Annotated in this window: 214 protein-coding genes, 1 tRNA gene and 9 pseudogenes (2 of these 224 running past the window's edge); 84 read left to right on the forward strand and 140 right to left on the reverse strand. The window is 75.7% G+C overall.

What is annotated here, in order from left to right; genetic code table 11:
• From serB to F1641_RS22215, 4 genes and pseudogenes are all read left to right on the forward strand, one after another.
• A protein-coding gene (gene serB, locus F1641_RS17940) for a phosphoserine phosphatase SerB (protein ID WP_194907814.1) crosses the window boundary here: on the forward strand, positions 1-1395 show its 3' portion. It extends 468 nt beyond the left edge of the window; only the last 1395 of its 1863 coding nucleotides appear in the window; its start codon lies off the left edge, out of view; the stop codon is at positions 1393-1395.
• Entirely contained in the window at positions 1392-1997 is a 606-nt protein-coding gene (locus F1641_RS17945) for a sulfite oxidase-like oxidoreductase (protein WP_194907816.1), read from the forward strand. Before serB ends, F1641_RS17945 begins: the two co-directional genes overlap by 4 nt.
• Positions 1990-2820: an FAD-binding oxidoreductase gene (locus F1641_RS17950; protein WP_206691445.1), complete on the forward strand. Its 831-nt coding sequence runs from the start codon at positions 1990-1992 to the stop codon at positions 2818-2820. Before F1641_RS17945 ends, F1641_RS17950 begins: the two co-directional genes overlap by 8 nt.
• 229 nt (positions 2821-3049) lie before the next feature.
• A pseudogene (locus tag F1641_RS22215) lies at positions 3050-4024 on the forward strand (MFS transporter); the annotation flags it as partial.
• Positions 4025-4167: 143 nt separating this feature from the next.
• Here F1641_RS22215 and F1641_RS22220 read toward each other — a convergent pair.
• From F1641_RS22220 to F1641_RS17975, 5 genes are all read right to left on the reverse strand, one after another.
• On the reverse strand, positions 4168-6078 hold the full coding sequence (locus tag F1641_RS22220) for an ABC transporter permease subunit (RefSeq protein WP_194907818.1): 1911 nt from the start codon (positions 6076-6078) through the stop codon (positions 4168-4170).
• Positions 6075-7616, reverse strand: coding sequence for an ABC transporter substrate-binding protein (locus F1641_RS17960; RefSeq protein ID WP_375541511.1), 1542 nt, complete (start codon positions 7614-7616; stop codon positions 6075-6077). The genes F1641_RS22220 and F1641_RS17960 overlap by 4 nt, the downstream gene beginning before the upstream one ends.
• Positions 7617-7738: 122 nt before the next feature.
• Positions 7739-8587, reverse strand: coding sequence for an ABC transporter ATP-binding protein (locus F1641_RS17965; protein ID WP_194907820.1), 849 nt, complete (start codon positions 8585-8587; stop codon positions 7739-7741).
• Positions 8584-9402, reverse strand: coding sequence for an ATP-binding cassette domain-containing protein (locus F1641_RS17970; protein ID WP_194907821.1), 819 nt, complete (start codon positions 9400-9402; stop codon positions 8584-8586). The genes F1641_RS17965 and F1641_RS17970 overlap by 4 nt, the downstream gene beginning before the upstream one ends.
• Before the next feature lie 122 nt (positions 9403-9524).
• Positions 9525-10244 (reverse strand): hypothetical protein, encoded by a 720-nt coding sequence (locus F1641_RS17975; protein ID WP_194907823.1) that lies wholly within the window; start codon positions 10242-10244, stop codon positions 9525-9527.
• A gap of 183 nt (positions 10245-10427) precedes the next feature.
• Here F1641_RS17975 and F1641_RS17980 point away from each other — a divergent pair, with 183 nt between their 5' ends.
• Positions 10428-11519 (forward strand): glutathione S-transferase family protein, encoded by a 1092-nt coding sequence (locus F1641_RS17980; protein ID WP_194907825.1) that lies wholly within the window; start codon positions 10428-10430, stop codon positions 11517-11519.
• Between the two features lie 6 nt (positions 11520-11525).
• Entirely contained in the window at positions 11526-11927 is a 402-nt protein-coding gene (locus tag F1641_RS17985; RefSeq protein ID WP_194907827.1) for an ATP-binding protein, read from the forward strand.
• 16 nt (positions 11928-11943) lie between these two features.
• Here the strand turns inward: F1641_RS17985 and F1641_RS17990 are convergent, their stop codons facing one another.
• Genes F1641_RS17990 through fabG form a run of 3 tightly spaced genes read right to left on the reverse strand, consistent with a single transcriptional unit; the run spans position 11944 to position 13989 of the window.
• On the reverse strand, positions 11944-12474 hold the full coding sequence (locus tag F1641_RS17990) for a histidine phosphatase family protein (protein ID WP_194907829.1): 531 nt from the start codon (positions 12472-12474) through the stop codon (positions 11944-11946).
• Between the two features lie 4 nt (positions 12475-12478).
• On the reverse strand, positions 12479-13270 hold the full coding sequence (gene fabI, locus F1641_RS17995) for an enoyl-ACP reductase FabI (protein WP_194907831.1): 792 nt from the start codon (positions 13268-13270) through the stop codon (positions 12479-12481).
• Positions 13270-13989: a 3-oxoacyl-ACP reductase FabG gene (gene fabG, locus F1641_RS18000; RefSeq protein ID WP_194907832.1), complete on the reverse strand. Its 720-nt coding sequence runs from the start codon at positions 13987-13989 to the stop codon at positions 13270-13272. The genes fabI and fabG overlap by 1 nt, the downstream gene beginning before the upstream one ends.
• Before the next feature lie 275 nt (positions 13990-14264).
• Here fabG and F1641_RS18005 point away from each other — a divergent pair, with 275 nt between their 5' ends.
• From F1641_RS18005 to F1641_RS18015, 3 genes are all read left to right on the forward strand, one after another.
• The gene (locus tag F1641_RS18005; protein WP_194907833.1) at positions 14265-14759 is read left to right on the forward strand and encodes a DUF3099 domain-containing protein; all 495 of its coding nucleotides are present in this window, start codon (positions 14265-14267) and stop codon (positions 14757-14759) included.
• A gap of 85 nt (positions 14760-14844) precedes the next feature.
• Positions 14845-15090: a hypothetical protein gene (locus F1641_RS18010; protein ID WP_194907834.1), complete on the forward strand. Its 246-nt coding sequence runs from the start codon at positions 14845-14847 to the stop codon at positions 15088-15090.
• A gap of 78 nt (positions 15091-15168) precedes the next feature.
• Positions 15169-16089 carry an SURF1 family protein gene (locus F1641_RS18015; RefSeq protein ID WP_194907835.1) on the forward strand — a complete coding sequence of 307 codons (921 nt, stop codon included), beginning with the start codon at positions 15169-15171 and terminating at the stop codon, positions 16087-16089.
• Here the strand turns inward: F1641_RS18015 and F1641_RS18020 are convergent.
• The 3 genes from F1641_RS18020 to abc-f form a co-directional block, all read right to left on the reverse strand.
• On the reverse strand, positions 16086-17981 hold the full coding sequence (locus tag F1641_RS18020; RefSeq protein WP_194908171.1) for an ABC transporter ATP-binding protein: 1896 nt from the start codon (positions 17979-17981) through the stop codon (positions 16086-16088). The genes F1641_RS18015 and F1641_RS18020 overlap by 4 nt on opposite strands.
• A gap of 191 nt (positions 17982-18172) precedes the next feature.
• On the reverse strand, positions 18173-18397 hold the full coding sequence (locus F1641_RS18025) for a helix-turn-helix domain-containing protein (RefSeq protein WP_194907836.1): 225 nt from the start codon (positions 18395-18397) through the stop codon (positions 18173-18175).
• 186 nt (positions 18398-18583) lie between these two features.
• Positions 18584-20182, reverse strand: coding sequence for a ribosomal protection-like ABC-F family protein (gene abc-f / locus F1641_RS18030; protein ID WP_194907837.1), 1599 nt, complete (start codon positions 20180-20182; stop codon positions 18584-18586).
• 45 nt (positions 20183-20227) lie between these two features.
• Between abc-f and F1641_RS18035 the strand changes: the two genes are divergently transcribed.
• Entirely contained in the window at positions 20228-20845 is a 618-nt protein-coding gene (locus F1641_RS18035) for a biotin transporter BioY (RefSeq protein WP_206691448.1), read from the forward strand.
• Between the two features lie 94 nt (positions 20846-20939).
• On the opposite strand, the gene F1641_RS18040 is transcribed toward F1641_RS18035, so the two are convergent.
• From F1641_RS18040 to F1641_RS23530, 7 genes are read right to left on the reverse strand one after another with little or no spacing between them, the layout of a single operon-like run.
• Complete coding sequence (locus F1641_RS18040) at positions 20940-21305, reverse strand: hypothetical protein (RefSeq protein ID WP_194907838.1); 366 nt, start codon at positions 21303-21305, stop codon at positions 20940-20942.
• A gap of 19 nt (positions 21306-21324) precedes the next feature.
• On the reverse strand, positions 21325-22176 hold the full coding sequence (locus tag F1641_RS18045; protein WP_194907840.1) for a hypothetical protein: 852 nt from the start codon (positions 22174-22176) through the stop codon (positions 21325-21327).
• Positions 22176-22916 (reverse strand): SDR family oxidoreductase, encoded by a 741-nt coding sequence (locus F1641_RS18050; protein WP_194907843.1) that lies wholly within the window; start codon positions 22914-22916, stop codon positions 22176-22178. The genes F1641_RS18045 and F1641_RS18050 overlap by 1 nt, the downstream gene beginning before the upstream one ends.
• A complete protein-coding gene (locus F1641_RS18055) occupies positions 22913-23671 on the reverse strand; it encodes an SDR family NAD(P)-dependent oxidoreductase (RefSeq protein ID WP_194907846.1) in 759 nt (252 codons plus the stop codon). Before F1641_RS18055 ends, F1641_RS18050 begins: the two co-directional genes overlap by 4 nt.
• Positions 23671-25089 (reverse strand): MFS transporter, encoded by a 1419-nt coding sequence (locus tag F1641_RS18060; protein WP_194907847.1) that lies wholly within the window; start codon positions 25087-25089, stop codon positions 23671-23673. Before F1641_RS18060 ends, F1641_RS18055 begins: the two co-directional genes overlap by 1 nt.
• Before the next feature lie 45 nt (positions 25090-25134).
• A complete protein-coding gene (locus tag F1641_RS18065) occupies positions 25135-26034 on the reverse strand; it encodes a polysaccharide deacetylase (RefSeq protein ID WP_194907848.1) in 900 nt (299 codons plus the stop codon).
• A gap of 60 nt (positions 26035-26094) precedes the next feature.
• The gene (locus F1641_RS23530; RefSeq protein WP_194907849.1) at positions 26095-27108 is read right to left on the reverse strand and encodes an asparaginase; all 1014 of its coding nucleotides are present in this window, start codon (positions 27106-27108) and stop codon (positions 26095-26097) included.
• 232 nt (positions 27109-27340) lie between these two features.
• On the opposite strand from F1641_RS23530, the gene F1641_RS18075 reads away from it, so the two are divergent.
• On the forward strand, positions 27341-28390 hold the full coding sequence (locus tag F1641_RS18075; protein ID WP_194907850.1) for a LacI family DNA-binding transcriptional regulator: 1050 nt from the start codon (positions 27341-27343) through the stop codon (positions 28388-28390).
• Positions 28391-28406: 16 nt separating this feature from the next.
• Here the strand turns inward: F1641_RS18075 and F1641_RS18080 are convergent, their stop codons facing one another.
• From F1641_RS18080 to F1641_RS18110, 7 genes are all read right to left on the reverse strand, one after another.
• Positions 28407-29060: an acVLRF1 family peptidyl-tRNA hydrolase gene (locus F1641_RS18080; RefSeq protein ID WP_206691449.1), complete on the reverse strand. Its 654-nt coding sequence runs from the start codon at positions 29058-29060 to the stop codon at positions 28407-28409.
• Positions 29061-29159: 99 nt separating this feature from the next.
• Entirely contained in the window at positions 29160-29474 is a 315-nt protein-coding gene (locus tag F1641_RS18085) for a metal-sulfur cluster assembly factor (RefSeq protein WP_194907852.1), read from the reverse strand.
• Positions 29474-30244: a Fe-S cluster assembly ATPase SufC gene (gene sufC, locus F1641_RS18090; protein WP_194907853.1), complete on the reverse strand. Its 771-nt coding sequence runs from the start codon at positions 30242-30244 to the stop codon at positions 29474-29476. Before sufC ends, F1641_RS18085 begins: the two co-directional genes overlap by 1 nt.
• Before the next feature lie 57 nt (positions 30245-30301).
• Entirely contained in the window at positions 30302-30655 is a 354-nt protein-coding gene (locus F1641_RS18095; RefSeq protein WP_194907854.1) for a non-heme iron oxygenase ferredoxin subunit, read from the reverse strand.
• Between the two features lie 19 nt (positions 30656-30674).
• The gene (gene sufD, locus F1641_RS18100) at positions 30675-32111 is read right to left on the reverse strand and encodes a Fe-S cluster assembly protein SufD (protein ID WP_194907855.1); all 1437 of its coding nucleotides are present in this window, start codon (positions 32109-32111) and stop codon (positions 30675-30677) included.
• 2 nt (positions 32112-32113) lie between these two features.
• Positions 32114-33568 carry a Fe-S cluster assembly protein SufB gene (gene sufB, locus F1641_RS18105; RefSeq protein ID WP_194907856.1) on the reverse strand — a complete coding sequence of 485 codons (1455 nt, stop codon included), beginning with the start codon at positions 33566-33568 and terminating at the stop codon, positions 32114-32116.
• 4 nt (positions 33569-33572) lie between these two features.
• Positions 33573-34403, reverse strand: coding sequence for a metalloregulator ArsR/SmtB family transcription factor (locus F1641_RS18110; protein WP_219729609.1), 831 nt, complete (start codon positions 34401-34403; stop codon positions 33573-33575).
• A 136-nt stretch (positions 34404-34539) separates the two neighbouring features.
• On the opposite strand from F1641_RS18110, the gene F1641_RS18115 reads away from it, so the two are divergent.
• The 3 genes from F1641_RS18115 to F1641_RS18125 all read left to right on the forward strand — a co-directional run bounded on the left by F1641_RS18115 (position 34540) and on the right by F1641_RS18125 (position 37430).
• A complete protein-coding gene (locus tag F1641_RS18115) occupies positions 34540-35547 on the forward strand; it encodes an ABC transporter ATP-binding protein (protein WP_194907857.1) in 1008 nt (335 codons plus the stop codon).
• Positions 35544-36350: an ABC transporter permease gene (locus tag F1641_RS18120; protein WP_194907858.1), complete on the forward strand. Its 807-nt coding sequence runs from the start codon at positions 35544-35546 to the stop codon at positions 36348-36350. The genes F1641_RS18115 and F1641_RS18120 overlap by 4 nt, the downstream gene beginning before the upstream one ends.
• Before the next feature lie 75 nt (positions 36351-36425).
• On the forward strand, positions 36426-37430 hold the full coding sequence (locus tag F1641_RS18125) for a heme A synthase (RefSeq protein WP_206691451.1): 1005 nt from the start codon (positions 36426-36428) through the stop codon (positions 37428-37430).
• Between the two features lie 565 nt (positions 37431-37995).
• Here the strand turns inward: F1641_RS18125 and F1641_RS18130 are convergent.
• Positions 37996-38937, reverse strand: a complete 942-nt coding sequence (locus F1641_RS18130; protein WP_194907860.1) for a heme o synthase — start codon at positions 38935-38937, stop codon at positions 37996-37998.
• A gap of 282 nt (positions 38938-39219) precedes the next feature.
• Between F1641_RS18130 and tkt the strand changes: the two genes are divergently transcribed.
• The 6 genes from tkt (at position 39220) to pgi (ending at position 48001) form a co-directional block, all read left to right on the forward strand.
• Positions 39220-41409, forward strand: coding sequence for a transketolase (tkt, locus tag F1641_RS18135; RefSeq protein WP_194907861.1), 2190 nt, complete (start codon positions 39220-39222; stop codon positions 41407-41409).
• A 118-nt stretch (positions 41410-41527) separates the two neighbouring features.
• Positions 41528-42697, forward strand: a complete 1170-nt coding sequence (gene tal, locus F1641_RS18140; protein WP_194907863.1) for a transaldolase — start codon at positions 41528-41530, stop codon at positions 42695-42697.
• A 55-nt stretch (positions 42698-42752) separates the two neighbouring features.
• Positions 42753-44306, forward strand: coding sequence for a glucose-6-phosphate dehydrogenase (zwf, locus tag F1641_RS18145; RefSeq protein ID WP_194907865.1), 1554 nt, complete (start codon positions 42753-42755; stop codon positions 44304-44306).
• 10 nt (positions 44307-44316) lie between these two features.
• On the forward strand, positions 44317-45420 hold the full coding sequence (locus F1641_RS18150; protein ID WP_194907867.1) for a glucose-6-phosphate dehydrogenase assembly protein OpcA: 1104 nt from the start codon (positions 44317-44319) through the stop codon (positions 45418-45420).
• A complete protein-coding gene (pgl, locus tag F1641_RS18155) occupies positions 45417-46193 on the forward strand; it encodes a 6-phosphogluconolactonase (RefSeq protein WP_194907869.1) in 777 nt (258 codons plus the stop codon). The genes F1641_RS18150 and pgl overlap by 4 nt, the downstream gene beginning before the upstream one ends.
• Positions 46194-46315: 122 nt before the next feature.
• Positions 46316-48001 (forward strand): glucose-6-phosphate isomerase, encoded by a 1686-nt coding sequence (pgi, locus tag F1641_RS18160; protein ID WP_194907871.1) that lies wholly within the window; start codon positions 46316-46318, stop codon positions 47999-48001.
• Between the two features lie 72 nt (positions 48002-48073).
• Here the strand turns inward: pgi and F1641_RS18165 are convergent, their stop codons facing one another.
• The 11 genes and pseudogenes from F1641_RS18165 to F1641_RS24060 all read right to left on the reverse strand — a co-directional run.
• Entirely contained in the window at positions 48074-48421 is a 348-nt protein-coding gene (locus F1641_RS18165) for an RNA polymerase-binding protein RbpA (RefSeq protein WP_194907873.1), read from the reverse strand.
• A gap of 27 nt (positions 48422-48448) precedes the next feature.
• The gene (secG, locus tag F1641_RS18170; RefSeq protein ID WP_194907875.1) at positions 48449-48703 is read right to left on the reverse strand and encodes a preprotein translocase subunit SecG; all 255 of its coding nucleotides are present in this window, start codon (positions 48701-48703) and stop codon (positions 48449-48451) included.
• A 42-nt stretch (positions 48704-48745) separates the two neighbouring features.
• Positions 48746-49537, reverse strand: coding sequence for a triose-phosphate isomerase (gene tpiA / locus F1641_RS18175; RefSeq protein ID WP_194907877.1), 792 nt, complete (start codon positions 49535-49537; stop codon positions 48746-48748).
• 118 nt (positions 49538-49655) lie between these two features.
• Entirely contained in the window at positions 49656-50882 is a 1227-nt protein-coding gene (locus F1641_RS18180; protein ID WP_194907879.1) for a phosphoglycerate kinase, read from the reverse strand.
• Between the two features lie 7 nt (positions 50883-50889).
• Positions 50890-51885, reverse strand: coding sequence for a type I glyceraldehyde-3-phosphate dehydrogenase (gap, locus tag F1641_RS18185; RefSeq protein ID WP_194907881.1), 996 nt, complete (start codon positions 51883-51885; stop codon positions 50890-50892).
• A 72-nt stretch (positions 51886-51957) separates the two neighbouring features.
• Positions 51958-52938: a DNA-binding protein WhiA gene (whiA, locus tag F1641_RS18190; protein WP_194907883.1), complete on the reverse strand. Its 981-nt coding sequence runs from the start codon at positions 52936-52938 to the stop codon at positions 51958-51960.
• Positions 52939-53027: 89 nt separating this feature from the next.
• Entirely contained in the window at positions 53028-54131 is a 1104-nt protein-coding gene (yvcK, locus tag F1641_RS18195) for a uridine diphosphate-N-acetylglucosamine-binding protein YvcK (protein ID WP_194907885.1), read from the reverse strand.
• Positions 54132-54138: 7 nt separating this feature from the next.
• Positions 54139-55110: an RNase adapter RapZ gene (rapZ, locus tag F1641_RS18200; RefSeq protein WP_194907887.1), complete on the reverse strand. Its 972-nt coding sequence runs from the start codon at positions 55108-55110 to the stop codon at positions 54139-54141.
• 19 nt (positions 55111-55129) lie between these two features.
• The gene (gene uvrC / locus F1641_RS18205) at positions 55130-57112 is read right to left on the reverse strand and encodes an excinuclease ABC subunit UvrC (protein ID WP_194907889.1); all 1983 of its coding nucleotides are present in this window, start codon (positions 57110-57112) and stop codon (positions 55130-55132) included.
• A gap of 55 nt (positions 57113-57167) precedes the next feature.
• Positions 57168-59912 (reverse strand): glucosidase, encoded by a 2745-nt coding sequence (locus F1641_RS23535; RefSeq protein ID WP_194907891.1) that lies wholly within the window; start codon positions 59910-59912, stop codon positions 57168-57170.
• 232 nt (positions 59913-60144) lie between these two features.
• Positions 60145-60324 (reverse strand): annotated as a pseudogene (locus F1641_RS24060) (Rieske 2Fe-2S domain-containing protein); the annotation flags it as partial.
• On the opposite strand from F1641_RS24060, the gene F1641_RS22240 reads away from it, so the two are divergent.
• Positions 60245-60616, forward strand: coding sequence for a hypothetical protein (locus F1641_RS22240; RefSeq protein WP_255515051.1), 372 nt, complete (start codon positions 60245-60247; stop codon positions 60614-60616). The pseudogene F1641_RS24060 and the gene F1641_RS22240 sit on opposite strands and share 80 nt — an antisense overlap.
• Positions 60617-60626: 10 nt before the next feature.
• Here the strand turns inward: F1641_RS22240 and uvrA are convergent, their stop codons facing one another.
• From uvrA to F1641_RS23540, 3 genes are all read right to left on the reverse strand, one after another.
• The gene (gene uvrA, locus F1641_RS18220; RefSeq protein WP_309225702.1) at positions 60627-63572 is read right to left on the reverse strand and encodes an excinuclease ABC subunit UvrA; all 2946 of its coding nucleotides are present in this window, start codon (positions 63570-63572) and stop codon (positions 60627-60629) included.
• Between the two features lie 79 nt (positions 63573-63651).
• Positions 63652-65199: a glucose-6-phosphate dehydrogenase gene (locus tag F1641_RS18225; protein WP_206691452.1), complete on the reverse strand. Its 1548-nt coding sequence runs from the start codon at positions 65197-65199 to the stop codon at positions 63652-63654.
• A gap of 51 nt (positions 65200-65250) precedes the next feature.
• Entirely contained in the window at positions 65251-65418 is a 168-nt protein-coding gene (locus F1641_RS23540; protein WP_219729610.1) for a hypothetical protein, read from the reverse strand.
• A 12-nt stretch (positions 65419-65430) separates the two neighbouring features.
• Between F1641_RS23540 and F1641_RS18230 the strand changes: the two genes are divergently transcribed.
• Both F1641_RS18230 and F1641_RS18235 read left to right on the forward strand, forming a co-directional pair.
• The gene (locus F1641_RS18230; protein WP_309225704.1) at positions 65431-67254 is read left to right on the forward strand and encodes a glycoside hydrolase family 15 protein; all 1824 of its coding nucleotides are present in this window, start codon (positions 65431-65433) and stop codon (positions 67252-67254) included.
• Positions 67254-67883, forward strand: a complete 630-nt coding sequence (locus F1641_RS18235) for an MBL fold metallo-hydrolase (protein WP_194907894.1) — start codon at positions 67254-67256, stop codon at positions 67881-67883. The genes F1641_RS18230 and F1641_RS18235 overlap by 1 nt, the downstream gene beginning before the upstream one ends.
• Before the next feature lie 73 nt (positions 67884-67956).
• On the opposite strand, the gene F1641_RS18240 is transcribed toward F1641_RS18235, so the two are convergent.
• The 5 genes from F1641_RS18240 to rpsA form a co-directional block, all read right to left on the reverse strand.
• Positions 67957-68958, reverse strand: coding sequence for a TerC family protein (locus F1641_RS18240; RefSeq protein ID WP_194907895.1), 1002 nt, complete (start codon positions 68956-68958; stop codon positions 67957-67959).
• 2 nt (positions 68959-68960) lie between these two features.
• Positions 68961-70088 carry a TerC family protein gene (locus F1641_RS18245; RefSeq protein WP_194907896.1) on the reverse strand — a complete coding sequence of 376 codons (1128 nt, stop codon included), beginning with the start codon at positions 70086-70088 and terminating at the stop codon, positions 68961-68963.
• A gap of 235 nt (positions 70089-70323) precedes the next feature.
• Positions 70324-72435: an excinuclease ABC subunit UvrB gene (uvrB, locus tag F1641_RS18250; protein ID WP_194907897.1), complete on the reverse strand. Its 2112-nt coding sequence runs from the start codon at positions 72433-72435 to the stop codon at positions 70324-70326.
• Positions 72436-72503: 68 nt separating this feature from the next.
• Complete coding sequence (gene coaE, locus F1641_RS18255; RefSeq protein WP_194907898.1) at positions 72504-73682, reverse strand: dephospho-CoA kinase; 1179 nt, start codon at positions 73680-73682, stop codon at positions 72504-72506.
• An 89-nt stretch (positions 73683-73771) separates the two neighbouring features.
• Positions 73772-75277, reverse strand: a complete 1506-nt coding sequence (gene rpsA / locus F1641_RS18260) for a 30S ribosomal protein S1 (RefSeq protein ID WP_194907899.1) — start codon at positions 75275-75277, stop codon at positions 73772-73774.
• Between the two features lie 119 nt (positions 75278-75396).
• Between rpsA and F1641_RS18265 the strand changes: the two genes are divergently transcribed.
• Complete coding sequence (locus F1641_RS18265; protein ID WP_194907900.1) at positions 75397-76215, forward strand: class I SAM-dependent methyltransferase; 819 nt, start codon at positions 75397-75399, stop codon at positions 76213-76215.
• Positions 76216-76288: 73 nt separating this feature from the next.
• On the opposite strand, the gene polA is transcribed toward F1641_RS18265, so the two are convergent.
• A complete protein-coding gene (gene polA / locus F1641_RS18270; RefSeq protein ID WP_194907901.1) occupies positions 76289-79117 on the reverse strand; it encodes a DNA polymerase I in 2829 nt (942 codons plus the stop codon).
• Between the two features lie 73 nt (positions 79118-79190).
• On the opposite strand from polA, the gene F1641_RS18275 reads away from it, so the two are divergent.
• Positions 79191-79544, forward strand: a complete 354-nt coding sequence (locus tag F1641_RS18275) for a hotdog fold thioesterase (RefSeq protein WP_194908185.1) — start codon at positions 79191-79193, stop codon at positions 79542-79544.
• Here the strand turns inward: F1641_RS18275 and F1641_RS18280 are convergent.
• Entirely contained in the window at positions 79510-80172 is a 663-nt protein-coding gene (locus tag F1641_RS18280) for a GNAT family N-acetyltransferase (RefSeq protein WP_194907902.1), read from the reverse strand. The genes F1641_RS18275 and F1641_RS18280 overlap by 35 nt on opposite strands.
• A 266-nt stretch (positions 80173-80438) precedes the next feature.
• On the opposite strand from F1641_RS18280, the gene F1641_RS18285 reads away from it, so the two are divergent.
• The 4 genes from F1641_RS18285 to F1641_RS18300 are packed head-to-tail and all read left to right on the forward strand — an operon-like array spanning position 80439 to position 84542.
• Complete coding sequence (locus F1641_RS18285) at positions 80439-81785, forward strand: branched-chain amino acid ABC transporter permease (RefSeq protein WP_206691453.1); 1347 nt, start codon at positions 80439-80441, stop codon at positions 81783-81785.
• A 9-nt stretch (positions 81786-81794) separates the two neighbouring features.
• On the forward strand, positions 81795-82784 hold the full coding sequence (locus F1641_RS18290; RefSeq protein ID WP_194907904.1) for a branched-chain amino acid ABC transporter permease: 990 nt from the start codon (positions 81795-81797) through the stop codon (positions 82782-82784).
• Positions 82774-83769, forward strand: coding sequence for an ABC transporter ATP-binding protein (locus tag F1641_RS18295; RefSeq protein ID WP_194907906.1), 996 nt, complete (start codon positions 82774-82776; stop codon positions 83767-83769). The genes F1641_RS18290 and F1641_RS18295 overlap by 11 nt, the downstream gene beginning before the upstream one ends.
• The gene (locus tag F1641_RS18300) at positions 83766-84542 is read left to right on the forward strand and encodes an ABC transporter ATP-binding protein (RefSeq protein ID WP_194907908.1); all 777 of its coding nucleotides are present in this window, start codon (positions 83766-83768) and stop codon (positions 84540-84542) included. The genes F1641_RS18295 and F1641_RS18300 overlap by 4 nt, the downstream gene beginning before the upstream one ends.
• A 192-nt stretch (positions 84543-84734) precedes the next feature.
• Here the strand turns inward: F1641_RS18300 and F1641_RS18305 are convergent, their stop codons facing one another.
• Positions 84735-86042: an ABC transporter substrate-binding protein gene (locus tag F1641_RS18305; RefSeq protein WP_194907909.1), complete on the reverse strand. Its 1308-nt coding sequence runs from the start codon at positions 86040-86042 to the stop codon at positions 84735-84737.
• A gap of 173 nt (positions 86043-86215) precedes the next feature.
• Entirely contained in the window at positions 86216-86827 is a 612-nt protein-coding gene (locus F1641_RS18310) for an ANTAR domain-containing response regulator (RefSeq protein WP_194907911.1), read from the reverse strand.
• 57 nt (positions 86828-86884) lie between these two features.
• Here F1641_RS18310 and F1641_RS18315 point away from each other — a divergent pair.
• From F1641_RS18315 to F1641_RS22245, 3 genes and pseudogenes are all read left to right on the forward strand, one after another.
• Positions 86885-86967 (forward strand) — tRNA-Leu (locus F1641_RS18315).
• A pseudogene (locus F1641_RS24065) lies at positions 86922-87104 on the forward strand (hypothetical protein); the annotation flags it as partial. The gene F1641_RS18315 and the pseudogene F1641_RS24065, both read left to right, overlap by 46 nt.
• A 23-nt stretch (positions 87105-87127) precedes the next feature.
• Positions 87128-87787 carry a hypothetical protein gene (locus F1641_RS22245; protein ID WP_255515053.1) on the forward strand — a complete coding sequence of 220 codons (660 nt, stop codon included), beginning with the start codon at positions 87128-87130 and terminating at the stop codon, positions 87785-87787.
• Between the two features lie 70 nt (positions 87788-87857).
• Here the strand turns inward: F1641_RS22245 and pyk are convergent, their stop codons facing one another.
• The 7 genes from pyk to trpC form a co-directional block, all read right to left on the reverse strand.
• Positions 87858-89279: a pyruvate kinase gene (gene pyk, locus F1641_RS18325; RefSeq protein ID WP_194907913.1), complete on the reverse strand. Its 1422-nt coding sequence runs from the start codon at positions 89277-89279 to the stop codon at positions 87858-87860.
• A 117-nt stretch (positions 89280-89396) separates the two neighbouring features.
• Positions 89397-90878, reverse strand: a complete 1482-nt coding sequence (locus tag F1641_RS18330; RefSeq protein WP_194907915.1) for a glutamate synthase subunit beta — start codon at positions 90876-90878, stop codon at positions 89397-89399.
• Positions 90871-95505 (reverse strand): glutamate synthase large subunit, encoded by a 4635-nt coding sequence (gltB, locus tag F1641_RS18335; protein ID WP_194907917.1) that lies wholly within the window; start codon positions 95503-95505, stop codon positions 90871-90873. Before gltB ends, F1641_RS18330 begins: the two co-directional genes overlap by 8 nt.
• Before the next feature lie 200 nt (positions 95506-95705).
• Positions 95706-96671, reverse strand: coding sequence for a prolipoprotein diacylglyceryl transferase (gene lgt / locus F1641_RS18340; RefSeq protein WP_194907919.1), 966 nt, complete (start codon positions 96669-96671; stop codon positions 95706-95708).
• Positions 96668-97504, reverse strand: a complete 837-nt coding sequence (trpA, locus tag F1641_RS18345; RefSeq protein ID WP_309225706.1) for a tryptophan synthase subunit alpha — start codon at positions 97502-97504, stop codon at positions 96668-96670. The genes lgt and trpA overlap by 4 nt, the downstream gene beginning before the upstream one ends.
• Entirely contained in the window at positions 97501-98784 is a 1284-nt protein-coding gene (gene trpB / locus F1641_RS18350; protein ID WP_194907921.1) for a tryptophan synthase subunit beta, read from the reverse strand. The genes trpA and trpB overlap by 4 nt, the downstream gene beginning before the upstream one ends.
• Positions 98781-99617 (reverse strand): indole-3-glycerol phosphate synthase TrpC, encoded by an 837-nt coding sequence (gene trpC, locus F1641_RS18355; RefSeq protein ID WP_194907922.1) that lies wholly within the window; start codon positions 99615-99617, stop codon positions 98781-98783. The genes trpB and trpC overlap by 4 nt, the downstream gene beginning before the upstream one ends.
• Positions 99618-99755: 138 nt before the next feature.
• Between trpC and F1641_RS18360 the strand changes: the two genes are divergently transcribed.
• Positions 99756-100349: a DUF4190 domain-containing protein gene (locus tag F1641_RS18360; RefSeq protein ID WP_194907923.1), complete on the forward strand. Its 594-nt coding sequence runs from the start codon at positions 99756-99758 to the stop codon at positions 100347-100349.
• 78 nt (positions 100350-100427) lie between these two features.
• Here the strand turns inward: F1641_RS18360 and F1641_RS18365 are convergent, their stop codons facing one another.
• From F1641_RS18365 to F1641_RS18385, 5 genes are read right to left on the reverse strand one after another with little or no spacing between them, the layout of a single operon-like run.
• Positions 100428-100718 carry an HGxxPAAW family protein gene (locus F1641_RS18365; RefSeq protein WP_194907924.1) on the reverse strand — a complete coding sequence of 97 codons (291 nt, stop codon included), beginning with the start codon at positions 100716-100718 and terminating at the stop codon, positions 100428-100430.
• Positions 100719-100776: 58 nt separating this feature from the next.
• On the reverse strand, positions 100777-101442 hold the full coding sequence (locus F1641_RS18370; RefSeq protein WP_194907925.1) for a Trp biosynthesis-associated membrane protein: 666 nt from the start codon (positions 101440-101442) through the stop codon (positions 100777-100779).
• A gap of 56 nt (positions 101443-101498) precedes the next feature.
• Positions 101499-103070 (reverse strand): anthranilate synthase component I, encoded by a 1572-nt coding sequence (locus F1641_RS18375; protein ID WP_194907926.1) that lies wholly within the window; start codon positions 103068-103070, stop codon positions 101499-101501.
• Positions 103067-103471, reverse strand: coding sequence for a phosphoribosyl-AMP cyclohydrolase (gene hisI / locus F1641_RS18380; RefSeq protein WP_194907927.1), 405 nt, complete (start codon positions 103469-103471; stop codon positions 103067-103069). The genes F1641_RS18375 and hisI overlap by 4 nt, the downstream gene beginning before the upstream one ends.
• 55 nt (positions 103472-103526) lie before the next feature.
• The gene (locus tag F1641_RS18385; protein ID WP_194907928.1) at positions 103527-104033 is read right to left on the reverse strand and encodes a hypothetical protein; all 507 of its coding nucleotides are present in this window, start codon (positions 104031-104033) and stop codon (positions 103527-103529) included.
• A gap of 119 nt (positions 104034-104152) precedes the next feature.
• Between F1641_RS18385 and F1641_RS18390 the strand changes: the two genes are divergently transcribed.
• The 8 genes from F1641_RS18390 (at position 104153) to F1641_RS18425 (ending at position 112382) form a co-directional block, all read left to right on the forward strand.
• Positions 104153-104602, forward strand: a complete 450-nt coding sequence (locus F1641_RS18390) for an NUDIX hydrolase (protein ID WP_194907929.1) — start codon at positions 104153-104155, stop codon at positions 104600-104602.
• Positions 104574-104978 (forward strand): putative quinol monooxygenase, encoded by a 405-nt coding sequence (locus F1641_RS18395; protein ID WP_255515054.1) that lies wholly within the window; start codon positions 104574-104576, stop codon positions 104976-104978. The genes F1641_RS18390 and F1641_RS18395 overlap by 29 nt, the downstream gene beginning before the upstream one ends.
• A gap of 310 nt (positions 104979-105288) precedes the next feature.
• Complete coding sequence (locus tag F1641_RS18400; RefSeq protein ID WP_194907930.1) at positions 105289-106047, forward strand: NUDIX domain-containing protein; 759 nt, start codon at positions 105289-105291, stop codon at positions 106045-106047.
• A 63-nt stretch (positions 106048-106110) separates the two neighbouring features.
• A complete protein-coding gene (gene nadA / locus F1641_RS18405) occupies positions 106111-107457 on the forward strand; it encodes a quinolinate synthase NadA (RefSeq protein ID WP_194907932.1) in 1347 nt (448 codons plus the stop codon).
• Positions 107454-109139: an L-aspartate oxidase gene (locus F1641_RS18410; RefSeq protein WP_194907933.1), complete on the forward strand. Its 1686-nt coding sequence runs from the start codon at positions 107454-107456 to the stop codon at positions 109137-109139. The genes nadA and F1641_RS18410 overlap by 4 nt, the downstream gene beginning before the upstream one ends.
• Entirely contained in the window at positions 109136-110083 is a 948-nt protein-coding gene (gene nadC, locus F1641_RS18415) for a carboxylating nicotinate-nucleotide diphosphorylase (RefSeq protein ID WP_194907934.1), read from the forward strand. Before F1641_RS18410 ends, nadC begins: the two co-directional genes overlap by 4 nt.
• A gap of 13 nt (positions 110084-110096) precedes the next feature.
• On the forward strand, positions 110097-111323 hold the full coding sequence (locus tag F1641_RS18420; protein WP_194907935.1) for an aminotransferase class V-fold PLP-dependent enzyme: 1227 nt from the start codon (positions 110097-110099) through the stop codon (positions 111321-111323).
• A gap of 48 nt (positions 111324-111371) precedes the next feature.
• Entirely contained in the window at positions 111372-112382 is a 1011-nt protein-coding gene (locus F1641_RS18425) for an aldo/keto reductase family protein (protein WP_194907936.1), read from the forward strand.
• 410 nt (positions 112383-112792) lie between these two features.
• Here F1641_RS18425 and F1641_RS18430 read toward each other — a convergent pair.
• Together F1641_RS18430 and F1641_RS18435 are read right to left on the reverse strand one after the other, a co-directional pair.
• Positions 112793-114587, reverse strand: a pseudogene (locus F1641_RS18430) (ABC transporter ATP-binding protein).
• Positions 114584-116491, reverse strand: a complete 1908-nt coding sequence (locus tag F1641_RS18435) for an ABC transporter ATP-binding protein (RefSeq protein WP_309225707.1) — start codon at positions 116489-116491, stop codon at positions 114584-114586. Before F1641_RS18435 ends, F1641_RS18430 begins: the two are co-directional and overlap by 4 nt.
• Positions 116492-116671: 180 nt before the next feature.
• Between F1641_RS18435 and F1641_RS18440 the strand changes: the two genes are divergently transcribed.
• Positions 116672-117334, forward strand: coding sequence for a TIGR03085 family metal-binding protein (locus F1641_RS18440; protein WP_194907937.1), 663 nt, complete (start codon positions 116672-116674; stop codon positions 117332-117334).
• Between the two features lie 4 nt (positions 117335-117338).
• On the opposite strand, the pseudogene hisF reads toward F1641_RS18440, so the two are convergent.
• A pseudogene (hisF, locus tag F1641_RS24070) lies at positions 117339-118150 on the reverse strand (imidazole glycerol phosphate synthase subunit HisF).
• A 317-nt stretch (positions 118151-118467) separates the two neighbouring features.
• Between hisF and F1641_RS18450 the strand changes: the two are divergent.
• From F1641_RS18450 to F1641_RS18460, 3 genes are all read left to right on the forward strand, one after another.
• The gene (locus tag F1641_RS18450; protein ID WP_194907938.1) at positions 118468-118851 is read left to right on the forward strand and encodes a hypothetical protein; all 384 of its coding nucleotides are present in this window, start codon (positions 118468-118470) and stop codon (positions 118849-118851) included.
• A gap of 41 nt (positions 118852-118892) precedes the next feature.
• Positions 118893-119972 (forward strand): aromatic acid exporter family protein, encoded by a 1080-nt coding sequence (locus F1641_RS18455; RefSeq protein WP_194907940.1) that lies wholly within the window; start codon positions 118893-118895, stop codon positions 119970-119972.
• A gap of 131 nt (positions 119973-120103) precedes the next feature.
• Positions 120104-121288 carry a Fic family protein gene (locus F1641_RS18460; protein WP_206691458.1) on the forward strand — a complete coding sequence of 395 codons (1185 nt, stop codon included), beginning with the start codon at positions 120104-120106 and terminating at the stop codon, positions 121286-121288.
• Positions 121289-121300: 12 nt separating this feature from the next.
• On the opposite strand, the gene F1641_RS18465 is transcribed toward F1641_RS18460, so the two are convergent.
• Both F1641_RS18465 and F1641_RS18470 read right to left on the reverse strand, forming a co-directional pair.
• Positions 121301-122398, reverse strand: a complete 1098-nt coding sequence (locus tag F1641_RS18465; protein ID WP_194907942.1) for a hypothetical protein — start codon at positions 122396-122398, stop codon at positions 121301-121303.
• A gap of 232 nt (positions 122399-122630) precedes the next feature.
• Entirely contained in the window at positions 122631-124148 is a 1518-nt protein-coding gene (locus F1641_RS18470) for a mechanosensitive ion channel family protein (RefSeq protein WP_206691459.1), read from the reverse strand.
• Positions 124149-124237: 89 nt separating this feature from the next.
• Between F1641_RS18470 and F1641_RS18475 the strand changes: the two genes are divergently transcribed.
• On the forward strand, positions 124238-125083 hold the full coding sequence (locus tag F1641_RS18475; RefSeq protein ID WP_194907943.1) for a triacylglycerol lipase: 846 nt from the start codon (positions 124238-124240) through the stop codon (positions 125081-125083).
• An 84-nt stretch (positions 125084-125167) separates the two neighbouring features.
• Here the strand turns inward: F1641_RS18475 and F1641_RS18480 are convergent, their stop codons facing one another.
• From F1641_RS18480 to F1641_RS18580, 21 genes and pseudogenes are all read right to left on the reverse strand, one after another.
• The gene (locus F1641_RS18480; RefSeq protein ID WP_194908196.1) at positions 125168-125989 is read right to left on the reverse strand and encodes an ABC transporter permease; all 822 of its coding nucleotides are present in this window, start codon (positions 125987-125989) and stop codon (positions 125168-125170) included.
• 11 nt (positions 125990-126000) lie between these two features.
• Positions 126001-126930, reverse strand: a complete 930-nt coding sequence (locus F1641_RS18485) for an ABC transporter ATP-binding protein (RefSeq protein WP_194907944.1) — start codon at positions 126928-126930, stop codon at positions 126001-126003.
• A 31-nt stretch (positions 126931-126961) separates the two neighbouring features.
• A complete protein-coding gene (locus F1641_RS18490) occupies positions 126962-128152 on the reverse strand; it encodes a hypothetical protein (protein WP_194907945.1) in 1191 nt (396 codons plus the stop codon).
• A gap of 60 nt (positions 128153-128212) precedes the next feature.
• Positions 128213-128644 carry a PH domain-containing protein gene (locus tag F1641_RS23550; RefSeq protein WP_194907946.1) on the reverse strand — a complete coding sequence of 144 codons (432 nt, stop codon included), beginning with the start codon at positions 128642-128644 and terminating at the stop codon, positions 128213-128215.
• Between the two features lie 7 nt (positions 128645-128651).
• Positions 128652-129539 (reverse strand): ATP phosphoribosyltransferase, encoded by an 888-nt coding sequence (gene hisG, locus F1641_RS18500; protein ID WP_194907947.1) that lies wholly within the window; start codon positions 129537-129539, stop codon positions 128652-128654.
• Positions 129540-129550: 11 nt separating this feature from the next.
• On the reverse strand, positions 129551-129814 hold the full coding sequence (locus F1641_RS18505; protein WP_194907948.1) for a phosphoribosyl-ATP diphosphatase: 264 nt from the start codon (positions 129812-129814) through the stop codon (positions 129551-129553).
• An 82-nt stretch (positions 129815-129896) separates the two neighbouring features.
• Positions 129897-130337: a DUF350 domain-containing protein gene (locus F1641_RS18510; RefSeq protein ID WP_255515120.1), complete on the reverse strand. Its 441-nt coding sequence runs from the start codon at positions 130335-130337 to the stop codon at positions 129897-129899.
• 36 nt (positions 130338-130373) lie between these two features.
• The gene (locus tag F1641_RS18515) at positions 130374-131543 is read right to left on the reverse strand and encodes a glutathionylspermidine synthase family protein (protein WP_206691462.1); all 1170 of its coding nucleotides are present in this window, start codon (positions 131541-131543) and stop codon (positions 130374-130376) included.
• A gap of 46 nt (positions 131544-131589) precedes the next feature.
• Positions 131590-132105 carry a hypothetical protein gene (locus F1641_RS18520; protein ID WP_194907951.1) on the reverse strand — a complete coding sequence of 172 codons (516 nt, stop codon included), beginning with the start codon at positions 132103-132105 and terminating at the stop codon, positions 131590-131592.
• A 54-nt stretch (positions 132106-132159) separates the two neighbouring features.
• A pseudogene (locus F1641_RS23555) lies at positions 132160-133729 on the reverse strand (flotillin family protein).
• A 58-nt stretch (positions 133730-133787) separates the two neighbouring features.
• Positions 133788-134441, reverse strand: coding sequence for a ribulose-phosphate 3-epimerase (gene rpe / locus F1641_RS18530; RefSeq protein ID WP_194907953.1), 654 nt, complete (start codon positions 134439-134441; stop codon positions 133788-133790).
• 9 nt (positions 134442-134450) lie between these two features.
• Entirely contained in the window at positions 134451-136562 is a 2112-nt protein-coding gene (locus F1641_RS18535) for a bifunctional diguanylate cyclase/phosphodiesterase (RefSeq protein ID WP_194907955.1), read from the reverse strand.
• A 191-nt stretch (positions 136563-136753) separates the two neighbouring features.
• Positions 136754-138316 carry a transcription antitermination factor NusB gene (locus F1641_RS18540; protein ID WP_194907957.1) on the reverse strand — a complete coding sequence of 521 codons (1563 nt, stop codon included), beginning with the start codon at positions 138314-138316 and terminating at the stop codon, positions 136754-136756.
• A complete protein-coding gene (fmt, locus tag F1641_RS18545) occupies positions 138313-139287 on the reverse strand; it encodes a methionyl-tRNA formyltransferase (RefSeq protein WP_194907959.1) in 975 nt (324 codons plus the stop codon). The genes F1641_RS18540 and fmt overlap by 4 nt, the downstream gene beginning before the upstream one ends.
• Positions 139288-139291: 4 nt before the next feature.
• Positions 139292-141499, reverse strand: coding sequence for a hypothetical protein (locus tag F1641_RS18550; protein WP_194907961.1), 2208 nt, complete (start codon positions 141497-141499; stop codon positions 139292-139294).
• A 44-nt stretch (positions 141500-141543) separates the two neighbouring features.
• On the reverse strand, positions 141544-142062 hold the full coding sequence (locus tag F1641_RS18555) for a hypothetical protein (RefSeq protein ID WP_194907963.1): 519 nt from the start codon (positions 142060-142062) through the stop codon (positions 141544-141546).
• Positions 141978-145079, reverse strand: coding sequence for a hypothetical protein (locus tag F1641_RS18560; RefSeq protein ID WP_194907965.1), 3102 nt, complete (start codon positions 145077-145079; stop codon positions 141978-141980). The genes F1641_RS18555 and F1641_RS18560 overlap by 85 nt, the downstream gene beginning before the upstream one ends.
• Positions 145072-145776 carry an ABC transporter ATP-binding protein gene (locus F1641_RS18565; RefSeq protein ID WP_206691465.1) on the reverse strand — a complete coding sequence of 235 codons (705 nt, stop codon included), beginning with the start codon at positions 145774-145776 and terminating at the stop codon, positions 145072-145074. Before F1641_RS18565 ends, F1641_RS18560 begins: the two co-directional genes overlap by 8 nt.
• Positions 145773-146648 (reverse strand): ABC transporter ATP-binding protein, encoded by an 876-nt coding sequence (locus tag F1641_RS18570; RefSeq protein WP_194907967.1) that lies wholly within the window; start codon positions 146646-146648, stop codon positions 145773-145775. The genes F1641_RS18565 and F1641_RS18570 overlap by 4 nt, the downstream gene beginning before the upstream one ends.
• A 101-nt stretch (positions 146649-146749) precedes the next feature.
• Complete coding sequence (locus F1641_RS18575; RefSeq protein WP_194907969.1) at positions 146750-147499, reverse strand: hypothetical protein; 750 nt, start codon at positions 147497-147499, stop codon at positions 146750-146752.
• Positions 147500-147783: 284 nt separating this feature from the next.
• Entirely contained in the window at positions 147784-149994 is a 2211-nt protein-coding gene (locus F1641_RS18580) for a primosomal protein N' (protein ID WP_206691466.1), read from the reverse strand.
• Positions 149995-150140: 146 nt separating this feature from the next.
• Here F1641_RS18580 and F1641_RS18585 point away from each other — a divergent pair, with 146 nt between their 5' ends.
• Positions 150141-150584 (forward strand): ATP-binding protein, encoded by a 444-nt coding sequence (locus F1641_RS18585; RefSeq protein WP_194907971.1) that lies wholly within the window; start codon positions 150141-150143, stop codon positions 150582-150584.
• Between the two features lie 67 nt (positions 150585-150651).
• Here F1641_RS18585 and F1641_RS18590 read toward each other — a convergent pair whose 3' ends face one another.
• The 3 genes from F1641_RS18590 to F1641_RS18600 all read right to left on the reverse strand — a co-directional run bounded on the left by F1641_RS18590 (position 150652) and on the right by F1641_RS18600 (position 154332).
• Positions 150652-152247: a methyl-accepting chemotaxis protein gene (locus F1641_RS18590; RefSeq protein ID WP_255515125.1), complete on the reverse strand. Its 1596-nt coding sequence runs from the start codon at positions 152245-152247 to the stop codon at positions 150652-150654.
• Between the two features lie 346 nt (positions 152248-152593).
• Positions 152594-153277 carry an aminoglycoside 6-adenylyltransferase gene (locus F1641_RS18595; protein ID WP_194907975.1) on the reverse strand — a complete coding sequence of 228 codons (684 nt, stop codon included), beginning with the start codon at positions 153275-153277 and terminating at the stop codon, positions 152594-152596.
• On the reverse strand, positions 153274-154332 hold the full coding sequence (locus F1641_RS18600) for an aminoglycoside phosphotransferase (RefSeq protein WP_309225709.1): 1059 nt from the start codon (positions 154330-154332) through the stop codon (positions 153274-153276). The genes F1641_RS18595 and F1641_RS18600 overlap by 4 nt, the downstream gene beginning before the upstream one ends.
• 19 nt (positions 154333-154351) lie before the next feature.
• Between F1641_RS18600 and F1641_RS18605 the strand changes: the two genes are divergently transcribed.
• On the forward strand, positions 154352-154780 hold the full coding sequence (locus tag F1641_RS18605; protein WP_194907979.1) for a hypothetical protein: 429 nt from the start codon (positions 154352-154354) through the stop codon (positions 154778-154780).
• A 35-nt stretch (positions 154781-154815) separates the two neighbouring features.
• Here the strand turns inward: F1641_RS18605 and F1641_RS23560 are convergent, their stop codons facing one another.
• The 3 genes from F1641_RS23560 to F1641_RS18620 form a co-directional block, all read right to left on the reverse strand.
• Positions 154816-155946, reverse strand: coding sequence for a DUF2199 domain-containing protein (locus tag F1641_RS23560; protein ID WP_194907980.1), 1131 nt, complete (start codon positions 155944-155946; stop codon positions 154816-154818).
• Between the two features lie 64 nt (positions 155947-156010).
• Positions 156011-156523 carry a DinB family protein gene (locus F1641_RS18615; RefSeq protein WP_206691467.1) on the reverse strand — a complete coding sequence of 171 codons (513 nt, stop codon included), beginning with the start codon at positions 156521-156523 and terminating at the stop codon, positions 156011-156013.
• A gap of 107 nt (positions 156524-156630) precedes the next feature.
• Positions 156631-157302: an MOSC domain-containing protein gene (locus tag F1641_RS18620; protein WP_309225710.1), complete on the reverse strand. Its 672-nt coding sequence runs from the start codon at positions 157300-157302 to the stop codon at positions 156631-156633.
• Between the two features lie 64 nt (positions 157303-157366).
• Here F1641_RS18620 and F1641_RS18625 point away from each other — a divergent pair, with 64 nt between their 5' ends.
• The gene (locus tag F1641_RS18625; protein ID WP_194907983.1) at positions 157367-158074 is read left to right on the forward strand and encodes a hypothetical protein; all 708 of its coding nucleotides are present in this window, start codon (positions 157367-157369) and stop codon (positions 158072-158074) included.
• Positions 158075-158145: 71 nt separating this feature from the next.
• On the opposite strand, the gene F1641_RS18630 is transcribed toward F1641_RS18625, so the two are convergent.
• Together F1641_RS18630 and F1641_RS18635 are read right to left on the reverse strand one after the other, a co-directional pair.
• On the reverse strand, positions 158146-158799 hold the full coding sequence (locus tag F1641_RS18630) for a hypothetical protein (protein ID WP_194907984.1): 654 nt from the start codon (positions 158797-158799) through the stop codon (positions 158146-158148).
• Between the two features lie 298 nt (positions 158800-159097).
• On the reverse strand, positions 159098-159694 hold the full coding sequence (locus F1641_RS18635) for a TetR/AcrR family transcriptional regulator (protein WP_206691468.1): 597 nt from the start codon (positions 159692-159694) through the stop codon (positions 159098-159100).
• 117 nt (positions 159695-159811) lie between these two features.
• Here F1641_RS18635 and F1641_RS18640 point away from each other — a divergent pair, with 117 nt between their 5' ends.
• The 4 genes from F1641_RS18640 (at position 159812) to F1641_RS18655 (ending at position 164805) form a co-directional block, all read left to right on the forward strand.
• Positions 159812-161278: an MFS transporter gene (locus F1641_RS18640; protein WP_194907986.1), complete on the forward strand. Its 1467-nt coding sequence runs from the start codon at positions 159812-159814 to the stop codon at positions 161276-161278.
• Between the two features lie 81 nt (positions 161279-161359).
• A complete protein-coding gene (locus F1641_RS18645) occupies positions 161360-161773 on the forward strand; it encodes a hypothetical protein (RefSeq protein ID WP_194907987.1) in 414 nt (137 codons plus the stop codon).
• A 98-nt stretch (positions 161774-161871) separates the two neighbouring features.
• On the forward strand, positions 161872-162276 hold the full coding sequence (locus tag F1641_RS18650) for an STAS domain-containing protein (protein WP_194907988.1): 405 nt from the start codon (positions 161872-161874) through the stop codon (positions 162274-162276).
• Between the two features lie 132 nt (positions 162277-162408).
• Complete coding sequence (locus F1641_RS18655; protein ID WP_194907990.1) at positions 162409-164805, forward strand: SpoIIE family protein phosphatase; 2397 nt, start codon at positions 162409-162411, stop codon at positions 164803-164805.
• Between the two features lie 28 nt (positions 164806-164833).
• On the opposite strand, the gene F1641_RS18660 is transcribed toward F1641_RS18655, so the two are convergent.
• Positions 164834-165910, reverse strand: coding sequence for an SDR family oxidoreductase (locus tag F1641_RS18660; RefSeq protein WP_375541512.1), 1077 nt, complete (start codon positions 165908-165910; stop codon positions 164834-164836).
• 262 nt (positions 165911-166172) lie between these two features.
• On the opposite strand from F1641_RS18660, the gene F1641_RS18665 reads away from it, so the two are divergent.
• Together F1641_RS18665 and F1641_RS18670 are read left to right on the forward strand one after the other, a co-directional pair.
• On the forward strand, positions 166173-166475 hold the full coding sequence (locus tag F1641_RS18665; RefSeq protein ID WP_206691469.1) for a hypothetical protein: 303 nt from the start codon (positions 166173-166175) through the stop codon (positions 166473-166475).
• A 41-nt stretch (positions 166476-166516) separates the two neighbouring features.
• Positions 166517-168199 carry a sodium:solute symporter family protein gene (locus F1641_RS18670; RefSeq protein ID WP_375541513.1) on the forward strand — a complete coding sequence of 561 codons (1683 nt, stop codon included), beginning with the start codon at positions 166517-166519 and terminating at the stop codon, positions 168197-168199.
• Here F1641_RS18670 and F1641_RS18675 read toward each other — a convergent pair.
• Positions 168192-170432, reverse strand: coding sequence for an MMPL family transporter (locus tag F1641_RS18675; protein ID WP_194907992.1), 2241 nt, complete (start codon positions 170430-170432; stop codon positions 168192-168194). The two genes, F1641_RS18670 and F1641_RS18675, sit on opposite strands and share 8 nt — an antisense overlap.
• Before the next feature lie 79 nt (positions 170433-170511).
• Between F1641_RS18675 and F1641_RS18680 the strand changes: the two genes are divergently transcribed.
• On the forward strand, positions 170512-171108 hold the full coding sequence (locus F1641_RS18680; RefSeq protein WP_194907993.1) for a TetR/AcrR family transcriptional regulator: 597 nt from the start codon (positions 170512-170514) through the stop codon (positions 171106-171108).
• An 11-nt stretch (positions 171109-171119) separates the two neighbouring features.
• Positions 171120-172049 (forward strand): phosphotransferase enzyme family protein, encoded by a 930-nt coding sequence (locus tag F1641_RS18685; protein ID WP_194907994.1) that lies wholly within the window; start codon positions 171120-171122, stop codon positions 172047-172049.
• Between the two features lie 242 nt (positions 172050-172291).
• Here the strand turns inward: F1641_RS18685 and F1641_RS18690 are convergent, their stop codons facing one another.
• The 4 genes from F1641_RS18690 to F1641_RS18705 form a co-directional block, all read right to left on the reverse strand.
• Positions 172292-173062, reverse strand: coding sequence for a class I SAM-dependent methyltransferase (locus tag F1641_RS18690; protein WP_194907995.1), 771 nt, complete (start codon positions 173060-173062; stop codon positions 172292-172294).
• A 169-nt stretch (positions 173063-173231) separates the two neighbouring features.
• Positions 173232-173795, reverse strand: coding sequence for an AAA family ATPase (locus F1641_RS18695; protein ID WP_194907996.1), 564 nt, complete (start codon positions 173793-173795; stop codon positions 173232-173234).
• A gap of 95 nt (positions 173796-173890) precedes the next feature.
• Positions 173891-174673, reverse strand: a complete 783-nt coding sequence (locus F1641_RS18700) for a hypothetical protein (protein WP_194907997.1) — start codon at positions 174671-174673, stop codon at positions 173891-173893.
• A 73-nt stretch (positions 174674-174746) separates the two neighbouring features.
• Positions 174747-175268 (reverse strand): hypothetical protein, encoded by a 522-nt coding sequence (locus F1641_RS18705; protein WP_194907998.1) that lies wholly within the window; start codon positions 175266-175268, stop codon positions 174747-174749.
• A 128-nt stretch (positions 175269-175396) separates the two neighbouring features.
• Here F1641_RS18705 and F1641_RS18710 point away from each other — a divergent pair, with 128 nt between their 5' ends.
• The 4 genes from F1641_RS18710 (at position 175397) to F1641_RS18725 (ending at position 179184) form a co-directional block, all read left to right on the forward strand.
• Positions 175397-176338: an esterase family protein gene (locus F1641_RS18710; protein ID WP_194908000.1), complete on the forward strand. Its 942-nt coding sequence runs from the start codon at positions 175397-175399 to the stop codon at positions 176336-176338.
• 86 nt (positions 176339-176424) lie between these two features.
• Positions 176425-177015: a GNAT family N-acetyltransferase gene (locus F1641_RS18715; protein WP_206691470.1), complete on the forward strand. Its 591-nt coding sequence runs from the start codon at positions 176425-176427 to the stop codon at positions 177013-177015.
• Positions 177016-177139: 124 nt separating this feature from the next.
• Complete coding sequence (locus tag F1641_RS18720) at positions 177140-177688, forward strand: RNA polymerase sigma factor (RefSeq protein WP_206691471.1); 549 nt, start codon at positions 177140-177142, stop codon at positions 177686-177688.
• Complete coding sequence (locus tag F1641_RS18725) at positions 177685-179184, forward strand: hypothetical protein (protein WP_194908002.1); 1500 nt, start codon at positions 177685-177687, stop codon at positions 179182-179184. The genes F1641_RS18720 and F1641_RS18725 overlap by 4 nt, the downstream gene beginning before the upstream one ends.
• Positions 179185-179299: 115 nt before the next feature.
• Here F1641_RS18725 and F1641_RS18730 read toward each other — a convergent pair whose 3' ends face one another.
• Positions 179300-179713, reverse strand: coding sequence for a GNAT family N-acetyltransferase (locus F1641_RS18730; RefSeq protein ID WP_194908003.1), 414 nt, complete (start codon positions 179711-179713; stop codon positions 179300-179302).
• A gap of 46 nt (positions 179714-179759) precedes the next feature.
• A complete protein-coding gene (locus F1641_RS18735) occupies positions 179760-180428 on the reverse strand; it encodes a hypothetical protein (RefSeq protein WP_194908004.1) in 669 nt (222 codons plus the stop codon).
• Positions 180429-180549: 121 nt separating this feature from the next.
• Here F1641_RS18735 and F1641_RS18740 point away from each other — a divergent pair, with 121 nt between their 5' ends.
• Entirely contained in the window at positions 180550-181746 is a 1197-nt protein-coding gene (locus tag F1641_RS18740) for a PD40 domain-containing protein (protein ID WP_194908005.1), read from the forward strand.
• 25 nt (positions 181747-181771) lie between these two features.
• Here the strand turns inward: F1641_RS18740 and glsA are convergent.
• The 3 genes and pseudogenes from glsA to F1641_RS18755 form a co-directional block, all read right to left on the reverse strand.
• Positions 181772-182703, reverse strand: a pseudogene (gene glsA / locus F1641_RS22280) (glutaminase A).
• A 52-nt stretch (positions 182704-182755) separates the two neighbouring features.
• Complete coding sequence (locus F1641_RS18750) at positions 182756-183208, reverse strand: nuclear transport factor 2 family protein (RefSeq protein WP_194908006.1); 453 nt, start codon at positions 183206-183208, stop codon at positions 182756-182758.
• A 57-nt stretch (positions 183209-183265) separates the two neighbouring features.
• Positions 183266-183541, reverse strand: a complete 276-nt coding sequence (locus F1641_RS18755; RefSeq protein WP_194908007.1) for a hypothetical protein — start codon at positions 183539-183541, stop codon at positions 183266-183268.
• Between the two features lie 92 nt (positions 183542-183633).
• Here F1641_RS18755 and F1641_RS18760 point away from each other — a divergent pair, with 92 nt between their 5' ends.
• From F1641_RS18760 to F1641_RS18775, 4 genes are all read left to right on the forward strand, one after another.
• Complete coding sequence (locus F1641_RS18760) at positions 183634-184197, forward strand: TetR/AcrR family transcriptional regulator (protein ID WP_206691473.1); 564 nt, start codon at positions 183634-183636, stop codon at positions 184195-184197.
• Between the two features lie 249 nt (positions 184198-184446).
• Entirely contained in the window at positions 184447-185001 is a 555-nt protein-coding gene (locus F1641_RS22285) for a Fic family protein (protein WP_255515138.1), read from the forward strand.
• A gap of 24 nt (positions 185002-185025) precedes the next feature.
• Complete coding sequence (locus tag F1641_RS18770) at positions 185026-185493, forward strand: hypothetical protein (protein WP_194908010.1); 468 nt, start codon at positions 185026-185028, stop codon at positions 185491-185493.
• A gap of 89 nt (positions 185494-185582) precedes the next feature.
• Positions 185583-185987 carry a RidA family protein gene (locus F1641_RS18775; RefSeq protein WP_194908210.1) on the forward strand — a complete coding sequence of 135 codons (405 nt, stop codon included), beginning with the start codon at positions 185583-185585 and terminating at the stop codon, positions 185985-185987.
• Between the two features lie 102 nt (positions 185988-186089).
• On the opposite strand, the gene F1641_RS18780 is transcribed toward F1641_RS18775, so the two are convergent.
• From F1641_RS18780 to F1641_RS18795, 4 genes are all read right to left on the reverse strand, one after another.
• Positions 186090-186854: a hypothetical protein gene (locus tag F1641_RS18780; RefSeq protein ID WP_206691475.1), complete on the reverse strand. Its 765-nt coding sequence runs from the start codon at positions 186852-186854 to the stop codon at positions 186090-186092.
• Positions 186851-187807: an ABC transporter ATP-binding protein gene (locus F1641_RS18785; RefSeq protein WP_194908012.1), complete on the reverse strand. Its 957-nt coding sequence runs from the start codon at positions 187805-187807 to the stop codon at positions 186851-186853. The genes F1641_RS18780 and F1641_RS18785 overlap by 4 nt, the downstream gene beginning before the upstream one ends.
• Entirely contained in the window at positions 187804-188172 is a 369-nt protein-coding gene (locus F1641_RS18790) for a GntR family transcriptional regulator (RefSeq protein WP_194908013.1), read from the reverse strand. The genes F1641_RS18785 and F1641_RS18790 overlap by 4 nt, the downstream gene beginning before the upstream one ends.
• 105 nt (positions 188173-188277) lie before the next feature.
• Complete coding sequence (locus F1641_RS18795) at positions 188278-189351, reverse strand: permease (protein WP_194908014.1); 1074 nt, start codon at positions 189349-189351, stop codon at positions 188278-188280.
• Between the two features lie 465 nt (positions 189352-189816).
• On the opposite strand from F1641_RS18795, the gene F1641_RS18800 reads away from it, so the two are divergent.
• Together F1641_RS18800 and F1641_RS18805 are read left to right on the forward strand one after the other, a co-directional pair.
• The gene (locus tag F1641_RS18800; RefSeq protein ID WP_194908214.1) at positions 189817-190404 is read left to right on the forward strand and encodes a DUF1990 domain-containing protein; all 588 of its coding nucleotides are present in this window, start codon (positions 189817-189819) and stop codon (positions 190402-190404) included.
• Entirely contained in the window at positions 190401-190706 is a 306-nt protein-coding gene (locus F1641_RS18805; protein WP_194908015.1) for a putative quinol monooxygenase, read from the forward strand. Before F1641_RS18800 ends, F1641_RS18805 begins: the two co-directional genes overlap by 4 nt.
• A 19-nt stretch (positions 190707-190725) precedes the next feature.
• Here F1641_RS18805 and F1641_RS18810 read toward each other — a convergent pair whose 3' ends face one another.
• Positions 190726-191043, reverse strand: coding sequence for a PH domain-containing protein (locus tag F1641_RS18810; RefSeq protein WP_194908016.1), 318 nt, complete (start codon positions 191041-191043; stop codon positions 190726-190728).
• 311 nt (positions 191044-191354) lie between these two features.
• On the opposite strand from F1641_RS18810, the gene F1641_RS18815 reads away from it, so the two are divergent.
• The 7 genes from F1641_RS18815 to F1641_RS18845 all read left to right on the forward strand — a co-directional run bounded on the left by F1641_RS18815 (position 191355) and on the right by F1641_RS18845 (position 196268).
• A complete protein-coding gene (locus F1641_RS18815) occupies positions 191355-192896 on the forward strand; it encodes a DUF952 domain-containing protein (RefSeq protein ID WP_194908017.1) in 1542 nt (513 codons plus the stop codon).
• A gap of 68 nt (positions 192897-192964) precedes the next feature.
• Positions 192965-193315: a hypothetical protein gene (locus tag F1641_RS18820; RefSeq protein ID WP_194908018.1), complete on the forward strand. Its 351-nt coding sequence runs from the start codon at positions 192965-192967 to the stop codon at positions 193313-193315.
• Positions 193315-193545 (forward strand): hypothetical protein, encoded by a 231-nt coding sequence (locus tag F1641_RS18825; protein WP_194908019.1) that lies wholly within the window; start codon positions 193315-193317, stop codon positions 193543-193545. The genes F1641_RS18820 and F1641_RS18825 overlap by 1 nt, the downstream gene beginning before the upstream one ends.
• Positions 193535-194758 carry an Ig-like domain-containing protein gene (locus tag F1641_RS18830; RefSeq protein WP_194908021.1) on the forward strand — a complete coding sequence of 408 codons (1224 nt, stop codon included), beginning with the start codon at positions 193535-193537 and terminating at the stop codon, positions 194756-194758. The genes F1641_RS18825 and F1641_RS18830 overlap by 11 nt, the downstream gene beginning before the upstream one ends.
• Before the next feature lie 40 nt (positions 194759-194798).
• A complete protein-coding gene (locus tag F1641_RS18835) occupies positions 194799-195482 on the forward strand; it encodes an IMP cyclohydrolase (protein WP_194908024.1) in 684 nt (227 codons plus the stop codon).
• Positions 195483-195747: 265 nt separating this feature from the next.
• Positions 195748-196050, forward strand: a complete 303-nt coding sequence (locus F1641_RS18840; RefSeq protein ID WP_194908025.1) for a hypothetical protein — start codon at positions 195748-195750, stop codon at positions 196048-196050.
• Entirely contained in the window at positions 196047-196268 is a 222-nt protein-coding gene (locus F1641_RS18845) for a hypothetical protein (RefSeq protein ID WP_194908027.1), read from the forward strand. The genes F1641_RS18840 and F1641_RS18845 overlap by 4 nt, the downstream gene beginning before the upstream one ends.
• A gap of 16 nt (positions 196269-196284) precedes the next feature.
• Here F1641_RS18845 and F1641_RS18850 read toward each other — a convergent pair whose 3' ends face one another.
• Both F1641_RS18850 and F1641_RS18855 read right to left on the reverse strand, forming a co-directional pair.
• Complete coding sequence (locus F1641_RS18850; RefSeq protein WP_194908028.1) at positions 196285-196911, reverse strand: dihydrofolate reductase family protein; 627 nt, start codon at positions 196909-196911, stop codon at positions 196285-196287.
• Positions 196912-197118: 207 nt separating this feature from the next.
• The gene (locus F1641_RS18855; RefSeq protein WP_194908030.1) at positions 197119-197820 is read right to left on the reverse strand and encodes an HAD family hydrolase; all 702 of its coding nucleotides are present in this window, start codon (positions 197818-197820) and stop codon (positions 197119-197121) included.
• A gap of 81 nt (positions 197821-197901) precedes the next feature.
• Here F1641_RS18855 and F1641_RS23565 point away from each other — a divergent pair, with 81 nt between their 5' ends.
• The 4 genes from F1641_RS23565 to arr are packed head-to-tail and all read left to right on the forward strand — an operon-like array spanning position 197902 to position 200875.
• The gene (locus F1641_RS23565) at positions 197902-199206 is read left to right on the forward strand and encodes an MFS transporter (RefSeq protein WP_194908031.1); all 1305 of its coding nucleotides are present in this window, start codon (positions 197902-197904) and stop codon (positions 199204-199206) included.
• A 14-nt stretch (positions 199207-199220) separates the two neighbouring features.
• Complete coding sequence (locus F1641_RS18865) at positions 199221-199406, forward strand: hypothetical protein (RefSeq protein ID WP_194908033.1); 186 nt, start codon at positions 199221-199223, stop codon at positions 199404-199406.
• Positions 199407-199459: 53 nt separating this feature from the next.
• Entirely contained in the window at positions 199460-200437 is a 978-nt protein-coding gene (locus tag F1641_RS18870; protein ID WP_194908036.1) for a D-2-hydroxyacid dehydrogenase family protein, read from the forward strand.
• Positions 200438-200446: 9 nt separating this feature from the next.
• On the forward strand, positions 200447-200875 hold the full coding sequence (gene arr / locus F1641_RS18875) for an NAD(+)--rifampin ADP-ribosyltransferase (RefSeq protein WP_194908038.1): 429 nt from the start codon (positions 200447-200449) through the stop codon (positions 200873-200875).
• Between the two features lie 146 nt (positions 200876-201021).
• On the opposite strand, the gene F1641_RS18880 is transcribed toward arr, so the two are convergent.
• Entirely contained in the window at positions 201022-201873 is an 852-nt protein-coding gene (locus tag F1641_RS18880) for an EAL domain-containing protein (protein ID WP_194908040.1), read from the reverse strand.
• Positions 201874-201988: 115 nt separating this feature from the next.
• On the opposite strand from F1641_RS18880, the gene F1641_RS18885 reads away from it, so the two are divergent.
• Positions 201989-202267: a hypothetical protein gene (locus F1641_RS18885; protein WP_194908042.1), complete on the forward strand. Its 279-nt coding sequence runs from the start codon at positions 201989-201991 to the stop codon at positions 202265-202267.
• A 466-nt stretch (positions 202268-202733) separates the two neighbouring features.
• Entirely contained in the window at positions 202734-203171 is a 438-nt protein-coding gene (locus tag F1641_RS18890) for a hypothetical protein (protein WP_194908043.1), read from the forward strand.
• A 44-nt stretch (positions 203172-203215) separates the two neighbouring features.
• On the opposite strand, the gene F1641_RS18895 is transcribed toward F1641_RS18890, so the two are convergent.
• Together F1641_RS18895 and F1641_RS18900 are read right to left on the reverse strand one after the other, a co-directional pair.
• Positions 203216-203596 (reverse strand): hypothetical protein, encoded by a 381-nt coding sequence (locus F1641_RS18895; protein ID WP_194908044.1) that lies wholly within the window; start codon positions 203594-203596, stop codon positions 203216-203218.
• A 7-nt stretch (positions 203597-203603) separates the two neighbouring features.
• The gene (locus tag F1641_RS18900) at positions 203604-204887 is read right to left on the reverse strand and encodes an MFS transporter (protein ID WP_219729613.1); all 1284 of its coding nucleotides are present in this window, start codon (positions 204885-204887) and stop codon (positions 203604-203606) included.
• Between the two features lie 64 nt (positions 204888-204951).
• Here F1641_RS18900 and F1641_RS23570 point away from each other — a divergent pair, with 64 nt between their 5' ends.
• Together F1641_RS23570 and F1641_RS18910 are read left to right on the forward strand one after the other, a co-directional pair.
• Positions 204952-205578, forward strand: coding sequence for a GntR family transcriptional regulator (locus F1641_RS23570; protein ID WP_206691477.1), 627 nt, complete (start codon positions 204952-204954; stop codon positions 205576-205578).
• Positions 205575-206198 (forward strand): bifunctional 2-polyprenyl-6-hydroxyphenol methylase/3-demethylubiquinol 3-O-methyltransferase UbiG, encoded by a 624-nt coding sequence (locus F1641_RS18910; protein ID WP_219729614.1) that lies wholly within the window; start codon positions 205575-205577, stop codon positions 206196-206198. The genes F1641_RS23570 and F1641_RS18910 overlap by 4 nt, the downstream gene beginning before the upstream one ends.
• A gap of 258 nt (positions 206199-206456) precedes the next feature.
• Here the strand turns inward: F1641_RS18910 and metK are convergent.
• From metK to pyrR, 14 genes and pseudogenes are all read right to left on the reverse strand, one after another.
• A pseudogene (metK, locus tag F1641_RS24075) lies at positions 206457-207663 on the reverse strand (methionine adenosyltransferase).
• Positions 207663-208955, reverse strand: a pseudogene (gene coaBC / locus F1641_RS18920) (bifunctional phosphopantothenoylcysteine decarboxylase/phosphopantothenate--cysteine ligase CoaBC). Before coaBC ends, metK begins: the two co-directional pseudogenes overlap by 1 nt.
• A 20-nt stretch (positions 208956-208975) precedes the next feature.
• Positions 208976-209317: a DNA-directed RNA polymerase subunit omega gene (gene rpoZ, locus F1641_RS18925; RefSeq protein ID WP_375541509.1), complete on the reverse strand. Its 342-nt coding sequence runs from the start codon at positions 209315-209317 to the stop codon at positions 208976-208978.
• Between the two features lie 40 nt (positions 209318-209357).
• Positions 209358-209978: a guanylate kinase gene (gene gmk, locus F1641_RS18930; protein ID WP_194908222.1), complete on the reverse strand. Its 621-nt coding sequence runs from the start codon at positions 209976-209978 to the stop codon at positions 209358-209360.
• A gap of 5 nt (positions 209979-209983) precedes the next feature.
• The gene (gene mihF / locus F1641_RS18935) at positions 209984-210298 is read right to left on the reverse strand and encodes an integration host factor, actinobacterial type (RefSeq protein ID WP_194908047.1); all 315 of its coding nucleotides are present in this window, start codon (positions 210296-210298) and stop codon (positions 209984-209986) included.
• 86 nt (positions 210299-210384) lie between these two features.
• Positions 210385-211227 carry an orotidine-5'-phosphate decarboxylase gene (pyrF, locus tag F1641_RS18940; protein WP_375541514.1) on the reverse strand — a complete coding sequence of 281 codons (843 nt, stop codon included), beginning with the start codon at positions 211225-211227 and terminating at the stop codon, positions 210385-210387.
• A 125-nt stretch (positions 211228-211352) separates the two neighbouring features.
• Positions 211353-212351, reverse strand: coding sequence for a dihydroorotate dehydrogenase (locus F1641_RS18945; RefSeq protein WP_206691478.1), 999 nt, complete (start codon positions 212349-212351; stop codon positions 211353-211355).
• Between the two features lie 2 nt (positions 212352-212353).
• Positions 212354-213319 carry a dihydroorotate dehydrogenase electron transfer subunit gene (locus F1641_RS18950; protein ID WP_194908051.1) on the reverse strand — a complete coding sequence of 322 codons (966 nt, stop codon included), beginning with the start codon at positions 213317-213319 and terminating at the stop codon, positions 212354-212356.
• A complete protein-coding gene (gene carB, locus F1641_RS18955; protein ID WP_194908060.1) occupies positions 213319-216699 on the reverse strand; it encodes a carbamoyl-phosphate synthase large subunit in 3381 nt (1126 codons plus the stop codon). The genes F1641_RS18950 and carB overlap by 1 nt, the downstream gene beginning before the upstream one ends.
• A complete protein-coding gene (gene carA / locus F1641_RS18960; RefSeq protein ID WP_194908062.1) occupies positions 216699-217964 on the reverse strand; it encodes a glutamine-hydrolyzing carbamoyl-phosphate synthase small subunit in 1266 nt (421 codons plus the stop codon). Before carA ends, carB begins: the two co-directional genes overlap by 1 nt.
• Complete coding sequence (locus F1641_RS18965) at positions 217961-218542, reverse strand: hypothetical protein (RefSeq protein WP_194908064.1); 582 nt, start codon at positions 218540-218542, stop codon at positions 217961-217963. The genes carA and F1641_RS18965 overlap by 4 nt, the downstream gene beginning before the upstream one ends.
• A complete protein-coding gene (locus tag F1641_RS18970; protein ID WP_194908066.1) occupies positions 218530-219864 on the reverse strand; it encodes a dihydroorotase in 1335 nt (444 codons plus the stop codon). Before F1641_RS18970 ends, F1641_RS18965 begins: the two co-directional genes overlap by 13 nt.
• Complete coding sequence (locus F1641_RS18975) at positions 219864-220844, reverse strand: aspartate carbamoyltransferase catalytic subunit (RefSeq protein ID WP_194908068.1); 981 nt, start codon at positions 220842-220844, stop codon at positions 219864-219866. Before F1641_RS18975 ends, F1641_RS18970 begins: the two co-directional genes overlap by 1 nt.
• Positions 220841-221476, reverse strand: a complete 636-nt coding sequence (gene pyrR, locus F1641_RS18980; RefSeq protein WP_194908070.1) for a bifunctional pyr operon transcriptional regulator/uracil phosphoribosyltransferase PyrR — start codon at positions 221474-221476, stop codon at positions 220841-220843. Before pyrR ends, F1641_RS18975 begins: the two co-directional genes overlap by 4 nt.
• 280 nt (positions 221477-221756) lie before the next feature.
• On the opposite strand from pyrR, the gene F1641_RS18985 reads away from it, so the two are divergent.
• On the forward strand, positions 221757-222263 hold the full coding sequence (locus F1641_RS18985; RefSeq protein ID WP_194908072.1) for a transcriptional regulator: 507 nt from the start codon (positions 221757-221759) through the stop codon (positions 222261-222263).
• A 111-nt stretch (positions 222264-222374) separates the two neighbouring features.
• Here F1641_RS18985 and nusB read toward each other — a convergent pair whose 3' ends face one another.
• The 10 genes from nusB to F1641_RS19035 form a co-directional block, all read right to left on the reverse strand.
• The gene (gene nusB, locus F1641_RS18990) at positions 222375-222788 is read right to left on the reverse strand and encodes a transcription antitermination factor NusB (RefSeq protein WP_194908074.1); all 414 of its coding nucleotides are present in this window, start codon (positions 222786-222788) and stop codon (positions 222375-222377) included.
• Complete coding sequence (efp, locus tag F1641_RS18995; RefSeq protein ID WP_194908076.1) at positions 222788-223348, reverse strand: elongation factor P; 561 nt, start codon at positions 223346-223348, stop codon at positions 222788-222790. The genes nusB and efp overlap by 1 nt, the downstream gene beginning before the upstream one ends.
• Positions 223349-223450: 102 nt before the next feature.
• Complete coding sequence (gene aroB, locus F1641_RS19000; protein WP_309225717.1) at positions 223451-224605, reverse strand: 3-dehydroquinate synthase; 1155 nt, start codon at positions 224603-224605, stop codon at positions 223451-223453.
• 82 nt (positions 224606-224687) lie between these two features.
• Entirely contained in the window at positions 224688-225206 is a 519-nt protein-coding gene (locus tag F1641_RS19005; RefSeq protein WP_219729616.1) for a shikimate kinase, read from the reverse strand.
• A 2-nt stretch (positions 225207-225208) separates the two neighbouring features.
• Positions 225209-226444 carry a chorismate synthase gene (aroC, locus tag F1641_RS19010; RefSeq protein ID WP_194908078.1) on the reverse strand — a complete coding sequence of 412 codons (1236 nt, stop codon included), beginning with the start codon at positions 226442-226444 and terminating at the stop codon, positions 225209-225211.
• A gap of 94 nt (positions 226445-226538) precedes the next feature.
• Complete coding sequence (locus F1641_RS19015; RefSeq protein ID WP_194908080.1) at positions 226539-227630, reverse strand: hypothetical protein; 1092 nt, start codon at positions 227628-227630, stop codon at positions 226539-226541.
• A 23-nt stretch (positions 227631-227653) separates the two neighbouring features.
• Complete coding sequence (gene pilO / locus F1641_RS19020; protein ID WP_194908082.1) at positions 227654-228589, reverse strand: type 4a pilus biogenesis protein PilO; 936 nt, start codon at positions 228587-228589, stop codon at positions 227654-227656.
• 1 nt (position 228590) lies between these two features.
• Positions 228591-229313 (reverse strand): PilN domain-containing protein, encoded by a 723-nt coding sequence (locus tag F1641_RS19025; protein ID WP_194908084.1) that lies wholly within the window; start codon positions 229311-229313, stop codon positions 228591-228593.
• Positions 229310-230341 (reverse strand): type IV pilus assembly protein PilM, encoded by a 1032-nt coding sequence (pilM, locus tag F1641_RS19030; protein ID WP_194908086.1) that lies wholly within the window; start codon positions 230339-230341, stop codon positions 229310-229312. The genes F1641_RS19025 and pilM overlap by 4 nt, the downstream gene beginning before the upstream one ends.
• A gap of 113 nt (positions 230342-230454) precedes the next feature.
• A protein-coding gene (locus tag F1641_RS19035) for a prepilin peptidase (protein WP_206691479.1) crosses the window boundary here: on the reverse strand, positions 230455-230686 show its 3' portion. Its footprint extends 191 nt past the window's final position; only the last 232 of its 423 coding nucleotides appear in the window; the start codon falls outside the window, past its right edge; it ends in the stop codon at positions 230455-230457.

Raw genomic sequence — 230686 nt, forward strand, 5'->3', positions numbered from 1 at the left:
GCCGAGCCCGCCGTGCTGCGGCGCGACCTGGCCGCGGTGGCCGCCGCCACCGGCGTCGACGTCGCCGTCTCACCCGCCGGGCTGGTGCGCCACGGGCGCCGGCTGGTGGTGCTCGATGTCGACTCGACCCTCATCCAGGACGAGGTCATCGAGCTCATCGCGGCCCACGCCGGTCCGGAGGCGCAGCGCCGCGTGGCCGAGGTGACCGAGCGGGCGATGCGCGGCGAGCTCGACTTCGCGGAGTCCCTCCACGAGCGGGTCGCGGCCCTGGCGGGGCTCGACGAGCGGGTCCTCGCCGACGTCCGCGCCTCCGTGCGCCTCACCCCCGGCGCCGAGGTGCTCGCCACCGTGCTGCAGCGCCTCGGGTTCGTGATGGCGCTGGTCTCCGGCGGCTTCGCCGAGGTGGTGGAGCCGCTGGCCGCGAGCCTGGGCATCGCCAGGGTGCGGGCCAACCGCCTGGAGGTGGTCGACGGGCGCCTGACCGGCCGGGTGAGCGGTCCCGTCGTCGACAGGGCCGCCAAGGCCGCGGCGCTGCGGGAGTTCGCCGCCGCCGAGGACCTGCCGCTGGAGCGCACGGTGGCCGTGGGCGACGGCGCGAACGACCTCGACATGATCGCCGCCGCCGGGCTGGGCGTGGCGTTCAACGCCAAGCCGCTGGTCCGCGAGCAGGCCGACACCTCCCTGACCACGCCGTACCTCGACAACGTGCTGCACCTGCTGGGCATCAGCCGCGAGGAGGCCGACGAGGTCCGCCGGCCCGCCGCCGCGGTGGCTTCCGAGGGCGCGCAGGACGACGGCGCTGCCGCCGCCGTGGTGCTGCGCCCCCTGGCCCGGGAGGACCTGCCGCTGCTGGGCCGCTGGCTCGACGAGCCGCGCGTGGCCCGCTGGTGGCCCGACGCGCACACCCCCGCCGACCTGGAGGCCGACTACGGGCCCAGCATCGACGGGACCGACCCGACCGTCCTGCAGCTGGCGCTGACGGCGGCCGGGCGGCCGTTCGGCTTCGTGCAGAGCTACCGGTACGACGACGAGCCCGAGAGCCGCGCGGCGCTCGCCGCCCTGGTCGACGTGCCCTCCGGCGCGCTGGGCCTGGACTACCTCATCGGCGAGCCCGACCTGCAGGGCCGGGGTCTGGGCGCGGCCCTCGTGGCGGCGTGCGCCGCGCACGCCCTCGCGGCGAACCGCGGGGCGGGCGAGGTGCTGGTCTCGGTGGCGCTCGGCAACCGGGCGTCGTGGCGGGCCCTGGAGAAGGCCGGCTTCACCCGCGCCGCGCAGGGCGAGATGACCCCGGACAACCCCCTCGACCCGCGCGACCACGTGGTCTACCGGCTGCCCCGTGCTGACGCGCGCCCCGACGCGCCCTCCGGTCGCGCCCCTGGTGGGATGTCCCGGTGAGCGTGGTCAGCGAGGGCTTCTCCGGCAGGCGCGGGCGCGACCCGCGGCTGCCCCCGGGCCAGTACGACGTCGGCGGCTCGTTCCCGGTGCTCACCGCCGAGGCGACGCCGAACGTGACGCAGGAGACCTGGACCTTCCGGGTCGACGGCGAGGTCGAGACCCCGACGACGTGGGACTGGGCCGGCGTGCACGCCCTCCCGGGCTCGGCGTACGAGGGCGACATCCACTGCGTCACCACCTGGAGCAAGCTCGGCACCAGCTTCTCGGGGGTCTCCCTCGACGTGCTGCTCGAGCAGGTGGGGGTGCGCCCGAGCGCCACGCACGTCCTGGCGTGGGCGAGCAGCGGCTACACCACCAACCTCCCCCTCGCCGACGTGACGGGCGGGAGGGCGTGGCTGGTGTGGGAGCACGAGGGCCGGCCGCTGAGCGCCGAGCACGGCGGCCCGGTGCGCATGCTCGTGCCGCACCTGTACTTCTGGAAGTCGACCAAGTGGGTCGCGGGCCTGCGCCTGCTCGACCACGACGAGCCCGGGTTCTGGGAGCGCAACGGCTACCACGAGCGCGGCGAGCCCTGGGCGGAGCAGAGGTACGCCGGTGACTGACAGCGCTGATGGCACCGGCCTGCCGGCGCTCCCCGTCCTCGACTCCCCGCGCCGGCGCGTCCCGCCGACGGGCGCCAAGCGCTCGTGGCAGACCGGGACCGTGCTGGAGGTGCGGCGCGAGACCCCGCACGCCGCCACCTACCGCGTGCAGCTGGAGCAGTGGCAGCCGCACCTGCCCGGACAGAACTACCTGGTCCGGCTGACCGCGCCCGACGGGTACCGCGCGCAGCGCTCCTACAGCGCCGCGAGCCCCCCGGAGGACGCGGGCGTCGTCGAGCTCACGGTCGACCGGCTGCCCGACGGCGAGGTCTCCGGCTACCTGCACGACCACGTCCGCCCCGGCAGCCCGCTGGAGGTCCGCGGCCCGTTCGGGGGCTGGTTCGTGTGGCGCGGTGACCGCCCGGCCCTGCTGGTGGGTGGCGGCTCCGGCGTCGTCCCGCTCGCCTGCGTGCTGCGCTCCCGCGCCGCGCGCCTCGCCACCGGCGCGACCCCCGCGCCGGTGCACCTGGTGGCCGCGGCCCGCACGCGGGCCGAGCTGCTGTACGCCGACGAGCTGACCGGTCCCTTCGCCGAGGACACCACCGTCGTCCTGTCGCGGGAGGACGACGCCGGGCCCGGTCGCCCCGGGAGGCCCGCGGGCCGCCTGCGCGCCGAGGACCTGCTCCCCCACGCGGAGCGCCTGGGTGCGCTGACCACCGGTGACGACGGGGCCGACGTGTTCCTGTGCGGCTCGACCCCGTTCACGACGGCGGCCGAGCGGCTGCTGCGGGAGCTCGGGGTCCCGGCCGACGCGATCCGCGTGGAGCGCTTCGGCCCCTCCTGACGGACCTCGCTCCCCCTCTGACTCGCAGCCGAGCGCCTCGTTGCGGTTCCGCACCCCCTGCGAATCGCAACCGAGCGCCTCGTTGCGGTTCCGGCAGCACCAGGAATCGCAACCAGGCGCTCGGCTGCGATCCCGGGGGCACCAGGAATCGCAACCAGGCGCTCGGCTGCGGTCCACGAGGCGCGTCCGCGCGAGGTGGGTCACCGGACGACACCACCCGTAGGTGAGAATGGTTGTCGTGTCGAGCCTGCGCCTGCTGCGCCGCGCCAGCCCCCTGGTGCGGCTGCTGGTGCTCAGCCAGCTCGCCTTCAACACCGGGTTCTACCTCGTGCTGCCGTTCCTGGCGGTGCACCTGGCCAGCGACCTCGCCCTCGCCGCGGGCACCGTCGCGCTGGTCCTGGGGCTGCGCACCGCCAGCCAGCAGGGGCTCTTCGTGGTCGGCGGGGTGCTGGCCGACAGGTTCGGCCCCCGCCCCCTCGTCCTCACCGGCTGCGCGGTGCGGGTCGTCGGGTTCGTCGTCCTCGGCACCTCCTCCTCGGCGGGCGGCGTCATCACCGGCGCCCTGCTCACCGGGGTGGCCGCGGCGCTGTTCTCCCCAGCCGTCGAGTCGGAGCTGGCCCGCGCCGCCGGCGCCCCGGGCGCGGGGCTGGCCCGCCGGGAGGCGTTCGGGCTGTTCTCCGTCGCCGGCCAGGTGGGGGCCCTCGGCGGTCCGGTGCTCGGATCGGTGCTCCTGCTCGTCGGGTTCCGCACCACGTGCCTCGTGGCGGCCGGGGTCTTCGTGGTCGTGCTCGCGGCGCACTGGCGCCTCCTGCCGCGCCGCGCGGGGAGCGACAGCGCCAGCCCCAGCGACGCCACCAGCGCGACCAGCGCCACCAGCGCCACCGGGACCCAGCGCGCCCACCTGCTCTCCGGCGCGCTGGGGGCTCTGCGCGAGCCGGTGTTCCTCGCCGTCGCGCTGGCCCAGGCCGGGTACCTGGCGGTCTACAACCAGCTGTACCTGGCGCTGCCGCTCGAGCTGGACCGCGCGGGGGTCTCGCGCGAGGTCGCCGACGTCGCCGTCGGGGTCCTCTTCGCCCTCGCCGCCGCCCTGGTGGTGGTGGGCCAGATGCCCGCGCTGCGGTGGACCGGGCGCCGGTGGTCAGCACCGACCACCCTGCTCGCGGGGCACGGGCTGCTGGCCGCGGCGGTGCTCGCCGGGGCGCTGTCGCGTCAGGTCGGCGGAGCGGTGCCCGCGCTGGCGGGCTCCGCCGTGCTGGTGGTCCTGGTGGCCGCGGGGCAGATGCTCCTCGTGCCCGTCGGACGCGACGTCGTCGCAGCGCTCTCGCCGGCGTCCGACCTGGGCGCCCGCTACGGCCTGGTCTCGACCTGCGGCGGCGCCGCGGTGCTGCTCAGCAGCTGGCTGGTCGGCTCCGTCGTCGACGTCGCCGCCCCCGACGGGCCGGCCAGGGCGCTGCCGTGGCTGGTGCTGGCGCTGGTGCCCGCCGCCAGCGCGCTGCTGCTCGTGGCGGTGCGCCGCCACCTCGTCACCCCGCCCAGCGACGACAGCGTCACCGCGAGCACCGACAGCGCGACCAGCGAGGCGGCCGGTGCGAGGACGGCCCAGGGAGCCCTCTCCACGTAGGGCATCCCCTCGGCGAGCACGAGCCCCCAGTCGGGGGCGGGCGGCTGCGGGCCGAGGCCCAGGAAGCCCAGCGAGGCCAGCGCCAGGGCGGTGCCCGGCAGGCGCAGCGCGGCGTGGCGCAGCACCGGGGGCAGGACGTCGGGCAGCACGTGCACGAGCAGCAGGCGGGCGCGCCCGACGCCCAGCAGCGGCAGCACCCGGACGTGCGGCTGCGCCCGGGCCTCGGTGACCAGGGCCGCGGTGTGCGCGGCCAGCGGCGCCCAGGAGACCACCAGGACGGCGATCGCCGCGCTCCCGACCGGCTGCGACGTCGGCCCCAGGGCCGCGGCCGTCACCAGACCCGCCAGCACCGGCGGCGCGGCGTTGGTGACCTCCACCGGGCCGGTGGACAGCCGCGGGAGCAGCCCGGCGGCGATGCCGATGACGGCCGCCAGCACGCAGACGAGCACCGCGGTGCCGACGGTGCTGGCGGCGCCGTGCCCGACGCGGGCCAGCAGGTCGCGCCCGGAGGCGTCGGCGCCCAGCGGCAGCGCGAGGCTCGGCGCCTGGAGGCGGGAGTGCTCGGGGGTGTACGGGTCGCGCAGCAGGCCCGCGAGGGTGGTGCCCGCCAGGAGGACGACGCACACGAGGGGCGCCGCGCGCGCACCCCACCCGCGGGCGCCCTCGGGCTCGGCCACGGACAGCCCGGCGGTGCGCAGCGCGCGGCCCAGCACCGCGCGCCGCAGGAGCGAGGCGCCCGCGCCGCAGACGACGCCGACGAGGAGCAGCGCGAGCACGCAGCCCTGGAGCACGGGGGCGTCCTGCGCACCGGCGGCACCCAGGGAGGTGCGGCCGATCCCGGGGATGGCGAAGACCCGCTCGACGGCCACCGCACCCCCGGCCAGGCCCACGAGCACCATGCCGACCTGCGGGGCGACGCCGGGAACGGCGCGCAGCAGCAGCCCGCCCACCAGGCGGGCCCGGGTGGTGCCGGCGGCCGCCCACGTCGCGGCCCACGGCTCGGCCGCCGCGGAGCTGACCGCGTCGGAGAGGAGCCGGCCGAGCAGGCCCCCGGCGGGCAGGCCGAGCGCGAGCGCCGGGAGCACCGCGTGCTGCGGCCCCTCCCAGCCGTACGGCGGGAGCCAGCGCAGGTGCACGGCCAGCACCACGAGCAGCGCCGTCGCCAGGAGGAACTCCGGCAGGGAGGTCAGCAGCGCTGCGACGGCACCTCCGCTGCGGGCGGAGGAGCCGCGCACGGCCGCGCGCAGCGCGGGGAGCACCACGAGCGCCGCGACCACCGCGGCCACCGCGAGCGCGAACCCCACGAGCGTCAGCGACACCGCGAGACCGGCCAGCACGTCGGGGAGCACCGGGCGCCCGCTGACCCACGAGTCGCCGAGGTCGCCGCGGAGCACGCCGGAGGCCCAGCGCACCAGCTGGCCCCCGGCGGTGGGTGCCAGGTCGAGGTCCTCGCGCACGGACGCCAGGGCCTCGGGGGTGGCCACCTGCTCCTCGGAGCGGGCGCGCAGCACGCTGAGCGCGGGGTCGCGCCCCGACAGCCACGGGAGGGCGCCGACGACGGCGAGCGCCGCCGCCAGCGCCCCCAGGCGCGAGGCGCCGACCAGCGACCCCGACGCCACCCCGCTCGGCGTCCTCACGACGAGGCTGCCCCGACGGTCGTGCTGGTGGTGACGAGCGCGCGCTCGCGCGGGTCGCGGGCGGCGTCCACCACGTCGGCCTGCTCGCCCTGGAGCACGCGCTCGTGGAGCATGGGCACCGCGGCGTCGGCCTCCAGGACCAGCCTCTCCGCCTCCAGCACGGCCGCGCGACGGTCGTCACCCGCCGGGGTCGCGGAGGCCTTCGCGATGGCGGCGTCGACGGCCGGGTCGCAGAACTGCGAGATGTTGAACGAGCCGTCGCAGCTGAAGTCGCTGGCCAGGTAGGCCACCGGGTCGCCGGAGTCGAGCACCGTGGCGCGCGACAGGACGAACGCGTCGAACCTCCCGGCGAGGGCGTCCGCCTCGATCTGGGCGTACTCGCGCACGTCCTGCCGCACGGTGAAGCCGGCGGCCTCGAGCTGGGCCTGCAGCTGCACGGCCACCTCGGGGAGCTCGGCGCGGTCGGTGAACGTGCCGATCGTGATCGTCTTGCCGTCCGCCGCACCGGCCGGCGCAGCGGTCTGGGTGCGCTGCGGGCGGTCCGCGGTCCACGGCAGCGCCGGGCCCAGCAGGCCCTGCGCCACGTCGGCGCGGCCCTCGTACACGGTGTCGACGACCTGCTGGGCGTCGATCGCCTCGCGCGCCGCGGCCCGCACGGCCGGGTCGGCGAAGGCGCCGCTGGAGGTGTTCAGGTACAGGGTGTTGGTGCGCGGCATCTTGACCTCGTGCAGCAGCGCCGGGTCGAGCAGCGACGCCTGGCCCGCGGGCACGGCCTCGACGACGTCGGCGGTGTCGGTGCGCATCGCGGCGGCGCGCGCGGTGCCGTCGGGCACGAAGGTGGCGTCGATCCCGGCGGCCGCAGCCCTCTCGCCCCAGTAGCCGTCGAACCGGTCGAGGCTGGCGCTGGAGGTGCCGTTGACGGCGGTCAGCACGAACGGCCCGGTGGCGTGGCGGACCGGGTCCACGACAGTGGTCCCGGAGCCGTCGGTGGAGTAGGCGGCGGGCGACATGATCGCCAGCTGCGGGCTGGAGAGGCGCTGGGGCAGCAGCGGGTCGGCAGCGGTGGTCCGCACGAGCACGGCCTCGTCCGGGGCCGAGGGGTCGACCTCGGCGGTCAGGCCCACGCCGTCGAGGATGCGCGGCGGGGGTGACGCCGCGGCGGCAGCCCCCAGCGACCCGACGACGGCGGCCGGCGTGAGGGCCTGCCCGTCGTGGAACTGCACGCCCTGGCGGACGACGAAGCGCCAGGTGGTGTCGTCGACCTGCGACCACCCGGTGGCGAGCAGCGGCTGCGCGTCGCCGTTCTCGTCGAGCACCACCAGGGGCTCGATGTTCGACCAGCGCCCCATCTTGAACGCGTCGTCGGTGATCGTGGAGAAGCCCGAGCGCGGGGGCTGCAGGTGGGCGACGCGGATGCGGGCGTCGCTGGTGGCGGCGCCGGTGCCGGTGGACCCGGCGGCGTCGTCGGTGCCGCCGGTCGAGCCGGAGAAGCAGCCGGTGAGGAGCAGCAGGCCGGCGGCGGGCACGGCCAGCCTCAGCGCGAGGCGGCGCGAGGCGCGCGACCGGTTCCGGGCGGGGGCCGGGGCGGGGGCAGGCGGCAGGGCAGGGGTGGGCACGGGTCCTCCGAGGTGCGGGTGGTGCTGGCTGGTGGGTGCTGGGCTCAGGCGGGCAGCGGCAGGCCGCCGGTGGGCGCGAGCGGCAGGCGGGGCAGGGCGTCGACGAGCTCGGCGACGGCCTCGTGGCGGGGGTCGGTGAGCACGTCGTGGGTGGGGCGGTCCTCCACGAGGCGTCCGTCGTGCAGGACGGCCGTGCGGTCGCAGAGCGCGGCGACGGCGGCGAGGTCGTGGCTGACCACCACCAGCGCCGTGGTGCGCCGGACGCGGCTGAGCGCGTCGAGCACCTGCGCGCGCAGCGGGGCGTCGAGACCGCTCACGGGCTCGTCGGCCAGCACGAGCGCGGGGCGGGGCGCCAGCGCGCGGGCGATGGCGACCCGCTGGGCCTGCCCGCCGGAGAGCTGCCGCGGCCGGTGGCCGTGCAGCGCGGCGTCGACGCCGACGGACTCGAGGCACTCCGCGGCGCGCTCGCGCGCCTCGGCGCTCCCCGCGCGGTGCAGCCCGAGGCGCACCAGCGGCTGCTCCACGGCCTGCAGCGCGCTGAGCCGGGGGTCGAGGCTGGCGGCGCTGTCCTGTGGCACGTGCTGGACGGCGCGGCGGTACCAGCGCAGGGCCCCGGTGCGCCACCGGGGCTCGACGCGCCGCAGGGCGCCGCCGTCTTCGCCGCGGGCGCTGACCGCGCCGGCGTCGGGTGCCTCCAGGGCCAGCAGCACCCGCAGCAGGGTCGACTTGCCCGCCCCCGAGCGCCCGAGGAGGGCGACCGACTCGCCCCCGCGCACGTCGAGGTCGACGCCGTCGAGCACCGTCCGGGTGCCCGCGGGGGTGCTGTAGCGGCGCACCAGCCCCCGGGCGCTCAGCAGGGCGCGGTCCGGCGCAGGGGTCGTCGGCGCCGTCACCGCGACGCTCCGGCGAGGGGGCGCGACGGCAGCGCGGCCTCGGCGCGGCGGGCCGCGGCCACGAGCGCGCGCCCGGCGGTGCTGGTGGCCGCCGCGAGCAGGTCGGAGGCCCGCGCGGTCTCGGCGACCCGCCCGGCCTCGACGACCACCACGCGCTCGCACAGCTGCGCGGCGACGGCGAGGTCGTGGGTGATGAAGAGCAGGGCGGGCTGGCCCGGGCCGCCCGTGCGCTCGCGCAGCAGCTCGACCACGCGGGTCTGGGTGACGACGTCGAGGGCCGTGGTGGGCTCGTCGGCCACGAGGAGGGGTCCGGGGCGGGCCAGGGCGACCGCGAGGCAGACGCGCTGGCGCTGCCCGCCGGACAGCTCGGCCGGGCGGGCGGACGCGGCCGCGCGGGGGTCGGGCAGCCCGACCGCGGCGAGCAGCTCCAGCGCCTCGGCCCGCGCCGCGCGCCGGCCCCTGCCGAGCGCCTGCAGCGGGGCGGCGACCTGGGCGCCGACGGCGACGAGGGGGTGCAGGGCGCGCGCGGGGTCCTGCCCGACGGCGCTCGGCCGGCTCGCGCCCTCCCGCCGCTGGGGCGGGACGCCGAGCACCTCCAGGCCGCTGACGCGCACCGAGCCGGCGGCGCGGACGCCGCGCGGGAGGCGGCCCAGCACCGCCGCCGCGGTGAGGGACTTGCCCGAGCCCGACGCCCCGACGACCGCCGTCCGGGCACCGGGCGCGCCGCCGGCGGGGACCTGGAGGTCGATGCCGTGGAGGAGGCGGCGCCCGCCCGCCGCGTCGGCGGTCAGTCCGCTGATGGTGAGCGCCTCCACGCGCAAACCATAACTGTTCTCATCCGCAGGTCGACGGCGGGGTGATCACCCGCCGGCCCCCGGTCGTCCACGGGGCCGCCAGCGGGCGGTCGGACGGCGGTCAGGCGGCGGTCGGGCGGCGGTCAGCGGGCCGCGGTCATCCCCACGACGTCGTCCCAGCGCGCACCGCCGACGGCGCCCTCCGAGGACGGCGCCTCCGCGTGGGCCCGCGCGACCGAGACCAGCTCGGCGAGCAGCGCGTGCAGGCGCTCGTCGGCGTCCGGCACCACGGCCGCGGCGATGCCGGTGGCGGCCAGGTGCAGCAGCCGTGGGGCCGCCTCGCGCTCGAAGGTCCGGCGCCTGACGACGCCGTCGGGCACGAGGTCGCGGGCGAAGCCCTCGGCCCAGCGCCTCGCCCCGGGCGCCGGCGCGAGGGCGGCGCAGGTCGCCTCCTCCAGGCGGGCGGGGTCGCGACCGTCGAGGGCGGCGAGCACCCGGTCGCAGGTCAGGACGCCGGCGGCGAGCACGTGCTGGCGCTCCAGCGCGACCACCGGCAGGGCGTGCTGGGCCGCCGCTCGCACCAGCCGGGGCCCCAGGTGCGGGTCGGAGCTGGTCAGGCCGACCACGGACGGCACCAGCAGCGCCAGCCGCGACCGGGCGGTGTCGGAGGTGGCGTCGTTGACGGCCCGGGCCGCCGACGCCAGGAGCGGGTGGGTGCAGGCGGGGTGGTCGCTCCACCGCTCCCCCGCCAGGTAGGAGGCCATCTCCATGAAGCACGCCCCGCGGCGCGGGCTGCGGTGCCTGCCCGCCGAGAGCACCGGGAGCAGGCCGGGCGCACCCGACGACGTCGACACCTCGACCACGAGCCACCTCCGGCTGGGACCTGCGCGGACCGGTGCGGCCATCGTGCACCCGCCGGAGCGAGCAGCACCACCCCCCGAGCGCCGCGGCGGCGGCTGGTGGCCTCCGGGGACCGCCTCCCCTCCTGGCCCAGCGGGGTGCGGCCCTCGGAGGCGGGAGCGGACGGCCCCGCCTACTGTCACCCCGTGAGCGACGCGACCGACCGCGACCAGGGCGCCGAGCGCCCCGAGCACGGGACCCCCGGGGTCTACTCCAAGCCCGGTCAGGAGTTCACGCGCGACACCCGGTACATCACCGACCGCGTCGTCGCCGACCCCAGCGGTACCGGGCCCTCGGACGACGGCGTCCAGCTGTGGCCGGTCGAGGCGGGCCGCTACCGCCTCGTCGCCGCGCGCGCCTGCCCGTGGGCCAACCGGGCGATCATCGTCCGGCGCCTGCTCGGCCTGGAGGGCGCCATCTCGATGGGCCTGTGCGGCCCCACCCACGACGAGCGCAGCTGGACCTTCGACCTCGACGAGGGGGGCCGCGACCCGGTGCTCGGGTACGAGCGCCTCCAGGAGGCCTACTTCGCCCGCTTCCCCGACTACCCCCGCGGCATCACGGTGCCCGCGCTGGTCGACGTGCCCACCCGCGCCGTCGTCACCAACGACTTCGCGCAGATGACCCTCGACCTGTCGACCGAGTGGACCGCCCACCACCGCGAGGGCGCGCCCGACCTCTACCCCGAGCACCTGCGCGACGAGATGGAACCCGTCATGCGCCTCGTCTACACCGAGGTCAACAACGGCGTGTACCGCGCGGGCTTCGCCGGGTCGCAGGAGTCCTACGACGCCGCCTACGACCGGCTCTTCACGGCCCTCGACACCCTCGAGGAGCGCCTCACGGCGCAGCGCTACCTCGTCGGCGACACCATCACCGAGGCCGACGTGCGCCTCTTCACCACGCTGGCCCGCTTCGACGCGGTCTACCACGGCCACTTCAAGTGCAACCGCAACAAGCTGTCCGAGATGCCGGCGCTGTGGGCCTACGCGCGCGACCTGTTCACCACGCCCGGGTTCGGCGACACGACGGACTTCGCGCAGATCAAGGCGCACTACTACCGGGTGCACACCGACATCAACCCCTCGGGCGTCGTCCCGAAGGGCCCCGACCTGGCGGGGTGGCTGGAGCCGCACCACCGCGAGCAGCTGGGCGGCCGCCCGTTCGGCGACGGCACCGCGCCGCCGCCCCCGCCCGCCGACGAGCGGGTGCCCGCAGGGGCCACCCCGCTGGGCTAGCCCGCCGTGGGACGGACCCGGCAGACCCGGGTGCTGCCCTCCGAGCCCGCCTCCGCCCGCGTCGGCCGCACGGTGACCGCGGCGCTGCTGGCCTCGGTGGGGGCGCCCGGCTCCCTCCTCGACGCCGCGGTGCTGGTGACCTCGGAGCTCGTGACCAACGCCGTGCGCCACGCCGGCGGCGGCGAGGTGGTGCTCCTCGTCGAGGCCGACGCGCGGTCGGTGTCGGTCGGCGTCCGCGACGACGCGCGGCGCCACCCCGAGCTGGTGGCGGCGTACGAGGGCGGCGGCCGGGGGATGCTGGTGGTCAGCGCCCTCGCGGAGCGCTGGCACGTCGAGGACGTGCCCGGCGGCAAGGTCGTCTGGGCGCACCTGCGCTCGGTCGAGGCCCCGCCCGCCTCGTCGGCCTGACGGGCGCGGGGCACCGTCAGGGGTGGTGGTGGGCCACCAGCCGCGCCGACCCCAGCTCCAGGCCGCTCCAGGACCCGTCGAGCTCGAGCACCACGGCGTCGCCGGTGCTGACGCCTGCGCGCACCCGGGCGAGCAGCGCGCCGTCGGACCCGGCACCGGCCAGCGCGTCGGCCGCGCCGGAGACGACGGGCTCGTGGCCGACGAGCAGCAGCGAGACCACCTCGTCGGGGGTCCCGGCGACCAGGTGCACGAGCTCCTCCGCGGAGGTGTCGTAGAGGGCCGGCTCCTCCCGCACGGTGCCGGGGTGCAGCGCCGGCGCCATCGCCGCCCAGGTCTGCGCGGTGCGCAGCGCCGAGGAGACCAGCACCAGGTCGGAGGCGCCCAGGCCGCGCTCGACCAGCCAGGCGGCCGTCGAGGCGGACTGGGCGGCTCCACGGGGGGCGAGGGCGCGGCCGTGGTCGGTGCCGTCGGTCGAGCCGACCTCGGCCTCGCCGTGGCGGACCAGGACGAGGGTCCTGGCCGCCGATCCCGGCTGCGCGCCCGTCACGGCGTCAGGCGCCGACGGCGTGGACCCCGCCGTCGACGTGCACGATCTCGCCGGTGGTCTTGGGGAACCAGTCGGACAGGAGCGCGACGACGGCCTGGGCCGGCGGCACCGGGTCCTTGACGTCCCACGCGAGGGGGGCGCGCTCGGACCAGACGCTCTCGAACGCCTCGAAGCCGGGGATGGCCTTCGCGGCGGTGGTGCGGACGGGACCGGCGGCCACGAGGTTGCAGCGCACGCCGTCCTTGCCGAGCTCGCGGGCCAGGTAGCGGCTGACGGACTCGAACGCGGCCTTGGCCACGCCCATCCACCCGTAGACGGGCCAGGCGAGGGAGGCGTCGAAGGTCAGGCCGACCACGCCGGCGCCCGGCGCCAGCAGCGGCCGGGCGGCCACGACGAGCGACTGGAGGCTGTAGGCCGAGACCTGCATCGCGGTGGCGACGTCGTTCCACTCGGCGGAGAGGAAGCCGTCACCCATGACCGACTGCGGCGCGAAGCCGATGGAGTGGACGACGCCGTCGAGCTGGGCGCCCTCGCCGAGGTGCTCGGTGATGCGGCCGGCGAGGGCGGCGAGGTCGTCGGCGCTGGAGACGTCGAGCTGGACGACGGGCGCGGGCTGCGGGAGGCGGCGCGCGATGACCTCGGTGATGCGCATCTGGCGCCCGAAGCTCGACAGCACCACGGTGGCGCCCTGCTCCTGCGCGAGGCGCGCGACGTGGAACGCCATGGAGGTGTCGGTGAGCACCCCCGTGACGAGCAGCTTCTTGCCCTCGAGGAGCCCAGTCCCCTGCACAGCCATCAGTGACCCATCCCCAATCCTCCGTCGACGGGGACGACCGCCCCGCTGATGTACCCGGCGGCGTCGGAGGCCAGGAAGACCACCGCGCTCGCCACCTCCTCGGCGGCGCCGAAGCGGCTCGCCGGGATCGCGTCCTGGTAGGCCTTCTGCTGGGCCTCCGGCAGCGCGTCCGTCATCGCCGTGCTGATGTAGCCCGGCGCGACGACGTTCGTGGTGATGCCCCGGCCGCCCAGCTCGCGCGTCAGCGCGCGGGCCAGGCCCACGAGGGCGGCCTTGCTGGCGGCGTAGCTGGCCTGCCCGGGCGAGCCGTACAGGCCCACCACGCTGCCGATGAGGACGATGCGTCCGCGCTTCAGGCGGACCATGCCCTTGGCCGCGCGGCGCGCGCACCGGTGCGCGCCCCCGAGGTTGGTGTCGAGCACGGTGGCGAAGTCGTCGTCGGTGGCGCGCATGAGGAGGGCGTCGCGGGTGACCCCGGCGTTCGCCACGAGCACCTCGACGGGCCCGTGCAGCTCCTCGGCGCGGCTGAACGCGGCGTCGACGGACGTGGTGTCGGTCACATCGGCGCGGACGGCGACGGCCCCCTCGGGGACGTCCTCCGGGCGCCCGGTGCGGTACGTGCCCACCACCCTGTCGCCCGCGGCGACGAAGGCCTCGGCGATGGCCCGCCCGATCCCCCGGTCGGCACCCGTCACCAGCACGCTGCGGCCCTCCGGCACGCCCCACCTCCTGCTCAGCGCGGGTGCGGCCGCTCCGGACGGCCGTCCGGAGGGGCACCCCGTCGGCCCGAACGCTACCGGCTGCGCCCGCTCGGCCCGGCCCCGCCGTCTCCCGGCGGGGCCTCGAGGGGCCCGCGACCGGCCCGCGAGCCCGCTCCGACCGGGCAGCGCGAGGGCGCTCCGCGTGGTCAGGGGCGTGATCAGGAGGCGCCCGCGGCCCGGTGGGCTGGCTGCACGCAGGGGCTGCCCGCGGCGAGCGGACGTACGGTGGACACGTGGTAGACGCACACCCGCAGCACCACCGCCGCAGGCCGGCGGCGGACACCCCCTCCATCACCACGGCGACGCGCTCCCACCAGCAGGACATCGACTCCCGCATGGCGAAGTACGCGCTCGCCATGGGCATCCGCACGGTCTGCTTCATCCTCATCTTCGTGCTGCCGTGGCCGTGGAAGTGGGTCGCCGCCGCGGGCGCGATCCTCCTGCCGTACGTGGCGGTGCTCATCGCGAACGCCGGGCGGGAGCGCCTGCCGGTGGCGTGGGGCGCCCGGCGCGAGGGCGGCGAGGTCCCCTCGCCCCACCGCGAGGCCCCCGAGGCGCCCCCGGTGCAGCTGGGCGGCGTCGAGGTGGTGCAGGGCGAGGCCGTCGAGACCCCGTCCGAGCGGGAGCCCGCGCCCCGGCCCCACGGCGGCAGGGCAGGCGCCGAGGCGCAGGGCGACGCCCCGGACGGGTCTGGGGCCGGGGCCCACCGGGTCGACCGGGCCTCCTGAGGCCGGTCACCTCCCGGACACCTGCCAGCAACCCGGACGCCCCGCGGGGTTCCTCCCGGGGGCCCCGGGGTGCGACCATGGCGGCATGGCCTTCGAGCTGCACGAGCCCGCTCCCGACCTGGTGTGCAGCGCTCGGGGGTGCCGCAGCGGGGCTGCTCACGCCCTGCGCTGGAACAACCCCCGCCTCCACACCCCGGAGCGCCGCAAGACGTGGCTGGCGTGCGACGAGCACCGCGAGCACCTGTCGGCGCACCTGCAGGTGCGCGGCTTCCTGCGCGAGGTGGAGGCCGTCGAGGCCGCGCCCCTCGCCGCCTCCCAGCGCACCGCCTGACCCGGGGGCCACCGGCCGGCCCGCTGACCAGCGGGGCACCCGGCAACAGGCCCCCTCCGGGCGACGTACCGTGGTCGGGTGCACCGGCTGCTGCTCGAGCGGCGGTGGCTGAGGGCGGTCGCCCTCGCCGCCCTGTTCACGGCAGCCTGCCTGCTGCTCGCCCACTGGCAGTGGGACCGCCGCACCGCGCGCGTCGCGGAGATCGCCCTCGTGCAGGCCAACTACCGCGCGACGCCGGTACCGCTCGACGCGGTCCTGCCCCCCGGAACGACCGACCTGCCCGTCGGCCGCACCTGGACGCCCGTCACCGCCACGGGCACGTACCTCCCCGGGGCGAGCCTGGTGGTGCGCCACCGGGCCCACGAGACCGACGGCTACGGCTTCGAGGTGCTCGTCCCCCTCCTGCTCACCGACGGCCGCGTGCTCGTCGTCGACCGCGGGTGGGTGCCCGCCGACGTCGCCGCCTCCCGCGACGCCCCCGCCGCGCTCCCCGCGCCCCCCTCGGGGACGACCACCGTCGTCGTCAGGGTGCGCCCGGGCGAGCCGGTCGACGGGCGCCAGGCGCCCCCGGGGCAGGTGCAGGCCATCGACCTGGGCGGCACCGTCGCCGCCGGCGTGGCCGCCTCCGGGCCGCAGGGGGCCGCCGCGGCCCCCGCGATCATCACCGGGGCCTACGGCGAGCTGGTCAGCGAGACGCCGCCGCCCGCGGAGCAGCCGCCGCTGCCCGCGGTCTCCCCCAGCCTCGACGAGGGCCCCCACCTGGGCTACACGGTGCAGTGGCTGCTGTTCGCCGTCGGCGCCTGGGTCTTCCTCGTGGTCCACCTGCGCCGGGCCGCCTACGAGACCGACGTCGCCGCGGGCCGCCGGGAGCGCCGCGCGGAGGTCGTCACCTACGACCCCGACCGGGTCCCGTCCGACGAGGAGGTCGAGGACGCCCAGGTGGAGGCGATGATCGCCGCCGCGCGCGACGCCTCCCAGCGGCAGGTCCGGGGCCGCTAGGCGGCGGGGGCGTCACCGGCGTCGCCGGTGCCTCCGGCGAACTGCGTGCGGTGCAGGGCCGCGTAGAGCCCGCCCCGGGCCAGCAGCTCGGCGTGCCGCCCGCGCTCCACCACGCGGCCGCCGTCGACCACGCAGATGAGGTCGGCCGAGCGCACCGTCGAGAGCCGGTGGGCGATGACGATGCTCGTGCGGCCGACCAGCGCGGCGTCCAGGGCCTCCTGCACGGCGCGCTCGGACTCGCTGTCCAGGTGGGCGGTGGCCTCGTCCAGGACCACGACGCTCGGGGCGCGAAGGAGCAGCCGCGCCAGGGCCACCCGCTGCTTCTCCCCGCCGGACAGGCGGTGCCCGCGGTCGCCCACGACCGTGTCGAGGCCCTGCGGGAGCGCGCGGACCACCCGGTCGGCCCGCGCGGCCGCGAGCGCGGCCCACAGGTCGTCCTCGGTGGCGCCGGGGCGGGCGTACAGGAGGTTCTCCCGGACGCTGTCGTGGAAGAGGTGCGCGTCCTGGCTGACCACCCCGACGCGGCGGCGCAGCTCGTCCTGGGTGACGTCGCGCACGTCGACGCCGCCGACGCGCACCGCCCCGCCGCCGGGGTCGACGTCGTGGAGGCGGGCGACCAGCGACGCGATGGTGGTCTTGCCGGCGCCGCTGGGGCCGACGAGCGCCACCACCTGCCCCGCTCCCGCGCGCAGGGACACCCCGTGGAGCACGGGGCCCTCGTCCAGCTCCGGGTGCTGCTCCGGGACCGGCCCCGGTGCGCCGGCTGCGGCGCCGCCCTCCAGGGAGGCCAGCGAGCCGGCCGAGCCGTAGGTGAAGACGACGCCGTCGAGCTCGACGTCCAGCGGGCCGTCCGGGAGCGGGCGGGGGTGCTCGGGGTCGCGCACCGCGGGCTCGAGGTCGAGGACCTCGAAGACGCGCTCGAAGGACACCAGGGCGGTCATGACGTCGACCTGCACGTTGGACAGGCCCGTGATGGGCCCGTAGAGGCGGCCCAGGAGCGCGGCGAGGGCCACGAGGGAGCCGGTGGTGACGGCCCCGCTGATGGCCAGCCAGCCGCCGACGCCGTAGACCATGGCGGTGGCCAGCGCCGCGAGCGCGGTGAGGCCGGCGAAGAAGACCCGGCTCGAGAGGGCGGTCTGGACGCCGATGTCGCGGACGGCCCCGGCGCGGGTGCGGAACTGCTCGGCCTCGGTGCCGGCGTCGCCGTAGGTCTTCACCAGCAGCGCGCCCGAGACGCCGAAGCGCTCGGTCATCCGGTCGCCGAGGTCGGCGTTGCGCTGCATCGCCTGGCGGCGCAGCCCCGCGAGCCGGCGCCCGACGCGCCGTGCGGGCAGCAGGAACAGCGGGGCCACCAGCAGGGCCAGGAGGGTGATCTGCCAGCTGAGCACGAGCATCGCCGCGACCACGGCCAGGAACGTCACCGCGTTGGACAGGATCCCGGCGGCGGTGGAGGTGAACGCCTGCTGGGCGCCGACGACGTCGCTGTTGAGCCGCGACACCAGCGCGCCGGTCTGGCTGCGGGTGAAGAAGCCGATCGACTGCCGCTGGACGTGCTCGAAGACGGTGCTGCGCAGCTGGTAGATGAGGCCCTCGCCGATGCGCGCCGAGAGCCACCGCTGCACCAGCGACAGCACGGCCTCCGCGAGCGCGACCGCGGCCACGCACAGCGCCAGGACCACGACGACGGACCGGTCGCCGGTGCGGACGCCGTCGTCGATGAGGTGCCGCAGCAGCAGCGGGGGCACGGCGACCAGCGCGCCGTCGAGGACCACCAGGGCCACGAAGACCGACAGGGGTCTGCGGTGGGGCCGGGCGAGGGCGGCGACCCTGCGCAGGGTCCCGGGGGCGAGGCGGTGCTCCAGGACCTTCCCGTCGCGGCTGAAGGACCGCATGGCGGACCAGCCGCTCGTGCTGCTCACCGGGTGCTCACGCGCTGCTCGGGAGGCTCGTGGTGGTGCTGGTGGTGGGACTCGTGGTGGTGCTCGCGTCCTGTGGTGGCTGCCGGCGCCGTCGTCGGTGCCGGTGGTCCCGTGAGCGGGTCGCCTCGCTGTTTGAGCGAACCGCCCCGGGCTGTGCGGACGGCTCAGCCGGCCTTGCGCGCTCCCCGCGTCGCACCACCGCGGCTGCGGAGCGAGACGTCGCTCTCGCTGAGGATACGGTGCACGAACCCGTAGGACCGCCCCGTCTCCGCAGCGAGGGCCCGGATGCTGGCCCCCGAGGCGTACTTCGCCTTCAGGTCGTCGGCCAGCGTGGTGCGCTCGCCGCCGGTGATGCGGGCGCCCTTCTTGATGATCGGACTGTCACTCATCGGTGTTGCCTCCTGCGTCGTCCTCGACCAGTCCCCTGCTGGCCGCGCCCGTGATCCCGGCAGATGACTGCACCGAGAACCGGAACGACCATGGTGGGGCCTCCCCTGTCGGCGTGCCGCAGCGGGGTCCCCCTGGAAGATCTTGCGCCCTCCCGGGCCGGTTCGCTATGGGAACGATCGAGGAGGTCAGGCGAGGGAGACGAGCTCGGCGTACTCCGGGCTCCAGAGGTCCTCCTGGCCGTCGGGCAGGAGGACGACGCGCTCGGGCTCGAGGGCGTGCACGGCGCCCTCGTCGTGGGTGACGAGCACCACGGCGCCCTCGTAGCGGCGCAGCGCGTCGAGGACCTCCTCCCGGCTGGCCGGGTCGAGGTTGTTCGTGGGCTCGTCGAGCAGGAGGACGTTCGCGGCGCTGACCACCAGCATCGCGAGCGCCAGGCGCGTCTTCTCGCCGCCGGAGAGCACGCCCGCGGGCTTGTGGACGTCGTCGCCGACGAAGAGGAAGGAGCCCAGCACGCTGCGCACGCCGGTGTCGTCGAGGTCGGGCGAGGCCGAGCGCATGTTCTCGAGCACCGACCGGTCGACGTCGATCGTCTCGTGCTCCTGGGCGTAGTAGCCCAGCCGGAGGCCGTGCCCGGGGACGACGGCGCCCGTGTCGGGGGTCTCCACCCCGCCCAGGAGGCGCAGCAGGGTGGTCTTGCCGGCGCCGTTCAGGCCCAGCACCACGACCTTGCTGCCCTTGTCGATGGCGAGGTCGACGCCGGTGAAGATCTCCAGCGACCCGTAGGACTTGCTGAGGTGCTCGGCGCTCAGCGGGGTGCGCCCGCAGGCGGCCGGGGAGGGGAAGCGCAGCTTGGCCACCCGGTCGGACTGGCGCACGTCCTCCAGGCCCGCCACGAGCTTCTCGGCGCGCTTGGCCATGTTCTGCGCCGCCACGGCCTTGGTGGCCTTGGCGCGCATCTTGTCGGCCTGCGCCATCAGGGTGCCGGCCTTCTTCTCGGCGTTGGCGCGCTCGCGCTTGCGGCGCTCCTCGTCGATGCGGCGCTGGTCGAGGTAGAGCTTCCAGCCGACGTTGTAGAGGTCGAGCTGGGAGCGGTTGGCGTCGAGGTGGAACACCTTGGTGCAGACCGCCTCCAGCAGGCCGACGTCGTGGCTGATGACCACCAGGCCGCCGGAGTACGTCTTCAGGTGGTCGCGCAGCCAGACGATCGAGTCGGCGTCGAGGTGGTTGGTGGGCTCGTCGAGGAGCAGCACCTCGGCGTCGGAGAACAGGATGCGCGCCAGCTCGACGCGGCGGCGCTGGCCGCCCGACAGCGTGCCCAGCGGCTGCGACAGCACCCGCTCGGGCAGGCTGAGGTTGGCGGCGATGCGGTGCGCCTCGGACTCCGCGCCGTAGCCGCCGGCCGCGGTGAAGCGCGCCTCGAGCTTGGCGTAGCGGTCCATCGCGCGCTGGCGCAGGACGGGGTCGTCGCCGGCCATCTCGGCCTCGGCGGTGCGCATCTTGGTGACGACGGCGTCGAGGCCGCGCGCGCTGAGCACCCGCGCGATCGCGGACTGCTCCAGGTCGCCGGTGCGCGGGTCCTGCGGGAGGTAGCCCACCGGGCCGTCGGAGGTCACCGAGCCGCCCGCCGGCTGGGTCTCGCCGGACAGGACGCGGGTCAGGGTGGTCTTGCCGGCGCCGTTGCGGCCCACCAGGCCCACCCGGTCGCCGCGACCGACGCGGAAGGTGGCCCCGGAGACCAGGAGGCGGGCGCCCGCGCGGAGCTCTACGTCAGTCGCTGTGATCATGTCCTCCCCATTCTAGGCGCCGCAGAGCTGTGCCAGGGTGTGCCCGTGGCCATCACCGCTCCCGTGCCGAGCCGCCTCCCGCGGCGCGCCGTCCTCGCAGACCTCGTCCCCGCCGTCGGCGCGTCCACGCGCGTGCGCGACGCCCTGCTGGTGGTGGGCGGTGCGCTCTTCACCGCGCTGCTCGCCCAGGTGGTCGTGCACCTGGGCTTCACGCCGGTGCCGGTCACGGGGCTGACCCTGGCGCTCGTGCTGGTCGCGGCCTCGCTGGGCCCGGTCCGCGCGCTCAGCTCCCTCGGCCTGTACGCCGTGCTCGGCGCCGTCGGCCTGCCCTTCTACGCCGACGCGTCCGGTGGCCTGCACGTCGTCCTGGGCGCGACGGGCGGCTACATCGTCGGCTGCATCCCCGCCGCGTTCCTCATCGGCCTGGCCGCCCGCCACGGCGCTGACCGCCACTGGTGGCGCGCGGTCCCGCTCTTCGTCGCGGGCCAGCTCGTCGTCTTCGCCGTCGGCGTGCCGTGGCTCGCCCTGACGACCGGCATGACCGCGTCGCAGGCGGTCGCCGCCGGCTTCACGCCGTTCCTGCTCGGCGGCCTGGTCAAGGCCGTCATCGCCGGGGTCGCGCTCCCGGGCGCCTGGCAGCTGAGCACCCGCCTGCGGGGGTGAGCCCGCTGGCTCGCCCGACCCGCTGACCCGCCTCGTCACGAGGGCCCCTCCACCGCGCGGTGGAGGGGCCCTCGTGCGTCGCGGACCGGCGGGCTCAGGAGCTGGGGGTCTGGCCCGCCTGGGCGCACGCGGCCTGCAGCTGGGCCACCTGGCCCTCGTCGGGCCCGCCGTCGCCCAGCAGCTCGTCGGCCTGGGAGACGACGTCGCCCTCGACGCCGGCCGCCTCGGCGGCGCGCACCGCGGCGCGCAGCTGCGTCAGGTCGGACTCGCTGAGCTGGCCGTCCTCGACGTACCCGCAGACCTGCTGCAGGGCCGCGCCGCGGGCGGCCCCGACGGCTGCCGAGCTGGCGCCCTCCCCCGCTGCGGAGGCGACGTCGCCCACCGCGGAGCAGCCGGTCAGCGCCAGGGCGACCCCGGCGCCCGCCACGAGGGTCATCACGCTGCGTCGTGTGCTGATCACCGCTCCAGGGTGCCAGAGGTCACGGCAGCGGGCGCAGCGCCACGGCTCCCCGGTCCAGCAGGTCGACGACGACGCGGTCGCCGTCCACGACGAGCCGCGTCCTGCGGCCGGCGGTCCCACCGGCCGCCAGCGCGGCCGCTCCCCAGCAGGCCGCGGCGGCGGGGTGGGCACCGGAGCTGCGGAGCACGGCCCCGGCGGCCCCGCGGCCGGTGGGGGCCGCGCCGTCCAGCAGCGCGAGCGCGCCAGCGCCGTCGAGCGGGTCGAGGTCGTCGGCCCAGGGGTGCCCCGCCCGGCCGCGGGAGACCACCGCGAGCACGGTGCTGCGCTGCACGGGGCCGGGAGCGGCGAGCGCCGCCAGCGCGCCGGAGGCCGCAGCGTCGGAGGAGCAGCGCACGAGCACCCGCGCCCCCGCCTCCGCGGCGTCGACCGCGTCCACGACGGCTGCGGGGTCGTCATCGTCGGCCGCCTCGACCACCGCGTCGGCCCAGGACCCCTCCGGGGCCCGGGGCTCGCCGACGAGCACCGCGACCCTCCGGCCCGGTGCACCGGCTCCGCCCGCGAGCTCCGAGGGACCACCGGCTGCGGCCCGGGCGCCGGTGAGCTGGTCGAGACCGGGCACCCCCGCCTCGGCCGCGCGGCCCGCGAGCGCGGGGACGGCGGCCCACAGGGCGGTGAGGGTGGCGGCGACGGTGGTCGCTCCCGTCGGGGAGGAGACCAGCCACCCGCTGGGGCTCGCGGCGACCCGGGTCGGCTCGCCGAGGGCGCGGCAGAGCGCGGTCGCGGTGACCGCGGCGACCGCCCGGGCCGCGGGCCCGGCGACGGCGGCGGACGCCCAGTCGCGGCCCCCTCCGCCGCCGCAGCCCCCGCACATCAGGGCATCACGTCGCCGGAGTTGGGACCGAGCACCTGCCCGACGTAGAGGTTGCCGCCGGGGTCGCTGGCCAGCAGCACGGCCGTGGGGGCCACCTCCGCCGGCACCCCGAAGCGGCCCAGCGGCAGCTCGGCGCGCTTGGCCGCCTTCCACTCCTCGCTGATCCCGGCGACCATCGGCGTCTCGACGGGCCCGGGGGCGATGGCGTTGACCAGCACCCCCGCGGGGGCGACCTCCCGGGCGAGCGCCTTGGTCATGCCGATGACGCCGGCCTTGGCGGCGCTGTAGTGCGCCAGGCCCACCCCGCCCTTGAGGCCCAGCTGGGAGGCGATGCTGATGATCCGGCCGCTGCCCGCGGCGAGCATGGAGGGCAGCACCGCGCGGCAGGCGAGGAAGACGCCGGTGAGGTCGACGTCGAGCGTGCGCTGCCACTGGGCCAGCGGCATCTGCGCCAGCGGGCCCTCGTCGAGCACGCCGGCGCTGTTGACCAGGACGTCGACCCTGCCGTGCCGGTCCAGCACGTGCTGGACCGCGGCGGTGACCGAGGCCTCGTCGGTGACGTCGACGCGCACCGAGCTGGCCGCACCGGCCGCGGCGGCGGCGCGCTCGAGGCGGTCGCCGTCGCGGTCGGCCGCCACGACGACGGCTCCCTCGGCGGTGTACGCGGCCGCGACGGCCTGGCCGATGCCGCTGGCCGCCCCCACCACGAGCGCGACGCGCCCCTCGAGCGCGCCGGTCACGCCGGCATCCTGACGGTGAGCCCGCCGTCGACCACCAGCTCCTGGCCGGTGACGTAGGCGGCGTCGGGGCCGGTGAGGAAGCGGATGACCGTCGCGACCTCCTCGGGGCGGCCCACCCGGCCCCAGGGGATGCCGGCGCCGGCGGCGCGCAGCCCCTCGGGGCCGAGGGAGTTGACGGGGTCGGAGGACTGCGGGGTCTCGATGAGCCCCGGGACCACCGTGTTGACGCGGATGCCGCGGGGTGCGAGCTCGACCGCCAGGCTGCGGCACAGCCCGATGACGCCGGCCTTCGCGGCGGCGTAGTGGGCGTGGTCGCCCCACCCGTAGACGCCCCCGGCGATCGAGGAGACCGCGACCATCGCGCCGCCGTCGTCCATCCGGGCCGCGGCGGAGCGGAGCACGCGCAGCACCCCGGTGAGGTCGACCGAGAGCATGTCGTCCCAGGCCCCGTCGGTCAGCTCCGCCAGGGGCGCCCTGCGGAGCACCCCCGCCGCGGCGACGGCGACGTCGAGCCGGCCCCACTCGTCGAGGGCCCGCTGGGCGAGGGCGTCGACCTGCGCCGGGTCGCGCACGTCGACCTCGGCCACGACGCACTCGCCGCCGGCGGCGCGCACCAGCGCCGCCGTGTGCTCGGGGTCGTGCGGGTCGCCGGGGTAGCTCCCCGCGACGACCCGCACGCCCTGCTCGGCGTAGGCGACCGCCAGCGCGCGGCCGATGCCGCTCGCCGCGCCCGAGATGACGGCCACCCGCGCCATCAGTGCGACGCCACCGCGGGGGCGCCGGCCGGGACCAGCTCGGGGTCGACCTGCTCGAGCACGGCGACCGGGCGGCAGCCGAGCATCGCGACCGCCGACAGGAGGATGCCGCCGGCGCCGACCCACAGCGCCGCGGACGACCAGGAGGTGCCCGCCGCGAGCAGCGCCGTCACCGTGATGCCGGCGACGATGGCGCCGGGCTGGCTCATGGCGCCCAGGAACGTGGCGCCGGTGGCGCGGCAGTCGACGTCGTAGGCCTCGCCCATGAGGAACAGCAGCGCGGCGTACGGGCCCACCAGGAAGAACATGCCGACCGAGTACAGGACCACGGTCATCACCGGGCCGGTGGTGAGGCTGAGCATCAGCGTGAAGGCGGCGGCGGAGACGAACCAGCCGACGACGATGACGCCACGGCGCCCGAAGCGGTCACCGGCCCAGCCGTGGAAGAGGTAGCCGCAGAAGGCGACGATGTTGATGACGATGAACATCCCGAGGGCCGAGGCGAAGTCCACGCCCTTGGCCTCGACCAGGACGCTGGTGCCCAGGACGCTGAAGACCTGGATGCCGAACCAGTTGAAGATCCAGGCGAGGGACAGCGCGACGGTGTTGCGGCGCGCGGCGGGGGCGAAGATCTGGCGCAGCGGCGCCTTGGGCTCGGCCTCGAGGTGGTACTCGGCGGCCAGGACGCGCGCCTCGTCGGTGCGGCCCTCCTTGACGAGGGTGCGGAGCCGGGAGGCGATCTGGAACTGCGGCGTCTCCTTGAGGGTGCGGCGCAGCAGCAGGATGACGATCGCGGGGAACGTGGCCAGCAGGAAGCACCCGCGCCAGCCGACGACGGGCAGGAGCGCGGCGGCGAAGGCCGCGGCGAGCAGGGTGCCCAGAGGCCAGCCGCCCTGGACGATCGAGTAGACGAAGCCGCGCCGCTTCTTGATGACGGCGTCCTCCGAGACCGCGTAGATCTCGTTCAGGTAGGTGGTGTTGACCGACTGCTCGGCCAGGCCCAGGCCGCCGAGGGAGCGGACGGCCACCAGGTACGCGGGGTTGCAGGTCAGCGCGGTCAGGCCCGAGGCGAGGGCGGTGCCGGCGACCGTGACGAGCATGCCGCGGCGGCGGCCGAGGCGGTCGACCAGCGGGCCGACGCCGAGGACCACGAACGCGGTGCCGATGGAGATGAGGGTGGCGACGCCGGTGGCGGTCGCGGCGGACCAGGTGAAGTCGGCCTGCAGCGCCGGGAGCAGGGTGCCGAACAGGATGAAGTCGTACACGGCGAAGACCCACGCCATCAGGGCGAACAGGGTGCCCTTGCGGGTCTCGCGGACGGAGACCAGGTGGCGGCGCCAGGGGTTGGCGCCGGCCGGGCTGCTGGGCTGGCTGGAGGGCTGGCTGCTGGGCGGGGCGGCGGACTCGGACGTGCTCATGGGGAGGTCCTCTCGGGCGTGCGGGAGCGGCGGGGCGAGCAGGGGTCAGGCGCGGCGGGGGTTGCGGGCGATGAAGTCGTCGGCGATCTCGTCGAAGGTCACCCAGCGGGTGCCCTCGTGGCTGTTGATGTGCGCGATGAGGCGCTCGAGCATCAGCAGCACCTGCGGGCGCCCCGAGACGTCGGGGTGGATCGTCAGGGTGAAGACCGCGGGCGCGTCGTCGTCGCCGTCACCGGTCTCGCGGTAGACCCAGTCGAACTGGTCGCGCCACATCTCCTCGAGGTGGCGGGGGTTGACGAAGCCGTGGCTGTTCGGGCTCGTCTTGATGAACATCATCGGAGGCAGGTCGTCGAGGTACCAGTTCGCGGGGATCTCGACCAGGTCGGTCTCCTCGCCCCGCTCGAGCGGCCTCATCCAGCTGCTCGCGGGCTGGGAGTAGTCGATCGGCGTCCAGGAGTCGCCGACGCGCACGTAGTAGCACTCGAAGTCGCGGTGCATGAGGGAGTGGTCGTACTTGATGCCGCGCTCGAGCAGCAGCTCGTTGCTGACGCGGGAGAACTCCCACCAGGGCGCGACGTAGCCGGTGGGACGGCGGCCGGTGACCTCGGTGACGAGGTCGATGCAGCGGTCGAGGACCTCGGTCTCCTGCTCGCGGCTCATCGCGATCGGGTTCTCGTGCGAGTACCCGTGGATGCCGATCTCGTGGCCGGCCGCGGCGACGGCCGCGGTCTGCTCGGGGAAGGTCTCGATGGAGTGGCCCGGGATGAACCACGACGTCCTCATGTCGTGGCGGCGGAACAGCTCGAGCAGGCGGGGCACGCCGACCTCGCCGGCGAACATGCCGCGCGAGATGTCGTCGGGCGAGTCCTGCCCGCCGTACGAGCCGAGCCAGCCGGCGACGGCGTCGACGTCGACGCCGAAGGCGCAGAGGATCTCCTTGGGCACAGCACTACCTCCTGGGTGGGTGGGGCTTGACGGTGTTGACGGTGTTGACGGTCTGGGTGGTCAGTCGGTGAGGGCGGCGTGCGGCACCACGGCCACCGCGCGCTCGGCGAAGGCCGCGGGCAGGTCCGCGCGGTCGGTGCCGGCGGCGAGCAGCGCGAGCAGCAGCACGCGGGCCTGCCCGGGGCGGAGCAGCCCCGAGGGGACGGCGCCCGCGGCGACCAGGTCGGCGCCGCCACCGCCGCCGTAGATCGCGGCCACGGGGCCCGCGGGGACGCGGGTCGACAGCACGACCGGCACGCCGGAGGCCACCAGGGCCGTGACCGCCCCGAGCATCGCGGGGGGTGCGTTGCCGGCGCCCAGGCCCTGCAGCACGATCCCGTCGGCCCCGGCCGCGGCGAAGGCGCGCAGCGCGGTGTCGTCGGCCCCGGGGTAGGTGGCGACGACGTCGACCCGCACCCGGCCGAGGTCCATGGCGTCGAGGTCGAGGGCCGGGGGGCGCTGGGACGCCGCCGCGAGGTGCACGCCGTCGGGACCGACGCGGCCGACCAGGCCGCCGGAGGGGGCGCCGAAGGCCTGGGTCGCCAGGGTGTCGACCTTCTGGACCCCGCGGGCGGCGAAGACCGAGCCGTCGAAGCAGACCAGGACGCCCGCGCCGCGGGCCTGCGGGGAGGTCGCCACCAGCAGGGCGTCGCGCAGGTTGGCGGGCCCGTCGGTGCGGGGGTCGTCGGCGGGGCGCTGCGCTCCGGTGAGGACGACGGGCCGGGGGTCGTCGTGGACGAGGTCGAGCAGGAGGGCGGTCTCCTCGGTGGTGTCCGTGCCGTGGGTGAGGACGACGCCGTCGACGTCCTCGTCGGCGAGCGCGGCGCGGACGGCGCGGGCGATCTCGCCCAGCTGGGCGGGGCGCAGGGCGAAGCCGTTCCACAGGCCGGCGTCGAGGACCTCGACGGTGACGCCCTCGGGGACGTCGACGCGCGCGACCAGGTCGGCCCCCGACAGGCCGGCCCGGTGGCCGCCCTCCGGGGTCCTCAGGCTGGCGATCGTGCCACCGGTGGTGACGACGACGGCTCGACGCACGGGTCCTCCTCGAACAGCGTGGGAGCGCGCGGGTGGGGGTCGACGTCGACTCCGCCCAATCGTTTGGGCGGCGTGCCCAAACGATTGCGCTGCGGTTGAGGAGTAGAGAACTGGGTCGCGGTCGACGCGTCAAGGCCCTGGGCGCGAGTCGCGGCGGCGCGGCGCGATCTTTAACAGGGACGTCACACGCGGCGCCCGCGGATCACCTGCCCGCAACACGTACCGTGGCGGCGTGGACGGCCCGGCAGACGACCCCGACCCCACGCCCCGCCGCGGCCCGGTCACGCTGCGGACCATCGCCGAGCTCGCCGGCGTCCACGTCACCACCGTCTCCCGGGTGCTCGCGCCGCCGGCCCAGGCGGTGCGCACGTCCTCTCCCGAGACCGCGCAGCGCATCCGCGAGATCGCCGCCGAGCTCGGCTACCGGCCCGACCCCCACGGGCGCGCCCTGCGCACCAACCGCAGCCACCTCGTGGGGGTCCTCGTGCCCCGCCTGGCCGACCTCGTGCTCGCCACCATCTACGAGGGCGTCGAGGACGCCGCGGGCCGCGCCGGGTACTCGACCTTCGTCACCAACAGCCAGGACGACGTGGCCCGCCGCGCCGACCGGACCGACATGCTGCTCGCCCGCCGGGTCGACGGGATCCTCCTCGGGGACGCGCCTGTCGACGGGTCCTCGCTGGGCCTGCTGGTGGAGCGGGGCGTCCCGTACGCCCTCGTCAGCCGCCGCGCGCCCGGCCACCCCTCGGTGACCTGCGACGACCTCGCCGGGGGCCGCCTGGCGGCGGAGCACCTGCTCGCCCTCGGGCACCGCGACGTGGCGGTCGTCGCGGGCGAGCCGTACACGAGCACCGGCCTGGACCGCACCGGCGGCTTCCTCGCCGCCTTCGCCGAGGCCGGGCACCCCGTGCCCGACCACCGGGTCCGCCGGTCGGGCTTCGACGTGCGCGGTGGCCGCGAGGCCGCGGAGGCGCTCCTGGCCACCGGCCCGCTGCCGACGGCGGTCTTCGCCGTCAACGACTTCGCCGCCATCGGCGTCATGGGCGCCGTCCGCGACCGGGGGCTGACCCCCGGCCGCGAGGTGTCCGTCGTCGGCTTCAACGACGTGCCCCTCGCCGCGGAGCTGCCCGTGGGGCTCACCACCGTGCGCTCCCCCATGCACGAGATGGGCCGTCGGGGGTTCGCGCTGCTGCTCGCCCGGATCGAGGGCCGCACCTGGGGCTCGGAGCTCCTCGACCCCGAGCTCGTCGCCCGCGCCTCGACGGGTCCCGCACCGCGCTGAGGCCCGCGCGCGCTGGTCAGCCGGGGGTCCCCACCCGGACCCGCACCGAGCGGGCGCGCGCGGCGACGTCGTCGAGCACCCGGCGGCGAGGGTCGGCGACGTCGAGCAGCGGGCCCTGCGGCAGGGCGGCCACGGCTGCGCGCAGCTCGGTGGGCAGCGCCGAGAGGACGTCGGCCACGAGCTGGCGGTCGCCGCCGGGGACGACGACGTCGGGCGCCCGCCCCGGCGAGAGGACGCGGGTGAGCCCGTCGGCCGCGGCACCGACGAGCCCCTCGGCCTGGTTGGCGCGGCGGCGGGCGTAGCGCTGCTGGCTCCAGCCGCCGGCGGCGGTCCGCGACTGCACGTAGCGGGTGCCGCCCAGCCCGTCGAGCACCTCGCCGGCGCGGGCGAGGCCCACGGCCCAGCCGCCGCGGCGGACGAGCACCAGCAGCGCCGTCCGAGGCCGGGCCGCGTGCTCCGCCAGCGCGGCGACGGGACCGCCGGCGTCGGCTCCCCCGGGCAGCACGAGGGGAGGCCACGGGACCTCGAGGTCGGCCACCTCGCCGTCGTCGCCCGCGAGCAGCAGCCGGTCGGGCGCCGCGCTGACGACGACCGGGCCGTGCGAGGACGTGAAGCGCTCCACCCAGCCGGTGAGCCGCTCCGGCGCCACCTCGACGAGGCGGCTGCTCACCCCACCGCCCCGAGCGGCGTGGCTCCGGACGTGCAGGACCCCGCCGAAGGGCCCCGGAGGGCCCCACCGACGGGGTCCTGCACGTCGGCCGTCACCGGCTCAGACGTTGAAGCCGAGGGCTCGCAGCTGGTCGCGGCCGTCAGCGGTGATCTTCTGCATGTCCCACGGCGGCATCCACACCCAGTTGATGCGGTGGTCGTCGACGACGCCGGTCAGCACGTCGGCGACCTGCGCCTCGATCTCCTCGGTGAGCGGGCACGCCGCCGAGGTGAGGGTCATGTCGATGACCGCGGTGCGCGGCTCCTCGACCGTGAGGCCGTAGATGAGGCCCAGGTCGACGACGTTGATGCCGAGCTCGGGGTCGACGACGTCCTTGAGGGCCTCCTCGACGTCCTCGCGGGTGACGTCGGACATCAGGCGCTCACGACGCCGGACCCGAGGAAGCGGTCGTAGCCGTTCTCCTCGAGGTCGTCGGCGAGCTCGGAGCCGCCCTCCTCCGCGACGCGCCCGGCCACGAAGACGTGGACGAAGTCGGGCTTCACGTAGCGCAGGATGCGCGTGTAGTGCGTGATCAGCAGCAGGCCGGTCTCGCCGGTGGCGCCGACGCGGTTCACGCCCTCGGACACGACGCGCAGCGCGTCGACGTCCAGGCCGGAGTCGGTCTCGTCGAGGACGGCGATCTTCGGCTTCAGGAGCTCCATCTGCAGGATCTCGTGGCGCTTCTTCTCACCGCCGGAGAAGCCCTCGTTGACGTTGCGCTCGGCGAAGGCCGGGTCCATGCGCAGCTGGTCCATGGCCGTGCGCACGTCCTTGGTCCAGTGGCGCAGCGAGGGGGCCTCGCCCGAGACGGCGGTCTTGGCGGTGCGCAGGAAGTTCGACACCGTGACGCCCGGCACCTCGACGGGGTACTGCATCGCGAGGAAGAGGCCGGCGCGGGCGCGCTCGTCGACGCTCATCGCGAGGACGTCCTCGCCGTCGAGGGTGACGGAGCCGCCGGTGACCTCGTAGCGGGGGTGGCCGGCGATGGAGTACGCCAGCGTCGACTTGCCGGACCCGTTGGGGCCCATGATCGCGTGGGTCTCGCCGGCGCGGACGGTCAGGTCGACGCCGCGCAGGATCTGCTTGTCACCGGCGTCGGGGGTCTTGACGCTGACGTGCAGGTCGCGGATCTCCAGGGTGGCCATGCTGGGGTGTTCTCCTCGGTCGAGGGTGCTTCAGGACTGTGGTGTCAGAGCTGACGGTCAGGACTCGGCGCGGGCGCCGACGTCCGTGGTGGCGTCGACGAGGACGTCGTCGCCGTCGAGGGTGAGGGCGTACACGGGCACGGGGTGCACCGCGGGCAGGGCGCTCGGCCGGCCGGTGCGCAGGTCGAAGGCCGACCCGTGCAGCCAGCACTCGATCATGCAGCCCTCGACGTCGCCCTCGGACAGGGAGACCGCCTGGTGGCTGCAGGTGTCGGAGATGGCGTGGAGCCCGCCGTCCTCGTCGCGGACGACGGCCACGGGCACCAGCTCACCGCGGGGCCCCGGAGCCTCGACGCGCAGGGCGCCGGACTCCGGGACGTCCGCGGCGGAGCACACCCGCACCGCGCTCATCGCCGACCCGCCGCTCGGGTCACGCGCGAGCGCCGAGGAGCTCCGCCTCGACGCCGTCGGCCACCGCCGGGACGTCGGCGCTCGAGGCCGCGCCCTGCGGACCGGCCTCGGCGGCGAGCTCGAGCTCGGCGTCGATGGCGGCCATCAGCTGGTCGGAGACCGAGGCCACGCCGATCTGCTGGATGACGTCGGCGAAGAACGCGCGGACCACCATGCGGCGGGCCTGGTCCTCGGGGATGCCGCGGCTCTGCAGGTAGAAGAGCTGCTCGTCGTCGAAGCGGCCGGTGGCGCTGGCGTGGCCGGCGCCGACGATCTCGCCGGTCTCGATCTCGAGGTTCGGCACCGAGTCGGCGCGGGCGCCGTCGGTGAGCACGAGGTTGCGGTTCAGCTCGTAGGTGTCGGTGCCCAGCGCGCTCGCGCGGATGAGCACGTCGCCGACCCAGACGGCGCGAGCCGTCTCGCCCTGCAGCGCGCCCTTGTAGACCACGTTGGAGCGGCAGTTGGCCGCCTCGTGGTCGACGAAGGAGCGGTGCTCCAGGTGCTGGCCGGCGTCGGAGAAGTACACGCCGAGCAGGGTCGCGTCGCCGCCGGGGCCGGCGTAGCGGACCGTCGAGCCGACGCGCACGAGCGCGCCGCCGAGGGTCACCACGACGTGCTTGACGGTGGCGTCGCGACCGACCTGCAGGTCGTGCTGGGCCAGGTGGACGGCGTCGTCGTCCCACTGGTGGACGCTGACGACGACGAGCTGCGCGCCCTCGGCCGCCACGACCTCGACGCCGCTGGCGACCAGGCCGCCGCCGGAGTGGTCCAGGACCACCGTGGAGCGGCTGTACGGGCCAGCATGCACGACGAGGTGCCCGGCCGCGCGCTCGGAGCCGGCCGGGGCGGAGACGCGCACCAGCACCGGCTCGACCAGCTCGGCCTCCGCCTCCACGGCGACGACGTCGACGGCGCCCGCGGCGGTCGCGTCGCCCCAGGCGACGGCGGCCGCGCGGTCACCGGGCACGAAGCCCCTGCCGGCTCCGTCGGCCGAGCGGCGGTGCGCCACGCCGTCGGTGGAGCTGACCTCCACCTGCAGGCCCGTGGCCGAGCCCGCGGGCTCGAACAGGGCCCGGGCGCGGTCGAGCGGGGTGAAGCGCCACTCCTCCTCGCGCCCGGTGGGCACGGGGAAGTCCGCGGCGTCGAACGACGTCCGGCGCTCGGCGCGGTTGGTCGCGGGGACCCCCGCGCCGTGGCTGTGCGCGTTCAGGCCGTGCTGGGCGGGCGCCGTCGCGACCGCGTCGCCCCCGTCGGGGACGGCGGTGTCGGCGACCTCGGTGCTCAGCGCCGCCGGGGCGCCGCCCGGCAGGTCGAGCGCGAGGTCCTCACGACCGGCGTCGAGGTCGTCGAGGCCGAGGGCCTCGTCGGTCGCGAGGCCCGCCGGGGTGCTGGTGGTGCTGTTGGACGTGTCAGCCATGCTCAGCCGACCGCTCCTTCCATCTGCAGCTCGATGAGCCGGTTGAGCTCGAGGGCGTACTCCATCGGCAGCTCCCGCGCGATCGGCTCGATGAAGCCGCGCACGATCATCGCCATCGCCTCGTCCTCGGCCATGCCGCGGCTCATGAGGTAGAAGAGCTGGTCCTCGGAGACCTTCGAGACGGTCGCCTCGTGCCCCATCGACACGTCGTCCTCGCGGACGTCGACGTAGGGGTAGGTGTCGGAGCGGCTGATCGAGTCGACCAGCAGCGCGTCGCAGCGCACCGTCGAGGCCGAGCCCCCGGCGCCCTCGAGCACCTGGACCAGCCCGCGGTACGACGAGCGGCCGCCGCCGCGCGCCACCGACTTGGAGATGATCGAGCTGGAGGTGTTGGGCGCGGCGTGCACCATCTTGGCGCCGGCGTCCTGGTGCTGGCCCTCGCCCGCGAAGGCGATCGACAGCGTCTCGCCCTTGGCGTGCTCGCCCATGAGGAAGATCGCCGGGTACTTCATCGTCACCTTGGAACCGATGTTGCCGTCGATCCACTCCATGGTGGCGCCCTCGGCGGCGGTGGCCCGCTTGGTGACGAGGTTGTAGACGTTGTTCGACCAGTTCTGGATGGTCGTGTAGCGGACGCGGGCGCCCTTCTTCACGACGATCTCGACGACCGCGGAGTGCAGCGAGTCGGACTTGTAGATCGGCGCCGTGCAGCCCTCGACGTAGTGCACGTAGGAGCCCTCGTCGGCGATGATCAGCGTCCGCTCGAACTGGCCCATGTTCTCGGTGTTGATCCGGAAGTAGGCCTGCAGCGGGATCTCGACGTGCACGCCCGGCGGCACGTAGATGAAGGAGCCGCCCGACCACACGGCGGTGTTCAGGGCGGCGAACTTGTTGTCGCCCGGGGGGATCACGGAGCCGAAGTACTCCTGGAACAGCTCCGGGTGCTCGCGCATGCCGGAGTCGGTGTCCAGGAAGATGACGCCCTGGCGCTCGAGCTCCTCGTTGATCTGGTGGTAGACCACCTCGGACTCGTACTGCGCGGCGACGCCGGCGACCAGGCGCTGCTTCTCCGCCTCGGGGATGCCGAGCCGGTCGTACGTGCTCTTGATGTCGGCGGGCAGGTCGTCCCAGCTGGTCGCCTGCTTCTCCGTCGACTTCACGAAGTACTTGATGTTCTCGAAGTCGATCTCCGAGAGGTCGCTGCCCCAGTCGGGCATCGGCTTGCGGCCGAACATCTTCAGGGCCTTCAGGCGCGTGCGGAGCATCCACTCCGGCTCGTCCTTCCGGGCCGAGATGTCGCGGACGACGTCCTCGGACAGGCCGCGGCGCGCGGTCTCGCCCGCGGCGTCGGGGTCGGCCCAGCCGTACTGGTAGGTGCCGAGACCGGCGAGCTCGGGGTTGCGGGCCTCGATGTCGTTGAGCTGCGAGGTGCTCTCTGCGCTGGTGTCCGTGCTCATGAGGTCATGCGCTCCGTCCCTGGGTGGTGGGTGCGGTCCGGGTGGTCTGGTGGGCGGTGCTGCTCGGCTGGCTGGTCTGCGTGCTGGTCTGCTCGTCGGGGCGTGCGGTGGTCACGTGCGTCGTGCAGGCGTGGTGCCCGGCGGCGAGCGTCGCCAGGCGCCTGACCGGCACCCCCAGCAGCCGCGAGAACGCGGCCGTCTCGGCCTCGCACAGCTCCGGGTACCGCGCGGCCACCGACTGCACGGGGCAGTGGCCCTGGCACAGCTGCACCCCCGGCTGGTGGGTGTGGCGCGCACCGACCACGGCGGCCCGGGCAGCGTATCCGTCGCCCGTCAGCCCCTGCGCGAGCGCTCCGGCCCGCGCTGCGGGCGCGGTGCCGGCGGCCTCCACCTGCTCGCGGTGGCGGGCCTCGAGCTCGTCGGCGCGGGCCTGCGCGAAGCGCTCCAGCGCCCCGCGCCCCAGCTCGCGCTCGAGGGCGGCCAGGGCCGCGGCGGCGAGGTCGTCGTAGGCGCCGGGCTCCGCGGCGTGGGCGGCCTCGGTGGCCACCCAGCCGCGGGCCGGGCGACCCGGGCCGCGGCTGCCCGCGGCCAGGGGGGCCTGGCGCACGAGCCCGTCGGCGGCCAGCGCGTCGAGGTGGCGGCGGACGGCGGCGGGCGTGATGCCCAGCTCCGCCGACAGCTGAGCGGCCGTCACGGGACCGCGGGTCAGCACGGTGCGCGAGACGCGCTCCCGGGTGCCGCGGGACGCGAGCGCGGCAGCGCCCTCGACGGGGCCCTCGGAGGGGCTGCCCGCCGGGCGCCTCCCGGGGCTCTCGTCGCTGACCACGCTTTGCACAACACCATGGTGCCCTAATCCACTCCCCGGTGGTCGCCCCGCTGGTCGGGCCGCCGTCCGGGGGCCGTCCCGGGTAGCGGTCCGGCGGCCGCGCCGCCCGGCGGGGCGGCGCGGCGGGGAACCTAGACTCCAGCCCGTGAGGACCGCCCGCGGTGACGCCGCCGCAGCGCTGGTGGTGCGCGGCCTCGTCAAGGACTACGGCCGGCGGCGCGCGCTCGACGGGCTCGACCTCGAGGCGGCCCGCGGCGCCGTGACCGCCGTCCTCGGGCCCAACGGCGCCGGCAAGACCACCCTCGTGGAGTGCTGCACCGGCCTGCGGCGCCCCGACGGCGGGCAGCTGGAGGTCCTCGGCCTCGACCCGGCGCGCCACGGGCGCGAGCTCGCCACCCGCACCGGCGTCCTGCTGCAGGACGGCGGCCTCCCCAACGGCGCCCCCGCGATGGCCGTGCTCCGCCTCGTGGCGGCCCAGCACAGCGACCCGATGGACGTCGGAGCGCTGGCGGGCCTCCTCGGCGTCGACGCCTTCGCCCGCACCCCGGTGCGCCGCCTGTCCGGCGGCCAGCGCCAGCGCCTCGCCCTGGCCTGCGCCGTCGTCGGGCGCCCCGAGCTCGCCTTCCTCGACGAGCCGAGCACCGGCCTGGACCCGCACGGCCGCGCCGCCGTCTGGGACCTGCTCGAGCGCCTGCGCGCGGCAGGGGCCTCCGTCCTCCTCACCACCCACTCCATGGCCGAGGTGGAGCGCCTGGCCGACGCGGTCGTCGTCGTCCGCGACGGGCGCACCGTCGCCACGGGCACCGTGGCCGAGCTCACGTCCTCCGGCCCCGAGGTGGCGCGCTTCGGGGCCACCGCCGGCCTGCCGCTGGCGGCGCTGCGCACCGCGCTGCCCACCACGGTCTCCGCCGCCGAGGCCGCCCCGGGGCGCTACGAGGTCACGGCGCTGGAGCCGGGCGCCGTCGACCCGCAGGTCGTGGCCACCGTGGCCTCCTGGTGCGCCTCGCACGGCGTGCTGCCGGAGGGCCTCTCGGTGGGGCGTCGCTCCCTGGAGGAGGTCGTGCTGGAGCTCACGGGCGGTCCCTCGACGTGGGACGGTGCGCCGGAGGGCCGCGACCCCGCGGGGGCGGCGCGGGCGGGGGCCTCCCGGTGAGCGCCGACCTGCAGCTCTCCCCCGGCGGCGGGGCCGCCCCGGCCACCCGGCGGGTGCTCGCCCAGGCCCGGTTCGAGGTGTCGGTGCTGCTGCGCAACGGCGAGCAGCTGCTCGTCAGCCTGGTGCTGCCCGCCCTGGCGCTGCTGGCGCTGGCGCGCACCCCGCTCGGCGGCCTCGTGGCCCCCGCCTCCGCGGCCGGCGGGCGCCTGGCCGAGCTCCCCCTCATCGACGTCGTCACCCCCGGCGTGCTCGGCCTCGCGGTGCTCTCCACCGCCTTCACCGGCCAGGCCATCGGGCTGGGCTTCGACCGGCGCTACGGGGTCCTGCGCCTGATGGCCACCACGCCCCTGGGGCGCTCCGGGCTCCTGGCCGGCAAGCTGCTGGCCGTCCTCGTGGTCGAGGTGCTGCAGGTCGTGGTGCTGGGCGGTCTCGCGCTGGCGCTGGGCTGGTCGCCGCTGGCGGCCGGGCCCGCGGCGCTGCCGCTGCTCGGCCTGGCGCTGCTGCTCGGCACGGCGGCCTTCGCGGCGCTCGCCCTGCTGCTCGCCGGCACCCTGCGGGCCGAGGCGGTGCTCGCCGTCGCCAACCTGGCCTGGGTGCTGCTCGCCGGGGCGGGCCTGCTCGTGCCCCGCGAGGTGACCGGGGCCCTGGCCCCCCTGGTGGCGGTGCTGCCGTCGGCGGCCCTGGGAGACGCCGTGCGGGCCGCCGCGCTCGACGGCTCCCTCGCCGTCGTGCCCTGCCTGGTGCTGCTGGCCTGGGCCGCCGGCGCGACGGCCCTCGTGGTGCGCACCTTCCGCTGGTCCTGACGCGCCCCTGAGCCGCTGGTCACACCCGCCGCGGCGCGGACCCGGGCTGTCAGGACGGGCGCCTACCCTTCTCGCGTGACGAGCACCGCCCCCCGACCCTCCGGCGCGCGCACCGCGGAGCCGTCGGCGGCCTCCAGCGGCACCGCCGGCAGCGGGCTCCGCGCCCGCCTGCTGGAGGGCGCCCGCCAGGGGCGCTGGCTGCGCCCGGTGCTGGTCGCGAACCTGGTGGCCCAGGTGGTCATCGTCATCACCGGCGGCGTCGTCCGGCTGACGGGCTCCGGCCTCGGCTGCCCCGACTGGCCCACCTGCGCGGCGGGCTCCATCGCCCCGGTGGTGCACCAGGCGGAGGGCTTCCACAAGTACATCGAGTTCGGCAACCGGCTCCTGACCGGTCCCGTGGGGATCCTCGCCGTCGCGGCCCTCGTCGCGGTGCTGCTGCTCCGCCCCGCCCGGCCGCGGCTGCGGCTCGTCGCGGCGCTGCCGCTGGTCGGTGTGCTGGCGCAGGCGGTCATCGGCGGCATCACGGTCCACACCGACCTCTCGCCCATCACCGTCTCCACGCACTTCCTGGTCTCGATGGGCCTCATCGCGGTCTCCACCCTGCTGCTGCTCCGCGCCGGCGAGGGCGACGGCGCCCCCCGGCCGGTCGTGCCCACCGCGGTGCGGACCCTGGCCGTGGCGCTGTCGGTGACCACGGCCGCGGTGCTGGTGGTCGGCACGGTCGTCACCGGCTCCGGCCCGCACTCCGGCGACGTCGACCAGCCCGCCCGCTACGGCTTCGACCCGCGCACGGTGAGCTGGCTCCACGCCGACCTCGTGCTGCTGCTCGTGGGGCTGCTCATCGGCCTCCTGGTGGCGCTGCACATCGCGCCGTCCACCCCCACGGCCCGCCGCCGCGGCTGGTGGGTGCTGGGCGTCGTGCTGGTCCAGGGGCTCATCGGCTACGTCCAGTACGCGACCGACCTGCCGGTCCTCCTGGTGGCGCTGCACATGCTGGGCGCCTGCCTGCTCGTGGTGGCGGTCACCGCCCTGTGGGTCTCCCTGCGCGAGCGCACCGACGAGCTCGTCTCCGCCGCCTGACGCGCCTGCTCGGCTCGGTCCTTCGCCGCCGGGCACCATCGCGCCCACCCCGGCCTCACCGGCCTCACCGTCCGGACGGCGCTGCGGGCCCACAGGCGCACACCTCGGACGCCGACTGACCGCGGTCAGCACCACCCGTGACCGCGGTCACCTGGCGACCCGGGCTCCAGGGACATCAGCACGCCACCTGACCGCGGTCAGCACCACCGGTGACCGCGGTCACCTGGCGACCCGGGCTCCAGGGACATCAGCACGCCACCTGACCGCGGTCAGCACCACCGGTGACCGCGGTCACCTGGCGACCCAGACCCCAGGGGCAACGACACCCCACCTGACCGCGGTCAGCACCACACGTGACCGCGCTCACCTGGCGACCCAGACCCCAGGGCAAACGACACCCCACCTGACCGCGGTCAGCACCACACGTGACCGCGCTCACCTGGCGACCCAGACCCCAGGGCAAACGACACGCCACCTGACCGCGGTCAGCGGGGGCAGGCGGCCCAGGTGCTGGACGGCCGCCGGGGCCCCGAGCCGGCGGCCCGGAGCTGCGGAGCAGCCGGAGTCAGAAGACGGGCGGGAGGTGCAGGACGGCGTCGAGCGCGATCGCGAGGAACAGCAGCGTCAAGTAGCTGATCGAGGTGTGGAAGAGGCGCATCGCCCCCACCTGGTCGGCCGTCTCGACGCGCTTGGCGCGGCGCAGCAGGCCGTGCGACTCCACCAGGAACCAGCCGCCGAGCACGACGGCGGCGGCCGCGTACACCCAGCCGGTCGGGGCGACGGGGACGAGGACGAGCGACGCGGCGACCATGGCCCACGCGTACGCCACGACCTGGCGGCCCACCACCAGCGGCGAGGCCACGACGGGGAGCATGGGGACGCCGACCTCGGCGTAGTCGGCGCGGTACTTGATGGACAGCGGCCAGTAGTGCGGCGGCGTCCAGAGGAAGATGATCGCGAACAGCACCCACGGGGCCCAGCTCAGCGAGTCGGTCACGGCGGACCAGCCGATGAGCACCGGCATGCAGCCGGCGGCCCCGCCCCAGACGATGTTCTGGCTGGTGCGGCGCTTGAGGCCCATCGTGTAGACGACCACGTAGAACGCGATCGCCGCCGCGGCGAGCACCGCCGACAGCGGGTTCACCACCAGGCCGAGCCAGACCACGGAGGCGGCGCCCAGCGCGAGGCCGAAGACGAGGGCCTCGCGGGGCGTGACGACGCCGGTGACCAGCGGCCGCTTGCCCGTGCGGTGCATCCGCATGTCGATGTCGCGGTCGAGGTAGCAGTTGAGGGCGTTGGCGCTGCCCGCGGCGAGGGAGCCGCCCACGAGCGTGGCCCCCAGGAGCCACAGCGGCGGCAGGCCGCGCTGGGCCAGCATCATCGTGGGCACCGTGGTCATGAGCAGCAGCTCGATGATGCGCGGCTTGGTCAGCCCGACGAAGCCGGCCAGCCGCTGGCGCGTGGTCCAGCGGGTGCGGCCGACTCGGGCGTCCTCGACGGCGGTCACGGGCGGTCGCGGTCCTCGCTGGAGCAGGGGCCCGTCGTGCGCGTCGCGCACGGCCCGGGCACGGTCGCTGTCACTCTACGGCCCCCGCACGGGCTACCGGTGGCACCGGCGCAGTGCCGAGCGGGGTCGCCGTGAGTAGGCTCACAGCCAGTGGGCCGGAGCGCTCCCCCGGAGCGCCGCCCGCCCCCGCTCGTGCCAGACCCTGCACCACCACCTGACACGCCGACTCACAGGCCCGCGAAGCGCCTCCCACCGCGCCTCGCGGAGGGAAGGACCCACGCAGTGACCGTCACGCAGAACAGCACCCAGGCAACCGGCACCCCCGCGCTGGAGTGGGACGACGTCGACGCGCGCGCCGTCGACACCGTCCGCGCCCTCGCCGCCGACGCCGTCCAGAAGGTCGGCAACGGCCACCCCGGCACCGCCATCTCCCTGGCGCCGCTGGCCTACGTGCTCTACCAGAAGCTCCTGCAGCACGACCCGGCCGACACCACCTGGGACGGCCGCGACCGCTTCGTGCTGTCCGCCGGCCACTCGGCGCTGACGCAGTACATCCAGCTGTACCTGGGCGGCTTCGGCCTGGAGCTGGACGACCTCAAGGCGCTGCGCACCTGGGGCTCCAAGACCCCGGGCCACCCCGAGTACAAGCACACCAAGGGCGTCGAGGTCACCACCGGCCCCCTGGGCCAGGGCGTCGCCAACGCCGTGGGCATGGCCATGGCCGCCCGCCGCGAGCGGGGCCTGCTCGACCCGGACGCCGCCCCCGGCGAGTCGGTCTTCGACCACCAGGTCGTCGCGATCGCCTCCGACGGCGACCTGCAGGAGGGCGTCTCGGGCGAGGCCTCCTCCCTGGCGGGCACCCAGGAGCTCGGCAACCTCACGGTCATCTACGACGCCAACTCGATCTCCATCGAGGACGTCACCGACGTCGCCTTCACCGAGGACGTCGCCGCGCGCTACGAGGCGTACGGCTGGCACGTCCAGACCGTGGACTGGACCCGCGGGGGTGACCACACCGACGGCGAGGGCTACCACGAGGACGTCCAGGCGCTGTGGGCCGCGCTCCAGGCCGCGAAGGCGGAGACCACCCGCCCGAGCTTCATCCGGCTGCGCACGATCATCGCCTGGCCGGTGCCGAAGCTGCAGAACACCGGCAAGTCCCACGGCTCCGCGCTGGGCGAGGAGGCCATCAAGGGCCTCAAGGCCGCCACCGGGCTCGACCCGGAGAAGACCTTCGCCGTCGACGACGAGGTGCTCGAGCGCACCCGCGGCCTGGCCGCGCGCGCCGCCGAGGCCCGCAAGGACTGGGACGCGCGGTTCGCCGCGTGGCAGGAGGCCAACCCCGAGCGCGCCGCGCTCCTGGCCCGCCTGAAGACCCGCACCCTGCCCGAGGGCTGGACGGGCTCGCTGAAGTCCTTCCCCGCCGGCAAGGCCGTCTCCACCCGCAAGGCCTCAGGCGAGGTCCTGACCGGCCTGGCCGGGGTGCTGCCCGAGCTGTGGGGCGGCTCGGCCGACCTCGCGGAGTCGAACAACACCACGATGGAGGGCGAGCCCTCCTTCCTGCCGCCCTCGCGCCAGACCCGCTCCTGGTCCGGCGGCCCCTACGGGCGCACGCTGCACTTCGGCATCCGCGAGCACGCTATGGGCGCGGCGATCAACGGCATCGTGCTGCACGGCGGCACCCGTGCCTACGGCGGCACGTTCCTGCAGTTCAGCGACTACATGCGCGCCTCGGTGCGCCTGGCGGCGCTGATGGAGATCCCCTCGATCTTCGTGTGGACGCACGACTCGGTCGGCCTGGGCGAGGACGGCCCGACCCACCAGCCGGTCGAGCACATCGCCGCGCTGCGCCTCATCCCGGGCCTGGCCGTGGTCCGCCCGGCCGACGCCAACGAGACCGCCTACGCCTGGCGCGGTGCGCTGGAGCACACCGAGAGCCCGACGGGCCTGGTGCTGTCGCGCCAGAACCTGCCGGTCTACGACCGCGAGGCCTTCGGCAGCGCGGAGGGCACCCTCAAGGGCGGCTACGTGCTGGTGGACGCCGAGGGCGACCTCCAGGTCGTCCTCGTGGCGACCGGCTCCGAGGTCGAGGTCGCCGTGGCGGCCCGCGAGCAGCTGCAGGCCGCCGGCATCGGCACCCGCGTGGTGTCCATGCCGTGCCGCGAGTGGTTCGCCGAGCAGGACGACGCCTACCGCGCCTCCGTGCTGCCGCCGTCGGTGAAGGCGCGCGTCTCGGTCGAGGCCGGTGTGGCCGCCGGGTGGCGCGACATCGTCGGCGACGCCGGGCGCACCGTGTCCCTGGAGCACTTCGGCGCCTCGGCCGACGGCGCCCGCCTGATGCAGGAGTTCGGCTTCACCGCCGAGAACGTCGTCGCCAAGGCCCACGAGTCGCTCGAGGCCGCGGCCGGTGGCGACAGCCCCGGCTCCGTCGCCGGCTCCTCGTCGCCCACGGGCGGCACCGGCGACCGCTGACCCACCGGGCCCCCGGACCGCCACCGCGGTCCGGGGGCCCGCCTGCTCCACCCCGCGGACACCCGCGACAGCCAGCACCACCCCCGCGACATCCCGGTTCTGACCCCTGGAGGACCCCGTGACGACGCAGAGCACCAACCCCGAGCCCCAGACCAACCAGCCCCTCGCCGAGCTCTCGCGCGCCGGCGTCGCCGTGTGGCTCGACGACCTCTCCCGCGAGCTCGTCCAGTCCGGCTCCCTCGCCGGCCTCGTGCGCGACCGCAGCGTCGTCGGCGTCACCAGCAACCCGACGATCTTCGCCTCGGCCCTGTCCAAGGGCGACCGGTACTCCGACCAGGTCGCCGCCCTGGCCGCCGACGGCGCCGACGTCGACAGGACCGTCTTCGAGGTCACCACCCAGGACGTGCGCGAGGCCTGCGACGTGCTGCGCCCGGTCTACGACGACACCCGCGGCCAGGACGGCCGCGTCTCCCTCGAGGTCGACCCGCGCCTGGCCCGCGACACCGCGAAGACGGAGGCCTCCGCCCGCCAGCTGTGGGCGGCCGTCGACCGCCCCAACCTGCTCATCAAGATCCCGGCCACGGTCGAGGGCCTTCCCGCGATCAGCACCGCGATCTCCGAGGGCATCAGCGTCAACGTGACCCTGATCTTCAGCCTCGACCGGTACCGCGCGGTGATGAACGCCTTCCTCACCGGCCTGGAGCAGGCCCGCGAGAAGGGCCTGGACCTGTCCGGCATCCACTCCGTGGCCAGCTTCTTCGTCTCGCGCGTGGACACCAACGTCAACGCCAAGCTCGACGCCCTCGACGGCGCGGACGCGGACGAGGTGGCTGGGCTGCGCTCCAAGGCGGGCCTGGCCAACGCGCGCCTGGCGTTCCAGGCCTACGAGGAGGTCTTCTCCTCCCCGCGCTGGAAGGTGCTGGCCGAGGCCGGCGCCAACGCCCAGCGCCCGCTGTGGGCCTCCACCGGCGTCAAGGACAAGGACCTGCCCGACACGCTCTACGTGGCCGGGCTCGTCACCGACGGCACCGTCAACACGATGCCGGGCGCGACGCTGGAGGCCTTCGCCGACCACGGCGAGGTCACCGGCGACACCGTCCGGGGCACCTACGAGGAGTCCTCGGAGCTGTTCGACCACCTGGAGCGCCTCGGCGTCTCCTACGAGCAGGTCGTGGAGGAGCTGGAGGCCGAGGGCCTGCAGAAGTTCGACGCCTCCTGGGCCGAGCTGGGCCAGACCGTGCAGGGCGAGCTCGACCGCGCCTCGTCCGGCGCCCGCTCCGACGCGTGACGGCTCTCCCGCTGCTCGCCGCGGCTCACCGGACGGCCGCTCCGGTGGTGCGCTGATGTCCCTGCTCCGCCCCGGGCAGGACCCGGGGGTCGCGCAGAACCCGCTGCGCGACCCCCGGGACAAGCGGCTGTCCCGGATCGCCGGCCCCTGCGGCATGGTGATGTTCGGCGTCACGGGCGACCTGGCGCGCAAGAAGCTGATGCCCGCCATCTACGACCTCGCCAACCGCGGCCTCCTGCCGCCGGGGTTCTCCCTGGTGGGCTTCGCGCGGCGCGACTGGGCGGAGCAGGACTTCGGGCGGATCGTCTACGACTCCGTCCGCGAGCACTCGCGCACGCCGTTCCGCGAGGAGGTGTGGGCCAACCTCGCCGAGGGCTTCCGGTTCGTGCCCGGCGAGTTCGGCGACGCCGCGGCCTTCGAGCAGCTGGCCGAGGTCGTGCGCGACCTCGACGCCGAGCGCGGCACGGGGGGCAACCACGCCTTCTACCTGTCGATCCCCCCGGGGGCCTTCCCGCAGGTGACCCAGCAGCTGGCCGCCTCCGGCCTCACCGACCCCGTCGAGGGGTCGTGGCGCCGCGTCGTCATCGAGAAGCCCTTCGGGCGCGACCTGGCGACGGCGCGCGAGCTGAACGCCGTGGTCGGCAGCGTCTTCCCCCAGGACTCGGTGTTCCGCATCGACCACTACCTGGGCAAGGAGACGGTGCAGAACCTGCTGGCGCTGCGCTTCGCCAACCAGATGTTCGAGCCGCTGTGGAACTCCAACCACGTCGACCACGTGCAGATCACCATGGCCGAGGACATCGGCATCGGCGGCCGCGCGGGGTACTACGACGGCATCGGGGCCGCGCGCGACGTCATCCAGAACCACCTGCTCCAGCTGCTGGCGCTCACGGCGATGGAGGAGCCCGTCTCCTTCGACGCCCGCGACCTGCGCGCCGAGAAGGAGAAGGTGCTGTCCGCGGTGCGCCTGCCCGCCGACCTGGACGCCCACACCGCCCGCGGCCAGTACGCGCCCGGGTGGCAGGGCAGCGAGCCCGTGAAGGGGTACCTGGAGGAGGACGGCATCTCGCCGGACTCGACCACCGAGACCTACGCCGCCGTGACCCTCGAGGTCGACACGCGCCGCTGGGCCGGGGTGCCGTTCTACCTGCGCGCCGGCAAGCGCCTGGGCCGCCGCGTGACCGAGATCGCCGTGGTGTTCAAGAAGGCGCCGCACCTGCCCTTCGAGTCCACCGCCACCGAGGAGCTCGGGCAGAACGCCCTGGTGGTGCGCGTGCAGCCCGACGAGGGCGTGACTCTGCGCTTCGGCTCCAAGGTGCCGGGGACCCAGATGGAGGTCCGCGACGTCACGATGGACTTCGGCTACGGGCACTCCTTCACCGAGTCCTCCCCCGAGGCCTACGAGCGGCTCATCCTCGACGTGCTCCTCGGGGACCCGCCGCTTTTCCCGCGGCACGAGGAGGTCGAGCTCAGCTGGCGCATCCTCGACCCCGTGATCGCCCACTGGGCCGAGCAGGGCCAGCCGCCGCCGTACCCGTCGGGCTCGTGGGGCCCGGAGGCGGCGACGGAGATGCTCGCCCGCACCGGACGCACCTGGAGACGGCCATGAGGACCGCGCTGTGATCGTCGACATGCCCCGCACGTCGACGGCCGCCATCGCCAAGAAGCTCGTCGACCTGCGCGACTCCGGCGGTGCGGTGGCCCTCGGCAGGGTGCTGACCCTGGTCGTCCCCACCGACGACGAGCACGCCGAGCTCGCCATCGAGGCGGCCAACGACGCGAGCCGCGAGCACCCCTGCCGCATCGTGGTGCTCGCCAACGCCGACGAGCGCGGCACCTCGCGCCTCGACGGCCAGATCCGGGTCGGCGGCGACGCCGGCGCCAGCGAGGTCATCGTGCTGCGCAGCTACGGGCCCCTGACGGCCCACGGCGCCGCCATGGTGATCCCGCTGCTGCTGCCTGACGCCCCCGTGGTGGCGTGGTGGCCCGGTGAGGCCCCCGAGGACCCCGCCAGCGACCCCATCGGGGCCATGGCGCAGCGCCGCATCACCGACGCCGCGGCCTGCGGCGACCCGGTGGACGTGCTGCACCGCCTCGCCCGCCACCACGTGCCGGGCGACACCGACTTCGCCTGGTCGCGCCTGACGCTGTGGCGCGGCTACCTGGCGGCGGCGCTCGACACCCACGGCGACGGCGGGGCCCCTGCCGCGCCGGTGACCTCCGCCGTCGTGACCGGCGCCAGCGACAGCCCCAGCACCGAGCTGCTGGCGGCCTGGCTGGCCGGTGCGCTCGGCTGCCCCGTCACCCGCGTCGGAGGTCCCGCGGGCGGTGGCATCGTGGGGGTGCGCCTGGAGCGGGAGGACGGCGCCGTCGAGCTCGTCCGCCCCGACGGTCGGGTGGCGACGCTCTCGCAGCCGGGGCAGCCCGACCGCCGCCTCGCGCTGCCGCGGCGCTCCGACCGAGACTGCCTGGCCGAGGAGCTGCGCCGCCTCGACCCGGACGACGTCTACGGCGAGGTGCTCACCGAGGGCCTCGCCGCGCTGGACGCCGAGACCGACAGGATCACGCTGGCCCAGGCCCGGGTCTCCGGGCAGGTCGGCGACCTCGCCGAGCAGCAGCGCCACGGGGCGCGGCTCGACGCCGAGGCCTCCGCCGGCGCCGCGCGCATCGCGGCCACCGAGCCGCCCGACGAGAAGCCGACCACGGGAGAGGACGCGTCATGAGCCCCAGCGCCGCAGCAGAGGTGGTCGTCCACCCCGACGCCGACAGCCTGGCGGCGGCCGTCGCCGCCCGGCTGCTCGTGCGCCTCGTGGACGCGCAGGTGGCCCGCGGCCGCGCGAGCGCCGTCCTCACCGGCGGCACCGTCGGCACGCAGGTGCTGCGGGAGGTCGCCGCCTCCCCCGCGGCCCGGGCCGTCGACTGGACCCGGGTGTCGCTGTGGTGGGGCGACGAGCGCTTCGTGCCCGCCGACGACCCCGACCGCAACGCGGGACAGGCGAAGGAGGCCGTGCTCGACGCGCTGGCCGCCCTCGGCATGCCGGCCTCGGGTGTGCACGCCATGCCCGCCAGCGACGGGGCCGACGGCGACGACCCCGACGCCGCCGCGCGGCGCTACGCGGCGGAGCTCGCCGAGGCGGCGCGCGAGGAGGGGGTCACCGGTCCCCTGCCGGTCTTCGACGTGCTCATGCTCGGCGCGGGTCCCGACGGGCACGTGGCGAGCCTCTTCCCCGGCCACCCGTCCCTCGAGGCCGGGGACGTCGACGGGGTCGAGGTCATCCCCGTGCGCGACGCCCCGAAGCCCCCGCCGACCCGGCTGTCGCTGACGCTGCCGGCCATCACCTCCGCCGAGGAGGTCTGGCTGGTCGTCGCCGGCGAGGAGAAGGCCCCGGCCGTGGCCGAGGCGCTCGCCGGCCCGGGCCGCCTGCCCGCGAGCCGCGCCCACGGCGCGTCGCGGACCCTCTGGCTCGTCGACCGAGCGGCCGCGAGCCGGCTGTGACGCCGGGCCGGCGGCGCGCCGGCGGCAGGCTGCCGGTGGCCCGGTGGTGGGCTGCCGGCTGCCCGGTGGTGGGCCTGGAGCCTGGGTGCGACGGCGGCCCCCGTCTGCCCTAGCGTCTCCTCGTGAGCACCCCTCCCGTGGACCCGACCACCACGTCCGCCTGGGCCGACCTCCGGGCCCACCGCGCCGAGCAGGTCCCCGACCTGCGGCAGTGGTTCGCCGACGACCCCGACCGCGCCCGCCGCCTGACCGTCGACGTCGCGGACCTGCACGTGGACCTGTCGAAGAACCTCGTGACGGACGCCACGCTGTCGGCGCTGGTCGAGCTGGCCGAGCAGGTCCACCTGCCGGAGCGGCTGCAGGCGATGTTCGCCGGCGAGCACATCAACGTCACCGAGGACCGCGCCGTCCTGCACACGGCGCTGCGCCGCCCGGCGGGTGCGCAGCCGCCGCTGGTGGTCGACGGCCAGGACGTCGACGCCGACGTCCAGGCCGTGCTCGCGAAGGTGTCCGCCTTCGCCGACGACGTGCGCTCGGGCGCCTGGACGGGCGTCACGGGCGAGCGCATCCGCACCGTCGTCAACATCGGCATCGGCGGCTCCGACCTCGGGCCCGTGATGGCCTACGAGGCGCTGAAGGCCTACAAGCACCCCGACCTCGAGGTGCGGTTCATCTCCAACATCGACCCGACCGACCTGGCGGAGACCGTCGCCGGCCTCGACGCCGCCTCGACGCTGTTCATCGTCGCCTCCAAGACCTTCGGGACGCTGGAGACGCTCACCAACGCGCGCCTCGCCCGGGCCTGGCTGTGGGAGCAGCTGGCGGCCGCCGGCGCCCTCGAGGACGACGACGACGCCCGCCGCGCCGCCGTCGCGAAGCACTTCGTGGCCGTGTCCACCGCCCTCGACAAGGTCGCCGACTTCGGGATCGACCCCGACAACGCGTTCGGCTTCTGGGACTGGGTCGGCGGCCGCTACTCCGTGGACTCCGCGATCGGCACGTCCCTGGCGGTGGCGATCGGCCCCGAGGCGTTCCGCGACTTCCTCGCCGGCTTCCACGCCGTCGATGAGCACGTGCGCACGGAGCCCCTCGCGACGAACGTGCCGGTGCTCCTCGGCCTGCTCAACGTCTGGTACGTCAACTTCCTCGACGCCCACACCCACGCGGTGCTGCCGTACAGCCAGTACCTGCACCGCTTCCCGGCGTACCTGCAGCAGCTGACCATGGAGTCGAACGGCAAGTCGGTGCGCTGGGACGGCTCACCGGTGACCACCGCCACCGGCGAGGTGTTCTGGGGCGAGCCGGGCACCAACGGCCAGCACGCCTTCTACCAGCTGATCCACCAGGGGACGCGCGTCATCCCCGCCGACTTCATCGCGTTCGCGGACCCGGAGCACCCGCTCCAGGACGGCGACGCCGACGTCCACGCCCTCTTCATGGCCAACTTCTTCGCCCAGACCAAGGCCCTGGCCTTCGGCAAGACCGCGGAGGAGGTCCGCGCCGAGGGCACCGCCGAGGACGTGGTGCCGGCCCGGGTGTTCAGCGGCAACCGCCCGACGACGTCGATCATGGCGCCGGCGCTGACCCCGTCGGTGCTCGGGCAGCTCATCGCGCTGTACGAGCACACCACCTTCGTCGAGGGCACCGTCTGGGGCATCGACAGCTTCGACCAGTGGGGGGTCGAGCTGGGCAAGAAGCTGGCCCAGGAGATCGCCCCCGCGCTCACCGGCGACTCGTCGGCGCTGGAGGCCCAGGACCCCTCCACGCGGGCGCTCATCGAGCACTACCTGGCGCAGCGCACGGCGTAGGCGCCGGGTCCGTCTGACCCGCACGAGAAGACCCCCGGGACGGTCACCGTCCCGGGGGTCTTCTCGTGCGGGTCAGACGCCGCGCTTGGCGCGGTGCTTCGCGAGGGCCGCCTCGAGGATGGCCTCGCCGTCGCTGGGGCTGCGACGCTCCTTCACGTAGGCGAGGTGCGTCTTGTACGGCTCGGTCTTGGGCGCCTGCGGCGGGTTCGCCTGGTCCTGACCGGCGGGGAGGCCGCAGCGCGGGCAGTCCCACGTCTCCGGCACCTCCGAGGCGGGGTCGAAGGCGAAGCTGGGCTGCGTCTCGTGCTTGTTGGCGCACCAGTAGGAGACGCGGCGCCGCGGGGCGGTGTCACCGCGCTCCGCCTCGCCCATGGGCCCGGCGCCGACGCGGCTGCCCCGGATGGCGTTGCCACCTGCCACAGGAGGGTCCTCTCTTCTCGGGACGGCTCAGGAGCCGCTGGGGTCGAAGCGCTCGACGAGGCCGAGGGCCACCACCACGGCGGCCCACAGCACGGCGTTGGCCACCGTGATGCGGTTCAGGTTCCGCTCGGCGACACCCGAGCTGCCGACGCTCGCCGACATCCCGCCGCCGAACATGTCGGACAGACCGCCGCCCTTGCCCTTGTGCAGGAGGATCAGCAGCGTCAGGAAGAGGCTCGTCAGCGCCAGGAGCACCTGGAGCATGATGCGCAGCGCGGTCACAGCCGACCAGGGTACGGGAGCCGGGAGCCGTTCAGGACCACGTCACGCGGACGGCGTGCTGGCGCCGCCGGTGACGATGCCGGCGAACTCGCCCGCGTCGAGGCTCGCGCCGCCCACGAGGGCGCCGTCGACGTCCGCGCCGGCCATGATCGCCGCGACGTTCGCGGACTTGACCGAGCCGCCGTAGAGCACGCGGACGGCGTCGGCCACCTCGGCGCCGTGCTGCTCGGCCAGGCGGACGCGCAGCGCGCCGCAGACCTCCTGCGCGTCCTCGGGGGTGGCGACCTTGCCGGTGCCGATGGCCCAGACGGGCTCGTAGGCCACGACGACCTTGGGCAGGTCCTCGGCGGAGATGCCGGCGAGGGAGCCGTCGAGCTGGGAGACGCAGTCCGCGACGTGCTCGCCGGCCTCGCGGACGTCCAGCTGCTCGCCGAGGCAGACGATCGGGGTCATGCCGTGCTCGAGGACCTTGGCGGCCTTGGCGGCGACCAGCGCGTCGTCCTCGCCGTGGAACTGGCGGCGCTCGCTGTGGCCGACGACGACGTACTGCACGCCGAGGCGGGCGAGCATGCTGGCGGCGACCTCACCGGTGCGCGCGCCGGGCTCGTGGGCGGAGACGTCCTGGGCGCCCAGGCCGAGCTCGAGCTTGTCGCCCTCGATGAGGGTCTGCACCGAGCGGAGGTCGGTGAACGGGGGGATGACGACGGCCTCGGCGGTGGCGCTGTCGTGCTTGGCGTCGCGGAGGGTCCACGCGAGGCGCTGCACGAGGGCGGTGGCCTGCACGTGGTCGACGTTCATCTTCCAGTTGCCGGCCATGAGCGGGGTGCGGGCCACGGGGGTCCTCCTGAGGTGGGGTCTGCGTCGGGTCGTGCGTCGGGTGGTGCGCGCCGAGCTCCCCGGCCGCGGGTGCGGCCGGGGAGCTCGAGCGCGGGTGGTGCGGGGCGTGCTGGTGTCAGGCGAGGACGGAGAGCCCCGGGAGGGTCTTGCCCTCGAGGTACTCCAGGCTCGCGCCGCCACCGGTGGAGATGTGGCCGAAGTCGCTGTCGGCGAAGCCGAGCGAGCGCACCGCGGCGGCGGAGTCGCCACCACCGACCACGGTGAGGCCGCCGGCGCGGGTGACCTCGGCCAGGGCCTTCGCGAGCGCGCGGGTGCCCTCCGCGTACGGGGCCATCTCGAACGCGCCCATCGGGCCGTTCCAGAACACCGTGCGGGTGTCGGCGAGCTTCTCCGCGAAGAGCTCCGCGCTCTCCGGGCCGATGTCGAGGCCCATGCGGTCGGCCGGGATGGCGTCGGCCGCGACGACCTCGTGCTCGGCGTCGGCGGAGAACGCCGTCGCCGCGACGACGTCGACCGGGAGGACGACCTCCACGCCGCGCTCGGCGGCGGTGGCGAGGTAGCCCTTGACGGTCTCGACCTGGTCGGCCTCGAGCAGGCTCTTGCCGACCTCGTGGCCCTGGGCAGCGAGGAAGGTGAAGACCATGCCGCCGCCGACGAGGAGCCGGTCGGCGGTGCCGAGGAGGTTCTCGATGACGGCGAGCTTGTCGGAGACCTTGGCCCCGCCCAGCACCACGGCGTAGGGCCGGGCCGGGTCGGTGGTCAGGCGCTGCAGCACGGAGGTCTCGGCCTCGACAAGGCCGCCGCCGGCGTGCGGCAGCAGCTGGGCGACGTCGTAGACGCTCGCCTGCTTGCGGTGCACCACGCCGAAGCCGTCGGAGACGAACAGGCCCCGCTCGGGGCCCCCGACCAGCGCCGCGAGCTCGCGGGCGAAGGCGGCGCGCTCGGCGTCGTCCTTGCTCGTCTCGCCGGCGTTGAAGCGGAGGTTCTCGACGACGAGGAGCTCGCCGTCGCCCAGCGCGTCAGCGGCCTCCTGCGCGGAGCCGCCCACGGTGGTGTCCGCCGAGCGGACGGTGGTGGAGGGAAGGAGCTCGCGCACCCGCTCCACCACGGGGGCCAGGGAGTACTTCGCCTCCGGGGCGCCCTTGGGGCGCCCCAGGTGCGCCACGACGACGACGCGGGCGCCGGCGTCGAGGAGGCGCTGCCAGGTGGGCAGGGAGGCCCGGACGCGGCCGTCGTCGGTGATCTGGCCGTCGCTGAGCGGGACGTTCAGGTCCGAGCGCACGAGCACCCGGCGGCCGCGCAGGTCACCCTGCGCGGCCACCAGGGCGTCGATCGTCTGCAAGGGAGTCTCAGGCCCCGACGAGCTTGACGAGGTCGACGAGGCGGTTGGAGTAGCCCCACTCGTTGTCGTACCAGCCGACGACCTTGACCTGGTCGCCGATGACCTTCGTGAGGCCCGAGTCGAAGATGCACGACGACGGGTCGGTCACGATGTCGGAGGACACGATCGGGTCGGTCGTGTACTTGAGGTAGCCCTTCATGGGGCCCTCGGCGGCGGCCTTCACGATCGCGTTGACCTCGTCGACCGTGGTCTCGCGGCCGACGGTGACGGTGAGGTCGGTGGCCGAGCCCGTGGGGACCGGGACGCGCAGGGCGTAGCCGTCGAGCTTGCCCTTGAGCTGCGGGAGCACCAGGCCGATCGCCTTCGCCGCACCCGTGGAGGTGGGGACGATGTTGATGGCGGCGGCGCGGGCGCGGCGCAGGTCGGAGTGCGGGCCGTCCTGCAGGTTCTGGTCCTGCGTGTAGGCGTGCACCGTGGTCATGAGGCCGCGGACGATGCCGAACTCGTCGTCGAGGGCCTTGGCCATCGGGGCGAGGCAGTTCGTGGTGCAGGACGCGTTCGAGATGATGTTGTGCGCGGCGGCGTCGTAGTCGCCGTCGTTCACGCCCATCACGATCGTGATGTCCTCGTTCTTCGCCGGGGCGGAGATGATGACCTTCTTGGCGCCGCCGTCGATGTGCGCCTTGGCGCGGGTGGCGTCGGTGAAGATGCCGGTCGACTCGACGACGACGTCAGCGCCCAGGTCGCCCCAGGGGAGGTCGGCCGGGTTGCGCTCGGCCAGGGCCTTGAAGCTCTTGCCGCCCACGGAGATCTCGTCGCCGCTGGTGGTGACGCCCTCGAGGCGGCCCAGGACGGAGTCGTACGCGAGCAGGTGCGCCAGCGTCGCGTTGTCGGTGAGGTCGTTGACGCCGACGATCTCGACGTCAGCGCCGGACGCCTGCACGGCGCGGAAGAAGTTGCGGCCGATGCGGCCGAAGCCGTTGATGCCCACGCGGATGGTCACGAAGCGCCTCCTGTCAGCGGCGCAGCGCGCCGCGGGGTGCCTGCTGGGGGGTCGCCAGAACCCTAGAGCACGTCAGGCGTCGAGCATGTCCGGGGTGAGGTTGGCCTCGGTGCCCGGGACGCCCAGCTCCTGGGCGCGGCGGTCGGCCATGGCGAGCAGCCGCCGGATGCGGCCGGCCACGGCGTCCTTGCTCATCGGCGGGTCGGCCAGGGCGCCGAGCTCCTCCAGGGAGGCCTGCTTGTGCGCGAGGCGCAGGGCCCCGGCGACCCGCAGGTGCTCGGGCATCTCCTCGCCGAGGATCTCCATGGCGCGCTCCACGCGGGAGCCGGCGGCCACGGCCGCCCGGGCCGAGCGGCGCAGGTTGGCGTCGTCGAAGTTGGCCAGGCGGTTGGCCGTGGCGCGCACCTCGCGGCGCATCCGGCGCTCCTCCCAGACCAGCTTGGCGCCGTGGGCGCCGAGGCGGGTGAGCAGGTCGCCGATGGCCTCGCCGTCGCGGATGACCACCCGGTCGGTGCCGCGCACGTCGCGGGCCTTGGCCTGCAGGTCGAGGCGGCGGGCGGCGCCCACGAGCGCCAGCGCCGCCTCCGGGCCGGGACACGTGATCTCCAGGGCCGAGGAGCGGCCGGGCTCCGTCAGGGACCCGTGGGCCAGGAACGCCCCGCGCCAGGCGGCCTCGGCGTCGCACGCGGCGCCCGCCACCACCTGGGGCGGCAGTCCCCGGACGGGGCGCCCGCGCTGGTCGAGCAGGCCCGTCTGGTGGGCCAGCGACTCGGCGTTGTGCACGACGCGGACGACGTAGCGCGAGCCCCTGCGGAGCCCCCCACCTGCGACGACGAGCACCTCGCTGGCCGCGCGGTAGACGTCGCCGAGGTCGCGGCGCAGGCGCCGGGCGGCCGCGCCGGTGTCGAGCTCGGCCTCCACGACGACGCGTCCGCCGATGATGTGCAGACCGCCCGAGAAGCGCAGCAGCGCGGACACCTCCGCCTTGCGGCAGCAGGACCGCTGGACCGGGAGACGGCTGAGCTCGTCCTTCACCTGCGCGGTCAGTGCCATGCCGCCATCGTGCCACCGCGACACGCCCGGGGGGACGACTCGCCGAATTCCACCGGTGTGACTATGCCGGGGTGACTAGCCCGGCGGGCTCAGCCGACGTCGCCCCAGGCCCCCTCCAGGACGTCGCGCAGCGCGGCGGCCAGGCGCAGCGGGTCGTGCTCGGCGGACCGCGTCGAGGCGGGCGCACCGCTGGCAGCGGCTCCCTGCCCGCGGCTGCCCGAGCGCACGCGGCCGCGGCGGCGCACCTGCCGCAGCACCAGCTGGGCCCCGGCCCCGGCGGCCGCGTCGGCGAGCTCGTCGACGTCCTCGACCGCGCTGGGGTCGGCGAGGACGACGTCGAGGCGCAGCCCCCTGGCGTGCGCGGTGAGGGCCCTGACGTGGTCGGCCTGGCCCATGCCCCGGGTCTCGCCCTTCTCCTCGCTCACGAGGTTCAGGACCAGGCACCGCTGCGCGGGGGTCTCGCGCAGGGCCGCGGCCAGCTCCGGGACCAGCAGGTGCGGCATCACGCTGGTGAACCACGACCCCGGGCCGAGCACCACCCAGTCGGCCGAGCGCACGGCCTCCACCACCTCGGGCCGGGCGGGCGGGTCGGGGGGCAGCAGGCGCACCCCCTCCACGCGCCCGGTGGTGGTGGCGACCGCTGCCTGCCCGCGGACCACCTCCGCGCGCTCGGGGGCGCCGGCGGTGGCGGGCGTGCGCACGTCGGCCTCGATCTCCAGCGGCACCGACGACATCGGCAGCACCCGGCCGCGGGCTCCCAGCAGGCGCCCCACGAGGTCGAGGCCCTCGACGCTGTCGCCGAGCTGCTGCCACAGCGCGGCGATGAGCAGGTTGCCCACGGCGTGGCCGGCCAGGGGGCCGTCGCTGGTGAAGCGGTGCTGCAGCACGTCGCGCCAGGTGCGGCCCCACTCGGTGTCGTCGCACAGGGCCGCGAGCGCCATGCGCAGGTCGCCGGGGGGCATGACGCCGAGCTCGGCGCGGAGCCGTCCGCTGGAGCCGCCGTCGTCGGCGACCGTCACGACGGCGGTGATGCGCTCGGACAGGTGGCGCAGGGCCTGGAGCGAGGCGGCCAGGCCGTGCCCGCCGCCGCAGGCGACGACGGCGGGCCCGCTGCGGCCGCCGCCGCCCGCGAGGCCGCCCGAGCCGCCGAGGCCGCCCGAGCCGCCGGGGCCGCGCGGGCCGGAGGGGGTCACCGGCTGCTCACTCGCGGCCGAGGTCGCGGTGGGTGACCCGCAGCACGGGAGCCCCCTCCCCGCCGCCGAGGCGCGCCAGGCGCTCGGCGAGGGCGAGGGTCATCGCCACCGACCGGTGCTTGCCGCCGGTGCAGCCGATGGCGACCGTGGCGTAGCGGCGGTGCTCGCGCTGGTAGCCGGCGATCACCGGCTGCAGGGCGGCGGCGTACCGGTCGAGGAACTCCTCCGCGCCGTCCTGCCCGAGCACGTAGTCGCTGACGGGAGCGTCGCGGCCGGTCAGGGGCCGCAGCTCCGGCACCCAGTGGGGGTTGGGGAGGAAGCGCACGTCGACGACGTGGTCGGCGTCGGTGGGCAGGCCGTACTTGAAGCCGAACGACAGCAGGGTCAGGCGCAGCCGGGTGACCTCGTCCTCGCCGAAGGCGCGGGTCACCTCGGCGGCGAGCTGGTGCACGTTGAGGTCCGAGGTGTCGATGACGACGTCGGCGGAGGCGCGCAGGTCGCGCAGCAGCTCGCGCTCGGCCTCGATGCCGTCGAGGATGCGGCCCTCCTCCTGCAGTGGGTGCGGGCGCCGCACGGACTCGAAGCGGCGGACCAGCACCGCGTCGCTCGCCTCCAGGAAGACGGTGCTGCGGCGCACCCGCACCTCGGCCAGGGCGGCGGCGAGGTCGGTGGAGAACCCGCGGCCGCGCACGTCGAGGACGACGGCCACCTTGGGCACCGCACCGCCGGCCTGGGCCGCGAGCTGGGCCAGGGGCGTCAGCATCTGCGGGGGGAGGTTGTCGACGACGTACCAGCCCAGGTCCTCCAGGACGTGGGCGACCGTCGACCGGCCGGCGCCCGAGAGCCCGGTGATGACGAGCAGCTCGGTGCTCTGCGGCGCCGCCCCGCCGGTGCCGGCGGCGGCGTCGGCGCCCACCTCCCCCGGGTGGTCGCCGAGGCGGTCGTCGGGCTCGTGGATGGCGTCGTCCGGCGCGCTCACGGCGCCATCCTGGCAGCCATCAGTCGACCAGCTCGCCGGTGGCGGTGTCGACGGCCGGCTCGGGCGCGTCGCCCGCGAGCGCCCCGACGACGGCGGCGGCCGTGGCGGGCCCGAACCCGGGCACGGCGGCGACCTCCTCGGCGGTGGCCGCGCGCAGCGCCTTGAGGGTCCCGAACCGCGCCATGAGCGCCTGCTTGCGGGCGGGCCCGAGCCCGGGGACGCCGTCGAGGGCGCTGGTGGTCATCGTCCTGCTGCGCTTGGAGCGGTGGTGGGTGATGGCGAAGCGGTGGGCCTCGTCGCGCAGGCGCTGGAGCAGGTAGAGCCCCTCGCTGGAGCGGGGCAGGACGACGGGGTGGTCCTCCCCCGGCAGCCAGACCTCCTCCAGGCGCTTGGCCAGGCCGCACAGGGCGACGTCGGTGACCCCGACCCGGGCGAGGGCCGCGGCGGCGGCCTCGACCTGGGGCTGGCCGCCGTCGACGACGACGAGGTTGGGGGCGTAGGCGAACCGGCGGGCGCGGCCGGTCTCGGGGTCGATGCCGGGCCGGACCCCGGGGCCGACCTCCCCGGAGCCCGTGAGCTCGTCGGCGGCGGCGAGCTGGGCGTCGACGTGGCGGCGGAAGCGGCGGGTCAGCACCTCGTCCATCGAGGCCAGGTCGTCGGTGCGCCCGTCGGGGCCGTCACCGCGGACGTTGAACTTCCGGTACTCGCCCTTGCGGGGCAGGCCGTCCTCGAAGACGACCATCGAGGCGACGACCTCGGACCCCTGCAGGTGGGACACGTCGTAGCACTCGATGCGCAGGGGCGCGTCGTCGAGGCCGAGGGCCTCCTGCAGCTCCTGCAGGGCGAGGGAGCGGGAGGTGAGGTCGCCGCCGCGGCGGGTCTTGTGCAGGGCCAGGGCGCCGGTGGCGTTGCGCTCGACCGTCTCCATGAGCGCGCGCTTGTCGCCGCGCTGCGGCACCCGGACGTCGACGCGCGAGCCGCGCAGCCCCGACAGCCAGGCGGTGGTCTGCTCGACGTCGGTGGGCTCGACGGGCACGAGGACCTCGCGCGGCACGGCGTCCGCGGACTCCCCGCCGTAGACCTGCTGCAGCAGGTGCTGCACGAGGTCTGCGGCGGAGACGTCCTCGACCTTCTCCACCACCCAGCCGCGCTGGCCGCGGATGCGCCCGCCGCGGACGTGGAAGACCTGCACGGCCGCCTCGAGCTCGTCGTCGGCGAGGGCGAAGACGTCGGCGTCGGTGGCGTCGGGGAGCACCACGGCGCTCTTCTCCAGCGCCTTGCGCAGGGCGCCGGCGTCGTCCCGGAGCCGCGCGGCCCTCTCGAAGTCCATCTCGGCGGCGGCCTCGCGCATCTGCGCCTCGACGCGCCTGACGTGCCGCGAGGTGTCTCCGCCCATGAAGTCGGCGAACTCCTGGGCGAGGGCGCGGTGGTCCTCCGGGGAGATCTTGCCGACGCAGGGCGCGGAGCACTTGTCGATGTACCCGAGCAGGCACGGGCGGCCCACCTGGCCGGCGCGCTTGAAGACGCCGGTGGAGCAGGTGCGGACGGGGAAGACGCGCAGCAGCAGGTCGACGGTCTCGCGGATGGCCCAGGCGTGCGTGTAGGGGCCGAAGTAGCGGGTGCCCTTGCGCTTGGCCCCGCGCAGCACCTGGACGCGGGGGAACTCCTCGCCCATCGTCACCGCGAGGTAGGGGTAGGACTTGTCGTCGCGGTACTTGACGTTGAAGCGCGGGTCGAACTCCTTGATCCAGGAGTACTCCAGCTGGAGGGCCTCGACCTCGGTGCCGACGACGGTCCACTCCACCGAGGCCGCCGTCGTCACCATCTGCTGGGTCCGCGGGTGCAGCGCGTGCAGCGGCTGGAAGTAGTTGGCCAGCCGCTGGCGCAGGCTCTTGGCCTTGCCGACGTAGACGACGCGGCCCTGGGGGTCGCGGAAGCGGTAGACGCCCGGGGAGTCGGGCACCTCCCCCGGCTTGGGGCGGTACGAGGCCGGGTTCGTCACCCGACCAGCGTAAGGAACGCCCCCGACAGCAGGGCCGGGGGCGCTGACGGAGCGGTCAGCCCATCCGGCGGGGGTCGGCGGGCAGGCGCGGGTTGAGCAGGTGAGCCACCAGCGCCGTCCACCCGGTCTGGTGGGTGGCGCCGAGGCCCTCGCCGGTGTCGCCGTCGAAGAACTCGCTGAACGTGACCTGCTCGCTCCACAGCGGGTCGTCGGTGGACTCGACCCGCTCGCCGTCGGTGGGGCGCCGGGTGGCCGGCTGACCCTCGCCGCGCGGCACCGGGCGGAACAGGGCCGTCAGCCCGCCGTCGACGAGGTCGGCGGCCTGGTCGAGGGTGACCACGTTGCCGGAGCCGGTGGGCACCTCGATGGTGAAGCTGTCGCCGTAGTGGCGGCCCATCGTGCGGAGCTTGTCGGCCAGCAGCACGTTCACGGGGAACCAGATCGGCCCGCGCCAGTTGGAGTTGCCGCCGAACAGGCCGGTGCGGCTCTCCCCCGGCTCGTACTCCAGCGACACGTCGCGCCCGCCGACGTTGGCGTACACCTGGCCGGTGGAGCGCGACAGCGAGCGGATGCCGTAAGGGCTCCAGAACTCCTCGGTGTCGAACATCCGCTCCAGGATCCGCCGCAGGCGCTCCGGGCCCACCAGCGACAGCAGCATCCGGCGGCCCTCCGGGCCCGAGCGCGAGCGCAGCGGGCGCACCACCTCGGGGCGCCGGCGCTGCAGCCAGCGCAGGCGCGCGGTGACGTCGGGGCACTCGGTGGTGATCCAGCCCGGGACCTCGGTGGCCCCCAGGATCGGCAGCAGGCCGACCATCGAGCGCACGCGCATCGGCTCGGCGCGCCCGTCCGGGGAGACCAGGACGTCGTAGAAGAAGCCGTCCTCCTCGTCCCACAGCGACCCGCCGGTGGTGCCGAAGCTGTTCATCGCCTGCGCGATGGACAGGAAGTGCTCTAGGAACTTGGTGGCGGTGTCGTCCCAGGCCTGGTCGTGGCGCGACAGCTCCAGGGCGATCTTGAACATCTGCTGGCAGTAGAACGCCATCCAGCTGGTGGCGTCGGACTGCTCCAGGCGGTACCCCGGGGGCAGCGGCGCCGACCTGTCGAACAGGGCGATGTTGTCCATCCCGAGGAAGCCGCCCTCGAACAGGTTCGAGCCGGAGGCGTCCTTGCGGTTCACCCACCACGAGAAGTTCAGCAGCAGCTTGGTGAAGACGCGGATGAGGAAGTCGCGGTCGCGGTAGCCGTCGATCCGGTACACGTGCCAGGCGGCCCAGGCGTGCACGGGCGGGTTGACGTCGCCGAACTCCCACTCGTAGGCCGGGAGCTGGCCGTTGGGGTGCATCGCCCACTCCCGGCACATCAGGACGAGCTGCTCCTTGGCGAACCCCGGGTCGACGTGCGCCAGCGGGATCGTGTGGAACGCGGTGTCCCACGCCGCGAACCAGGGGTACTCCCACTCGTCGGGCATGGAGATGACGTCGGCCAGGGCCACGTGCCGCCAGGTGGTGTTGCGGCGGCCCGCGTCCTCCCGCTGCTGCGGGGAGGGGGCGACAGGGTCGCCGTCGAGCCACTGGGCGACGTCGAAGCGGTACAGCTGCTTGGTCCACAGCAGCCCGGCGTAGGCGCGGCGGGCGACGTGGCGGTCCTCGGCGGGCAGCGAGGGGTCGATGACGGTGGCGTAGAACTCGTCGGCCTCGGCGCGGCGCGCCTCGACGACGTCGTCGAAGCCGGGGCCGAAGGTCGCCGAGGTCGGGTCGGACGGCGCCAGGCGCAGCCGCACGGTCTTGGTCTCCCCGGGGGCGACGGAGTCCCACGAGTACCAGAAGGCGGCCTTCGTGCCGGTGTCGCCGGGGTTCACGCCCGTGGCGTCCCCCCGGACGACCGCGCGGTCGATCCCGTCCTTGGGGTGCTTGGGCGAGGTGCCGCGCTGGTCGCCGAAGAGGAGCGCCGCGTTGGTCTCGTTGTCGCAGAAGAGCACCTGCGGCGAGCCCTCGGCCGCGAGCACGTAGCGGCCCAGGTAGCCGTGCTCGGCCTCCACGGCCTCCAGGCCCGAGACGGTCAGGGTGGGCGCGAGCAGCTGCGTCAGCGCCCCGCGGCGCAGGTCGCGTCCCCACGACCAGGTGTTGCGGAACCACAGCTGCGGCAGCAGGTGCAGCGGCGCGGCCTCGGGGCCGTGGTTGGTGGCGGTGATGACCACGCAGACGTCGTCGGGGGCGGCCTTGGCGTAGGTCACCTGCACGTCGAAGAAGCGGTTCTCGTCGAGGACGCCGGTGTCCGCGAGCTCGAACTCGCGCTCGTCGCGGCTGCGGGCCGCGTTCTCGGAGCGCAGCCGCTCGTAGGGGAACTCCGCCTGCGGGTAGCGGTAGAGCCACTGCGCCCAGGAGTGCGTGGGGGTGCCGTCGACGGCCCACCAGTGCTCCTTGGCGTCCTCGCCGTGGTTGCCCTCCTCGTTGGTGAGGCCGAACAGCCGCTCCTTGAGGATCGGGTCCTTCCCGTTCCACAGGGCCACGGCGAGGTTGAGGAAGCCGTAGCGGTCGCAGAACCCGCCGAGGCCGTCCTCGCCCCAGCGGTAGGCCCGCGAGCGCGCGTGGTCGAACGGGAAGGAGCGCCACGCGTCGCCGTCGCCGGAGTAGTCCTCGCGGACCGTGCCCCACTGGCGGCCGGCGAGGTAGGGCCCCCACAGGCGCCACGGGCCCTCGGAGCCGGTGCAGGCCTCGAGGCGCGCGTGCTCCGCGGTCTGCGGAGCGGTGGGGGTGTTCTCGGCGGGCGCGGCGGGACCGCTGGTCGGAGCGTCGGGCACGGCAGAACCCTGCCACCTGGGGGCCGCCCGTGGTCCGAGGGGGGCTCCTGTCGAGCGCGATCCACCCGACCACCCACCCGCCCGCCCGGCCGGGAGGCGGCCGGGCGGGTCGGAGGGGTTCGAGCGGGTCAGCTGATGACGAGCTGGTCGCCCTCGGGGTCACGGTCAGGGCCGGCAGGCCCGAGGTGGCCGGGCCCTGGAGCACGGCGCCGCCGTCGCCGGCGTCGAAGACGCTGCCGTGCAGGGGGCAGCGGACCTCGGTGCCGGACTCGGCCTGGACGATGCCGCCCGCGTGCGGGCACACCGCGGAGTACGCGACGTAGGTGCCGGCGGTGGGCTGGGCGAGGACGACCTCCTCGCCGCCGACCTCGACGACGACGGCCTGGCCCTCGGGGACCTCGGAGGCCGCCACGCTGCCGCCCGAGCCCGAACCGCCCGCGGCGGAGGACTCCGAGCCGCCTGCGGACGCGGAGCCGCCGGTGCCCGCCGAGCCGTCCGAGCCGCCGGTGCCCGTGGTGGCCTGCTCGCCGGTGCCGCCGCAGGCGGCGAGCAGCCCCGCGGAGCCCAGGACGGCACCTCCTGCGCCGGCGCGCCGCAGCAGGGAGCGGCGGGAGCACGCCAGCGGCGCCCCGCTCACCGTCTGCACCGCAGCAGCGGCGTGGGCCTCGTCGAGGGACGGGGTCTGGGTGGGGGCGGCGGCCTGAGCGTCGGTCGTCATGGGGTGAGGCTAGGTGTTGCGGCTCCGCGCTTCCTGAGATCGACCTCCGAGCCGCTGACCGCAGCGGCGGAGGCCGCAGCGAGCACCGGGCCGAGGAACCGGCCGGTGTGGCTGCCGGTCCTCTCGTGGGTGGCGGCGACCTGCTCCGGCGTCCCCTGCGCGATCAGCTTGCCGCCGCCTGAGCCGCCCTCCGGACCCATGTCGAGCACCCAGTCGGCGCTCTTGATGACGTCGAGGTTGTGCTCGATGACGAGCACGGTGTTGCCCTTGTCGGCCAGGCCCTGGAGCACCTCGAGCAGCTTGCGCACGTCCTCGAAGTGCAGGCCGGTGGTCGGCTCGTCGAGGACGTACACGGTGCGCCCGGTGGAGCGGCGCTGGAGCTCGCTGGCCAGCTTCACGCGCTGCGCCTCGCCGCCCGACAGCGTCGGGGCGGGCTGCCCGAGCCGCACGTACCCCAGGCCCACGTCGGTGAGCGTCTTGAGGTAGCGGGAGATGCGCGGCACGGCCGCGAAGAACTCCGACGCCTCCTCGATGGGCATGTCGAGCACGTCGGCCACGGTCTTGCCCTTGAAGTGGACCTCGAGGGTCTCCCGGTTGTAGCGAGCGCCGTGGCAGACCTCGCAGGGCACGTACACGTCGGGCAGGAAGTTCATCTCGATCTTGATGGTGCCGTCGCCGCTGCAGTGCTCGCAGCGGCCGCCCTTGACGTTGAACGAGAAGCGCCCGGCCAGGTAGCCGCGGACCTTCGCCTCGGTGGTCTCGGCGAACAGGGAGCGGACCACGTCCCACACGCCGGTGTAGGTGGCGGGGTTGGAGCGCGGGGTGCGGCCGATCGGGCTCTGGTCGACGTGGACGACCTTGTCGAGCTGGTCGACGCCCTCCACGCGGGTGTGGCGGCCCGGCACCTGGCGGGCGCCGTTCAGCTTGTTGGCGAGGACCTTGTAGAGGATGTCGTTGACCAGGCTCGACTTGCCCGAGCCGGAGACCCCCGTCACCGCGGTGACCACGCCGAGGGGCAGCTCGACGTCGACGCCGCGCAGGTTGTTCTCGCGCGCCCCCACGACCTTGACCACGCGGCCCTTGTCGACGGGGCGGCGGGTGGCCGGCACCGGCACCCGCCGGCGCCCGGAGAGGTAGTCGCCGGTGATCGAGCCGGTGTTGGCGAGCAGCTCGGCGACGGGGCCGGAGTGGACCACCTGGCCGCCGTGCTCGCCCGCGCCCGGGCCGACGTCGACGACCCAGTCGGCCACGTGGATGGTGTCCTCGTCGTGCTCGACGACGATGAGGGTGTTGCCCAGGTCGCGCAGGCGGGTCAGCGTCTCGATGAGGCGGTGGTTGTCGCGCTGGTGCAGGCCGATGCTGGGCTCGTCCAGCACGTAGAGCACGCCCACCAGGCCGGAGCCGATCTGCGTGGCCAGGCGGATGCGCTGGGCCTCCCCGCCGGAGAGGGTGCCCGAGGCGCGGTCGAGGGAGAGGTACGTCAGGCCGACGTCGACCAGGAACTGCACGCGGGCGAGCACCTCGCGCAGGACGGCCGCGGCGATCTGCGCCTCGCGGGTGCTCAGCTCCAGGGTGTCGAGCCAGGCGCGCAGCTCGGCCACGGGCAGGGCGCAGGCCTGGGCGATGGACTTGCCGCCGACCGTGACGGCGAGGACCTCGGGGCGCAGGCGCGCTCCCCCGCAGACCGGGCAGGGCACCTCGCGCATGTAGCCCTCCATGCGCTCGCGCGAGGAGTCGGACTCGGTCTCGGAGTGCCGGCGCTGGATGAAGGGGATGACGCCCTCGAAGCCGCTGGTGTACGACCGCTCGCGGCCCCACCGGTTCTTGTAGGTGACGTGCACCTCGTAGCCCTCGCCCTTGAGCAGGGCGGCCGTGGCGCGCTCGGGCAGGGCCCGCCACGGGGTGTCGAGCGAGAAGCCGAGCTGCTTGGCCAGACCGCCCATGAGGCGCTGGTGGTACTCGCTGGTGCCCTGGCCGGTCCAGGGGGCGATCGCGCCGTCGGCGAGGGTCGTGTCGGGGTCGGGGACGACGAGCTCGGGGTCGACCTCGAGCCGGGTGCCGATGCCGGAGCACTCGGGGCAGGCGCCGTAGGGCGCGTTGAAGGAGAAGGTGCGGGGCTCGACCTCCTCCAGCGCCAGGGGGTGGTCGTTCGGGCAGGCGAGCTTCTCGGAGAAGCGCATGACCTTCGGGCCGTCACCCGAGCTCTCCTGGCCCTCGCGCTCGACGAGCTCGACCAGGAGCACGCCGTCGGCGAGCCCGAGGGCGGTCTCGACGGAGTCGGTGAGGCGGCGCATCACGCCCTCGCGCATCACCAGGCGGTCGACGACGACCTCGATGGTGTGCTTCTTGCGCTTGTCGAGGGTGGGCCGGCTCGCGGCGTCGCTCAGCTGGAGGGTCTCGCCGTCGACCCGCACGCGGGCGTAGCCCTTGGACTGGAGCTCGTTGAAGAGGTCGAGGAACTCGCCCTTGCGGCCGCGCACCACGGGCGCCAGCACCTGGAACCGGGTGGTCTCGGGGAGCTCCAGCAGCTTGTCGACGATCTGCTGCGGCGTCTGGCGCGCCACCGGCTCGTGGCAGGTGGGGCAGTGGGCGCGGCCCGCGCGGGCCCACAGGAGGCGCAGGTAGTCGTAGATCTCGGTGATCGTGCCGACCGTCGAGCGGGGGTTGCGGGAGGTCGACTTCTGGTCGATCGAGACCGCCGGGGACAGGCCCTCGATGAAGTCGACGTCGGGCTTGTCCATCTGCCCGAGGAACTGGCGGGCGTAGGCCGACAGCGACTCCACGTAGCGGCGCTGGCCCTCGGCGAAGATCGTGTCGAACGCGAGGCTCGACTTGCCGGAGCCGCTCAGCCCCGTGAAGACGATCATCTTGTCGCGCGGGAGGTCCAGCGAGACGTCCTTGAGGTTGTGCTCGCGAGCACCCTGAACGACCAGTCGATCCACGGTCGTCAACTCTAGGTCGACCCACCGACAGCCCGCCCGTCCGGACGGGCGGGCCGCCGGGCGGGCCGTCGGGGCGGCCTCAGAAGGAGGGGAAGGCGTCCGTCGGCTCCGGGCCGTCGCTGCCCGCGGGGTAGGTCTCCAGCGGCACCTCGTCGGCCTCCCAGGCGGCGATCACCGGCGCGAGGATGCGCCAGCAGTCCTCGGCGGTGTCGCCGCGCACCGAGAGCAGCGGGTCGCCGTCGAGCACCCCGGCGAGGACCTCGCCGTAGGCCGGGAGCTGGGAGTCGCCCAGCGTGGCCGAGAGGGTGGCCGGCTCCAGGTCGAACGGGTCTCCCTCGGCGTTGACCGTCAGGTCGAGGTTGACGGTTCCCGGCTTGAAGGTCAGCCTCAGCCGGGTCGGCCGGGCCTGGCCGTGCAGGCCCGCCATCAGGTGCGGGACCGGCTTGAAGGTGATGACCGCCTCCTTGCGCGCCTTCCCGAGGCCCTTGCCGGAGCGCAGCCGGAACGGGACGCCGGCCCAGCGCCAGGTGTCGACGGTCAGCACGACCTCGGCCAGCGTCTCGGTCTGGCGCGAGGGGTCGACGCCGTCCTCGGCGGTGTAGTCGGGCAGGTCCCGGTCGCCCATCCGGCCCGCGGTGTAGACGGCGCGGCGGCTGGCCTCCTGCGGGGTGCCCATGAGCCGCGTGGCGCGCAGCAGCTGGGCCTTGCGGTCGCGGAACTCGCGCTCGTCGAGGGCCGTCGGCGCGTCCATCGCCAGCACCGCGAGCACCTGCAGCAGGTGGCTCTGGATCATGTCCTTGAGCGCGCCGGCCTTGTCGTAGTAGCGCGCCCGGCCCTCGAGGGCGAGGTCCTCGTCGTAGACGACGTCGACGCGCTCGACGTGGCTGGCGTTCCAGGTCGGCTCGAAGAGGCGGTTGGCGAAGCGCACGCCCAGGACGTTGAGCACCGTCGACGTGCCCAGGAAGTGGTCGACGCGGTGCACGTGCTCCTCCGGCACGAGCTTGGCGACGACCTCGTTGAGCTCGTGCGCCGAGGCCTCGTCGGAGCCGAAGGGCTTCTCCATCACCAGGCGGGTGCTCTCGGGCAGGTCCTTGCCCACGAGGTTCTCGCAGGCCGTCGCCGTGATGGCCGGCGGCAGCGCGAAGTAGACGGCCACGGGCGCCCGGCAGGAGTGGAGCAGCTCGTTCAGGGCGTCGGGGTCGGTGACGTCGACCTGCTGGTACCGGCTCGCGTCGCGCACCGCGGTCACCGCCTCCCAGCCCGCGCCGTCGCCGTCGCCGTGCTCCTGCGCGCCGGCGAAGGCCCGGGTGACCACGCCGCGCCAGTGCTCGTCGTCCCAGTCCTCCGAGCCCGCGCCCACCAGCTGCAGCGAGGCGCCGTGGCCGTGGCCGTCGCCCTCGTTCCGCTCGGAGACGAGCAGCCGCGCGAGCCCCGGCAGGAGGAGCCGGGAGGCCAGGTCGCCGCTGGCGCCCAGGACGAGCAGCGTCGCCACCGGGTCTCCGCCGGAGTGCCCGCGCTCCCCCGCGGCGCCGTGCGCGCCACCGCTCTCGGTGCCGCCGGTCGCGCTGCTGTCGTGCGCATCGGGGGTCTTCTCGTGCTGGTCCGCCTGCTGCGAGCGCTCGTCCACGGCCCCACCCTGCCGAAGATCGCGGGGCGGTGCACGATGACGCCCGTGACCTCACCCGCCACTGACGAGCAGCAGGACCAGCAGCAGGACCAGCACGTCGAGCCGCAGCACGACGAGCAGCACGAGCAGCACGAGCAGCACGAGCAGCACGAGCAGCACGAGCAGCACGAGCAGCACGAGCAGCACATCGAGGACTACGCGCTGGTGGGCGACTGCCACACCGCGGCCCTGGTGAGCCGTCGCGGGTCCGTCGCGTGGATGTGCCTGCCCCGCTTCGACTCCCCCGCGGCCTTCGCCTCGCTGCTCGGCACCCCCGAGCACGGCCACTGGACGATCGCCCCGGCGGAGGACGGCCCGGCCGTGGTGTCGGTGGAGCGCACCTACGAGGGCGACTCCTTCCTGCTGCGGACCCGGTGGACGCTGGCCGACGGCGGCGTCGTCGACGTCGTCGACTGCATGCCCGTGGGCGACCGCCGCGCCGACCTGGTGCGCCGCGTGACCGGCGTCGAGGGGCGCGTCGAGCTGCGCCAGGAGCTGGTGATCCGGTTCGGGTACGGCGCGGTGGTGCCGTGGGTGCGCCGCGTCGGCGGCAAGGGCGAGCTCGCGAAGGGGCTCCTGGCGAGCGCCGGCCCCGACGCGGTGCTGCTGCGCACCACCGGCAAGCTGCCCAAGGCCCGCGGCCGCACGCACGTCGGCAAGATCAAGGTCGCTGCCGGCGAGGTGGTCGACACCGTGCTGACCTGGTACCCCTCCCACCGCGAGCCCCCGGCGGCGATGGAGGTCGGCGACCGGCTGGAGAGCACCCGGCGGTGGTGGCAGGAGTGGGCCGACCGCGGCGACGGCCCCGCGGCGAAGGGCACGTACGGCGCCGCGGTGACGCGCTCGCTGCTGGTGCTGCGAGCCCTGACGCACGAGGACACCGGCGGGATCGTGGCGGCGGCGACGACGTCGCTGCCCGAGATGCCGGGCGGCACGCGCAACTGGGACTACCGCTTCTGCTGGCTGCGCGACGCCGCCCTGACCCTCGAGGCCCTGATCGAGCACGGGTACACCGAGGAGGCCCGCGAGTGGCGGGGGTGGCTGCTGCGCGCGATCGCCGGCGACCCCGAGGACCTGCAGATCATGTACGGCGTCGACGGCGCGCGGGACCTGCCCGAGCGCGAGCTCGACCACCTGCCCGGCTTCGGCGGCGCCCGGCCGGTGCGGATCGGCAACGGCGCCGTCGACCAGTACCAGGCCGACGTGCTCGGCGAGGTCATGGTCGCCCTCGACGCCGCACGCCGCGCGGGCCTGTCGGAGGACGAGTTCTCCTGGCCGATGCAGCGGGCGCTGCTCGACTTCGTGGTCGCGCACTCCTCGCGCAAGGACAGCGGCATCTGGGAGATGCGCGGCCCGGAGCAGTACTACGTGCACTCGCGCGTGATGGTGTGGGCCGCCCTCGACCGCGGCGTGCGGGCGGTGCGCGAGCGGGGGCTCGACGGCCCCGCGGACCGGTGGGCAGCCCTGCGCGACCAGGTGCGCGCCGAGGTGATGGAGCACGGCGTCGACCACGGCACCGCCGACCGGCCGGGACGGGGCTGCTTCGTGCAGCACTACGGCACCACCGAGGTCGACGCCAGCCTCCTGCAGCTGCCGCAGGTGGGGTTCGTGGAGCCGGACCACCCCGCGATGGCCGCCACGGTCGCCGCCGTCGAGTCCGACCTGGTGCCCGACGGGCTGGTCATCCGCTACCGCACCGAGGCCTCCTCCGACGGCCTCCCGCCGGGCGAGCACCCCTTCCTGGCCTGCTCGTTCTGGCTCGTCGAGCAGTACGCCCGGAGCGGGCGCGCCCAGGACGGCCACGACCTGATGCGGCGCCTGGTGGGCCTCAGCAACGACGTCGGGCTCCTCTCCGAGGAGTACGACGTGCACGAGGGGCACCAGCTGGGCAACACTCCGCAGGCGCTGTCGCACCTGGCGCTGGTGCGGGCCGCCGACGCCCTCGCCGCGGCGGACCGGCGCTCCGGCGGCCACGAGCGAGCAGACCACCACGACGCCGAGGAGCTGGAGCGCTGATGCTGGACCTCAGGACCCTCTCGGTGGGGCCGGTCGACAACCGGTCCTACCTGCTGAGCGATGCCCGAGGAGGAGGGAGCGGCAGCTGGCTGCTCGTCGACGCCGCGAACGACGCCGACCGCCTGCTGGCCCTGCTCGACGAGGCGGTCCCCGCCGCTGCCCGCGGCCCGGGGACCATCGTCACCACGCACCGCCACGACGACCACGTGCAGGCGCTGGAGGCCGTGGCCGACGCGACGGCGGCCACCACCGCCGCCGGGGAGGACGACGCCGACGCCCTCCCCCGCGTGCCCGACGTGCGCCTGGGGCACGGCGCCGTGCTCGTGGTGGGCGACCACGAGCTGCAGGTCATCGCGCTGCGGGGGCACACCCCCGGCTCGGTGGCGCTGCTGGCGCCGGCGGGCGCGGTCGACGGGGTCCCCCACCTGTTCACGGGCGACTCCCTCTTCCCCGGGGGGCCCGGGAAGACGTGGTCGCCGGAGGACTTCACGTCGCTCGTGGACGACCTGGAGGCCCGGGTCTTCGCCGTGCTGGGTGACGACGTGGTCGTGCACCCCGGCCACGGGGACACCACGACGCTCGGCGCGGAGCGGCCCCGCCTGCAGGAGTACCGCGACCGCGGCTGGTGACGACACCGGCCGAGCACGTAGCCAGGGGCCCCGCCGCGGTGCGGCGGGGCCCCTGGCGTGCGAGCTCCGGGCGTCAGTGCGAGGGGGACTCGCCCCGGCGCTCCAGCTGCCGGCTGCGCAGCAGGCTCGCCACCGTGGTGATGGCCAGCGTGGTGAGGATGAAGACCAGTGAGGCCCACGTCGGGACCTCGGGGGCCCAGGAGAAGCCCTCGCCGCCGTTGAGGAACGGCAGCTCGTTGGTGTGCAGGGCCTCGAGCACCAGCTTGACACCGATGCCGCCGAGCACGACCGCCAGACCGATCGACAGGTACACCAGCCGGTCGAGCAGGCCGCCCAGCAGGAAGTACAGCTGCCGGAGCCCCATGAGCGCGAAGATGTTGGCCGTGTAGACCAGGAACGGGTCCTGGGTGAGGCCGAAGATCGCCGGGATCGAGTCGAGCGCGAACAGCAGGTCCGTGCTGCCGATGGCCAGGAACACGATGATCATCGGGGTGAACAGCTTCTTGCCGTCGACCGTGGTGCGGAGCTTGCCGCCGTCGTAGTGCTCGCTGAGCGGCAGCACCTTCCGCAGGCGGCGGATGAGGGCGTTGTCCTCGTAGTCCTCGTCGTCGTTCCTGTCGAGCACCAGCTTCACGGCGGTGTAGATGAGGAAGGCGCCGAAGAGGTAGAAGACCCAGCTGAACTGCTCGATCACCGCGGCACCGAGCAGGATGAAGATCCCGCGCAGCACCAGGGCGATGAGGATGCCGACCATCAGGACGAGCTGCTGCTCCTTCGCGGGGACCGCGAAGCGCGTCATGATGATCACGAAGACGAAGAGGTTGTCGACCGAGAGCGAGTACTCGGTGATCCATCCCGCGAAGAACTCCCCCGACTGCTGGGCCCCGCCCCCGGGGATCACCAGCATGACGATCCCGAACACGATCGCCAGCGCCACGTAGAAGGCCACCCACAGGGCGCTCTCCTTGGTGGAGGGGACGTGGGGCCGCCGGCCGACGATGAGCAGGTCGGCCAGCAGCAGCCCCACGAGCACCGCGAGGCTGCCGACCTCGAACCAGGTCGGCAGCTCCTGCACGGTCAGCCGTCCTTGCGGGTGTCGCGGGTCGCGCCGGTGCTGGACGCGGTGGTGGCCTGCGCGGCGCGGCCGGAGACGGGCACGTCGGCGTCACGGGGCTCGGTGCCGCCACCGGGGCCGCTGCCCGAGCCGACGTCACCGCGGCCGCCGCCCTGCTCGGCGTCCTTCTTCGACTTGCGCAGGCTGAGCACGGTGGTGAGCAGCAGCGCCACGACGATGAAGCCGAGGGAGACGGGCATGGGGATCTCCGGGATGACGGTGATGTGCTCGCCGCCGTTCAGCCAGGACAGCTCGTTCTCGTGCATGGCGTGGATGATCAGCTTCGCGCCGATGAAGGCGAGGATGGCCGCCAGGCCGTAGTGCAGGTACACGAGGCGGTCGAGCAGGCCGTCGATGAGGAAGTACAGCTGGCGCAGGCCGAGCAGCGAGAAGGCGTTGGCCGCGAAGACCAGGTACGTCTCCTGCGTCAGGCCGAAGATCGCCGGGATCGAGTCGACGGCGAAGATCAGGTCGGCGGTGCCGATGGCGATGATGACGACCAGCATCGGCGTGACGAAGCGCTTGCCGTCGATCTTCGTCGTGAACTTGTCGCCGTGGTAGTCGTCGGTGGTGGGGAGGATCCGCTTGCACAGGCGCAGGACGGCGTTCTCCTTGAACTCCTCCTCGCCGTGGTCGTTCTGGGCCTTGACCTGGGCGATCGCCGTGTAGATGAGGATCGCGCCGAAGATCCAGAAGATCCAGGAGAAGTTCTGGATGGCCGCCGCGCCGATGGCGATGAAGATGCCGCGCAGCACGATCGCGATCGCGATGCCGATGAGCAGCACCTTCTGCTGGTACTCCCGCGGCACGCCGAAGCTCGAGAGGATCAGCACGAACACGAAGAGGTTGTCGACGCTGAGCGCCTTCTCCGTGATGTACCCGGCGAAGTACTCCCCGCCGTAGGTCGGGCCGGCGAAGACCAGCACCAGCACCCCGAAGAGGATGGCGATGCCGACGTAGACCGCGGACCAGATCGCGGCCTCGCGGATCGACGGGGCGTGCGGCGTGCGCACGTGGCCGACGAAGTCGTAGACGATCATGCCCACGATGCCGACGAGGGTGATTCCCCACACCCAGAGAGGGACGTCCACGGATACCTCCGGAGTTCACGGCTGACGCGACTGACCGGAGGTCTCTCCCGCCCGGCACCGGGTCGCGGTGCGGACCGTCGGCCCGGGCCCACTCCCTCGGGGGTGGAACCGTGATGACGAGCCGACGCGCAGGGATACTCCCCTCACGTTCTCTTGACCTTAACGTGAACATCCACACGAGGCACGCCGTCGACGCGCCGCCGGCCCGCAGCGACCGCCGCGGGCCGGGACGGGCTCAGGCCGACGTCGCGCGCTCCATGCCCCGCAGCTCCTTCTTGAGGTCGCTGATCTCGTCGCGCAGACGGCCCGCCAGCTCGAACTGGAGCTCCGCGGCGGCGGCGTGCATCTGGTCGGACAGCTGCTGGATGAGCTCGGACAGCTCGGCCCCGGCCATCCCCGCCGTGCTCGCCGCGGCGGCAGCCCCTCCGCGGCCGCGGGCGCCGCCGGGGACGGGGGCCTTGCCCCGCGACTGCTGGCGGCCGGACCCGCCGAGCAGGTCGGCGGTGTCGGCGTCCTCCCGGGCGATGAGGTCGGTGATGTCGGCGATCTTCTTGCGCAGCGGCTGGGGGTCGACCCCGCGCTCGACGTTGTAGGCGATCTGCCGCTCGCGGCGGCGGTTGGTCTCGTCGATCGCCTGCTGCATCGAGGGGGTGACCCGGTCGGCGTACATGTGCACCTGGCCGGAGACGTTGCGGGCGGCGCGGCCGATGGTCTGGATCAGCGAGCGGGCCGAGCGGAGGAAGCCCTCCTTGTCGGCGTCGAGGATGCTCACCAGGCTCACCTCGGGCAGGTCGAGGCCCTCGCGCAGCAGGTTGATGCCGACCAGGACGTCGTAGTCGCCCTGGCGCAGCTCGCGCAGCAGCTCCACGCGGCGGAGGGTGTCGACCTCGGAGTGCAGGTAGCGCACCCGCACGCCCTGGTCGAGCAGGTAGTCGGTGAGGTCCTCGGCCATCTTCTTGGTGAGCGTGGTGACCAGCACGCGCTCGTCCCGCTCGGCCCGCTCGCGGATCTGGCCGAGCAGGTCGTCGATCTGCCCCTTGGTGGGCCGCAGCACGACCTGCGGGTCGATGAGGCCCGTGGGGCGGATGACCTGCTCGACGAACTCGCCCTTGACGCGCGACATCTCGTAGTCACCCGGGGTGGCCGACAGGTACACCGTCTGCCCGATGCGCTCGAGGAACTCCTCCCACGTCAGCGGGCGGTTGTCCATGGCGCTCGGGAGGCGGAAGCCGTGGTCGACGAGGGTGCGCTTGCGGCTCATGTCGCCCTCGTACATCGCCCCGACCTGGGGGACGGTGACGTGCGACTCGTCGATGACGAGGAGGAAGTCCTCGGGGAAGTAGTCGAGGAGGGTGTGCGGCGCGGTGCCGGGGGCGCGCCCGTCGATGTGGCGCGAGTAGTTCTCGATGCCGGCGCAGGTGCCGACCTGGCGCATCATCTCGATGTCGTAGGTGGTCCTCATGCGCAGGCGCTGGGCCTCGAGCAGCTTGCCCTGCGACTCCATCTCGGCCAGGCGGGCCTCGAGCTCGCGCTCGATGGTGGTGATGGCGCGCTCCATGCGCTCCGGGCCGGCGACGTAGTGCGTGGCGGGGAACAGGTGCATGGTCGTCTCGTCGCGCAGCACCTCGCCCGTCAGCGGGTGCAGCAGGTACAGCTTCTCGATCTCGTCACCGAACATCTCGATGCGGATCGCGTGCTCCTCGTACACCGGGATGATCTCGATGGTGTCGCCCCGCACCCGGAAGGTGCCGCGGGTGAAGGCGAGGTCGTTGCGGGTGTACTGCATGGTGACGAACTGCCGGAGCAGGTCGTCACGCTCGACGGTGTCGCCGACGGTCAGCGTGACCATCCTGTCGACGTACTCCTGCGGCGTGCCCAGGCCGTAGATGCAGGAGACCGACGCCACCACGACGACGTCGCGGCGGGTCAGCAGCGAGTTGGTGGCGGAGTGCCGCAGCCGCTCGACCTCCTCGTTGATGGAGGAGTCCTTCTCGATGTAGGTGTCGGACTGAGGGACGTACGCCTCGGGCTGGTAGTAGTCGTAGTACGAGACGAAGTACTCGACGGCGTTGTTGGGCAGCAGCTCGCGGAACTCGTTGGCGAGCTGCGCCGCGAGGGTCTTGTTCGGCGCGAGCACCAGGGTGGGGCGCTGCAGCTGCTCGATGGTCCACGCCGTGGTGGCGGACTTGCCGGTGCCGGTGGCGCCCAGCAGCACGACGTCCTTCTGGCCGTCCCGGATGCGCCGGGAGATGTCGGCGATGGCGGTGGGCTGGTCTCCCGCCGGGGAGAACTCGGACTCGACGGTGAAGGGCGCGACGCGACGCTGGAGATCGGTGACCGGGCGCATGGTGACAGTCTGAACGCCGGGTCCGACATCCGCTGTTCCCGGCGATCTCCCGGCGACCCCCCGGGGGGTCACGACGAGCGGGCCAGCACCTCCGCGATGAACTCCGTCTTGCCCGCCGCGTAGTCGTCGACCGTGCGGTGCTTGGCCGCCAGCCCCCGCTTGAGCAGTGCGTACGCCTCCCGGGCGTGGGGGTCGGCCACCAGCGCGTCGCGGAACGCGGGCACCTCGCGGGCCTCCGGGTTGGCCGCGTCCCGCACGTGGCAGTCCACGAGCCGCCCCGGGTCGGCGTTCGCCGCGAACCCCTTGGGCACCCGCCGGTACGCCTCACCCCCCTGGCCGCGCCGGGACGTCGGCTCGTCCCACCACTCCCCCGGCTCGGCCACCAGGCCCGCCGCCCGCAGGTCGGCGGCCACGGCCAGCGCGGTGGGCAGGTCGGCGCAGACGACCTGCAGGTCGATGCAGTCCTTCGCGAGCAGGCCCGGCACCGCCGTCGAGCCGGTGTGCTGGACGTCGAGGGCGCGCTCCCCCGCCGCCCGGCGCACCCGGGCCGCCAGGCGCTCACCCGCGGCGGCCCACCCCGGGTCCGGCGGCACGAGCACGGGGTGCTCCGGGCGCGGTGCGCGGCGCCCCTCGCGCAGGTTCCACTCGTACGGCACCAGCCGGTCGCGCCACAGGGAGCCCAGGGCCTCGGCCAGCGCCTCCGGGCTGCCCCCGCCGTCCAGGAGCACGTCCGCCGCGGCGCGGCGCGCGTCGTCGTCGGCCTGCGCGGCGATCCGGGCTCGCGCGTCGTCCTCGGCCATCCCCCGCCCCTCCACGAGGCGCCGGAGCCGGACCTCCTCGTCGGCCATGACGGCCAGCACCAGGTGGTAGCGGTCGCCGCGCCGCAGCTCCACCAGCAGCGGGATGTCGTGGACGACGACGGCGGCGGGGTCAGCCTCGACCGCAGCGGCCACGAGCGCCTCGGTGCGCTCCAGCACCAGCGGGTGCGTGATCGCCTCCAGCGCCAGCCGACGCGCGGGGTCGCCGAAGACCACGCGCCCGAGCGCGGGGCGGTCCAGCGACCCGTCGGGAGCCAGCACCGCGTCACCGAACTCGCGGGCGACAGCGGCCAGCCCCGGCGTCCCGGGGGCCACCACCTCGCGGGCGATCGCGTCGGCGTCGACCACGACGGCACCCAGCTCGCGCAGCGCCCTCGCCGCCGTGCTCTTGCCCGCCCCGACACCACCGGTCAGCCCCACCCACAGCACCGCCCGACCCTACGGCCCGGACCCGCCGCAGACGCAGGACGGCCCCGCACCCCCCGGGAGGGGTGCGGGGCCGTCGAGGTGGGGCTGGGTCAGCCGCCGGTCAGCTTCTCGCGCAGAGCCGCGAGAGCCTCGTCGGAGGCCAGGGTGCCCTCGCCGGCGCCGCCGCCCGAGCTGCTGCTCGCGCGGTTGCTGCTGCCGGACTCCACCGGGGCGGAGCTGGAGTACGAGGTCGCGGTGGACTCGCCGGACTCCACGGCCTCCGCGTCGCGCACGCGCGCCTCGGAGACCTGCTTGCGGTGGGCCTCCCAGCGGGCGTGGGCCTCGGCGTACTGCCGCTCCCACTCCTCGCGCTGCGCCTCGAAGCCCTCGAGCCAGTCGTTGGTCTCGGGGTCGAAGCCCTCGGGGTACTTGTAGTTGCCGGCCTCGTCGTACTCCGCGGCCATGCCGTACAGCGACGGGTCGAAGTCGTCCGACTCGGTGTCGACGCCCTGGTTCGCCTGCTTTAGCGACAGGGAGATGCGGCGGCGCTCCAGGTCGATGTCGATGACCTTGACGAAGATGTCGTCACCGACGTTGACGACCTGCTCCGGCAGCTCCACGTGGCGCTCGGCCAGCTCGGAGATGTGGACCAGGCCCTCGATGCCCTCCTCGACGCGCACGAACGCACCGAACGGGACGAGCTTGGTGACCTTGCCCGGCACGACCTGGCCGATCGCGTGGGTCCGGGCGAACTGCTGCCACGGGTCCTCCTGCGTCGCCTTCAGCGACAGGGAGACGCGCTCGCGGTCCATGTCGACGTCGAGGACCTCGACCTTGACCTCCTGGCCGACCTCGACGACCTCGGAGGGGTGGTCGATGTGCTTCCAGGACAGCTCGGAGACGTGGACGAGGCCGTCCACGCCGCCCAGGTCGACGAAGGCGCCGAAGTTGACGATCGACGACACGACACCCGGACGCACCTGGCCGCGCTGCAGCGTCTGCAGGAAGTTCTGGCGCACCGCGGACTGCGTCTCCTCGAGCCAGGCGCGGCGCGAGAGGACGACGTTGTTGCGGTTCTTGTCGAGCTCGATGATCTTCGCCTCGAGCTGCTGGCCCACGTAGGGGGCCAGGTCGCGCACGCGGCGCATCTCGACGAGGGAGGCGGGCAGGAAGCCGCGCAGGCCGATGTCGAGGATGAGGCCGCCCTTGACGACCTCGATGACGGTGCCGGTGACGACGCCGTCCTCCTCCTTCAGCTGCTCGATCGTGCCCCAGGCGCGCTCGTACTGAGCCCGCTTCTTGGACAGGATGAGGCGGCCTTCCTTGTCCTCCTTCTGGAGGACCAGGGCCTCGACCTCGTCACCGACGCCGACGACCTCGCTGGGGTCGACGTCGTGCTTGATGGAGAGCTCGCGCGAGGGGATGACGCCCTCGGTCTTGTAGCCGATGTCGAGGAGGACCTCGTCGCGGTCGACCTTGACGATGGTGCCGGAGACGATGTCCCCGTCGTTGAAGTACTTGATCGTCGCGTCGATCGCGGCGAGCAGCTCTTCGGCAGAGCCGATGTCGTTGATGGCGACCTGGGGAGCGCTCGACGACGGGAGGGTGGCGGTCATGAAGGGATGGGCTCCGATGCGGACAGGGAATGAGTGGTGGACAGGATGAGCGGGAGCACCGCTGGCCTCCGAGCTGGTGCCGGAGGCACTGGCGCACCCAACTGTCAAGAGTACCTCGGATGAGCGGCGAGCTCTCCAGCGCGGGGTACGGACCCGCGGGCGCGGGCGAGAGCGTGCGCGCCAGCCGCAGCCACTGGGACGGCGCCTCGGCCACCTACCTCGAGGACCACGGCCGAACCCTCGGCACCGACGTGCTCGTGTGGGGGCCCGAGGGCCTGACCGAGGACGACGCCCGGCTGCTCGGCGACCCCGCGGCGCTGGCGGGCGCGGTCGTGGTGGAGGTCGGGTGCGGCGCCGGCCAGGGAGCGCGCTGGGCCACCGCCCGGGGCGCTCGCGCCGTGGGCGTGGACCTGTCGGCGGGGATGCTCGCCCGCAGCCGCGCGCTGGACGCCACCTCCGGGGTGCCCACCCCCGTGCTGCAGGCCGACGCCGGCGCCCTGCCGCTGGCCGACGGCTGCGCCCAGGTGGCCTTCTCCGCCTACGGGGCGCTCCCGTTCACCGCGGACGCCGCCGGGGTCATGGCCGAGGTGCACCGCGTGCTCGCCCCCGGGGGCCGGTGGACCTTCTCGGTCAGCCACCCGGTGCGGTGGGCCTTCCCCGACGACCCCGGCCAGCGCGGCCTGGTGGCCGACAGGTCGTACTTCGACAGGGCTCCCTACGTCGAGCGCGACGACGCCGGCCACCTGCTCTACGCCGAGCACCACCGGACCGCGGGCGACTGGGTGCGGCTGCTGCGCGGAGCCGGCTTCGCCCTGCTCGACCTGGTCGAGCCCGAGTGGACCCGCGACGACCAGCCCACCTGGGGCGGGTGGAGCGCCCTGCGCGGACGCCTGCTGCCGGGGACGGCGGTGTTCGTCTGCGAGCGCGTCAGCGGGTGACGGACCCGGCCGGCGCCGTCAGCGGCGGCGCCGGCCCGGGCGGTCCGAGTCCCGGGACCGCCCGGTCAGCGGGTCAGTGGCCCGCCTCGTGCCAGGAGGCGCCCTGGCCCACCGAGACCTCCAGCGCCACCGACAGCTGCGTGCGCTCCTGGACGACGGGACCCATCTGCTCGCGCAGCAGCGCCTCCACCGTGTCGCGCTCGCCCGCGACGACGTCGACGACGAGCTCGTCGTGGACCTGCAGCAGCAGCCGTGAGCGCAGCCCCTGCTCGCGCAGGGCCCGCTCGACCCCGAGCATCGCGAGCTTGATGACGTCGGCCGCGGAGCCCTGGATGGGGGCGTTGAGCGCCATGCGCTCGGCGATCTCGCGGCGCTGGCGGTTGTCGCTGGTGAGGTCGGGCAGGTAGCGGCGCCGGCCGAGCACCGTCTCGGTGAAGCCCGTGGCGCGCGCCTCCTCGACCACGCCGCGCAGGTAGTCGCGGACGCCGCCGAACCTGGCGAAGTAGTCGTCCATGAGGCCGCGCGCCTCGTCGACGGGCACGGTGAGCTGGCGCGAGAGGCCGAACGCCGACAGGCCGTAGGCCAGGCCGTACGACATGGCCTTGATCTTGGCGCGCATCTCGCTGGTGACGTCGGCGGGCTCGACGCCGAAGACGCGGGCCCCGACGAAGCGGTGCAGGTCCTCCCCGGAGCGGAAGGCCTCGATGAGGCCCTCGTCGCCGGACAGGTGGGCCATGATCCGCATCTCGATCTGGCTGTAGTCGGCGGTGAGCAGCAGCTCGGCGTCGCGGCCCACCACGAACGCCTCGCGGATGCGGCGCCCCTCGGCGGTGCGGATCGGGATGTTCTGCAGGTTCGGGTCGGTGGAGCTCAGGCGCCCCGTGGCCGCGATGGTCTGCTGGAAGGTGGTGTGGATGCGCCCGTCGTCGGCGACCGACTTGAGCAGGCCCTCGACGGTCTGCCGCAGGCGGGAGGCGTCGCGGTGGCGCAGCAGGTGGTCGAGGAAGGGGTGGGGCTGGCGGACGTTGAGGTCGGCCAGGGCCTCGGCGTCGGTGGTGTAGCCGGTCTTGGTGCGCTTCGTCTTCGGCATGCCGAGCTGCTCGAAGAGCACCACCTGCAGCTGCTTGGGCGAGCCCAGGTTGATCTTCTGCCCGCCGATCGCGGCGTACGCCTCCTCCGCGGCGTCGGCGACGACGGCCGCGAACTCGCCCTCGAGGCGCTCCAGGGCCTGGACGTCGACGGCGACGCCGTCGGACTCCATCTGCGCCAGGAGCGGTACCAGCGGCAGCTCGAGGTCGCGCAGGAGCTCCTCGCCGCCGCGCTGGGCCACCTGCTCGGCGAGCACGCCGGACAGCTCCAGGACGGCGGCGGCGCGCACGCACGCCAGCTCGCCCTCGTCGGGCTGGTCGGCCGCGGCGGCGTCGCCGTCGTCGAAGGAGAGATCGAGCTCGCCCTGCTCCTCGGCGGCCGCGGGGGGCGCGTCGGCGCGGAGCTCGCGCTGGAGGAACCTGACGGCCAGGTCGGCGAGGTCGTAGCTGCGCTGGTCGGGCTGGCACAGGTAGGCGGCGAGCGCGGTGTCGGCGGCCAGGCCCCGCAGCGGCAGGCCGCGGGCCTCGAGGCCGTGGAGGGCGGTCTTGGCGTCGTGCAGGACCTTGGGCGCCGCCGGGTCGGCGAGCCACGCCGCCAGCGCGGTCTCGGCGCCGGGCTCGACCTCGCGCAGGTCGACCCAGGCGGCCGCGCCGTCGGCCGAGGCCAGGGCCACGCCCCAGGCGTCGCCGCTGCCGGCGCTCCAGCGCGCCAGCACGCTCACGCCGGTGGGGGTGCCCGCGGGGGCGTGCTCGGCGAGCCACGCCGCGAGCGCGTCACCGGTGGGCCGCTCGGCGGCGACCGCGAAGCCGCCCTGGGACGCCTCGGCCGCGGGGTCGGGGGTGGCGAGGGTGGCGAAGAGCCGCTCGCGCAGCACCCGGAACTCCAAGCCGTCGAAGATGCGGTGCACCTCCTCGCGGTCCCAGGCGCGGACGGCGAGGTCGTCGACGACGACGGGCAGCTCCAGGTCGCGCACCGGGGCGTTGAGGCGCTTGTTGCGCAGCACCTGGTCGAGGTGGTCGCGCAGCGACTGCCCGGCCTTGCCCGTCAGCGCGCCGACGCCGGCGACCAGGCCCTCGAGGTCTCCGTGGGCGGTGAGCCACTTGGCGGCCGTCTTGGGGCCGACGCCGGGGACGCCGGGCAGGTTGTCGCTGGTCTCCCCCACCAGGGCGGCGAGGTCGCCGTAGCGCTCGGGCCGCACCCCGTACTTCTCCTCGACGGCGTCGGGGGTCATCCGCGCCAGGTCGGAGACGCCCTTGCGGGGGTAGAGCACGGTGGTGCCCTCGTCGACCAGCTGGAAGGCGTCGCGGTCACCGGTGACCACGAGCACCTCCAGGCCCTGGGCCCGGGCGGAGCCGGTGAGGGTGGCGATGACGTCGTCGGCCTCGTAGCCCTCCTTGGTCACCACCGTGACGCGCAGCGCCGCGAGGACCTCCTTGACGAGGTCGACCTGGCCCACGAACTCCGACGGGGTGCTGGCGCGCCCCGCCTTGTACTCGGGGTACTCGGCGGTGCGGAAGGTCTGCTTGGAGACGTCGAAGGCCACCGCGAGGTGGGTGGGCGACTCGTCGCGCAGGAGGTTGATGAGCATCGAGGTGAAGCCGTAGACCGCGTTGGTGGTCTGCCCGGTGCTGGTGGAGAAGTTCTCGGCCGGGAGCGCGAAGAACGCCCGGTAGGCCAGGGAGTGGCCGTCGACCAGGAGCAGGCGCGGACGGGCCCCGTCGAGGACCTCGGCGGCGCCCGCGGCGGCGTCGGTGGGGCTGGCCTTCGTGCTGGTCGGGCTCACGTCTGCCAGCCTAGGCGGGGTGGACGACATCGCGGTCGGGGCGGGCGCCCCGGACCACTCGGACGACCCCGTGCTGCGCACCGCCGGCACCCTCATCGAGCGCATGGGCATCGAGCTCGACCTGAGCGACCCCGCGCGGCCGGTCGGCACGATGCCGGTGGCGGGCAACACCCAGCCCTACGGGCTGCTGCACGGCGGCGCGTCGGTGGTGCTCGCGGAGACCCTCGGGTCGGTCGCCGCGGCGCTCGCCGCGGGGCCGGGCCGCGTGGCCGTCGGCGTCGACATCAACGCCACCCACCACCGGGCCGTGCGCGGGGGCGCGGTGACCGGCCGCACCGAGCCGCTGCACGTGGGCCGCACCACCGCCAGCTACGAGGTGGTCATCACCGACGAGACCGGGCGCCGCGTCTGCACGTCGCGCATCACGTGCCAGCTGCGGGACGCACCGCCCCGCTGAGGTCCGCACCGGGCGGTGCGGGAGCGGGGCGCTCGCGCTGGCGGCGCCGGAGCGCGACCACCTGGTCGAGGGCGGCGCGACGGCGCCCCCGCGACCCGGCGGCGGTGGCAGCGGTGGCGGCGAGCCGGGCGCGCAGCACCGCGAGGGGGGCGGCGCGGACGACGACGGGCCGGCCGAACCCGAGCCGGGCGAGGAAGCGCTGCGCCTCGCGGTGGCCCGGGTCTCCCGCGGCGCTCACCTCGTCGACGCCGGCGGCCTCGGCCACGGCGGCCACGGCCCCCAGCAGCGCGTGGCCCACGCCCTGGCGCCGCCAGGCGGGAGCCACCCAGAGCTGGTCGACGTGCAGGACCGGCGCGGGGACGGGCACGACGACCTCGGCGCGGCGCACCACGGCGACGCCCACGGCCTCCTCGCCGCCCTCGCGCGGCACCACGGCCACGTGCACCTCGACGTGGGGGTGGTCGACCAGGGCCTCGAGGCGGAGCCGCGCCGACGCGTCGCGGGCGGTGCGCTGCGCGGGCACGTCGGCGCGCGCGGGCGCCGCGACGGCCGTGTCGCGCACCAGCGCCTCCAGCAGGTGGAGGTCGCCCGCGCCCGCACGACGCACCTCGACCGAACCCCTCGCCACCACGCCTCCCGTGCACCGACCCCGTCGTCCAGCGGCAGAGTAGACCCGCCCCCTGCGAGCGCCCCGAGTGGATCTCCCCACCCCCACCTGCGGGTTCGGCCTCCGCCGCTCCCCGGGTCACGGTCGGGTCACGACTCGCGCCGATCCCCGCCCAGCCACCCCCGGAGCGACCCGCAGGCGGCTCCCACGCGGTTATGCTCCGGCGCCCGGTAGAGGGACTGCGCCCTCCCGCGCGTCCCCTGCAGAAACACCCTGGAGGTCCTCCCGTGCGGAGAGCAGCGACGGCGCTGGTGGCGCTGGTGCTGGCCGTCATGGCGGTGGTGGTCGGCGCGAGCGCCGCGACCGCCGCCACCGAGACGCCCACACCGGCAGCTGCCGGTCAGACGACCGAGACGACGGCGGCCTCCGGCTCCGAGAGCGGTGGTCTCGCGATCACCGCCCGGGTCCGCACCGCCGACGGCGGCGACGTCGAGGGGGCGAGCATCTCCGTCACGCAGGACGGCGCGCAGGTCGCCACCGGCACCACCGACGCGCAGGGCAGCGCCTCGCTCCCCGTCCCCGCCCCCGGCGCGTACGACGTCGAGCTCGACGTCGACTCGCTGCCGGAGTCGGCGCAGGGCCTGGAGCCGCGCTCCCCCACGATCTCGACCACCGTCGAGGAGGGCCGCGACCGCACCGTCGCCTTCCGGCTCTCCGAGGAGGGCGGCGGCTCCAGCGCCGGCGCGGGCGCCGGCGACCAGGTGCTGCAGCGCATCGCGACCGGCCTGCGCTTCGGCCTGGTCATCGCCCTGGGGGCGATCGGCCTCTCGCTGATCTTCGGCACCACCGGCCTGACCAACTTCGCGCACTCCGAGCTCATCACCCTCGGTGCGCTGACGACCTACTTCTACACGGTCATCGCCGGGCTCCCGTTCCTGCTCGCCGCCGCCGCGGGCCTGGTCACGTGCGGGGTCTTCGGCTACCTCAACGACCGCGTGCTCTGGCAGCCGCTGCGCCGCCGCGGCACCGGGCTGATCGCCATGATGATCGTGTCGATCGGCCTGTCGCTCTTCCTGCGCTACCTGTACCTCTACGTCTTCGACGGCGGCGTCCGCACCTTCCCGGGCTACGCCGGGCAGGGCGGCGTCCAGGTCCTCCCGGGCGTGCTGCTGCGCCCCCTCGACCTGTGGACGATGGGCCTGTCCGTCGTCGTGCTGGTGGTCGTGGCGCTCGCGCTGGTCAAGACCCGCCTGGGCAAGGCCACCCGCGCCGTCGCCGACAACCCCGCGCTGGCGTCGGCCTCCGGCATCGACGTCGACAGGGTCATCCGCACCGTCTGGGTGGTGGGCTCCGCGCTCGCCGGCCTCTCCGGCGTCGTCCTCGGCCTCCAGCAGGGCATCAGCTTCCAGATGGGCTTCCAGATCCTGCTGCTCGTCTTCGCGGCCGTCACCCTGGGCGGCCTCGGCACCGCCTTCGGCGCCGTCGTGGGCTCGCTCATCGTCGGGCTCTTCGTCGAGCTGTCGACGCTGCTCATCCCCAGCGAGCTCCAGAACCTCGGGGCGCTGGTCATCCTGATCCTCATCCTGCTCGTGCGGCCCCAGGGCATCCTCGGCCGCGCCCAGCGGATCGGCTGAGAGGCCCCCGTGGACATCTCGATCCTCAACAACGCCCTCGCCGCGGCGATCGGCCTCGACACCGTCATCTACGCCCTCGCCGCGCTGGGGCTGAACATCCAGTTCGGCTACGCCGGGCTGCTCAACTTCGGCCAGGCCGCCTTCGTGGCCATCGGCTCCTACGGCATCGCGACGATCGTCTCGATCGCGGGTCTGCCCTTCGTCGTGGGCATCCTCGTGGGGCTCGCCGGGTCGGTGGTCTTCGCGCTGCTGCTGGGCATCCCCACCCTGAGGCTGCGGGCCGACTACCTCGCCATCGCGACCATCGCGGCCTCCGAGGTGGTGCGCCTGCTGGCGCGCTCGAACAGCCTGGGCGCCTACACCGGCGGGTCCAACGGCCTCTCGGGCTTCGCCGAGGGCTTCTACGACCTCAACCCGTTCCCGCAGGGCACCTACGGCTTCGGCCCGTTCGCGGCCAACGAGCGCAACACCTGGATCCTGCTCGTCGGCTGGCTCCTCGTGGCGCTCGTGGCCCTGGCCACCTGGGCGATCATGCGCAGCCCCTGGGGCCGCGTGCTCAAGGGCATCCGCGAGGACGAGGACGCCGTCCGCGCCCTCGGCAAGAACGTCTACGCCTACAAGATGCAGGCGCTGGTGCTCGGTGGCCTCGTCGGCACCCTCGGCGGGTTCGTCTTCTCCCTGGGCCGCGCCGCGGTGCAGCCCGACAACTACGCCACGGCGTTCACCTTCTTCACCTACACGGTGCTGCTGCTCGGCGGCGCGGCCCGCGTGCTCGGCCCGGTGGTCGGCGCCGCCATCTTCTGGGTGGTCCTGTCGCTCACCGACGGCGTGCTGCGCGGTGCCATCCAGGAGGGCTGGATCCCCGCGGCGCTCATGTCGAGCTCGCAGGTCGGCCAGGTCCGCTTCATGCTGGTCGGGCTCGCGCTCATGCTCTTGATGATCTACAGGCCGCAAGGCATCTTCGGCGACCGGAGGGAGCTGGCTCTCGATGGCCGGTGACACGCACGCCCCTGCTGCGGCAGGAGCGACCCAGCAGACGGGTCAGCAGGGCACCCGAAAGGAGGCCGCGACCCGCGCGCTGGCCGACGTCCCCCGCGTCCCGGGGGCCAAGAAGCCCGACCCGGTGCTCGTCGCCGACGGCGTGGTCCGCCGCTTCGGCGGCCTGACCGCCGTCTCGGTCGACCACGTCGAGATCCAGCGAGGTGCCATCACGGCCCTCATCGGACCCAACGGCGCGGGCAAGACGACGTTCTTCAACCTGCTGACGGGCTTCGACAGGCCCGACGAGGGGAAGTGGTCCTTCGACGGCACCGACCTCGCCCGCGTCCCCGCCCACAAGGTGGCCCGGCGCGGCATGGTCCGCACGTTCCAGCTCACCAAGGCGCTCTCGCGCCTGACCGTGCTGCAGAACATGCTGCTGGGCGCCTCGGGCCAGAAGGGCGAGAGCCTGCTGCGCGCCGCGTTCGCCGGCATCTGGCGCAGCCAGGAGAAGGCCAACACCGAGCGCGCCATGGAGCTGCTCGGCCGCTTCAAGCTCGACAAGAAGGCCGACGACTTCGCCGGCAGCCTCTCCGGCGGCCAGCGCAAGCTCCTCGAGATGGCCCGGGCGCTCATGAGCGACCCGCAGGTGGTCATGCTCGACGAGCCGATGGCCGGCGTGAACCCCGCGCTGACCCAGTCGCTGCTCGGCCACGTCAAGGACCTGCGCGAGCAGGGCATGACCGTGCTGTTCGTGGAGCACGACATGGACATGGTCCGCGACATCTCCGACTGGGTCGTCGTCATGGCCCAGGGGAAGGTCGTGGCCGAGGGCCCACCCGACTCGGTCATGGCCGACCCGGCCGTCATCGAGGCCTACCTCGGCGGGCACCACGACGTCTCCCTGGCCGACGAGGCCGCGGCGGCGGAGCTGGAGAAGGAGATCGAGGCCGAGGTCGAGGCGGAGATCGCTCAGGACGACGCGAAGGACGGGCACGCTCGATGAGCGCTGGGAGCACCACCATCCAGGACCGCTCCGCCCACGTCAGCGCGGCCGACGGCGCGGTGCTGCGGGCCGACGAGCTGGTCGCCGGGTACTTCCCCGGCGTCAACATCCTCAACGGGACCGACCTCTACTGCCACGAGGGCGAGCTGGTCGGCATCATCGGCCCCAACGGCGCCGGCAAGTCGACCTTCCTCAAGGCGCTGTTCGGCCTGGTGAAGATCCGCTCCGGGAGCATCACGCTCAAGGGCGAGGAGATCACCGGCCTGCGCGCCGACAAGCTCGTCCGCCAGGGCGTGGGCTTCGTGCCGCAGAACAACAACGTGTTCCCCTCGCTCAGCATCGAGGAGAACCTGCAGATGGGCTGCTACCAGGACCCCAAGCGGTTCAAGGAGCGCTTCGACGTCGTCACCGACCTGTTCCCCTCCCTCGGCACCCGCCGCGCCCAGCGCGCCGGGTCGCTGTCCGGTGGTGAGCGCCAGATGGTGGCGATGGGCCGCGCCCTGATGATGGACCCGTCCGTGCTGCTGCTCGACGAGCCGTCGGCGGGCCTGTCCCCCGCCATGCAGGACGAGGTCTTCCTGCGCACCCGCCAGATCAACAAGACCGGGACCTCCGTGGTGATGGTCGAGCAGAACGCCGCGCGCTGCCTGCAGATCTGCGACCGCGCGTACGTGCTCGACCAGGGCCGCAACGCCTACACGGGCACCGGCAAGGACCTGGCGACCGACCCCAAGGTGGTCGAGCTCTACCTGGGCACCCTCGCCAAGAACTGACGCGCTCCACGACGCCGAGAGGGCGCCACCCCGGTCGGGGTGGCGCCCTCTCGGCGTCGTGGGCCCAGCGGCGCAGGGCGGCGCTGCGCGGCTGCGGCTGCGGCTGCGGCTGCGCCGGAACAGCAGAGGGCCCCGCCCCCGGAGACCGGGAGCGGGGCCCTCGCGCCAGCGGCGCTCAGCTCAGGACGAGCCTCAGATGGAGCCGGTGACGTAGTCGATGTTCGTGTAGGTGTTGTCGTCGCCGTACTCGTAGATGCCGATCGTGGCCTGGGTCTCGTCGCCCTGGGCGTTGAACTCGATCGGGCCGGAGTAGCCGTCGTAGTCGATGTCGGTGCCGGCGTTCAGCAGGTCCAGGCACTCCTTGTAGGCGGTGCACTTGGTGCCGCCCTCGGAGACGGACTGCATCATCGAGGCGATGCCGGTGCCGCTGTCGTTCTTGGCGGCCTGGGCGGCCAGCGCGACAAGGACGGTCGCGTCGTACGCCTCGGGGGCGTAGCTGAAGTCGGCCAGCTGCGGGTTCAGGGCCAGCAGGCGGTCGCGGAAGTCACCGGTGGTGGCGGCGCCGGGCAGGGTGCCCTTGACGCCCTTCAGCGTGCCGGCGGGGAAGTCGTCGCCGTAGTTCGACAGGTTGCCGTCGACGAAGTAGATCGGCACGTTGGCCGGGCCGATGTTCTGCGTGACCAGCGCCTGGATGATCTGGACGGTCTGCTCGAAGCCGATGACCACGATGGCCTCGGGGTTCTTGGCGGCGACGTCGGAGGCGATCGAGTCGAACGTGGCGGCGTCGGGGTTGAAGACCGAGTTCTGCACGATCTGGCCGCCACCGGCCTCCAGCGCCTGCTGGATGTTGGTCTGCAGGCCCGAGCCGTACGGGTCGTCGAGGGTGATCGTGGCCACGTCGAGGTGGTTGTCGTTCACCAGCAGGTCGCCCATGACGCGGCCCTGGAGCACGTCGGAGGGAGCGGTGCGCCAGTACAGGCCGCGGTCCGCGTAGGTGGTGAAGTCCGGCGAGGTGTTGGCCGGGCTGACCTGGATGACGCCGGCGCCGGTGATGGCGTCGATGACGGTCTTCGACACGCCCGAGGAGGCGGCGCCGATGATCGCGTCGGTGTTGGCGGCCAGCAGGCGGTCGACCGACTGCGAGGCGATGTTGGTGGTGGTGTCGCCGGAGTCGGTCTCGCTGTAGACGACGTCCTTGTTGTTGTAGCCGCCGGCCTCGTTGATCTCGTTGATGGCCAGCTGCACGCCGGCGAACTCCGGCGGGCCGAGGAAGGCGAGGCTGCCGGTCTGGGGCAGCAGGGAGCCGATCGTCAGGGTGCCGTCACCGGGGACGACGGGCGCCTGCTCGGTGCCAGCGGTGCTGGTGGCCGAGGAGGTGGCGCTCGTGGCGGAGGCGGTCGCATCGGCCGCGGGGTCGCTCGAGCCGCCGCAGGCGGTGAGGAAGAGCGAAGCGGAGCCGAGCAGAGCGACCGCAGTCGCGCCGCGCAGGGATCGGATCATGGACGTCCTCTCGGGGGGCGGCGTCCAGGAGCGGCGCCGCTGTCGGTCTCAGGACCGTAAGGGCCCCGGAGCCTCCCGAGGAGGTCACGACCTCGGTTGTTGCGAACCCGTGACCTGCGCGTCTGCACCCGCAGCGGTGCGGGTGCAGACGATCTCGCCGTGGTGGCGCAGCGTCAGCTGGTGACCTGGCTGAGGACGGCGTCGGCCACCTCGCGCATGGTGAGGCGCCGGTCCATCGACGTCTTCTGGATCCAGCGGAACGCCTCGGGCTCGGACAGGCCCATGCGCGTCATCAGGAGGCCCTTGGCGCGCTCCACGCGCTTGCGGGTCTCGAAGCGCTCGGAGAGGTCGGCCACCTCCTCCTCGAGGTCGGCGATCTCCTGGAAGCGGGAGACGGCGATCTCGACCGCGGGCAGCAGGTCGGCGGAGGTGAACGGCTTCACCACGTACGCCATGGCGCCGGCGTCACGGGCCCTGTCGACCAGCTCGCGCTGCGAGAAGGCCGTCAGCAGGACGACGGGCGCGAGGCGCGCCTTGCCGATCCGCTCCGCCGCGCTGATGCCGTCGAGGACGGGCATCTTGACGTCCATCACCACGAGGTCGGGCTGGAGCTCCTCGACGAGGCGCACCGCGCTCTCGCCGTCTCCGGCCTCTCCGACCACGTCGTAGCCGGCCTCGCGGAGGATCTCGACGACGTCGAGGCGGATGATCGCCTCGTCCTCCGCGACGACGACGCGCCGGCGCGGCCCTGCGCCCGGCTCCGCCTGGGTACCCTGCTCAGTCACGACCGGTACTTTAGTCGTGCCGCGGGGTCCGCCCGACAAGGGTGATCCCACATGCAGGCCGGGTTGGTGGAACGGTAGACACCGAGCTCTCAAAATGCTCTGCCCGCAAGGGCGTGCGGGTTCGAATCCCGCACCCGGCACACACCTCGCACGGACCGTCGGTGGACGGGTGTTCGATCACGAGGTGCCCGCCCCCACCCCCTGGCCCGTCGTGCAGGAGGCCGTGCGCCTCCACGGCCTGGGCCTCACCGACGCACAGGTCGCACTGCGGCTCGGCATCTCCACCAACACCGTGGGACGGTGGCGGAGACGCATCCGCGAGGAGCGGCTGCTCGTGGCTCCGGGCCGGAGCGGGTCAGCGCCGCGTCCGCTCTGCGAGGGGGCCCGCTCGACCGGGGCGCCTACGCCCACCTGCTGGGCTGGTACCTCGGTGACGGGCACATCGCCCTGGCCCGCGGCATCCCGCGCCTGCTGGCGATCTTCAACGATGCCAAGTACCCGGACCTCAGCGACGAGGTCGAGGCGGCCATCAGGGCGGTGAAGCCTGGTGCCAGCGTCTGGCGCCGTCTCCGACACGGGTGCTTCGCCATCAGCGCCTCGTGGCACCACTGGCCGTGCCTCTTCCCCCAGCACGGGGAGGGTCGCAAGCACGAGCGGGAGATCGTTCTCGCCCCGTGGCAGCAGGAGATCGTCGACGAGCACCCGGGCCTGCTGCTCCGAGGGCTCTTCCACAGCGACGGTTGCCGGGTGCAGAACTGGGCCACCAGCGCCAGCGGCAAGCGCTACGAGGGCTACCCGCGGTACCTGTTCAGCAACGCCTCGGAGGACATCATCGGCATCTGCTGCTCAGCACTCGACCGGCTCGGCATCCGATGGACGCGCCCGCGCCGCGACATGGTCTCCGTGGCGCGGCGGGATGCGGTAGCCCTCCTGGACGAGCACGTCGGCCCCAAGAGCTGACGCAGGAGGGCCCGGGACGACGTCGTCGTCCCGGGCCCTCCTGCGTCAGCGCCCCCTCAGGGGTGCCGGCTCACTCGTTCTTGGCGTCGCCCACGCGGTGCACGCGCACCGCGTTGGTCGAACCGACCTTGCCGGGGGGCGAGCCGGCGCAGATGACGACGACGGAGCCCTCCGGGACGCGGTCGATGTCGAGCAGGGCCTTGTCGACCTGAGCGACCATGTCGTCCGTCGTCTCGACGAAGGGCACCAGGAACGGCTCGGTGCCCCAGGTCAGCGCGAGCTGGTTGCGCGTGGCGGCGTCGGGGGTGAAGGCCAGCGCGGGGATCGGCGAGCGCAGGCGCGCCATGCGCCGGGCCGAGTCACCGGAGACGGTGAAGGTGACCAGCTGGCTGGCGCCGATGTTCTCGGCGATGGCGCGGGCGGCCCACGTCACCGCGCCGGGCTGGGTGTGCGGGGTGGTGCCGAGCGGACGGATCCGGTCGAGCGCCTCCTTCTCGGTGTTGGCGATGATGCGGGCCATCGTCTGGACCGTCTCGATCGCGAACTCGCCGACGCTCGTCTCACCGGAGAGCATCAGCGCGTCGGCGCCGTCGAGGACGGCGTTCGCGACGTCGCTGGCCTCGGCGCGCGTGGGGCGCGGGGCGCTGATCATCGACTCGAGCATCTGCGTCGCCACGATGACCGGCTTGGCGTTGCGGCGGCACATCTCGACGGCGCGCTTCTGGACGATCGGCACCTGCTCCAGCGGGAGCTCGACGCCGAGGTCGCCGCGGGCGACCATGACGCCGTCGAACGCGGCGACGATGCCCTCGAGGTCCTCGACGGCCTGGGGCTTCTCGACCTTGGCGATGACGGGGCGGCGCACGCCGACCTCGTCCATGATCGCGTGGACGTCGACGATGTCGGCGCCGGTGCGCACGAAGGACAGCGCGATGAAGTCGACGCCGGTCTTCAGGGCCCAGCGCAGGTCGTCGGCGTCCTTGTCGGACAGGGCCGGGACGCTGACGGCGACGCCGGGCAGGTTGATGCCCTTGTTGTTCGAGACCGGGCCGGGGACCGTGACGCGGGTGCGGACGCGGGGGCCGTCGACGGAGATGACCTCGAGGCCCACGCGACCGTCGTCGATCAGCAGCGGGTCGCCCGGGGAGACGTCACCGGCGAGGCCCTTGTACGTGGTGGAGCAGATGTCCTTGGTGCCCGGCACGTCCTCGGTGGTGATGGTGAACTCGTCACCCACCGCGAGCTGGTGCGGGCCGGCCACGAAGCGGCCGAGGCGGATCTTGGGGCCCTGCAGGTCGGCCAGGATGGCGACCGCGTGGCCAGCGGCGTCGCTCGCCTTGCGGACCAGGTTGTAGCGGCGCAGGTGGTCGGCCTGGTCGCCGTGGGACATGTTGAGGCGGGCCACGTCCATCCCGGCCTCGATCACGGCGGCCATGCGCTCCGGGGTGTCCAGAGCGGGCCCCAGCGTGCAGACGATCTTCGCTCGGCGCATGGGCCCCAGACTAGGCCCGCCCGCCGCGCCCCCGACTGGCGGGGGCGGGGCGGGCGGGCTAGGGGTGTGAGCGTTCACACGCCGTTCACCGGCGCGGACCGGTGAGAGGTGCCGGGGTCAGACCACCAGCGGCCGGGCGTGGGGGGTCACCGGCGAGGGCAGCGTGCTGGGCCGGCCGGTGAGGTGCTCGTCGACGGCGGCGGCCGCAGCGCGCCCCTCGGCGATCGCCCACACGATCAGGCTCGCCCCGCGGCCGGCGTCGCCGACCACGAAGGTGCCCGGGCGGCTGGTCTCCCAGCGCTCGTCGCGCACGATGGCGCCGTCGCGCCCGACCTCGAGGCCCAGCTGCTCGACCATCGGCATCTTCTGGACGCCCGAGAAGCCCAGGGCCAGCAGCACCAGCTGCGCGGGCAGCTCGCGCTCGGAGCCCTCGACCACCGTGTAGCTGCGGTCGGGGTGGCGGACCACCTCGACCATGCGCAGCGCCTTGACGCCGCCCTCGCCGTCGTCGACCAGCTCGGTGGTCGAGGCGGTGTAGACGCGCTCGCCGCCCTCCTCGTGCGCGGAGGAGGTGCGGAAGACCAGCGGGTACGTCGGCCAGGGCTGGTTGCCGGTGCGGTCGGGCGGGGGCGTCGGGCCGATGGCCAGCTGCGTCACCGAGCGCGGGTTCTGCCGCAGCACGGTGCCGAGGCAGTCGGCGCCGGTGTCGCCGGCGCCGATGATGACGACGTCCTTGCCCTCGGCGCTGACGCGCTTCTCCTCGGGCACCCACGAGGGCACCGGGAGTCCGAGGGCCTCCTTGTTGCCCTGCGGCAGGTACTCCATCGCCTGCAGGACGCCCCGCAGGTCGCGGCCGGGGACGTCGAGCTCGCGCGGCTGCAGCGCGCCGACGGCCAGCACGACGGCGTCGTACCGGTCGGCCAGGCGGGCGGCGTCGACGTCCACGCCCACGTCGACGGTGGTGCGGAAGCGGGTGCCCTCGGCCTGCATCTGCTGGACGCGGCGGTCGATGTGCCGCTTCTCCATCTTGTACTCGGGCACGCCGTAGCGCATGAGACCGCCCAGGGCGTCGTCGCGCTCGTAGACGGCGACGGTGTGACCGGCGCGCGTCAGCTGCTGCGCAGCGGCCAGGCCCGCGGGGCCCGAGCCGATGACGGCGACCGTCTTGCCCGTGAGCCGCTCCGGGGGCAGCGGCTGCACCCAGTCGTTCTCCCAGGCGCGGTCGATGATCGACTCCTCGACCAGCTTGATGGTCACGGCGTCCTGGTTGATGCCCAGCACGCAGGCGCTCTCGCAGGGGGCCGGGCACAGCTTGCCGGTGAACTCCGGGAAGTTGTTGGTGGCGTGCAGCTGCTCGATCGCCTCGCGGAAGTCACCGCGGCGGGTGAGGTCGTTCCACTCGGGGATGAGGTTGCCCAGCGGGCAGCCGTTGTGGCAGAAGGGCACGCCGCAGTCCATGCAGCGACCGGCCTGCTCGCGCAGGACGGCGCCGTCGACCTGCTGGTACACCTCGTGCCAGTCGCGGATGCGGACCGGCACGGGGCGCCGGGGCGCGTTCTGCCGGGTCGGGACGGTGAGGAACCCTCGGGGGTCAGCCACGGACGGCCTCCATGATCTGCAGCCAGACGCCTTCGCCGTCGGGGTCGTTCCCCTCGGCGGCCGCCTGCTCGCGCAGGGCGGTGACGCGTGCGAAGTCGCGCGGGACGAGCGCGGTGAAGCGCTCCAGGGCGTTCTCGCCCTCGGACAGGAGCGCGGCGGCGACGGCGGAGCCGGTCTCCTCCGCGTGGCGGGCGAGCAGCGAGGTGAGCAGCTCGGCCTCGGCGGAGCCCGGCGCGACCGGGCTCGAGACCAGCTCGCCGCTGCGCACGGCGGCGCCGTTCAGCTTCTCGGGCTGGAGGTCGAGCACGAACGCCCGGCCGCCGGACATGCCGGCACCCAGGTTGCGGCCGGTCTCGCCCAGCACGACGACGGTGCCGCCGGTCATGTACTCGCAGGCGTGGTCGCCCGTGCCCTCGACGACGATCGAGGCGCCGGAGTTGCGGACGGCGAACCGCTCCCCCACCCGGCCGGAGAGGAAGACCTCGCCGGAGGTGGCGCCGTAGCCGACGGTGTTGCCGGCCACCACGTTGTCGGCGGCGTCGCGGAAGAACGGCGCGCTCTCGTGGGGGCGGACCACCACGCGGCCGCCGGACAGGCCCTTGCCGACGTAGTCGTTCGCGTCGCCGACCAGGCGCAGGGTGACCCCCGCGGGCAGGAAGGCGCCGAACGACTGGCCCGCGGAGCCGACCAGCGTCAGGTCGATGGTGCCGTCGGGGGCGCCGTCGGGACCGAAGCGCTTGGTCACCTCGTGGCCGAGCATCGTGCCGACGGTGCGGTTGACGTTGCGGACGGCGAAGGTGGCGGACACCTGCTCGCCGCTGTCGAGCGCCGCCCGCGAGGCCGCGACCAGCTGGTGGTCCAGGGCCTTCTCCAGCCCGTGGTCCTGCGACACCGACTGGCGGCGCGAGGCGCCCTCGGGGACCTCGACGTCGGCCAGGACCGGCGAGAGGTCGAGGCCGGAGGCCTTCCAGTGGTCGACGGCGCGGCGCACGTCGAGCGAGCCGACCTGGCCGACGGCCTCGTCGAGGCTGCGGAACCCGAGCGCGGCGAGGTGCTCGCGCACCTCCTCGGCCAGGTACTCGAAGAACGTGACCACGAACTCCGGCTTGCCGGTGAAGCGCTCGCGCAGCACGGGGTTCTGCGTGGCGACGCCGACGGGGCAGGTGTCGAGCTGGCAGACGCGCATCATGATGCAGCCGCTGACCACCAGGGGGGCGGTGGAGAAGCCGTACTCCTCAGCACCCAGCAGCGCGGCCACGACGACGTCGCGCCCGGTCTTCAGGGCGCCGTCGACCTGGACGCTGACCCTGTCGCGCAGGCCGTTGAGCAGCAGCGTCTGCTGGGTCTCGGCCAGGCCGAGCTCCCAGGGGGCGCCGGCGTGCTTCAGCGACGTCAGCGGGGCTGCGCCCGTGCCGCCGTCGTGGCCGGAGACCAGGACGACGTCGGAGTGCGCCTTGGCGACGCCGGCCGCGACCGTGCCCACGCCGACCTCGGAGACCAGCTTGGTGTGGATCCTCGCCGCCGGGTTGGCGTTCTTCAGGTCGTGGATCAGCTGGGCGAGGTCCTCGATGGAGTAGATGTCGTGGTGCGGCGGCGGGGAGATCAGGCCGACGCCGGGCGTCGCGTGACGCGTCTTCGCGATGTTCGGGTAGACCTTCGGGCCGGGCAGCTGGCCGCCCTCGCCGGGCTTGGCGCCCTGCGCCATCTTGATCTGCAGGTCGGTCGCGTGGGTCAGGTAGGCGCTGGTGACGCCGAACCGGCCCGAGGCGATCTGCTTGATCGCACTGCGGCGCTCCGGGTCGAGCAGGCGCTCGACGTCCTCGCCGCCCTCACCGGTGTTCGACTTGGCGCCGAGCCGGTTCATGGCGACCGCGAGGGTCTCGTGGGCCTCCGCGGAGATGGAGCCGTAGCTCATCGCCCCCGTGGAGAAGCGCTTGACGATCTCGCTGACCGGCTCGACCTCGTCGATCGGCACGGGCTGGCGGCCGGTGGCCGCGGCGTCCTTGAAGGCGAACAGGCCGCGCAGCGTCATGAGGCGCTCGGACTGCTCGTCGACGCGCGAGGTGTACTGCTGGAACACGTCGTAGCGGCGCGCGCGGGTGGAGTGCTGCAGGCGGAAGACCGTCTCCGGGTCGAACAGGTGCGGCTCGCCCTCGCGCTTCCACTGGTACTCACCGCCCACGTCGAGGCGGCGGTGCGCGGGGGCGGCGCCCTCGACCGGGTAGGCGCGGGCGTGGCGGGCCGCGACCTCGGCGGCGATGACGTCGAGCCCGACGCCGCCCAGCTGGGAGGTGGTGCCGGTGAACCAGCGGTCGACCAGCTCCTGGCTCAGGCCGATGGCCTCGAAGACCTGCGCGCCGCGGTAGGAGGCGACGGTGGAGATGCCCATCTTGGACATCACCTTGAGCACGCCCTTGCCGAGCGCGTAGATGAGCTTGCGCACCGCCTGCTGGGGGTCGGAGCCCTCGAGCAGCCCGTGGCGGCACAGGTCCTCGACGGTCTCCATGGCCAGGTACGGGTTGATGCACGCGGCGCCGAAGCCGATGAGCAGCGCGACGTGGTGGACCTCGCGGACGTCACCGGCCTCGACGACCAGGCCGACCTGCGTGCGGGTCTTCTCGCGCAGCAGGTGGTGGTGCACCGCGCTGGTCAGCAGCAGCGAGGGGATCGGCGCCCACACGGCGTCGCCGTCGCGGTCGGACAGCAGCACGAAGCGCGCGCCGCCGTCGATCGCGGCGGAGACCTCGGCGCAGATCTCGAGCAGGCGGCGCTCGAGCTCCTCGCCGCCGCCGGCCACGCGGTACAGGCCGCGCACGCGGACGGTGGCGAAGCCGGTGCCCTCGCCGTCAGCGTCGAGGTGGGTGATCTTGGCCAGCTCGTCGTTGTCGATGACGGGGAACGGCAGGCGCAGCTGGCGGCAGTGCTCCGCCGACGCGGTGAGCGCGTTGTGCTCGGGGCCCATCTCGACGCCGAGGCTCGTGACGACCTCCTCGCGGATGGCGTCGAGCGGCGGGTTGGTGACCTGCGCGAAGAGCTGGTTGAAGTAGTCGAAGAGCAGGCGCGGCCGCTCGGACAGCACCGCGATGGGCGTGTCCGTGCCCATGGAGCCCACGGGCTCGGCGCCGTTGGCGGCCATCGGCGCCAGGATGAGCCGCAGCTCCTCCTCGGTGTAGCCGAAGGCCTGCTGGCGGCGGGTCACCGAGGCGTGGGTGTGCAGGACGTGCTCGCGCTCGGGGAGGTCCTCGAGCTTGAGGATCCCGGCCTCGACCCACTCCTGGTACGGGTGCTCGGCGGCGAGCTGCCCCTTCACCTCGTCGTCGGGGATGATCCGGCCCGGCTCGTCGGCGGAGCCGGTGTCGATGAGGAGCATGCGGCCCGGCTGGAGGCGGCCCTTGCTGACCACGCGCTCGGGGGCGATGTCGAGCACGCCCACCTCGCTGGCGAGGACGACGAGGCCGTCCTCGGTGACCCAGTACCGCGAGGGGCGCAGGCCGTTGCGGTCGAGGACGGCGCCGATGAGGCGGCCGTCGGTGAACGTCACGGCGGCGGGGCCGTCCCACGCCTCCATGAAGCTGGCGTGGAACGCGTAGAACGCGCGGCGCGCCTCGTCCATCTCGGCGTGGTTCTCCCACGCCTCGGGGATCATCATCAGGACGGAGTGGGGCAGGGACCGGCCCGTGAGGTGCAGCAGCTCGAGGACCTCGTCGAAGGAGGCCGAGTCGCTCGCGCCCGGGGTGCAGATCGGGAACAGGCGGGACAGGTCGCCGTCGATCAGGTCGGTGGCGAGCTGGGACTCGCGGGCGCGCATCCAGTTGCGGTTGCCGCGCACGGTGTTGATCTCGCCGTTGTGCGCGATGTACCGGAAGGGGTGCGCCAGCGGCCAGCTCGGGAAGGTGTTGGTGGAGAAGCGCGAGTGCACGATCGCCAGCTGCGTGGCGATGCGGTGGTCGGACAGGTCGGGGAAGAACGGCTCCAGCTGCCCGGTGGTGAGCATGCCCTTGTAGACGAGCGTGCGGCTGGACAGGGAGGCGAAGTAGACGTCGAGCTCGCGCTCGGCGCGCTTGCGCAGCACGAAGGCGAGGCGGTCGAGCTCGAGGCCCTCGACGCCCTCGCGCATGCCCGCGCCGGTCACCACGAGGTGGCGGAAGCGCGGCATGCAGGAGCGGGCGGTGTGGCCGACCAGGGACGAGGTGACCGGGACCTCGCGCCAGCCGAGGACGCGCAGGCCCTCCTCCGCGGCGGTGGCCGCGATCTCGGCCTTGGCGACGGCCTCCTCCTCGTCGTCGTCGGGCAGGAAGCCCAGGCCGACGGCGTACTGGCCGGGGGCGGGCAGCTCGCCCAGCCCGGCCTCCTGCCAGGTCGCGCGCAGGAAGGCGTCAGGGACCTGCATGAGGATGCCGGCACCGTCACCGCTGTCGACCTCGGCGCCGACGGCGCCGCGGTGGTCGAGGTTGCGCAGGGCCGTCAGGGCCTGCTGCACCACCTCGTGGGTGGGGCCGGAGTGCAGGTGCGCCACGAAGGCGACGCCGCAGGCGTCCTTCTCGGCGGAGGGGTCGTAGAGGCCCTGCGCCTCGGGCTGCGCCGAGAAGCGGGCCAGGGCGCGGGAGGTGCGCTGGTCGGGGGCCATGGGGACCGTCCTCGGGGCTGGCCGGCGGGTGACCTCGCCGGGGGTAGTCGTCGGGGCTGGCGGTGTTGGTGGAGCGCTCTCTGGACTGCGGGGGTGGAGATCGTCGTCGACTGCAGGTGGAGCGGGGACGGCGCTGGCCCGGCACGCAGCAGCGACGATAGCACCGCGGACGCGGTGCACCGTCTCCGTGGTCGAGAGTGCTATCTCACATCGCGAGACGCTGCGTCCCGCTCACCGGACTCCTCGGCAGGGGCCGCCGCGGGGGTGACCGCGGTCTCGTCGTCGGCGCCACCAGCGGCGCCGTCCGAGGCGGCGCCCTCGGCGGCGGGGGTGCGGCCGGGCACGAGCACCGACTCCTCGACCCCGGGGTGGCGGCGGGCGCTCACCACGAAGGCGACCAGCGCGGCCAGACCCACCACCAGGCAGGTCCAGATGTTGAGGCGCAGCCCCAGCACCTGCTCGGCCGGGTCGATGCGCAGCGCCTCGATCCACACGCGGCCCAGGCAGTAGACGACGACGTAGGCCAGGAAGACCCGGCCGCGCCCGAGGCGGAAGCGGCGCTGGGCCCAGATCAGCAGGACGGCGGCGCCGACGTTCCAGAGGGCCTCGTAGAGGAACGTCGGGTGGTAGGTGGCGACGTCCTCGAAGCCCGGCTCGCGGTGGGCGGGGTCGATCTCGAGCGCCCAGGGCAGCGTGGTCGGGCGGCCGTACAGCTCCTGGTTGAACCAGTTGCCGAACCTGCCGACCGCCTGGGCCAGCAGCAGACCGGGGGCGAGGGCGTCGGCGTAGGAGGAGAAGCGCGCGCCGACGGCGCGGCACCCGAGCCAGGCGCCCACGGCACCGAGGGCGACGGCGCCCCAGATGCCCAGGCCGCCGTTCCAGATGTACAGGGCGGCGACGGGGTTGCCGCCCTCCCCGAAGTACGCCTCCGGGGAGGAGACCACGTGGTAGAGCCGGCCGCCGACGATGCCGAAGGGCACGGCCCACAGCGCGATGTCGCTGACCTGGCCCGGGAGACCACCGCGGGCGCGCCACCGGCGGTCGGTGAGCCACACCGCGAGGGCGATGCCCGCGAGGATGCAGAAGGCGTACGCGCGCAGCGGCACCGGGCCCAGGTGCCAGACGGACTCCGCCGGGCTCGGGATGTACGCCAGCACGCCGGTCACCGCGAGGGGCTCGCGACGCCGGCGGCGAGGTCGCGGACGACGGCCTCGAGCCCCGCGGTGCCGCCGTCGGACAGGGCGCGCACGAGCGCCGAGCCCACAATGACGCCGTCGGCGTAGCCGGCGACCTCGGAGGCCTGGGCAGCGGTCGACACGCCCAGGCCGACGCAGACGCGCTCGGCGCCGGCGGCCCGGGTCGCCTGGACCAGGCCCGCGGCGGCGGAGCCGACCGAGGACCGGGTGCCGGTGACGCCCATGGTGGACGCGGCGTAGGTCCAGCCGCGGCAGGCCGCTGCCGTGGAGGCGAGGCGCGCCGGCGTCGAGGACGGCGCGACGAGGAAGACGCGCTCCAGCCCGTGCTCGTCGGAGGCGTCGATCCACTCCCCCGCCTCGTCGGGCACGAGGTCGGGGGTGATGAGGCCGGCGCCGCCGGCCGAGGCCAGGTCGCGGGCGAAGGCGGCGGGGCCGTAGCGCAGCACCGGCGCCCAGTAGCTCATGACCAGCACGGGGGCCCGCTCGCCCTCGGGAGCCGAGGCCAGCTGCTCGACGGACTCGAGCACGTTGCGGATGCGGGTGCCGCCGCGCAGCGCCGTCTCGGCGGCGGCCTGGATGACCGGGCCGTCCATGACGGGGTCGGAGTAGGGCAGCCCGAGCTCGATGACGTCGAGGCCCGCGGCCACCGACGCGCGCAGGGCGTCGACGCAGGCCCGCTGGTCGGGGAAGCCGGCGGGCAGGTACCCCACCAGGGCGGCGCGGCCCTCGGCGCGCGCGGCGTCGACGGCCGAGGCGCTGCTCAGCCGACCGGTGGCCGCCGTGCTGCTCGTGGGCGTGCTCACCAGCCGGACCCCTCGGTCTCGGCGACGGGGGCGCTGACGCGCTCCGCCTCGGAGGCGACCAGGTCGGCGTCGCTGACCAGGCCGAACCACCGGGCGGCGGTGTCGACGTCCTTGTCGCCGCGTCCCGACAGGTTCACGAGCACGACGCCGTCGGGGCCGAGCTCGCGCCCGACCCGCAGGGCACCGGCGAGCGCGTGGGCGCTCTCGATGGCCGGGATGATCCCCTCGGTGCGGCAGAGGAGGCCGAACGCCTCCATCGCCTCGGCGTCGGTCACCGGCCGGTACTCGGCGCGGCCGGTCGAGGCCAGGAAGGCGTGCTCCGGCCCCACACCGGGGTAGTCCAGGCCCGCGGAGATGGAGTGCGAGTCGAGGGTCTGGCCGTCGTCGTCCTGCAGGACCATCGAGCGGGCGCCGTGCAGCACGCCGGACACCCCGCCGGTGATGGACGCGGCGTGGCGGCCCGTCTCGACGCCGTCACCGGCGGCCTCGAGGCCGAGCAGGCGGACGCCCTCGTCCTCGATGAAGGCGTGGAAGATGCCGATGGCGTTGGAGCCGCCGCCGACGCAGGCCGCGACGACGTCGGGCAGGCGCCCCACGCGCTCGAGCACCTGGGCGCGGGCCTCCACGCCGATCGTGCGGTGGAAGTCGCGCACCATCGCGGGGAACGGGTGCGGGCCGGCGACGGTGCCCAGCACGTAGTGGGTGTCGTCGACGTGGGCGACCCAGTCGCGGAAGGCCTCGTTCAGGGCGTCCTTCAGGGTGGCGGTGCCGGTCGAGACCGGGACCACCTCGGCGCCGAGCAGGCGCATCCGGGCGACGTTGAGCGCCTGGCGCTCGGTGTCGACCTTCCCCATGTAGACGACGCACTCGAGGCCCATGAGGGCGGCGGCGGTGGCCGTGGCGACGCCGTGCTGGCCGGCGCCGGTCTCGGCGATGACGCGCGTCTTGCCCATGCGCTTGGTGAGCAGCGCCTGGCCGAGCACGTTGTTGATCTTGTGCGAGCCCGTGTGGTTCAGGTCCTCGCGCTTGAGCAGCACGCGGGCGCCGCCCGCGTGCTCGGCGAAGCGCGGCGCCTCCGTGAGGATGCTCGGCCGGCCGGTGTACTCGCGCTGCAGGCGCTCGAGCTCGGCGGCGAAGGCCGGGTCGGCCGCGGCGCGGGTGTACTCGGCGTCGAGCTCGTCGAGGGCGGCGATGAGCGCCTCGGGCACGAAGCGCCCGCCGAACTCGCCGAAGTACGGGCCCCGGGCGCCGAAGCGCTCGAAGACCGGCTGCGCGGTCACGGCTTGGCGCTGCGCGAGACCGCGCGCAGCGACGGGTGGGAGCCGGCGGCGACCAGGTCGGCCACCGCGGTGCGCGGGTCGCGCCCGGTGACCAGGGCCTCACCGACGAGGACGGCGTCAGCGCCGGCCCGGGCGTGCTCGACGACGTCGTGGGCGGAGCGGACGCCGGACTCGGCGACCCTCACCACCGCGTCGGGGATGCGGTGCGCGCAGCGCGCGAAGGTGGCGGTGTCGACCTCGAGGGTCTTGAGGCTGCGCGCGTTGACGCCGATGAGCTGGGCCCCGGCGGCGACGGCGCGGTCGACCTCGTCCTCGTCGTGGGCCTCGACCAGGGCGGTCATGCCCAGGGAGTGCACCCGCTCGACCAGGGAGACCAGGGCCTCCTGCTCGAGGGCGGCCACGATGAGGAGCACCAGGTCGGCGCCGGCCGCGCGGGCCTCCCACACCTGGTAGCTGGAGACGACGAAGTCCTTGCGGAGGACCGGGACGTCGACGGCGGCGCGGACGGCGCGCAGGTCGTCGAGGCTGCCGCCGAAGCGGCGCTGCTCGGTGAGCACGCTGATGACGGACGCGCCGCCCGCCTCGTACTCGCGGGCGAGGGCGGCCGGGTCCTCGATGGCGGCCAGGGCGCCCTTGCTGGGGCTGCTCCGCTTGACCTCGGCGATGACGGTCACCTGGCCGCGCTCGTCACCACCGGGCCGCAGCGCCTCCAGGGCGTTGCGCGCCGACGGCGCCCTGCGGGCCGCCTCCTTCACCTCGTCGAGGGAGGTGGCGGCCTGGCGCTCGGCGAGGTCCTCCCGGACCCCGACGAGGATGTCCTCGAGAACGCTCACGGGGGCCAGGGTAGACGCAGCCGGTGACGCACCCGTCCGGGTCGTCTCGACGGGCGGTTCCGCGGGTGATCAGTAGCGTTGACGGGCAGGAAGACCAGCGCACCGCCCGCCGGGCGGGCCAGCCACCAGGAGGCCCCCATGAGCACGCAGGACCCCTACGGTTCGTCCGACCCGTCGCGCGAGCAGCGCACCGGCTCCTCCCCCGTCGGCGGCTCGGACTCGTCGCAGTACGGCTCCTCCTACGGCCAGCCGCAGGGCCAGCCCCACGACGCGCCCCGCGACGGGCAGTACGGGCAGCAGCCCCAGCAGTACGGACAGCCGCAGGGCCAGCAGCCGCAGCAGTACGGCCAGGGCTACCCCGCCCAGGGCGGCTACGACGGGCGACCGGCCCCCAAGAACGCCCTGGGCATCGCCGCCCTCGTGCTGGGCGTCCTGGCGCTCCTCACCGGCTTCTTCATCATCGGCGGCCTCTTCGGCCTCGTGGCGATCGTGCTGGGCATCATTGGCTCGCGCCGGGCCAAGCGCGGCCTGGCCACCAACCGGGGCATGGCCATCACCGGGATCATCCTCGGGGTCATCGGGGTGCTGCTGACCGTCGCCGTCCTGGCCTTCGGCGCCTTCGTCGGCACCCAGGTGCAGGACTGCACCCAGCTCGCCCAGCAGGGCGCCTCGGAGGAGCAGATCCAGCAGTGCGTCGCCGACCAGCTCGGCGTGGACACCTCCGCGAACTGAGGTCCCGGGGCTCGACCCCGTGACGCGCGAGGGCCCGGTGACCAGGCGGTCACCGGGCCCTCGTGCGTCGAGGCCGGATCAGCGGACCGGCGTCGGCTTGCCATGCTGGTCGGGGTGCTGCTTCTGCCCCTTGCCCTTCTTGCCCAGGAGGTAGCCGGCCGGCAGGCCCAGCAGCATCACCACGATGCCGACCCAGAAGCCCGGGACGAAGGCGAAGACCATGGCCACCGAGGCGATGAGGGAGCCCAGCAGGCCCAGGCCCGCGCCGGTCCACCCCGCGACGGAGTGGCCGTGGCTGATGTGGCCCTCGACCTCGTGCTCGCGCGCCTTCACGGCGTCCTGGTAGCTCGGGCTGCCGTTCTGGCTCATCTCGCTCCTCGCGGGGTGCTGCTGGGTCCGGCGCTGCCGGCCACCGGGGGTCTCGGGGTCATTCTGCCGGGCGGCGGTGCTCGGCGTCGGTCGGCACCTCGGCGGGTCGGTCGGCGGGTCGGTCGGCGGGCTCGTCGAGGGTGGGGTCGACGCCCTGGCTGAGGTCGTCCCACAGGCCCGCCCGGCTCGGTGCCGCCGGGCGCGAGGGCCGTGCCGCGGCGACGTCGGGCGCGGCGCTCGGGGCCTCGAAGCGGGCCGAGGTGGCCCACGCGCGGCCGGACACCAGCGCGACGACGCCGACGAGGACCACCCCGGCGGTCGGCAGGAGCGCCAGCAGCGGCCAGGTGGTCACCCGGGCGCCCTCGACCTCCGGAACCCCGGTGGCCGCCCGCGCCGCCGCCCGGGCCGCGGTGACCGGGTCGGCCACGAGCGCCGCCACGGACGCGGCAGCGCCCAGCGCGACCAGCACGAGGAGCACCGCCGCCACCGCGCGCCCCACGCCCTTGAGGGTCGAGAGCGCCACCGCGCCGGCAAGGGCGACGAGCCCGAGGGCCGGGACCACCGCCGTGGCCGTCGAGCCCGCGACCGGCAGGTCGGACCCCGTGCCGCCCGGCCCGGCCGGCAGGGAGGCGACCACCCACGGCTGCGTCGTGGAGGCGAGCAGCAGCCCGCCGCAGGCGATCCCGAGCAGGACGACGACGGCGCGGCGCCGCCAGCGGGCCACCGGTCGGCGCCCGGGCCGACCCGCAGCCCGGCTCCCGGGCCCGCTCACCGGCTGGCTCACGCGCCGGACAGCGGCCGCAGCGCGGTGGCCCGGGCCACCGCCGCGAGCACGGCGGCGGCCTTGGCGCGGGTCTCGGCCTCCTCGGTGGCGGGCACCGAGTCGGCGACGACGCCCGCCCCCGCCTGCACGCGGGCCACGCCGTTCCGCAGCACGGCGCTGCGGATGGTGATGGCCATGTCGAGGTCGCCCGCGACGTCGAAGTAGCCGGCGGTCCCGCCGTACAGGCCGCGCCGCACCGGCTCCAGCTCGTCGATCAGCGCCAGCGCCCGCGGCTTGGGAGCCCCCGAGAGGGTGCCCGCGGGGAAGGTGGACTGCAGCACGTCGAACGCCGTCCTGCCCTCGCGGACCTCGCCGGTGACGGTGCTCACGAGGTGCATGACGTGGCTGTAGCGCCACACCTCCATGAACTCGACCACCTCGACGGTGCCCGGCCGGCAGACGCGGGCGAGGTCGTTGCGGGCGAGGTCGACGAGCATGAGGTGCTCGGCCCGCTCCTTGGCGTCGGCCAGCAGGTCGGCCGCGAGCGCGGTGTCCTGCTCGGGGGTGGCGCCGCGGGGGCGGGTGCCGGCGATGGGGTGGGTCATGGCCCGCCCGCCCTCGACCTTGACCAGGGACTCCGGGCTGGAGCCGACGACGTCGTAGCGGCCGCCGTCGGCGTCCTCGAAGCGGAAGAGGTACATGTACGGGCTCGGGTTGGTGGCCCGCAGGGCGCGGTAGACGTCCAGGGCGTCGGCGGGGCAGTCGACCTCGAAGGTCTGGGAGGGCACCACCTGGAAGACCTCGCCGTCGCGGATGGCGAGCTTGGCGGCGTCGACGGCGGCCTCGTACTCGGCGGCGGTGGAGGTGCGGCGGGGCTGGGCGGCGGCGGCCCCGGCGGCTGCGGCCGGGTCGAGGACGGCCACCGTCGACGGCGCGGGGGCCGCCATCTTGGCGGCCATCGCGTCGAGGCGGGCGACGGCGTCGGCCCAGGCCTCGTCGACCCGCTCGTCGGTGCCGTCGAGGTTGACGGCGTTGGCGACGAGCAGCACGGAGGAGTCGGCGTGGTCGACGACGGCGAGGTCGGTGGCCAGGCACAGCGCCAGCTCGGGGGGCTCGGTGCCCTGGGAGCGCGGCGGGCTGGGGAGCTTCTCCCAGCGGCGCACGACGTCCCAGCCGAGCACGCCGACCAGGCCGCCGGTCAGGGGCGGCAGGCCCGGCAGGCGGGGGGTGCGGAGCGCGGCGAGGGTCTCGCGGACGGCGACCAGCGGGTCTCCGGAGGTGGGCACGCCGGCCGGAGGGGTGCCCAGCCAGTGCGCCTGCCCGTCGCGCTCGGTGAGGACGGCGGCGGAGCGGGCGCCGACGATCGAGTAGCGCGACCAGACGCCGCCGTGGTCGGCGGACTCCAGCAGGAAGGTGCCGGTCTCGCTGCCCGCGAGCTTGCGGTACACGCCGACGGGGGTCTCGGCGTCGGCGAGGAGCTTGCGGACCACGGGGACGACGCGGCGGTCGCGGGCGAGCTCGCGGAAGCCGTCGAGGTCGGGCCAGGTGGCGCCGCCGCCGAGGTCCTTCGGGGGGACGGGTGCGCTCACGCGGGCACCTCCGGGGTGGTGGCCGGCCGGGCGACGGGCAGGGCGCCGGCGTCGAAGCAGGTGCGGTCGCCGGTGTGGCACGCGGCGCCGGTCTGGTCGACGACGACGAGCAGCGCGTCGCCGTCGCAGTCGATGCTCACGGAGCGGACCGCCTGCACGGCGCCGGAGGTGTCTCCCTTGCGCCAGTACTCCTGGCGGCTGCGGCTCCAGAACCAGGTGCGCCCGGTGGTCAGGGTGCGGTGGACCGCCTCGTCGTCCATCCAGCCGACCATGAGGACCTCGCGCGAGCCGTGCTGCTGCACGACGGCGGCGACGAGGCCGGCGTCGTCGCGCTTGAGGCGCGCGGCGACGGCGGGGTCCAGGGCGCTCGGGGGCGCGGCGGGGGTGGGGCTGGTGGTCACGGGGCCATCATCCCAGCCGGGGGGACGGCCAGGCGTCGGGCGAGCTCCGGCGGCGTCAGGCGACGGACGGCACGCGGGCGGCACCCGCTGCGGGGGTGCGCTGCTCGTCGGGCTCCTGCCCGGCCTCCCGCGCCTCCTCGACGGCGGCCTCGACCTCGGCGGCGGAGCGCTCGCGCAGCCGCTGGGCGGCCTGAACCGCGAAGCGGACGCCGTGGTGGGGGTCCTCCGACATCCCGCGCAGGGTGGTGGCGGAGGTCCCGGGGTTGCGGGCGACCGCCGAGCGCACCCGGGCGCTGACGTCGGAGCTCAGCAGCGCGAGCACGCGGACGGGGACGTCGTCGCGGCGGGCGACCTGCTCGCGGACGTCCAGGTCGGCGTCGCGGGCCAGGACCCACAGCGCGGCGTCCTCGGCCGAGGGGTTCTTGGCGACCCGCAGGCGCGTCTTGACGTCGCGGCTGCGGGCGAGGGTGTCCAGCTGGTACCAGGGCGTGCCCCGGCGGCTGGCGATCGTCTGCTCGCGCGTGACCCAGCTCATCAGCTGCTCCTCCCGGTCGTCGGTCACCTGGTGAGGACATCGTGTGAGCACCTGGTCACTCTGCGCACCCCCCGTTGGTCCGTCCGGGGTGACCGGATCCGCTGGACCGACGCGCCCGGAGCAGCGGGCGGTGTGAGGCTGGCGCGATGAGCGAGCCCACCGACCAGCAGCCCGACCAGCAGCAGGACCTCCCGGCCGCGCGCCCGAACGCCGCCCTGACGGCCGACGTCGTCGCGCTGCTGCGCCGCGGTGGCCCGGGTGGCGGTGAGGACTCCGTACTGCTGGTGCGCCGCGGCTCGCCGCCGTTCGAGGGCTCGTGGGCGCTGCCGGGCGGGTTCGTGGACCCCGACGAGGACCCGCAGGTCGCCGCGCTGCGAGAGCTCGGTGAGGAGACCGGGCTCGACCTCGCCGACGTGGCCCTGCGCGAGCTGGGCGTGTACGGCGCTCCGGGGCGCGACCCCCGCGGCCGGGTGGTCAGCAGCGCCTGGTGGGTGCGGCTCGACGGCGCTGGTGCGGGGCGCGGCCCCCGCCGTCGAGGGGGGCGACGACGCCGCGGAGGCGGCGTGGGTGCCCGTCGCCGAGGCGCTGGGCGGTGACGAGCGGGGACAGCTGGCCTTCGACCACGCCGCCGTTCTGCGCGACGCCCTGGCCCGCGACGCCGCGAGCGCCCCGGCGAGCGGGATCGCGGTGCGCTTCGACCTGCCGGACGCGAAGGCGCTGGCGGCGTTCGACGAGCTGGTGGCCGACGTGCTGCCCGGGTTCGCCGCCGACGAGCCGGGGACGCTGCAGTACGTCGTGAACGCGGTGCAGGGCGAGCCGCTGGCGCGGGTGTTCTACGAGGAGTACGCCGAGGGCGGGCACGCGGCGCACGAGGCGCGGCCGGCGACGGCGGCGTTCCTGGACCGGGTGCGCGAGCTGGTGGCCGGGGTGCGGGCCGAGGTGCTGGTGCCGATGGGCGCCGTCCGCCGCTGACGTGCCCCGCTCCTGGACCGCAGCCGAGCGCCTGGCTGCGGTCCAGGAGGGGCTCGGAAGCGCAGCCGAGCGCCCGGTTGCGGTCCAAGAGGGGCTCCCAAGCGCAGCCGAGCGCCTGGCTGCGGTCCAGGAGGGGCTCGGAAGCGCAGCCGAGCGCCCGGTTGCGGTCCAAGAGGGGCTCCCAAGCGCAGCCGAGCGCCCGGTTGCGATCTGGGAGAGGACCCCGTCGTCCCCTTCTTGTCACACCGACCACAAGTGCTGTTAGTGTCACGCCCACCTGAAGTTGGGCGTGACCGGTGGGAGGTGCGGCGTGGCGGACCTCGAGCTCGCCGTCTCCACGGTGATCCTGGCGCTGCTGCCGGGCTCCTGCCCCACCGCCGTGAACGCGGCCTCCCCCGCCGGCCCGACCGGCGAGCGCCCTGCCGACGCCCTCCGGCTGCACCTGCCGCTGGTGCGCCGCACCCGGGAGCCCTTCGCCGAGCGCTGGGCCCTCCCCGGCGGCTGGGTCACCCCCGACGAGCGCCTGAGCTCCGCCGCCCGCCGCACCCTCGAGGAGACGACGGGCCTGCGCCCGAGCTACCTCGAGCAGCTCTACACCTTCGGCGCCCCGCGCCGCTCCCCCACCGGCCGCGTGGTCTCGGTCGTCTACACCGCCCTGGTGCGGGCGCCGGAGGCCGCTGACGTCGAGGTCGGCGAGAACGTCCGCTGGGCCCCCGCCGACGCCCTCGCCGAGACCGTGGGCGACCTGGCCTTCGACCACGCCGAGATCGTCGACTACGCGCTGTGGCGCCTGCGCACCAAGGTGAGCTACGCCGCCATCGCCCAGCACCTGCTCGGTGAGCTGTTCACCCTCGCCGAGCTGCGCCACGTGCACGAGGCCGTGCTCGGCAAACCCCTCGACCCGGCCAACTTCCGCCGCACCGCGGTCGCGTCGGGGTCGGTCGAGGCCACCGAGCACGTCCAGACCGGCGCGGCCCACCGGCCCGCCCGCCTGTACCGCGCGGTGCTCCCGCCGGGCGGGGCAGCGGGGGGCTACCCCCCGTGGCAGTCGCGCCCCGAGCTCGGCTGAGCCCGGCTCGTCCCAGCACCACCCGCACCACCTCGTAGAAGCAGTCAGAGGAAGAGGAAGAGCATGGTCTCCGTCGCCGTCACCCTCGGTCGCACCGCGCCCCCCGCGGGCGGCGCGCCGGTCAGCTCCTGCGACACCCGCCTCGCGAAGGACCCGTTCACCCTCGACGCGATGCCGGGCCTGCCCGCGCCGGCGCCGGAGTACGGGCCCGGCGCCTCGGACGTCGACACGGCCCCCCCGACGACGCCGGTGCAGGAGCAGATCCCCGCGCGCTACCGCCGCATGGCCGACGACGAGGTGCACGAGCGCATCTCCGCGGCGAAGGCGGCGCTCGGCAGCGCCGTCGTCGTCCTGGGGCACCACTACCAGCGCGACGAGGTCATCGCGCACGCCGACGTGACCGGAGACTCCTTCCTCCTGGCGCGGCGCAGCCTGGAGCGGCCCGAGGCGAAGTACGTCGTGTTCTGCGGCGTGCACTTCATGGCCGAGACCGCCGACCTGCTGACCCGCCCCGACCAGGCCGTGGTGCTCCCCAACCTCGCCGCCGGCTGCTCCATGGCCGACATGGCCGACCTCGACGCCGTCGAGGACTGCTGGGCCCAGCTGGAGCAGGCGGTCGGGCGTCCGCTCGACGTGCCGGGCGAGGACGGCCTGGTCGAGGTCGTGCCCGTCACGTACATGAACTCCTCCGCCGCCATCAAGGCGTTCTGCGGGGAGCACGGCGGCATCGTCTGCACCTCCTCCAACGCGACGGCGGTGCTGGAGTGGGCCTTCGCCCGCGGCCGCCGCGTGCTGTTCGTGCCCGACCAGCACCTGGGACGCAACACGGCGAAGGCCATGGGCGTCCCCGCCGAGCTCATGCCGCTGTGGGACCCCCGCAAGCCGATGGGCGGCAACAGCGCCCAGGCGCTCGTCGACTCCCGCGTGCTGCTGTGGCGCGGCTGGTGCTCGGTGCACCAGCGCTTCACCACCGCCCAGATCGACGCTGCCCGCGCCGCCGACCCCTCGGTGGAGGTCGTGGTGCACCCCGAGTGCCCGCAGGCCGTGGTCGACGCCGCCGACCGCGCGGGCTCGACCGAGTTCATCATCAAGGCCGTCGAGGCCGCTCCGGCCGGGGCGAGCCTGGCGATCGGCACCGAGATCAACCTCGTGCGCCGCCTCGCCGACGCCCACCCCGACAAGACCATCACCTGCCTCGACCCGGTGATCTGCCCCTGCTCGACCATGTACCGGATCCACCCCGGGTACCTCGCCTGGGTGCTGGAGTCGCTGGTGGAGCGCGAGCAGGCCCTGGCCGCCGGCGCCCCCGAGAGCGAGCTGGGCCCCGTCGTGAACCGCGTGGTCGTCGACGACGCCGTCGCCGCCGCCGGCCGCACGGCCCTGGAGCGCATGCTCGCGGTCGTCCCGTGACCAGCACCTCACCGGCCGCCGCGGGGGCGGCGCGGCTCGACGTCGACGTCCTCGTCGTCGGCTCAGGCATCGCCGGGCTGACGACGGCGCTGGAGGTGCTGCGCCTCGCCCCCGGCGCGCACGTCGCCGTGGCGACCAAGGGGGCGCTCGGCGACGGCGCGACGGCCTGGGCCCAGGGCGGCATCGCCGCGGTGCTCCCCGACGAGCTCCCCCACGGTCCCGGTGACGATCTCGCCGAGGGCCCCTCCGACGAGGTGGCCCTGCACGTCGCCGACACCCTGGCCGCGGGCGACGGGCTCTGCGCCTCCGCAGCCGTCGCGGTGCTGTGCGGCGCGGGCGCCGCTGCGGTGGCGGCGCTGCAGGCCCGCGGGCTGCAGCTCGACGCCGCGCCCGGCGGGCGGCTCGCCCGCGGCCTGGAGGCCGCCCACTCGCGACCGCGCGTGGTGCACGCCGGCGGCGACACCACCGGGGCCCACGTGGCCCGGGCGCTCGGCGCCGCCGTCCGCGCCTCGCGCGCCGCGCTGCTGGAGCGGACCGCGCTCGTGGCGCTGCTCACCCCCGCCGGCCCCGGGACCGCCGTCACCGGCGCCCGGCTCCGCGGCCCCGGGGGTGAGGAGGTGCTGGTGGGTGCCCGCGCCGTCGTCCTCGCCACCGGCGGGCACGCCCAGGTCTACGCGCACACCACCACGCCCGCGGTCGCCACCGGCGACGGCCTCACCGCCGCCGTGCGCGCCGGGGCCGTGGCCCGCGACGTCGAGATGGTGCAGTTCCACCCGACGGCGGGCGCCGGCCGCGACGGCCGGACCTTCCTCGTGTCCGAGGCCGTCCGCGGCGAGGGGGCCGTGCTCCTCGACGCCTCCGGGCACCGGTTCACCGACGAGCTCGCCCCGCGCGACGTCGTCGCCCGCGCCTGCGCCGCCGCGATGGCCGCTCAGGCCGGAGCCCCCGTCCTGCTCGACGCCACGGGCGTCGAGGGCCTGCGCGCGCGGTTCCCCGGCATCGACGCCCTCACCCGCGCCGCCGGTCTCGACTGGACCCGCGAGCCCGTCCCCGTCACGCCCGCCGCGCACTACGCGATGGGCGGGGTGCTGACCGACCTCGACGGGCGCACCACGCTGCCCGGCCTGTGGGCGGTGGGCGAGGTCGCCTCCACCGGCGTCCACGGCGCCAACCGCCTGGCCTCGAACTCCCTGCTGGAGGGCGCGGTCTTCGGGGCGCGCGCCGCGGCGGCGCTCGTCGCCGGCACCCCGGCCGTCGCAGCCGCGTTCCGGGGCGACCCGGACGACGAGCGGGTCGCCGTCGAGCTGCCGGCCGGCGTGCTGCCGCGGGCCGAGCTGCAGGAGCTCGTGTGGGAGCACGCCGGGCTGCTGCGCGACCGCGGCGGCCTGGAGCTGCTCACCAAGACCCTCTGCGGCGCGGTGGCAGCCACCGGACGGACCGACGGGGAGGACTCGACGGTCCCGGGGGGCTCCGCCGACCTCGGGGAGGGCGCGGCTCCTCCCCGCCGGCCCGGCGTGGCGGCGCTCGAGGACCGGGCGCTCACCGACGTCGCCGCCCTGCTCGCCGCGGGTGCCCTCGCCCGCGAGGAGAGCCGCGGCGCCCACGCCCGCACCGACCACCCCGCGAAGGCCCCCCGGGCCCGGCACGTGCTGCTGCGGGCCGTGCTGGAGGACCAGCCGTGAGCGGGTCCGTCGCCGGGTCCGTCGCCGGGTCCGTCGCCGGGCAGCTGGCCGACGTCGTCGCGCGGGCCCTCGCCGAGGACGCCCCGTGGGGCGACCTGACCAGCGAGTCGCTGCTCGACCCCACCACGACGACGACGGCCGTGCTGCGCGCCCGCCAGGAGGGCGTGCTCGCCGGCATCGGCGCCCTCCCCGAGGCGCTGGCGCAGGCCGCGCGCCTGGTGGGCGCCGAGGCGCCCGCGGTCGAGCTGCTCGCCGCCGACGGCGACCGGCTGGTGCCGGGGCAGGTGCTCGGCCGCGCGGAGGGCAGCGCCCTGGCGGTGCTGCGGGCCGAGCGCACCGCGCTGAACCTCGTGCAGCACCTGTCCGGGGTCGCGACGGCGACCGCCGAGCACGTGGCGCTGGTCGCCGCGGCGGGGGCCACCGCTCGCGTGGCCGACACCCGCAAGACCACCCCGGGCCTGCGGGCGCTGGAGCGGCACGCGGTGCGCTGCGGCGGCGGGTCGAACCACCGCTGGTCGCTGTCCGACGCGGTGCTCGTCAAGGACAACCACCTCGCCCTCGTCGGCGGCGACGTCACCGCGGCGCTCGCCGCCGTGCGGGCGCGGGTGCCCCACACCACCTTCGTGGAGGTGGAGGTCGACAGGCTCGACCAGCTGCCCGCGGTGCTCGCGGCGGGGGTCGACGGCGTGCTCCTCGACAACTTCACCCTCGACGACCTGCGCGCCGGCGTGGCCGCGGTGCGCGCTCACGTCGCCGAGCACGGAGGGCGGGTGCTCGTCGAGGCCAGCGGCGGAGTGCGCCGCGAGACGATCGCCGCGATCGCCGCCACGGGTGTCGACGTCGTCTCGGTGGGCGGCCTGACGCAGGCCGCCCACGCGCTGGACGTCGGGCTCGACGTCGGGGCGGACGCCGAGGTCGCGCCGACCCGCACCCGCACGGGCTGAGGGCGCTCCGCCGGTGGGCTCCTACCTCGACCACGCCGCCACCTCCCCTCCCACGCGGGAGGTGCTGGAGGCGGTCTGGCCCTACCTCGTGCAGGTGACGGCCAACCCGGCGTCGGTGCACACGCCCGGGCAGCAGGCCCGCGAGGGGCTGGAGCGTGCGCGCGCGACGGCGGCCGCGGCGATCGGGTGCCGGCCCGGGGAGGTCGTCCTCACCTCCGGCGGCACCGAGGCCGACGGGCTCGCCGTGCTGGGGATCGCCCCGGCGCTGGCCGCCGCTCGGGGGCGCGACCGGCACCTCGTGACCTCGGCGGTGGAGCACTCCGCGGTCATGGAGCCGGCGCGCGAGCTGGAGCGCCGCGGGTGGCGGGTCGACGTCGTCGGGGTCGACGGGTCGGGGCGCGTGGACGTCGGGGCCCTGGCCGGGGCCGTGACCGAGCGGACCGCGCTGGTGTCCGTCATGCACGCGAACAACGAGGTCGGCACGATCCAGCCGATCGCCGGGGCTGGCAGGGCCGGCGGGGCTGACGGGTCTGGCGGGGTGGCGGCGCTGTGCGCGGAGCGCGGGGTGGCGCTGCACGTCGACGCCGTCCAGAGCGCGGGGGTGCTCGACCTGCGCGAGCTGTGGGCGCTGGGGTCGGCGGCCGGGGGTGTCGTGGCGGTCAGCGTCTCGGCGCACAAGCTCGGTGGGCTGCGGGGGTCGGGGCTGCTCGCGGTGCGCTCCGGGGTGCCGCTGGAGCCGCTGGCCCTCGGCGGCGGGCAGGAGCGCGGACGGCGCTCGGGGACCGTCGACGTCGCGTCTGCGGTGGGACTGGCGACGGCGCTGGCGGCAGCCGCGGCGCGGCGCGAGCGCGAGGTGGTGCGCCTGGCGGGGCTGCGCGACCGGCTGGTGGCGGGAGTGCTGGCCGCAGGTGCCGCAGCTGGTGTCGAAGTGGTGCTGACCGGCGCGGCGCCGGGGCCGGAGCGCCTGCCGGGGCACGCGTCGTTCGTGCTGCCGGGGCTGTCGGGCGAGGTGGTGCTCGCCGAGCTCGACCTCGCGGGGGTGGCCTGCTCCTCGGGGTCGGCGTGCTCCTCGGACAGCGACGACGCGTCGCACGTGCTCGTGGCGATGGGCCTGGACGGCGGCCCGGCCGGCGCCGCCCGCAGCTCCGTGCGCTGCACGCTCGGGTGGAGCTCCACCGACGCCGACGTCGACGCGCTGCTCGACGCCCTGCCCACCGCCCTGGCCCGCGCCCGGCTCTGATGTCAGACCGGGTGAGCGCTCTCACGGCGTTCGCGGTTGGATGGGGTGATGGAGTTCAGGAAGCTCGGACGCAGCGGTCTCAAGATCTCTGAGATCACCTACGGCAACTGGCTGACCCACGGCTCGCAGGTGGAGAACGACGTCGCGACCCGGTGCGTGCGCGCCGCGCTCGACGCGGGGATCTCGACCTTCGACACGGCGGACGTGTACGCGAACGGCGCCGCCGAGGAGGTCCTCGGCGCGGCGCTGAAGGGCGAGCGGCGCGAGTCGCTGGAGGTCTTCACCAAGGTCTACTGGCCGGTCGGCCCCGGCGGCAAGAACGACGTCGGGCTGTCGCGCAAGCACGTCCTCGAGGGCATCGACAACAGCCTCGAGCGGCTCGACATGGACTACGTCGACCTCTACCAGGCCCACCGGTACGACCACGAGACGCCGCTGGAGGAGACCATCTCCGCGTTCGCGGACGTCGTCGCCGCCGGCAAGGCGCTCTACATCGGCGTCTCGGAGTGGACGGCCGACCAGATCCGCGCCGGCCAGGCGCTCGCCACGCAGGCGGGCTTCCGCCTCGTGTCGAACCAGCCGCAGTACTCGGCGCTGTACCGCGTGATCGAGGGCCAGGTCGTGCCGACGTCCCGCGAGCTGGGCCTGTCGCAGATCGTGTTCTCGCCGGTGGCGCAGGGCGTGCTGACCGGCAAGTACCTGCCGGGCCAGCAGCCGCCCGCGGGCAGCCGCGCCACCGACGAGAAGGGCGGCGCGCAGATGATCTCCCGCTGGATGCGCGACGACGTGCTCGCCGCCGTCCAGGAGCTCAAGCCCGTCGCGAACGACCTGGGCCTGTCGATGGCGGCGCTCGCCGTCGCCTGGGTGCTGCAGAACGACAACGTCGCCGCCGCGATCATCGGCGCCTCGAAGCCCGAGCAGGTCACCGACAACGTCAAGGCCGCCGGGGTGCGCCTGCCCGCCGAGGTCATGACGAAGATCGACGAGCTGCTCAGCGGCGTGGCCGCGTCCGACCCGGCGCTGACCGCGGCGAGCCAGCCGTACCAGCGCCCGGCCTGACAGCCACCGCCTCCGGCCCGTGGGACCGCACCCTCCGCGGAGGGTGCGGTCCGCGGTGCGTCCGGAGCACCTCCCGGAACCGCAACCGAGCGCTCGACTGCGGTTCCAACGCACCCAGGAACCGCAACCAGGCGCTCGACTGCGATCCCAACGCCCCCAGGAACCGCAACCAAGCGCTCGACTGCGATCCCAACGCCCCCAGGAACCGCAACCAAGCGCTCGACTGCGATCCCAACGCCCCCAGGAACCGCAACCAAGCGCTCGACTGCGATCCCAAGGCCCCCAGGAACCGCAACCAGGCGCTCGACTGCGGTTTCCAAGGCCCCCAGGAACCGCAACGAGGCGCTCGACTGCGGTTCCAAGGCCCCCAGGAACCGCAACGAGGCGCTCGACTGCGGTTCCGGGACGGCTCAGACGTGCTGGGCGGTCCAGGCGCGGTGGAGCCGTGAGTACGGGCCGCCGGCGTCGGCCAGCTCCGCAGCGGGACCGACCTCCACCACACGACCGGCGTCGACCACGACGACGACGTCGGCCGCCTCCGCCGTCGACAGGCGGTGTGCGATCGCGACCGAGGTCCGCCCGCTCAGGACCTGCTCCAGCGCCCTCTGCAGCCGCACCTCCGTGGCCGGGTCGACCGACGACGTCGCCTCGTCGAGCACCAGCAGGTCGGGGTCGGCGAGGTGGGCGCGCGCCAGCGCCACGAGCTGGCGCTCCCCCGCGCTGAGGCGCTCACCGCGCTGCCCGACGGCGGTCGCGAGGCCGTCGGGCAGGTCGTCGAGCCACGCCCCGAGGCCCAGCTCGCGCAGGGCGGCGGCCGCGTCGTCGTCGGTGGCGCCGGGCGCCCCATCCGCACGTTCTCGCCGACGGTGGTGTCGAAGAGGAACCCCTCCTGCGGCACGGTCACCACGCGGCGGTGCAGCGCGGCCTCGCGGATGCGGCGCGCGTCGACGCCGGAGAGCAGCACGCGGCCGGCGTCGGGGTCGACCAGGCGCGTCACCAGGCGGGCCAGCGTGGTCTTGCCCGAGCCGGTCTCGCCCACCACGGCGATGCGGCTGCCCGCGGGGAAGTGCAGGTCGACGCCTCGGAGCACCTGCTTCGCGGTGCCGGGGTAGGTGTAGCCGACGTCCTCGAGGCGCACCTCGACCGGCCCCGGGGCAGGTCGAGCGCGTCGCGCTCGGCGGGGTCGGGAACGACGACGGGGGTGTCGATGAGCTCGACCACCCGGTGCCACCCGGCGAGGGCGTTCTGCAGCTCGTTGAGCACCTCGGTGGCGGCCTGCACCGGCATGACGAACAGCCCGATGATGAAGAGGAAGGCGAGCATCCGGCCGAGGGTGATGTCGCCGTCGACGCCCAGCAGCGTCCCGGCGACCACCACGAGCGCCAGCACCAGACCGGAGACGAAGACGCCGACGGAGAAGGTGGCCGCCGTGGCCACCTGTGCCTTCACCGCCTGCTCGCGGTGGGCCTCCACGGCGGCGTCGACCGCGCGCCAGGTGCGCGCCGACGCGGCGTGCGCGCGGATGACGTCAGCGCCCACGACCGTCTCCGAGACGGAGCCGAGGAGCTCGCCCATGCGCAGGCGGACTGCCTGGTAGGCCCGCGCCACCGGCCGCTGCAGGCGGTGGCGGAAGAGGATCACCGGCACGAAGCAGGCCAGCACGAGCAGCGCGAGCTGCCAGGAGTAGACGAACATCAGCACGGTCGCCAGCACCAGCTGGCCGACGGCGAGCACCAGCACGACCATGCCGGTCTGCAGGAACGTGGAGATGGTGTCGACGTCGCTGGTGACGCGGCTGACCAGCGACCCGCGCCGCTCGGCGCCCTGCGTGAGGACCGCGAGGCGGTGCACGTGCGCGAACGCCCGGGTCCGCAGGCTCGCGAGCCCGGCCTCCGTGGCGCGGAACAACCGGTAGTTCACCAGCCACGACGTGCCGGCGGTGACGAGGACGACGAGGGCCGCGGCCCCGACGATGAGCTCGACGCGGGTGACGTCCGGTCCGCCCGGACCGCGGATGCCGGTGTCGATGGTCTGCTGCACGGCGACGGGCACGACGATGCGGCCCAGCGTGGTGATGCTGGCCAGGACCAGCGTCATCCGCAGGCCGCGGGCGACCTCCGGGGCCAGCTCGCGGGCACGCGCGACGACCCCCTGCGGCTTCGCCGGCGCTGCCGGAGCAGCCGGGGCGGACGCGGCGGCGCTCATGCGCGGGCCTCCTCGGCGGTCGCGGCGGCCCGCTCGCGGGCGGCGCGGGCGTAGGCCGTCACCAGCTCGCGGTACCCCTCGTCGCGCTCGGTGAGATCCGCCGCCGTGCCGCGGTCGACGACGCGGCCGTGCTCGAGGTGGACCACCTCGTCGGCCAGGGCGATGGTCGCCGGGCGCGAGGCGACGACGACGACCGTGGTGCCGAGCCCCTGGGCGCCGAGGCCGTCGAGCACGGCGCGCTCGACGGCCGGGTCGAGGGCGGAGGTCGCGTCGTCGAGGACCAGCAGCCGGGGACGGCGGACCAGGGCCCTGGCGAGCGCGAGCCGCTGGCGCTGGCCGCCGGACAGCGACGCGCCGCGCTCCCCCACGCGGGTGTCGAGGCCGTCGGGCAGCGCGGCGACGAAGCCGTCGGCCTGGGCCAGCCGCAGGGCCGCCCACACGTCGTCGTCGGTCGTCCGGCGCGCGGCGGGCACGTCGTCGGCGTCGAGGCCGAGGGCCACGTTGCCGCGGACGGTGTCGTCGAAGACGAACGTGGACTGCGGCACCAGGGCGGCGACGCCGGCGAGCTCGCCCTCGGCCAGCTCGCGGACGTCGACGCCGTCGAGCAGCACGGTGCCGGTGGTCGGGTCGACCAGGCGCACCAGCAGCCCCGCCAGCGTCGACTTGCCCGAGCCGGTGCCCCCGACGACGGCCGTGGTGGTGCCGGCGGTGACCTCGAGGTCGACGTCGCGCAGCACGGGCCGGGGCGCCCTGGCCGGCCCAGCCTCGGCGGGAGCGACGGCGGCGAGGGGCGCGCCGTCGTCGTCCTCGTCGGTGGGGTCGGGCACGGGCGCGGGGTGGTGGTAGCCGACGCCGCGGCCCTGGGGCCTCGCCGGGGCGCGGCCCGCCCCCGCCGCGCGGGAGCCCCAGGGGGTGGTCGCGTCCTCGGTGAGGACCGCCTGGAGCCGCGCGTCGCCGGCGACGGTGCGGGGCAGCTCGGCGAGGGTCCACCCGATGGCGCGGACCGGGAAGGCGAGCAGGCTCAGCATGTAGGCGACCTGCACGACGTCGCCCACGCCCGCGTCTCCCGAGACCGTGCGGGCGGCACCGACCGCGAGGACGAGCAGGGTGCCCAGCTGCGGCAGCGCCTCGATGACCGGGTCGAAGGCGCCGCGCGTGCGGCCGGCGGCGACGTTGGCGTCGCGCAGGCGGTCGGCCTCGTGGGCGAAGCGGGTGACCTCGCCACCGGCGAGGCCTAGGGTCTTGACCACCAGCGCGCCCTCGAAGCTCTCGTGGGCGACGGTCGAGACCTCGCCGCGCAGGCGCTGGACGCGCCGGACCCGCGGCGACATCCGCCGCGAGTACAGGGCGTTGACGACGACGAGCGCGGGGACGACGAGCAGCCCGATGCCCCCGAGCACCGGGTCGGCCGCGACCATCGCCACGCCCGCGATGCCGATGAGCACGACGACGCCGAGGGCGAACGGCAGGATCGCCATCGCCTGCCAGGTGGCCTCGACGTCGGACGCGGCGGTGGCCAGCAGGCGGCCCGCGGGGTGGGAGTGGTGCCACGCGAGCGGGAGGTCGAGGTAGCGGCGGGCGAGCGCCCGGCGGTAGCGCGCCTGGAGGGCGTACATGGTGGCGCCGGCGGCGATGCGGCGCAGGAGCACCCCGCCGACGGTGACGACGCCGACCGCCAGCAGCGCGGCGCCCGCGAGCCAGACGTCTCCGGTGGTCACGCCCGCGTCGCCGGAGAGGGCGGGGACCACGACGTCCTGCGTGACCCGGCCGACCAGCCAGCCGCTGCCGGCGGTGCCCGCGCCGTAGACCACGCTGCCGACCACGGCCCACGCGAACAGGCGCGGCTCCTCGCGGGCGCCGCGGGCCAGGACGCGCATGCCGCGCAGGAACGTGCCCCGCTGCACCCGGGGAGCGGCTGGGGTGCTGGCAGTGCGTCTGGGGTCTGGCTGGCTCACCGGGACATCACTCGATGTATCGAAACACGGAGCACCGACAGCCGCCCGCCACCTGCGCACGGACGGGGGCTCGGCGGGAGCTCGCGCTGCCGGCGCGACGCTGTCGGGGGGCCGCGCCAGGATGGGCCCATGACCAGCCCCGACCGCGCGCGGCTCGCGGACCTCCTCGACCAGGCCGGCCCCGACGCCCCCACCCTGTGCGCGGGCTGGGACGCCCGCGACCTCGCCGTCCACCTGCTGGTCCGGGAGGGGCGCCCCGACGCGTTCGTCGCCCGCGAGCTGGGCGCCCGCGTGCCGCGGCTGACGCGGGCGGCGGCGCACGGGCGGCGCGTGGAGGAGCAGCTGGAGGCGCTGCCGTTCGCCGAGCTGGTCCAGCGCTTCCGCACCGGCCCGCCGCGCTGGACCCCGTTCGCCGTCCCGCAGGTCGAGGCGCTCGCCAACGGGCTGGAGTTCTACGTGCACGGCCAGGACGTGCGCCGCGCCGACCCGGCGTGGGACCCGGCCGACCCCGCCTCCCACGAGGAGCTGCGCCCCGGCCAGCGCGAGGCCCTGTGGAGCGCGCTGCGCCGCACCGCGAAGCTCGCCTACCGCCGCTCGCCGGTCGGGGTGGTGCTCGTGGTGCCCGCCGGGCCCCGGGTGGTGGCGGTGCGCCGGGAGCGGTCCGTCGTCGTCACCGGGCAGGTCGAGGAGCTGGTGCTGCACGCCACCGGACGGCGGGGCGCGGCGGTCGTCGAGGTCACGGGGGACGACGACGCCGTCGCGGCGTTCTCCGGGGTGCCGCTGGGGATGTGACGCCCTAGCGGACGGGGTGTCCGGCGGCGGCGAGGGAGGCCTTGACGTCGCCGACGGTCATCTGGCCGAAGTGGAAGACGCTGGCGGCGAGCACGGCGTCGGCCCCGGCGGCCACCGCGGGGGCGAAGTGCTCGACGGCGCCCGCCCCGCCGCTGGCGATGACGGGCACCGCGACCCTGGCGCGCACCGCGGCCAGCATGTCCAGGTCGAACCCGGCCTTGGTGCCGTCGGCGTCCATGGAGTTGAGCAGCAGCTCGCCCGCACCCAGCTCGGCCACGCGCTCGGCCCACTCGACGGCGTCGATCCCGGTGCCGCGGCGACCGCCGTGCGTGGTGACCTCGTAGCCGGACGGCGTGGGCTGCTCGCCCCCGGGCGTGCGCCGCGCGTCGAGGGAGACCACGAGCACCTGGTTGCCGAAGCGCTCGGCGATCTCGCGGACCAGCTCTGGCGGGCGATCGCCGCGGTGTTGACCCCGACCTTGTCGGCGCCGGCGCGCAGCAGCCTGTCGACGTCGTCGGTGGTGCGGACCCCGCCGCCGACCGTCAGGGGGATGAACACCTGCTCCGCGGTGCGGCGGACGACGTCGTAGGTGGTCTCGCGGTCGCCGGAGGACGCGGTGACGTCGAGGAAGACCAGCTCGTCGGCGCCCTGCCCGTCGTAGCGGGCGGCGAGCTCGACGGGGTCGCCGGCGTCGCGCAGCTCGCGAAGTTCACGCCCTTGACGACGCGCCCCGCGTCGACGTCGAGGCAGGGGATCACGCGCACGGCCAGGCTCACGTCGGCCCAGCCTAGGCGCCCGGGCGCACCGCTCCGGCACGCCTCACCCCTCCTCCCCGTCCGTGATCACGGGCTTCCGGAACGGTGCTCGAAGCACCTGTTCCGGAAGCCCATGATCACGAGGGAAGGTGCTCCGGAGTCCCGTGATCACGGCGGGGGTGGTGGGGGTGGCTAGCGTTCACCGGGTGCCGCACCCCGCCGACGACACCGCCGACCTCGTGCTGAGCCGTCCGGCGGGTCCGAGCGGGGTCCGCGTGGTCGCCGTCGACGGACCCAGCGGCTCGGGCAAGACCACCCTCGCCGGCGCCGTCGCCGCGGACGCTGCGGGAGCGCGGCGCCAGCACCACCGAGGTGCACATGGACGACCTCTACCCGGGGTGGGACGGCCTCGCCGACGCCGTCGGGCTGGTCACCACCCAGGTGCTCGAGCCGCTCAGCGCCGGAGCGCCGGCGGCGTTCCGGCGGTGGGACTGGGTCGCGCACGCGTGGGCGGAGCAGGTGCCGGTGGAGGCGGCCGACGTCGTCGTCCTCGAGGGGGTGGGGTGCGGGTCGCGGCCCTGCGCCCCACACCTGGCGGCCCTGGTCTGGGTGGAGGCCGACGACGACGAGCGCATGCGGCGCGGCATCGAGCGCGACGGCGAGGCGTACCGCCCGCACTGGGAGCGCTGGGCGGCGCAGGAGCGGGTGCTCTTCGCCGCCGAGGGGACGCGCGGGCGCGCCGACCTCGTGCTCCGCACCTGACCGCCGACGGTCCACGCCGGCCGACCGGCAGGATGGTGCCCGTGAGCCGGTTGGAGCTGCGGGCGCGCGCCGACCGGCTGCGGGCGCACGCACCGCACGTCGTGCTGTGCGCCACCGGCGCCGGCATCGCCTACCTGGTCGCGCGGCACGTGCTGGGCCACGAGCAGCCGATCTTCGCGCCGATCGCAGCGGTGCTGGGGCTGGGCATCTCCTACGGGCAGCGGCTGCGGCGCGTGGGCGAGGTGGTCGTCGGCGTCGCGATCGGCGTCCTGGTGGGCGACCTGCTGGTGCGCGCCTTCGGCACCGGCGCCTGGCAGATCGCGCTGGTGGTGGGGCTGGGCATGTCGGTGGCGATCCTGCTGCGCGCCGGCACGCTGATGATCAACCAGATCGCCATCCAGGGCGTCTTCGTCACGCTCTACGCGCAGACCTCCACCGGCGCGATCATCGGCCGCTGGTCCGACGCCGCCACCGGCGGAGCGGTCGCCCTGGTGCTGGCGACCCTCGTGCCGCGTCAGCAGCTGCGGCGGCCGGTGGTGCTGGCCCGCGAGGTGCTCGAGACCGTCGCGGACCTGCTCCTGGAGGCGTCGTCCGCCGCGAAGGACGGTGACGTCGAGCGCGGCCACGACGCCCTCGCGCACGCCCGCGGCACCCAGAGCCGCCTGGACCTACTGCGCGCCGCGGCCAGCGAGGGCGTCGACGTGGCCCGGCTCGCGCCGTTCCGGGGGCACCACGCCGCGCAGGCGCGGGCGGTGAGCGCGCTGGCCGTGCCGCTGGACCGCGCGGTGCGCAACGTGCGGGTGCTCTCGCGGCGGCTGTCCGTGGCCACCGACCGCAGCGAGGTGGTCCCCGAGGAGCTCCTCGGGCTGGTCGACGAGCTCGCCAGCGCCACCCTGCACCTCGCCGAGGACCTCGGCTCCGGTCGCCGGCTCGACGACGCCGTCGACGCCCTCGCCGCCGTCGGGCTGGCCTCGACGCTGGTGCCGCGCTCGTCGCTGTCCGCCGACGTGGTGCTGGCGCAGGTGCGCTCGGCGACGGTCGACCTGCTCATGGTCGCGGGGCTGGACGACGCCGCGGCCCACGACAGGGTGCCGCCGCGGCCGGGTGAGCACTTCGGCTGAGGGGTTCGCGGACCGCAGAAGTGATGGTCCCGCGTGTTCTTACCTTCACTTAGGGGGCTGAGTGAAGGTAGCGTCACTGGGTGCCTTCAGATTCCCGAAGCGCGTCGTGGCCGGCGCTGGGTAGCCGCGAGGTGCCCTGGACCCCGAGGCTGCCGCCCGACCTCGTGCCGCGGTCGGTCCGCGAGCGCCACCGCGGGCCCTACGCCGCCTCGGTCGTGCCCTCCATCGCCAGTGCCTCGCCGAGGGTGTCGGCGGTCGCGTCAGCGCTGGCGGAGGAGGCTGCTGCCGAGGTCGCGCGCTTCGACGCCGAGCAGGCGGTGACCCTCGCCGGGGTCGACGGGGACGGTGGTGGGCCGGGCCCGCTGCCGTTCCTGCTGCTGCGCAGCGAGTCGGCGTCGTCGTCGCAGATCGAGGGGCTCACGTCGGGGGCGCGGGCGATCGCCGTGGCCGAGCTGGGCGGAGGTGCCACCCGCAACGCGGAGCTGGTGCTGGGGAACGTCAGGTCGATGCAGGCGGCGCTCGCCCTCGCCGACGACCTCACGCCCGAGGCCCTGCTGGCGATGCAGCGGGCGCTGCTGGAGGCGAGCGCGCCGTCCATCGCGGGGCGGTGGCGCACGGAGCAGGTGTGGATCGGCGGTGACACGTACGGGCCGCACGGCGCGGAGTTCGTGCCGCCGCACCACGACGACGTGCCCGGTCTCATCGACGACCTGGTCGCGTTCAGCGCTCGGGGCGACCTCCAGGTGCTGGTGCACGCGGCGCTGGCGCACGCCCAGTTCGAGACCGTCCACCCCTTCGCCGACGGCAACGGCCGCACCGGGCGGGCGCTGGTGCACGCGCTGCTGCGCCGCCGCGGGCTGGCCCGGCGGGTGACCGTGCCGGTCTCGGCCGGGCTGCTCACCGACGTCGGCGGGTACTTCGACGCCCTGACCGCGTACCGCACCGGCGAGGTCGACCCGATCGTCGAGGAGCTCGCGCACGGGGCGCTGGCCGCCGTCGTCAACGGACGGCGGCTGGCGGTGGAGCTGCGCGCGGCACGGGCGCGGTGGGACGACGTGGTGGTGGCACGTCGCGACTCCGCCGCGTGGCGCCTGGCCGACCTCCTGCTGCGCCAGCCGGTGGTCGACAGCCCGACCATCGCCCGCGAGCTCGGCCTCTCCTCCGCCAACGCCGCCCGCCCGCTGGCGCCGCTGGTGGAGGCGGGCGTGGTGCGCGAGACGACGGGCCGCGACCGGGGTCGGCTGTGGCAGGCCGACGAGGTGCTGGCGGCGCTGGACGCGTTCGCCGCGCGGGCGGGCCGGCGCAGCACCAGCTGACGCCTCGTCGGATCAGCCCGCCGCGGGCACGACCTCGTTCCCGCCGAAGGGGGTGCCGCCGCCCCCGAGCGCGCCGTTGACGTCCACCAGCGTCCGGTCGCCCAGCGGCTGACCGAGCTCCACGACCAGCGGTGCCAGGGGGTGGCCGGGGCAGCCCTGGGCGCCCTTGCGGATGTACGTGGACACGGCGATGCGGACCTGCGCGTCCGTCACCTCGACCTGCGGGGGCGCCGTGTTGTCCACGGCCCCCTGGCCGGTGGTGCACCCCTCCTCGTCGACCAGCACCTCCACGCTCGTGGCCGCGGGATCCGGCACGAAGCCGGCGGGGAGGAACCACGTGGCGGGGTTCGTGGTCTCCGGGTCGCGGTCGTCGGAGTGGAACTCGACGGCGAGCGGTGCGCGGCGTCCGAGGGCCTCGACCATCGCGTCGACCACGAGCGCCGCGGTGGCGTCGTCGGCGCGCTTCCTCGCACCGTCGGGGATGTAGTCGATGGAGAGCACGCCCGTCGGGGCGTCCAGCCCGCCACCGCTGAAGGCGCGGTCGCCGACATCGGCGCTGAAGGCGTCGATCCCGACCGACAGGACGCGCTCGCGCTCGGCGTCGCTCAGCACCGCGCCACCGCGCAGCTCGACGGGGAAGGGCAGCTCCTCTGCGAGCGCCAGCAGTCCGTCCGGAAGCTCCGTCCCGGTGTAGCCGACCCACGGCGGGACGGTGTCGTCCTCCGGGTCGCCCCAGGCCAGGGCCGAGTAGCGGTCGCCCGCCGCCGCCTGGGCGCGCTCGGCCCAGGCGCTGAAGACCTGCTGGTCCTGCAGCTCGGCGGCGGCCTCCTCCAGGGAGATGCCCTCCTCACCGGCGAACCACTCCACCTCGGGCTGCAGGACCACGTCGACGGGGCCCACGGGCTCGCGGACGCCCTTCGGGGTCGTGACCGTCGTGAGGGCCGGGTCGGGCCACGTGGGCGCCGCCTGCTCGGCCGGCGCGGCGGGGGACGCGCTGGCCGTCGGGTCCGCCGCTGCGGGCGGTGCGCCGTTCCCGCACCCGCCAAGAGCCACCGCCGCCACCACTGCCACCGCTGACAGCCCGAACGCCCCTGCCCTGGACCGCTCCACGCCGCACCCCCCGTGCTCAGGCCGCCCGGTGGCGGCGCTCACCGGTGAAGACGCTGCCGCAGCAGCTGGCGTTGCACGCGGCGCCGCGCCGTCGTCCTCATCCGGCGGACGGGACGAGCTCAGCAGGACAGACCCCGCTGGCACAAGCCTGGCGCTGCGTGACGTCGGACGGGCAGAACCCGGCCCGCGAGGCCCTAGAGGGTCCCCAGGCGGACCTCTGCCCCGTCCGGCGTCACCTCCGGGGGTGGCGGACGCCCATGATCACGGGGTCAGCGGCGGTCGGGGACGGCGGGGAACACCGAGGTCCGCGTCTCGACGTCCTCCTGCTGCCGGCGCTCCCGCTCGGCGACGGCGCGCAGCTCGGACTCCACCCGCTCCTGCTCGTCGCGGAGCATCCGCTCGACCCTGTCGGCCTGCTCGGCCTCGCTGGGCCCGGCGAACGCCCGGGAGCGCTCGAGGGCGTCCATGCTGCCGGTGAAGAGGGAGTCGTCGCGGCGCTCGGGCACCGCCGGCGCCGACGGCGCGACGGGCGGGAGCACCGTGGTCGCCGCGGTGGCCTCGCCGGTGGCCCGGCGCGGGGGCTGGGAGGTCCTCCGGGGGTCGTGGCCGGAGGGCTCGGGCACGGGCTCGACGCGCGCGGCCCGGGGCAGGGCCTCCTCGGCGGCGCCGGACAGCCCGGCGACGCGCAGTCGCGGCAGCCCCTCGGGTTGGCCGAGACCAGCCAGCGCACCATCGCCTCGCGGACGTGGCAGCGCAGGTCGAAGATCGTGGGCCCGTCCTGCGCGGAGACGAGGATGCGGACCTGCACGAAGCTGTCGACGGCGTCGGTGACCTGCAGCACGACGACGCGGCGGTCCCACAGCTCGTCGGCCTCGACCACGCGGTGCAGCTCGGTGCGCATGGCGTCGAAGTCGGTGTGCCAGTCGACCTCGAGCATCACCACGCCGAGGATCTGGGAGTCCTTGCGGGTCCAGTGCTCGAACGGCGTCGAGGTGAAGTACGTCGAGGGCAGCACGTAGCGGCGGTCGTCCCAGACGTGGACCACCACGTAGGTGAGGGTGATCTCCTCGATGCGGCCCCAGAGGCCGTCGACCACCACGACGTCGTCGACGCGCAGCGCGTCGGTGAAGGCGAGCTGCAGCCCGGCGAAGACGTTGCTCAGCGAGCTCTGCGCGGCCAGGCCGGCGACCACGGACAGCAGGCCGGCGGAGGCGAAGATGCCGGTGCCGACCACGCGGGCCTCGGGGAAGGTCCACAGCATCGCGCCGGCGGTCAGCAGCGCGATGACGAGCAGCGCGATGCGGCGCAGGAAGATGATCTGGGTGCGCACGCGGCGGGCGTGGCGGTTGTCGGCCACGTCGATGCGGTACTTCTCGAGGAGCAGGTCCTCGGCGACCAGCACCGCCTTGGCCAGCAGCCAGCCGATGCACGCGATCAGCGCCAGCAGCAGGGTGCTGCGCACGACGCCGAGCCAGGCGTCGTTGCCGGTCGACCTGACGAACACCTGCTGGACGGCCAGCGTCACGAGGATCCAGCGGAACGGGCCCTTGAGCCGGTTCGCCAGGGTCCGGGCCACCACGGACGTCCGGCCGATCCGCAGGACGACGGCGTGGACGACCATCCCCACCACCAGCGCGCCCACCGCCGCACCCGCCGCCACGGCGACGAGCTGCAGGGCCTGGGTCCCGGTGAGAGGAGCGGTCGCTGCGGCGTCGTTGCCGTTGAACAGGTCGATGAACGCTTCGAGCATGACGGGAGAGGGCCTCCGGGTCTGGGGCGGGTGGTGCGGGCGGTGCATCCACTGTCGCAGAAGATCCCGGGGTGCTGCACGCTCGCTGCGTGGCACCCCGGCGCCGGCTGGCGATCGTCCTGCTCGCGCTCGCGGTGGTCGCGGCGGTGGTCGCCGTCGTCGTGCTCGTGCGGCCGGCGGGGGGCGGTGGTGTGACCGGCGCCACGGGCCAGGGCTCGCGGGCTGCGGTCGACCAGTCCGCGCAGGGGGCGGTGCTCCTCGTGCCGGGCTACGGCGGGGGCACCGGCGGGCTGCAGGTGCTGGCCGGGGCGCTGGAGGCGGCGGGGCGGCAGGTGCGCGTGGTCCGGGCCGCGGGCGACGGCACGGGCGACCTCGCCGACCAGGTGGCCCCCCTGCAGCAGGCGGCCCAGGAGGCGCTGGACGACGGCGCACCGTCCGTCGACGTGGTCGGGTACTCGGCGGGTGGCGTGGTGGTCCGGCTGTGGCTCGCGGGCGAGGGCGCCGACGAGCCGGTGCGCCGCGTGGTGACCCTCGGCTCTCCCCACCAGGGCACCGACCTCGCCAGCTTCGCCGCGGTGAACGCCCCGCAGGACTGCCCCCTCGCCTGCCAGCAGCTGGAGCCCGGCAGCGACCTGCTCACCTCCCTGCCGCAGGTGCCGGGCGCCGACGACGGCGTCGCGTGGACCAGCGCCTGGTCGAGCAGCGACCAGGTGGTGGTGCCCCCGGCCGACGCCTCGTCGCTGCGCGGCGCGGTCGACGTCGAGCTGCAGCAGGTGTGCCCCGGCGCGGCCGTCGACCACGGCGGCCTCGTCACCGACCCGCTCCCCGTGGGGCTGGTCGACGCGGCGCTGGACGGCCCCGTGCTGGAGGCGGCGCCGCCGTCGTCCTCCTGCGCGGAGCTCACCGCCCGCGGACGGGCCCTGCTCGCCGGGTAGTGGCGCTCAGGTGCGTGATCGTCGCGGAGGAGGGGGCGCCGGGCCAGGACGGTGACGACCTTGCGGCTCTGCGCCGGGTCAGCCTCAGCTGGTGACGTCGCGGGTGGTGAACGAGGCCCAAGCCGCGGCCAGGAGCACCCCCGCCCAGGCGAGCTGCACGAGCACGCCGCGCTGCACGTCGGTCCAGAGGACCGGGTCGCGGAAGAGGTCGACCCAGGCCAGCCAGTAGCGGGTGGGCAGCAGGTCGTGGACGGCGGAGGCGGCGTCGAGCCCCACCAGCACCGTGCTCGCCACGAGCAGCGCCAGCCCGCCGAGGGCGGCGACCAGGGGTGAGTCGACGAGCGTCGACAGCAGCAGCGCCAGCGCCGCCACCCCGATCATCGAGACCGAGACGTAGGCCATCACCAGCAGCGTGCGGACCAGGAGCTCCTGCGTCGACAGGGCCGTCCCCGACAGCGACGCCGTGGTGGTGCCGAGCGCGTCGGGGCGGGTCCCGAGCAGCTGGGTGCCGGCCACGAGCGACACCAGGGCGACGGCGATGACGGCGCCGAACGTGAACGCGAGCACCGCGAAGAGCTTGGCCACCAGCAGCCGGGTCCGACCGACGGGCCGCACGAGCAGGTAGCGCAGGGTGCCGGCCTGGGCCTCCCCCGCCACGGCGTCGCCGGCGACCACGCAGACCGCCACCGGCAGGAAGATCGGCACGACGATGCCCAGCGCCGCCGCCGGGTAGAGCTGGCCGTTGCCGAGCACCGCCGACAGGAACGCCGGCCCCTGCCCGGGCCGGGGCGCCAGCTCGCTGGTCGCCAGGAACGCCGCGACCACCACGGGCAGGGCGCACAGCAGCGCCACCGAGACCCAGGTCCGCGGCCGCAGGGCGAGCTTGCGCAGCTCCACCCAGGTCAGCGCCGCCAGCTTCACCGCGCCACCCCCGCGCCCTCGCCGACCGCGGTGGTCCGCGCCAGGACGACGTCGGTCAGCGTGCGGCGCTCCACCACGGCCTCCCGGACCGCGAGGCCGCCGCGCACCAGGTCACCCACCACGTCGCCCTCGTCGGCGACCACGAGGCTCCGCCCGCACGGCGGCTCGAGCAGCCGCCTCCCGAGCACGCGCTCGGCAGTACCGGTCTCAGCACCGGAGAGGGTCACGACCAGGCGTCCGGTGGGGGCGCGCAGCGCGTCGACGTCGTCCTGGACCACGAGGTGGCCCCGGTCCATGACGCCGACGCGCGTGCACAGGTGCTCGACCTCGGACAGCAGGTGGCTGGACACGAGCAGCGTGGTGCCCTGCGCCGACAGCTGGAGCAGCAGGTCGGTCACCAGGGCGATGCCCTGCGGGTCGAGGCCGTTCGTGGGCTCGTCGAGCACCAGCAGCCGCGGGCGCCGGACCAGCGCGGACGCGATGCCGAGCCGCTGGCGCATGCCGAGGGAGTAGGCCCGCACGGGGCGTCGGCCCACCTGGGCCAGGCCCACGGCCTCGAGCGCCGCCTCCACGCGGGCGCGGCGGGTGCGGCGCCCCCCGGGCGTCGGGACGGCGGCGTCGAGCAGGCGCAGGTTCGCCCGCCCGGACAGGTGCCCGATGGCCGCCGGGCCCTCGACCATCGCGCCGACCTGGGGCAGCACGCGCGCGGCGTCACCGGGGACGCGGCCGCCGAGCACCCGGACGCGACCCGACGTGGGCAGCACCAGGCCCAGGAGCATCCGCACGGTGGTGGTCTTGCCCGACCCGTTGGGGCCGAGGAAGCCGTAGCGGTCGCCCTCCGCGACGCGCAGGTCGACGTCGGTGACCGCCTGCACCCGGCCGAAGCGCTTGGTGAGGCCGGTGGTCTCGACGGCGAGGTCGCTCACGGGCGGGTCACGGGGCGGGTCACGGGGCGGGTCACGGGCGGCGCTCCGGTGGGTCGGTGGTCAGCTCGGCGGCGGCGCGGCTGAGGAGCTCGGGCTGCACCGCGCCGGAGACGAGGTACGCGCGGCCCCCGCCGTCGCCACGCGCCCCGGGGACCACGACGACGGCGGCGCTCAGCGCACCGGCGCGCACGAGCGCCGTCCGCGCCTGGAGGTCGAGGTCTCCGGCCGGGGGCTCGAGGGGACCGGCGCCGGCGGCCTCGGCGGCGCGCAGCGCCTGGCGGCCCTGGTCGACGGGCAGGGACACGACGGCGAGGCGCAGCAGCCCGGTGCCGTAGGCGACGGCGCCCGCGGAGCTCGGGTCCTGCAGGGCCGGCAGCCCCGCCAGGTCTGTCGGGAGCAGCCACGGCGCAGCGGTCGCGGCGCCGGCGGCGACGTCGGTCTCGGCGGTGCGGACGGTGGCGCCCTGCGGCGCGGGGACGGTGAGGGCCACCGGGTCGGGGCTCGTGGGGGTGACCTGGTCGAACGAGCTGGCGATGACGGGTCCGCCCACCACGTCGACGACGTCGACGGCGAGCGGCAGCCCGGTGGCCCTGTCGACCCAGAGGTCGGCGTGGTCCACCGTCGAGAGGTCGGCCTCCTGCGCGTCGGGGCGCAGGCGCACGCCGTCGGCCAGCCGGCCCGCGACGACGCGCTCGCCGAGCCCGGTGGCCCTGCTCGCCGCGTCGTCGGGCGTCGCCCCGGCGAGCAGCGAGCGGGCGAGCGCCGGGGGCAGCAGGTCGGAGGCGCGGGGCAGCCGGGCGCCGGACAGCGGCGCGCCGGTGGTGAGGACGTCGCGCTCGTAGTCCCACCCCGTCAGCTGGCCGCCGGAGGCGTACAGGCCCCGCTCCCCCGTGGTGGTGAGGACGTCGGTGCGCCAGCTCTGCTCGCTCGCCCACCAGGTGCGGGTGCGGGTGCTCTCGCCCACGAGCGCGGCGACGTCGCCGAGGCGCGGCAGGTCGGGCAGGCCCAGGGCGCCGCTGCTCGTGGCGGTGCCGGTGAAGGGGACGCCGGCCGACGCGGCCGCGCGGGCCAGGACCTGCTCGACGCCCTCGTCGGGGGCTGCGGAGCCGCCGGCGCTCCACGCCGGCCTGCCGGTCAGCGCCGCGGTGACCAGCAGCGCGGTGCCGCAGACGACGGCCGCCCAGCGCAGGGCGGCGGCCCGGCGGTGCGGGGCGGCGGGCACCGCTGCACGGTACGTCCCGTCCCTGGGAGCGCCCCTGTGCCCGTCTCCGCGGGGAGGGGGTCAGCGGCTGTGCAGGGCCACGAGGGTGGCCAGGCGCTTCGCCTCGGCGTCGCCCAGGGCGCCGTCGGCGCGCTGGATCCCCATGACGGCGAGGGTGTCGCCGTCGGAGAGGTCGAGCTGCACCCACGGGCGGCCGCCGCCGAACGAGACGCCCACGACCTCGGCCCACTCCAGCCGCCGCCGCTTGACGAGGTTGCGCACGAAGAGCCCGTCCCGGTCGGGCACGGCCACCACGCGCGCCTGCAGGACGCAGAAGGCCGCGACCAGCAGCCCAGTGCCGATGAAGCTCGCGCGGTCACCCGGCGTGAGCCCCCACACCAGCGCCGAGAGGCCGATGCCCCACAGCACCGCGACGACGGCGACCACCTGGGAGACGCGGCGACCGCGCACCGGGCGGAACGGCGCGTAGAGCTCGGCGTCGGACGTGCTCACGGGGAGGTCACAGGCGGCAGGCGTGGATGGTGGTCACCAGGATGGCGCGGGCGCCCAGGTCGTAGAGGTCGTCCATCACCTTGTTGGTGCCCGCGCGGGGCACCATGGCGCGCACGGCGGCCCAGGCCGGGTCGGCCAGCGGCGCGACCGTCGGCGACTCCAGGCCCGGGGTCAGCGCGCAGGCGGCGTCGAGGTGCTCGCGCGGCACGTCGTAGTCGACCATCACGTACTGGCGGGCCACGAGCACGCCCTGGATGCGCCGCAGCAGCACCTCCAGGCCGGCGGGGCGGTGCGCGCCGCCCTCGGCACCGGCGTCGCGGCGGGTGATGACCACGGCCTCGGAGCGCAGGATCGGCTCGCCGAAGACCGCCAGGCCCGCCGAGCGCAGCGTGGAGCCGGTCTCGACGACGTCGGCGATGGCGTCGGCCACCCCCAGCTGCACGGCGGTCTCGACGGCGCCGTCGAGCCGGACGACGGCGGAGGCGCTGACCCCGGCGGCGGCGAGGTGGTCCTCCACGAGGCCGGCGTAGCTGGTCGCGATGCGCCTGCCCTCGAGGCCGGTGACGTCGAGGCCGTCGGAGACCTGGGCGGCGGGACCGGCGAAGCGGAAGGTGGAGGCGCCGAAGCCCAGCTGCATGACCTCCTCGGCCTCCGCGCGGGAGTCGAGCAGCAGGTCGCGGCCGGTGATGCCGACGTCGAGGGTGCCCGAGCCCACGTAGAGCGCGATGTCGCGCGGGCGCAGGAAGAAGAACTCCGCGCCGTTCTCCGGGTCGGCGAGGACGAGCTCGCGGCCCTCGCGGCGGGTGGCGTACCCGGCCTCGCGCAGCAGCTGGGCGGCGGGCTCGGACAGCGACCCCTTGTTGGGGACGGCGATCCGCAGGGGCTGGGTGCTCATCTGGGTGCTGCTCACAGGTGCTCGTAGACGTCGTCGAGGCCCAGACCGGAGGCGATCATGAGCACCTGTGCGTGGTAGAGCAGCTGGGAGATCTCCTCAGCGGCGCGCTCGGGCCCCTCGTGCTCCGCGGCCATCCACGACTCGGCGGCCTCCTCCACCAGCTTCTTGCCGATGGCGTGGACGCCGGCGTCGAGCTCGGCGACGGTGCGGGAGCCGGCGGGGCGCTCGGCGGCCTTGGCGGACAGCTCGGCGAAGAGCTGCTCGAACGACTTCACGAGCCGCCAGCCTAGGGCCGACCCCCGACCGGCCCGACGGCCCCTGCCCCCGGCCCGCCCGTCCGGCCGATCGAGGGGGTGCTCAGGCGACCGAGGCGACGACGACGCCCGCCATCGCCAGCTGGAAGGCCGACGTCACCCACGCCGCCGGGTGCATGGCCCCCGACGGCAGGTGGGCGCAGACCAGCTCGCCGAGCCTGCCGGGGGTGAGGAGGTCGAGCACGAACAGCGCCAGCGCCTGCATGACGATGCCCACGAGCCCGAACACCACGGTCCACAGCAGGGCCGCGCCGAAGCCCGCGTCGGCGTTGCGCCAGATGGTCGTGAAGGTGATGAGCCCCACGCCGAGGGCACCCGCGGCGGTGACGAGAGCGGCTCCCGGCTCGGCGTCGCGGAACACCCGCTGCGCCAGGCGGCCGGGGACCACGAGGTCGAGGGCGTAGAAGCCCACGAGCAGGAGCCCGAGCCCCACCGCCGTGTACGCCGCCGCGGCCCCGACCGCCGCCGCCAACCCGACCGTCATCTCGTCCACCGGACCTCCTGCTCGATCACTGGTGCATCACTCGCCGAGCCACTGCTCGCGCTGGGCCGGGCTGGGCGCCGGGCCGTCGATGTGGTGCGGCACGAAGCGCGCGAAGTAGTCGGTCACCGGGGAGTCGCTCTCGCGGATGCCGCACCCGGCGGCCCGCCCGTCGACCACCCACGAGCCGACCACGGCCTTGTTGCCGTCGAAGTCGGGCATGCGCACGTACTGCTGGTAGACGAAGCCCTCGGCGCCGTAGTCACCGGGCTGCACCAGCGATAGGTCGCGGGAGGAGACCTCGATGTTGTCGCCCTCGCGCCCGTGCAGGGGCTTCTTGACCCACTCGGTCATGCCGTCGGGGGCGTCCATCGAGGCCGGCAGCAGGTTCTCGTGTCCGGGGAAGCACCGCCACAGGGCCACGAGCAGCGCCTTGTTGGACAGCACCGCCTTCCACAGCGGCTCCAGCCACAGCGTCGAGCCCTGCTCCAGGGTGGTCAGCGCGTGGGCGCCGAAGTCCTCGGCGAGCACGTCCTCCCAGGGGTAGAGCTTGAAGAGCACCTCGACGACGTCGTCGTGCAGCCCCACGAACCGCTGCGCGTCGGGGTTCCACCCGAGCTGCTCGACCTGCAGCTGGCGCGCGTCCCACCCGGCCTGCTGGGCGCAGTCGCGCAGGTAGCCGACGGTCATCTCCTCCTCGCCGGAGGTCTCCGCGCCCAGGTGCGCCAGGTGCAGCACGGACCGGCCGCTGCGCTGGCGGATCCCCCGCCAGGCCTCCACGAGCCGCTCGTGCAGGGAGTTCCACTGGTCGAGCTCGGGGGCGACGTCCTGCAGCCAGTACCACTGGGCCACGCTCGCCTCGACGAGGCCGGTGGGGGTGTCGGCGTTGTACTCGAGCACCTTGGCGGGCTGGTCGTCGCGACCGTCGAAGCGGAGGTCGAAGCGCCCGTACAGCGACGGCGGCGCAGCGGCGAGCGACGCGCGCGCCGCCTCCAGCGCCCCCGGCGGGAGGCCCAGGTCTCCCAGGGCGCCGCTGCAGAGGTACCGGGCGGCCTCGACGCACATCTCGTGGGCCCGCTCCGTGACGCCCTCGAGGTGGTCGACCTCGTCGGCGCCCAGCACGTAGGCGGCCCGCTCGAACCAGTACTCCTGCTCGCCGAGCCCGTTGCGCGCCGGCGTCATCGGGTAGACGAGCCCCTGCGACTCCACGGTCTCGCGCCACCCGGGGCGCGGCGTCGTGCGGATGCGCCGCACGTCAGCTGCCGGCCTTCGAGCCGCTGCCGAGCCCGCCGCGCACCGTGCTACCCGACTCCGACGCACTCAGCACGCGCCCGCTGGACGACGACGACGCCGTGCGCAGGCTCTCCGACGACACGGTGCCCCCGTTGCGGTCGGCGCCCCCGGAGACGTAGCTGGTGCCGGTCGGCACGGTGCGGACGTAGTCGCTGCCCTCGCGGAACGTGCTGACCGGCGACCCGACAGCGGGGAAGGACCGACCGCGCAGGAAGTAGTACCAGAGCAGGCCCGACCCGACGCCGCCCCCGTGGTAGCCGCCGTTGCCGTCGTCGTCGTCGCAGACGTCGTCGTCGACGCGCTGGCCGGTGGCCGGGTCGACGCAGACGCCCTGGTACTGCGCGTCGTCGGCGGAGGTGCCGGGGCTGGCCGTGGCCGGCCCCGCGGTGCCGCTGCTCGAGGTGTCCGAGGAGCATCCCGCGAGGGCCAGCGCCAGGGACGACGTGATGACGAGCGGCACCGCCGCCGACTTCCTCACCGCTGGACCCCCGTGGTCGTCTCCGAGATCGGGACCATCGACAGGGGCACCACCCTACGCGGCGTCGTCAGCCTGCGAGGGGGCCGACGTCGAGGTCGTCGACGCGGTGGAGGCGACCGAGCCGGTGCTGCGGCGCAGGAGGGCGCCGACGTCGACGCCGGTGGTGCGCTTCACCAGCTCCAGGGTCTCGGTGAGGTTGGTCGCCACGCCCTTGGACAGCGCGCTCGCGCCGTCGGTGGAGATGACCGTGAGGTCGCTGATGGCGGCCATCGGCGCGGCCAGCTCGCGGGCCACCTTGGGTAGCGCCTCGACCACCATCTGCGTGGTGGCGGCCTGGCCGTAGCGCTCGAAGGCCTCCGCGCGCAGGCGCTGGGTCTCGGCCTCGGCCTCGCCCTTGGCGCGGATCGCGGCGGCCTCGGCCTCGCCCTCGGCGCGGACGGCGTTGGCGATGGCGGAGCGCCGGCTGAGCTCGGCCTCGCCCTCCAGGCGCACCTTCTCGGCGGCGGCCGCAGCGGCCAGCCGGGCGGCGTCGGCGTCCGCGGCGGCGAAGTTCCTGGCGCGCTCGGCGTTGGCGGCGGTGGCCAGGCGGGTGCGCTCGGCCTCGGCCTCCGCCTCGGCGATGGCGGTGGCCTTGGCGCCCTCGGCCTGGAAGATCTCGGCGTTGCGGCGGCCCTGCGCCTCCTGCTCGGCCTGGTAGCGGGCCGCGTCGGCCGGCTTGCGGACCTGCGTGTCGAGCTGGCGCTCGGTCAGCGCCGCCTGCCGCTCGGCCACGCGCTCCTGGCTGGTGAGCACCTCCTGGTCGCGCTCGGCCTTGGCCAGGGAGCCGGCGGCCTCGGCGTCGGCGGCGGCGCGGTCGGTGTCGGCCTTGAACGCCGAGCGGCGCAGGTCGAGGTCGCGCTGGCTCTCGGAGATGGCCTCGTCGGCCTTGGCCTGGGCCTGGCTGGCCTCGCGGCGGGCGGCGGCCTCGGCGATGGCGGCGTTGCGGGCCGCGGCGGCGGCCTCGGGGCGGCCCAGGTCGCGCAGGTAGTTGGTGTCGTCGGAGACGTCCTGGATCTGGAAGGTGTCCAGCACCAGGCCCTGGTTGGACAGGGACGAGATGGACTCCTCGGCCACCTGCGCGGCGAACGCGGCGCGGTCGCGGATGATCTCGTCGACCGTCAGCGTGCCGACGATGGAGCGCAGCGAGCCCGCCAGGACCTCCTGCGTGAACGACTCGATCTCGTCCTGCTGGTGCAGGAAGCGCTGCGCGGCGGCGCGGACGTTGTCCTCCGAGCCGCCCACCTTGACGATGGCGACGGCGTCGAGGTTGAGGCGGGATGCCCTGCTTGGACACGGCGCCGCCGATCTTCACCGAGATCCGGCGGCTGCTCAGCGACAGCACGTGGACGCGCTCGACGAGCGGCTTCACGAAGACGCCGCCGCCCATCACCACGCGCTGGCCCGACAGGTCGGTGGACACCTGCCCGGTCTCGGGGTTGGTCACGGCCTTGCCCTTGCGGCCCGTGACGATGAACGCCTCCGACGGGCTGGCGATCTTGTAGCGCCGGGCGATGGAGAAGACCACCACCAGCACGACGATCACCAGCAGGCCGATGGCGACGACCGGAACGAGCACGGGGGTCAGGTCCACGCGGCGACCCTAGGTGCCCGGGTCCGCCGGCGTCGTCCCCCCGGAGGAGGGTTCACCCACCCGCGAGGCGGCGGAGGTCGGCGATGGCGGCGGCCGGGTCGTCGGCGCCGTACACGGCCGACCCGGCCACGAAGACGTCGGCACCGGCCTCGGCGCAGCGCTCGACGGTCTCGGCGGAGACGCCGCCGTCGACCTGCAGGCGCACCTCCAGGCCGTGCTCGTCGACGGCGCGGCGCAGGCGGCGCAGCTTGGGCAGGCACCCGTCGAGGAAGCTCTGGCCGCCGAAGCCGGGCTCCACGGTCATGACGAGCACCATGTCGACCTCGCCCAGCCAGTCGAGGAAGGGCTCGACCGGCGTCGCGGGGCTGAGGGCCAGCCCGGCGCGGGCACCGCGCTCGCGCAGCTCGCGCGCCAGGCGGACCGGCGCCGAAGCCGCCTCGGCGTGGAAGGTCACCGAGTGGGCGCCGGCCTCGGCGTAGGAGGGGGCCCAGCGGTCGGGGTCGGCGATCATGAGGTGGCAGTCGAGCGGGACCGGGCTGACCTGCGCCAGGCGCTGCACCACGGGCAGGCCGAGGGTGAGGTTGGGCACGAAGTGCGCGTCCATCACGTCGACGTGGGCCCAGTCGGCGGTGGCGATGCGCCCGAGCTCGGCCTCGAGGTTGGCGAAGTCGGCGGACAGGATGCTGGGGGCGATGGTCACGGCCACCCGCCGACCCTAGGCGCCGGTGACCGCCGCGGCGCCCACCACCTGCTGCGCCACCTGCCGCACCACCTGCTGGACCGGCTGCCGGGCCGCGCGCTGCACGCCGTCGAGCAGCCAGGCGCGGACGTCCTCCGCGGGCAGCGGGCGGCTGTGCAGGTACCCCTGCGACACGTCGCAGCCGAGCTCGCACAGCCGCTGGAGCACCTCGGCGGTCTCGACCCCCTCGGCCACCACGCGCAGGCCCAGGCTGTGGGCCAGGTCGACGGTGGTGCGGACGACGACGGCGCTGCGGGCGTCGGTGTCGAGGTCCCTGACGAAGACCCTGTCGATCTTGAGCTCGGTGACGGGCAGCGCCATGAGCAGCGACAGCGAGGAGTACCCGGTGCCGTAGTCGTCGATGCTGATCTCGACGCCCAGCTCGCCCAGGGCGGTCAGCACCACGGCCGCCCCGTCGGGGTCGGACACGATGCCGGTCTCGGTGATCTCCAGCACCAGGGAGCTCCCGGGGACGCCGGCCGCGACGAGCGCCCGGGCGACGTCGTCGACCAGCTCGGGGCGCAGGTCGCTCGGGGACAGGTTGACCGACACCGGGACCGAGCTCCCCTGGGCGCGCCAGCGCGCGACCTCCCGCAGGGCCTCGCCGACCACCCAGCGCGTCAGCCGGGACTGCAGGCCGAGCTCCTCGGCGAGGGGCACGAACACGTCGGGCGGCACCAGCCCGTGCTCCGGGTCGCGCCAGCGCACCAGCGCCTCCGCGCCCTGCACGACGGCACCGCCGAGCGCGAGCTGCGGCTGGTAGTGCAGGACCAGCTGCTCGGTCTCGACCGCGCGGGTCAGGGCGTCGGCGAGCTCCGCCCGGGCGGCCGCTGCCTCGTCGAGCGAGGAGTCGTGCAGCACGGGCTCGCCGCCGAGGGCGCGGGCGCAGGTGGCTGCGGCCTCCGCGCGGCGCAGGGCGTCGACGGCCGCGTCCCCGCCCGCGGCGGGTCGGTCCCCGGGCCCTACGACCAGCAGGGCGACGCCCGCCGCCACCCGCAGCCTCGCGGTCCCCTGCGGCAGGGCGACGGGCTCGGACAGCAGGTCGCGCAGCACCCCGGCCAGGGCCAGCGCCTGCTCGGCGCCCGCACCGGGCAGCAGGACCCCGAAGACGCCGCCGTCGATGCGCGCCGCGCGCGCGGTGGGCGCCAGGCGGGCCCCCACCTGGCGCAGCAGGTCGTCCTCCACCTCGCGGCCCCAGACGTCCGTGATGGCGTGGAGCCCCTCGACGTCCAGCACCAGGAGCGCAGCGCCCGCACCGGGGTCGGCGGAGGCGGCGGCGGAGCGCGCCCGCTCGAGCAGCGCGGCGGTGTCGGCGAGCAGCGCGCGCCGGTTGCCCAGGCCGGTGACCTCGTCGGTCATCGCGAGCTCGCGAGCGGCGTGCAGGGAGGTCACGTCGCGCAGGAGGAGCCCCAGGCGCGCGGTGGCGGAGACCAGCGCCCCGACGGCGACGACCACGGCCACCCGCGCGCTCCAGTCGGGCGTGGACATCAGCAGCGTCACGGCCGCCTCGCCGACGACCACGAAGCTGCCCACGGCCCGCTGGCCCGAGCTGCTGGGCCTCGGCCGCAGGCCGGGAGGAGGCGGCACGACCAGGGCGAGCAGCACGCCCGCGCACCCGACCGCGGCCACGGCCGCGTCGACCAGCAGCGGGACGTCGAGGAGGCCGGCGAGGCCGGTGACGTAGGAGGCCCCGGCGGCGAGCAGGGCCCAGGCACCGGTGGCGAGGAGCACGACGCGGCGGTCCGCCCCCGCCCCGACGTCCACCAGGAGCGCGGTGACCAGGCCCGTCACCGCGACCAGGCCGCTGAGGCAGCCGAGGGTCAGGAGCCGCTCGACCGCGTCCATCCCGCTCGCGCGCTCCAGAGGAGGACCGGCGAAGGTGATGAGGACGGCGGCGGTCCCGAGGACCCCACCGGTGGCGTCGAGCCAGCTGTGCGTGGACACCATCCGCCGGTGCTCGCACGCGAGCTCGACCGTCGCCGCGCACAGGGCCACCAGGCCCAGGACCCCGAGCACGAGGTGCCAGGTCTCCGTGCCCCACGGGAGCCCGACGACGGTGGGGCTGAAGAGGGCGACGGCAGCAGCCATCCAGCGCCTCGTCCTCCACCCGGCCCGGGCGGGTCCCTCTGCGTCCACACCGCTCCATCGGTCGCCCACGACGCGGCTCGACGACCGGCGCTGATGATCACCGTTCCGGAGCAGTCCCGCCGGCCCCGGGTGCGGGCCGGGCGGGCGGGCGGGTCGGGCGGGCGGGTCGGAAGAGCCGGGTCAGGGCCGGGTCAGAGGGGGCGGCGCAGGAGGCTCGTGCTCATCGCGTCGGTGCCGTGCAGGTGCGGCCACAGCTGGGCCCGCTGCCCGGTGCCCGCGTCCTCCACACCGGCCAGCTCGCGCAGGACGGCCGGGGCGTCGAGCACCTCGACGGGCTCACCGGCCCTGGCGCGGCGCCGCACGACGTCGTCGACCACGGCCTGCGTCTCCGCGGGGTGCGGGCTGCACGTGACGTAGGCGACGACGCCGCCGGGGCGCACGGCCTCCAGCGCGGAGGAGAGCAGCTCGCGCTGCAGGGGGGCCAGCTCGGCGAGGTCGGCGGGGGTGCGCCGCCAGCGCGCCTCGGGGCGGCGGCGCAGCGCGCCGAGGCCCGTGCACGGGGCGTCGACGAGGACCCTGTCGAACTGCCCGGGGCGCTCCTCGCCGACGGCGCGGCCGTCACCGGCGACCACCTCGACGGTCCCGGGGTGCTCGGCGAGCACCCCGGCGAGCGCCTGCTGGACCAGCTTCGCGCGGTGGGGGGCCACCTCGACGGCGAGCAGCCGGGCCCCGCGCTCGGCGGCGCTGGCGGCGAGCAGCGCGGCCTTGCCGCCCGGGCCGGCGCACAGGTCGGCCCAGCGCTCGTCAGGACCGCCGGAGGCGCCTGAGCCGCCGGAGCCGAGCAGCGGCGCGGCGAGCAGGGCGAGGGCCGCGAGCTGGCTGCCCTCGTCCTGCACCCGGGCGCGGGCGGCGCGGACGGCGGGCAGGGAGGCCGGGTCGCCCTCGGGCATCACGGCTGCCACCGGCGACCAGCGGCCGGGCTGCGCACCGGCTCCCACCAGCTCCTCGGCGGTGGCGAGACCGGGCAGGGCCGCCAGCGCGACCAGGGGGCGGGCGTTGTCGGCCGCGAGCAGGGCCTGGAGCTCGCTCGCGGGGCGGCCGGCGGCCACGAGCGCCTCGCGCATCGCGCGGACCACCCACGCGGGGTGGCTCTCGCGGACGGCGAGAGCGCCGACCGGGTCGGCTCCGGGCCCCTCGCTCGGGGGCGCGACCTCGTCGAGCCAGGCGGCGAGGTCGCGGGCGGCGACGCGCCGCAGCACGGCGTTGGCCAGGCCGCTGGCGCCGGTGCCGACGGCGCCGCGGACGAGGGCCACGGTCTCGGAGACGGCGGCGTGCTGGGCCACGCGGGTGGCCAGCAGCTGGTGGGCCCCCAGGCGCAGGGCGTCGAGCAGGGGCGGGTCGAGCTGGTCCAGGGGCCTGTCGACGCAGGCCGCGAGCACGGCGTCGTAGGTGCCGCGGCCGCGCAGCGCGCCGTAGGCGAGCTCGGTGGCGAAGGCGGCGTCGCGGGTGTCGAGGCGCTGCTCGCGCAGGAGGCGGGGCAGCACGAGGTTGGCGTAGGCGTCCTGCTCCTCGACGGCGCGCAGCACGTCGAAGGCGACGCGGCGGGCGGGATCGCCGGTGCGGGGGCGGGCCGCGGGGCGGCTCGCCGTCCACGGCCGGGAGCGGTCGGGACCGCCGCGCCCGCCGGGTCGCTGGGAGCGCTGGGGCCGCTGCGGGCCCTGGGGACGCTGCGGGGGGCCGGAACGCTCGCTCACGCCAGCACCTCCCCGCCCTCGAGGCGGGCTCCGCGGGCCCAGGCGGCGGCGGGCATGGCCCGCTTGCCGGCGGGCTGCACCTCCCCGAGGCGGACGGGCGTGGTGGCGGTGCCGACGAGCACCTCCTGCCCCTCGACGCGCAGCTCGCCGGGCGCCAGGCGCGGCGACCCCGGCGCGGTGGCCAGCGAGACCGGGGACAGCGGCTCGACCGGCCCGAGCTTCAGGCGCTCGACACCGCCGGCGGAATCCTCACCGCGCACCACCGTGGTCCACGACCCAGGAGCGGGGGTGCAGCCGCGGACGCGCCGGTCGACGGCGAAGGCGGGCTCGTCCCAGCGGACGCGGGCGTCCTCGACGGTCACCTTGGCGGCGTGGCTGACGCCCTCGGACGGCTGCGGCACGGGCACCAGCGCCCCGGACTCCAGCCCGTCGAGGGTGGCCACCAGCAGCCGCGCGCCGTCGGCGGCGAGGCGCCCGAGCAGCTCGCCGGAGGTCTCGCGGGGCCGCACGTCCGTCGTCGTCGTCCCGAGGACGGGGCCGGTGTCCATGCCCTCCTCCAGGAGGAAGGTGGTGGTGCCGGTGACGTCGTCGCCGGCCATGACGGCGCGCTGCACCGGGGCCGCGCCGCGCCACGCGGGCAGCAGGGAGAAGTGCAGGTTCACCCAGCCCAGCGGGGGGACGTCGAGCGCGGCGCGCGGCAGGAGGTTGCCGTAGGCGACGACGGGGCAGCAGTCGGGCGCGAGCTCGGCCAGCCCGGCGAGGAACTCCGGGTCGCGGGCGCTGCGGGGCTGCAGCACCGGCAGCCCGGCGGCCAGCGCCCTGACCGTGACCGGGCTCTGGACGGCGCGCCGGCCGCGGCCGGCGACGGCGTCGGGGCGTGAGACGACGCCGACCACCTCGTGGTCGGAGGCCAGCAGGGCCTCCAGGGCCGTCTCGGCGACGGCCGGGGTCCCGGCGAAGACGAGGCGCACCGGGTCACGGTACCGACCGGCCGCTGACGGCTGGCGTCCGCCGCGAGGCGAGCACGGCGGTGAGCACGGAGCAGGTGACGACGGCGGCTGCGGGCACCAGCGCCCACGCCGCTGCCGCTGGCCGTCCGACGGCGCCGAGCCCCAGCGGACCCGCGGCGACCGCCGCGAGCGCCGCACCGGTGAGCACCCCCAGCGCGGCGCCCGCGGCGGCCAGGGGCACCAGCTCGGCCACCGCGAGCGAGCGCACCGCCGCGCGGGGCGTCCCGAGCACCGCGGTGGCGGCCGCCTCGGTGCGGCGCTGCGGCTCGGTGGCCACGGCGTCGAGGACGACGGCGAGCGCCCCCAGCACCGCGAGCGCCGCGGCGACGAGCACGGCGAGGTGGCGCAGCTCGAGGGCCAGCACCGCGGCGGCGGCCTGCGCCGGCGCCGCGGTCCCGGACGCGGGGGCGGCCCGGTGGGCGGCGGCCAGGAGCACCGCGGTGGCGGCCCCGCTGGTGGTGAGGACCAGCGCGACGAGCACCGGGGTGCGCCGCGCGGCGGCCTCGAGGCGCGACGCGGCGACCAGCGCGACGGCGCCGCCGCGGCGGGCGGCGCGGGTGCGCAGCGGTGGCAGCAGCGGCAGGAGCAGCCGCCGCCCCACCAGGGCCGCGGCGAGCGCCCCCAGGGGCAGGGCCGCGGCGGCGAGGGGACCCGTGCTCGGGGGGCCACCCGTGCCGGACGTCACCAGCGCCGTCAGCGCGAGCACCGCGAGGAGCACCACCGCGGCGTCGAGCGCCAGGGCGCGGGCGCGCCGGTCGCCGGGGTGGACGGGACCGGTGGGGCGGGCGGTCCCGTCCACGGCCGCCGCGGCGAGCGCGGAGAGCAGGGCGGGTGCGGCGACGGCGAGGACCAGCAGCGGGACCAGCAGCAGGACCAGCGCTGGGCCCGGTGCTGGGCCCGGTGCGGCGCTGCCGGTGAGGGGGGAGCCGGTGACGGGGGTGGCGAGGGCGAGGCCCACCAGCACCGCCACCAGTGCGACCGCTGCCGCCTCCACCGCCGCCTCCACCGCCGTGGCGGTCAGCGGCGCCCCCCGGGTGCGGAGCACCCCGAGCGCGCGGGAGCGGCGGGCGACGAGCAGGGAGGAGGCCAGCACCACGAGGGCGGCCGTCGCCGCGAGCAGCGAGGCGAGCAGCACCACCGACCGGGCGCGCGCGGCGGCGACCTGGGAGGCGGCGTCGCGGAGCAGGTCGTCGAGGTCGGTGCGCAGCCGGGCCGGTGCTCCGGAGACGCCGGGCAGCTGGGCGGGCGGCGCGGCCTCCAGGGCCGCCAGGGCCCGCGCAGTGGTCGCGGCGCTGGTGGCGCGCAGGGCCGCCGGCCGCACCGGCAGGGCGGTGGTCAGCACCGGCAGGGCGGCGGGCAGGGCCACCAGGGCGGGCACCTGCGCGTCGTCGACGAGCGCCGCGACGTCGGTGGCCGCGGTCGGCCCGCTGCCGGTGGTGCGGGGGGCGAGCAGCCCGGGAGCGGTCCGCCAGGCGGGGTCGTCGGCGTCGGCGGGGGTGAACAGGCCGCTGACCACGACGTCGAGCGCCGACCCGCCGGTGCCGCCGAGCACCGCGGGCAGACGGTCGCCGGGGCCCACGCCGAGGGCGGTGGCCACGGGCTCCGCGAGGCCGACGGCCAGGGACAGCCCCCCGCCGTCGTCTCCGGAGGGCGGCGGTGGGCCGGCCGGGCCACCGGCGGTCCACACCACCTGGGGCTCTCCGCCGTCCGCGGCCGGCCGCACGGGGTGGACCAGCCGCAGCGAGGTCAGGCCCTGCTCGCCGCGGGCCAGGACCGTGCCGAGGCGCGCCACCGACAGGGCGGCCACCGGCTCGCCGAGCACCCCCGGGACCGCCTGCCCGACGGCGCGGGCCTGGGCCGCGACCGCACCGTCGAGGGTGTCCGCGGTGACGCCGAGGTCGGCGGCGGACTCCCCCAGCGGCACCTCGAGCACCACGGCGGCGCGCTCCGGGTCGCTCGTCGGGTCGCTCGTCGGGTCGCTCGCCGGGGCGGCCGCCGCCGCGGCCACCGCGCGGTCGGCGGCGTCCTCGACCCCGGCGGGGACGACGACGGCGAGCGCGACCGCCAGCGCCAGGAGCACCGCGGTGACGACGTGCAGACCCGCGTCGGACGCGGTGCGCCGCAGCGCCACCGACACCGGCGAGGGGTGCAGCGCCCGGCGCACCCGTGCCACGGCCCCCGTCCGGGTCGGCTCCCCCGGTCGTCGTCCTCGGGGGCTCACGAGCCACCACCCCGGCGGGCGGCCACGACGCCGGTCACCCCGGAGACCAGCAGCGGCACCGCGACGAGCACCACCAGCACCCCCAGCACCCCGGCCGCCAGCAGCAGCGGCGCACCGGTGAGGGCGGCGCGGAGCACGAGGGCGGCGTCCGCGCCGGGGACCGGGAGGCCGCCGTCGGGCGCGCGCACCAGTGCGGGGACCACCGCCGCGGCGACCACCAGACCGGCCAGCCCCCCGACGAGCAGCGCGAGCAGCAGCTGCAGGGCCCGCGGGGCGACGACCACCCGCAGCCGCTCGCGACGGCGGACCCCCAGCACCGCGAGCCGGGCGCTCGTGCGGGCGTCGTCGGGTGCTGCGGCGGCCACCTGCAGGGCCGGTCCCGCCAGCGCCGCCGCGGCCGCCGTCACGAGCAGCAGGGCCCAGCCCGCCCTCAGGGCCGCTGCGAGCGGTGCGTCCTGCGCGTCGGCGGTGGCCTGCACCAGGCCCGTCGCGGTGCCCAGCCCGGCCGACTCCACGGCAGCGACCGCCGCGCGCTGCCGCTCGGCGTCCAGCGGGCCGCCCGGGGAGCCGCTCGCGGAGCTGCTCGGGGCGCTGCTCGGGGCGCTGCTCGGGGAGCTGAGCCACCACCGGTCGGGGGCGGGCACCACGCCGCCGGCCAGCAGCGCGGCGTCGAGGGCGTCGACGTCGGCCAGCAGCGCGGGCTCGCCGGGCGCAGCCGGCACCGCCGGGACCACCCCCACGACCCGGGCGACCACCTGCAGCTGCCCCACGACGACCGCCACCTGCTGCCCCGTCCGGGCACCCACCTGGTCGGCCAGCTCCGGGGAGACGAGGACCGGCAGCGCCTCGGGGCCGGCAGCGACTGCGCCCGCACCACGGCCCCGGTCTGCGGCAGACCCGCCGGGCGCACCAGGGCGCTGACGACGACGGCGGGGCCCCCGCTCGCGGACCCGCCGGCGCCCGAGGGCTCGACCTGCACGGAGGTGCTGCTCAGCGCCCCCTCGGCGCCGTCGCCCCCGGTGGTCGTGCTCCAGCCGGCCGCCCCAGCGGCTGCGCCCGGCGGGGCCTGCGCTCCGGGCAGGTCGAGGCGCACCTGGAGGCGCTGCTCGACGACGGCGAGGGGGTCGTCGGGGTCGGCGTCCGCGCTCGGCAGCACCCGCAGCCACGCGCCCACCACCTGCAGGGAGCCGGTGGCGCCCGGGGCGGGCAGGGCGATGTCGTGCGCCTCGCCGTCGAGCACCACCGGGGTGCCGTCGAGCACCGCGAGCACCCCCCGCGGGTCGCGGACCAGGAGGGAGGGGACCACCTGCAGCTCGGGCAGCTGCAGGCGGGTCGTGAGACCGCCGTCGAGCGCGCCCCGCCCGCTCACCGCGAGGCGCACCGGCCCCGCGGGCAGCGCCGGGCCGGTGAGCTCCTCGCCGTCCAGCTGCCGGGCGGCCGGGAGCCCCCGCGCGCCGTCCGCGGGGGCGGAGACCAGGGACACGGGGCCGGCGGCGGAGCGCGTGCCGAGGGCGACCCGCAGCACGGCGACCGGGGAGGGCGCCAGGCCGGTGGCGGCGGCGAGGGCGGCGGACGTCCGCAGGGCGCCCACCCCGTCACCAGCCCCGCCACCAGCCCCGCCACCAGCCCCGCCACCAGCCCCGCCACCAGGGCCGTCGTCGCTGGTGAGGGGCGTCTCGACGACGACGTCGGACCCCTGCGCCGCCGCCACCTGCTGCGCCGTCGACGCCGTCCACGCGGCGCGCCACGCCAGCGCCGTCGTGGTGGTGGCGGCGGAGAGGATCACGAGCGCCGCCGTGGCGCCGGCGAGGGGTCCGCGGGCCAGGGCCCACCCGGCCACGGCCCGCGAGACGCCCGGGCTGCGGCGCGCGGTGCGCTCACCGACCCGGCGCAGCAGGCCCAGCACCCGCAGCCCCAGCAGCGCCGAGGCCAGCAGCGCCAGCGCGGGAGCCGCCACCAGCGCCACCCCGGTGGTCGCCGAGCTGCCGGCGGCGGACCCGTCGGATCGCAGCTGCCACGCGGCGGCCGCCGCCACGGCCAGCAGCAGCACGTCGGCGCCGGACCGGGCGAGGGGTCCGCGCACCGGCGCCCTGGTGGCGCGCCCCGGCGCGCCGGCCGCACCGCCCACCCCGGCGGCGCGGCCCCGGGCGAGCACGAGCAGCACCACGACGGCTGCCACCGTCCCCGTGGCCGCAGCCGCCGCGAGCGCCGTCCCCCCACCGGCGAGCCCGCCGGGAGGAGGCGTGCCCGCGCCGATGACCGCACCGAGCAGCCCGCCCGCCGCCAGGGCGGACAGGGGCACCGCGAGGGCCACGGCGACCGCCACCAGCGGCAGCAGCTCAGCGGCGTCGCGCGCCAGCTGCTGGCGCGGGGAGGCTCCCCGCACGGCGAGCAGCACCGACTCGTCGCGGCGGCGCGCGGCGAGCAGCTGGGCCAGCGCGGCGAGCGCGACGAGGGCCGCCCCGGCCCCGGCCACCGCGGCGACGAGCAGCCCGGCCCCGGCGGTGCGCTGCTGGGCCGCGGCGCGCTCGAGGAGGCCGGGCAGGGCGGCGCTGGTGGAGGCGGCGGTGACCCGCGCGCCGAGGGCGTCGCGCACGGCGGTGCTGGGGGCGGGAGCCCGGGCCGCACCGGCGAGGAGGTCGTGGGCCCGCCTCGGGGTGAGGTCGGCCAGGTCGGGCACGACGACGGCGCCGCCGGTCGCCGCGGTGAGGGCCGCCGGGGCGCCGGGCGCGGCGAGGGCCGCCGGGTCGACCAGGAGCGGACCGACCGCGGGGCGCTGCACGCGACCTCTGGTCCCGGGCACGCCGGCGGCCGTCGTGGTGCCTGCGCCGCGCAGCGGGTCGAGCCGCCACAGCAGGTCTCCCGGCCGCGGGCGGTAGGTGCCGACCACCACCGCGGTCAGCGGTGCGGTGGCGCTCTCGTCAGCGGGCGCCGGGGTCAGCACCGCCGTGGCCCCGAGCGGCAGGACGCCGGTCGCGGCGTCGGGGACCGCCACCTCCAGCGCCGTCCCCGCCCCCGACCCCCCGGGAGCGTCCGGCCAGCGCCCGGAGACCAGGTCGGCGTGGAGGGCCAGCCCGCCGGTGGCGTCGAACGAGCCGAGGGCGGCGAGGGTGCCGCTGTCGAGGTCGCGGTCACCAGCGCCGACAGCGGGGCCGCCGGCCGGGTCGAGGTAGCGGGCCGAGCTCGTCCAGGTCGTCGACCGCTGCGCCGGTGCGGGAGACGCCCCCGAGGCGAGCACGTCGGCGGCGTCGTCGAGCACCTGCTGCTGCTCGGCACCGGTGGTCCCGCCGGCGAGGGCCAGGCGCGCCAGGGCGGTGGTCTCCCGGGCGGGTGCGGCGGCCAGGGCGACGGCGAGGGCGGCGTCCTGACCGTCGGTGAGCAGGTGCGCGCTGGTGGCGGTCAGGGTCGTGGCGAGCAGGAGCAGCGCCGTCGCGGTCGCCAGGAGCCCCGCCTGCGCGCGGGCGCGGGCCAGGGCCCCGGTCAGCACCCCGTCGAGGCGCCCGCGGAGCAGCCCACCGGACGGGTCAGGCACCGGGGTGCTCGGGGAGCAGGTGCCCGTCGCTGATGCGGACCGCGCGGTCGGCCAGGGCGACGACGACCGGGTCGTGCGTGGCCACCAGCGCGCAGGTCCCCTCGGCCTCGACCACCCCCCTGATGAGCGCCAGCACGGTGCGTCCGGTCTCGGCGTCGAGCTGGCCGGTGGGCTCGTCGGCCAGCAGCAGCCGCGGCGAGCCCGCGAGCGCCCGGGCCACGGCCACGCGCTGCTGCTGGCCCCCCGACATCTCCGCGGGCCGCTGCGCGGCGTGCGGGCCGAGGCCCACCAGCTCCAGGACCTGCGCCACCCGGCGCTCCCGCGCGTCGGCGGGGACGCCGCGCACCCGCAGCGGCAGGCCGGTGTTCTCCGCGGCGGTGAGCAGCGGCAGCAGCCCGAACCCCTGGAGCACGAAGGCGACGACGTCGCGGCGCAGGCGCAGCAGCTCGTCCTCCCCGGCGGTGACGACGTCGACGCCGTCGACCACCACCTCGCCGGCGTCGGGGCGCAGCAGGCCGCCGAGGACGCTGAGCAGGCTCGACTTGCCCGAGCCGGACCGGCCGACGAGGGCGACCAGCTCTCCGGGGTGCAGGTCGAGGTCGACACCGCGCAGCGCGTGCACCGCGGCGGGGCCGGAGCCGCGGGTCAGCGCGACGCCGCGCGCCCGCACCAGCGGGTCGCCCACGGGCCCGGTCACCGGCCGGGCCGGTCAGCGGGCCGGACGGCGATGTGGTCGGCCTCCAGCGCCAGGCGCACCCGGTGGGCCAGCTCCAGCGCCTCGCGGTGCTCGCGCGGCAGCTGCACGCGACCGGCGCGGTCGAGCACCGCGAACTCCTCGGAGACCAGGCGGGCGGCGCCGTCGTCGTCCACCTCGGTGCGGCGCAGCACCTCGCTGCTCGTGCGCCCGTCGCGGATCGCCACCGTGCGGGCGACCTGCTCGGAGACGCCCGGGTCGTGCGTCACCACGAGCACGGTGGTGCCCAGCTCGGTGCTCGCGGTGCTCAGCGCGGCGAGCACCTCGCGGCTGCTGGTGGTGTCGAGCTCGCCGGTGGGCTCGTCGGCGAGCAGCACCGCCGGTCGGTTGGCCAGGGCGACGGCGAGCGCGACCCGCTGCTGCTCACCACCGGAGGACTGTGCGGGACGGCGCTCCGCGACCCCCGCGACGCCGAGAACGCCCAGCAGCTCGCGGGTCCGCGCGGCGCGCTCGCGGCGGCCGGTGCCGGCCAGCGCCATCGGCAGGCCCACGTTCTGCTCGGCGGTCAGGTGCGGGAGGAGGTTGCGGGCCGCCTGCTGGAACACCACGCCCACCACCTCGCGGCGGTACCTGACGCGCTGCCCCGCGGTCATGCCGGCCAGCTCGTGCCCCGCCACGGTGGCGCGCCCCGCGCTGGGCGCGTCGGTGCCCGCGAGCACGTTGAGCAGGGTCGACTTGCCCGACCCGGACGCCCCGACGACGGCGACCACCTCGCCCGGCTCGACGCGCAGGTCGAGGCCCTGCAGGGCCTGGACCTCGGTGGTGCCGCTGCGGTGGATGCGCACCAGCTGCTCGCACAGCACCGCAGCGACCACGCCCGACCTCCGCCCCCCGACGCGGTCGACGTCGACCGGTTCGCCGAGGCTACCTTTTCCGGGGCGGTCGCAGGACCGCCCCGGAGGGGGGACGCCCCAGGTCAGCCGCCGCTGCCCCCGCCGAGCAGGCCGCCGACGAGCCCGCCGACGCCGCCGACGCCGCCGACGATGTCGGCGACCAGGGCTGTCGGGGCGACGGTCGCGGTGATCGCCGTGATGCCCGGGACCGCCACGGTCGCCGTCAGGCCGGCCGTCCCGGTGGGAGCGAGCCCCGCGGTGGCCGCCACGCCCGCGACCCCGCCCACCGTCGCGGTGACGGCGGTGGTGGCCGTCCCGGCCGTCGTGGCCAGGCCGGCGGTGGCCCCCGCGACACCGGTGGTCGCGGTGTCCGCGATGCCGGCGACCCCGGCGACGAGGCTCGCCGTCCCGGCGGTGGCCATCCCACCGACCCCGGCGACGTCGGCGGTGAGGCCGACCACGCCCGCGGTGCCGGTCGCGCCGGGGGTGCCCGCCGTGCCCGCCGTCCCGACGGACGCGGTGACGTCGACCAGGGCCCGGCTGGCGGTGGGAGCGGTGTCCGCCGTGTCGGCCCGGTCAGCGGTGGCGGCGGTGGAGGCCGTGGTCCCGGCGTTGCCCCGCTCCCCGACCTCGGCGGTGCTGGCCGTCCCGGCGGTGGTGGCGACCCCGGCGACCGGTGCGGTCTCCGCCACCGCCGCGGTCTCGGCGACGGGGGCCGTCTCGGCGACGGCGGCCGTCCGGGTGGTGTCGGGGTCCTCCGGCGCGGCGTACGCGGCGGCGGCACCGGCGATCGACAGCAGCACGGCGGCGGGCACGACCACGTGGAGCTTCACAGCCATCTCCTCTCGGTGCCGCTGGCGCGGCTCGTGCTGCCTGATCGGCGCGGGCCGAGCCGTGGCGGGGGGTGTCGGCGTGCGGGGTCGCCCGTCCGGAGCACCCGATGCCCATGACTCCCGGCGGGGCTCCCGCCCGCCCACCGATGACGACCGGAGTCGATCACGGGGTTCCGGTCATCGGTCACGGGGTTCGGGGACCCCGTCCTGCAGCAGCGCCACCGGGCTCCCGCGGACGCTGCCGGACGCTGCCGGACGCTGCCGGACGCTGCCGTCGCGGGGCGTCAGCCGACGTGGTCGGGGTCGAGCTGCACCCGCAGGCCGCCAGGGTCCTTGCGGGCGCTCCGGGTGGCGACGGCGTGCTGGAGCGACGCGGCGAGGGCGGCGCGCTGCGCCAGGGGGACGCGCACCAGGGCGGAGGCCCGCGGCCCGGCGTCGTCGCGCTCGCGTCCGGGGCGGCGGTCGGGCTCGGCCGGCGTCGGGCCGAGCACCTCGGAGTGCGCGGGCAGGCCGCCGTCCTCCGCACTGGTGCGCTGGAGGTGGTCGAGGAGGGCGTCGACGGCGGCGGCGGGCCCGTCGACCCGCGCGAACGCCGCAGCGGGGGGCAGGCCGAGCTCGCGGCGCTCGGCCAGGTCGCGGGAGGCGTGCCAGGCCGGGTCCCACCGGACCAGCGCCTCGACGGGCGGCACCCCCTGCGCGGCGAGGAGCACCACCGCTCCCCCGGCGGAGGCCGGGCGCACCAGCGCGGCGGCGGCGGCCCAGCGGCGCAGGGCCTCCTCGGCGGCGCGCAGGTCCTCCCGCTCCAGCACGGCCCAGCCGTCGAGCAGGAGCGCCGCGGCGTACCCGCCCTCGGCGACCGGCTCGGCGCCGGGCGTGCTGATGACCAGGGCGGGCTCACCCTCCACGGTCGAGAGCACGCCGGCGCCGCCCCCCGAGGTGCGCACCGGGACGCCCGGGAAGGCGCGGCCGAGCTCCTCGGCGGTGCGCCGCGCGCCGACCACGGCCGAGCGCAGGCGGTCTCCGTGGCACTGGGGGCAGGTCCACTGCAGGTCGTCACGGGAGCACCAGCGGCACGTGGGGTGCTCGTCGGCGCCGGTGAGCTGGAGCGGCCCGGAGCAGGCCCGGCAGCGGGCGCGGGCGCGGCAGTGCTCGCACCGCAGCGTCAGCAGGTACCCGCGCCGCGGCACCTGCACGAGCACCGGCCCGGGGCGCTGCTGCCCGGGCAGGCGGCCGGCGAGCGCCTGCTGGGCGGTGCGGAACGCCAGGGAGGGCAGGCGCGCAGAGCGGGCGGCGGCGTCGCGCTCGGCCTCGACGTCGTCTCCGGGCAGGAGCACGCGCGGCGCCGCCGCACGCAGCACCTCGCGCGGTGCCTCCACGGCCCGGGCCCACCCGGACTCGACCCAGCGCTGCGCCTCCGCGGTGCGCCCGAACCCTCCGACCAGCAGCGCCGCACCGGCGCGCTCGGCCCGCAGGGCCAGCACCTCGCGCACGTGCGGGTACGGGGCGTGGGGCTCGGAGTGGAGGTCGTCGCCGTCGTCCCACACCGCCACCAGGCCCAGGTCGGCGACGGGGGCGAGCGCGGCGGCGCGGGTGCCGACGGCCACCCGGACCGTGCCGCGGCGCAGCGCCAGCCACGCGGCGTAGCGGGCCCCGGCGCCCTGGTCGGCGGTGAGGCGCACGTGCCGAGGAGCGTCGCGGGTGCCGCCGAGCGCCTCGCGCAGCGCGGCGTCGACCCGCTCGACGTCGCGGTGGTCGGGGACGACGAGCAGCGCGCCCCGCCCGGCCGAGGCGCTGGCCGCGGCTGCGACGGCCAGGGCGGCCGGCCAGTCCTGCGCGGGAGGGCGGGACGGCAGCGCCGACCACACGGCGCGCACCCCCGCCGCGGGCGACGGCTCCCCGGGCCGGTCGGGGGCGGCGAGGCGCTCCAGCAGCGCCGGCCCAGCGGGGTACGGCGACCAGGGGCCCACGGGGTCGCGGGGGTCGGGAGCGGGCGGCGGGGTGGCCACCGGCTTCGGCTCGCGCCCTTCGGTGGTGGCGTGGCGGCGCGGCACCGCCAGGCGCAGCACGTCGGCCAGGGTGCCGCCCCACCGGTCGGCGACGGCGCGGCACAGGCCCAGCAGCTCGGCGTCGAGCACCGGCTCCGCCGAGACCACGGCCCTCAGGGGGGCCAGGCGGCCCGTGTGCTCGGCGACCGCCTCGCGCGAGAGGACGAAGCCCTCGACGTCCTGCCCCGCGAAGCGGACCCGCACCCGCACGCCCGGCTGGGCGGTCTCGGCCATCGACGCCGGGACCGCGTACTCGAACGCCCTGTCGAGGTGGGGCAGGCCGACGTCGACGGCGACGCGGACCACCGGGTCGACCTCCGCCACCGGCTCCGGCGGCTTGGGGGCCCGCTTGACGCGGCCCTTGACGGCGGCCACGGCGGCGCGCCCGGAGGGCAGGTCGAGCAGGAGCTCGTCACCGCCGTCCGCCTGCGCAGCCACGGGCTCGGTCACGGGGCCACTGTCTCAGCCGCCTCCGACAGCGCGTCTGCGGTGCACCGCCGTTCTGAGTGGTCTGACTCACACCCAGCCCCCATGCTCGTCATCGACGGTCTCGAACGACGGGGGTGGTCGACGTGGGTCCAGGGTGCGCGCGGTCGGTGCTCCGCCTCCCCCACGAGGCCGGCGCCGCCCGCACGGTGCGATCCCACCTCGCCCTGGTCGGAGCCGACTGGGACCCGCAGGTGCTGCACGCCGTGTCGCTGCTGGCCAGCGAGGCGGTCACCAACGCCGTCCGCCACGCCCCCGCGGCGCCCGTGCTGGTGCGCATCGCCGTCGACGACGAGCAGGTCGGGGTCGAGGTCGTCGACGCCGGCACGACGCCGCTGGCGCCGTCGCGGTGCTCGGACAGCCCGATGCCGCGCACCGAGCACCTCGGCGGGCGCGGCCTGCCCCTGCTGGGGCTGCTCGCCGACCGCTGGGGCAGCCTGCTGGAGGACGCCGACGACGGCCCTCCCTCCGGCGCGCGGCGGGCCCGCCACGTCGTGTGGTTCCGGCTCGCCCACAGCGCGCGGCCGCTCAGCCGCGCCGCCGTCCCGGCGTAGCGCCGACGCGACCTCCAGCGCCGGCGGCGCGGGGGTCGCCCGTGGTGGTCAGGCCCCCCCAGGGCGGTCAGAGGCGGAAGGTCGCCACCGCGCGCTCCAGCGACCGGGCGACCGCCGCGACCTCACCGGTGACGACCTCGGTGTCGCCCGCGGTGCGCGTCGTGGCCTCGGTGGCGCTGGCCACCCCGGACACGGTGCGGGCGATCTGCTCGCTGCCGACGGCCACCGCGGAGACGGTGCGCACCATCTCCGACGTCGTCGCGGACTGCTGCTCGACCGCGGCCGCGATCGTGCCCTGGAGGGCGTCGATGCGGGCGATGACCTCGCCGATGCCCTGCAGGGCGGAGCCGGCGGCCTCGGCGTCGACCTGCGTCGCGCTGACCTTCGCGGTGATCTCCTCGGTGGCCGCGGCGGTCTGCCGAGCCAGGTCCTTCACCTCGCCGGCGACGACGGCGAAGCCCTTGCCGGCCTCCCCCGCCCGCGCTGCCTCGATGGTGGCGTTGAGCGCGAGCAGGTTGGTCTGCGCGGCGATCGTGGTGATGAGCTTCACCACCTCGCCGATCTCCCGGCTGGAGGCGCTCAGGCGGTCGATCGTGGCCCCCGCCGCGGTGGCGGCCTGCACGGCGTCCCCGGCGACCCGCGAGGCGGACAGGGTCGAGGCGGAGATCGACTCGATGGCCGCCGTCATCTGCTCGCCCGCCGCGGCGACCGTCGCGATGTCGGCGCTGATGCGGTCGGTCGTCTGGGCGACGTCGGCCGTGGTCGACGACGTCGCCGTCGCCTCGTGCGACAGCTGCACCGCTGACGTGCGCAGCCCCTCGACCGACGAGGTCAGCGTGCGGGCGTCGGCGCTGATGCCGCGCACGAGGGCGGAGAAGGTGTCGAGCGACTCGTTGGTCGCCGTGGCCAGGACGCCGATCTCGTCGGCGCGGCCCACGGGCGCGCGCTGGTCCAGGCGGCCCTCCGCCAGGCCCCGCACCACGTCGACCACCGGGGCCAGCCGGCCCGTGATGGAGCGCGTGACCCGGGGCGCCGTGACGGCGGCCAGCAGGACGGCGAGGAGGGTGGTGACCAGCAGCACCAGCTGGAGCCGCCGGGCGGCGGCCGCGGCGTCGGACCGGGCCTCGTCGCTGCGCGCGTCGAGGCTGGTGACCAGCGCGCTGGTGGCCTCGTCGAGCTCCTGCCAGCTGGCGTCGAGGTCGCCGTTGAGCACGTCGTAGGCCTGGCGGCTGGCCTCCGGGGTCCCCTGGCGGGTGAGGGCGAGCAGCTGGTCGGTCTCCTGCCAGTAGCGGGTCCACAGGGTGCGGACGTCGGCGAGGGTCGCGCGCTCCCCAGCGGTGAGGTCGGTCTCGTCGAAGGCCGCCAGCGACGCGTCGCCCGCGTCGTGCGAACCCGCGAGCCCGTCGACGTTGTAGGTGTTCGCGTCGAGGGAGGGCACGCCCTCCACCACGGCCTGCGAGTACACGTACGCCTGCCAGCCGGAGGCGTCGGTGTTGGCGTACGCCACCTCGCGGGCCGTGCGGTCCGCCACCTCGATCCGCGCCTGCGCGGCGTCGCGCGACTGGAGGTCCTCCAGGGCCCACAGGCCGGTCCCCCCGCACACCAGGGTGCAGGCGGTCAGCGCGGCGAAGGCAGCGCCCAGTCGGGTCCCCACGGAGTCCATCACGACCAGACCATCGGTTGCGCTCGGCACCCGCTTGACCGGGGCGGACGTCCCCGAAGGGGGGCCGCCTGATCGGAGCACCGGTCGGACGGCGCCCACCGACCCGGCCCGTCCCGCCCAGCATGCACAAGGACGCCCCAGGCGCCTTGAGGGGCGGTCGAGGCGCTCTTGCGCATGCTGGGCGGGACACCCCTCCCCGAGCGAGGAGATGCGTCCCGGCCGTCCGGGGCCTGCGGGGCCGGGCGACTCGTCATGCGCCTCCAGGTGTCGGAACCGTGCCTCGACGTGTCGGGACCAGGCCCGCGTTCCGACACGTCGAGACACGGTTCCGACAGGTCGAGCCGCCTCAGCGACGTGCCTGGCGGAGCAGGGCGTCGAGCCCGGACCAGTCGGCGACGTAGGAGGGGTCCAACCGCACCGCCAGCTCGTCGTGCACCTCGGCCGCCTCCCGGACGAGCGCCATCCCGCCCTCGGCGCTCCACGGGTGCCGCCGGAGCCGGTCGAGGCGGGCGACGACCTCGTTCAGCGGACCACCGACCTGGTGGCTGGTGGTCCCCAGCTGGCGGTCGCGCAGCACCATCGCCTGCACCAGGCAGCGCTGCACCAGCTCGAGCGCGAGGTGGGTGCCGATGAGCAGGTCGTTCCGCGCGAGCTTCACCACCGCGAGCGCCGCCGCCTGCCGGACCTCGGCGAGGTCGGTCTCGGGCACCGGGGGCGACTCCGGGGGTGCCCCGCGGTGGTGGACGACGACGTCGAGCCGGCGCCCGTCGGCGTAGACCACGCGGTGCACGTGCCCCTCCGGGGCGACCTGTGCGGTGTGCGCCCAGGGCACACCGAATCGGGGCACCCACCGCGCGGCGCCGAAGGCACCCCCGGTCGCGACGACCACCCGCAGATCGACGTCGCTCCACGCGTCGACCTGCGCGCCGCCGGCGACGGCGAGCGACCCGGTCACCTCCACGGCCTCCACGCCCGGCTCGTCGCGGGCCGAGCGCACCGCCTCGTCGGCGAGCGCTCGCTGCCAGGTCATCGCCGTTCTGCCGTCGCCAGGGCCTCGTCGCACCAGCGCACGAGGTGCGACAGGGCCAGACCTCGCTGCGCGTAGAGGTGCTGGGCGTCGGCGGGCCGGTGGTAGGCGGCGTGCTCTGCGGCTCCGGCGCGCTGGAGCAGCAGCGGCAGCAGCCACGCGTACTTCACGCACGACGCGAGGACCCCGAGCCGCACGAGGTCGGGGTCCCCGCGCCACCCGCCCTCGGCGAGCCCCGCGAGGTAGGACTCGACGCACGTCGTCTCCAGCTCCTCGAACCGCTCCGCGGGCCAGAAGAGGTCGAAGACGGCGTCGGGCACGTGGTTGCCGAGGTCCTCCCCGACGGCGCCGTCACCGGCGAAGGCCCAGTCGAGCAGCACGACCTCGCCGGTGGGTCTGCGGACCTCGTTGGCCACCCAGACGTCGAGGTGGCTGCGGGTCCGCGGCAGCTGCTCGACCACCCGCAGGAGCCGCTCGCGCGCTGCGACCAGGCGCGCCCACCCTGACCGCAGCGACGGGGGCCAGGTGTCGCGGACCAGCGGCTGCGCCCACGCGACCTCGTCGTCGAGCAGCTCCCACGCGACGCGCTTGCTGCCGGAGTACTCCCGCAGGAAGCCGCTCGACGTCCACGGCGCGTCGAGGGGTCCCGGCGCCTGCCAGCGGCCGAGCCCCGCGGCCAGAGCTGCGTGGTCGTCGAGGTCGAAGCGCTCCCCGGGGACGCCGTCGACGTCCTCCATCCACAGCACGGCGCCCGTGACCGGCGTCCCGACGTCCTCCACCTCGCACCCCGGCAGGTCGAGCCCGGTGCCGCGCAGGCTGCGGCGCAGGGCGGCGTCGCGGTGGACGTCGGCCTCGCGCCGCCAGCTGTTCCAGTGGCGGGGGTCGGTCGACGCCGCCCACGCCCCCGGCGCACCGGCGGAGGGCCACGACGACGGCGCGCGCAGCTCCTTGCGGACCAGGGACCGCCCGTCGGCGAGCACCACCCGCTCCACCGACGCCGTCACCTCGTTCAGCGGGTTGTGGCGCAGCTCCTCGCGCGCCACGACGTCGTGGTCCACGTCCCCCATGATGGCGGCCATGGGTCTTCGGGAGGCGTTGCGGCGGGTGCTGGCGCCCGCTGTGGGTGCGGTGGCCGTGGCGCTCCTCTCGGGCTGCACCCACCTGACGTCCGGGGCGTCGTGGCGGGAGGTGGAGCAGGTCGGCCCCTTCGCGCCCGCGTCGGGCGAGGCCGGTCCCTGCGAGATGGGCTACATCGCCGACATGGTCGTCGGAGGCTTCGACGGTGAGCCCTCCGCCGCCGGGGCCCTCGCGGTGTGGCTCGACGGGCCCGCCTTCGACGAGCAGACGGGGAACCTCGGGGTCCTCCCCGGCGCCCCGCGCGACGGCTGGACCGCGCTGGACGGTGACGCCGCCCGCGAGAGGACCTTCGTCAACGGCCGCTGGGAGGTGCTCACCCGGCAGTCGTCGCTGGGCGGGTGGCTCGTGACGGCGGCGAACTGCGCCTGATCGCCCGCCCCCAGCCGGCCGGGGCTCCCGGGCGATCAGGCGCCGGGGTGCAGGTGGGCGGGCCAGACCTCGGTGAGCACGCGCGCCAGGACGCTGTCGTCCGAGGAGTCGATGCTCGGGGTCGCGTTGGGGTCGGTGACGACGGCGCGGGCGTGCGCCCCGAGCACGCCGCCCGGCGCGACGTCGTTGGCGAGCCTCCCCTCCAGCACGAGGTCGGAGTACTCGGGGGCGAACCACACCTCGTTCGCGCGCAGCAGCTCGTCGTGGTCGACCTGGAGCCAGGTGCCGTACGTGAGGCCGGTGCCGTCGTCGACCCGCACCCGCAGCAGCACCCTGACGAAGGACCCCAACCCGGGCGCGGCCAGCATCACGGAGCTGTCGGGGTCGTCGTGGCTCATCCAGAGGTCCGGAACCTCCTCGCCCGCGGACGCCCTCTCGAAGACCGCGTCGGGCAGGGAGAACCTCACGTGGCGGTCCTGCGGGTCGCGGACGTGCCCGCAGCCGCAGAGGTCGTCCGCCGCCGGGGCGGGTCCCCGGGTGAGACCGAACGGGTCGGTCTCCAGCTCCTCGTCGGAGGAGCCGGCGTGCTGCAGCACCTGGCTGGCCGACGCGACGGGCTCGAGGCCCGGCGCCCCCTCCAGCGCCTCCAGCACGGGTCCCCGCAGCACGGCGTCGACCGCAGCGGTGACGGACGGGACGCGCAGCACGGCGTCCTCGTGGTCGTCCCGGGGGTGGACGGCGAGGTGGGCGGCCCGTCCGTGCTGCACCAGGGCGGCGGCGTCGGTGACCACGTAGTCCCACCGCCCGAGCACGGTGACCACGGGCGCCTCCTCCTGGGAGGCGTCGGGGAGGGGCCAGCCCGCGTCGTCGTCCTCCTCACCGCCCTCGTCACCGGCCGGGCCACCGGGCCCCCCGGTCACCAGCGGGGAGGTTCCGCGCAGGGCCCCCTCCGCCTCGGCGAAGGCGTCGACGGCCGCCCTCAGCGCGCCGGCCGACTCCGCCCAGCCGTCGCCGCCGCGGTCGACGAGCGCCACGTGCTCGGCCAGCACGCCGGTCAGCTCGCGGGCCCGCGCCCGGTACTGCTCGAGCGCCTGCGCGCCGCCGGGCTCCGCGCTGACGGGCTCCGCGCCGCCGGGTTCCGGGCGGGCGGTGTCGTCCTCGATCACGGCCGCACGGTAGCGACCGTCCGCCGGGCGCGCCGCCCGCGCGCCGCCGGGGCCGCTCGGCGGGTCACTCCCCGGTGGTGCCGTCGAGCGCCTCGCGCAGCAGGTCGGCGTGCCCCGCGTGGCGCGCGTACTCCTCGACCAGGTGCACCAGCACGTAGCGCACCGACACCCGCTCGCCCTGCCGCTCGACGGCGCTGAGCCGGGCGAGGTCGTCCAGCGGGAGGTCGGCCCGCGAGCGCTCGACCGCCGAGCGCCACAGCGCCCGCAGACCCGCGGCGTCGTCAGCGGCGGCGGAGCGCCAGTCCCAGTCGGGGTCGTCGTCCCAGGGGGCGGTGTCCCACGGCGGGGTCGGGGCGCGGCCGAGCACGACGTGCCCGACCCAGTGGTCCTCCACGAACGCCAGGTGCTTGAGCATCCCGCCGAGGGTCATGGACGACGGCGGGTGCGCCCGCCGGAGCTGGTCGGCGTCGAGGCCCGCCGTCTTGAGCGCCACGGTCTCGCGGAGGAAGTCGAGGAAGCCGGCCAGGGTGGCGGCCTCACCGGCTGCGACGGGGGGCTCGGTGCGCGGGTCGTCCACGGCGGCGACCGTAGTCACCGGCGAGCGTCCCGCCCAGCATGCACAAGAACCCCGTCGGACCCGCAGAGCCCCGTTCGACGCCCCTTCTGCATGCCCGACGGGCCGGGTCAGCGACCGTCGAGGCGGCGGAGCACCTGGGCGCGGTCCTCGGCGGGCAGCTCGGGCACGTCGCGCAGCAGCGGCAGCAGCTCCGGGCTCGTCGTCGTCGCCGCGAAGACGGTCCGGACGTCGACGCCGTGCGCGGGCCGCTCCACCACGCGGACCGCGTCACCCGCGGTGACCTCGCCGTCGCGCAGCACCCGGAGGTACGCCCCCGGCGTGCGCGCCTGCGTGAACCGCGGCACCCACCGCTCCTGCCCCAGCCAGACTGCGAACGTCACGCACGGCACCCTCGGGCTGGCGACCTGCAGCAGGGCCGAGCCGACCTCCCACACCTCGCCGATGACGGCCCCGTTGACGTCGACGCCGGTGGTGGTGAGGTTCTCGCCGAAGGCACCGCCGGACAGGTCGCGGCCGAGCTCGAGGCCCCAGGCGTCGAGGTCCTCGCGGGCGTAGGCGTAGACGGCCTGGTCGTCGCCGCCGTGGTGGGCGGTGTCGCTGATGTGGTCACCCGCGAGGCCGCTGCCGCCGGTGCCCTTGGGCCCGGGGGCGCGCACGGCGACGGGTCCGGAGACCGGTCGCTTGTCGATGCCGGTGGTCCCGTCCTTGGCGGCGATGGGGCGCTCCCGGCCGGTGTTCACCGAGAGCACCCGCCCCGGCACGACGTCGTGTCCGCTCACACCGGGAGTCTGCCCCGAGCGCGCCGTCCGCGGCGCCGGGTCGTCCGAGGCGCATGATCGGCGCATGGACTCCCCCGCCCCCCAGCGGTCCGGGCGGTGGTGGACGCCGCTGCTGCTCGTGCACGCGGCGCTGGTCGTCGCCGTCCTCGTCGCGCGGCCGCTGCTGCCGCCCACCAGTTTCGACGGCGACGGGCCGGGGGCGCTGCACGGCGTCGTCTTCGCGACCCAGGTGCTGCTGGGCGCCCCGTGGTGGGTGCTGTCGGGGGTGCTCCCCGCGGTGCTGCCGCTGCTGGTCAACCTGGTGCTCCACGTCGTGGTGCTGCGCCGCTCTCGCCGGCGCGCTCCCCTCGCCGCCCCGGGGAGCGAGCGGCACCGCCCGGTGGGCACCTCGGCGCGGCTCGGCCTCGCCGTGCTCGCCGGCCTCGCGGTGTGGGCCGCGTGGCTGGGCTGGGACGACACGACCTCCTACGACGTCGTCACCCGCCAGGACGAGTCGCCCTACGTGACGCTGCAGGTCCTCGGATGCGCCCTGACGGTCGGCGTGGTGACCGCACTGCTCGCGGCCCGGTGGTCGCCCGTCGTCGCGGCCACCGGCGTCTCGGTCGGGTTCTGGTGGGCGTGGACGGCGTGGGCGGCCGCGTACGACGACACCGGCCTCTTCCTCGTCGGCGCCCTCATGCTCGCCGTCGGCCTCGCGGCGGGCACGTCGTTCGCCGCGTTCGTCGGTGTCGTGGTCGCGGCGCGCCGGTCCAGCGCGCCCGGGCTCGGCTGACGCCGGCGCTCGAGGGCCAGCAGCGCCAGCGTCGGAGGTGGAGCCTCCGGGACCCGTCGGCCGTCCGCCGGTCAGGTGCTGGGGACGACGGTCACGAGCACCTCGACGTCGCCGGACGCACCGGTGGCGTCCGCCGCGGTCACGCGCCCGGCCAGCCGGTAGGTGCCGGGCCGCGGGTCGACCAGCGTCACCAGCCACGCGGCCTGCTCGTGCAGCTCGCCCCCGCGCGCGCTCTGCGGCAGCGAGGCGGCCCAGGTGGACCAGTCGACGGCCACCAGCTCACCGCCCCCCTCGCCGCGCACGTCCAGCGGGGCGGGGCCGGGCTCCAGCGACCCCTCGACCGTGCCGCCGGCGGCCGGGTCGTGCAGGTGCACGCTGACCTGGACGACGTCGCACGGCGGCACGCCCTCGGCCGCGTACCCGCCCAGGTCGCGCACGCTGGCCCCGACGTCGAGCCCCGCACCGCCGAGGGTGGGCTGCGGCTCGCCGTCGTCGTCGACCGCGCGGGCGGTCACGGCGACGTCGACGGGCCCGGCTCCGGCGGGCGGCACGCACCCGGCCACGCCGTAGGGCGCGGGCGCCTCCCCGTGCTGCGAGCCGCTCCCCAGGACGCCGGGTAGTGCGCTGAGCAGCCCGAGCACCGAGAGCGCCACCGCTCCCAGCAGGCCCAGGCGCGCCCACCGCGGCAGGCCGGGGGCCTCCGCCGCCTCGACCTCGGGGTGCACGCCCCCAGTCTCACCCGACGGGACGGCCCCGGGGCGGCGCTCCCCGCACCCCGCGGGCGTCAGAGTCCTGGGCCGCTGCTCTCGGGCGTGCTCGCGACGGGCGGCTGGCGCGTTCCGGCAGCCGCGGGCGCCACCCCGTCAGCGGGGCTCAGGAGCCAGCCCAGCACCGCTCCGACCCACCGCAGCACCGCTCCCACAGGTCCACCTGGTCCCCCTGGCCCGGTCACCGCGCCCCCGCTCCTCGACGACGACGGTCAGGCTCCTCCCCCGCCGGCGCGCAGCGCAAGGACCGCCGGGATCAGCTCTCCGGGGTGTCGAGGAGGCGGCGGAGCAGCGCCGCCAGCTGCGCGGGCTCCGCGGCCCGCAGCGGCTCCAGGCCCGGGGAGGAGCGCAGCACCGCGACGCCGACCACGGCGGCCAGCGCCACCTGCGCGGTGAGCAGCTCGACCGGGGACACCGCTGCGCCGTCACCGCCCCCCGGGGCGAGGCGGCGGGCGAGGCGCTCGCTGTGCTCGCCGAGCACGCGGCGGCGCAGGTCGTCGACGGCCTCGTCGCCCGAGGAGCGCAGGAGCAGCATCAGGGCCTGCCCGCTGGCGGCTCCTGAGACCCCGGCGCCCAGGGCGTGGTGCGCCAGGCGCGCGGCGAGGTCGGCGTGCTCGGCGCCGTCGTCGGCCGGCGCGCGGAGGTCGTCGACGGCGGCGGCCAGGCACGCCTCGAAGAGCCCCTCCTTGGAGCCGAAGTAGCGCTTGATGAGGGCCACGTCGACGCCGGCCTCGTCGGCCACCTGCCGCACGGTGGTGCTGGAGAAGCCGTCGGCGGCGAAGCGCCCCCGGGCGGCGTCCAGCAGGCGCTGGCGGGTGCGGCCGGCGTCACGACGGCGCTCGGGGACCTCCACGACACTCACTCCTCGATGTCAGCGTTCGTTGACTAAAGCGCCCGGCGCGACCTACGGTCAAGTCATCGACCGTTGACTTCAGTCCGGTCGCCTGCGACCCCACCCCAGGAGACCCCCGTGGCCACCGCCGCCAGCACCGACGCGCCCGTCGACGCGCCGCCGACCGGGCACCGCCCGAACAGCACCGCGATCGTCCTCTACCTGTCCCTCGGCGGCCTGTCCTTCGCCGTCCTGCAGTCCCTGGTGGCCCCGGCCCTGGGGACCATCGGCCGCGACCTCGGCGTCACCACCAGCGCCGCCAGCTGGGTGCTCACCGCCTACCTGCTGGCCGCCGCGGTGCTCACCCCGGTGCTCGGGCGCCTGGGCGACATGGTCGGCAAGCGCCGGGTGCTCATCGTGGTGCTGGTGCTGCTGCTGGCCGGGACCGTGCTCGCCGCGCTCGCCCCGAACCTAACCGTGCTCGTCGTCGGGCGCGTCCTCCAGGGAGCCGCCGGCGCGGTGATGCCGCTGTCGATCGGCATCGTGCGCGACGAGCTGCCGAAGGAGCGCGTCAGCGTCACCATCGGCCTGCTCTCCGCGATCTTCGGCATCGGCGCGGGCGTCGGCATCGTCGCTGCGGGGCCGATCGTCCAGCACCTGTCGTGGCACTGGCTGTTCTGGCTGCCCGCCGTGCTCGTCGTCGTCGCCCTGCTCGGGGCCGTCTTCGGCATGCCCGAGTCGCCGGTGCGCAGGCCCGGGCGCCTCGACCTCGTGGGCACCGCCGTGCTGTCGGTCGCGCTCGTCGCCCTGCTGCTCGCTGTCGGCGAGGGGGCCGACTGGGGCTGGTCCAGCGCGTCCACCCTGGGCCTGCTCGCGCTCGGCGTCGTCGCCCTGGTGGCGTTCGTGGTGGTCGAGCTGCGCGTGGCCGAGCCGCTGGTCGACGTGCGCCTGTTCACCGTCCGCGGCGTCTGGACGGCGCACCTGGTGGCCCTCGCCTTCGGCTTCGCGATGTTCGGCACCTTCCTGCTCGTGCCGACGCTGCTGCAGCTGCCCGCCCAGCTCGGGTACGGCTTCGGCAAGGACGTCACGCAGGCCGGCCTGTACCTGCTGCCCACCGTGCTGGCGATGGTCGTGGCCGGGCCGGTCGCCGGCATCCTCGTGCGGCGCGTCGGGCCGAAGGTGCCGCTGGTCGTCGGCAGTGTGAGCGTCACCGCCGCGTTCGTGGTGCCCGCCCTCTCCCACGCCCACCTCTGGCAGGTCGTGGTGTCCGGCCTGCTGACCGGCGTCGGGATCGGCATGGCCCTCGCGGCCTGCTCCAACGCCATCATCGAGAGCGTGCCCGCGACGCAGACCGGCGAGGCCATCAGCGCCAACACCGTGGTGCGGACCATCGGCAGCAGCATCGGCACCGCCGTCATCGCCGCGGTCATCACCTCCGAGAGCACCCCCCAGGGCCTGCCGCTGGACAGCGCCTTCACCACCGGCTTCTGGGCCGCCGCCGGGGTCGGTGTGCTGGCCCTGGTCGGGGCGCTCGTCGCCCCGTCGGTGCGCCAGCGCCACCGCCGCGCGGAGCAGGCCGGGGTCAGCGACCTCGCGGAGGGCTGACCCCGGCCGCACCGGCCCCGCGCCGGCCCCGCGCCGGTGCGAGGCTGGCGCCGTGGTGGGTGCGGTGGGGACGACGGCGTGGTGACGGTCCTGCTGCTCGCCGCGACGGCCCTGCACCTGGGCTTCCAGCTGGTGGTGACGGCGCTGGTCTACCCCGCCCTGCTGGGCGCGCCGGAGGAGCGCTGGGCCGTCGAGCACGACGCCCACCGCCGGCGCATCACACCCGTGGTGGCGGCTGTCTACGGCCTGCTGGCGGCGGCGTGCGCCGCGGTCCTGCTCGCGGGACCGCGCGACGCGTGGTCCCTGGTGTCGGTGGGGGCGTGCACCGCCGTCGTCGCCGTCACGGCGACGACGGCGGGCCCGGCGCACGGGGCGCTCGCCGCGCGCGGGCGGTCGGCCTCCATGGTGCGCCGGCTGCGGCGCGCCGACGCGCTGCGCCTGGTCGGAGCGGTCGCGGCAGCCGGCGCCGCAGCGGTGGCGGCAGCGCCCTCCTGACCGGTGGCCGCGCCGACGGGCGCAGATCGGGATCTCCGCCTAGGTTCGACCGGGCCAGCGGGAGTCACGGTGACGGACGCGGCCACCGGAGGACCCACGTGCACATCCAGCTCGACGCCAGCGACCTGCGCGGCTGGCGCGTCGTGCGGCTGGCGGGAGACCTGGACGTCTACGCCGCGCCCGACCTCACCAGCGCGCTGACCCAGGAGGTCGACGACTGGGCGGCGCGTCGCACCCCCGGTCCGGACGACCGGGGCGGCGGGCTCGTCGTCGACCTGCAGCAGGTGCCCTTCGTCGACTCCTCGGGCCTGGGCGTCCTGCTGGGTGCGTACCGCCGCGCCCAGGCGGCCGGGTTCGGCGTGCGCGTGGTGAGCACCTCCGAGGAGCTCGGTACCACGCTGACGATGATGGGGCTCACGGCCGTGCTGCCGGTCCACCCCGACCTCGACTCCGCGACGGCGCCGTCGGGCCCCGAGGCCCCCCCGGACGACGGCGCGTCCTGACACGGGGCCGTCCTCCCGCGTGTCATCCGCCCTGGTGGTGCTTACGGTGTAGGTCAACAGGCCGGGTGCACCGGGCACCCGGGGCTCCCCAGCTCCACCAGCGGTGACGAACCAGACCAACGACGGCGGAGGGTGAGCACGAGGGTGGACGGGTCCGAGACGACCGAGGCGCACGAGGTCCCCGGTCAGCGCCGCAGCACGCCGCCGTCCTCGCCCGTCTCCGGGCGGGTGCTGCCGCGCGGCGTCGCCCAGGTGCGACCGGAGGCGCCGGCGGCGGTGCTCATGGTCGACCTCGAGGCCCGGCGGGTGCTGTACGCCAACGAGGTGGCGGTGCAGATGGCGCCGTCTCTGGCCCTGCCGGTCGGCGCCGACGAGTGGGCCGCCGCGGCCGACCTGCGCGACATCGACGGCGAGGCGCTCGACGAGACCGCCCACCCCCTGTCGCGCATCGCCAGGTTCGAGCCCGTCGCCGGCCAGGGAGTCTCCGCGGCCCGCTCCAGCGACCTGGGCGAACGGCGCGAGCCGCTGTGGGTGGTGGCCCTCCCCCTCGACGACGCCCCGAACCTGCGCGGCCACGCGCTCGTGGTGTTCCTGCCCGTGCGAGACCGCGACGAGCTGCAGGAGCGCGCCGAGGCCGCCCACGCCCGCACGGCGTCCGCCTCGGCCGCCCCCGAGCTGCAGCCCGCCCCCTCCGACGCCGTCGCCGTGCGCGAGGCCGCCGTGCTGGCCACGGGCCTGTCCTTCACCGTGGCCGACGCGAACGTCGAGGACATGCCGCTGGTCTGGGTCAACCCGGCCTTCACGGCGGTGACCGGCTACACCTTCGAGCAGGCCGTCGGGCACAACTGCCGCTTCCTCCAGGGGCCCGGCACCGACCGCGCCACCACCCAGCGCATGCGCGAGGCCCTCGACACGGGACGCTCGGTCACCGAGACCCTGCTGAACTTCCGCGCCGACGGCACCGCGTTCTGGAACCAGGTCGCGATGAGCCCCATCACCGACGCCGACGGCCGGGTGACGCACTACGTCGGCATCCAGACCGACGTCTCGGGCCGGGTGGCGGCCGACGCCGAGCGCGACCGCGCCCTGGCCTCCGAGAAGGCCGCGCGCACCGCGGCCGAGGAGGCCCACAGCCGGCTCCAGCTGCTCGCCGAGGTGAGCACGCAGCTGTCGGCCACCACCGACGCCCGCCAGGCCTGCGACCGCCTGGTCCAGCTGCTGGTCCCGTCCGTCGCCGACTTCGCCGTCCTCGCCGTCGTCGGCGACGACGCCGTGCTCGCCTCACCGGAGAGCCGGTCCGCCGGCGGGCCGGTCGGTCCTGTCGTGGCCGCCACCGCGCCCTCGGCCCCCGCGTCGGCGCGCCTCGGCCTGCACGACGTCGCCTGGCACCACCACGACCCCGACCTCCGCGACGCGCTGGGCCGGCACGCGCAGGGGCGCCTGGCCGCACTGACCGCCCGGGGACGCGACGCCCTCGGGCTGGTGACGCGCCCCGGTGGCTCGCGCCTGGGCGACGACGACGCCCAGCGGGCCTCTGCGCTCGACACCGCCGAGGGCCTGGCGGGGCTGATGCGCCGCGGCCCGGCCCGCGACGCGCTGGCCGAGCTGCAGCCCTCCTCGATGACCACCGTGGCGCTGCGCAGCCGCGAGCGGACCCTCGGCGTCATGACGCTGGGCACGGGCCCCGGTCGCGCGCCGCTCACCGACGACGACCTCGCCCTGGCACGCGACATCGCCACCCGCGCCGGGCTCGCGCTCGACCGGGCCCGCCTGTACCGCCAGCAGCGCGACCTGGCCGCCGGGCTGCAGCGGTCGCTGCTGCACCTGTCACCCAACGCCGCGCCCGAGCACGTCAAGGTGGCGGTCCGCTACGTGGCCGCCGCGGAGGCCGCCCAGGTGGGCGGCGACTTCTACGACGTGTACGCCCAGCCCGGCGGCTCCGCCGTCGTCGTCATCGGCGACGTGATGGGCCACGACACCCTGGCCGCCGCCGCCATGGCCCAGTTGCGCTCGATCGTGAGGACCCTGGGCATGGTCGGCGACGACGACCCCGCCCAGGTGCTCACGCGCACCGACGTGTTGATGCGCGCCTCCGGCATCGACACCCCCGCGACCGCCTCGGTGGTGCGGCTGCCGACCCCCGACGAGCAGCCCGACGAGCAGCCCTCGACGGTGCTGGAGTGGTCGAACGCGGGCCACCCGCCGCCGCTCCTCATCGGCGCCGACGGCGGCGTGCGCCTGCTGGAGGCCGCCGACACCGACCTGCTCCTGGGCATCGAGCCCGGCACGCAGCGACGGCTGACCCGCAGCCGCCTGCGGGCCGGCGAGACGCTGCTCCTCTACACCGACGGCCTCGTGGAGCGCCGCGACCAGCCGCTCGGCGAGGGCATCGCCCTGCTGCGCGAGGCGGCCGCCCGCGCCGCGAGCACCACCGGCGACCCCGAGGAGCTGGTCGACGCGGTGCTCGCGGCGATGCTGCCGGCGCCGTCGTCCGACGACGTCGCGGTGGTCGCCGTCGTCCTGCGCTGAGCCGCTACCGAGCCGAGCGCCTCGCGCGCTACGGCACGAGGCGCTCGGCGCGGTAGCGGTCGACCAGGCGCAGCAGCGCGCGCTCGGTGCTGACGAAGCCGGTCCACCCCAGCAGGCGGCTTCGCGTCACGTCCGCGAACACCTCCACCTCGCGGCCGAGGTCGGCGTCGGTGTGCCACCAGGACGCGACGCGCGCCAGGTCCGGCTCCACCAGCTCGTGCTGGGCGACCAGTTCCGCCCAGACGTCCTCGGCGCCGGCCATCTGCTGCTCGAGGGGCTGGGGCTCGTCGCCGGGGCCCTGCGCCTCGACGCCGAGGTGCTCCGCGAGCCGCGGCCACAGGCGGCGCCACCGGACCAGGTCGCCGTCGACGACGTTGAAGGCCGTGTCGGCGGCGGCAGGGGTCGTCGCTGCCCAGAGCTGGTGGTCGGCCAGGAGGTCGGCGTCGGTGAGGTCGACGACGCCGTCCCACTGCGCGCGCGACCCGGGGAAGACGAGCGGACGGCCGAGGTGGCGCTGGATCCCGGCGTACGCGGCCAGGGTCGAGGCCAGGTTCATCGCGTTGCCCACCGCGTGGCCGATGACCGTGTGGGAGCGGTGGACGCTCCAGGTGAACCCGTGCGCGGCGGCCGCCGCGAAGAGCTCGTCCTCCTGCACGTAGTAGAAGTTGTCGACGGGCAGGCGCTCGGCGTCCTCCAGGAAGGGCGTGTCCGGCAGGTCGCCCCGGCCGTAGGCCTCGAACGGGCCCAGGTAGTGCTTCAGGCCCGTGACCAGCGCGACGTGGCGCAGCGTCCCCTGCGGCCCGAGGACGGCGAGCAGGTCGCGGACCATGCCGCCGTTCACACGGATGTTCTCGGCCTCGGTCTCCTGGCGCGACCAGGCGGTGATGAAGACGTGGGTGGGGCCGAGGTCGCCGAGGGCCTCGCGCAGCGACTCGGGCGAGCGCAGGTCTGCCGCGACGTGTCCGGCGGGCGAGCCCGGCACCGGTGAGCGCGACAGGCCGGTCACCCGCCAGCCCGCCGCACCCAGCTGGCGCACGAGCGCCGACCCGCTGATGCCGCTCGCGCCGACCACCAGCGCGTGGGCGCCCTCGGGCGGCGTGCGCACGGGGGTGGGGGCGCGGTCGGGCGGCGCGTCCAGCAGCGCGCCGGTCGGAGGGGTGGACGACGGGGCGGGGGTGCTCACAGCAGACCTTCCGGTGGAGGCGGCGCGGGGCGCCGGGACCAGGTGCAGCCGAAGGCGCTCGCGCACTGTTCCCCGGTCGCCCGATTTGCTGTCTTGAGGCAACGGTGTGAGCGTTCTCATCGCTGCGACGCCGTCGGGACGCCGCAGGCCCCACCGGGGCGGGCGAGAGCACTGGAGGACGACCGTGCCGAAGCGGTCCGCGAAGCTGGCCGACCTGGCCTTCGACATCAGGTCGGTGATCGGCGCGCTGTTCGTCGTCTACGGCCTGGTCTGCCTGGTCTGGGGGCTGGTGTCCTTCCCGCCGGAGGCGGCGGAGAAGACCGGCGGCGTCAACCTCAACCTGTGGGCCGGGCTCGGCATGCTCGTGGTGGGTGCCGTCTTCGTGGCCTGGGTGGTGGCCAAGCCGCTCACGGCTGACGACCCGGCCGTGCGCGAGGCGCTCGACGACGACGCCACGAGCGGTGCGGCCGACGGGGGCGACCGGTGACCGCCGTGACCGCCTCCGTGACGACCTCCGTGCCGACGTCCGTGCTGGCCGCCGGCACCACCGGGGCCACGCGCATCGACGCCGGCGCCGGCGACTACGTCCTCGTGGCCCTCTACTTCGTGGTCGTCCTGGGCATCGGCCTGCTGGCGCGCCGACGGATCTCCTCCAGCCTCGACTTCCTGCTCTCGGGGCGGTCGCTGCCGGCGTGGGTGACGGGCCTGGCGTTCGTCTCGGCCAACCTGGGCGCCATCGAGCTGCTCGGGCAGGCGGCCAACGGCGCGCAGTTCGGGGAGCAGGCGTTCCACTACTACTGGATCGGCGCCATCCCGGCCATGGTCTTCCTGGCCCTGGTGATGATGCCCTTCTACTACGGCTCGAAGGTCCGCAGCGTGCCCGAGTTCCTGGGCCGCCGCTTCGACGCCAAGACCCAGCGCCTCCAGGGCCTGCTCTTCGCCCTGGCCTCGGTGCTGCTGGCCGGCGTCAACCTGTACGCGATGGCGATCGTGGTGAACGCGCTGCTGGGCCTGCCCACGTGGCTCGCCATCGTGCTGGCCGGCGTCATCGTGCTGGCGTACACGTTCCTCGGCGGGCTGTCGGCGGCGATCTACAACGAGGTGCTGCAGTTCTTCGTCATCGTCGCCACGATGGTGCCGCTGACGCTCATCGGCCTGCACCGCGTCGGCGGCTGGGGCGGCCTGGTCGAGCAGCTCACCGACCAGGGCAGCGGCTCGATGCTGCAGGCGTTCCCCGCCAGCGACCTGACCGGGATCATGAACAGCGCCGGCTCGACCATCGGCGTGGTGCTGGGCCTGGGCTTCGTGACGTCGTTCGGGTACTGGACCACCAACTTCACCGAGGTGCAGCGCGCCTTCTCCGCCCGCAGCGCCTCCGCGGCGCAGCGCACGCCCCTGATCGCGGCGTTCCCCAAGGTGCTGATCGCCCTGGTCATCATCATCCCGGGCATGGTCGCGGCCGTGCTGGTGCCGGGCATCAGCGCCCTGAAGACCGGGGGCGACTCCGGCGGAGCGACCTACAACGACGCCGTGCCGCTGCTGCTGGACGAGCTGCTGCCCAACGGCTTCCTGGGTGTGGCCCTCGCCGGCCTGCTCGCCGCGTTCATGGCGGGCATGGCCGCCAACGTCAGCTCGTTCAACACCGTGGTCACCTACGACCTCTGGCAGGACTGGGTGCGCCCCGGCCGGGACGACGCCCACTACCTGCGGGTGGGCCGCGCCGTCACCGTCATCGGCACCGCGCTGGCCATCGGCACGGCGTTCATCGCCGCTGGCTTCACCAACATCATGGACTACATCCAGACCCTGTTCTCCTTCTTCAACGTCCCCCTGTTCGCGGTGTTCGTGCTGGGCCTGTTCTGGAAGCGCATGACCGGGTCGGCCGGGTTCTGGGGGCTGGTCAGCGGCACGCTCGGCGCCGTCGTCGTCTTCGTCCTCAACCAGACCGGCACCATCGCGCTGTCGGGCCAGGGCTCGAGCTTCCTCGGGGGCGGCGTCGCGACCGTCGTCGCCGTGCTCGTCGGGTGGCTCGTCTCGCAGGGCGGCACGCCCAAGCCCGAGGCGGAGCTCCGCGGCCTGGTCTGGTCGCTGACGCCCGCCGCGGAGCGGGCCGTGCCCCGCGAGCCGGGGGTGCTGCGCTCCCCCGTCGTCCTGTCGGTCCTGGTGCTCGGCATGGCGGCGGCCGGGTACGTGCTGTTCGCGGTCATCTGACCGGCGCGCGCTCGGGCTCGGCGCCTTCCAGGGCACGGCCCTCGACGTCGAGCTCGGGCAGCCACCGCAGCCAGCGCGGGAGCCACCAGGCCGCGGGCCCGAGCAGCGCGAGCACGGCCGGGATGAGCACCATGCGCACGAGCACGGCGTCGAAGAGCACCCCGACGGCGAGGGCGAACGCGATCGGCTTGATGGTCGCGTTCCCCTCGGGCACGAAGCCCCCGAAGACCGACAGCATGATCGTGGCGGCGGCCAGCACCACGGGGGCCGCCGCCCGGAAGCCCGACACGACGGCGGCGGTGGGCTCGGTCCCGCGCGAGTGCGCCTCGTGGATCCGGCTGACGATGAAGATCTGGTAGTCCATCGCCAGGCCGAAGAGGATGCCCACCACGAGGATCGGCGCGAAGGAGATGATCGGCGCCTCGGTCGAGGTGTTGACCAGCTGCTGCAGCCAGCCCCACTCGAAGATGGCGACGGTCGCGCCGAGGGCGGCCCCCACGGTCAGCAGGAAGCCCAGCACCGCGGTGACCGGCACGAGGACCGAGCGGAACACGAGCAGCAGCAGGACCAGCGCGAGGCCGACGACCACGGCGAGGTAGACCGGCAGCGCGCCGTTGAGCTTGGCCGAGATGTCGACGCTGACGGCGGTCGAGCCGGTGACGCTGACCTCACCGTCACCGCTGGACGGCAGGGCGCGGATGTCGGAGACGAGCTGCGTGGTCTCGTCGGTCGACGGGCCGCTCGCGGGGATGACGGTGACCAGGGCCGCGGTGCCGTCGGGTGAGGGGACGGGACCGATGACGCCTCCGCCCGGCAGGTCGGTGGCGACGTCGCCCAGCCCCTGCACCTCGGACACGAGCTGCGCGGCCTGGGCCGCGGGGTCGGAGCCGCCGTCGACCAGCACGAGCAGCGGCCCGGTGACGCCGGGACCCCAGTGCTCGGCCACGAGGTCGTAGGCGCGCCGCTGCTGGCTGCCCTCCTCGGCGGTGCTGTCGTCGCCGAGGGTGGTGCGCAGCGAGAACACCGGCACCGCCACCAGCCCGAGCAGGACGACGACGGACAGCACGCTCACCAGGCGCCGGCGCACCACGAAGCGCGCCCACGCCGGCAGCAGCCCGGTCGACCGCGCGGCGTGCGCGTGCTGGGCGTGCGGCTCGACGTCCAGCTGGTCGCTGTTCTCCAGCACCCGCTGCAGGTGGCGCCGCTGGCGGCGGCTCAGCACCCGCGTCCCGGCGATGCTCGCGAGCGCGGGCAGCAGGGTGAGGGCCACCAGGACGGCGACGGCCACGGTCGCGGCGGCGGCGATGCCCATCTGGGTGAGGAAGGGGATGCCGACCACGGCCAGGCCCGCCAGCGCGATGACCACCGTGAGCCCAGCGGTGACGACGGCGCTGCCGGCGGTGCCCACGGCCAGGCCGACCGCCTCGGGGACGGGCCTGCCGAGCAGCAGCTCCTGCCGCAGCCGGGACAGGACGAAGAGGCCGTAGTCGATGCCGACGGCGAGACCGAGCATCACCGCGAGGATCGTGGTGGTCGACTGCAGGTCGGTGAGCGCGGTGGCGGCGACGATGCCGAGCGCCCCCACGCCGACGCCGATGAGGGCCGTCAGCAGGTTCAGGCCCGCGGCCACGAGGGTGCCGTAGGTGACGAGCAGCACCACGACGGCGACGACGACGCCGAGCACCTCGCCCACGCCGCCCAGGGCCGCGGGGTCGGTGACGGCCTGGCCGCCGACGGCGGCGTCCCACCCGTCGGTGGCGGCGCCCTCGACGGCGCTGGTCAGCGCCGCGCGGGAGTCCTCGGTGATGCCGCCGGTGGGCACGGCGTAGGTGACGTCGACGTAGGCGGCGCGCAGGTCGGGCGAGACGGTGGGGTTCGCCTGGTCTAGGGGGTTCGAGGCGGCCACCACCTGCGGCAGCGCCCCGAGCTCGGCGGCCAGGGCGCCGAGGCGCTGGGCGTTCGCGGGGTCGGTGACCGCCTGTCCCTCCGGCAGCTCGACCACCACGCGGGCCGTGGCGCCGTCGCCACCGCCGGCGGCGGCGCCGAAGCGCTCGTCGAGCGTGGTCAGCGCGCGCGTCGACTCCAGGCCGGGGATCGTGACGTCGGCGGTGAACGGCTTGCTGAACGCGGCGGCGGCACCGCCGACGGCGGCGAGGACCACCAGCCAGACGGTCAGGACCAGCCAGCGGCGCGAGGAGCAGGCGCGGCCGAGCCGCTGCAGCAGGAAGGACACGCGCCGAGGCTACACACCGATCTGGTCGGCCACCGACCGGATTGGTCGGTGGAGGTCGTCGGCCGCTACGGTCGCGCCTGTGCTGCACCGGCCGACCACCCAGGAGATCGAGCGGGGCATCGTCGACGTCGCCGCGGGGCTGATGGCCCGGCCGGTGGCCGAGAGCACCTCGCTGCAGTCGATCGCGGAGGCGGCGGGGTACTCCAAGGCCGGGGTGCTGCACCACTTCGCCTCCAAGGACGCCGTGGTCGCCGCCGTCGTCGCCCGCTGCGAGGAGCTCGTGCGCGACGTCCGCACCACCGCCGAGGCGCTCCCCCTCGGACGCGCGCGCGACGAGGCCGTGGTGACCTCGCTCGCCGGCCTGGCCGACCAGCAGCCGGGGTGCGCCGCGCTCCTGCTCGCGAGCGCCACGCTCGCCCAGGACACCGCGCTGGGCCGTTCGCTGCACCAGGTGGCCGTCGACCTGTTCGCCGCGTTCGGGGTGGTCGAGGGGAGCGACGACGTCGCGCGGACGCTGGCCGTCACCGGAGCCCTGGGAGCGCTGGCCGTGTGCACGCTCGCGTGCAAGCAGCCGCCCCTCACCGCCGGCGCCGCCCCACCGGCCCAGCGGGAGCTGCTCCCCCTCGTGGTCGCCACGGCCCTCGCCGTCCTGAGCCACCCCGCCCCACGACCGTGATCCTGGGACCCGTGCACACTTGGCCGGGGCTCGCCATCGAGCAGCGCCGCCTCGTCGAGGGGTGGCTGCCCGGGGCCGTCGTCGAGGCCGACCTCAGCTGGGGCCTCGTCGAGACGACCGTCCTGCAGGTGCGCCACGGCGGCGGGCTCGTGGTCGTCAAGGCCGGCGGACCGCAGGACCACCACATCGCCCGGGAGGTCGAGGCCCACCGGCGATGGCTGCAGCCGTGGGCCAGCGCCGGCCGCGCCCCTGCGCTGCTGCACGCCGACGAGGGGGCGCGCGTCGTCGTCACGCGGTGGCTGCCCGGCGACCTGGCGCAGGGCACCCCCGCGGCCACCGACCCCGACGTGCACCGGCAGGCGGGCGAGCTGCTCGCGAAGCTCCACCAGCAGGAGGCCGTGCACGACGCCGGCTTCGAGGTGGCGGCGAACACCAAGACCCGGCGGTGGCTCGCCGGTCCCCACGCGATCCCGGTGGACACCGCGCGCCGGCTGGCCGAGGAGGTCGGGTCCTGGCCCGAGCACCCGGCGGTCCTGGTGCCCACCCACGGTGACTTCCACCCCCGCAACTGGGTGGTCGACGACGGCCGCACCACCTCTCGGGTCGGCGTCATCGACTTCGGCCGCGCCGCGCTGCGCCCGGCCGAGAGCGACCTGGTGCGCCTGGTCCAGCGCGACTGGGTGGGCCGGCCCGACCTGGAGACGGCCTTCCTGACCGGGTACGGCAGCGACCCGCGCGAGGACGGGAGCTGGCGGCGGACGCGGGTGCGCGAGGCGGTGGGGACGGCGTGCTGGGCCCACCTCGTCGGTGACGGCGCCTTCGAGCAGGAGGGCCTGCGCCTGCTCGAGGAGCTGACGGCGTGGACGTGCCCACGCTCAGCGGCGTCGTGCCACCTCCCGGGGTCCTGCCGGGGTGGAACTGGACACCGTCCGGAGGGCTGACGTCCTGTCCACAGGCCCTGCCCTGGTGGGTCCGCGCCTGGCTGGTCCTGCCGCTCGTCGACAGGTACGCGCACGTGTGGATGTGGCACCACGGCCTGTGCTCCCTGGCGGCCCCGCCGCCGCGGGGCGATGACGACGGCGACCCGTCGGCCGACCGCTCGCCGCGACGACCGCCTGGGCCGCCACCGGCGTGGTCCGCCGCCACCCGCTCGACCGGCGGGGGTGACGACGACGGCGCCGCGTCAGATCGGAAGCCCCTCGGCCGCCGGCGTTGGGACGCGGGCGAGCAGCGTGAACGCGTTGGGGAGCCGACCGTCCCAGGCGGCGGCCTCGACGCCGCCCGGGCGCCAGAACGGCTCGGGGTGCTCGACGAGGTGCACGAGGTGCAGCCCTGCGCCGACCACACCCATCACCACCTCGGCGAGGGTGCGCTGGGTCTCCACGGCGCCGAGGGCCGGGAAGGAGTCGTTGGTGTGCTCCCGCGCGAAGTAGCTCCGGTCGGGGCGCACGCGCGCCTCGTCGGGCTCCCAGGTCCACAGCGGGACGAGCGGGTGCGCCTCGAGGACGAACAGGTGCCCTCCAGGGCGCAGGACGCGCCGCACCTCACGGGCCCAGGCCGGCAGGTCGCGCACCCACCCCAGCGCTCCCTTGCCGGTGTAGACGAGGTCGACCGACGCCGTGGGCACCGGGAGGGGCGGCAGCTCGGCGACCTCGTACCGGCACGGCAGCCTAAGCGCGTCCGCCCGGAGCTGCGCGGCACGGACCGCCGTGGGGCTGTAGTCGAGACCGAGCACGCTCGCGGCCCCGGCGTGCACCAGCGCGGCGTCGTCCACGCCGTGACCGCTCTGCGGGTGGAGCACTCGGGGGCCGCTGGTGAGCACGGGAGCGAGGACGTCGCGCTCCACCCCGGTGAGCCGCGCCACGCGCGCCTCGTCGAGGAGGTCCTCGTGCTCGCGGACGTGCTTCTGCGAGGCCTCCTCCCAAGCGGACCGGGTGCGCTCGTGGTCGTCCACGTCCCGAGCGTGGCCCACTCGCGCCACTGCCGTCCACGCTGTTCCGCGCAGTGTCAGACGGTCGCGCAGTGTCAGACGGTCGCGCAGTGTCAGACCCTCCAGGCCGGACTTGCCCTGCAGGACCTGACGCTGAGCCGGGGTCTCACACCGCCTGACCGCGCCGCGCGGGTCAGGCCGCCCCGGGCGGTCGGAGGACGTCGAGCAGCTGGGCGTAGGTGTCCTCGACCGTCGCGCCGCCACCTCCGACGCGGCGGGCCCGCGGCCGCGTCGCCACCAGCGCGGTGAGGCGCTCGTGGGTGGTCACCAGGTCGGCCTCGCCACCGGCCCGGCGGACCAGCTCGGCCGCGTCGCGGTGCTCCTGGCGGCTCGCGAGCGCCGAGCGCTCGCGGAACCTGGCCAGCACCTCGGAGAGGCCCGCCTGCACGACCACCTCGTCGAACGGCACACCGACCTCGCCCGCGAGCGCCTCCAGCTGGTCGATGAACGCCACCCGCGCCAGCAGCTGCGGGACGACGACGTCGTGGCCCGCCATCAGGTGGGTGCGCGCCATCGCGAGGGCCAGCGCCCGCGCAGCGGCCCCGGAGGCCTGCGGGTCGTCGACCCAGCCGCCGAGGAGGGAGCGCACCACGTCGACGTCGAGGGCCAGCGCGAGGGGGTGGTCGGCGGCGTAGCGGCGGGCCAGCGTCGACTTCCCGCTGCAGGGCGACCCGTTGAGCAGCAGCAGGCGGGCCACCGCGCGACCGTACCGGCGTGGCCGGTGGTCGTGCGATGGCCCGCCTGAGGGCCCGGGACCCGGGCCCGGTAGCTGCTCGCGGCTGCGGGCCGGCGTCAGCGGCTGCGGCGCGACCGCCCGCGCTCGGCGGCCAGCGCCTCCCGGCGGGTGGTGAAGACCGACGGCGCCGCCTCGGCCTCCGCGGCGGGAGCGGTGGTGGCGGTGGTGGCGGCCAGGAAGACGGGGGCGGCGTCGGTGGCGGGCCGCGGAGCGGGGACGAGTCCGAGGAGCGCCGCCCGGCGGTCGAGGCGCTGCTCGCGGCTGGCGAGCTGCCGCTGGAGGTGGGCGCTGGTCTCCCGGACGTCGACGGCGTCGAGCACCACCGGCAGCTCGCGCAGCGCCACGGCCAGGCCCCGCGTGCCCGCCACCGTGGTGCCGGTCTCGAGCAGGACCGCGGGCAGGGGCTGGGAGGTCAGGCACAGGACGGCGCGGACCGCGTCGCGGTGCTCGTGGCGGAGCAGGGAGGCCACGTCGGCGGCGCGCCGTGCGACCGCCCGACCCTCGCGCACCCCGTCGCGCCGGCCGAGGCGCAGCCCGCCGTCGGGGGTGAGCCGCCAGGGGCGGGCGTCGACGTCCACCACGACGACCCCGCCGGGCCCGACCATCAGGTGCGCCGGTCCCGCGGACCAGCGCCCCGGCCAGGTGAGACCGCCCAGGACGGTCCAGCCCTCAGCGGTGAGCTCGTCGAGGACGGCGTCCAGCGCGGGCTCGGAGAGCGGGGCCGGGCGCTGCGGGGCGCTCGAGGTGGCGCTCGAGGAGGCGCGGAGGGCGGCGCGCAGCCCGCCGCGCGGCGCGCGCTGGGCGGGGACGCCCGTCTCGGTCGGGGTCAGCAGGGTCATGCGGCGACGGTCCGCCCGAGCGAGCGCTGCGCCGAGCACCGTGCGTCACCGTCACCTCCTCAGCGTCACGACCTCACCCGTCCAGCTCAGCGCTCACGTCAGAGGCACCCCCGCGCGGCGCCCTGACCTCACCGGCCACCGGAGCCGTCACCCACCGCTGCGCGACCGCCACCGCGGCGACGACGACGGCCTCCACCACGAGCAGCGCCGTCAGCTGCTGCGCCCAGCCGTGCAGGCTGAGCGACATCCACAGCCAGGCGAGCCACCCGACCAGGGCCACCGGGCACCACAGCAGTCCGACCAGCACGAGCCAACGGCTCCGGGGCCTGCGGACGGCGAGCACCAGGCCGGTCGCAGCACCCACCGCGGCGGCCGGGAGCGACAGCGCGGCACCGACGAGCGCGCCGAAGAGCAGCACGACGCCGAGGTCCTGGAAGCCGTCCCCGCCGGCACCCGAGGCCGTCGGGAGCAGCGTCGAGAGCACCACCAGAGCGACCCCGACGAGCGCCCCCGTCCCGACGCCCACCGCGACGTACCGCACGACCGCGGTGAAGAACGCGGTGCTCCACACCCCGGGCACTGCGGCCGTGATCATCCCGGCAGTGTGGCCCGGGAGCGCGCCGGTCGGGTGGACCTGGGCCGCTGGCCCAGCCGCGCCGCCACCGCAGCGGTCAGACTCGACGGGACGCACCGACGAACCACGCCACCGACGAGAGGTCCCCGATGAGCAGCGCAGCCCCCACCCCCGACGGCGACGGCGGAGCCCCGCGGCGCCGCTGGCCCGTGGTGGTGCCGGTCGCCGGGGTGCTCGTGGCAGCGCTGGTCGGCGGGGCGCTGGCTGTCAGCATCTTCCGCAGCGGGGGCAGCGGCGACGCCGCCAGCGGGCCCACCGCGGGCCCGTCAGCGCCGCCGTCGTCCTCCGGAACCGCGTCGGGCGAGCCCTCGGCGGCACCGACGGGCAGCTGCGGCCCCACCAGCGGTGACCTGCGCTTCGACACCGAGATGACGGCCGCCGACGGGCACGCCGTCCCGTACAGCGTGAGCCTCCCGGCCGACTACTACTCCAGCTGCCAGCAGTACCCGGTCCTGTTCGCGCTGCACGGGCGCGACCAGACCAACGCGACGTTCCTCGTGGACGGCGAGGAGATGCGCAAGGCCGTCGACGACGGCGTGCTGGACGACGTCGTCATCGTCACCCCGGACAGCAACCGCGACGGGCGCTGGGAGGGCCAGTACGACACCGACTTCATCGACGAGCTCATCCCCCACGTCGAGCAGACCTACCGCGTGCAGCCGGGGCCGGAGCACCGGCTGCTGGTGGGCTTCTCGATGGGCGGGCACGGCGCCTTCCGGTTCGCCGTGCTGCACCCCGAGATGTTCGCCGCGACGTGGGCGGTCGACGGCGCCATGAGCCGCCAGCCCACGGACTACCTCGCGAACCTCGACGCGGTGCGCGCCGACGAGCCGCTCATCGTCAGCGTGGGGGGTGACCTCAACGGCGACCGGGTGGAGGAGGTCATGGACCTGTTCGCCGCGCAGGGCGTGGACCTCCCCTACGAGCGACTGCCGCTCGACCACGAGTTCGCCCTGTTCGTCGACGCCGACCGCGCGGCCGGGTGGCCGACCGTGAAGGCCCTGCAGGCCCGCCTCGGCCAGACCTCCTGACTCCCCCCTCGATCATGAGAGTCCGGAGCACTCTCCCCTCGTGATCATGGACGTCCGCCACCCCACCGACCCCCGGGAGACCGCCCGTGGCTGACCTCACCCGTTCCAGTGACGCCGAGTCGTACGCCGCAGCTCTGCTCGTCGGCCAGCGCACCCGCCTCCGCGCGCTGCAGGAGTCCGACCTCCCGGTCCTCGACAGGTGGTGGCAGCACGTCGACACCACGACCCTGCAGCGCGACGCCGTCGTCCCCCAGCCGGCCGGGTCAGCGGTCGACCAGTTCCGCCGGTGGAGCGCCAACGACCCCGCGAGCCCCGACGTCGGCTTCAGCGTCGTCGACCTCACCGACGAGCAGCTCGTGGGTCACGTGACGCTGTGGGGCGCGACGTGGCGCACGCGCACCGCGGAGCTCGGCGTCATCATCGGCGACGAGCACCGCGGCCGCGGCCTCGGCACCGACGCGCTCCGCGTGCTCCTGCGGCTCGCCTTCGACGACCTCGGCCTGCACCGGGTCGAGCTGCGGACGCCCGCGTACAACGACGCGGCGCTCGCTGCGTACCGACGGGTCGGCTTCGCTGAGGAGGGACGACGTCGAGAGGTCACCTTCCACGCGGGCCACTGGCACGACGAGGTGCTGATGTCCGTGCTCGACCACGAGTGGGCCGCGCGAGACTCCTGACGCGACCGGGCCCCACCTGCCCGGAGCGGACTGGTCGAGGTGGAGGAGCAACCTCGGGCCCGCTCAGACGTCTATCCCGTGAGGCCGCTGCCGCGGTGGCCGGCGAGGAGACCCCGTGATGCGCGTGAGCGCCCCGAAGGCCGACGACGACCACCCGCCCCCGGCGGTCGCCAGCTCCTTCGACGGGCTGTTCACCGCCGAGTGGGCGCGGGTCGTCCGCACCGCGCTGCTGCTGGTCGACGACGACGCCAGCGCCGAGGACGTCGCGCAGGAGGCCTTCGCCGGGCTGCTGCGCCACTGGGACCGCCTCGACGACCCGGCCCGGGCGCGGGCGTACCTGCACCGCGCCGTCGTCAACGGGGCCCGGTCCGTGCTGCGCCGGCGGCGCACCGCGCGGGCCTGGACCCCGCCGCACGACGTCGCCGGGCCGTCCGCGGAGGAGCTCGCCCTCCTCGGTGACCAGCGCCGCGAGGTGCTGGCCGCCGTCGCCCAGCTGCCGGAGCGGCAGCGCGAGGTGGTGGTCCTGCGCTACTGGTCGCACCTCGACGAGGCCGCCACCGCCGCGGCGATGGGCATCAGCCGCGGCACGGTGAAGTCGACCGCGCACCGCGCCCTGGCGTCGCTGCAGCGCCGCCTCCAGTCCGACCCCTCCGCGCCGGAAGGCCAGCGATGAGCACCCTCGACGACCGCCGCGACGACGCCCTCGACCAGCTGCTCACCGACGCGCTCGGCGCCCGGGCGCACCTCAAGCCCGTCGACGCCGCGGCGGTGGAGCACCACCGCGCGCAGGTGCACGCAGCCGTCGAGGACGGCGTGGTCAGCCTCGACGTCGACGGGGCCGACCCCGCCGGGCGCCGCACCGCGTGGGACGACGACGGCCAGCGCCTGCGTCGTCGCCGCCCCCCGAAGCGGCTGGTGCTGGGGCTCGCGGCGGCTGCGGCCGCCGCCGTGGTGGCCATCACCGGCGTCGGGGTCTTCGGCTGGGGCGGCTCGACGAGCACCCCGCCGGCGTCGCCGGCCGAGGTGGCGGCGTCGCAGCGGTGGCAGGACTACGAGCTCCTCGACCGCCCGCAGGACGACGAGGACCGCGAGGGCCTCGCCGAGCTCGGTGAGCCGGTGGTGCCCGGCTCGGTCCGGCTGCTCGCTCGGCTGGGCGAGATCTCGTACTACGCGGGGTTCGACCCCGACGGTCGGCTCGCGTGGTCGGTGCTCCACCCGTCGGGCAGCGAGGGAGGCACGTCCCTGCAGCCGTCGTCGCCCGAGCCGCTGGAGGTCTCCGACGGGAGCGCGTCCCCGGCGCTGTGGCTCGTGCCCAAGGGCGCCGACACCTCCGGCCTCGTGGCGCGCGGCTTCGTGGCGCTCCTGCCCAGCGTCTGGGTGGACGCCGACGCGCTCGGCACCGCGGAGGACCTCTTCGCCCGGCTGCGTGCACCGCAGACCGACGACGACGCCCTCCCCACCGGCTTCGATGCCGACACCACCGGCGACATGACCCCGGAGTCCGTGCGCAAGCTCGCCCAGGAGGGACCGAAGAGCCTCTACCTGGGCACGTCGGCCTCGGGCGAGGTCTGCCTGGCGATCGTCGACGGCGGCACCGCCGGGAGCAGCTGCCAGACGCCCGTCGTGGTGGCGTCGGAGGGGATGTTCGTCGGTCTCGGCGGCCCGGAGGGGTCGACGACGGCGTGGCTGGCCCCCGACGACCTCGACACCTCCGGGTGGCCGGCCCTCGGGCGCCGCCAGCTGACGCTGAACCTCTGGTACGCCCAGCCCGAGGACGACGGCCCCGACCCCGCGGCACACCGGCTGGAGCTCGCCGACGGCACGACGGTGTTCACGGGCGTCCAGCGCGTCAGCGATCCGTCCGACGCACTGGTCAACGGGCGGGTCGTCGTGCTGGACGGCGGGTGCCTCGGCCTCGACGACGGCACGCGGACCGGCGTGCTGGTGCTCCAGCAGGGCACCGCGGTGCTCGACGGGGGCCGGGGACTCCTCACGCCAGCCGGGACGATCATCAGGGTCGGTGACACCGTCGTCGGCACCGACGGTGGCAGCGGCGTCGCGGGGACCGGCCTGCAGGAGGCGTGGAAGGCCTCGGCACCTGCGTGCTTCGCGGGCCGCGAGGTCACCGCCGTCGACGTCACGGGGATCGTGCCGCCCGAGGCCGACTGACCCGCCCTTCCGCTCGGTGATCGTGGGGCGGTCGGCCACTCCGACCGCCCCACGTGGTGTCGATCTTGGCGTCCCTTCCCTCTGTGAGCGCTCACAGGGAGAAGGAACGCCAAGATCAACACACTGTGAGGTCCATCAGCCCGCTCTCGGTGGGCCGGAAGCCGCACGCGTCGACGTAGAAGGTCCGCAGGCCTGGGACGAAGTCGACGTGGAGCCACTCGCAACCGGCCGTGACCGACTCCTGCCGTGCGCGCGCCACCAGAGCGGTGCCGATGCCGAGGTGGCGGGCGTTCGCGGCGACCACCACGTCCTGCAGCCAGGCGTGCGCACCGCCGTCCCACACGACGACGAGGAACCCCACCAGCTCGCCCCCGCGCCGCGCGGTGACCCAGCCCAGGCAGTGCTCCTCCACGCGACGCGCCCAGTCGGACTCCTCGTCGGTGTGCACGCGGGCGCCGAAGGCCTCCGCGTGCAGGCGGTCGACCTCGGTGCTGGTGATCTCGCCGCGCCAGCGGGTGTCGGTGTCCACCCCGGGACCCTCGCCGCCCACGCGACCAGGGGCAACGGGGTTTCCGTCAGCAGATCCCGTGCAGGGCGCACCGCCCCTGCTCGCCGAACAGGACCACAGCCGCCATCGCCGCCAGCACCACGGCGTTCCAGACCATCGCCCACGGGCTCCCCTGCACCTGGGCGCTCAGAGCGCGCACCCGCGAGCGACCCACGCCGTCGTCGCGCGCTCCCTGACGCGCCGCCGCGCGGGCGAGCCGACGGCGGAAGACGAGCACGAGGACGGCTGCCACCAGGAGCGCAGCGGCGACGGCGGCACGCCAGGGCTCCACCACGGGATGATCATGTCGCTCCACCGCGGTCCGTGCCAGCGGTGCAGGCGCTCCGGCGGCCGCGCCAGAGGGCTCGGCCGCCGCGGCGTCGTCTGGCAGCTCCTGGACCACCGCGGAGTGCTCGGCGACCGTCGTCGCGCCGTCGTCCTGCGCCGGCCCCACCGCGGCGGGGAGCATCACGACGCCGCAGACCACCACCCCGGCGGCCGCAGCGGCAGCGACCGGCGCCCAGGCCCGACGACGGTGACGGCGCCGCGCCGCAGCAGCCAGGGTCTGCGCCACCAGACCCCGCACCTCGTCGGCACCGGCCGACCCGGGGCGCAGCGCGGCGCGCAGGACGTCGGCCGCCTGCTGCTCCTGCGCGCTGCGCTCCGGCGAGGGGTCCACGCCGACCAGACGCGCCACGGCTCCGATCTGTTGCTGGTCCGCTGACCGGCGGGTGCATCAGGACGGCCCCGTCCGGCGTCGTGCTCCGTGAGGGCGCCCGCGGCGGAGCGCCCGCACCACGACAGGACGGTGGACGGTCATGCGCTCGACCAGGTCAGCGGCGGCAGCGGCAGCCGTCGCGGGGGTCGCTCTGCTCAGCGCGTGCGGCGGCGGGGCGGCAGCCGGCTCCGCACCGGTGCTGCAGGGGCGGGTCTCCTTCTACGGCGCCCTCCCCGACGACCGCTCCTCCGGTCTGCTCGTGCTCGACCTCGCCACCGGGGAGCACGTGCGCGCGGGCGACCAGCAGGAGGCGTGGGACGCCGCGTGGCTGGGTCCCGACCGCGTGGCCGTGGTCCGCGGCGGTCAGCGGATCCGGACCGACGGCCCCGGTGAGCTGGTCCTCGCCGCCGCCGACGGCTCCGACGCCGGGATGCGCGTCGACGGGGTCGGCGACGTCAGGGAGGTCGCCGCGAGCGACGACGGCGAGCGACTGGCCCTGCTCGGCCGCGCCGAGCACTCATCGGGCGACTGCCTCGGGCCGGCCCCGGCACCGATGGGCCTCTACCTCGCGGACGGCGACGGCAGCGGGGTGCGCCGCGTGGCCGACCTCCCGGTGGTGTCGCACTCGCTCGCCCTCTCACCGGACGGGCGGACCGCTGCGGTGCTCGACCGCGGTGACGACGCGTCGCTGCCCGCCGGTGGGGACTGGTGCGCACCGGGCGCGGAGCGGCTGGTGCTCGTCGACACCGCGACGGGCGCCTCCCGGCCGGTCGACGGCGTGCCGGCGCTCCTCGGCGTCCCGCGGTTCTCCCCCGACGGCACGACCCTGGTCCTCGACGGCGGTGACGAGGGCTGGGCCGACCGCGACGTCGTGCTGGTCGACGTCGCCACCGCTGCCGCCCACCGGCTCGAGACGCCGGAGGCCGCGGAGACCTCCCCGGTCTTCTCGCCCGACGGCCAGCGCCTCGCGGTGCTGCGGCGCTCGGCGGAGGGCGCCGCCGAGGAGACGGCGGCCATCGCCGTGGGAGGGGTCGGGGCCACCGACCTCGTCGACGTCGTGCGGACGGGCACCCAGGACGAGGACCTCGCCTGGACCGCTGACGGGAGCCACCTGCTGTTGGTCGGAGCCGTGGTGGAGGCGGCGTGCGGTCCCGGGGTGGAGCTGGGACCCGAGTGCGACGTCGCGACGGCCGTCCTCGACGTGCGCGCCGTCCCGGTGACCGGTGGGCAGCTGCACCGGGTCTCGGACGCGGTCAGCGGGGGCCAGGCGGGCCTGGCGGCGGCGCCCACCACCTGACCGGGGACGTTCCGGACGTCCATGATCACGAGGGGTGGGCGGCGAAGACGTGCAGGTCGAGCGCCGTGCTGAGCTCCTGGCAGGCGAGGTGGCCGCGCACGCTGGTGCCCTGCTCGTCCAGCGGCGGGCTCACCACGGCCGCGCCCAGCACGCCCGGCGCCGCGAGCACGATCCCGCCCGCCACGCTCGACTTCGCCGGCACCCCCACGCTGCGCATCCAGCGGCCCGAGCCGTCGTAGACGCCGCAGGTGGCCATGACGGCGACGACGTCGCGGGCCACGTCCGGCGGGACCACGCGCTCGCCCGTGACGGGGTTGCGCCCCCGAGCGCCAGCGTGGCGCCCATCACCGCCAGCGACCTCGCGTCCACGAGCACGGCGCACGCGCGGGCGTAGACGGCCACGGCGTCGTCCGCCCCGACCCGCAGGGTCCCCTCGCTGCGCATGAGGTGCGCCAGCGCGTGGTTGCGGTCGCCGAGGAGGTGCTCGCTGCGGGCGACGCGGTCGTCCACGCGGAGCGCCGTCCCGGCGAAGGCCGAGAGCCCGCTGACGATGCGCTCGGCGCGGGCGTCGACGTCGTCGCCGTCCACCAGCGACGCCGTGAGCAGGGCACCCGCGTTCACCATGGGGTTCGGCGGCCGCCCCGTGCCGCCCTCGAGCTTGATGGCGTCGAAGGACTCACCCGTGGGCTCGATGCCGACCCTGTCGAGGGCGTCACCCCCGGTGTCGAGCAGCGCGAGGGCGAAGAGGAACGGCTTCACCGCCGACTGCACGCTGAACGGCGCGTCGGCCTGCTCGCTGGCGCGCACCTCGCCGTCGGGCAGCGCGAGGGCCAGGGCGCACAGGTCGGGGTCGGCGTCGGCGAGCTCGGGGATGCTGTCGTCGACCTCGCCGCCCCGCTCGGGCAGGAGGCGCCGGCGCAGGGCGTCGAGGTCGAGGTCCTGGGCGGAGCTGCTCACCAGGCCAGCCTCACCCGCGCCCCCGCTGATCGCAGACCGGGCGACCGCCGCCTCAGCTGGTGATCGGCGCCGCCGACGCCTCCTCGACGCCGTGGGCGGCGAACAGGGCCAGGGCGCGCTCGACGGCCTGGGAGTCCTCGTTGGCGTCGATCGAGACGACCCTCATCCACCGCAGCCGCACCACGTGCACGCCGTGGTTGGCGTAGGTGGAGCCGTCGGGCAGGTCCTGGGTGGCGTCCCAGCGCAGGAGCGCCGTCGTGTCGTGGGGCAGGCCCTTGACCCAGACGTCGGTGACGGTCAGGCGCAGGGTCGGGCACAGGCGGCCGAGGCGGTGGAACCACCGGCGCAGGGCGTCGACGTCGTGCCGCTCGCCCCCGAGGGCGTGGTCACCGCCGAAGCGGTGGTGGACGTCGGGCCGGCAGGCCGCCAGCAGCGGCTCGTAGTCGTGGTCGTTGACGCGCTCGAAGTTGCGGCGCGAGACGCGCTCCACCAGGGCGTGGTACATCGCGGGCTTCTCGTCAGCTCAGGGTCGGTGTCGGGTCGGTGTCGGGTCGGCGCCGCGTCAGAGGGCGCTCGAGAGCCACTGGAGCACCGGCACCCCGAAGACCTCGCCGGCACCGCCGACGCTGCCGATCGAGAGCACCGAGCCCACCGACCCGACCGACAGGAACGACCCGACCGAGAAGGCCGAGAACGCCGACCCGGCGCTGGCCCAGCTGGCGGCGCTGGCGAAGGACGCCGCGGAGAACGACGACGCGGCGCTGGCCCAGCTGAACAGGGACAGCACCGAGCGGGCGGAGCCGAAGGAGGTGGGGCGGAGGGCTGCTGCAGCGGTCACGGGAGTCTCCTCGTCGTCGTGCTTGACACTGACAAGTGTAACGCTCCCACCGACGCTTGACACTGTCAACCGGAACCTGTGACGATCTCCCGGTGCCTCCCGCCGACCCCCCGGACACCGACGGCCTGCGCCCCGCCCTGCTCCGCGCCGCCCGCGCTGAGCTGGCCGAGGGCGGCCGGGCCGCCGTGAGCCTGCGGGCCGTCGCCCGGCGGGCGGGCGTCTCGCACGCCGCCCCGGCCTACGCCTTCGGCGACCGCGCCGGGCTGCTCACCGCCGTCGCCACCCACGGCTACCGCGAGCTGGCCGCGACGATGGACGAGCCGGCCGCCTCGGGCGAGCCCGCGGACCTGGCCGAGCTCGGACGGCGCTACGTGGCCTTCGCCCAGCGCGAGCCCGCCCTCTACGAGCTGATGTTCCGCCCCGCCGAGCTGGCCGGCGACGACGCCGACCTGACCTCCGCCCGCGCCGCGTCGCTGCGGGCGCTCACCCGCCGGACGCGCCCCGACGGGGCCGACGGACCGCCCGGCGAGGTGACGCTCATCAGCTGGGCCCTCGCCCACGGCGTCGCGTCGCTGGCGGCGCAGGGCGCCCTGCCGGCGTCGGCCACCGACGCGCTGGTCGACGGCTTCGCGGCGCTGGTGAGCACGCCGTCCTAGCGAGGAGGGTGTCGATGCTGTTCTCGGACGTCCCGACGACCGAGAACAAGGGCGTCGTTCTTCTCGCTTCCCACCGCTCGGAAGCCCCGTGAGCACTCCCCCGCGCCTGGTCGTCCCGCCGCACGGCGAGGAGGTGCTGCCCTGGCGCCGCCAGGACGGCCGCCGCTCGGAGATCGACGAGTACACCGCCAGCATCCCCCCGCTCATCGCCGAGCTGGGCCTCCACGTGTCGGCCGGCCTCCTCGAGCGCTGCCGGGCCGCCCAGCTGGAGGTCGCCGTCCTCGAGCGGCGCCGCGCCGGCGAGGTCGCCGTCCTCGAGCCGTTCCTGCTGCGCACCGAAGCCATCGCCTCGTCGCGGATCGAGGACGAGCTGACCACCGTCGACCAGCTGGCCCGCGTGCAGCACGGGCTGACCGGTCCGCGCTCCGCGCGGACGGTCATGGGCGCGGTCGACGGCCTGCGCCTGCTCGTCGAGCGGGCGCCCGCGGCGTCGAGCTCGGCGACGTCCTCGCCGCCCACCGCCCGCTCATGGCCGACGACCCCTACGAGCGGCACGACGCCGGGAAGCTCCGCGTGGTCCAGAACTGGACCAGCGGGTCGGACCGCTCGCCGCTGGGCGCGGTGCACGTCCCTCCGGCGCCCGGTCGCGTACCGGAGCTCATGGACGACCTGGTCGCCTTCATGCGGCGCACCGACCTCGACCCGGTGGTGCAGTCCGCCGTGGCCCACGTGCAGTTCGCGTCCATCCACCCCTTCCACGACGGCAACGGCCGCCTCGGGCGTTCGCTCATCAACGCCGTCTGACGCCACCGGGGGACGACGACGCGCATGGCGGTCCCCATCGCCTCGGCGATCGTCGCCGACCGCGAGGAGTACTTCGGGCTGGTCGACCACTACCGCACCGGTGACGCCGAGGCCTTCTGCACCTACCTCGCGGAGGCCACCACGAGGTCGGCGGTCGAGGCCGAGGTCTCCGCGCAGCGCCTGGCCGAGCTGCCGCAGCGCTGGCACGAGGAGGTCCGGCCGAGGGCCGGGTCCGCAGCGGCCGCCCTGCTGCGGCTGCTGCCGAGCAGCCCGGTGGTCGACGCCTCCGACGTCGCCCGCCCGACCGGCGCCTCGACGGCCCGCGCGTACGCCACCACCACCCGCCTCGTGGAAGCGGGGGTGCTGCGCCCGATCACGGCGTCGAGGCGCGACGCGGCGTGGGCGGCGGGCGACGTGCTCGACGAGGCCGACCTGCTGGTCGACAGGCTCCGCCTGCGCCGCATGAGGGAGCGCAGCGCCTCCGCCCGCTGACCGGACAGCCCGGAAACGGGTCGCCGGGCTGGGCCGCGCGCTGCCAGGCTGCCGCCGTGCCCGAGCCCCACGACGCCCAGGTCGACCCGGTGAGCCCCGTCCGGCTGCTGCGCAGCCGGCACCTGAGCCCCGCCGTGCCGTACGCCTACGCCGCCACGACCGACCGCCCCGGCCGCCTCCTGTTCACCGCGGGCGCCTGCCCGCTCGACGCGGAGGGCCGCACGGTCGCGCCCGGTGACGTCACCGCGCAGGCCGAGCAGGTGGTGACCAACCTGCGCACCGTGCTGGAGGAGGCCGGGGCGGGGCTGAGCAGCGTGGTGAGGTCGACGGTCTTCGTCGCCAGCAGCGACCCGGACGACCTGCGCACGGCCTGGGACGTCGTGGCCCGGGCCTTCGGCGATCACGACGCCCCCAGCACGCTCCTCGGGGTCGCCGCCCTGGGGTGGCCCGACCAGCTCGTCGAGGTCGAGGCCGTCGCCGTCCTGCCCGGCTGAGACACCCCCTCGTGGCTCCCGACGCGCACTTCGAGCACCCGCGGCTCGCCCCGGTCTACGACGCCCTCGACCCCGACCGCCGGGGCCTGGAGCGGGTGCTCGTCAGCGCACGCTCGCCCGGCGCAGCAGCAGGTGCTCCGCCGCGCACGCCAGGGCGATGACGACGACGGCGGCCGCCGCCAGCCACCAGAGCTGGAACGCGTCGGCGACCGCGGAGGCCTGCGACGCCAGGAGCAGCGCCGCCGCCGCGAGGACGAGCAGGGTGCCGAGGGCGAGGGCCATCGGACCGCGCGCCGCGAAGCGCACCCAGGCCGCGGCGAAGGCGGCCCCGGCGGACATCACCGCGAGCGACCCCAGGAACAGCACGGTGACCAGGCGCAGCGGGTCTCCCCCGCCGAGCACCACGACGTCCATGAGGTACAGGCCGACGAACCACTGGTCGGTCGCCTTCTCGACCCCCAGGAGCACCAGCCCGACCAGCGCGATGTACGCGGAGAGCAGGCCGTGGAAGAGCAGCGTGCCCGCCGTGAAGGCCCGCCGGCCCGCGCCCAGGGTCAGGGCCAGCGGGAAGGTCGTCGCGACCGACTGCACGCCGTAGTAGCCGAGGAAGCCGGGCAGCGCCCAGAGCACCCCGGGGTTGTTGCGGCTGTTCGCGACCCACTCCTCGGTGCCCGGCCGCGAGCCGAGCTGGTAGAAGACGCCGGCGACGACCCCGGAGATCGCCAGCACGAGCGCCAGGGTGAGCAGCGGCACGGCGAACGTCATGAAGCGCTTGGCCGTCTGCAGGTGCACGACGTCGAGGGCTGACGGCGCACCGGGCAGCCGGTGCGTCGCGGTGGGGGCCAGGTCGTGGGTCGAGGCGGTCATGCGGGCACTCCTTCGGACGCGCGGGCGGCGGCAGATGCGGGGACGCCGGGGACGCCGACCTCGGGCTCGACGCCGTGGGCGAGCACGAGCTCCTGGAGGGAGGCGGGGCCGGTCTGGGCCCCGGCGCGGCGGGCCGCGTCGTCGACCTCGTCGGTGAGCTCACCCTCGACCGTCGCCGAGCGCAGACCCCCGAGGCGGTGGCTCGCCAGCACGGGCAGCCGGGCGGTGAGGGCGTCGACGGCGGCCGCGGGTCCGCTGACCGTGTACGCCGCGGCCCGCGCCTCGTCGACGGTGCTGTCACGGACCACGCGGCCGCCCTCCAGCACCACCACGCGGTCGAGGAGTGCCTCCATCTCGTCGACCAGGTGGGTCGAGACGACGACGGTGCGGGGGTGCTCGGCGAGGTCGGTGACGAGCTGGCGGTAGAAGACCTGCCGGGCGCCGGCGTCGAGCCCGAGGTAGGGCTCGTCGAACACCGTCAGCGGGGCGCGCGAGGCCAGCCCGAGCACGATGCCGAGCGCGGACAGCTGGCCGCGGGAGTACTTCTTGACGTCGGTGCGGCCGGGGAGGCGGAACGCGTCGACCAGCTCGGCGGCCCGCTCAGTGCTCCACGCGGCGTGGAACCGGGGCGCTACCGCCAGCAGGTGCGGCAGGCGGAAGTCGTCGGGGTAGCGCTGGTCGTCGCGCACGAAGCTGACGGCGCTGGTGGTGGGGGCGTGCGTGAACGGGTCGGCCCCGAAGACCTCAACGCTGCCGGACGAGGGCTGGCCGTGGCCCGCGAGCAGCGACATCAGCGTCGTCTTGCCGGCGCCGTTGCGGCCGAGGAGCCCGCACACGACGCCCTCGGGGACCTCGAGGGTGACGTCGCTGAGCGCGTCGGTGCGCCGGAAGCGGCGGCCGACCCCGCGGAGCCGGACGGCGGGTGCTGCGGCGAGGGGTGTCTGGCGGGTCATGGCGTGCTCCTCTCGTCTGCGGTCTCGTCGACGATCTTGTGGACGTCGTCGGTGGACAGCCCGAGCGCACGGGCCTCGGCCAGGAGCGGCCGGACGTACGCGCGGGCGAACGCCGCGGTGCGCGCCGCTAGCAGCGACGCGCGGGCGCCGTCGCTGACGAACATCCCCAGGCCCCGCCGCTTGTGGAGCAGCCCCCGCTCGACGAGCAGGTTGACGCCCTTGCCGACGGTGGCCGGGTTGATGCGGTGGAACGCGGACAGCTCGGTGGTGGAGGGCACCTGGGTGCCCTCGGGGTAGGCGCCGGCGGCGATCCCGTCGGCGATCTGGTCGGCGATCTGCTGGAAGATCGGGCGGCCGTCGTCCATCACTGGCGACTCCTCGGGTTAACTACTGGAGTAACTAACCAGGGAACCACCGCACGCGTCAACGCCGACGCGCCACCGACATCCCGACCGCTCTCCCGACGACCCTCACGAGAGGACCGCGAGCGCCCCACCCGCCGCGAGCGCGACGGCTCCGGTGGCGCCGGCCGCGGCCGCCGTCGTCCTCCAGCCCATCGCCCGCCCGACCATCACCGCGGACGGCAGGCTGAGCGCCGGCAGCGCGATGAGCAGCACCCCGAGCACGGCCGGGCTCGCCCCGGCCGCGGCCAGCGCCAGGAGGACGGGGATCTCCCCGCCGGTCGGCAGGACGGCGACGAGCCCCACCGCCACCGCCACGAGGACCGCGAGCGCGCCGCCCCCACCGAGCGCCCGCCCGAGGGGCTCCCCCACCAGCCCGACGGCGAAGACGACCACGAGGTACTCCGGCACCAGCACGAGGGCGAGCCGCGCGAAGCTGCGGAGCCAGAGCCGGGGCAGCGCCGACGCGGGGGCGGAGGACGCGGGGTCATCGGCGGCCCGGGCGACGGCCGCATCGGCAGGGGCGGGAGCGCGCCGGCCCTCGACGGCCCGCCCGATGAGCGCGGTCATCCCCACCACGAGCACCAGCCCGAGCACCACCCGGACGACCACCCACTCCGCCGGCACGAGCACCGCCAGGAACACGACGACGGCGGGGTTCAGCACCGGGTTGCCCAGCCAGAACGCCAGCGCAGCCGAGGTGGGCACGCCGGCGCGGCGCATGGTCACGGCGATCGGGGCGGTGCAGCAGGTGCACATCATCCCGGGCAGCGAGGCCGCTCCCCCGGCGGCGGAGCCACCCAGCGCGGTGCGGCGGTCGAGCAGGCGCAGCAGCAGGCGGCGCGGCACGAGGACGTCGACCGAGGCCGCCACCACGAGCGCCACGAGCAGCGCCTTCCAGACCGCGGAGGTGTAGGCCCAGGTGAAGTCCCACGCCCTGACCAGGAGGTTCTCGCCCGCGCCGGTCTCCAGGAGAGACGACCCCGGCCACGCGCCGCCGGCGAGGAGGTCGAGCGTGCGGCCCGTGTACGGCGACCACTTGGCCCACACCAGCCCGGCGGCGGCGACGGCGAGGGCGAGCCCCACCAGGAGCGCCACCCGACGGCGGTCGATGGGTCCGGGGGCCACCGCCTGGTTGCTCATCGCAACATCTTGGGCGCCTCGACCAGACCCCGCCCGCGCGGGGTCTCGCATCGCAAGATCTCGCGATGCAAGACCCCCCACAGCGGTCTGAGCAGTGTCAGAACCTCCCGTGGCGTCAGGCCCCTGAGACCGGATCCGGCCTCCTGGACCGGCACTGCGCGGCGACCTGGCAATGGCTACCGCTGCTCGGACCCCAGTCCGTGGACCTCTGCGGGCTCCGGCACGTCGAGAGCGCGTGAGCCCGCAGGAGCTACCGGCGCCGGCCCGGCGGGGACCAGCACCCCCGCCCCGTCGCCGCCACGGGAGTCCTTTGCCTTCTGCCGCCCCCTGCCCATGCGCCGATCATGGCCCCGGCGCCGCGACGGCGGAGTCCAGGGCCACATGGAGGCTGATCCTGACCCTGGACTCCGCCGTCGCGGTCCCGCCCGCCCGGAGCGCTGCCACCATGCCCGGATGGGTGACGACCTGAGCGACCGCGCCCTCAGCTACGACAGCCCGGGAGCCACCCGTCCCGCCGACCGCACCTGGACCGGCGCGCTCAGCGGGTTCCGCCGGTACGAGTCGTCCGTGCTCGTGGGCCGCGGTGCCCACGCCTTCGAGGCCGCCTCGCAGGCGCTCCTGCACTGGGGCGTGAAGACCCGCAGCGGCTTCCGCGTCGAGCCCGCGCAAGGCTCTGAGCTGCGGGTCCGCGAGGAAGCCCGCTACCACCTGGTCGCCCGCCTCGGCCCGGTCGCCGTCCGCGAGCCGGTGCAGGTGGTCGCCGTCGTTGACACCCCGACCCGCCGCGGGTTCGCCTACGGCACGCTCACCGGGCACCCCGTCAGCGGCGAGGAGGCCTTCGTGGTGGACCTCGCGCCGGGCGGCGAGGTGCGCCTCGTCCTGCGGTCCCTCACCCGACCGGCGCCCGGCCCGTGGCGGCTGGCCTTCCCCGCGCTGCTGGTGGCCCAGCGCTGGTACCGCGCCCGCTACCGCCGCGCCCTGCTCCCGGGCCGGCAGAGGACCCCGGTGGTCGACGAGCCGCAGGCGCCCACCCGGGGCACCATGCCCGGGTGACCCTCGTCTCCCTGCTCGAGCTGACCCTCTCCCCCGAGGCTGCCGCCGACCACGACGCCTCGCTGGCGGTGGTCGCCCAGGTGCTGGAGGCCACCCGCGCCTTCGAGGGGTGCCTGGGCTGCGACGTCGTCGTCGACGTGACCGACCCGGCGCACGTCGTCGTCGTGGAGCGGTGGGAGTCGCTGGAGCACGACGACGCCTACCGCGCCTGGCGCCGCACCCCCGAGGGCGCCTCGCGCCTCGGCGAGGTGCTGGCGCAGCCGCCGGCGCTGAGCAGGTACACGACGGCCGACGGGGTCTGACCCCGCGCCGCCCGGCGCGTCAGCTGGTTCGGGGCGCGTCCGTGCGGGCGCCGTCCGCGTGGCGGCGCCGGGCCCGCTCGAGGCCCTCGGCGGCGAGGTCGAGGCGCAGCTCCGCGGAGCGCGTCAGCCCGGCGACGCCGGGGAAGGCGTGCACCGGCACCCGCCCACCGCCGGCGCGCCGCAGCTCGACACCGCCCCGCCCCACCGCGAACCGCTCGACGTCGGGCCAGGCGAGCCGGTGCGTGCGGAGCAGGTTCACGACGACGACGTCGGCCCCCGTCTCCACGCGCAGCCGGGGCACCCTGACGGCGAGGACGACGAGCACCGCGGCGAGCACGAGCCCCTCGGGCAGGAACGAGCCGCCCCCGAGGGCGGTCCCCGCGACGACGACGAGGGCTCCGCCACGAGCACGGCACTGCTCACGCTGCGCTGCCAGGTGGGCAGCTGGTGGATGCGCACAGTCACCGTCATGGCGCGACTGCTCCCCGACAGGGAGACGGGCGGGCGTCCTCCGCGCGTCGCGGCGGTGTAGCGCTTCACACCAGCGCGCTGCGTGTGTAGCGGTACACGGCTCGCCGCAGGCGGTCGTGGAGCGCAACACACCCCGCCCTCCGGACGGGTGTAGCGGTACACACCTAGAGTCGGCCCGTGCGCAGCCAGTCACGGGTCACGCTGGCCGACGTCGCCGCCGCCGCGGGCGTCTCCCCCATGACGGCGTCGTACGCCTACAGCCAGCCAGGCAGGGTCGCCGCGGCCACCCGCCAGCGCGTCCTCGACGCCGCCGCCCAGCTGGGCTACCTCGGCCCGGACCCGAGCGGTCGCTTCCTGCGCCAGGGCAGCCTGCGGTCCCTGGGCCTGGTCCTGGGCGAGGACCTGGCCCACGTCTTCGACGACCCGACCTCCACGGCCTTCGTCGCGGGCCTGGCCCGGGTGTGCGCCTCGCAGGGGTACGGGCTCACGCTGCTGCCCACCACGGGCGGCGCCGACGACGCCGGCCTGGTCGCCGCCGCGGCCGTCGACGCCTTCGTGGTGTGGTCGACCACCGACGACGACCCGGTGCTCGACGCGGTGTGCGCCACCCACCGCCGCGCCGTGCTGCACGGGGCTCCCCCGACCGGCGAGCCGGGCGACGGGGCCGGTGGGGCCGACGGGACCGGCGGCGCCGAGGGCTTGCGCGGCGTCGGCATCGACGAGCGCGCCGCGGCCCGCGCCCTCGCGACCGCCACCTGGCGGGGCCGGGCGGCCCCGGCGGTGCTGTCGTCTCCCCTCGACAGGGCCCGCCGCACCGGGGTGCACCGCGGTCTCGACCCGGACCGGGTGGCGCTGCCGGTCACCCGCGCTCGCCTGGACGGCTTCCGCGACGCCGCCCTCGACCTGGGCCTGACCTGGGACGACGTCGCCGTGGCGGTCTGCGGCACCCACGACGAGCAGCAGGCGCTGCGCGCCACCCGCGTGCTGGTGGCCGCCGGCGCGGACGCCCTCGTGGCGATGAGCGGCCGTCAGGCCCTCGCGGCGCACCACGCCCTCGGGCTCACCGGCGGAGAGGTGCTCGGCGCCGTCGCCCTCGGCGGCTTCGACGACTCCGCCGACGCCGCGCGCGCCGGCCTCACCAGCGTCGAGCAGTCCCTGGAGGAGCAGGGCGCCCGCGCGGCCCGGCTCGCCCTCGCGCTGCCCGACCCGGGCGGGCTCGACGCCTGGCGGCTCGTCGAGCGCGCCAGCACCGCGGCGCCCAGCTCCCGCCCTGCCACGGGCCCGACCACTGCGGCCGGTCCGACCAGGCCGGTGCGGGTGCTCCACCTGGCGGAGCGCAGCGCCTGGGAGCGGGCCCGGGCCGAGGGCGGCTACCGGGGCTCCACCCGCGGAGCCGACCTCGCCGAGGTGGGCTTCGTCCACGCCTGCACCGCGGCCCAGCTGCCCGGGGTGCTGGAGCGCTACTACGCCGACCTCCCCCTCGACGGCCACGAGCTGCTCGTCGTCGACGTCGCCGCCTGCGAGGCGGCGGGCTCCGCGGTGCGCTGGGAGGCACCCCCCGGCGGCGGCGAGCTCTTCCCCCACGTCCACGGCCCGCTGCCGCTCTCCGCCGTCGTCGCCCAGCTCCCGCTGCGCCGCGACCCACGAGGTGCGGCGGCCCTGCCCACGACGTCCGACCTGGAGGCGCTGGGCGTGCCGCACGCCCCCCCGAACGGATGACTCGACGGGTGCAACGTCATTCCCGGGAACGACGTCGTGGTGCTGTGAGCGCGACTACGTTCCTGAGCATGCCGAGCCCTTCCCCCTCGCCGGCGACCTCGGCGGAGACCGCCGTCCTCATCCCCCGGCAGGGTCGCCCGCGCGGTCACGCCGACCTGCTCCGCCGCACCAGCGCCCCCTCCACGACGCCGTGGTCGCTGTCGGCCCCCTCCGCCCCGCGGGGTGCTGCGCTCAGCGCCTTCGCCGTCCGCGTCCGCCGGGCCGTCCAGGACGGGCACCGCGTGCTGGAGGTCGACGAGAGCGCCTGCGCCACCTGGAGCGCCGGGCAGCTGGTGGTGCTGGAGCACCTGCGCCGGCTGGCCGAGCGCTGCGGCTGCGAGTGGCGCGCCACCGGCCGCACCTCCCTGGCGGTGGCGTGATGACCCTCGGCCTCGCCATCACCGCCGCCGCCGTCGCGTGGCTCGGCACCACCACGGGGGTCGCCGCGCTCTTCGCGTCCGCCGTCCCGCTGCGCGACCGCCACCGCGACGGCACCCCCGCACCGGCGCACGGCACCACCGTGCTGCGCACCCCGGTGCGGTCCCTGCCCTTGGAGCGGACCCCCGCCCGTCCGGACACCGCTGAGGACGACGCCTCCCGTGAGCGCTGAGACCCCCCGCACGCACACCCGCACCCCCGTCGGCCGCCGCGCGTTCCTCCTGGCAGTCAGCGGTCTGGTCGCGCTGCCCGCCGGCGCCGCGCTGGCGGGCTGCGGTCCCAGCCAGGACACCGCCGGCGCCGGAGCCGCTGGCACCCCGTCGTCGGCCCCGCCCGCTCCCGTGGCGCAGGTCGCGCTCGCCGGTGACGGCTTCACCGCCGACGGGCCGGTCAGCCCCCGCCCGGTGCTGCGGGCCACCGTCACCGACGGCACACTCACCGGCATCACCCTCACCGGCGCCGACGGCGCCCCGGTGGCCGTGACCACGGCGGACGACGGCTCGGTGACCCCCACCGACGACCTCGACCTGGGCACCGCGTACACCGCCGCCGCGACCGCGACGAACGCCGACGGCGCGACGGCCACCGGCCAGCTCGCCTTCACCACGGTCTCCGAGGACGGCGCCGTGCGCGCCAAGATGATGCCGCTCGACGGCGAGGTCGTCGGCGTGGGCATGCCCGTCGTCGTCATCTTCACCACCGACGTGCCGAAGTCCGAGCGGCAGGCGGTCACCGACGCGATCACCCTCGACTCCGGCGGCGTCGAGGGCGCGTGGCGCTGGATCGGCGCCGACCGCGTGCACTGGCGGCCCAAGGAGTACTGGCCCTCGGGAACCGAGGTGCGCGTCCAGGTGCCCCTGACCGGGATGCAGGTCGACGGCAGGTGGGGCGCCGCTGACCGCGACATCGCCTTCACCATCGGCGACTCCCACATCGCCACCGCTGACACGGACACCCACGAGATGACGGTGCGGGTCAACGGCGAGGTGGCCAAGGTCATCCCGATCTCGGCCGGCCGCGAGGACTCCGACCCCGCCTTCGTCACCCGCTCCGGGGTGCACCTGGTGCTGGAGAAGCACGAGGACTACCTCATGGACGGGCGCACCGTAGGCCAGGACTACGCGACGCAGGTCAAGTGGGCCACGCGCATCGCCAACTCCGGCGAGTTCGTGCACGGGGCCCCCTGGTCGGTGCCCTCCCAGGGCAAGCGCAACGTCTCCCACGGCTGCCTGAACGCCTCCGACGCCAACGCGAAGTGGTTCTACGGGATCGCCCAGCGCGGCGACGTCGTCGACGTCACCGGCACGGACCGGCCGATGGAGCTCACGAACGGCCTGGGCGACTGGGTCCTCTCGTGGGACCAGTGGACCGCGCCCCAGACCTGACCGGCGCTCCCGACCGGCGCGGGGCCTACCGTGTCCGGTCGTGCAGACCCTCACCTCCGCGCTCGCTGACCGCCCCTACCCCGGCCGGGGGGTGCTCCTGGCCAGGGCCGACGACGGCGCGCTCGGCGTCGTCTACTTCCTGACGGGACGCAGCGAAGGCTCGCGCCGCCGCGCCCTGGCGGTGCGTCCCGGTGGTGACGTAGCCGTCGAGGACACCTCGGCCGGACCGCACGACGCGCTGCGCCACTACGTCGCGGTGGCCCGCCGGGGCACCTGGCTGGTGGTCGGCAACGGAGACCAGGTGGTGCCGCTGGCCGAGTCGCTGAGCTCCGGGGAGTCCGTGGCGCAGTCGTGGGGCGCGCACACCTTCGAGCCCGACCCGCCGATCTGCACCACCCGCATCTGGGTGGCCCTCGACGCGTCCAGCGCCGCCGACGGCGTCGTGGGGGCCGCCAAGCGCAGCGGCCGCGGTGACGACAGCACCGACCACCTCGCCTGGACCGCCGGGCACGTCGCTCCCGGCACCGGCGTGCTCATGACCACCTACGACGGCAGCACCAGCGAGGTGCGCTCGACCGCCGCGCCCGTGGACGTCGCCGCGCCCGCGGCAACCCTCGAGGCGCTCCTCGACCAGGTGTGGGGCGCCCTCGACCCGGCGCTGCGGGTCGCGGCGCTCGCCGTCGACGCGGCCTCCCCCGAGGCGCCCCCGCTCCTGCGCGCCTGAGGGCTGCGCGCCCGCGGCGTGGCGACGTGACGGATGAGGTCGGAAGAGCGACCTCATCCGTCATGACCGACCAGGGGTTCCTCACCGTCGAGGAGGCGGCGCGCGCCCTCGGCGTGACGGCGCGCCACGTGCAGGGGCTCGCCGAGAACGCGGAGATCAGCAAGGTCGCCCGCGGCCTCGTCAACCGGAGCTCGGTCGAGTGGTGCCTGCCGCGCAACGGCAGGGACGGACCCGCTCGTGGGCCGAGCACACCGCCTGGGGTGCCGTGGCCGAGCTCGCAGGGCGAGCTCCCGAGTGGCTCGGAGACGCGCAGGCGTCTCGGCTGCGACGCGCCCTGAGGGAGACGGCCGACGCCGACGAGCTGGACGGCGTCGTGAGCTCGCTGGGCCTCCGCCCCGGTGCTGGCGGCCACGTGGTCCTGCGGGCCACCGCCTTCGACGTCGCGGTCGTCGCCGACCTCGTCCGCACCCCGGTGGTCGCAGCGCTCGACGCCACCACCAGCACCGACTCCCGCGTCCGAGGGGTCGGTCACCGGGCCCTGAGCGACGTCGTCCGGTCGTACCGGTGAGCCCGGCGCGCCGCGATCGTCACCTCTTCGACGCCGCAGCCCTCATGGCCTGCGTCGACGACCCCTTCGAGGAGGTCGAGCACCTGGAGGGCTCGGACCGCCGCCGCATCGGCACCCTCGCCGCCCGGCTCACCGACGACCACCCCGCCTGGCGGGCCCTCCCCGGAACGGCTCGGACGCAGGGGCAGCTCACGCTCCGGATCCTCGCGGCGTCGTGACCGCGCACCACCCCCGTCACGGGCGGGGGTCGGCCGCCATGTCACCGGTGCGCACCGGTCCCCCGGGCCCGTAGCGCAGGAGCACCGCCGTCCCGCCCGAGCTGGGCGGCTCCAGCAGCTCGAGTCCGAGCGCGGGGCCGTCGTCGGGGAAGAGCCGCTTGCCCGCGCCCAGGACCACCGGGTAGACCCACAGGTTGAGGACGTCGAACAGCCCCTCCGCCACCAGCGTCCGCGCGAGCTCGGCGCTGCCGACCACGTGGACGCAGGCGTGCCGCTCCCTCAGCGCCGCGACCTCAGCGGCCAGGTCGGGGCCGAGCTGGGAGGAGCCGCGCCACGACAGGTCCGGCGCGCCCCGCGACACCACGTACTTGGGGATGCGGTTGAAGGTGTGCGCGATCTCGACGTCGCGCTCGTCCTGGTGGGGCCAGTACCCCGCGAAGATGTCGTAGGTCCTCCGGCCCAGCAGCAGCGCGTCCATCTCGGCCATCCCCGCCATGACCTGCTCCCCGACGGTGGTGTCGAAGAGCGGGGCCTGCCAGCCCCCGAGGGTGAAGCCGCCGGAGGGGTCCTCGTCGGGCCCGCCGGGTGCCTGGACCACGCCGTCCAGGCTGCTGAAGAGGTCGATGACGATGCGTCCGGTCATGGAGCGGGAGACCGCCGCGGGCCGCAGGACTCATCGGTGGCCACCGGCTCGGGCTCGCCGGGACCGGACCTCCACCACCGTGATCATGGACGTCCCGAACACCCCGCCGCAGATCTTGGCGGTGTGTGGCCAGCCGAGCGCCCCCAGGGCCACTCATCGCCAAGATCTGCAGCGACGTCGAGCCCGTGCGGCGTGCGGCGTGCGGCGTCAGGGGGCGTCGACCACGCCGTCCGGGCCGCTCAGCAGGCGCGGGTCGAGCTCGTCGAGCGTGCTGATCCGCGGGACGTCGGCGCCGGGGTGCTCACCGCGTCGGTCGAGCAGCACCGCCCCCAGCCCCGCCGCGAGCGCCCCGCGCACGTCGTTGACCAGCGAGTCTCCGACCATCACGGCCTCGTGCGCGGCGACCCCGACGCGGGCCAGCGCCTCGGCGTAGGCGCACGGGTCGGGCTTGCCGGCGGACAGCTCGGAGCTGGCGACGACGACGTCGACCTCGCCACCGAGCCCGGTGCGCTCGATCTTGCCGCGCTGCTGCTCGGCGTCGCCGTTGGTGAGGACGGCGGTGACGAGCCCCGCGGCGCGGACCCGCCGGAGGGCCGGCACGGCGTCGCCGTACCGGGTCCACCCGGACTCGTAGCGGTGGAGGTACCCCGCGAAGAGGGCGTCGGCCTCGTCGTCGTCGGCGCTCGGGCGGTCGAGGAAGGCGCGGACCCGCACCCGGCGCTGCTCGAGGAAGGTGAGCTCGCGGCGCTGGTAGCGCTCGTAGTGGAGGTCGCACAGGGCGGTCCAGCGCTCGACGGCGCCGTCGTCGTCGACCCCGTGCTCGGCGCCCCACGCCCTGACCGCCGCGGCGGCGGCGGTGCGCTGGTCGACCAGCGTGTCGTCGAGGTCGAAGAGCACGGCTCGCAGCACACCGGTGATCGTCCCGCACCGACCCCCCAGCCACCCGGGTACCCGGAGCACCGGTCACCGACGGTCACGTAGCCTGCCGGGGTGACGTCGGGTGGGGGGACCGCGACGCGCGGTCTCGCCGTCTACGGCGCGGTGCTCGCGCGCCGGGCGACCGTCGGCACGTTCGCCGCGTCGCTGCTGGCGCGGCTGCCGATCGCGATGGCGCCGCTCGGCATCGTGCTGCTGGTCGAGCGGACGTCGGGCTCCTACGCCGCTGCGGGCCTGGTCACCGCGGCCTTCGCCGCCGGGACGGCGTGCGGGGCCCCGGTGTGGGGGCGGGCGATGGACGTCCGCGCGCAGCACCGCGTGCTCATCCCCGCGGTCAGCACCAGCGCCTGCCTGATCGCCGCGCTGGCCCTGGTGGCGCAGGCGGGAGGGTCCGCAGCGCTGCTGTGCGCCCTGGCGCTGGGGGCGGGCCTGACCTTCCCGCCGTTCAGCGCGGCCATGCGCAGCTCCTGGCGCGTGCTTTTGCCCGACCTGGCCCAGCGGCGCGCCGGCTACGCCCTGGACGCCGCGGCGGTGGAGTCCATCTTCGTCATGGGGCCGCTGCTGCTGTCGGGCCTGCTGGTGGTCCTGCCGGCGACGGGCCCGCTCCTCGTGACGGCGGGGGTGCTGCTGGTCGGGGGCCTCGCCTACGCGGCCACGTCCGCCGCGCGGCTGGAGCCCCACCTGCGGCCCGTGGACGCGCCCGCCTCGTCGGCGACGTCCGCGCCGCGAGCGCGGATGGTCTCCACGGCTCTGGTCGCCGTGCTCGCCACCGGCCTGGTGATGGCCCTCGCCTTCGGCGCCACCGACACCTCGCTCGCCGCCACCGCCCGCAGCGTCCTGGGTGACGACGCGACGCTCGGTTTCCTGTTCGCGGCCATCGCCGGGGGCAGCACGATCGGCGGGCTGGCGTACGGCGCCCTCGCCGGGGAGCGCTCCGGCCGTCGGCTGCTGCCGGTGACCCTGACGGTCTTCGGCGCCGGGCTCGCGGTGGTGGCCGCGGTGCTGGCGACGCCCGGCGACCCGCCCACGCCCGTGCTGCTCGCAGTGCTGTTCGTGGTCGGGCTCGCCATCGCCCCGAGCCTGATCATCCAGCAGGCTCTCGTCGACGCCTCCGCCCCGCAGGGGCGCACCACCGAGGCGCAGGCGTGGCTCTCCACCGCCGTCACCACCGGCGGTGCGCTGGGGACGGCGGCCGGCGGCGTCGTCATCGAGCACGCCGGCGTGCCGACGGCGTTCGCGTGCGCCGCCGCGGCGCTCGGTGGGGCGGCCCTCGTGGCGCTGCTCGCCCAGCGCCCCTGGGCGCGCGCTGCCAATGACCTGACGGACCACCCAGAACCGGCGCGCGAGCCCGCGCGCTGACGGATGCTGGAGCGGTGGACGCGCACTCCCCCTCCGACTCCCCCTTCGACGTCGACCAGCACGCCGTCGAGCCCGGCCACCTCCAGCCCCGCGGTCACCGCAGCGGGCTGCGCTGGCCCGCCTGCGAGTGCTCCGGGTGCTTCGACGAGGGCGGCCTGACCTGGACCTCGCAGATCCCCGTGGTCAGCGCCTCCCGCTGAGGTCTCGCTGGGGCCGCGCTGGCGGCCGGCGCCGTCGCGCGTAGCGTCGTCGCGTGCGCATCGTGGTGCTCGACGACTACCAGCACGTGGCCGGTCAGCTCGCTGACTGGGCCTCGCTGCCCGACGGGGCCGAGGTGGCCTTCGTCCACCAGCACCTCACCGGCGCGGCGCTGCGCGGAGCGCTGGCAGGAGCGGCCGTCGTCGTCGCCATGCGGGAGCGGACGGCGTTCGACGCCGCGCTGCTCGGCGAGCTCCCGGACCTGCGCCTGCTGGTCACCACGGGCATGGGCAACGCCGCGATCGACCTGGACGCGGCAGCCCGCCGCGGCGTGGTGGTCTGCGGGACGGGGATGGTCGAGCCCGCGACCGCCGAGCTGACCTGGGCGCTGCTGCTCGCCCTGGTCAAGGACGTGCCGCGGCTCGACGCCGGGGTGCGCGCCGGCGCGTGGCAGCAGCGGCTGGCCACCAGCTCGGGGCTGGGCGGAGACCTGGCGGGCGCCGTCCTCGGCGTCGTCGGGCTGGGCAAGCTCGGCCAGCGCGTGGCCCGGGTGGCGCAGGCGTTCGACATGCAGGTGCTGGCCTGGTCCCAGCACCTCGACCCCGACCTGGCCCGCAGCCTCGGGGTCGAGCCGACGTCCAAGGACGACCTGCTCGCCCGCTCCGACGCCGTGACGCTGCACCTCAAGCTCTCCGACCGCTCGCGCGCGACCATCGGCGCCCGCGAGCTGGCGCTCATGAAGCCCGGCGCGCTGCTCGTGAACACCTCCCGCGGACCGCTGGTCGACGAGTCCGCCCTGCTCGACGCCCTGCGCTCCGGCCACCTCGGCGGCGCGGGCCTGGACGTGTTCGACGTCGAGCCGCTCCCCGACGACCACCCCCTGCGCACCGCACCGCGCACCGTGCTGACCCCGCACGTCGGGTACGTGAGCACCACGACGTACCGGCGCTTCTTCACCGACGCGGTGGAGGACGTCGCGGCGTGGATGGCCGGCTCCCCCGTGCGGGTGCTCACCCCGCAGCGCTCCTCCTGAGGAGGCCTCGTGGACGGCGGCCCCTTCTTCCACGGCACCGCAGCGTCGCTCCGCCCGGGCGACGAGCTCGTGCCCGGGCACCGCTCGCACTTCAGGCCCGGACGGGCGCTGCGGCACGTGTACTTCACGTCGCTCGTGCCGACGGCGGCGTGGGGAGCCCAGCTGGCGGCGGCCCTGCGGCAGGACGACGACGGCGCCGCCCCTCCCGGCCGAGGCCGCATCTACGTCGTGGAGGCCACGGGTCCCTTCGAGGACGACCCGAACGTCACCGACAAGAAGTTCCCGGGGAACCCGACGCGGTCGTACCGGACGCTCGCGCCGGTGCGCGTGGTCCGCGAGCTCGAGGACTGGGAGGAGCACCCCCCGGAGGCGGTGCAGCAGGTGCTCGCCGGGCTGGCGCGCCTGCGCGCCGAGGGCCGCGACCTCATCGAGGACTGACGCGGCACCTGCGGCCCCGGCACGCGCCGCCGGTGTCGGACCGCGGCGCACTGTCAGACCGACGAGGCCGCATCCGGCCGCATCGACCTGACGCTGCGCGAGGGTCTGGCACTGCGAGGTGGCGGACGCCCATGATCACGAGCGGGTCAGGCGGACGGCGCGGGCACCTGTGCTGCGGTCCGGGCAGCGGCGCGCTCGGCGGCCCAGGCGCGCCAGTGGGCGGTCAGCGCGTCGGGGTCGAGGGAGCGGGCGAACAGCCAGCCCTGGGCGTGCGGCACCCCGAGCTCGCGCAGCAGCGCCAGGTGCTCCGGGGTCTCGGCGCCCTCGGCGGTGACCTCGACGCCAGCGGCCGCGGCGAGCGCGACCACGCCGGCGAGCACCGCTCCGGGGCGCGGTGCGGTGCGGGCGGCGGGGCGGCTCGCGCAGGGCAGCAGCACCCGGTCGGTCTTGAGCACGCCCACGGGCAGCGCCTGGAGCAGGCCCGCCGCGGCGTACCCGGCGCCGAAGTCGTCGACGGCCAGGGTGACGCCGTCGTCGACGAGCGCCTGGAGGCGGTCCAGGACGGCGGAGGTGAGCTCCAGCTCCTCGTGCTCGACCACCTCGAGCATGAGCCGGTCGGGACCGATGCCGGCGTCGGCGCAGGCCCGCTCGACCACGCGCGGCAGGTCGGGACGCAGCACGCTCGACCGCCCGAGGTTGACCCCGACGCGGTGGACCCGGACGCCCGCGGCGTCCCACGCGAGCAGCTGCTGGGCGGCGCGGCGCAGCACGGCCTCGTCGAGCGAGGACCCCAGACCGCTCGCCTCGGCGGTGCGCACGAAGGCGTCGGGCATCACCACCTCGCCGTCGGGCCGGCGCAAGCGCACGAGCGCCTCGGCGCCCAGCGGCTCGCCGTCGGCGGTGGCGACGACCGGCTGGTACTGCACCACCAGCTCGCCGGCGCCCGGGTCGCCGGAGAGGAGGGCGAACAGGTCGTCGGGACGGACGGGTCCTGGCACAGCCCCTCCTCACGACCTGCATCGGGTGACCCCCCAGATACCGGTGCCTCAGGCCCTCACCTGAACCGCCAGGACGCCCTGCAACGGAACGGGCCGCCACGGGCGTCACCAGGACGTGGACCAGACGATCAGGCGCGCGGCGCTGCTGTGGGCCTCGGCCGGTGCCGTGGTCGCCCTCGCCACCAGCGGGTGCGGGGCCGTCGGCGGTGGCCCCGCGACCGGCGGGACGCCGTCCGACCAGGCTCCCGCCGCCTCGACGGCGCCGGCCTCCTCGGCCGCCCCCGAGCTGCCCGCGGGGTTCTCGGCGGTCCAGGTGGGGCCGGCGACGTACGCGTGGCCGGTGGCCGAGCTGACGGTCACGTCGACGCCGCACGGCGCGCGCCCCGCGAGCTGACCGCGTACGACCGCGAGGTGGCCGCGAGCGTCGTGGAGAACTCCGACGGCACCGAGCGCCTCGAGGACGTGCTGGAGTCGATCCGCCACCAGGAGGTGCTGGGGGCGTTCTTCGAACAGGTGCGGGCCCGCTACCCGGAGCAGTACTCCGCCGCGGCGAACAGCGACGGTCGGACGCCGGGGTGGGTGGCCCTGACGGGCACCGTCCCGGACGACCTGCTGCCGCTCGCCGACGCCCTGCCCGTCGCCGTCGAGCTGCGCGGAGGGGCCGCGATGAGCGACGCCGAGCGCGAGCGCGCCCTCGGTCCGGCGATCGACGCCTTCGCGGCCGACGTCTACCCCGGGGGCCGGCGCGCCGGGTCGGGCGGTGGGCTGGACGCCCCGACGGCCCTCTTCGAGATCGACTACGCACCGAACCCCGGTGAGGAGGACGGCCGCAACCACGCCGACGAGCACACCTCGCCCTCATGGCGCAGGCCGCGACCGCGGCCATCGGCCGCGAGGTGCCGTACTCCGCGCGCTTCACCTCCGACGACCGCGACCCGAAGACCACCGAGCCCGCCGTGTGGTTCCTCCGCGAGGGCGAGGAGCCGGGGCCGACGTCGACGTCGGTGGCGCTGCTGGTCGACCAGCGGGCCTGCGTGTCCGAGAGCGACCCGCTCAGCGGCATCGCTGACCCGGTGGTCGAGGAGACGCCGACGCAGGTGCGGATCGCCATCGGCGCGTACCTGCGCAAGGGCCCGCAGGGGTGTGGCGCCCCGCCGCCGACGCCCGTGGTGGTCGAGCTGTCCGCGCCGCTGGGCGACAGGACGCTCGTCGACGTCAACGGTGCCGTCGACGACGGTCCCGACGGCTACCCCGCCACGGACGTCCAGGGCGGCCTGGTGACCCCGGCCACCCCCTGAGCCCGGACTGAGCCCGGACTGAGCCCGCCGGGATCCGACGCGCCTCAGCCCCTCGGCGGCGAGGGGTCGAGCACCGGCGCGAGCCCGATGAGCAGGGCGAACACGACGACGCCGGCGCCCACCACCCGGGGGAACCACGGGCGGGCCACCACCGAGCCCGACAGGTCCTGCCCGAGCCAGCGGCCGGAGCGGAGCAGCTCGGTGAGCTGCGTCGCGTTGCGCCGGAGGTCGAGGGCGAGGACCGCCCCCGCGGCCGCGATGGCCACGAGCGCCGGCGCCACGGCCAGGGCGCTCCCGGTCAGCGCCAGCCCGGCGAAGGCTCCCAGCAGGGCGACCAGCCCCACGACCCAGAGGGCCTTGAACGGCTGCGGCAGCGCCGCGAGCCACTGACGGGGTGACCTGGTCGGGACGCCGCTCTCCTGCACGAGCGGATCATGGCGCCGGCACGGCCCCAGCGCTCGCCGAGCGGCGGTGCAGGGCGACGACGGGCACCAGCAGCAGCGCGAGCGCACCCCCGGCGAGGGCGAGCACCGCGAAGCCCGCCCCCGCCACCACCACGCCCGACAGGGCTCCGCCGGTCGCCCCCGCGAGGGCGACGAGGACGTCGGTGCTCCCCTGCACGCGGGCCCTGCTGTGCACGTCGGTGGCGTCGATGATGAGCGCGGTGCCGCTGATGAGGCCGAAGTTCCAGCCCAGGCCCAGCAGCACGAGCGCCAGGGCCAGCAGTGCGAAGGACTCCGCCGGCGCGAGCGCCGCGACGACGCCGGCGGCCAGCAGCGTGCCGGCCGAGGCCATCGCCACCGGCACGCGACCCCACCGGTCGACGAGGCGGCCGGTGACCAGCGACGGCAGGAACATCGCGCTGATGTGCAGGGCGATGACGACGCCGATCGCCCCCAGGCCGTGGTGGAGCCGCATGTGGACGGGCGTCATGGTCATGATCGCGACCATCGCCACCTGCGTGAGGACCATGACGGTCGCCCCGACGGCCACCCCCGACCGGTGCACGCCGCGCAGCTCGCCGCTGGCCGCACCACCGCCGCCGTCGTCCTGCGAACTGCGCAGCTGGGCCTGCTCGCGGGCCACGAGCAGCGGGTCGGGGCGCAGCATGACGACGAGGGCCAGTCCCGCCAGGGCGTACGCCGCGGCGCTGAGCGCGAACGGCCCCGCCAGCGCGGGGATCCCGACGGCGGCGGCCGCCCGGCCCAGGAGGTCGACCGACGCAGGACCGGCGACGGCGCCGAAGGTGGTGGCGACCAGGGCGGTGGACGCCGCGGTGGCACGCCCCTGGGGCGGGGCGAGGTCGGTGCCGGCGTAGCGGGCCTGCAGGTTGGTGGCGGTGCCGGCGCCGTAGAGCAGCAGCGAGGCGAACAGCAGCACCGGCGAGGCGACCACGGCTGCGACGACGACGCCCGCTCCCCCTGCGGCCCCCACCGCGAACCCGGTGCCGAGACCCACCCGGCGACCCGAGCGCTGGGAGAGCCGTCCCACCCCGTACGCGGCACCGGCCGACCCGAGGGTGGTCAGGGCGGCGGGGAGCCCGGCGACGGCGTCACCACCCAGGAGGTCCTGCGCGAGGAGGGCCCCCACGGTGACCCTCGCGGCGAGGCCCGCGCCGCCCAGCACCTGGGAGACGACGACGGCGGTCAGCGCGCGGCGGTGCAGCGCCGCGACCTCGGGGTCGGTCAGGAGCACGGGTGCGGGAGCGGCGGGCACGACTTGTATCCTAGTTGCATCCGAGAAGTCGGCGGTGCGGTGGCGCGCCAGGGAGGATGGAGCGGTGACCACGACCGCGGCGCAGCGCGCCCACGGCCACCTGAGGAGCCGGATCCTCTCCGGGTCCCTCCCGCCCGGGACGATGCTCAGCGAGGGCGACCTGGCCGCGTCCCTCCAGATGAGCCGCACCCCGGTGCGGACCGCGCTGACGCGCCTGCAGGACGAGGGGTGGGTCACCATCTACCCCCAGCGCGGGGCCCTCGTCCGCGAGCTCACGGCCACCGAGGTCAGAGAGGCGGCGCAGCTGCGCCGCGCCCTGGAGACCGCGGGCGTCCGCGACGCCGCCCCGGCGCAGAGGGCTGCGCTCGCCGGTCGGCTCACCCCGTGCCTGGCCGCCCAGGACGAGGCCTTGGACCGCGGCGACGTCACCGCCTTCACCCAGCAGGCGATGGCGTTCCACCGCGCCTTCGCCGAGCTCACCGCGAACGCGCTCGTGCTCGCCGCGTACGACCGCGTGGCCGACGTGCAGCAGCTGACGATCGCGCGCAGCGCCGAGCAGATCCTCGGTGACCCCGGTGGCGTCAGGGCCGAGCACCACCGCCTCCTGGAGCTCGCCACCGCCGGTGATGCCGAGGGCTTCACCGACCACCTCGCCGCCCACCAGGCCGCCCACCACGGGCTCCAGCCGTGAGCGCGACCTGGCGGCGGGTGGCGCGCGCCACCCGGGGCGAGCGGTACGCCGAGGCGTACGCGGAGCAGCTCCGGACGATGGCCGCCGAGGGCGCCGACGTGCACGGCGAGGCCGCGCTCGTCGAGCAGCTGGTCCCGCCGCCCGCCCGGGTGCTCGACGCCGGCTGCGGCACCGGACGCCTCGGAGCGCGGCTCGCGGAGCGGGGCTACGACGTCGTCGGCTGCGACGCCGACGAGACCATGGTCGCCGTCGCCCGGCGCGACCACCCGCAGGTGCGCTGGGAGGTCGCCGACCTGGCCGACCTCGCCGAAGCGCCGCTGGGGGCCCCGTTCGACGCCGTCGTGCTCGCCGGGAACGTCATCCCCCTGCTGGACCCGGGCACCCTGCTGGCGGCGGCCCACGGGTGCGCCGGGCTGCTGCGCCCGGGCGGGCTGCTGCTCGCGGGCTTCGGGCTCGACGCCGAGCACCTCCCGGAGGGCTGCGACCCCACGTCCCTGGCCGACGTCGACGCCGCGCTCGGCTCGGCGGGCCTGGTGCCGGGGCACCGGTGGGCCACCTGGGACGGAGCGCCGCACGACGACGGCGGGTACGTCGTCGTCGCCCACCGCCGCCCCCTCTGAGACCCCTCCCCCGTTCGCACTCTCCGCGCAGAGTGCGGTCCCGGGGGTGGCTGGTCGAGTGGTCGGCACCGTCGGCGGCTGCACCGTGGGCCCGAGTCGCCGGGGTGTGACGCCGAACGGGCAGGAGTCCCGTGGGAGGCCCCAGGGCCGCCGCGGGGGTGCTTCTGCCCGTCGGGCGTCACGGGCCCCCGCCACCAGATGCGCGGGAGCCGCACTCTCCGTGAAGGGTGCGGCTCCTGCGCGTGTGCTCGGAGGGCGTCAGGCGCCGGCAGCGGCCTTCAGCGCCGCGGCGCGGTCGGTCTGCTCCCAGGTGAAGCCGGGCAGGTCGCGCCCGAAGTGCCCGTACGCCGCGGTCTGGGCGTAGACGGGGCGCAGCAGGTCGAGGTCGCGCACGATCGCGGCCGGGCGGAGGTCGAAGACCTCCTTGATGGCGGCGGTGAGGCGGCCCAGGTCGACCGTCTCGGTGCCGAAGCACTCCACGTACAGACCCACCGGGTGCGAGGCGCCGATGGCGTACGCCACCTGCACCTCGCAGCGCCGCGCCAGGCCCGCGGCCACGACGTTTCTTGGCCACCCAGCGCATCGCGTACGCCGCGGACCTGTCGACCTTCGACGGGTCCTTGCCGGAGAAGGCGCCGCCGCCGTGGCGAGCCATGCCGCCGTAGGTGTCGACGATGATCTTGCGGCCGGTGAGGCCGGCGTCGCCCATGGGGCCGCCGATCTCGAAGCGGCCGGTCGGGTTCACCAGCAGCCGGTGACCGGAGGTGTCGAGGTCGACGCCCTCCAGCACGGGGGCCACCACGGAGGTGCGGATCTCCTCGGCCAGCTCGGCGAGGTCGACCCGGGGCGCGTGCTGCGTGGAGAGGACCACCGTGTCGAGGGAGACGGCGCGGTCGCCGTCGTACCCGATGGTGACCTGGGTCTTGCCGTCGGGCCGCAGGTGGGCGAGCTCACCGCTCTTGCGCACGGCGGTGAGCTGCTCGGACAGGCGGTGCGCCAGCCAGATCGGCAGCGGCATGAGCTCGGGGTGTCGTCGCAGGCGTACCCGAACATCAGGCCCTGGTCACCGGCGCCCTGGGCGTCGAGCGGGTCGTCGGAGTCGAGACCGCCGGAGCGCTGCTCCCAGGAGGAGTCGACGCCCTGGGCGATGTCGGTCGACTGCGCCCCGATCGAGACCGAGACGCCGCAGGAGTGCCCGTCGAAGCCCTTCTCGGAGGAGTCGTACCCGATGCCGAGGATGGTCTCGCGACGATCTGCGGGATCTCGACGTAGCCCTTGGTCCGCACTCGCCGGCGATGTGCACCTGGCCGGTGGTGACCATGGTCTCGACGGCGACGCGGCTGGTCGGGTCCTGGTCGAGCATCGCGTCGAGGATGCGGTCGCTGATCTGGTCGCAGATCTTGTCGGGGTGCCCCTCGGTCACCGACTCGGAGGTGAACAGGCGCAGGTCCGCAGCAGCGGCCATCAGAGGTCTCCTCGGGTGTTGACGGGCTGGCTGCCGGGCACGCGCATCGCGACAGCGTCCCAGACGGCGTCGGCGATGCTCTCCTTGGCGCGGGCCCCATGGCCCGCTCGGTGCCGTCAGCGCCGATGATGACGACGGTTGTTGTCGGCGGTGCCGGAAGGCCCTGCCACCACCGACCTCGTTGACCACCAGCAGGTCGGCGCCCTTGCGCTGCGCCTTGAGGCGGCCGTGCTCGAGGACGGAGCCGGTCTCGTCGCCCGTCTCGCGGCGAAGCCGACCAGCACCGTGCTGGCGGGCAGCCCGCCGGAGCGGCGCTCGGCCACCAGGCCGGCGAGGACGTCGGGGTTGCGGACCAGCTGCAGGTCTAGGCGGGCCCCGTCGTCGTCGGAGCCGCCGCTCTTCTTGATCTTCGTCTCCGCGGGGGCGGCGGGCCGGAAGTCGGCGACGGCGGCGGCCATGACGACGGCGTCCGCTCCCCCGCCCGCGCGCGCGGCGGTGAGGACGGCGTCGCGCATCTGCAGCGCGGTGCTCACCGGCACCACGTGCGCTCCGGCGGGGTCGGGCACCTCGGTGTGGGCCCGCACGTACGTGACGCGCGCACCCCGGGCGAGCGCGCGGACGGCCAGCGCGGCTCCCTGCCGGCCGGACGAGGCGTTGCCGAGGAAGCGGACCGGGTCGAGCGGCTCGCGCGTGCCCCCGGCGGAGACGACGACGTGGCGCCCCTCGAGGTCTCGCACCGGCGGGACGACGGCGGCGCCACCGCCGTCGCCGGCCAGCAGGGCCATCGCCGCGGCGTGGATGCGCTCCGGCTCGGGCAGGCGCCCGGGCCCGGTGTCAGCGCCGGTGAGCCGGCCGCTGTCGGGCTCCAGCACGTGCACGCCGCGCTCGCGCAGCAGCGCCGTGTTCGCCACCACCGCGGGGTGCTGCCACATCTCCGTGTGCATCGCGGGGGCCAGCAGCACCGGGCACCGCGCGGTGAGCAGCACGTTGGTCAGCAGGTCGTCGGCGAGCCCGTGGGCGGCGCGACCCAGCAGGTCGGCGGTCGCGGGGGCGACGACGACGAGGTCGGCCTCGCGGCCGATCCTCACGTGCGGCACCTCGTGGACGTCGCTCCAGACGTCCGTGGCGACCGCCTGGCCGGACAGCGCCGCCCAGGTGGGCTCACCCACGAAGCGCAGCGCGGCCTCGGTCGGGACCACCCGGACGGACGCCCCGCCCTCGGTGAACAGGCGCAGCAGCAGCGCCGCCTTGTAGGCGGCGATGCCGCCGCCGACACCGAGGACGACGCGCACGGCGGGCGGGCCCGAGGAGCTCAGAAGGAGCGGTCGTCGGCCGGGGCCGCGAAGGGGTCGGACGGCGCGACGGCGGCGGCCTCGGCGGCGGCCTCCTCGGCGCTGACCGGGCGGATCGTCAGCAGGCCGGCGTCGATCTCGCGCAGCGCCACGCTCAGCGGCTTCTCCTGCACGTGGGTCTCCACCAGCGGGCCGACGTACTCCAGCAGGCCCTCGCCGAGCTGGGAGTAGTACGCGTTGATCTGGCGCGCGCGCTTGGCGGCGTAGATGACCAGGCCGTACTTAGAGCCGTCAGCGGCCTCGAGCAGGTCGTCGATCGGGGGGTTGGTGATGCCCTCGGGGGCAGCGGCGGTTCCGGACACGGTCGTCCTCCAGCTCGGGGTCAGGGGTGGGCCTGCGAGCTCAGCGCGAGTGCTGCGAGCGAGCGCTCAGCGGGCCCAGACCCATGCATGATACGAGTTCGTCAGCGGCCTCGGCGACGTCGTGGTTGACGATCGTGGTGTCGAACTCGGGTTCGGCGGCCAGCTCGACGCGGGCCGTGGCCAGGCGGCGCTCCCGCTCCTCGGCCCCCTCGGTGCCGCGGCCGACCAGGCGGCGCGTCAGCTCCTCCCAGCTGGGCGGGGCCAGGAACACGAAGTGCGCCTGCGGCATCGCGGCCTTCACCTGGCGCGCGCCCTGCAGGTCGATCTCCAGCAGCACCGGCGTGCCGGCGGCCAGCGCCTCCTCGACGGGGCGCCGCGGCGTGCCGTAGCGGTGCCGCCCGTGGACGACGGCCCACTCCAGCATCTGCCCCTGCTCGACGAGGGCGTCGAAGTCGGCCTCGGAGGTGAAGAGGTAGTGCACGCCGTCGACCTCCCCGGGGCGGGGCGCCCGGGTGGTGGCCGAGACGGACAGCCAGACCTGGGGGTAGCGGCGCCGCACGTCGGAGGCGACCGTCCCCTTGCCGACAGCCGTCGGCCCGGCCAGGACGACCAGCCGCTGGGGCGTCGTCCCGGCCGGGCCGGTGGCGTTCTCGGTGCTCAGGGCTGTCAGCGGCCGAAGCGCTCGATGAGGGCGCTGATCTGGTTGGCGCCGAGGCCGCGGACGCGGCGGGTCTCGGAGATGCCGATCTCCTCCATGACCTTCTGGGCGCGGACCTTGCCGACGCCCGGGAGGGCCTCGAGGAGGGCGGAGACCTTCATCTTGCCGACGACGTCGTTCTCCTGGCCCTCGCGGATGACGTCGCCCAGGTCGCCCTGGGAGTTCTTCAGGCGGTTCTTCACCTCGGCGCGCTCACGGCGTGCCTGGGCGGCCTTCTCCAGGGCCGCGGCTCGCTGCTCGGGAGTCAGGATCGGGAGCGGCACGGACAGTCACCTCTGGGCGTCGTGGGGGAAAGTGGACTGGTGGCGAACCTAGCCAGGTCGCCTGGTCGGAGCAACGGCGGGGTGGGTCACCCGGCGTGACCGGCCTCGCCCACCAGCGCGTGGCGGCAGGCGTCGGCAGAGCGTACGGCCGTCTCCCGGAGCGCCGACACCGAGGGTCCGGCCGAGAGCACCTCGCGGCTCGAGGAGGCCAGGACGGCGCCGCGCGCGCCCCCGAAGACGCGCTCCAGGTCGGCGGGGCCGGCGCCCTGCGCGCCGATCCCCGGGGCCAGCAGCGGGCCGTGCACGGCGGCGAGGTCGAGCCCCAGGCGCTCCGCGGCGGAGCCCGTCGTCGCCCCCACCACGAGGCCGACGGAGCCGAGCGGGGCGCCGGCCTCCCGGGCCGCGGCGTTGCGCTGAGCTGCGGCGCGGGCGACGGCCGCTGCGGTGGCGAGCCCGTCGGCGTCGCGGGCGTGCTGCACCGAGGCCCCCTCGGGGTTCGACGTCAGCGCCAGCACGAACACGCCGCGCCCGGTGCGCTCGGCCACCTCCATGAGCGGGTCGAGCGAGCCGAACCCGAGGTAGGGCGAGGCGGTGACGGCGTCGCCGGCCAGCGGCGACCCCTCCCCCGCGAACGCGTCGGCGTAGGCGGCCATGGTGGAGCCGATGTCGCCGCGCTTGGCGTCGACCACGCAGAGCAGGCCGGCGGCCCGCGCGTCGGCCACGACCTGCTCGAGGACGGCGACGCCGCGCGAGCCGTGGCGCTCGAAGAACGCCGCCTGCGGCTTGACCGCGGCGCACGCCCCGGCCACGGCCTCCACGACCGTCCGGGAGAAGCGCTCCAGACCGCTCACGTCGTCGGACAGGCCCCAGGAGGCCAGGAGGGCCGGCGAGGGGTCGATGCCGACGCACAGGGGCCCGTGGGCCGCCATGGCGCCGGCCAGGCGGGTGCCGAAGGGCTCGGGCTGCTGCTCGGACCGCTGCTCGGACCGCTGCTCGGACCGCTGGTCGGGCCCCTGGTCGGGCCGCCGGTCGGCTGGGTGGCTGGGCTGCTGGCTCATCGGAGGCCCCTCCCGGGCTCGTGGGCGATGCCGACGACGTCGGCCAGGCGGGTCGCGCCCCGGCGGGCGAGCTCGGCCCCCAGCTCGCGGGCCACGCGGACCGGCGCCGACGGGTCGGCGAAGGTCGCCGTGCCGACCTGCACGGCGCACGCCCCGACGGCGATGAGCTGCAGGGCGTCCGCGCCGCTGGCCACTCCCCCGGCGCCGACGACGGGCACGTCGGGCAGCACGCCGGCGCGCTTGGCGGCCGTGAGCTGCCAGACGCAGCGCACGGCGATCGGGCGGATGGCGGGCCCGGAGGTGCCTCCGGTGACCCCCGCGAGCTGCGGGCGCAGGGTGACCGGGTCGACGACCATGCCGAGGGTGGTGTTGATGGCCGTCAGACCCGTGGCGCCGCCGTCGGTGCAGGCCCGGGCCACGGCCACCAGGTCGGTGACGTCGGGGCTGAGCTTGGCGAGCACCGGCAGGTCGGGGCGCCCGGAGGCGCGGACGGCCTCGCTGACCGCCTCGAGCACCGCGCGGGAGGCGCCCGGGTCGCACGCGAAGACGAGCCCGCGGTTGGCGACGTTCGGGCAGGAGATGTTGACCTCGAGGGCCCCGACGGCGCTCTCGCGCGCCAGGCGGGCGGCCAGCTCCCCGAACTCCTCCGGGTCTCCCCCGGCGATGGAGGCGACGACGCGCGCTCCCGCGGCCTCCAGCACCGGCAGGTCGTGCGCGGCGAAGGACTCGACGCCCGGCCCCTGCAGGCCGATGGAGTTGAGCATCCCCGAGGGGGTCTCGGCCATGCGGGGCGTGGCGCGCCCGGAGCGGGCCTGCCGCATCACCGACTTGGTGACGACGGCGCCGAGCTCCGACAGGTCGAGGTACGGCGCGAGCTCGGCCCCGGCGGCGGCGCACCCCGACGCCGTCATCGTGGGGGCCGGCAGGTGCAGCGAGCCGATCGAGGTGGACAGGTCCACCGAGGTGTTCGGGAGGTCCATGATCGCGGTGGACACGGTCAGTGGCCTCCCGTCGCCTTCGGGGCGCCCACGGCGTCGTCGGGGACCAGCGCCCCGCCCCGCAGGTGCTCCGCTGCGCCGATGGCGTCCCAGCGCAGCGCGTCGCCGTCGAACACCGGGCCGGCGGTGCAGGCCCGCAGCATCCGGGTGCGAGTGACCCCGTCGTCGTCGACCGCAGCCACGGGCAGCACGCACGTCATGCAGACGCCGACGCCGCAGGCCATCGACTCCTCGACGGCGAGCCACGTGCTCGCGCCGTCGCCCAGCGCCTCGCGGGTGGTGGTGTGGACGGCGCGGAGCATCGGCATGGGCCCGCAGGCGTAGACGACGGGCTCGCCCAGCTCGGCCAGCTCGTGCAGCACCTCGGGCAGCGCGTCGGTGACGCGCCCGGGAGCGCCGAGGGAGCCGTCGTCGGTGGTGATGACGACGGCGTCAGCGACCCCGTCCAGCGCCGTGGCCTCGTCGACGGCGCTGGTGCCCAGCAGCCGGTCGGCGCTGGCGGCCCCGACGATCCCGACGACGCGGCTGCCGGTGGCCACCAGCTGCCCGGCCAGCCAGGGCAGCGGCGCGGCCCCGTAGCCGCCGCCGATGACGACGGCCGGGGTGCCAGGGGCCGGCAGCGGGAACGGGCGGCCCAGGGGCGCCGTCGTGGAGACGGTGTCGCCGGGGCGCTTCGCGGCGAGCAGCCGCGTGCCCGGGCCGGCCGCGGCGACGACCACCTCGAGGGTGCCCGCCTCCGGGTCGGCGGCGTGCAGCGACAGCGAGCGGCGCAGGAGCATGCCGGAGTCGCCGGTGCCGCACGCCACGAACTGCCCGGGGCGCGCCCGGCGGGCGGCCTCGGGGGCGCGCAGCACCAGGTGGGTGTACGCGCCCACGGGCCGCGCGGAGACGACCTCGGCCAGCTCCTGGACGCCCTGGGCGACCTCGCCCGGGGCCGCCGCGAGCGCCCCCGCGCCGGCCGCCACTAGCGGGCCGTCCGCAGCGCGGCGGCGTGGTCCTGCAGGGACCGCACGCGCACCGGCTCACCGGCGGCGCGCGCGCCGTGGGCGGTGTCGATCGCCGAGACCGCCGCGGCCAGCTGCTGCACGGTCGTGATGATCGGCACGTCCATCGCCGCCGTGGCGGCGCGGATCTCGTACCCGTCGGCCCGCGTGGAGGCGGTCGAGGCGCCCGAGGCGCCCGCCGTCCCGCTGCCGCCGGTGCTCGTGCTGGGGCTGTTGACCACCAGGTCGACCTCCCCGGCGAGGATCCGCTCGACCACGGTCGGCTCGCCGTCCGGCCCCTGGCCGGTGGAGTGCTTGCGCACCACGGTGCTGGCGATGCCGTGGCGGCGCAGCGTGACCGCCGTGCCCTCGGTGGCGAGCACCTCGAAGCCCAGGTCGGCCAGGCGCTTCACCGGGAAGATCACGGCGCGCTTGTCCGGGTCGGCCACGGACACGAAGACCCGGCCCGACAGCGGCAGTCCCCCGTAGGCGGCGGCCTGGCTCTTGGCGAACGCCGAGGGGAAGTCGACGTCGATGCCCATCACCTCGCCGGTGGAGCGCATCTCGGGGCCGAGCAGGCTGTCGACGACGAGCCCCTCGGGGGTGAGGAAGCGCTTGAACGGCAGCACCGCCTCCTTCACCGAGACCGGGGAGTCGGCGGGCAGGTCGCCGCCGTCGCCGCTGGCGGGCAGCAGCCCCTCGGCGCGCAGCTCGGCGATGGTGGTGCCGACGGCGATGCGCGCGGCGGCCTTGGCCAGCGCGACGCCGGTGGCCTTGGCCACGAACGGCACGGTCCGCGAGGCGCGGGGGTTGGCCTCGAGCACGTAGAGCACGTCGCTGGCCAGCGCGTACTGCACGTTGAGCAGGCCGCGCACGCCGACGCCGCGGGCGATGCCCTCGGTGGCCTCGCGCACCCGCTGCAGCACCGAGGCGCCGAGCGTCACCGGCGGCAGCACGCACGCGGAGTCACCGGAGTGGACCCCGGCCTCCTCGATGTGCTCCATGATCCCGCCGAGGTAGACGTCCGTGCCGTCGAAGAGGGCGTCGACGTCGATCTCCACGGCGTCGTCGAGGAACCTGTCGACCAGCACCGGGTGGTCGGGGCTGGCGACGGTGGCCCGCTCGACGTACTCGGCGAGGGTGGCGGGGTCGTAGACGATCTGCATGCCGCGCCCGCCGAGCACGTACGAGGGGCGCACGAGCACGGGGTAGCCGATCTCCTCGGCCACGGCGGCCGCCTCGTCGACGGAGGTCGCCGTCCCGAACTGCGGAGCGCGCAGGCCGGCCTCGGCGAGCACGCGGCCGAACTCGCCGCGGTCCTCGGCGAGGTCGATCGCGGCCGGGGAGGTGCCCAGCACGGGGATCCCCTCGGCCTCGAGCTGCGCTGCCAGACCGAGCGGCGTCTGGCCGCCGAGGGTGGCGATGACGCCGACCAGCTCGCCGGAGGAGGCCTCGGCGTGCAGCACCTCGAGCACGTCCTCGAGCGTCAGCGGCTCGAAGTAGAGGCGGTCGGAGGTGTCGTAGTCGGTGGAGACCGTCTCGGGGTTGCAGTTGACCAGCACCGCCTCGTAGCCGGCCTCGCGCAGGGCGAGGACGGCGTGGACGCAGGAGTAGTCGAACTCGACGCCCTGGCCGATGCGGTTGGGGCCGGAGCCCAGCACCACGACCTTCTGGCGGCCGGAGGCGACGACCTCGTCCTCCTCGTCGTAGGAGGAGTAGTGGTACGGCGTCGCAGCGGCGAACTCGGCGGCGCAGGTGTCGACGGTCTTGAAGACCGGGCGCACCCCCAGGCCCTGGCGGTGCGCGCGCACCTCGGCCTCGGTGGCCCCGAGCAGCTGGGCGAGCTGGGCGTCGGAGAAGCCGTGGCGCTTGGCGCGGCGCAGCAGCGCCTCGTCGAGCCCAGCCAGCGAGCTGCTCTCGGAGTCCGCCACCGCGGCGACCTCACTGGCCACCTCTTCGATGAGCAGCATCTGGTCGAGGAACCACGGGTCGATCCGCGTGGCCTCGAAGAGCCGCTCCACGGAGGCACCTCCGCGCAGCGCCTGCTGCACGGCGGTGATGCGTCCGTCGGTCGGCTTCTTGGCGCGCTCGACCAGCGCGTCGACCTCGGCGGCCGTGGGCGCGGGCCCGTCCCAGGAGAACGTGGCCCCGCGCTGCTCGACCGAGCGCAGCGCCTTCTGCAGCGCCTCGGGGAAGGAGCGACCGATGGCCATGGCCTCGCCGACGCTCTTCATGGTGGTGGTCAGGGAGGTGTCGGCCGCCGGGAACTTCTCGAAGGCGAACCGGGGCACCTTGACCACGACGTAGTCGAGCGAGGGCTCGAAGCTGGCGGGGGTCTTCTCGGTGATGTCGTTGGCGACCTCGTCGAGGCTGTACCCGACGGCGAGCTTCGCGGCGATCTTGGCGATCGGGAAGCCGGTGGCCTTGGACGCCAGCGCCGAGGAGCGCGAGACGCGCGGGTTCATCTCGATGACGATCATGCGGCCGTCGGCCGGGTTGATCGCGAACTGGATGTTGCAGCCGCCGGTGTCGACGCCGACCTCGCGGATGACGGCGATGCCGACGTCGCGCATCCGCTGGTACTCGCGGTCGGTGAGCGTCATCGCGGGCGCCACGGTGATCGAGTCGCCGGTGTGCACGCCCATCGGGTCGAAGTTCTCGATCGAGCAGACGACCACCACGTTGTCGGCGTGGTCGCGCATGAGCTCGAGCTCGTACTCCTTCCAGCCGAGGATCGACTCCTCCAGGAGCACCTCGGTGGTGGGGCTGGCGTGCAGGCCCGCGCCGGCGATGCGGCGCAGGTCGGCCTCGTCGTGCGCGAACCCGGAGCCGAGGCCGCCCATCGTGAACGAGGGGCGGACGACGAGCGGGTAGCCGAGGTCGGCGGCCACCTCGAGGCACTCGTCCATCGTGTGGGCGGTGCGGCTGCGGGCGCTCTCGGCGCCGCAGCGCTCGACCACGCCCTTGAACTTCTGCCGGTCCTCGCCCAGCTGGATGGCCGGGACGTCGGCCCCGATGAGCTCGCAGTCGTACTTCGCGAGCACGCCGCTCTCGTGCAGGGCGATGGCGGCGTTGAGGGCCGTCTGCCCGCCGAGGGTCGCCAGGACGGCGTCGGGGCGCTCCTTGGCGATGATCGCCTCGATGACGTCGGAGGTGATCGGCTCGACGTACGTGGCGTCCGCGACCTCCGGGTCGGTCATGATCGTCGCCGGGTTGGAGTTGACGAGGATCACGCGCAGGCCCTCGGAGCGCAGCACGCGGCACGCCTGGGTGCCCGAGTAGTCGAACTCCGCGGCCTGGCCGATGACGATCGGGCCGGAGCCGATGACGAGGACGGAGCTGAGGTCTTCGCGGCGCGGCATCAGCGGTCGCCCTTCTGGTCGGAGCTGCTGGTGGCGTGGTCGGTGGGGGACGAGGTGGTGCTGCTGGTCGGCTTGGGCGCGTTCACCAGCGGCGGCAGGGGCGCGCCCGGGTCGGCGACCAGGGCGGCGAACCTGTCGAAGAGGTAGTTGGCGTCGTGCGGGCCGGCCGCGGCCTCGGGGTGGTACTGCACCGAGAACGCCGGGGAGCCGCTGACCCGCAGGCCCTCGACCACGCCGTCGTTGAGGCCGACGTGGCTGACCTCGACCTCGCCGAAGGGGCTGGCGACCGAGCCCTCCAGCGGGGCGTCCACGGCGAAGCCGTGGTTGTGGGCCGTGACCTCGACGCGCCCGGTGGACCTGTCGAGCACCGGCTGGTTCACGCCGCGGTGGCCGTAGCGCAGCTTGTAGGTGCCCAGGCCGAGGGCGCGGCCCAGCAGCTGGTTGCCGTAGCAGATGCCGAAGAACGGGATCCTGCGCTCCAGCACCTGCTGGATCAGCGCGACCTCGTGGGTGGCGGCGCTCGGGTCGCCCGGGCCGTTGGAGAAGAAGACGCCGTCGGGGCTGACCGCGAGCACGTCCTCGAGGGTGGCCATCGCGGGCAGGACGTGGACCTCCGCACCGCGGCGGGCCAGCTCGCGGGGGGTGTTCGCCTTGATGCCGAGGTCGACGGCGGCGACGGTGAAGCGCTTCTCGCCGAGGGCCGGCACCACGTAGGCGTCCTGCGTGGAGACCTGGCCGGCGAGGTCGGCGCCGGCCATCTGCGCCCCGCCGCGCACGCGCTCGACCAGCGCCTCGGCGCTGGCGCCCTCGAGCGCCGGCCCGGAGAAGACGCCGACGCGCATCGCACCGCGCTCGCGCAGGTGGCGGGTCAGCGCCCGGGTGTCGACGCCGGAGATCCCGACGACGCCCTGGGCGGACAGCTCGTCGACCAGCTCGCGGCGCGAGCGCCACGAGGAGGCGCGGCGGGCGGGGTCGCGGACCACGTACCCGGCGACCCAGATCTGGGAGGACTCGTCGTCCTCGTCGTTCCAGCCGGTGTTGCCGATGTGCGGGGCCGTCATGACCACCACCTGGCGGTGGTAGCTCGGGTCGGTGATCGTCTCCTGGTAGCCGGTCATCGCGGTGCAGAAGACGGCCTCGCCGACCGTCTCGCCGACGGCGCCGTAGGCGCGCCCGGTGAAGGTGCGCCCGTCCTCCAGGACCAGCAGCGCCGGTCCTGCCGCGGTGCTGCTCGTGCTGCTGGTCGTGCTCGTCGTCGTGCTCATGCCGCCTCCTCCGCGTCGGTACCTGCCGGGCCGGGTGCTGGACCGTCGGAGGGCCGGGGCACGAGGCCCTCGACCAGCGCCACCAGGACGGGGGCGTCCTGCTGGGGCTTGGTGCGCACCGCCGTCTCCAGCGCGACCGGGCCCTGCGGCCCGTCGAGCCGCCACGAGATCACCACGAGGTCCTCCTTGCCGAACATCACCTTGCCCGCCTGCCCGCGGGCGCGGTGCGCGCCCAGCAGGTCAGCGGCGGGGATCGAGAACGAGGCGGCGCCGGGGCGCCGCAGGACGAGCCGGTGCGGCTCGGCCGCCACCTCGGCCAGGCTGCGCGAGCCCAGGCCGTGCGCGGTCACGCGCTCCAGCGGGCGCCCGGCGAGGACGGTCGAGACGTAGGTGCCCGTCACGGTGCGGGCAGCGGCCTCCGGGGAGGTCTCCCCCGTCCACGCGGCGTCGTCGACGCCGGCGGGCGCGGACAGCACCGCGCCCTGCTGGGCGCCGCGGCGGCGCCAGCTGCGCAGCATGAGCAGCCACACCAGCGGGACCAGCGCGAGCAGCGCCAGCCCGGCGATCACCTGGTCCACGTCGACCCCGCCTCCGCCGGGCGGGCGGTGGCCAGCGCGCCGTCTAGCACGGTGGCGTGGCCCTCCCAGAACGTCGCGACGACGCGCGCGGGCAGCTCGCGGCCGGCGAAGGGGCTGTTGCGGCCCTTGGTGGCCATCGCGGACGGGTCGACCGTCCAGCGGGCGGCCGGGTCGACCAGCACCAGGTTCGCGGCCTCGCCGACCTGCAGGGAGCCGCCCTGGGAGGCGACCCGCCCGATGCGCGCCGGGGTCTGCGACATCACGCGCGCCACACCGGCCCAGTCGAGGTGCCCCGGCTCCACCAGCGCCTGGACGACGACGGACAGCGCCGTCTCCAGGCCGGTCATGCCCATGGCGGCGGCGGACCACTCGCAGTCCTTGTCCTCCACCGGGTGGGGGGCGTGGTCGGTGGCGACGACGTCGATCGTGCCGTCGGCGACCCCGGCGCGCAGGGCGCGGACGTCGTCGTCGGTGCGCAGCGGGGGGTTGACCTTGTAGACGGGGTCGTAGCCGCGGACCAGCTCGTCGGTGAGGAGGAGGTGGTGGGGCGTCACCTCGGCGGTGACGTCGACGCCGCGGGCCTTGGCCCAGCGCACGATCTCGACGCTGCCGGCGGTGGAGAGGTGGCAGACGTGCAGGCGGGAGCCGACGTGCCCGGCGAGCAGCACGTCGCGGGCGATGATCGCCTCCTCCGCCACGGCCGGCCACCCCCGCAGCCCGAGCACGCCGGAGACGGCGCCCTCGTTCATCTGCGCGCCCTCGGTGAGCCGGGGCTCCTGGGCGTGCTGGGCCACGACGCCGTCGAAGGCCTTCACGTACTCCAGCGCCCGGCGCATGAGGACGGCGTCGAAGACGCACTTCCCGTCGTCGGAGAACACGCGCACCCCGGCGGCGGAGTCGGCCATGGCGCCGAGCTCGGCCAGGCGCTGGCCCTCCAGGCCGGTGGTCACGGCGCCGACCGGGCGCACGTCGCACCAGCCGGCCTCGCGGCCCAGGCGCCACACCTGCTCGACCACGCCGGCGGTGTCGGCGACGGGAGCGGTGTTGGCCATCGCGTGCACGGCCGTGAAGCCGCCGAGGGCCGCGGCGCGGGTGCCGGTGTCCACGGTCTCGGCGTCCTCGCGGCCGGGCTCGCGCAGGTGGGTGTGCAGGTCGACCAGGCCGGGCAGGGCCACCAGGCCCTCGGCCTCGACGGTGCGGGCGCCGTCGGGGGCCGTCAGGGTCCCGGCGGGGGCGACCTCGGCCACCAGGCCGTCGCGCAGCAGCAGGTCGCGGGGCTCGGCTCCCAGGGGCCGGGCCGCGCGCACGAGCGTCGTCGTCATCAGGCGTCCTCTCCAGCGAGCAGCAGGTACAGGGCGGCCATGCGGACCGCCACGCCGTTGGTGACCTGCTCGACGATGCGGCTGCGCGCGCCGTCGGCGGCCTCGGCGGTGATCTCCAGGCCGCGGTTCATCGGCCCGGGGTGGAGCAGCGACGCGTGCGGCGGCAGGAGGGCCAGGCGCGCGGCGTCGATGCCGTACCGGCGCGAGTACTCCCGCGCCGAGGGGAAGTAGGCGGCGTCCATGCGCTCGAGCTGCACCCGCAGCGCCATCACGGCGTCCACGGGGCCCTGCACGTCACCGCGGAGCGCGGCGTCGAGGTCGTAGGAGACCTCGCAGGGCCAGGTCTCGACACCGATGGGCAGCAGCGTCGGCGGCGCCACCAGCGTGGTCCGCGCGCCGAGGACGTGCAGCAGGTGGACGTTGGAGCGGGCCACGCGGCTGTGCAGCACGTCACCGACGACGACGACGTGCTTGCCCGCGAGGTCGGCGCCCACCCGATCAGCAGCCGGGCCGCCCCCGGGGCCGCCCCCGACGAGGTGGCGGCGCAGCGTGAACGCGTCGAGCAGCGCCTGGGTGGGGTGCTCGTGGGTGCCGTCACCGGCGTTGAGCACGGCGCCGCTGGTCCAGCCGGAGCGCGCCAGGCGCAGCGGGGCGCCCGAGGAGCCGTGGCGGATGACGACGGCGTCGGCGCCCATCGCCTGCAGCGTGAGCGCGGTGTCCTTGAGGCTCTCGCCCTTGGAGACGCTGGAGCCCTTGGCGGAGAAGGTGATGACGTCGGCGGAGAGGCGCTTGGCGGCGGTCTCGAAGCTGATGCGGGTGCGGGTGGAGTCCTCGAAGAAGAGGTTCACCACGGTGCGGCCGCGCAGGGTGGGCAGCTTCTTGATCTCGCGCTGCTGCGTCGCGGCCATCTGCTCGGCCACGTCGAGCACGCGCACGGCCTCGGCGCGGGAGAGGTCGGCCGTGGACAGGAGGTGCCTCACCGCTCCTCCCCCTCGGCGTGCCGCTCGGTGGGCCCCTCGATCAGCACCGCGTCCTCGCCGTCGGTCTCGGCGAGGTGCACGAAGACGCGCTCCGCCGTCGACGTCGGGAGGTTCTTGCCCACGTGGTCGGCCCGGATCGGCAGCTCGCGGTGCCCGCGGTCGACCAGGACGGCCAGGCGCACGGCGCGGGGGCGGCCGAGGTCGGACAGGGCGTCGAGCGCGGCCCGGACGGTGCGCCCGGAGTAGAGGACGTCGTCGACGAGGACGACGGTCGCGTCGTCGATGCCGGTGGCCGGCAGGCGCGTCGGCTCGGGCGTGCGCGTGGGGTTCCGGCGCAGGTCGTCGCGGTGGAGCGTGACGTCGAGGCTCCCGGTGCACGCCTCGGCGTCGAAGGCGGGCTCGACCTGCGCGAGGCGCTCGGCCAGGCGGCGGGCCAGGTGGGTGCCGCGGCGCGGGATGCCCATGAGCACCAGGCCCTCGGGGCCCTTGTTGCGCTCGAGCACCTCGTGGGCGATGCGGGTCAGCGCCCGCGACACCTCGGCGGCGTCGAGGACGGTCGCGGAGCGGGGGGTGGGACCCGCGGTGTGGACGAGGGGTGCGGTGCGGTCGTCACCCGGGCGTGCGCCAGCCATGCGGCGACTCCTTCCCCGCCTCACAGGACGGAGGTTGAAGGACGTCGGAACACGGGAACCGTACTCCACGGCGGTGCCCCGCCTGATCGCGAGGCGCCTCTGGGAACCTAGGGGGTGGGTCGTCCGCGACAGGTCCGCCAGCTGTCGCCCACTGGTCACCAGTAGTCACTCTGGGTGAACAACTACTGCCTGTGACCAGGCTGGAGTTGACCGGGGCATGACTCCCCGTGACGATCACTGTCTGTTGAACTTCGAGAACCGCGTGGTGAGAGGGGTCGGGATGTCCGAGGAAGGATCGGGGTACGCCAAGGCGCTCGGCAGCCGGCTGCGCGCCATCCGCACGCAGCAGGGCCTGTCCCTGCAGGGCGTCGAGCAGCGCTCCGGCGGCCAGTGGAAGGCGGTGGTGGTCGGCTCCTACGAGCGCGGCGACCGCGCCGTGACCGTGCAGCGCCTGGCCGAGCTGGCCGACTTCTACGGGGTGCCGGTCTCCGCGCTCCTGCCCGACGGCGGGACCGCTAGCCACAGCGAGCCGCCGCCCAAGCTGGTGCTCGACCTGGAGCGCCTGCAGTCGGTGCCGTCGGAGAAGGCCGGCCCGCTGGCCCGCTACGCCGCCACCATCCAGAGCCAGCGCGGCGACTACAACGGCAAGGTGCTGTCGATCCGCAGCGACGACCTGCGCGCCCTCGCCGTCATCTACGACCTCCCGCCGCACCAGCTGGCCGAGGAGCTCATCGGCTGGGGCGTGCTGGACGCCGACGCCCGCCGCGCGGTCGCGCCCGGCAGCTGAGCCGCCGCACCGGTCACGGCCGGTGAGCACGAAGAAGACCCGCACCCCCGGGAGGGAGTGCGGGTCTTCTGCGTCATGACAGCGCGTGAGCTGGACGGCCGGCACGAGGCCTCAGGAGTCGACGAGCCCCGGCTTCATCTCCATCAGGCGGCCCAGCAGGCCGTTGACGAAGGCGGGCGAGTCGTCGGTGGAGAGCTCCTGCGCCAGCCCGACGGCCTCCGCGACGGCGACCGCGTCGGGGACGTCGTCGCTCCAGATCAGCTCGAAGGTGCCGATGCGCAGCAGGTTGCGGTCGACGGCGGGCATGCGGTCGAGCGACCACCCGTGCGAGTACGTCTCGAGCAGCTCGTCGATCCGCTCGCGGTGCGCCTGGACGCCCTCGACGAGGTCGGCGGAGTACTGCGGCACCCCGACCAGGCCGCTCGCGAGCCGCTCGGCGGCCAGGGCGACCGGGTCGACGCCGCGCTGCTCGGCCTCGAACAGCAGGTCGAGGGCCCGCTTGCGGGCCTTGGTGCGGGCCGCCACTAGTTGACGCGGCCCAGGTAGTCACCCGTGCGGGTGTCGACCTTGACCTTCGTGCCCGTCTCGAGGAACAGCGGCACCTGGATCTGGTAGCCGGTCTCGACGGTGGCGGGCTTGGTGCCGCCGGTGGAGCGGTCTCCCTGCAGGCCCGGCTCGGTGTAGGTGACCTCGAGGACTACCGAGGTGGGCAGCTCGACGTACAGCGGGGTGCCCTCGTGCACGGCGACGATCGCCTCGGCGCTCTCGAGGAGGAAGTTGGCGACGTCACCGACCGTGGCCTCGGGGATGGTGATCTGGTCGTACGTGTCCGAGTCCATGAAGACGAAGTCGACGCCGTCGCGGTACAGGTACTGCATGTCGCGCTTGTCGACCGTGGCCGTGTCGACCTTGGTGCCCGCGTTGAAGGTGCGGTCGACGACCTTGCCCGACAGCACGTTCTTCAGCTTGGTGCGGACGAAGGCGCCGCCCTTGCCGGGCTTCACGTGCTGGAACTCGATCACGGACCACAGCTGTCCGTCGAGGTTGAGCACGATGCCGTTCTTCAGGTCGTTCGTCGATGCCACGTGGGCCGATGCTACCGGAGCAGCGCGGCCCGCCCGGCCGCGCTGCTCCCGGCCGGGCGAACCGGCAGGTCAGCCGGTGATCGTCTGGGGATCAGCCGGTGATCAGCCGAGGGAGATCCCGCCGCCGGCCGGGGCCGCGCGGCTGATCTCCGCGTAGGCGGCCTGCAGGAGCGCCGGGTCGGGTCCCTCCAGGCGGCTGGGGCGGGCGACGTCGTCGAGCACCACGAAGCGCAGCAGGTCGCCGCGGGTCTTCTTGTCGCGCCTCATCCCGTCGAGCAGCTGCGGCCACCGGTCGCCCCGGTACTCCAGGGGCAGCCCGAGGGAGCCGAGCACGCTGCGGTGGCGGTCGACGACGGCGTCGTCCAGGCGCCCGGCCAGGCGCGCGAGCTCGGCGGCGAAGACCATCCCGATGCTGACGGCGGCGCCGTGGCGCCACTCGTAGCGCTCCACCAGCTCGATCGCGTGGCCGAGGGTGTGGCCGTAGTTGAGGATCTCGCGCAGGCCGGACTCCTTGAGGTCCTCCCCCACCACGCGGGCCTTGACCGCGACGGCCCGCTCGACCAGCTCGCGCAGGACGGGGGCGCCCGGGTCGCGCACGGCGGCCGGGTCGGCCTCGACCAGCTCCAGGATGCGCGGGTCGGCGATGAACCCGCACTTGACCACCTCGGCCATCCCGGCGACCAGGTCGTTGGCCGGGAGGGTCTGCAGCGCGGCGAGGTCGCACAGCACGCCCGACGGCGGGTGGAAGGACCCGACGAGGTTCTTGCCCTCCTTGGTGTTGATGCCCGTCTTGCCGCCGACGGCGGCGTCGACCATGGCGAGCAGCGTGGTGGGCACCTGGATGACGCGGACACCGCGCAGCCAGGTGGCGGCCACGAAGCCGGCGAGGTCGGTGACGGCTCCCCCGCCGACGCCGACGACGGCGTCGGTGCGGGTGAAGCCGGCCTGGCCGAGCACGCCCCAGCAGAAGGCGGCCACCTCGGCGCGCTTGGCGTCCTCGCCGTCGGGGACCTCCGCCAGGTAGGCCTCGAAGCCGGCGGCGGCGAGGTCGTCGCGGACCGCCTCACCGGTGGCCGCGAGCGCGTGGGGGTGCACCACGAGCACCCGCTGGACCCGCTCCCCCAGCAGGCCGGGCAGCTCGCCCAGGAGGCCGGTGCCGATGAGGACGTCGTACGGCGCCTCGCCCGCGACGGTGATCCGCGTCGGCTCGTCGGTCCGGCCGTCGGTCGGTGCGTCGCTGGGGGTGTCGGTGCTCACGGCCCCCGATCCTACGGAGCCCCTCGCTCCTCCTTCGTGATCATGGACGTCCGCCACCTCGCGAGGTGGCGGACGCCCATGATCACGGGCGGAGGAGGGGGAGGACGGCGTCGGCGACCTCGCGGGCGCTGCGCCCGTCGGTCGCGACGACGTGCGCCGCCACCTCGGCGTACAGGTGCTCCCGGGCGGCCAGCGCCGCTCGCCACCGCTGCTCGGCGTCGCCGGCGAGCACCGGGCGGGTGCTCGTGTCACCGAGGCGGGAGCTGACGTGCTCCCACGAGGCGGTCAGCAGCACCACCGGGGCACCGAGCGCCGCCAGCCCGGCGAGGTCGGCCCGGGTGGCGGGGTCGAGCACCGCCCCCCCGCCCAGCGACAGCACGCCGTCGTGCTCGCGCAGGGCAGCGGCGACGGCCGCGCGCTCGCGGGCGCGGAAGCCCGCCTCGCCCTCGGCGGCGAACACCGCCGCCACCGGTCGTCCCGCCGACGCCTCGACGTCGGCGTCGGTGTCGCGCAGCACCACGCCGAGGTCGGTCGCGAGCAGCGCTCCGACGGCGGACTTGCCCGAGCCCATCGGGCCGACGAGCACGACCCGAGGGGCCACCGTCAGCTCTCGGGGCTGCTGACCGTGCTGCTGGAGGAGCGCAGCAGCTCGGGGATGCCCTCGAGGTAGGTGCGCACGTTGCGCGCCGTCTCGGGCACCGAGTCCCCGCCGAACTTCTCCAGCAGCGCGTCGGCGAGCACCAGCGCCACCATCGCCTCGGCGACGACGCCGGAGGCGGGCACCGCGCAGACGTCGGAGCGCTGGTGGTGGGCCTGGGTGGCCTCGCCGGTGGCGACGTCGACGGTGGCCAGGGCGCGGGGCACGGTGGCGATGGGCTTCATGGCGGCGCGCACGCGCAGCACCTCGCCCGTCGTCATGCCGCCCTCGGTGCCGCCGGCGCGGCCGGTGCGGCGGCGCAGCACGCCGTCGGGGCCGGTCTCGATCTCGTCGTGGGCGGCCGAGCCGCGGCGACGGGCGGTCTCGAAGCCGTCACCGACCTCGACGCCCTTGATGGCCTGGATGCCCATCAGGGCCTGCGCGAGGCGGCCGTCGATGCGGCGGTCCCAGTGGGTGTGGCTGCCCAGACCCGGCGGCAGGCCGTAGGCCAGCACCTCGACGACGCCGCCGAGGGTGTCGCCCTCCTTGTGGCAGGCGTCGACCTCCTCGACCATGCGGGCGCTCGTGGGGCCGTGGTGGCAGCGCAGCGGGTCGGCGTCGAGGGCGGCGACGTCGTCGGGCAGCGGCAGGCCGACCTCGTCCCACGCCTCGTCGGGCACCGCGACCGGGCCGAGGGAGACGGTGTGCGAGACCAGGCGGACGCCGGCGGCCTGCTGGAGGAACCGGGCGGCGACCTCGCCGAGGGCCACGCGGGTGGCGGTCTCGCGGGCGCTGGCGCGCTCCAGCACCGGGCGGGCCTCGTCGAAGCCGTGCTTCTGCATGCCGACCAGGTCGGCGTGGCCCGGGCGCGGGCGGGTCAGGGCGGCGTTGCGGCCGGTGGTCTTGAGGAGCGACGGGTCGACCGGGTCGGGCGACATCACCGTCGACCACTTGGGCCACTCGGTGTTGCCGATGGTGACCGCGAACGGCCCGCCCTGGGTGGTCCCGTGGCGCAGCCCGCCGAGCACGGTGACCTCGTCCTGCTCGAACGCCATCCGCGCACCGCGGCCGTAGCCGAGGCGGCGGCGCGCGAGCGCGGCCCGGAGGTGGTCGGTGGTCACGGAGACCCCCGAGGGAAGCCCCTCGAGGACCCCGACGAGGGCGGGGCCGTGGGACTCCCCCGCAGTCAGCCAGCGCAGCACGTGGCTGATCCTCCCACGCGGCCCGCGACGACCGCGCGGGCCGGCCGGGGTCGGGGTCGGGGTCGGGTCGCTCGCAGGTCGGGTCGGTGGCGGGTCAGGCGCAGGCGGTGCGGACGGCCGCGTCCAGGGACGTCTGGCTGTCGACCTGGTCGGACGTGACCGCCACACCGCCGAGCAGCTGCGAGCGCAGCGCCTCGGCGCTGCTCGTCGCGACGTCGAGGCGGGAGGCCAGCGCCCCGTCGGAGGTCGCGCTGACCGCAGCGCGCATCGCCGCGACGGGCGTGCGCAGCGCCGTCCCCGTGTCGACGGGGTCGGTGCCCGCGGAGGTGCTGGCGGAGAGCAGCTGCTCCACCGCCGCCATCGGGCCCGACACCGCCGAGCAGGTCTGCGCGGTGGTCAGCGCCGCGGGGGCCGACGCCGCGGGCGGCGGCGCGGTGACGGTCACGGTCGGGCCGGGCACCTGGACGGTCGTGGTGCCCCCGCCGGACGCCGTTCCTCCTGCACCGCCCGAGGTGCCGCCGCCCAGCAGGCCGCTCGAGCCGCTGGAGGTGCCGCTGCCGTCGACGGGGGCGGTGGACGCCGGGTCCGCGGTCGGGCCGGAGGTGGGGTCGGTGGTGGTGGAGGCCACCAGGGCCGCGAACGGGTCGCGCCCCAGGACGGCGACCGCGTCACCGGGCCCGGCCACCGGGTCGGTGCCGGTGCCGGCCGAGGGGACGGCGGACGAGCCGGGCACCGCGGTGGCACCCGGGACGACGACGACGCCGCTCGCGTCCGCGTCGTCACCACCGCCGCTCAGCAGGCTGCCGGCGACGAGCGCGCCCAGCACCAGCGCACCGCCGCCGAGGGCGAGGACGAGGAGCGGGCCGCGGCGGGACGTCCCGCCACCTGCGGCGCGCGAGGGCAGTCCCAGCCCGGGGCGCTCGGGGCGTGTGGGCCGCGCGCGCAGACCAGCGGGCTCGGTGACCTCGGCAGCAGGGGCCGGCGCGGGGTCAGCGGCGGGGCGCGGGGCCGGCACGGTGCCGAACGGGCTGGAGGTCCCCGCTGCCGGGGGCTCGTCGGGCAGCGCGCCGAAGGGCGCGTCGTCGGCCTCGAGGGGGCCCCGGGCGAGCGCGGCGGCCTCGAACGGGCCCATCGCCGGCGCGTCGGGGCCGACGGCGGGAGGGCCTCCGAAGGGACTGGTGGTCATGGGTGCTCCTGGTCCGTTCGCGCTCAGCGGGTGGCCGCGGGCGTCGCCGCGGTGAGGACGGTGGCCGGCAGGGCGGTGGGGGACGTCGCCGGGGTCGTCGGGACGGCCGCGGCAGCGGTGGCAGCCGCCGCCGAGAGCTCGGCGTCGGTCGCCGGCAGCGCGAAGGCCGAGCCCGCAGCGGTCAGCGTCAGCAGGGTCCGCCCGTCGGCCGAGGTGCTCGGGGCGAGCGCGACGCTGGTCAGGAGCACGAGCCGGTCCTGCTGCTGGACCGCGGCGAGGAAGGCCTCCACGGCGGCGTACCCGCCGGTGGCGGTCAGGGTGAGCGGGACGCGGACGAGGCCGGTGGCCGGGTCCGTCGTCGTTGTCGTGGTGGTCGTCGCGGCAGCCGCGCCGTCGGTGGCAGCCGCGCCGTCTGTGGCGGCCGTGCCCTCGGTGGCGGCCGTGCCCTCGGTGGCGGCCGTGCCGTCCGTGGCCGCCGCGGCGGCCGTCTCGGGGGCGGCCGGCACCACACCGGTGAGGGTGACGCCGGTCGTGGCGGCGGCGTCGCGCAGGGCGCGCAGCAGGTCGGCCAGGTCCGGGTCGGTGGGGACCTGCGAGCGGGCCCGGGCCAGGTCGGCCTGGTACTGGGGCAGGGCGGAGTACTGCGCCTGGAGCTCGGCCACCTTGGTGGTGAGCTGCGCCTCGTTCGCGGTGGTCTGGACGGCCTGGTCCTCCAGGGCCGCCGTGCTGGCGGCCTGGGGCGCCAGCACCAGCGCCCAGCCGCCGAGGGCGACGAGCGCGACGGCGCCGACGCCGCCCAGCAGCCACGGCAGGGGGCGCGGGTCCTTGGACGGCGCTGCCTCGCCCGAGCTGCCGGCGGGGCGGAACACGGCGGTCGCCGGGCCGGCGGCGCGGGCGGGCCCGGCCTGGCCGGTGCCTCGACCGCCGGGGGCGCGGAGGTCAGGGGTCGACAGGGACACGTCAGCCCACTTCCTGGGAGTCGGCGTTCTGGGCGAAGCGGTGGCTGAGCGCGGCGTCGGTGACCTGCGCGGTGATGGTGAAGGAGACGACGGGGACCGCCTGGGCGCTGTCCATCGTGGCCGTCATGAGGTAGGCGTCGGCCACGCCCGGGACGGTGCCCAGGGCGTCGAGGTAGGCGGCCACGTCCTCGTAGGAGGTGGAGCGCGCGGTGATCGTGATGCTGCCCTCGCCGCCCGGGGCACCCGCGGTCGCGTCGGCGGCCGGGGCGGTCGAGGCGTCGTCGGTGGTGAGCGTGGCCTGCACGCCGTCGAGCCACGCGCCGGCGGGCAGGGCGGCGCTGAGCGTGCCGACGAAGGCCGCCCAGCTGACGTCCTGGGCCATCGCGGTGGTGCGGGCGTCCTCGGTGGCGCGCAGCGCGCGGAGGGTCTGGGGTGCGGCGGCGTACTGGGCCTGCTGGGCCTGCAGGGCGCTGGTGCGCGCCAGCGCGGTGTCGAGCTCGGCCTGGGCGGTGCTGGCCTGGGCGGCGCCCACGGCCCACGAGCCGGAGACGACCAGCAGGGCCGCGGCCACGCCCACGGCACCGCCGCGCTTGGCGCGGCGGACGGCGCGGCGGGAGATGACGCCGGGCGGCAGCAGGTTGACCCGCGGGGCCACCCAGGCGGTGGGCTCGGAGCGGTCCCCGGCGGGGCGGACCCCGGCGAGCACCTCGGTCAGGCCGCTCACGCCGACACCCCCAGGGCCAGGCCGATGGCCATCGTCGCGGCGTCGTCCGTCGGACGCAGGTTGCGGCCGGGGCGCAGGCGGTGGCTGACGGACCCGATGTCGACGGGGAGCCCCGTCATGGCGGCCAGGCGCGGGGCCAGCCCGTCGAGCCGGGCGCCGCCGCCGGTCAGCACCACGCGCTCGGCGCGGTGGCCGCTGGTGGCCGCGGCGTAGTCGATGGTGCTGCGGACCTCCTCGAGGAAGCCGAGCGCCGCGGCCTCCACGGCGTGGCCCACGACCGTGAGCTCGCCGCTGAGGCCGTCGCCGATGCCGAGGCCGCGCTTGAGGTGCTCGGCCTCGAGCACGGTGACGCCCGTGCGCTCGACCAGCGCGTCGGTGATGTCGTTGCCGCCCGCCATGAGGATGCGGACGAAGCGGGGGGCTCCCCCGGAGTGGACGACGACCTGGGTGATGGTGGCGCCGATGTCGACCAGCGCCTCGGTCGTGGTCTCGCCGTGGACGTCGGTGCCCAGGGCGCGCAGCACCGCGAAGGCGGTGAGGTCGACGGCCTCGGGGACCAGCCGGGCGCCCTCGGCGGCCGCGACGAGCGAGGCGACGGCGTCGCGCCAGGCGGCGACGAGCAGCCCGCGCACCACCTGGCCGCTGCCGGTGGTGCGGACCTCGAGCGGGTGGAAGTCCATGACGGCGGACTCGACGGGCATGGGGAGCACGTCCTGCACCTGGAAGGGCAGGGCCTTGCGCAGGTCGGCGGCGGGCATCTTCGGCACCTCGACCTCGCGCACGACGACGCGCTGGTTGGCGATGCCGAGGGTCACGCGGCGGCTGGAGAACCGGCCGGTGCGCCACAGCTGCACGAGCGCCGCGGAGACCGCGGCGACGTCGACGACCTCGCCGTCGACGACCGCGCCCTCGGGGAGGGGGGCCTCGGCGCTGCGCTCCAGCACCACTCCCGTCGCGGTGAACGACAGCTCGGCGGCGCGCACCGCGCTGCAGCCGATGTCGAGCCCGATCGACGTGCGTCGTGCCACGAGAGTCCCCCCTGTCGGTCGAGGGCACCGGTCCGTGGTCGCCCTCTCCACTTCGATCGGCAGGGCGGGAACGGACTTGAGCGCTGACCTGGGACGACCTCGGGTCACGCTCGTCAGGCGAGGGGGTAGCCGCTCATCGCGAGGTACCAGTGGACGACACCGCCGCCCGCGACGACGCCGAGTGCGGCGCCCACGAGCATGAACGGGCCGAACGGCAGGTGGCCTCGCCGACGCAGCACCCCGGTGGCCACCAGGGCCACCCCGACCAGCCCGCCGAGGACGGCGGTCACCGGGTAGGCCGGCAGCACGATGGCGTCAGGCAGGCGGTGCACGTCGAGGTCGATG

The organism is Quadrisphaera sp. INWT6 (genome assembly GCF_015390235.1).
Taxonomy (GTDB): domain Bacteria; phylum Actinomycetota; class Actinomycetes; order Actinomycetales; family Quadrisphaeraceae; genus Quadrisphaera.

Coding starts and splice junctions, on each gene's coding strand:
- abc-f (WP_194907837.1), bottom strand. CDS start 20,182: ATGATCACAGCGACTGACGTAGAGCTCCGCGCGGGCGCCCGCCTCCTG.
- F1641_RS18770 (WP_194908010.1), top strand. CDS start 185,026: ATGGCGGTCCCCATCGCCTCGGCGATCGTCGCCGACCGCGAGGAGTAC.
- F1641_RS18890 (WP_194908043.1), top strand. CDS start 202,734: ATGGCGCAGGCCGCGACCGCGGCCATCGGCCGCGAGGTGCCGTACTCC.
- F1641_RS18265 (WP_194907900.1), top strand. CDS start 75,397: ATGAGCGGCGAGCTCTCCAGCGCGGGGTACGGACCCGCGGGCGCGGGC.
- F1641_RS18450 (WP_194907938.1), top strand. CDS start 118,468: ATGGACGACCTCTACCCGGGGTGGGACGGCCTCGCCGACGCCGTCGGG.
- F1641_RS18060 (WP_194907847.1), bottom strand. CDS start 25,089: ATGAGCACGTCCGAGTCCGCCGCCCCGCCCAGCAGCCAGCCCTCCAGC.
- hisG (WP_194907947.1), bottom strand. CDS start 129,539: ATGAGCACCCAGCCCCTGCGGATCGCCGTCCCCAACAAGGGGTCGCTG.
- zwf (WP_194907865.1), top strand. CDS start 42,753: ATGTCCCTGCTCCGCCCCGGGCAGGACCCGGGGGTCGCGCAGAACCCG.
- F1641_RS18025 (WP_194907836.1), bottom strand. CDS start 18,397: ATGAGTGACAGTCCGATCATCAAGAAGGGCGCCCGCATCACCGGCGGC.
- F1641_RS18590 (WP_255515125.1), bottom strand. CDS start 152,247: ATGGACTCCGTGGGGACCCGACTGGGCGCTGCCTTCGCCGCGCTGACC.
- sufD (WP_194907855.1), bottom strand. CDS start 32,111: ATGGCTGACACGTCCAACAGCACCACCAGCACCCCGGCGGGCCTCGCG.
- F1641_RS18020 (WP_194908171.1), bottom strand. CDS start 17,981: ATGCGGTCCTTCAGCCGCGACGGGAAGGTCCTGGAGCACCGCCTCGCC.
- F1641_RS18790 (WP_194908013.1), bottom strand. CDS start 188,172: ATGGACGACGGCCGCCCGATCTTCCAGCAGATCGCCGACCAGATCGCC.
- carB (WP_194908060.1), bottom strand. CDS start 216,699: ATGCCGCGCCGCGAAGACCTCAGCTCCGTCCTCGTCATCGGCTCCGGC.
- F1641_RS18605 (WP_194907979.1), top strand. CDS start 154,352: ATGGGTCTTCGGGAGGCGTTGCGGCGGGTGCTGGCGCCCGCTGTGGGT.
- F1641_RS18740 (WP_194908005.1), top strand. CDS start 180,550: ATGCGCTCGACCAGGTCAGCGGCGGCAGCGGCAGCCGTCGCGGGGGTC.
- pyrR (WP_194908070.1), bottom strand. CDS start 221,476: ATGGCTGGCGCACGCCCGGGTGACGACCGCACCGCACCCCTCGTCCAC.
- pgl (WP_194907869.1), top strand. CDS start 45,417: ATGAGCCCCAGCGCCGCAGCAGAGGTGGTCGTCCACCCCGACGCCGAC.
- F1641_RS18705 (WP_194907998.1), bottom strand. CDS start 175,268: ATGATCACGGCCGCAGTGCCCGGGGTGTGGAGCACCGCGTTCTTCACC.
- F1641_RS18795 (WP_194908014.1), bottom strand. CDS start 189,351: ATGAGCAACCAGGCGGTGGCCCCCGGACCCATCGACCGCCGTCGGGTG.
- fabI (WP_194907831.1), bottom strand. CDS start 13,270: ATGGCTGTGCAGGGGACTGGGCTCCTCGAGGGCAAGAAGCTGCTCGTC.
- sufC (WP_194907853.1), bottom strand. CDS start 30,244: ATGGCCACCCTGGAGATCCGCGACCTGCACGTCAGCGTCAAGACCCCC.
- F1641_RS19015 (WP_194908080.1), bottom strand. CDS start 227,630: ATGACCACCAGTCCCTTCGGAGGCCCTCCCGCCGTCGGCCCCGACGCG.
- F1641_RS18275 (WP_194908185.1), top strand. CDS start 79,191: ATGGGCATCGAGCTCGACCTGAGCGACCCCGCGCGGCCGGTCGGCACG.
- F1641_RS18095 (WP_194907854.1), bottom strand. CDS start 30,655: ATGAGCGCGGTGCGGGTGTGCTCCGCCGCGGACGTCCCGGAGTCCGGC.
- F1641_RS18780 (WP_206691475.1), bottom strand. CDS start 186,854: ATGACCGCCTCGACCCACGACCTGGCCCCCACCGCGACGCACCGGCTG.
- F1641_RS18055 (WP_194907846.1), bottom strand. CDS start 23,671: ATGGCGCGGGTGGCCGTCATCTCGGGCGCGGCGAGCGGCATCGGCCGC.
- F1641_RS18085 (WP_194907852.1), bottom strand. CDS start 29,474: ATGTCCGACGTCACCCGCGAGGACGTCGAGGAGGCCCTCAAGGACGTC.
- whiA (WP_194907883.1), bottom strand. CDS start 52,938: ATGGCACTGACCGCGCAGGTGAAGGACGAGCTCAGCCGTCTCCCGGTC.
- F1641_RS18820 (WP_194908018.1), top strand. CDS start 192,965: ATGCCGAGCCCTTCCCCCTCGCCGGCGACCTCGGCGGAGACCGCCGTC.
- F1641_RS18970 (WP_194908066.1), bottom strand. CDS start 219,864: ATGACGACGACGCTCGTGCGCGCGGCCCGGCCCCTGGGAGCCGAGCCC.
- F1641_RS18785 (WP_194908012.1), bottom strand. CDS start 187,807: ATGACCCGCCAGACACCCCTCGCCGCAGCACCCGCCGTCCGGCTCCGC.
- F1641_RS18235 (WP_194907894.1), top strand. CDS start 67,254: ATGCTGGACCTCAGGACCCTCTCGGTGGGGCCGGTCGACAACCGGTCC.
- F1641_RS18365 (WP_194907924.1), bottom strand. CDS start 100,718: ATGAGCCAGAACGGCAGCCCGAGCTACCAGGACGCCGTGAAGGCGCGC.
- F1641_RS18725 (WP_194908002.1), top strand. CDS start 177,685: ATGAGCACCCTCGACGACCGCCGCGACGACGCCCTCGACCAGCTGCTC.
- F1641_RS18390 (WP_194907929.1), top strand. CDS start 104,153: ATGAGCGAGCCCACCGACCAGCAGCCCGACCAGCAGCAGGACCTCCCG.
- F1641_RS18625 (WP_194907983.1), top strand. CDS start 157,367: ATGGACTCCCCCGCCCCCCAGCGGTCCGGGCGGTGGTGGACGCCGCTG.
- F1641_RS18510 (WP_255515120.1), bottom strand. CDS start 130,337: ATGACGGTCGGGTTGGCGGCGGCGGTCGGGGCCGCGGCGGCGTACACG.
- F1641_RS18985 (WP_194908072.1), top strand. CDS start 221,757: ATGTCCGAGGAAGGATCGGGGTACGCCAAGGCGCTCGGCAGCCGGCTG.
- sufB (WP_194907856.1), bottom strand. CDS start 33,568: ATGAGCACGGACACCAGCGCAGAGAGCACCTCGCAGCTCAACGACATC.
- F1641_RS18595 (WP_194907975.1), bottom strand. CDS start 153,277: ATGACCTGGCAGCGAGCGCTCGCCGACGAGGCGGTGCGCTCGGCCCGC.
- F1641_RS18710 (WP_194908000.1), top strand. CDS start 175,397: ATGAGCAGCGCAGCCCCCACCCCCGACGGCGACGGCGGAGCCCCGCGG.
- gltB (WP_194907917.1), bottom strand. CDS start 95,505: ATGGCCCCCGACCAGCGCACCTCCCGCGCCCTGGCCCGCTTCTCGGCG.
- pyk (WP_194907913.1), bottom strand. CDS start 89,279: ATGCGCCGAGCGAAGATCGTCTGCACGCTGGGGCCCGCTCTGGACACC.
- F1641_RS18825 (WP_194908019.1), top strand. CDS start 193,315: ATGACCCTCGGCCTCGCCATCACCGCCGCCGCCGTCGCGTGGCTCGGC.
- F1641_RS18750 (WP_194908006.1), bottom strand. CDS start 183,208: ATGTACCACGCCCTGGTGGAGCGCGTCTCGCGCCGCAACTTCGAGCGC.
- rpsA (WP_194907899.1), bottom strand. CDS start 75,277: ATGACCGCCACCCTCCCGTCGTCGAGCGCTCCCCAGGTCGCCATCAAC.
- F1641_RS18305 (WP_194907909.1), bottom strand. CDS start 86,042: ATGATCCGATCCCTGCGCGGCGCGACTGCGGTCGCTCTGCTCGGCTCC.
- F1641_RS18295 (WP_194907906.1), top strand. CDS start 82,774: ATGGCCGGTGACACGCACGCCCCTGCTGCGGCAGGAGCGACCCAGCAG.
- pyrF (WP_375541514.1), bottom strand. CDS start 211,227: ATGGCGGCCCACGGGCCCCTGTGCGTCGGCATCGACCCCTCGCCGGCC.
- polA (WP_194907901.1), bottom strand. CDS start 79,117: ATGTCGTCCACCCCGCCTAGGCTGGCAGACGTGAGCCCGACCAGCACG.
- F1641_RS18850 (WP_194908028.1), bottom strand. CDS start 196,911: ATGACCGGACGCATCGTCATCGACCTCTTCAGCAGCCTGGACGGCGTG.
- F1641_RS18010 (WP_194907834.1), top strand. CDS start 14,845: ATGGCCTTCGAGCTGCACGAGCCCGCTCCCGACCTGGTGTGCAGCGCT.
- F1641_RS18470 (WP_206691459.1), bottom strand. CDS start 124,148: ATGCTCGAAGCGTTCATCGACCTGTTCAACGGCAACGACGCCGCAGCG.
- F1641_RS18440 (WP_194907937.1), top strand. CDS start 116,672: ATGACCAGCCCCGACCGCGCGCGGCTCGCGGACCTCCTCGACCAGGCC.
- F1641_RS18535 (WP_194907955.1), bottom strand. CDS start 136,562: ATGGCTGCTGCCGTCGCCCTCTTCAGCCCCACCGTCGTCGGGCTCCCG.
- uvrB (WP_194907897.1), bottom strand. CDS start 72,435: ATGCGCCCGGTCACCGATCTCCAGCGTCGCGTCGCGCCCTTCACCGTC.
- F1641_RS18425 (WP_194907936.1), top strand. CDS start 111,372: ATGGAGTTCAGGAAGCTCGGACGCAGCGGTCTCAAGATCTCTGAGATC.
- F1641_RS18700 (WP_194907997.1), bottom strand. CDS start 174,673: ATGACCCTGCTGACCCCGACCGAGACGGGCGTCCCCGCCCAGCGCGCG.
- carA (WP_194908062.1), bottom strand. CDS start 217,964: ATGAGCACGACGACGAGCACGACCAGCAGCACGAGCAGCACCGCGGCA.
- F1641_RS18360 (WP_194907923.1), top strand. CDS start 99,756: ATGAGCACGCAGGACCCCTACGGTTCGTCCGACCCGTCGCGCGAGCAG.
- nadA (WP_194907932.1), top strand. CDS start 106,111: ATGGTCTCCGTCGCCGTCACCCTCGGTCGCACCGCGCCCCCCGCGGGC.
- F1641_RS18300 (WP_194907908.1), top strand. CDS start 83,766: ATGAGCGCTGGGAGCACCACCATCCAGGACCGCTCCGCCCACGTCAGC.
- F1641_RS18045 (WP_194907840.1), bottom strand. CDS start 22,176: ATGTGCGGGGGCTGCGGCGGCGGAGGGGGCCGCGACTGGGCGTCCGCC.